233 protein-coding genes, 4 pseudogenes and 3 riboswitches (2 of these 240 cut by a window edge) are annotated in these 230,686 nt (G+C 35.6%); of the genes and pseudogenes, 165 read left to right on the top strand and 72 right to left on the bottom strand.

Translation table 11 applies throughout. From position 1 onward, the window contains the following. The 3 genes from ACIP9G_RS03545 to ACIP9G_RS03535 form a co-directional block, all read left to right on the top strand. Positions 1-204: the 3' portion of a GNAT family N-acetyltransferase gene (locus tag ACIP9G_RS03545; protein ID WP_401017424.1), read on the top strand. The gene continues 237 nt to the left of window position 1, outside the view; 204 of the gene's 441 nt are visible here — the last part of the coding sequence; the start codon falls outside the window, past its left edge; it ends in the stop codon at positions 202-204. A 234-nt stretch (positions 205-438) separates the two neighbouring features. Continuing rightward, entirely contained in the window at positions 439-1,083 is a 645-nt protein-coding gene (locus ACIP9G_RS03540; RefSeq protein ID WP_401017422.1) for an HAD family hydrolase, read from the top strand. Next, a complete protein-coding gene (locus ACIP9G_RS03535) occupies positions 1,080-1,697 on the top strand; it encodes an NUDIX hydrolase (protein ID WP_401017420.1) in 618 nt (205 codons plus the stop codon). Before ACIP9G_RS03540 ends, ACIP9G_RS03535 begins: the two co-directional genes overlap by 4 nt. Positions 1,698-1,798: 101 nt before the next feature. Here ACIP9G_RS03535 and ACIP9G_RS03530 read toward each other — a convergent pair whose 3' ends face one another. From ACIP9G_RS03530 to ACIP9G_RS03510, 5 genes and pseudogenes are all read right to left on the bottom strand, one after another. Then, the gene (locus ACIP9G_RS03530) at positions 1,799-5,320 is read right to left on the bottom strand and encodes a S8 family peptidase (RefSeq protein WP_401017418.1); all 3,522 of its coding nucleotides are present in this window, start codon (positions 5,318-5,320) and stop codon (positions 1,799-1,801) included. 130 nt (positions 5,321-5,450) lie between these two features. After that, the gene (locus ACIP9G_RS03525) at positions 5,451-6,287 is read right to left on the bottom strand and encodes an energy-coupling factor ABC transporter ATP-binding protein (protein WP_401017416.1); all 837 of its coding nucleotides are present in this window, start codon (positions 6,285-6,287) and stop codon (positions 5,451-5,453) included. Beyond that, on the bottom strand, positions 6,284-7,057 hold the full coding sequence (gene cbiQ / locus ACIP9G_RS03520; RefSeq protein WP_401017414.1) for a cobalt ECF transporter T component CbiQ: 774 nt from the start codon (positions 7,055-7,057) through the stop codon (positions 6,284-6,286). The genes ACIP9G_RS03525 and cbiQ overlap by 4 nt, the downstream gene beginning before the upstream one ends. 3 nt (positions 7,058-7,060) lie before the next feature. Then, positions 7,061-7,333 (bottom strand): energy-coupling factor ABC transporter substrate-binding protein, encoded by a 273-nt coding sequence (locus ACIP9G_RS03515; protein WP_173478982.1) that lies wholly within the window; start codon positions 7,331-7,333, stop codon positions 7,061-7,063. Position 7,334: 1 nt separating this feature from the next. Next, a pseudogene (locus ACIP9G_RS03510) lies at positions 7,335-7,999 on the bottom strand (energy-coupling factor ABC transporter permease). Between the two features lie 222 nt (positions 8,000-8,221). After that, positions 8,222-8,405, bottom strand: a riboswitch (cobalamin riboswitch). A 255-nt stretch (positions 8,406-8,660) separates the two neighbouring features. Further along, a riboswitch (cobalamin riboswitch) is annotated at positions 8,661-8,840 on the top strand. Between the two features lie 138 nt (positions 8,841-8,978). Here ACIP9G_RS03510 and ACIP9G_RS03505 point away from each other — a divergent pair. From ACIP9G_RS03505 to ACIP9G_RS03425, 17 genes are all read left to right on the top strand, one after another. Then, complete coding sequence (locus tag ACIP9G_RS03505; RefSeq protein ID WP_401017412.1) at positions 8,979-9,350, top strand: (2Fe-2S) ferredoxin domain-containing protein; 372 nt, start codon at positions 8,979-8,981, stop codon at positions 9,348-9,350. A 3-nt stretch (positions 9,351-9,353) separates the two neighbouring features. Continuing rightward, positions 9,354-11,030 carry a precorrin-3B C(17)-methyltransferase gene (gene cobJ, locus ACIP9G_RS03500; RefSeq protein ID WP_401017410.1) on the top strand — a complete coding sequence of 559 codons (1,677 nt, stop codon included), beginning with the start codon at positions 9,354-9,356 and terminating at the stop codon, positions 11,028-11,030. Positions 11,031-11,044: 14 nt separating this feature from the next. Next, positions 11,045-12,001 (top strand): sirohydrochlorin chelatase, encoded by a 957-nt coding sequence (locus ACIP9G_RS03495; protein WP_401017408.1) that lies wholly within the window; start codon positions 11,045-11,047, stop codon positions 11,999-12,001. Then, positions 11,998-12,759, top strand: coding sequence for a precorrin-6A reductase (gene cobK / locus ACIP9G_RS03490; protein WP_401017406.1), 762 nt, complete (start codon positions 11,998-12,000; stop codon positions 12,757-12,759). The genes ACIP9G_RS03495 and cobK overlap by 4 nt, the downstream gene beginning before the upstream one ends. Before the next feature lie 12 nt (positions 12,760-12,771). Next, a complete protein-coding gene (locus ACIP9G_RS03485; protein ID WP_340823954.1) occupies positions 12,772-13,431 on the top strand; it encodes a precorrin-8X methylmutase in 660 nt (219 codons plus the stop codon). Further along, on the top strand, positions 13,431-14,564 hold the full coding sequence (locus tag ACIP9G_RS03480; protein WP_401017403.1) for a cobalt-precorrin-5B (C(1))-methyltransferase: 1,134 nt from the start codon (positions 13,431-13,433) through the stop codon (positions 14,562-14,564). Before ACIP9G_RS03485 ends, ACIP9G_RS03480 begins: the two co-directional genes overlap by 1 nt. Further along, positions 14,521-15,741 (top strand): precorrin-6y C5,15-methyltransferase (decarboxylating) subunit CbiE, encoded by a 1,221-nt coding sequence (gene cbiE, locus ACIP9G_RS03475; RefSeq protein ID WP_401017401.1) that lies wholly within the window; start codon positions 14,521-14,523, stop codon positions 15,739-15,741. Before ACIP9G_RS03480 ends, cbiE begins: the two co-directional genes overlap by 44 nt. After that, positions 15,734-16,441 (top strand): precorrin-2 C(20)-methyltransferase, encoded by a 708-nt coding sequence (gene cobI / locus ACIP9G_RS03470; protein WP_401017400.1) that lies wholly within the window; start codon positions 15,734-15,736, stop codon positions 16,439-16,441. The genes cbiE and cobI overlap by 8 nt, the downstream gene beginning before the upstream one ends. Then, complete coding sequence (gene cobM / locus ACIP9G_RS03465; RefSeq protein WP_401017398.1) at positions 16,441-17,226, top strand: precorrin-4 C(11)-methyltransferase; 786 nt, start codon at positions 16,441-16,443, stop codon at positions 17,224-17,226. Before cobI ends, cobM begins: the two co-directional genes overlap by 1 nt. Beyond that, a complete protein-coding gene (locus tag ACIP9G_RS03460; protein WP_401017396.1) occupies positions 17,219-18,340 on the top strand; it encodes a cobalt-precorrin 5A hydrolase in 1,122 nt (373 codons plus the stop codon). Before cobM ends, ACIP9G_RS03460 begins: the two co-directional genes overlap by 8 nt. Before the next feature lie 11 nt (positions 18,341-18,351). Beyond that, on the top strand, positions 18,352-19,719 hold the full coding sequence (locus tag ACIP9G_RS03455; protein WP_401017395.1) for a cobyrinic acid a,c-diamide synthase CobB: 1,368 nt from the start codon (positions 18,352-18,354) through the stop codon (positions 19,717-19,719). Then, positions 19,712-20,350 carry a precorrin-2 dehydrogenase/sirohydrochlorin ferrochelatase family protein gene (locus tag ACIP9G_RS03450; RefSeq protein WP_401017393.1) on the top strand — a complete coding sequence of 213 codons (639 nt, stop codon included), beginning with the start codon at positions 19,712-19,714 and terminating at the stop codon, positions 20,348-20,350. Before ACIP9G_RS03455 ends, ACIP9G_RS03450 begins: the two co-directional genes overlap by 8 nt. Next, entirely contained in the window at positions 20,347-21,114 is a 768-nt protein-coding gene (gene cobA / locus ACIP9G_RS03445; RefSeq protein ID WP_340823965.1) for a uroporphyrinogen-III C-methyltransferase, read from the top strand. Before ACIP9G_RS03450 ends, cobA begins: the two co-directional genes overlap by 4 nt. Positions 21,115-21,200: 86 nt before the next feature. After that, positions 21,201-21,761 (top strand): nitroreductase family protein, encoded by a 561-nt coding sequence (locus ACIP9G_RS03440; RefSeq protein ID WP_401017390.1) that lies wholly within the window; start codon positions 21,201-21,203, stop codon positions 21,759-21,761. Between the two features lie 13 nt (positions 21,762-21,774). Then, positions 21,775-22,311: a cob(I)yrinic acid a,c-diamide adenosyltransferase gene (locus tag ACIP9G_RS03435; protein WP_401017388.1), complete on the top strand. Its 537-nt coding sequence runs from the start codon at positions 21,775-21,777 to the stop codon at positions 22,309-22,311. Positions 22,312-22,419: 108 nt separating this feature from the next. Beyond that, positions 22,420-23,919, top strand: coding sequence for a cobyric acid synthase (locus ACIP9G_RS03430; RefSeq protein WP_401017387.1), 1,500 nt, complete (start codon positions 22,420-22,422; stop codon positions 23,917-23,919). Continuing rightward, on the top strand, positions 23,916-24,752 hold the full coding sequence (locus tag ACIP9G_RS03425) for a class I SAM-dependent methyltransferase (RefSeq protein WP_401017385.1): 837 nt from the start codon (positions 23,916-23,918) through the stop codon (positions 24,750-24,752). The genes ACIP9G_RS03430 and ACIP9G_RS03425 overlap by 4 nt, the downstream gene beginning before the upstream one ends. Positions 24,753-24,928: 176 nt before the next feature. Here ACIP9G_RS03425 and ACIP9G_RS03420 read toward each other — a convergent pair whose 3' ends face one another. Next, entirely contained in the window at positions 24,929-25,348 is a 420-nt protein-coding gene (locus tag ACIP9G_RS03420) for a GNAT family N-acetyltransferase (protein ID WP_401017383.1), read from the bottom strand. Between the two features lie 271 nt (positions 25,349-25,619). Between ACIP9G_RS03420 and rnz the strand changes: the two genes are divergently transcribed. The 7 genes and pseudogenes from rnz to ACIP9G_RS03385 all read left to right on the top strand — a co-directional run bounded on the left by rnz (position 25,620) and on the right by ACIP9G_RS03385 (position 31,020). Continuing rightward, the gene (rnz, locus tag ACIP9G_RS03415) at positions 25,620-26,552 is read left to right on the top strand and encodes a ribonuclease Z (protein WP_401017381.1); all 933 of its coding nucleotides are present in this window, start codon (positions 25,620-25,622) and stop codon (positions 26,550-26,552) included. 232 nt (positions 26,553-26,784) lie between these two features. Next, the gene (locus ACIP9G_RS03410) at positions 26,785-27,015 is read left to right on the top strand and encodes an acyl-phosphate glycerol 3-phosphate acyltransferase (protein WP_340823974.1); all 231 of its coding nucleotides are present in this window, start codon (positions 26,785-26,787) and stop codon (positions 27,013-27,015) included. 189 nt (positions 27,016-27,204) lie between these two features. Further along, a complete protein-coding gene (gene cdaS, locus ACIP9G_RS03405) occupies positions 27,205-27,825 on the top strand; it encodes a sporulation-specific diadenylate cyclase CdaS (RefSeq protein ID WP_340823975.1) in 621 nt (206 codons plus the stop codon). 148 nt (positions 27,826-27,973) lie between these two features. After that, complete coding sequence (locus tag ACIP9G_RS03400) at positions 27,974-28,372, top strand: MarR family winged helix-turn-helix transcriptional regulator (protein ID WP_401018157.1); 399 nt, start codon at positions 27,974-27,976, stop codon at positions 28,370-28,372. Positions 28,373-28,430: 58 nt separating this feature from the next. Next, positions 28,431-29,372 carry a ring-cleaving dioxygenase gene (locus ACIP9G_RS03395; protein WP_401017378.1) on the top strand — a complete coding sequence of 314 codons (942 nt, stop codon included), beginning with the start codon at positions 28,431-28,433 and terminating at the stop codon, positions 29,370-29,372. Between the two features lie 13 nt (positions 29,373-29,385). After that, positions 29,386-30,441 carry an LLM class flavin-dependent oxidoreductase gene (locus tag ACIP9G_RS03390; protein WP_401017376.1) on the top strand — a complete coding sequence of 352 codons (1,056 nt, stop codon included), beginning with the start codon at positions 29,386-29,388 and terminating at the stop codon, positions 30,439-30,441. A 12-nt stretch (positions 30,442-30,453) separates the two neighbouring features. Continuing rightward, positions 30,454-31,020: pseudogene (locus tag ACIP9G_RS03385) on the top strand (NADPH-dependent FMN reductase). 531 nt (positions 31,021-31,551) lie between these two features. On the opposite strand, the gene ACIP9G_RS03380 reads toward ACIP9G_RS03385, so the two are convergent. Further along, positions 31,552-32,577: a DUF2332 domain-containing protein gene (locus tag ACIP9G_RS03380; RefSeq protein ID WP_401017374.1), complete on the bottom strand. Its 1,026-nt coding sequence runs from the start codon at positions 32,575-32,577 to the stop codon at positions 31,552-31,554. 124 nt (positions 32,578-32,701) lie between these two features. Here ACIP9G_RS03380 and ACIP9G_RS03375 point away from each other — a divergent pair, with 124 nt between their 5' ends. From ACIP9G_RS03375 to ACIP9G_RS03365, 3 genes are read left to right on the top strand one after another with little or no spacing between them, the layout of a single operon-like run. Beyond that, positions 32,702-33,583 (top strand): LysR family transcriptional regulator, encoded by an 882-nt coding sequence (locus ACIP9G_RS03375; protein WP_401017372.1) that lies wholly within the window; start codon positions 32,702-32,704, stop codon positions 33,581-33,583. 17 nt (positions 33,584-33,600) lie between these two features. Then, positions 33,601-34,323: a metallophosphoesterase family protein gene (locus tag ACIP9G_RS03370; RefSeq protein ID WP_401017370.1), complete on the top strand. Its 723-nt coding sequence runs from the start codon at positions 33,601-33,603 to the stop codon at positions 34,321-34,323. Between the two features lie 20 nt (positions 34,324-34,343). Then, complete coding sequence (locus tag ACIP9G_RS03365; protein ID WP_401017368.1) at positions 34,344-34,622, top strand: YuzB family protein; 279 nt, start codon at positions 34,344-34,346, stop codon at positions 34,620-34,622. Between the two features lie 188 nt (positions 34,623-34,810). Here the strand turns inward: ACIP9G_RS03365 and namA are convergent, their stop codons facing one another. Both namA and proC read right to left on the bottom strand, forming a co-directional pair. Then, the gene (gene namA / locus ACIP9G_RS03360; protein WP_401017366.1) at positions 34,811-35,821 is read right to left on the bottom strand and encodes an NADPH dehydrogenase NamA; all 1,011 of its coding nucleotides are present in this window, start codon (positions 35,819-35,821) and stop codon (positions 34,811-34,813) included. A 47-nt stretch (positions 35,822-35,868) separates the two neighbouring features. Continuing rightward, positions 35,869-36,675: a pyrroline-5-carboxylate reductase gene (proC, locus tag ACIP9G_RS03355; protein ID WP_401017364.1), complete on the bottom strand. Its 807-nt coding sequence runs from the start codon at positions 36,673-36,675 to the stop codon at positions 35,869-35,871. Positions 36,676-37,064: 389 nt separating this feature from the next. Between proC and ACIP9G_RS03350 the strand changes: the two genes are divergently transcribed. The 7 genes from ACIP9G_RS03350 to ACIP9G_RS03320 all read left to right on the top strand — a co-directional run bounded on the left by ACIP9G_RS03350 (position 37,065) and on the right by ACIP9G_RS03320 (position 44,752). After that, positions 37,065-38,012: an MBL fold metallo-hydrolase gene (locus tag ACIP9G_RS03350; protein ID WP_401017362.1), complete on the top strand. Its 948-nt coding sequence runs from the start codon at positions 37,065-37,067 to the stop codon at positions 38,010-38,012. 9 nt (positions 38,013-38,021) lie between these two features. Then, entirely contained in the window at positions 38,022-38,777 is a 756-nt protein-coding gene (locus ACIP9G_RS03345) for an SDR family NAD(P)-dependent oxidoreductase (protein ID WP_401017360.1), read from the top strand. A gap of 447 nt (positions 38,778-39,224) precedes the next feature. Continuing rightward, a complete protein-coding gene (locus ACIP9G_RS03340; RefSeq protein ID WP_401017358.1) occupies positions 39,225-40,418 on the top strand; it encodes an argininosuccinate synthase in 1,194 nt (397 codons plus the stop codon). A gap of 79 nt (positions 40,419-40,497) precedes the next feature. Further along, positions 40,498-41,871, top strand: coding sequence for an argininosuccinate lyase (gene argH / locus ACIP9G_RS03335; RefSeq protein WP_401017356.1), 1,374 nt, complete (start codon positions 40,498-40,500; stop codon positions 41,869-41,871). 221 nt (positions 41,872-42,092) lie between these two features. Then, a complete protein-coding gene (locus ACIP9G_RS03330) occupies positions 42,093-42,482 on the top strand; it encodes a carboxymuconolactone decarboxylase family protein (protein WP_401017354.1) in 390 nt (129 codons plus the stop codon). 576 nt (positions 42,483-43,058) lie between these two features. Continuing rightward, positions 43,059-44,348: an alpha/beta hydrolase gene (locus ACIP9G_RS03325; protein WP_401017352.1), complete on the top strand. Its 1,290-nt coding sequence runs from the start codon at positions 43,059-43,061 to the stop codon at positions 44,346-44,348. A gap of 89 nt (positions 44,349-44,437) precedes the next feature. Further along, entirely contained in the window at positions 44,438-44,752 is a 315-nt protein-coding gene (locus tag ACIP9G_RS03320) for a DUF3784 domain-containing protein (RefSeq protein ID WP_340824000.1), read from the top strand. 73 nt (positions 44,753-44,825) lie between these two features. Here ACIP9G_RS03320 and ACIP9G_RS03315 read toward each other — a convergent pair. After that, positions 44,826-45,412: pseudogene (locus ACIP9G_RS03315) on the bottom strand (GNAT family N-acetyltransferase). 194 nt (positions 45,413-45,606) lie between these two features. Between ACIP9G_RS03315 and ACIP9G_RS03310 the strand changes: the two are divergent. The 4 genes from ACIP9G_RS03310 (at position 45,607) to ACIP9G_RS03295 (ending at position 48,597) form a co-directional block, all read left to right on the top strand. Continuing rightward, on the top strand, positions 45,607-47,274 hold the full coding sequence (locus ACIP9G_RS03310) for a sensor domain-containing diguanylate cyclase (protein WP_401017350.1): 1,668 nt from the start codon (positions 45,607-45,609) through the stop codon (positions 47,272-47,274). Positions 47,275-47,390: 116 nt separating this feature from the next. Beyond that, positions 47,391-47,543, top strand: coding sequence for a YpzG family protein (locus ACIP9G_RS03305; RefSeq protein ID WP_069513162.1), 153 nt, complete (start codon positions 47,391-47,393; stop codon positions 47,541-47,543). A gap of 140 nt (positions 47,544-47,683) precedes the next feature. Next, positions 47,684-48,205: a GNAT family N-acetyltransferase gene (locus ACIP9G_RS03300; RefSeq protein WP_401017348.1), complete on the top strand. Its 522-nt coding sequence runs from the start codon at positions 47,684-47,686 to the stop codon at positions 48,203-48,205. Positions 48,206-48,255: 50 nt separating this feature from the next. Then, positions 48,256-48,597, top strand: coding sequence for a cupin domain-containing protein (locus tag ACIP9G_RS03295; RefSeq protein WP_340824006.1), 342 nt, complete (start codon positions 48,256-48,258; stop codon positions 48,595-48,597). Between the two features lie 32 nt (positions 48,598-48,629). Here the strand turns inward: ACIP9G_RS03295 and ACIP9G_RS03290 are convergent, their stop codons facing one another. After that, positions 48,630-49,103, bottom strand: coding sequence for a GNAT family N-acetyltransferase (locus tag ACIP9G_RS03290; protein WP_401018155.1), 474 nt, complete (start codon positions 49,101-49,103; stop codon positions 48,630-48,632). A 92-nt stretch (positions 49,104-49,195) separates the two neighbouring features. Here ACIP9G_RS03290 and ACIP9G_RS03285 point away from each other — a divergent pair, with 92 nt between their 5' ends. Next, positions 49,196-49,624 carry an NUDIX hydrolase gene (locus tag ACIP9G_RS03285; RefSeq protein ID WP_401017345.1) on the top strand — a complete coding sequence of 143 codons (429 nt, stop codon included), beginning with the start codon at positions 49,196-49,198 and terminating at the stop codon, positions 49,622-49,624. 61 nt (positions 49,625-49,685) lie between these two features. Beyond that, on the top strand, positions 49,686-50,471 hold the full coding sequence (locus ACIP9G_RS03280) for an alpha/beta fold hydrolase (RefSeq protein ID WP_340824009.1): 786 nt from the start codon (positions 49,686-49,688) through the stop codon (positions 50,469-50,471). A gap of 107 nt (positions 50,472-50,578) precedes the next feature. Here ACIP9G_RS03280 and ACIP9G_RS03275 read toward each other — a convergent pair whose 3' ends face one another. The 3 genes from ACIP9G_RS03275 to mscL form a co-directional block, all read right to left on the bottom strand. Next, positions 50,579-51,739, bottom strand: coding sequence for an aminotransferase class I/II-fold pyridoxal phosphate-dependent enzyme (locus tag ACIP9G_RS03275; RefSeq protein ID WP_401017343.1), 1,161 nt, complete (start codon positions 51,737-51,739; stop codon positions 50,579-50,581). Positions 51,740-51,742: 3 nt separating this feature from the next. Next, positions 51,743-52,858, bottom strand: a complete 1,116-nt coding sequence (locus ACIP9G_RS03270) for a methionine biosynthesis PLP-dependent protein (protein ID WP_401017341.1) — start codon at positions 52,856-52,858, stop codon at positions 51,743-51,745. Between the two features lie 280 nt (positions 52,859-53,138). Next, positions 53,139-53,528: a large conductance mechanosensitive channel protein MscL gene (gene mscL / locus ACIP9G_RS03265; protein ID WP_401017339.1), complete on the bottom strand. Its 390-nt coding sequence runs from the start codon at positions 53,526-53,528 to the stop codon at positions 53,139-53,141. 159 nt (positions 53,529-53,687) lie between these two features. Here mscL and ACIP9G_RS03260 point away from each other — a divergent pair, with 159 nt between their 5' ends. Next, positions 53,688-54,383, top strand: coding sequence for a lytic transglycosylase domain-containing protein (locus ACIP9G_RS03260; protein ID WP_401017337.1), 696 nt, complete (start codon positions 53,688-53,690; stop codon positions 54,381-54,383). 40 nt (positions 54,384-54,423) lie between these two features. On the opposite strand, the gene ACIP9G_RS03255 is transcribed toward ACIP9G_RS03260, so the two are convergent. Together ACIP9G_RS03255 and ACIP9G_RS03250 are read right to left on the bottom strand one after the other, a co-directional pair. Next, positions 54,424-54,681, bottom strand: a complete 258-nt coding sequence (locus ACIP9G_RS03255) for a GlsB/YeaQ/YmgE family stress response membrane protein (RefSeq protein WP_340824015.1) — start codon at positions 54,679-54,681, stop codon at positions 54,424-54,426. 118 nt (positions 54,682-54,799) lie between these two features. Continuing rightward, entirely contained in the window at positions 54,800-55,345 is a 546-nt protein-coding gene (locus tag ACIP9G_RS03250; protein WP_401017335.1) for a cysteine hydrolase family protein, read from the bottom strand. A gap of 495 nt (positions 55,346-55,840) precedes the next feature. Here ACIP9G_RS03250 and ACIP9G_RS03245 point away from each other — a divergent pair, with 495 nt between their 5' ends. From ACIP9G_RS03245 to ACIP9G_RS03170, 16 genes are all read left to right on the top strand, one after another. Continuing rightward, complete coding sequence (locus ACIP9G_RS03245) at positions 55,841-57,016, top strand: amino acid deaminase/aldolase (RefSeq protein WP_401017333.1); 1,176 nt, start codon at positions 55,841-55,843, stop codon at positions 57,014-57,016. Continuing rightward, positions 57,004-58,326, top strand: coding sequence for a D-arabinono-1,4-lactone oxidase (locus ACIP9G_RS03240; RefSeq protein ID WP_401017331.1), 1,323 nt, complete (start codon positions 57,004-57,006; stop codon positions 58,324-58,326). Before ACIP9G_RS03245 ends, ACIP9G_RS03240 begins: the two co-directional genes overlap by 13 nt. A gap of 380 nt (positions 58,327-58,706) precedes the next feature. Next, positions 58,707-60,377, top strand: a complete 1,671-nt coding sequence (ilvD, locus tag ACIP9G_RS03235) for a dihydroxy-acid dehydratase (protein ID WP_340824021.1) — start codon at positions 58,707-58,709, stop codon at positions 60,375-60,377. A gap of 512 nt (positions 60,378-60,889) precedes the next feature. Continuing rightward, complete coding sequence (gene ilvB / locus ACIP9G_RS03230; RefSeq protein ID WP_340824022.1) at positions 60,890-62,653, top strand: biosynthetic-type acetolactate synthase large subunit; 1,764 nt, start codon at positions 60,890-60,892, stop codon at positions 62,651-62,653. Then, complete coding sequence (gene ilvN, locus ACIP9G_RS03225; protein ID WP_173478925.1) at positions 62,650-63,165, top strand: acetolactate synthase small subunit; 516 nt, start codon at positions 62,650-62,652, stop codon at positions 63,163-63,165. Before ilvB ends, ilvN begins: the two co-directional genes overlap by 4 nt. 96 nt (positions 63,166-63,261) lie before the next feature. Next, a complete protein-coding gene (gene ilvC / locus ACIP9G_RS03220; protein WP_340824023.1) occupies positions 63,262-64,296 on the top strand; it encodes a ketol-acid reductoisomerase in 1,035 nt (344 codons plus the stop codon). Further along, complete coding sequence (locus ACIP9G_RS03215; protein ID WP_401017327.1) at positions 64,283-65,824, top strand: 2-isopropylmalate synthase; 1,542 nt, start codon at positions 64,283-64,285, stop codon at positions 65,822-65,824. The genes ilvC and ACIP9G_RS03215 overlap by 14 nt, the downstream gene beginning before the upstream one ends. 89 nt (positions 65,825-65,913) lie before the next feature. Beyond that, on the top strand, positions 65,914-67,014 hold the full coding sequence (gene leuB / locus ACIP9G_RS03210; RefSeq protein WP_340824026.1) for a 3-isopropylmalate dehydrogenase: 1,101 nt from the start codon (positions 65,914-65,916) through the stop codon (positions 67,012-67,014). Between the two features lie 16 nt (positions 67,015-67,030). After that, positions 67,031-68,440 (top strand): 3-isopropylmalate dehydratase large subunit, encoded by a 1,410-nt coding sequence (gene leuC / locus ACIP9G_RS03205; RefSeq protein WP_340824027.1) that lies wholly within the window; start codon positions 67,031-67,033, stop codon positions 68,438-68,440. 31 nt (positions 68,441-68,471) lie between these two features. Continuing rightward, positions 68,472-69,062, top strand: coding sequence for a 3-isopropylmalate dehydratase small subunit (leuD, locus tag ACIP9G_RS03200; protein ID WP_401017324.1), 591 nt, complete (start codon positions 68,472-68,474; stop codon positions 69,060-69,062). A gap of 285 nt (positions 69,063-69,347) precedes the next feature. Beyond that, on the top strand, positions 69,348-70,229 hold the full coding sequence (rbsK, locus tag ACIP9G_RS03195) for a ribokinase (protein WP_401018152.1): 882 nt from the start codon (positions 69,348-69,350) through the stop codon (positions 70,227-70,229). A gap of 245 nt (positions 70,230-70,474) precedes the next feature. Then, positions 70,475-72,325 carry a dynamin family protein gene (locus tag ACIP9G_RS03190; RefSeq protein WP_401017322.1) on the top strand — a complete coding sequence of 617 codons (1,851 nt, stop codon included), beginning with the start codon at positions 70,475-70,477 and terminating at the stop codon, positions 72,323-72,325. A gap of 181 nt (positions 72,326-72,506) precedes the next feature. Beyond that, the gene (locus ACIP9G_RS03185; protein ID WP_340824030.1) at positions 72,507-73,496 is read left to right on the top strand and encodes a LacI family DNA-binding transcriptional regulator; all 990 of its coding nucleotides are present in this window, start codon (positions 72,507-72,509) and stop codon (positions 73,494-73,496) included. Between the two features lie 104 nt (positions 73,497-73,600). Then, positions 73,601-75,022 carry an aldehyde dehydrogenase family protein gene (locus tag ACIP9G_RS03180; RefSeq protein ID WP_401017319.1) on the top strand — a complete coding sequence of 474 codons (1,422 nt, stop codon included), beginning with the start codon at positions 73,601-73,603 and terminating at the stop codon, positions 75,020-75,022. Positions 75,023-75,045: 23 nt separating this feature from the next. Continuing rightward, positions 75,046-75,891: an AhlS family quorum-quenching N-acyl homoserine lactonase gene (ahlS, locus tag ACIP9G_RS03175; RefSeq protein ID WP_340824032.1), complete on the top strand. Its 846-nt coding sequence runs from the start codon at positions 75,046-75,048 to the stop codon at positions 75,889-75,891. Positions 75,892-75,908: 17 nt separating this feature from the next. After that, positions 75,909-77,093 carry an iron-containing alcohol dehydrogenase gene (locus tag ACIP9G_RS03170; protein ID WP_401017317.1) on the top strand — a complete coding sequence of 395 codons (1,185 nt, stop codon included), beginning with the start codon at positions 75,909-75,911 and terminating at the stop codon, positions 77,091-77,093. 59 nt (positions 77,094-77,152) lie between these two features. Here ACIP9G_RS03170 and ACIP9G_RS03165 read toward each other — a convergent pair whose 3' ends face one another. From ACIP9G_RS03165 to ACIP9G_RS03155, 3 genes are all read right to left on the bottom strand, one after another. After that, on the bottom strand, positions 77,153-77,662 hold the full coding sequence (locus tag ACIP9G_RS03165; protein ID WP_340824035.1) for a ferritin: 510 nt from the start codon (positions 77,660-77,662) through the stop codon (positions 77,153-77,155). A 135-nt stretch (positions 77,663-77,797) separates the two neighbouring features. After that, complete coding sequence (locus ACIP9G_RS03160; protein ID WP_401017314.1) at positions 77,798-78,433, bottom strand: Bax inhibitor-1/YccA family protein; 636 nt, start codon at positions 78,431-78,433, stop codon at positions 77,798-77,800. Between the two features lie 192 nt (positions 78,434-78,625). Further along, the gene (locus ACIP9G_RS03155; RefSeq protein WP_401017312.1) at positions 78,626-79,384 is read right to left on the bottom strand and encodes a TerC family protein; all 759 of its coding nucleotides are present in this window, start codon (positions 79,382-79,384) and stop codon (positions 78,626-78,628) included. A gap of 444 nt (positions 79,385-79,828) precedes the next feature. Here ACIP9G_RS03155 and ACIP9G_RS03150 point away from each other — a divergent pair, with 444 nt between their 5' ends. Beyond that, positions 79,829-81,568: an ABC transporter ATP-binding protein gene (locus ACIP9G_RS03150; RefSeq protein ID WP_401017311.1), complete on the top strand. Its 1,740-nt coding sequence runs from the start codon at positions 79,829-79,831 to the stop codon at positions 81,566-81,568. A 70-nt stretch (positions 81,569-81,638) separates the two neighbouring features. On the opposite strand, the gene ACIP9G_RS03145 is transcribed toward ACIP9G_RS03150, so the two are convergent. The 6 genes from ACIP9G_RS03145 to ACIP9G_RS03120 all read right to left on the bottom strand — a co-directional run bounded on the left by ACIP9G_RS03145 (position 81,639) and on the right by ACIP9G_RS03120 (position 87,767). Beyond that, the gene (locus ACIP9G_RS03145; protein ID WP_401017310.1) at positions 81,639-82,796 is read right to left on the bottom strand and encodes a Ger(x)C family spore germination protein; all 1,158 of its coding nucleotides are present in this window, start codon (positions 82,794-82,796) and stop codon (positions 81,639-81,641) included. Next, positions 82,789-84,246, bottom strand: a complete 1,458-nt coding sequence (locus tag ACIP9G_RS03140) for a spore germination protein (RefSeq protein ID WP_401017308.1) — start codon at positions 84,244-84,246, stop codon at positions 82,789-82,791. Before ACIP9G_RS03140 ends, ACIP9G_RS03145 begins: the two co-directional genes overlap by 8 nt. Continuing rightward, on the bottom strand, positions 84,246-85,370 hold the full coding sequence (locus ACIP9G_RS03135) for an endospore germination permease (protein ID WP_401017307.1): 1,125 nt from the start codon (positions 85,368-85,370) through the stop codon (positions 84,246-84,248). Before ACIP9G_RS03135 ends, ACIP9G_RS03140 begins: the two co-directional genes overlap by 1 nt. A gap of 108 nt (positions 85,371-85,478) precedes the next feature. Continuing rightward, positions 85,479-86,369 (bottom strand): anti-sigma-V factor RsiV, encoded by an 891-nt coding sequence (rsiV, locus tag ACIP9G_RS03130; RefSeq protein WP_401017305.1) that lies wholly within the window; start codon positions 86,367-86,369, stop codon positions 85,479-85,481. Next, the gene (locus ACIP9G_RS03125) at positions 86,362-86,880 is read right to left on the bottom strand and encodes an RNA polymerase sigma factor SigV (RefSeq protein ID WP_340824046.1); all 519 of its coding nucleotides are present in this window, start codon (positions 86,878-86,880) and stop codon (positions 86,362-86,364) included. The genes rsiV and ACIP9G_RS03125 overlap by 8 nt, the downstream gene beginning before the upstream one ends. 119 nt (positions 86,881-86,999) lie before the next feature. Beyond that, on the bottom strand, positions 87,000-87,767 hold the full coding sequence (locus ACIP9G_RS03120; protein WP_340824048.1) for a TSUP family transporter: 768 nt from the start codon (positions 87,765-87,767) through the stop codon (positions 87,000-87,002). Positions 87,768-87,983: 216 nt separating this feature from the next. On the opposite strand from ACIP9G_RS03120, the gene ACIP9G_RS03115 reads away from it, so the two are divergent. Then, positions 87,984-88,409, top strand: coding sequence for a hypothetical protein (locus tag ACIP9G_RS03115; protein WP_401017302.1), 426 nt, complete (start codon positions 87,984-87,986; stop codon positions 88,407-88,409). A 75-nt stretch (positions 88,410-88,484) separates the two neighbouring features. Next, complete coding sequence (locus ACIP9G_RS03110; protein WP_401017300.1) at positions 88,485-89,477, top strand: LLM class flavin-dependent oxidoreductase; 993 nt, start codon at positions 88,485-88,487, stop codon at positions 89,475-89,477. Positions 89,478-89,710: 233 nt separating this feature from the next. Here the strand turns inward: ACIP9G_RS03110 and yfkAB are convergent, their stop codons facing one another. After that, a complete protein-coding gene (gene yfkAB, locus ACIP9G_RS03105; protein WP_340824052.1) occupies positions 89,711-90,823 on the bottom strand; it encodes a radical SAM/CxCxxxxC motif protein YfkAB in 1,113 nt (370 codons plus the stop codon). Positions 90,824-91,201: 378 nt separating this feature from the next. On the opposite strand from yfkAB, the gene ACIP9G_RS03100 reads away from it, so the two are divergent. The 3 genes from ACIP9G_RS03100 to ACIP9G_RS03090 all read left to right on the top strand — a co-directional run bounded on the left by ACIP9G_RS03100 (position 91,202) and on the right by ACIP9G_RS03090 (position 93,872). Further along, positions 91,202-91,891, top strand: a complete 690-nt coding sequence (locus ACIP9G_RS03100; RefSeq protein WP_401017297.1) for a YjjG family noncanonical pyrimidine nucleotidase — start codon at positions 91,202-91,204, stop codon at positions 91,889-91,891. Positions 91,892-92,038: 147 nt separating this feature from the next. Next, positions 92,039-92,959: an S-layer homology domain-containing protein gene (locus tag ACIP9G_RS03095; RefSeq protein WP_401017295.1), complete on the top strand. Its 921-nt coding sequence runs from the start codon at positions 92,039-92,041 to the stop codon at positions 92,957-92,959. 277 nt (positions 92,960-93,236) lie between these two features. Continuing rightward, positions 93,237-93,872, top strand: coding sequence for a 50S ribosomal protein L25/general stress protein Ctc (locus ACIP9G_RS03090; protein ID WP_401017293.1), 636 nt, complete (start codon positions 93,237-93,239; stop codon positions 93,870-93,872). A gap of 81 nt (positions 93,873-93,953) precedes the next feature. Here the strand turns inward: ACIP9G_RS03090 and ACIP9G_RS03085 are convergent, their stop codons facing one another. Next, a complete protein-coding gene (locus ACIP9G_RS03085) occupies positions 93,954-94,580 on the bottom strand; it encodes a YczE/YyaS/YitT family protein (RefSeq protein WP_401017291.1) in 627 nt (208 codons plus the stop codon). Positions 94,581-94,742: 162 nt separating this feature from the next. Between ACIP9G_RS03085 and ACIP9G_RS03080 the strand changes: the two genes are divergently transcribed. From ACIP9G_RS03080 to ACIP9G_RS03065, 4 genes are all read left to right on the top strand, one after another. Further along, positions 94,743-95,168 (top strand): pyridoxamine 5'-phosphate oxidase family protein, encoded by a 426-nt coding sequence (locus ACIP9G_RS03080; RefSeq protein WP_173479112.1) that lies wholly within the window; start codon positions 94,743-94,745, stop codon positions 95,166-95,168. A gap of 124 nt (positions 95,169-95,292) precedes the next feature. Further along, a complete protein-coding gene (ade, locus tag ACIP9G_RS03075) occupies positions 95,293-97,038 on the top strand; it encodes an adenine deaminase (RefSeq protein ID WP_401017289.1) in 1,746 nt (581 codons plus the stop codon). Between the two features lie 285 nt (positions 97,039-97,323). Continuing rightward, positions 97,324-97,962: a GntR family transcriptional regulator gene (locus ACIP9G_RS03070; protein ID WP_340824061.1), complete on the top strand. Its 639-nt coding sequence runs from the start codon at positions 97,324-97,326 to the stop codon at positions 97,960-97,962. A gap of 20 nt (positions 97,963-97,982) precedes the next feature. Next, positions 97,983-99,032 (top strand): 2,3-butanediol dehydrogenase, encoded by a 1,050-nt coding sequence (locus ACIP9G_RS03065; protein ID WP_401017286.1) that lies wholly within the window; start codon positions 97,983-97,985, stop codon positions 99,030-99,032. A 228-nt stretch (positions 99,033-99,260) separates the two neighbouring features. On the opposite strand, the gene ACIP9G_RS03060 is transcribed toward ACIP9G_RS03065, so the two are convergent. Next, positions 99,261-100,286, bottom strand: a complete 1,026-nt coding sequence (locus tag ACIP9G_RS03060) for an S-layer homology domain-containing protein (RefSeq protein WP_401017284.1) — start codon at positions 100,284-100,286, stop codon at positions 99,261-99,263. A 403-nt stretch (positions 100,287-100,689) separates the two neighbouring features. Between ACIP9G_RS03060 and ACIP9G_RS03055 the strand changes: the two genes are divergently transcribed. The 8 genes from ACIP9G_RS03055 to ACIP9G_RS03020 all read left to right on the top strand — a co-directional run bounded on the left by ACIP9G_RS03055 (position 100,690) and on the right by ACIP9G_RS03020 (position 107,956). Continuing rightward, positions 100,690-100,854, top strand: a complete 165-nt coding sequence (locus ACIP9G_RS03055; RefSeq protein ID WP_340824065.1) for a hypothetical protein — start codon at positions 100,690-100,692, stop codon at positions 100,852-100,854. A gap of 649 nt (positions 100,855-101,503) precedes the next feature. Continuing rightward, the gene (locus ACIP9G_RS03050; protein ID WP_340824067.1) at positions 101,504-102,418 is read left to right on the top strand and encodes a metal ABC transporter solute-binding protein, Zn/Mn family; all 915 of its coding nucleotides are present in this window, start codon (positions 101,504-101,506) and stop codon (positions 102,416-102,418) included. Positions 102,419-102,426: 8 nt separating this feature from the next. Beyond that, complete coding sequence (locus tag ACIP9G_RS03045; protein ID WP_401017281.1) at positions 102,427-103,176, top strand: metal ABC transporter ATP-binding protein; 750 nt, start codon at positions 102,427-102,429, stop codon at positions 103,174-103,176. Next, the gene (locus tag ACIP9G_RS03040; protein WP_401017279.1) at positions 103,170-104,042 is read left to right on the top strand and encodes a metal ABC transporter permease; all 873 of its coding nucleotides are present in this window, start codon (positions 103,170-103,172) and stop codon (positions 104,040-104,042) included. Before ACIP9G_RS03045 ends, ACIP9G_RS03040 begins: the two co-directional genes overlap by 7 nt. Beyond that, entirely contained in the window at positions 104,039-104,908 is an 870-nt protein-coding gene (locus ACIP9G_RS03035; protein ID WP_340824072.1) for a metal ABC transporter permease, read from the top strand. Before ACIP9G_RS03040 ends, ACIP9G_RS03035 begins: the two co-directional genes overlap by 4 nt. Positions 104,909-105,087: 179 nt before the next feature. Continuing rightward, entirely contained in the window at positions 105,088-105,549 is a 462-nt protein-coding gene (locus ACIP9G_RS03030; RefSeq protein ID WP_401017276.1) for a VOC family protein, read from the top strand. Positions 105,550-105,687: 138 nt separating this feature from the next. Further along, positions 105,688-106,875 (top strand): MFS transporter, encoded by a 1,188-nt coding sequence (locus tag ACIP9G_RS03025; protein ID WP_401017274.1) that lies wholly within the window; start codon positions 105,688-105,690, stop codon positions 106,873-106,875. A gap of 205 nt (positions 106,876-107,080) precedes the next feature. Continuing rightward, positions 107,081-107,956 carry a DMT family transporter gene (locus ACIP9G_RS03020; protein WP_401017272.1) on the top strand — a complete coding sequence of 292 codons (876 nt, stop codon included), beginning with the start codon at positions 107,081-107,083 and terminating at the stop codon, positions 107,954-107,956. 205 nt (positions 107,957-108,161) lie between these two features. Here the strand turns inward: ACIP9G_RS03020 and ACIP9G_RS03015 are convergent, their stop codons facing one another. Continuing rightward, the gene (locus tag ACIP9G_RS03015; protein WP_401017270.1) at positions 108,162-108,851 is read right to left on the bottom strand and encodes an ArsR/SmtB family transcription factor; all 690 of its coding nucleotides are present in this window, start codon (positions 108,849-108,851) and stop codon (positions 108,162-108,164) included. Positions 108,852-108,939: 88 nt separating this feature from the next. Here ACIP9G_RS03015 and ACIP9G_RS03010 point away from each other — a divergent pair, with 88 nt between their 5' ends. Further along, the gene (locus ACIP9G_RS03010; RefSeq protein WP_340824078.1) at positions 108,940-109,251 is read left to right on the top strand and encodes an antibiotic biosynthesis monooxygenase family protein; all 312 of its coding nucleotides are present in this window, start codon (positions 108,940-108,942) and stop codon (positions 109,249-109,251) included. A gap of 93 nt (positions 109,252-109,344) precedes the next feature. Here ACIP9G_RS03010 and thiD read toward each other — a convergent pair whose 3' ends face one another. The 5 genes from thiD to crcB all read right to left on the bottom strand — a co-directional run bounded on the left by thiD (position 109,345) and on the right by crcB (position 112,878). Further along, a complete protein-coding gene (thiD, locus tag ACIP9G_RS03005) occupies positions 109,345-110,163 on the bottom strand; it encodes a bifunctional hydroxymethylpyrimidine kinase/phosphomethylpyrimidine kinase (protein ID WP_401017268.1) in 819 nt (272 codons plus the stop codon). A 263-nt stretch (positions 110,164-110,426) separates the two neighbouring features. After that, a complete protein-coding gene (locus tag ACIP9G_RS03000) occupies positions 110,427-111,623 on the bottom strand; it encodes a DUF418 domain-containing protein (RefSeq protein ID WP_401017266.1) in 1,197 nt (398 codons plus the stop codon). A gap of 188 nt (positions 111,624-111,811) precedes the next feature. After that, positions 111,812-112,159, bottom strand: coding sequence for a hypothetical protein (locus ACIP9G_RS02995; RefSeq protein ID WP_340824082.1), 348 nt, complete (start codon positions 112,157-112,159; stop codon positions 111,812-111,814). Positions 112,160-112,186: 27 nt separating this feature from the next. Then, a complete protein-coding gene (locus tag ACIP9G_RS02990) occupies positions 112,187-112,519 on the bottom strand; it encodes a fluoride efflux transporter FluC (protein ID WP_340824085.1) in 333 nt (110 codons plus the stop codon). After that, positions 112,516-112,878, bottom strand: a complete 363-nt coding sequence (crcB, locus tag ACIP9G_RS02985; RefSeq protein WP_340824086.1) for a fluoride efflux transporter CrcB — start codon at positions 112,876-112,878, stop codon at positions 112,516-112,518. Before crcB ends, ACIP9G_RS02990 begins: the two co-directional genes overlap by 4 nt. A gap of 567 nt (positions 112,879-113,445) precedes the next feature. Here crcB and ACIP9G_RS02980 point away from each other — a divergent pair. Further along, positions 113,446-115,188 carry an ABC transporter ATP-binding protein gene (locus tag ACIP9G_RS02980; protein ID WP_401017263.1) on the top strand — a complete coding sequence of 581 codons (1,743 nt, stop codon included), beginning with the start codon at positions 113,446-113,448 and terminating at the stop codon, positions 115,186-115,188. Next, positions 115,185-116,918, top strand: coding sequence for an ABC transporter ATP-binding protein (locus ACIP9G_RS02975; RefSeq protein WP_340824089.1), 1,734 nt, complete (start codon positions 115,185-115,187; stop codon positions 116,916-116,918). Before ACIP9G_RS02980 ends, ACIP9G_RS02975 begins: the two co-directional genes overlap by 4 nt. A gap of 289 nt (positions 116,919-117,207) precedes the next feature. Here the strand turns inward: ACIP9G_RS02975 and ACIP9G_RS02970 are convergent, their stop codons facing one another. Next, on the bottom strand, positions 117,208-117,585 hold the full coding sequence (locus ACIP9G_RS02970; protein ID WP_340824091.1) for a hypothetical protein: 378 nt from the start codon (positions 117,583-117,585) through the stop codon (positions 117,208-117,210). Between the two features lie 178 nt (positions 117,586-117,763). Here ACIP9G_RS02970 and dacB point away from each other — a divergent pair, with 178 nt between their 5' ends. The 6 genes from dacB to lepB all read left to right on the top strand — a co-directional run bounded on the left by dacB (position 117,764) and on the right by lepB (position 122,890). Beyond that, positions 117,764-119,200, top strand: a complete 1,437-nt coding sequence (gene dacB, locus ACIP9G_RS02965) for a D-alanyl-D-alanine carboxypeptidase/D-alanyl-D-alanine endopeptidase (RefSeq protein ID WP_401017261.1) — start codon at positions 117,764-117,766, stop codon at positions 119,198-119,200. Positions 119,201-119,290: 90 nt separating this feature from the next. Beyond that, entirely contained in the window at positions 119,291-120,046 is a 756-nt protein-coding gene (locus ACIP9G_RS02960) for an SDR family NAD(P)-dependent oxidoreductase (RefSeq protein WP_340824093.1), read from the top strand. A gap of 29 nt (positions 120,047-120,075) precedes the next feature. Continuing rightward, positions 120,076-120,510, top strand: a complete 435-nt coding sequence (locus ACIP9G_RS02955) for a MarR family winged helix-turn-helix transcriptional regulator (protein ID WP_340824094.1) — start codon at positions 120,076-120,078, stop codon at positions 120,508-120,510. A 282-nt stretch (positions 120,511-120,792) separates the two neighbouring features. Continuing rightward, positions 120,793-121,725 (top strand): LCP family glycopolymer transferase, encoded by a 933-nt coding sequence (locus tag ACIP9G_RS02950; RefSeq protein ID WP_401017259.1) that lies wholly within the window; start codon positions 120,793-120,795, stop codon positions 121,723-121,725. 355 nt (positions 121,726-122,080) lie between these two features. Continuing rightward, positions 122,081-122,176 (top strand): transcriptional regulator, encoded by a 96-nt coding sequence (locus ACIP9G_RS02945; RefSeq protein WP_172771884.1) that lies wholly within the window; start codon positions 122,081-122,083, stop codon positions 122,174-122,176. Between the two features lie 156 nt (positions 122,177-122,332). Continuing rightward, positions 122,333-122,890, top strand: coding sequence for a signal peptidase I (lepB, locus tag ACIP9G_RS02940; RefSeq protein WP_340824097.1), 558 nt, complete (start codon positions 122,333-122,335; stop codon positions 122,888-122,890). A gap of 61 nt (positions 122,891-122,951) precedes the next feature. Here the strand turns inward: lepB and ACIP9G_RS02935 are convergent, their stop codons facing one another. Beyond that, a complete protein-coding gene (locus ACIP9G_RS02935) occupies positions 122,952-123,152 on the bottom strand; it encodes a hypothetical protein (protein WP_401017257.1) in 201 nt (66 codons plus the stop codon). 181 nt (positions 123,153-123,333) lie between these two features. Then, a riboswitch (purine riboswitch) is annotated at positions 123,334-123,433 on the top strand. Positions 123,434-123,494: 61 nt separating this feature from the next. Here ACIP9G_RS02935 and ACIP9G_RS02930 point away from each other — a divergent pair. Beyond that, positions 123,495-124,685 carry an MFS transporter gene (locus ACIP9G_RS02930; protein ID WP_340824101.1) on the top strand — a complete coding sequence of 397 codons (1,191 nt, stop codon included), beginning with the start codon at positions 123,495-123,497 and terminating at the stop codon, positions 124,683-124,685. 79 nt (positions 124,686-124,764) lie between these two features. After that, positions 124,765-125,058: a hypothetical protein gene (locus tag ACIP9G_RS02925; protein WP_340824102.1), complete on the top strand. Its 294-nt coding sequence runs from the start codon at positions 124,765-124,767 to the stop codon at positions 125,056-125,058. A 57-nt stretch (positions 125,059-125,115) separates the two neighbouring features. Here the strand turns inward: ACIP9G_RS02925 and ACIP9G_RS02920 are convergent, their stop codons facing one another. The 5 genes from ACIP9G_RS02920 to ACIP9G_RS02900 all read right to left on the bottom strand — a co-directional run bounded on the left by ACIP9G_RS02920 (position 125,116) and on the right by ACIP9G_RS02900 (position 129,177). Continuing rightward, positions 125,116-125,601: a DUF3231 family protein gene (locus tag ACIP9G_RS02920; protein ID WP_340824104.1), complete on the bottom strand. Its 486-nt coding sequence runs from the start codon at positions 125,599-125,601 to the stop codon at positions 125,116-125,118. Positions 125,602-125,789: 188 nt separating this feature from the next. Further along, positions 125,790-126,080, bottom strand: a complete 291-nt coding sequence (locus ACIP9G_RS02915; protein ID WP_340824105.1) for a hypothetical protein — start codon at positions 126,078-126,080, stop codon at positions 125,790-125,792. A gap of 171 nt (positions 126,081-126,251) precedes the next feature. Then, positions 126,252-126,899, bottom strand: a complete 648-nt coding sequence (locus ACIP9G_RS02910) for a cupin domain-containing protein (RefSeq protein ID WP_340824106.1) — start codon at positions 126,897-126,899, stop codon at positions 126,252-126,254. Positions 126,900-127,117: 218 nt separating this feature from the next. After that, positions 127,118-128,146: a FecCD family ABC transporter permease gene (locus tag ACIP9G_RS02905; protein ID WP_401017255.1), complete on the bottom strand. Its 1,029-nt coding sequence runs from the start codon at positions 128,144-128,146 to the stop codon at positions 127,118-127,120. Next, on the bottom strand, positions 128,146-129,177 hold the full coding sequence (locus tag ACIP9G_RS02900) for a FecCD family ABC transporter permease (protein WP_401017253.1): 1,032 nt from the start codon (positions 129,175-129,177) through the stop codon (positions 128,146-128,148). The genes ACIP9G_RS02905 and ACIP9G_RS02900 overlap by 1 nt, the downstream gene beginning before the upstream one ends. 113 nt (positions 129,178-129,290) lie before the next feature. Between ACIP9G_RS02900 and ACIP9G_RS02895 the strand changes: the two genes are divergently transcribed. From ACIP9G_RS02895 to ACIP9G_RS02860, 8 genes are all read left to right on the top strand, one after another. Continuing rightward, positions 129,291-130,271 (top strand): ABC transporter substrate-binding protein, encoded by a 981-nt coding sequence (locus tag ACIP9G_RS02895; protein ID WP_401017251.1) that lies wholly within the window; start codon positions 129,291-129,293, stop codon positions 130,269-130,271. Between the two features lie 763 nt (positions 130,272-131,034). Next, the gene (locus ACIP9G_RS02890; protein WP_340824111.1) at positions 131,035-131,583 is read left to right on the top strand and encodes a hypothetical protein; all 549 of its coding nucleotides are present in this window, start codon (positions 131,035-131,037) and stop codon (positions 131,581-131,583) included. A 73-nt stretch (positions 131,584-131,656) separates the two neighbouring features. Beyond that, positions 131,657-132,091 carry a GNAT family N-acetyltransferase gene (locus tag ACIP9G_RS02885; protein ID WP_401017250.1) on the top strand — a complete coding sequence of 145 codons (435 nt, stop codon included), beginning with the start codon at positions 131,657-131,659 and terminating at the stop codon, positions 132,089-132,091. A 10-nt stretch (positions 132,092-132,101) separates the two neighbouring features. Continuing rightward, positions 132,102-132,581, top strand: a complete 480-nt coding sequence (locus ACIP9G_RS02880) for a nucleoside 2-deoxyribosyltransferase (RefSeq protein ID WP_340824114.1) — start codon at positions 132,102-132,104, stop codon at positions 132,579-132,581. A 12-nt stretch (positions 132,582-132,593) separates the two neighbouring features. After that, the gene (locus ACIP9G_RS02875; RefSeq protein WP_401017247.1) at positions 132,594-132,911 is read left to right on the top strand and encodes a YbjQ family protein; all 318 of its coding nucleotides are present in this window, start codon (positions 132,594-132,596) and stop codon (positions 132,909-132,911) included. A 221-nt stretch (positions 132,912-133,132) separates the two neighbouring features. Further along, positions 133,133-134,110 carry a helix-turn-helix transcriptional regulator gene (locus ACIP9G_RS02870; protein WP_340824116.1) on the top strand — a complete coding sequence of 326 codons (978 nt, stop codon included), beginning with the start codon at positions 133,133-133,135 and terminating at the stop codon, positions 134,108-134,110. A 61-nt stretch (positions 134,111-134,171) separates the two neighbouring features. Next, the gene (locus ACIP9G_RS02865; protein WP_401017245.1) at positions 134,172-134,681 is read left to right on the top strand and encodes a hypothetical protein; all 510 of its coding nucleotides are present in this window, start codon (positions 134,172-134,174) and stop codon (positions 134,679-134,681) included. 202 nt (positions 134,682-134,883) lie between these two features. Beyond that, on the top strand, positions 134,884-135,414 hold the full coding sequence (locus tag ACIP9G_RS02860; protein WP_401017243.1) for a GNAT family N-acetyltransferase: 531 nt from the start codon (positions 134,884-134,886) through the stop codon (positions 135,412-135,414). A 78-nt stretch (positions 135,415-135,492) separates the two neighbouring features. On the opposite strand, the gene ACIP9G_RS02855 is transcribed toward ACIP9G_RS02860, so the two are convergent. Both ACIP9G_RS02855 and ACIP9G_RS02850 read right to left on the bottom strand, forming a co-directional pair. Further along, positions 135,493-135,891 carry a glucosamine 6-phosphate synthetase gene (locus ACIP9G_RS02855; RefSeq protein ID WP_340824119.1) on the bottom strand — a complete coding sequence of 133 codons (399 nt, stop codon included), beginning with the start codon at positions 135,889-135,891 and terminating at the stop codon, positions 135,493-135,495. A 251-nt stretch (positions 135,892-136,142) separates the two neighbouring features. Further along, complete coding sequence (locus ACIP9G_RS02850) at positions 136,143-136,409, bottom strand: hypothetical protein (protein ID WP_401017241.1); 267 nt, start codon at positions 136,407-136,409, stop codon at positions 136,143-136,145. 316 nt (positions 136,410-136,725) lie between these two features. On the opposite strand from ACIP9G_RS02850, the gene ACIP9G_RS02845 reads away from it, so the two are divergent. The 3 genes from ACIP9G_RS02845 to ACIP9G_RS02835 all read left to right on the top strand — a co-directional run bounded on the left by ACIP9G_RS02845 (position 136,726) and on the right by ACIP9G_RS02835 (position 139,591). Then, positions 136,726-137,079 (top strand): hypothetical protein, encoded by a 354-nt coding sequence (locus ACIP9G_RS02845; protein ID WP_401017239.1) that lies wholly within the window; start codon positions 136,726-136,728, stop codon positions 137,077-137,079. A 233-nt stretch (positions 137,080-137,312) separates the two neighbouring features. Next, positions 137,313-138,332 (top strand): hypothetical protein, encoded by a 1,020-nt coding sequence (locus tag ACIP9G_RS02840; RefSeq protein ID WP_401017237.1) that lies wholly within the window; start codon positions 137,313-137,315, stop codon positions 138,330-138,332. 266 nt (positions 138,333-138,598) lie between these two features. Beyond that, the gene (locus tag ACIP9G_RS02835; protein WP_401017236.1) at positions 138,599-139,591 is read left to right on the top strand and encodes a hypothetical protein; all 993 of its coding nucleotides are present in this window, start codon (positions 138,599-138,601) and stop codon (positions 139,589-139,591) included. A gap of 369 nt (positions 139,592-139,960) precedes the next feature. On the opposite strand, the gene ACIP9G_RS02830 is transcribed toward ACIP9G_RS02835, so the two are convergent. Continuing rightward, a complete protein-coding gene (locus ACIP9G_RS02830; RefSeq protein ID WP_401017234.1) occupies positions 139,961-140,953 on the bottom strand; it encodes a DGQHR domain-containing protein in 993 nt (330 codons plus the stop codon). Between the two features lie 133 nt (positions 140,954-141,086). Between ACIP9G_RS02830 and ACIP9G_RS02825 the strand changes: the two genes are divergently transcribed. The 8 genes from ACIP9G_RS02825 to ACIP9G_RS02790 all read left to right on the top strand — a co-directional run bounded on the left by ACIP9G_RS02825 (position 141,087) and on the right by ACIP9G_RS02790 (position 148,073). Beyond that, a complete protein-coding gene (locus ACIP9G_RS02825) occupies positions 141,087-141,437 on the top strand; it encodes a helix-turn-helix domain-containing protein (RefSeq protein WP_401017232.1) in 351 nt (116 codons plus the stop codon). A 258-nt stretch (positions 141,438-141,695) separates the two neighbouring features. Further along, on the top strand, positions 141,696-142,691 hold the full coding sequence (locus ACIP9G_RS02820) for a hypothetical protein (RefSeq protein ID WP_401017230.1): 996 nt from the start codon (positions 141,696-141,698) through the stop codon (positions 142,689-142,691). A 293-nt stretch (positions 142,692-142,984) separates the two neighbouring features. Beyond that, positions 142,985-143,827, top strand: coding sequence for a site-specific tyrosine recombinase/integron integrase (gene xerA, locus ACIP9G_RS02815; RefSeq protein WP_401017228.1), 843 nt, complete (start codon positions 142,985-142,987; stop codon positions 143,825-143,827). 408 nt (positions 143,828-144,235) lie between these two features. Continuing rightward, the gene (locus ACIP9G_RS02810; RefSeq protein WP_401017226.1) at positions 144,236-145,537 is read left to right on the top strand and encodes a WD40/YVTN/BNR-like repeat-containing protein; all 1,302 of its coding nucleotides are present in this window, start codon (positions 144,236-144,238) and stop codon (positions 145,535-145,537) included. 89 nt (positions 145,538-145,626) lie between these two features. Next, positions 145,627-146,208, top strand: coding sequence for a hypothetical protein (locus ACIP9G_RS02805; protein ID WP_401017224.1), 582 nt, complete (start codon positions 145,627-145,629; stop codon positions 146,206-146,208). Positions 146,209-146,610: 402 nt separating this feature from the next. Then, the gene (locus tag ACIP9G_RS02800) at positions 146,611-146,898 is read left to right on the top strand and encodes a hypothetical protein (protein ID WP_401017222.1); all 288 of its coding nucleotides are present in this window, start codon (positions 146,611-146,613) and stop codon (positions 146,896-146,898) included. 446 nt (positions 146,899-147,344) lie between these two features. After that, a complete protein-coding gene (locus tag ACIP9G_RS02795; protein WP_401017220.1) occupies positions 147,345-147,806 on the top strand; it encodes a hypothetical protein in 462 nt (153 codons plus the stop codon). A gap of 63 nt (positions 147,807-147,869) precedes the next feature. Beyond that, positions 147,870-148,073: a WapI family immunity protein gene (locus ACIP9G_RS02790; RefSeq protein WP_483869659.1), complete on the top strand. Its 204-nt coding sequence runs from the start codon at positions 147,870-147,872 to the stop codon at positions 148,071-148,073. 1,011 nt (positions 148,074-149,084) lie between these two features. Here the strand turns inward: ACIP9G_RS02790 and ACIP9G_RS02785 are convergent. The 3 genes from ACIP9G_RS02785 to ACIP9G_RS02775 all read right to left on the bottom strand — a co-directional run bounded on the left by ACIP9G_RS02785 (position 149,085) and on the right by ACIP9G_RS02775 (position 151,932). Next, entirely contained in the window at positions 149,085-150,047 is a 963-nt protein-coding gene (locus tag ACIP9G_RS02785) for a threonine ammonia-lyase (protein WP_401017216.1), read from the bottom strand. Between the two features lie 14 nt (positions 150,048-150,061). Further along, positions 150,062-151,075 carry an ornithine cyclodeaminase family protein gene (locus tag ACIP9G_RS02780; protein WP_401017214.1) on the bottom strand — a complete coding sequence of 338 codons (1,014 nt, stop codon included), beginning with the start codon at positions 151,073-151,075 and terminating at the stop codon, positions 150,062-150,064. A 404-nt stretch (positions 151,076-151,479) separates the two neighbouring features. Then, the gene (locus ACIP9G_RS02775) at positions 151,480-151,932 is read right to left on the bottom strand and encodes a MarR family winged helix-turn-helix transcriptional regulator (RefSeq protein WP_340825663.1); all 453 of its coding nucleotides are present in this window, start codon (positions 151,930-151,932) and stop codon (positions 151,480-151,482) included. A 443-nt stretch (positions 151,933-152,375) separates the two neighbouring features. Here ACIP9G_RS02775 and ACIP9G_RS02770 point away from each other — a divergent pair, with 443 nt between their 5' ends. Both ACIP9G_RS02770 and ACIP9G_RS02765 read left to right on the top strand, forming a co-directional pair. After that, positions 152,376-153,530 (top strand): M20 metallopeptidase family protein, encoded by a 1,155-nt coding sequence (locus ACIP9G_RS02770; protein WP_401017212.1) that lies wholly within the window; start codon positions 152,376-152,378, stop codon positions 153,528-153,530. Positions 153,531-153,808: 278 nt separating this feature from the next. Beyond that, entirely contained in the window at positions 153,809-155,224 is a 1,416-nt protein-coding gene (locus ACIP9G_RS02765) for a YfcC family protein (protein ID WP_401017210.1), read from the top strand. A 637-nt stretch (positions 155,225-155,861) separates the two neighbouring features. Here ACIP9G_RS02765 and ACIP9G_RS02760 read toward each other — a convergent pair. The 6 genes and pseudogenes from ACIP9G_RS02760 to ACIP9G_RS02735 form a co-directional block, all read right to left on the bottom strand. Continuing rightward, positions 155,862-156,239 (bottom strand): VOC family protein, encoded by a 378-nt coding sequence (locus ACIP9G_RS02760; RefSeq protein WP_401017208.1) that lies wholly within the window; start codon positions 156,237-156,239, stop codon positions 155,862-155,864. A gap of 53 nt (positions 156,240-156,292) precedes the next feature. Then, positions 156,293-157,156, bottom strand: coding sequence for a helix-turn-helix domain-containing protein (locus tag ACIP9G_RS02755; RefSeq protein ID WP_401017206.1), 864 nt, complete (start codon positions 157,154-157,156; stop codon positions 156,293-156,295). A 278-nt stretch (positions 157,157-157,434) separates the two neighbouring features. Further along, a complete protein-coding gene (locus tag ACIP9G_RS02750) occupies positions 157,435-157,854 on the bottom strand; it encodes a hypothetical protein (protein ID WP_401017204.1) in 420 nt (139 codons plus the stop codon). Positions 157,855-158,111: 257 nt separating this feature from the next. Beyond that, positions 158,112-159,131, bottom strand: coding sequence for a DUF4179 domain-containing protein (locus ACIP9G_RS02745; protein WP_010858146.1), 1,020 nt, complete (start codon positions 159,129-159,131; stop codon positions 158,112-158,114). Next, the gene (locus tag ACIP9G_RS02740; protein ID WP_401017201.1) at positions 159,124-159,657 is read right to left on the bottom strand and encodes a sigma-70 family RNA polymerase sigma factor; all 534 of its coding nucleotides are present in this window, start codon (positions 159,655-159,657) and stop codon (positions 159,124-159,126) included. Before ACIP9G_RS02740 ends, ACIP9G_RS02745 begins: the two co-directional genes overlap by 8 nt. A gap of 80 nt (positions 159,658-159,737) precedes the next feature. Then, positions 159,738-160,097 (bottom strand): annotated as a pseudogene (locus ACIP9G_RS02735) (recombinase family protein); the annotation flags it as partial. Between the two features lie 213 nt (positions 160,098-160,310). Between ACIP9G_RS02735 and ACIP9G_RS02730 the strand changes: the two are divergent. After that, positions 160,311-160,766, top strand: a complete 456-nt coding sequence (locus ACIP9G_RS02730) for a hypothetical protein (RefSeq protein WP_401017200.1) — start codon at positions 160,311-160,313, stop codon at positions 160,764-160,766. A 121-nt stretch (positions 160,767-160,887) separates the two neighbouring features. Here ACIP9G_RS02730 and ACIP9G_RS02725 read toward each other — a convergent pair whose 3' ends face one another. After that, entirely contained in the window at positions 160,888-161,256 is a 369-nt protein-coding gene (locus ACIP9G_RS02725; protein ID WP_401017199.1) for a VOC family protein, read from the bottom strand. Between the two features lie 303 nt (positions 161,257-161,559). Between ACIP9G_RS02725 and ACIP9G_RS02720 the strand changes: the two genes are divergently transcribed. Next, entirely contained in the window at positions 161,560-162,447 is an 888-nt protein-coding gene (locus tag ACIP9G_RS02720; protein WP_401017197.1) for a hypothetical protein, read from the top strand. Between the two features lie 519 nt (positions 162,448-162,966). Here the strand turns inward: ACIP9G_RS02720 and ACIP9G_RS02715 are convergent. The 4 genes from ACIP9G_RS02715 to ACIP9G_RS02700 all read right to left on the bottom strand — a co-directional run bounded on the left by ACIP9G_RS02715 (position 162,967) and on the right by ACIP9G_RS02700 (position 165,390). After that, positions 162,967-163,428: a collagen-like protein gene (locus tag ACIP9G_RS02715; RefSeq protein WP_401017196.1), complete on the bottom strand. Its 462-nt coding sequence runs from the start codon at positions 163,426-163,428 to the stop codon at positions 162,967-162,969. 251 nt (positions 163,429-163,679) lie between these two features. Beyond that, the gene (locus ACIP9G_RS02710; protein ID WP_401012140.1) at positions 163,680-163,823 is read right to left on the bottom strand and encodes a YjcZ family sporulation protein; all 144 of its coding nucleotides are present in this window, start codon (positions 163,821-163,823) and stop codon (positions 163,680-163,682) included. A 584-nt stretch (positions 163,824-164,407) separates the two neighbouring features. Next, positions 164,408-164,917, bottom strand: a complete 510-nt coding sequence (locus ACIP9G_RS02705; protein WP_340824248.1) for a DUF3231 family protein — start codon at positions 164,915-164,917, stop codon at positions 164,408-164,410. A 224-nt stretch (positions 164,918-165,141) separates the two neighbouring features. Next, a complete protein-coding gene (locus ACIP9G_RS02700) occupies positions 165,142-165,390 on the bottom strand; it encodes a hypothetical protein (RefSeq protein WP_401017194.1) in 249 nt (82 codons plus the stop codon). 1,024 nt (positions 165,391-166,414) lie between these two features. On the opposite strand from ACIP9G_RS02700, the gene ACIP9G_RS02695 reads away from it, so the two are divergent. Continuing rightward, positions 166,415-168,544 (top strand): type IA DNA topoisomerase, encoded by a 2,130-nt coding sequence (locus tag ACIP9G_RS02695; RefSeq protein ID WP_401017192.1) that lies wholly within the window; start codon positions 166,415-166,417, stop codon positions 168,542-168,544. Positions 168,545-168,581: 37 nt separating this feature from the next. On the opposite strand, the gene ACIP9G_RS02690 is transcribed toward ACIP9G_RS02695, so the two are convergent. From ACIP9G_RS02690 to ACIP9G_RS02675, 4 genes are read right to left on the bottom strand one after another with little or no spacing between them, the layout of a single operon-like run. After that, positions 168,582-169,262 (bottom strand): hypothetical protein, encoded by a 681-nt coding sequence (locus ACIP9G_RS02690; protein WP_401017191.1) that lies wholly within the window; start codon positions 169,260-169,262, stop codon positions 168,582-168,584. Beyond that, positions 169,252-170,865: a site-specific integrase gene (locus tag ACIP9G_RS02685; RefSeq protein ID WP_401017189.1), complete on the bottom strand. Its 1,614-nt coding sequence runs from the start codon at positions 170,863-170,865 to the stop codon at positions 169,252-169,254. The genes ACIP9G_RS02690 and ACIP9G_RS02685 overlap by 11 nt, the downstream gene beginning before the upstream one ends. Positions 170,866-170,883: 18 nt before the next feature. After that, the gene (locus tag ACIP9G_RS02680; protein ID WP_401017188.1) at positions 170,884-173,469 is read right to left on the bottom strand and encodes a hypothetical protein; all 2,586 of its coding nucleotides are present in this window, start codon (positions 173,467-173,469) and stop codon (positions 170,884-170,886) included. Next, positions 173,462-174,694, bottom strand: coding sequence for a site-specific integrase (locus tag ACIP9G_RS02675; RefSeq protein ID WP_401017186.1), 1,233 nt, complete (start codon positions 174,692-174,694; stop codon positions 173,462-173,464). The genes ACIP9G_RS02680 and ACIP9G_RS02675 overlap by 8 nt, the downstream gene beginning before the upstream one ends. A gap of 196 nt (positions 174,695-174,890) precedes the next feature. Here ACIP9G_RS02675 and ACIP9G_RS02670 point away from each other — a divergent pair, with 196 nt between their 5' ends. From ACIP9G_RS02670 to ACIP9G_RS02605, 14 genes are all read left to right on the top strand, one after another. Next, positions 174,891-176,645 (top strand): type IA DNA topoisomerase, encoded by a 1,755-nt coding sequence (locus ACIP9G_RS02670; RefSeq protein ID WP_401017184.1) that lies wholly within the window; start codon positions 174,891-174,893, stop codon positions 176,643-176,645. A 156-nt stretch (positions 176,646-176,801) separates the two neighbouring features. Further along, entirely contained in the window at positions 176,802-177,716 is a 915-nt protein-coding gene (locus ACIP9G_RS02665; protein WP_401017182.1) for a class I SAM-dependent methyltransferase, read from the top strand. A gap of 605 nt (positions 177,717-178,321) precedes the next feature. Further along, positions 178,322-179,680, top strand: a complete 1,359-nt coding sequence (locus tag ACIP9G_RS02660) for an aspartate kinase (RefSeq protein WP_401017181.1) — start codon at positions 178,322-178,324, stop codon at positions 179,678-179,680. A gap of 235 nt (positions 179,681-179,915) precedes the next feature. Continuing rightward, complete coding sequence (locus ACIP9G_RS02655) at positions 179,916-180,098, top strand: hypothetical protein (protein WP_172771863.1); 183 nt, start codon at positions 179,916-179,918, stop codon at positions 180,096-180,098. Positions 180,099-180,404: 306 nt separating this feature from the next. Beyond that, on the top strand, positions 180,405-181,088 hold the full coding sequence (locus tag ACIP9G_RS02650; RefSeq protein WP_401017179.1) for an adenosylcobinamide amidohydrolase: 684 nt from the start codon (positions 180,405-180,407) through the stop codon (positions 181,086-181,088). Then, positions 181,085-182,041, top strand: coding sequence for an adenosylcobinamide-phosphate synthase CbiB (cbiB, locus tag ACIP9G_RS02645; RefSeq protein WP_401017178.1), 957 nt, complete (start codon positions 181,085-181,087; stop codon positions 182,039-182,041). Before ACIP9G_RS02650 ends, cbiB begins: the two co-directional genes overlap by 4 nt. Continuing rightward, positions 182,028-183,113: a pyridoxal phosphate-dependent aminotransferase gene (locus ACIP9G_RS02640; protein ID WP_401017177.1), complete on the top strand. Its 1,086-nt coding sequence runs from the start codon at positions 182,028-182,030 to the stop codon at positions 183,111-183,113. Before cbiB ends, ACIP9G_RS02640 begins: the two co-directional genes overlap by 14 nt. A 5-nt stretch (positions 183,114-183,118) precedes the next feature. Continuing rightward, entirely contained in the window at positions 183,119-183,727 is a 609-nt protein-coding gene (locus ACIP9G_RS02635) for a histidine phosphatase family protein (RefSeq protein WP_340824129.1), read from the top strand. A gap of 13 nt (positions 183,728-183,740) precedes the next feature. After that, complete coding sequence (locus ACIP9G_RS02630) at positions 183,741-184,316, top strand: bifunctional adenosylcobinamide kinase/adenosylcobinamide-phosphate guanylyltransferase (protein WP_401017175.1); 576 nt, start codon at positions 183,741-183,743, stop codon at positions 184,314-184,316. Between the two features lie 109 nt (positions 184,317-184,425). After that, positions 184,426-185,202, top strand: a complete 777-nt coding sequence (gene cobS / locus ACIP9G_RS02625; RefSeq protein ID WP_401017173.1) for an adenosylcobinamide-GDP ribazoletransferase — start codon at positions 184,426-184,428, stop codon at positions 185,200-185,202. Continuing rightward, the gene (locus tag ACIP9G_RS02620; protein WP_401017172.1) at positions 185,175-185,771 is read left to right on the top strand and encodes a histidine phosphatase family protein; all 597 of its coding nucleotides are present in this window, start codon (positions 185,175-185,177) and stop codon (positions 185,769-185,771) included. The genes cobS and ACIP9G_RS02620 overlap by 28 nt, the downstream gene beginning before the upstream one ends. Beyond that, positions 185,723-186,115, top strand: a complete 393-nt coding sequence (locus ACIP9G_RS02615) for a bifunctional adenosylcobinamide kinase/adenosylcobinamide-phosphate guanylyltransferase (RefSeq protein ID WP_401017170.1) — start codon at positions 185,723-185,725, stop codon at positions 186,113-186,115. The genes ACIP9G_RS02620 and ACIP9G_RS02615 overlap by 49 nt, the downstream gene beginning before the upstream one ends. Before the next feature lie 62 nt (positions 186,116-186,177). Next, entirely contained in the window at positions 186,178-186,672 is a 495-nt protein-coding gene (locus ACIP9G_RS02610) for an ECF transporter S component (protein ID WP_401017168.1), read from the top strand. Next, complete coding sequence (locus ACIP9G_RS02605; protein WP_401017166.1) at positions 186,669-187,355, top strand: hypothetical protein; 687 nt, start codon at positions 186,669-186,671, stop codon at positions 187,353-187,355. Before ACIP9G_RS02610 ends, ACIP9G_RS02605 begins: the two co-directional genes overlap by 4 nt. A 185-nt stretch (positions 187,356-187,540) precedes the next feature. Here ACIP9G_RS02605 and ACIP9G_RS02600 read toward each other — a convergent pair whose 3' ends face one another. Then, complete coding sequence (locus ACIP9G_RS02600; RefSeq protein ID WP_340824139.1) at positions 187,541-188,356, bottom strand: ABC transporter permease; 816 nt, start codon at positions 188,354-188,356, stop codon at positions 187,541-187,543. Next, on the bottom strand, positions 188,353-189,366 hold the full coding sequence (locus tag ACIP9G_RS02595; RefSeq protein ID WP_401018148.1) for an ATP-binding cassette domain-containing protein: 1,014 nt from the start codon (positions 189,364-189,366) through the stop codon (positions 188,353-188,355). The genes ACIP9G_RS02600 and ACIP9G_RS02595 overlap by 4 nt, the downstream gene beginning before the upstream one ends. Positions 189,367-189,678: 312 nt before the next feature. Here ACIP9G_RS02595 and ACIP9G_RS02590 point away from each other — a divergent pair, with 312 nt between their 5' ends. The 16 genes from ACIP9G_RS02590 (at position 189,679) to ACIP9G_RS02515 (ending at position 207,627) form a co-directional block, all read left to right on the top strand. Then, on the top strand, positions 189,679-191,412 hold the full coding sequence (locus tag ACIP9G_RS02590) for an ABC transporter ATP-binding protein (RefSeq protein WP_401017165.1): 1,734 nt from the start codon (positions 189,679-189,681) through the stop codon (positions 191,410-191,412). Further along, on the top strand, positions 191,409-193,229 hold the full coding sequence (locus tag ACIP9G_RS02585; protein ID WP_401017163.1) for an ABC transporter ATP-binding protein: 1,821 nt from the start codon (positions 191,409-191,411) through the stop codon (positions 193,227-193,229). Before ACIP9G_RS02590 ends, ACIP9G_RS02585 begins: the two co-directional genes overlap by 4 nt. A 174-nt stretch (positions 193,230-193,403) precedes the next feature. Beyond that, positions 193,404-193,937, top strand: a complete 534-nt coding sequence (locus ACIP9G_RS02580) for a sigma-70 family RNA polymerase sigma factor (protein WP_340824143.1) — start codon at positions 193,404-193,406, stop codon at positions 193,935-193,937. After that, the gene (locus ACIP9G_RS02575; RefSeq protein WP_401017161.1) at positions 193,921-194,823 is read left to right on the top strand and encodes a hypothetical protein; all 903 of its coding nucleotides are present in this window, start codon (positions 193,921-193,923) and stop codon (positions 194,821-194,823) included. Before ACIP9G_RS02580 ends, ACIP9G_RS02575 begins: the two co-directional genes overlap by 17 nt. A gap of 216 nt (positions 194,824-195,039) precedes the next feature. Continuing rightward, on the top strand, positions 195,040-195,756 hold the full coding sequence (locus ACIP9G_RS02570; RefSeq protein ID WP_401017159.1) for a toast rack family protein: 717 nt from the start codon (positions 195,040-195,042) through the stop codon (positions 195,754-195,756). 112 nt (positions 195,757-195,868) lie between these two features. Further along, on the top strand, positions 195,869-196,393 hold the full coding sequence (locus ACIP9G_RS02565) for a tubby C-terminal domain-like protein (protein ID WP_401017157.1): 525 nt from the start codon (positions 195,869-195,871) through the stop codon (positions 196,391-196,393). A gap of 370 nt (positions 196,394-196,763) precedes the next feature. Continuing rightward, positions 196,764-197,711, top strand: coding sequence for a DoxX-like family protein (locus tag ACIP9G_RS02560; RefSeq protein WP_401017155.1), 948 nt, complete (start codon positions 196,764-196,766; stop codon positions 197,709-197,711). Then, a complete protein-coding gene (locus ACIP9G_RS02555) occupies positions 197,708-198,319 on the top strand; it encodes a DUF4166 domain-containing protein (protein WP_340824148.1) in 612 nt (203 codons plus the stop codon). The genes ACIP9G_RS02560 and ACIP9G_RS02555 overlap by 4 nt, the downstream gene beginning before the upstream one ends. Then, positions 198,288-199,841: a YndJ family protein gene (locus tag ACIP9G_RS02550; RefSeq protein ID WP_401017153.1), complete on the top strand. Its 1,554-nt coding sequence runs from the start codon at positions 198,288-198,290 to the stop codon at positions 199,839-199,841. The genes ACIP9G_RS02555 and ACIP9G_RS02550 overlap by 32 nt, the downstream gene beginning before the upstream one ends. A 371-nt stretch (positions 199,842-200,212) precedes the next feature. After that, on the top strand, positions 200,213-201,895 hold the full coding sequence (locus ACIP9G_RS02545) for a methyl-accepting chemotaxis protein (RefSeq protein ID WP_401017151.1): 1,683 nt from the start codon (positions 200,213-200,215) through the stop codon (positions 201,893-201,895). 77 nt (positions 201,896-201,972) lie between these two features. Further along, a complete protein-coding gene (locus ACIP9G_RS02540) occupies positions 201,973-202,875 on the top strand; it encodes a hypothetical protein (RefSeq protein ID WP_401017149.1) in 903 nt (300 codons plus the stop codon). A gap of 269 nt (positions 202,876-203,144) precedes the next feature. After that, positions 203,145-204,719, top strand: a complete 1,575-nt coding sequence (locus ACIP9G_RS02535; protein ID WP_401017147.1) for a right-handed parallel beta-helix repeat-containing protein — start codon at positions 203,145-203,147, stop codon at positions 204,717-204,719. Between the two features lie 533 nt (positions 204,720-205,252). Continuing rightward, a complete protein-coding gene (locus ACIP9G_RS02530) occupies positions 205,253-205,444 on the top strand; it encodes a hypothetical protein (RefSeq protein ID WP_340824153.1) in 192 nt (63 codons plus the stop codon). 473 nt (positions 205,445-205,917) lie between these two features. Continuing rightward, positions 205,918-206,514, top strand: coding sequence for a class I SAM-dependent methyltransferase (locus ACIP9G_RS02525; protein ID WP_401017145.1), 597 nt, complete (start codon positions 205,918-205,920; stop codon positions 206,512-206,514). Between the two features lie 30 nt (positions 206,515-206,544). Continuing rightward, positions 206,545-207,099 (top strand): DNA-3-methyladenine glycosylase I, encoded by a 555-nt coding sequence (locus tag ACIP9G_RS02520; RefSeq protein ID WP_401017143.1) that lies wholly within the window; start codon positions 206,545-206,547, stop codon positions 207,097-207,099. Between the two features lie 327 nt (positions 207,100-207,426). Further along, positions 207,427-207,627 carry a cold-shock protein gene (locus ACIP9G_RS02515; protein ID WP_024360941.1) on the top strand — a complete coding sequence of 67 codons (201 nt, stop codon included), beginning with the start codon at positions 207,427-207,429 and terminating at the stop codon, positions 207,625-207,627. 85 nt (positions 207,628-207,712) lie between these two features. Here the strand turns inward: ACIP9G_RS02515 and ACIP9G_RS02510 are convergent, their stop codons facing one another. Beyond that, entirely contained in the window at positions 207,713-208,012 is a 300-nt protein-coding gene (locus tag ACIP9G_RS02510) for a transposase (RefSeq protein WP_401018146.1), read from the bottom strand. Positions 208,013-208,723: 711 nt separating this feature from the next. On the opposite strand from ACIP9G_RS02510, the gene ACIP9G_RS02505 reads away from it, so the two are divergent. Beyond that, a complete protein-coding gene (locus tag ACIP9G_RS02505) occupies positions 208,724-209,026 on the top strand; it encodes a hypothetical protein (protein WP_340824160.1) in 303 nt (100 codons plus the stop codon). Positions 209,027-209,205: 179 nt separating this feature from the next. Here ACIP9G_RS02505 and ACIP9G_RS02500 read toward each other — a convergent pair whose 3' ends face one another. Next, complete coding sequence (locus ACIP9G_RS02500; protein ID WP_401017141.1) at positions 209,206-209,634, bottom strand: hypothetical protein; 429 nt, start codon at positions 209,632-209,634, stop codon at positions 209,206-209,208. Between the two features lie 387 nt (positions 209,635-210,021). On the opposite strand from ACIP9G_RS02500, the gene ACIP9G_RS02495 reads away from it, so the two are divergent. The 7 genes from ACIP9G_RS02495 (at position 210,022) to ACIP9G_RS02465 (ending at position 215,182) form a co-directional block, all read left to right on the top strand. Continuing rightward, positions 210,022-210,420, top strand: a complete 399-nt coding sequence (locus ACIP9G_RS02495; RefSeq protein WP_401017139.1) for a hypothetical protein — start codon at positions 210,022-210,024, stop codon at positions 210,418-210,420. Positions 210,421-210,574: 154 nt separating this feature from the next. After that, positions 210,575-211,240 (top strand): hypothetical protein, encoded by a 666-nt coding sequence (locus tag ACIP9G_RS02490; protein WP_401017137.1) that lies wholly within the window; start codon positions 210,575-210,577, stop codon positions 211,238-211,240. Between the two features lie 96 nt (positions 211,241-211,336). Further along, positions 211,337-211,957 carry an NAD(P)-dependent oxidoreductase gene (locus ACIP9G_RS02485; RefSeq protein WP_401017136.1) on the top strand — a complete coding sequence of 207 codons (621 nt, stop codon included), beginning with the start codon at positions 211,337-211,339 and terminating at the stop codon, positions 211,955-211,957. Positions 211,958-212,392: 435 nt separating this feature from the next. Beyond that, positions 212,393-212,767 carry a hypothetical protein gene (locus ACIP9G_RS02480; RefSeq protein ID WP_401017135.1) on the top strand — a complete coding sequence of 125 codons (375 nt, stop codon included), beginning with the start codon at positions 212,393-212,395 and terminating at the stop codon, positions 212,765-212,767. After that, positions 212,754-213,398: an O-methyltransferase gene (locus tag ACIP9G_RS02475; RefSeq protein ID WP_401017133.1), complete on the top strand. Its 645-nt coding sequence runs from the start codon at positions 212,754-212,756 to the stop codon at positions 213,396-213,398. Before ACIP9G_RS02480 ends, ACIP9G_RS02475 begins: the two co-directional genes overlap by 14 nt. Positions 213,399-213,704: 306 nt before the next feature. After that, positions 213,705-214,451 (top strand): polysaccharide deacetylase family protein, encoded by a 747-nt coding sequence (locus tag ACIP9G_RS02470; protein WP_401017132.1) that lies wholly within the window; start codon positions 213,705-213,707, stop codon positions 214,449-214,451. A gap of 161 nt (positions 214,452-214,612) precedes the next feature. Next, entirely contained in the window at positions 214,613-215,182 is a 570-nt protein-coding gene (locus ACIP9G_RS02465) for a cysteine hydrolase family protein (RefSeq protein ID WP_401017130.1), read from the top strand. Positions 215,183-215,234: 52 nt separating this feature from the next. Here the strand turns inward: ACIP9G_RS02465 and ACIP9G_RS02460 are convergent, their stop codons facing one another. From ACIP9G_RS02460 to ACIP9G_RS02450, 3 genes are all read right to left on the bottom strand, one after another. Further along, the gene (locus ACIP9G_RS02460) at positions 215,235-215,411 is read right to left on the bottom strand and encodes an asparagine synthase (RefSeq protein ID WP_172771828.1); all 177 of its coding nucleotides are present in this window, start codon (positions 215,409-215,411) and stop codon (positions 215,235-215,237) included. Between the two features lie 280 nt (positions 215,412-215,691). After that, positions 215,692-215,907, bottom strand: coding sequence for a YjcZ family sporulation protein (locus ACIP9G_RS02455; protein WP_340824169.1), 216 nt, complete (start codon positions 215,905-215,907; stop codon positions 215,692-215,694). Between the two features lie 409 nt (positions 215,908-216,316). Continuing rightward, complete coding sequence (locus ACIP9G_RS02450; protein WP_401017128.1) at positions 216,317-216,781, bottom strand: GNAT family N-acetyltransferase; 465 nt, start codon at positions 216,779-216,781, stop codon at positions 216,317-216,319. Positions 216,782-217,183: 402 nt separating this feature from the next. On the opposite strand from ACIP9G_RS02450, the gene ACIP9G_RS02445 reads away from it, so the two are divergent. Next, on the top strand, positions 217,184-217,558 hold the full coding sequence (locus ACIP9G_RS02445; RefSeq protein ID WP_340824171.1) for a phage holin family protein: 375 nt from the start codon (positions 217,184-217,186) through the stop codon (positions 217,556-217,558). 499 nt (positions 217,559-218,057) lie between these two features. Then, complete coding sequence (locus tag ACIP9G_RS02440) at positions 218,058-218,366, top strand: hypothetical protein (RefSeq protein ID WP_340824172.1); 309 nt, start codon at positions 218,058-218,060, stop codon at positions 218,364-218,366. Positions 218,367-218,520: 154 nt separating this feature from the next. Here the strand turns inward: ACIP9G_RS02440 and ACIP9G_RS02435 are convergent, their stop codons facing one another. Next, entirely contained in the window at positions 218,521-219,057 is a 537-nt protein-coding gene (locus ACIP9G_RS02435) for an HXXEE domain-containing protein (RefSeq protein WP_401017126.1), read from the bottom strand. Positions 219,058-219,562: 505 nt separating this feature from the next. On the opposite strand from ACIP9G_RS02435, the gene ACIP9G_RS02430 reads away from it, so the two are divergent. Continuing rightward, a complete protein-coding gene (locus tag ACIP9G_RS02430; RefSeq protein ID WP_340824175.1) occupies positions 219,563-219,724 on the top strand; it encodes a hypothetical protein in 162 nt (53 codons plus the stop codon). 87 nt (positions 219,725-219,811) lie between these two features. Here ACIP9G_RS02430 and ACIP9G_RS02425 read toward each other — a convergent pair whose 3' ends face one another. Further along, a complete protein-coding gene (locus tag ACIP9G_RS02425; RefSeq protein WP_401017124.1) occupies positions 219,812-220,159 on the bottom strand; it encodes a hypothetical protein in 348 nt (115 codons plus the stop codon). A gap of 265 nt (positions 220,160-220,424) precedes the next feature. Between ACIP9G_RS02425 and ACIP9G_RS02420 the strand changes: the two genes are divergently transcribed. The 6 genes from ACIP9G_RS02420 (at position 220,425) to ACIP9G_RS02400 (ending at position 225,190) form a co-directional block, all read left to right on the top strand. Then, on the top strand, positions 220,425-220,949 hold the full coding sequence (locus tag ACIP9G_RS02420) for a GNAT family N-acetyltransferase (protein WP_401017122.1): 525 nt from the start codon (positions 220,425-220,427) through the stop codon (positions 220,947-220,949). Between the two features lie 260 nt (positions 220,950-221,209). Further along, complete coding sequence (locus tag ACIP9G_RS22690) at positions 221,210-221,494, top strand: mediterrocin family bacteriocin (protein ID WP_483869661.1); 285 nt, start codon at positions 221,210-221,212, stop codon at positions 221,492-221,494. 87 nt (positions 221,495-221,581) lie between these two features. After that, a complete protein-coding gene (locus ACIP9G_RS02415) occupies positions 221,582-223,522 on the top strand; it encodes a hypothetical protein (RefSeq protein WP_401017120.1) in 1,941 nt (646 codons plus the stop codon). After that, positions 223,519-224,127 carry an ATP-binding cassette domain-containing protein gene (locus ACIP9G_RS02410; RefSeq protein ID WP_401017118.1) on the top strand — a complete coding sequence of 203 codons (609 nt, stop codon included), beginning with the start codon at positions 223,519-223,521 and terminating at the stop codon, positions 224,125-224,127. Before ACIP9G_RS02415 ends, ACIP9G_RS02410 begins: the two co-directional genes overlap by 4 nt. Then, positions 224,124-224,567: a hypothetical protein gene (locus ACIP9G_RS02405; RefSeq protein ID WP_340824184.1), complete on the top strand. Its 444-nt coding sequence runs from the start codon at positions 224,124-224,126 to the stop codon at positions 224,565-224,567. The genes ACIP9G_RS02410 and ACIP9G_RS02405 overlap by 4 nt, the downstream gene beginning before the upstream one ends. 293 nt (positions 224,568-224,860) lie before the next feature. Continuing rightward, the gene (locus ACIP9G_RS02400; protein ID WP_340824185.1) at positions 224,861-225,190 is read left to right on the top strand and encodes a hypothetical protein; all 330 of its coding nucleotides are present in this window, start codon (positions 224,861-224,863) and stop codon (positions 225,188-225,190) included. 144 nt (positions 225,191-225,334) lie between these two features. On the opposite strand, the gene ACIP9G_RS02395 is transcribed toward ACIP9G_RS02400, so the two are convergent. Next, a complete protein-coding gene (locus tag ACIP9G_RS02395; protein ID WP_401017115.1) occupies positions 225,335-225,979 on the bottom strand; it encodes a pentapeptide repeat-containing protein in 645 nt (214 codons plus the stop codon). 200 nt (positions 225,980-226,179) lie between these two features. Here ACIP9G_RS02395 and ACIP9G_RS02390 point away from each other — a divergent pair, with 200 nt between their 5' ends. The 5 genes from ACIP9G_RS02390 to ACIP9G_RS02370 form a co-directional block, all read left to right on the top strand. Beyond that, positions 226,180-226,740: a GNAT family N-acetyltransferase gene (locus ACIP9G_RS02390; RefSeq protein WP_401017113.1), complete on the top strand. Its 561-nt coding sequence runs from the start codon at positions 226,180-226,182 to the stop codon at positions 226,738-226,740. Positions 226,741-227,172: 432 nt separating this feature from the next. Then, a complete protein-coding gene (locus ACIP9G_RS02385; RefSeq protein WP_401017110.1) occupies positions 227,173-227,904 on the top strand; it encodes an IclR family transcriptional regulator in 732 nt (243 codons plus the stop codon). Positions 227,905-227,924: 20 nt separating this feature from the next. Then, positions 227,925-229,289, top strand: a complete 1,365-nt coding sequence (locus ACIP9G_RS02380; RefSeq protein ID WP_401017108.1) for a dihydroorotase — start codon at positions 227,925-227,927, stop codon at positions 229,287-229,289. A 13-nt stretch (positions 229,290-229,302) separates the two neighbouring features. Then, complete coding sequence (locus ACIP9G_RS02375) at positions 229,303-230,649, top strand: MmgE/PrpD family protein (protein ID WP_401017106.1); 1,347 nt, start codon at positions 229,303-229,305, stop codon at positions 230,647-230,649. Next, a protein-coding gene (locus tag ACIP9G_RS02370; protein ID WP_401017104.1) for a hydantoinase/carbamoylase family amidase crosses the window boundary here: on the top strand, positions 230,631-230,686 show its 5' portion. 1,123 nt of this gene lie beyond the right edge of the window; the window shows 56 of its 1,179 coding nt (coding positions 1-56); it begins with the start codon at positions 230,631-230,633; its stop codon lies off the right edge, out of view. The genes ACIP9G_RS02375 and ACIP9G_RS02370 overlap by 19 nt, the downstream gene beginning before the upstream one ends.

Genomic DNA, 230,686 nt, shown 5'->3' with positions numbered 1-230,686 from the left:
AATGATATATATGTAACGGACGATGCTAGAGGCCAAGGGGTGGGCAAAGCATTGATGGAGAAGGTGTTTCAATATTGTGAGCAACAAGATGCACGGTATGTTACGCTTCAAACGGCTACAGATAATGTTCATGCACGAAAGTTATATGAAAATCTTAATATGAAACAAGATCAATATTGTAATTATGTTAAGTATTTTAATTAAGAATAAGCATCTCATCCATTTTGGATGAAGATGCTTTTTTGTATTGTATTTACGATAGAGTAATAGGTTTCAAGACGTAAGTCACAAATAATTAAAAGGGTTTTAGAAACATTTGTAAAATATATATATTAATAACTTTAAAGGAGGGCAGACAATCATAATAAGAACTAGAGGGATTTCAACAATGTATACAATGTCCGTTGGAATCACTATATAAACTAAAAGGAGCAAAATATGAAAGCTATCGTATTTGATTTTGATGGAACATTGGCGAATACTTTACCAATTTGTTATTATGCTTTTCAAAAAGTATTTAAAGACTATGATAATAAGGATCTTACGGCAAATGAGATTAAGGAAATGTTTGGTCCTTCTGAAACAGGTATTATTAGAAATAATCTCTCAAATCCTAATAAGGAAGAAGCTATCGAATATTACTATGCTCAATATGCCGAATTACATAAAAGTTTAGTAGAAGTTAATCCTGAAATTCGTGAATTATTGACCTCTTTGAAAGAGGCAAATATAAAAATAGGAATTTTCACGGGAAAGGCAAAAAGAAGCTTGGATATCTCTCTAAAAGCATTAGATATGGAAGGGCTGTTTGATGTCATCATAACTGGTGATGATGTATTAAAACCTAAACCTAATCCAGAGGGTTTAGTAAAAGCATTATCTCTTTTAGAGGTTGAAAATTTTGAGGCGGTTTATATAGGAGATAGTGATGCTGATATCATTGCAGGTTTGCAAGCGAATGTCTATACAATTGGCGTACAATGGTTACCCGAATACCAAACAGAAGAGTTCAACGAACAACCAAATTCAATCATAAAAAGTGTCACCGAATTCAAGCAGTCCTTAAAAGTAGGGATTTTATGAGTTACCAATGGTTGGAATGGGCAAAAAAAATACAAGCATTATCTCAAGCGGGCTTAACTTTTTCTAAGGATATGTATGATATCGAGCGTTATGAGGAATTACGTAACATTAGTGCAGAGATTATGTCACTACACACTGAACTTGAAATGACCAAAATTAAGGACTTATTTACGAATGAAACAGGTTATCAAACGCCGAAAGTGGATGTTCGTGGTGTCGTTTTTAAAAATAATCAAATATTAATGGTAAAAGAGAATATTGATAATAAATGGGCATTACCAGGAGGGTTTTGTGATATTGGATTATCTCCTTCAGAGAATGTAGTAAAGGAAATTAAAGAAGAGTCTGGTTATGATGTAATGCCAGTAAGACTTCTTGCGTTATTGGACAAAAATAAACACCAGCACCCTCCTGAACCGTATCATTACTATAAGATATTTATTTTGTGTGAAATTATTGGAGGGGAAGCTACGATAGGTATTGAAACGAATAATGTTCACTTTTTTTCGCAACACAATTTACCGCCGCTTTCTACTAATAGAAATACTATGGCACAAATAGATATACTCTTTGAATTTTTACGTACTCCAGAAAAGAAAACATTATTTGATTGAGATGAAAGCTATTTTTTGAATAAAGCTATTGGGCATAAAGTCAAAAGGCATCGAGAAGTTCAACTCGATGCCTTTCGTCCTTTTTTTACTTTAGCAGCTAGTTACTGTACTTCGAGCGTATATGGTTGTGTACTAGCTTTGCCGTTTACTTCACTAACCTCTATATAATATGTTCCTTTATCTAGTTCAACGGAACCTACTTCAGTATCTTTGGAACCGTAAAGATCTAATGTTTCAACCGTTTTTCCATTGGCATCAATAATACGAATTACACCATCTAAACCTTTTTCAGTTTGTAAGGAGAAGAACACATCGCGTTTGCGGTCATTGTAGAATTCGAAATAGTCTTTATCGCCAAATGGCACACTAGCATTTAAATATTGATTAGCCATATATTTATCGCCGTTTTTCGTTAGCATAGTTGGTTTTGTTGGCACACCATGCACTAATGTGGAATCTGCATCTTCATCAACATTTTTATGATTAAATACAGATAATGTGTATGGTTGGAGCGATAAGAGCCCAAAGTCCGTGGCGCTAAGAGTAATAAAGTAACCGCGATTTCTTTTCGCTAGGAAAGATGTGTTGACCTCTGAAGTACCTGAGAGACCAAGAAATATTTCAAATAAGTTTTCACCTTGTCCAAACGGTATTTCTTTCGCTAGTTCATCGTCGTCGATTTGCATATTGCCGTTTGTATCCTCAATAATTGAACCAGAAAATTTCAAGTCAAATTGTAGTTCCTTTGGTATTTGATTGAGTTGTTCATTTGTATATGGAACGGAAGATAACAGAAGACTCAACACTGTATCCTCGCCCCGATGTTTATAGTAGTAGTAATCTTTATCATCATTATAGAGGAGATGATTTTGATAATTGATACCTGGTTCAATCGTTTGAGCAGTGATGTCTGTATTAATTTCATTGTTTTTGTCTTCAGGTATAGCTGCCATTTTTCTTGATGTAAGTGAATATGGTTCGATGGAGCGGCCACCAAAATTAACAATTTTGATAACATAAGTTTTATCTTTTTTCAGAGCAATTGTTTTTGGATCGTCTTCATCAATTGTTACTCCGTAAAGTAGACCAATCAGCCCCGAATCATTCGCTAATGAAGAAAGTGGAAGCAATTCATTTGTTTCCTCATCATATTCAAATATAGTGCCAGTTGGCTCTTGATTATTTCCTTTTTTAATTTGGAAACCATAAATCGCATCTTCTGGAGCAGTAAATACGAAATAATCTTCATCATATTCAGTTTGGAAGTATGCTTTTTGATCTTCACCGATATTAAAAGGAATCGCATTCGCCATAATGAGATCCGCATCTAAACCATTTTCCTCAAAATCGGGACCTGAAAGAAGATTTAAAAAATTTTTTCCTCGTTCACGTTTTTTTGCTTTATTTGGAGCTGGTGCACCATCACTATTTTGTACATCGTCTTCAAGCATTGGCTCATCCAATGGAAGTCCGTCTTCATCTTCAGGAAGATGAACAATTTCTCCTTTTAACGTGTAAGGAATAATTGATTCATTCATGTTCGCTTTTTCCTCGTTATCAATACCGCCATTAAAGAGCATATCGATTGACACTGCGCCACTGTTGTCATTGGATACACTTAGTACATACTCTTCATCAGGGATTGCATCGAAAACGATACTTACACTTTCACCTTTTGCTGAGCTTGAAGATGCTTGTAATGGGTAGGGTGCATTTTCATTCCATTCGTCTTCATCTATTTGTTCTGTTGATATGTTATCCAAATCACTTTTTAAATAGATTTCCATTGATGCTGTAACACCAGGTAGACCAGATAAATCAAATTTCAATGTTGATGGTTGCGTTACTGAAAATGTAAAGTAATCTTGGTCACCTTGTTGATTGTCTGAGAGTAACGTATAATTTTCTCCTGCCGTACTAAATGGGAACTGTTGAATTTTATGTGCACTATCCATTGCTAATGAATCGATCGGTAATTCATTTGTCGTTTGCGCTGTGAAAATATAGTTTGATGCACCTTTTAAGCTATAGCCACCATTATGATCCTTAACGCCAATAAGAAGCGTTCCTGCTTGCTCTGCTTTATAAAGGTAGCCTTCTTGTTTTCCTGCGCGAACATCATTGACATTGATAGTTTCAGACTCATCTTTTTGACCTGTAGGGTAGAAGTATAAGTCAAATGCATAGTCATAGTTGCTAGCACCTTTTAATGATAGTTGAACATATTCACCTGCATCTAATTCAGTTTTATACCATTTCTTTTCATCTGGTAGCTTGAATTCGCCTTTTTCGGTATTCAGACTATTTTTATTAAGCACTTTGGCATTGGTTAGACGCTCTTCTTTTGTTTCAGAATAGCGCTCTGGTAGGTTGTTTAAATCGAAGTGCATTGCTTTTAATGGGTCGACGAGGCCATGTCCATAGGTTAGGTCGTAGCCTCTTTCACCTAAATCCTTTGCGGTCATTTCGAGTATTGCCTCTATTTCATGAGGCTTTAAAGTGGGATATTTTGATTTTAGTAGGGCTGCTACACCCGCAACTACAGGAGATGCCATTGAAGTCCCGCTAAATGCTGTGAAGGATGATCCCTTTTTTCGATCATAAACGGTACTATAAATATCTTCTCCTGGCGCAACTAAGTCCACTGATGGTCCATAGTTGGAATAGCTTGATAGTTTATTGCGTTCATTTGTAGAACCAACGCTAATGACACCTTCGAAAGAAGCGGGGAAGGAGTATTGATCTGTTGAATCATTACCCGCAGCAGCTACAATCGTAATGCCTTTATCGATTGCTTTTTTAACGGCTTCCTGCATTAGTGGAGATTCTCCGTAGCCACCGAGACTCATATTAATAACGTCAGCGTTTTGTTCAATAGCGTAAAGTATACCTTGTGCAATAACGAAATCATTTGCAGTTTGTTTGCCGTTAAAGACATCTATTGGCAGAATCTTTGCTGATGGATAAATACCATGTCCACCAAGCCCATTATCTTTAGTAGCTGCAATAATGCCTGCTACATGCGTCCCGTGTGGATCAGAAAATGAGGTATTGGCAGGCGTTGCTGCATTATAAGGTGGAAGCACTTGAGACTTCAAATCTGGATGTTTATAATCTACACCAGAATCGATAACTGCTACTTTGACCTCATGATTTCCTGCTAATGATAAAGCCTTATCAATTTGCAGTAGATTTATATGATACATATCCTTTTTCTTTGGATCGACTGCATTATTAAAGGATTGGTACTTGTAGCTTGGAGATACACTTTTGACTCCGTTTTGCTTGGCATAATACGAAACAGCCTCTGTTAATGTTATGCCTTTTTTTAGTTGGATTACTTCGTAACCTAATGAAGGAATCGATCGAATTACTTTTGAACCAATTTTACTATGTACGGTCTTCGCAAGACCCGAATGTTTGACGATAATAGTATCGGCACTAATCCATTCGTTTCCTCCTGTTTGATCGTTGAACTGCTTTAATGCTTGCCTTTTGTTGCTAGCGAGCATACTTGTCACCAATTCTGGGTTCTGTGGTGCTTCAGCAAAGGCAGAAGCAGCAGGAACCATTAGTGCAGAACATGCTACGACAGCGATTGATTTCATCACCCAGTTTTTCAATTGTTTTTCCTCCTTCAGTAAAATATGACATTTCACTATTTATAACGGATGGAAAATAGAAAAGTTTCATATCTCAATAAATTTTTTTCAATTGTTTTAAAATTGTTTGAGTGCCTGGCACCCAAACAATTTAGAGCTGCTCGATAAGTGTTTGTAAGTCTTCTTTTGATCGAGGCATAGGCAAGCCAACGTCAAATAACTTTTTGTTTTGTAAGGCGAGGGTTATTTCAAAAACCCATGGTCGTTCAAGATGGGCTAGTTCAAGTAACTTCTCTTGATAGAACAATTCGACCGGATCCCCATTGTAAATGACTTTCCCAGCCTCCATAACAATTATTTGATCCGCCCATTCATAAGCCAAAGCGATATCATGGGTTGCCAATAAAAAAGTTCGTTCCCCATTTTCTAATTTAGCTAAGTAATGTAAAAGTTGTGCAGCATAATAATTGTCTAGTCCAGCAGTCGGTTCATCTAATAGTAATACAGAAGGTTCCATTGCCAGCACACCTGCCATGGCAACACGTTTTTTCTGTCCGACGCTTAAAAAATGTATGGGCTTATCAAGTAATGACTCAACCTCTGTTTGTGCTACTGCCCAGGCGATTTTTTCCTCGATTTTTTCATGAGACCAGCCAAGATTTAATGGCCCGAAAGCGATATCTTGCTTTACTGTACCTGAAAAAAGTTGATTGTCAGCATCTTGGAATACGATGCCGACCTGCTGACGTAATGCGGATAATGCTTTTCTAGAATAGCTAAGCGCTTCGTTGCAAAACGTAATGTTGCCATCGGTCGGTTTTAAAATTCCATTTAGATGCTGAAATAGTGTTGATTTGCCAGCACCATTATGACCTAGTAGGGCGATTTTTTTCCCCTTTGGAATTTGCAATGAAATATCTGTAAGTGCCTCGGTACCGTCTGCATAAGCATATGATAAATGTTTAAGATCAAAATAAAGCTCTGTCATGAGAAAAAACCTCCATATATTACGAGGAATAAAAATATAAAAACAATTCCAAACCAGTTTTTCTTGCTATAACATACACTGTCTTGCCAATAAATAGATTCGCCACCACGTGCTTGCATCGCATTATTTAGTTCACGACTACGTTGAAACATTTCCGCAAACAATGCTGCAATAAGCATGGAAATCGACCGTAACCATTGCATAGGTGATTGATAGCCAAGGCGTGATTGTTGAGCAAGATGAATTTTTTGCATGCTATTTAAAAAGATGAAAATAAATCGATACGTTAGCTCTACTAATTCTACAAATAAAGCAGGCAGACGCCATTGACGTAAGACGTGACAAATAGATTGTACCGATGTCGTTAAAATTAAAAAGTATAAACAGCTAATACTGCCTAATACAGAGAACAATAGCTGCTGTGCTGTGATCAAGCTTTCATTTCCGATGAAAAAAGTCCAATTACTAAGAGAAAATGCCCAGAAATGTGCTGGGAGGTTACTTGAATTTGGTGCAATTGAAATCAAAATAGATAGTAAACTGGATAGCAGAAAAAATCCTGGTAACAGCAGTAATTTCGCATAATATTGGAAAGGGATTTTTGCGCCTAAAATGATAAAAGCACTCATTACAATAAATGTAATGAGTGAAATAAGTTCATCTCTCACGATAAGCGACAATAGCAGTAACCCCAAGGAAAACGTCATTTTTTCTAACGGATGAACGGACGCTAGTTTATTCATATAAGCATACTTATCAATGAGTAACATCGTTTAACCTTCCTTATGCTTGCCGCGCATATAGCCTACGAAATAGCCAATAAAGCCAGCACCAATCGCAGCCTGTAATACGAATAATAAGCTTTCAATTTCACCACTTGGTGGCTCCCATAAGCTTTCAAACCATGGTTCATATTCTGCATTAATTTCACCGATTGCAGCTTCAGCTTCTCCGTCTGCACCACCGAATTCTGCACCTTTTTGTACGAAAAGAGGGATGATTGCTAAAAGTACAACGACAGCTAGTAGCAGTAAATTTTTCTTCATCCTAATGTGCCTCCTTTGCTGAGAAAACACGTAGTGCCTTTAATTCGCTCACATTGTATTTTTTTAAGAAATTCATAACGATAACTGTTAAAATTCCTTCACTAATTGCTAGAGGGATTTGTGTTAAAGCAAAAATACCTGCAAATTTTGTGAATGAAGCCATAAAGCCTCCTACTTCAGAAGGGAAAGCCAATGCTAATTGAACTGAAGTGACAACATATGTACCTAAGTCCCCAAGCATCGTGCAAAAAAGACAGCAATAGAGAATGATAGACCGATTTTTTGAGAACCTTTAAAGACATAATACGCAATAATTGGTCCTACAATCGCCATAGAGAAAGCATTTGCACCTAAAGTGGTAATACCACCATGTGCTAAAAGTAATGATTGGAATAATAAAACGATTGTTCCAATCACACTCATGGCTAATGGTCCAAAAAGAACTGTACCAAGGCCAACACCAGTAGGATGTGAGCAACTTCCTGTTACTGATGGAATTTTCAGTGCCGATAAGACGAATGCGAATGCACCTGATAAGCCTAATATCATTTTCGTTTCAGGATTTTCGTCAATTGTTTTACGAATAGAACGTAATCCTAAAATAATAAATGGAATCGAAATAACCCACCAAAAAATCGCCCATTCAATCGGCAAAAATCCTTCCATGATATGCATGGCAAACGCTCGTTTTGGTACTAGTAAAAGAGCCACTAAGAAATAACTAAGTTTCCAAAAAGAAAATTTCAAAACCTTTCCTCCTCAACAGTAATTTTCGAATGTAGCGTGCGCAATAAAAAAAGCACTTCTCCGTTTCGGAAAAAGTGCATAGCTGAAAAAGCAAATAGAACTGTCATTTGCCAAGCCGCACACCTCTCCTCGTAGGTTGAAACGATCACGATTTTCTCGGCAGGTCTCCTGGCTTTAGTTCAACATTTTATAGGCCTTCCCGTCCTATGGACAGTGACATTTTCTATAAAATTCCCTAGTACAGTGGCGGGACCGCGCCGGACTTGAACCGGCTTCCCTTTTAAGCGAAATGTATACACTTCGCACCGAAAAAAGATGAAGTTGTGAGTTTTCACGAAGAAGTGTAACATGTTTTTCCAATCATAAGCTATCCTTTTTTTTGTAAAAAATTTTTTATAAAATAACAATCTAGAAAATTCAGATAAATGTCAGAGAAAATCTATCAATTTTAATGAAATATTTGTTGAAATTTTATTAAAAATCTAATAAATAAAAAAGAAATGTTGAAAAGTATAAAAATGATAGGCTATGATAGAAACAGTTTTATATTCGTTTTATTAACATTTCATTTTAAAATTTAAATATAAATCCATCATTAAGTGCTCGATATACTTCGAGATAATAGGGAAATCGGTGTAAATCCGATACAGCCCCCGCTACTGTAATAGCTGATGAAATCGCAATGCCACTGAAAACTTGGGAAGGCGCGAAAGTAAGAGGAAGCTTAAGTCAGGAAACCTGCTTAGTTGATGATATGCAAACTTTTCGGAGGGAGAAGTGAAGCGAGAGCGGATACGTGTATATTCGTTTTTATTTTGGCTTCTATAAAACCTTTACTCTTCGATATCGAGTAAAGGTTTTTTCTTTTTCCTAAAAGTAGAATGAGGGGAGAAAAGCAATGACAACTTGGAATTTAGAGGGCATGAAAACCCATCTTTTTATTTGTAATGGTAGTAGTTGCATGAAAAAAGAAGCTGAGGAAATTACGCTCGCAATACGAGACGAAATAGAGAAATTAGCACTCGATAAGGAAATACATACGACAAGAACGCGTTGTAATGGCAGATGTAAAGATGCTTGTGTTGTGATCGCGTACCCACAGGGAAATTGGTATCGTGTACCAACAGTTGAGCATGGTAGAACACTTGTAAAAGATTTAAACCATGATTCTTTACACAGCGAGCATGTTTTTACACTGACAGAAGGTACGTTGCAACGTACCCCACAAACAACAGCCATTAAAGGCATCGACAAGGTGAAAGAGGGGTAAAAAATGGCGCAAAAAGGAAAGATTTTTGTTGTAGGCTTTGGACCTGGAGATTTCAAGCATATTACGACACGTGCTGTAGAGGCATTACAACAAAGTGAATTTATTATCGGTTATAAAACGTATGTTGAGCTCATTCAAGATTTAGTAAGTGCGAAGTCGATTGTTAGTACTGGTATGACAGAAGAAGTGTCACGAGCACAAGAAGCGGTACGTCAAGCGGAGGCTGGAAATATCGTTTCTGTTATTTCGAGTGGTGACTCAGGCGTATATGGGATGGCTGGACTTGTATATGAAGTACTAATTGAGCTTGGGTGGACGGAAGCAACAGGTGTTGAAGTCGAAATTGTGCCAGGAATTTCTGCTATTAATTCGTGTGCAAGTTTGCTAGGCGCACCGATTATGCATGATTCTTGCACGATTAGTTTAAGCGATCATTTAACACCTTGGAATTTAATTGCAAAGCGTGTGGAAGCTGCGGCGATGGCCGATTTTGTCATTGCGTTATATAACCCAAAAAGTGGTCGCCGTACACGTCAAATTGTAGAAGCACAACGGATTTTACTAGAATATCGATCACCGGATACACCTGTAGGACTTGTGAAAAGTGCCTACCGTGATCGTCAGGAAATAACGATGACGACTTTAGCAGAGATGCTCGAGCATGATATCGGCATGTTAACTACAGTTATTATTGGAAATTCATCGACATTTTTCTATGACAATAAAATGATTACACCGCGTGGCTATCAGCGCAAATATACACTTGGAGAAGAAAAACAGCCTTTACGTCCACACCAGCGTTTAAGAGAAGAAAATGAGCCGTGGGCAATGAACCAAGAAACAGGTACTGCAAGTCATGACTTTGCTGCAGATCCAAATGCAGGACGTCTGAAAAGTAGTATTGCGATAGCACCTGCGCCTGTATCGGTACAAGAAAAATCATCTCTAGAAATGGCAGCAACTGCACTAGCCATGGTGAAAGGAACAACTGTCACAAAGGCTACAACGAAGTTAGTTCAGCAAAAAATGGAGTCGATTTTTGAACTTGCTGTTAGTCCTGGGGTAGCGAATAAATTTTTCACTCCACAGCAAATGATGACGTTAGCTGAAGTTGTGGGAGATGAAGGCACGATGGAATATACACCTGACCATCAAATTCATTTAAAAATTCCAACGACAGAGCCAGAAATTATTACTGAAAAGTTAAGAGAAGTAGGCTTTTTACTCGCACCAATTGGGGATGTGCTGTCATTAAAGGCTTGTGACTTCTGTTATGGCGAGAAGGCAGATTCAATTCCATATGCAGAGGAGATTCAAGCAAAGCTTGGTGGGTTGTCGTTGCCTAAAACGCTGAACATTGGCTTTAATGGCTGTGGCATGGCGTGTTATCGTGCAGTATTTGACGATATAGGTATCGTCTACCGGAAAAGTAAATTTGATGTTTTTATCGGTGCGAAACCAGTAGGGCGTACTGCACATGCAGCACAGCCAGTTGTAGAGGGACTAGAGCCAGAACAGCTTATTCCGCTTATTACAGACATTATTGAGGAATATAAGGCAAATGCACATCCAAATGAACGCTTATTTAAGTACTTCAAACGGGTGAAAAAAATATTGCATTTTACGTATCAAGATATGTCGTCAAAAATAAAAGTAGAGCCAGCTCCGTGCGGCGACTAGTGAGGAGATAAAAGATGAAAGCAATTTTATTTGTTGGCCATGGTAGCCGTTTAGCAGCAGGAAATGACGAGGTACGAACGTTTATAGAGCAAATGACGCCACGTATCGATGAAAGCTTTTTAGTAGAAACATGTTTTTTAGAGTTTGCCTCGCCAAACATTGAAGATGGTATAACGAATTGTGTGAAGAAGGGTGCTACAGAGGTACATGTAATCCCGATTATTTTACTTCATGCTGGTCATTCAAAAATGCATATTCCAGCAGAAATCGAACATGCACGTGAGCATTATCCAAATATTACATTCACGTATGGACAAACAATCGGTATTCATGACGAAATTTTTGCTATTTTAGAAGACCGCTTAGCAGAAATCGACTTCAATACTGAGGAAGAACATAAAGATACTGCTATTTTATTAATTGCACGTGGTGGCAGTGACCCAGCGGCAAATGGTGATTTTTATAAAATTACACGTTTGTTATGGGAAAAACTAAACGTTCAGTATGTGGAAAGCGCATTTATGGGCGTGACAGATCCGCGTGTTGAAGAAGGCATTGAACGCTGTGTCAAGCTCGGTGCTAAAAAAATTATTATGCTACCGTACTTTTTATTCACAGGTATTTTAATGGAACGTATGAATGGCATGTGCAAGCAATTTAATGAGCAATATCCTGACTGTGATATCCAAATTGCTAATTATTTTGGCTACCATGATCGTTTACAAAATGTGTTGTTAAACCGTATTGAACAAGCTGTGAATGGTACATCAACAGGTATGCAGGATTTAGAAAATTATCGTGCTTATGCGGCGGTACATGGACATGCGCATCATCATCACCATCATGACCATGATCACGACCATGACCACCATCACGACCATGACCATGACCATGACCATGACCACCATCATGACCACGAGCATGATCACCATCACGATCATCATCACCATGACGAGGAGCTAGTAAAATGATTTTCATGTTAGCTGGTACGAGCGATGCAAGGAATCTAGCACTTGAATTGCAGTCAGTGGGCTATGCGATTACGGCTACAGTTGTTACTGATTCGGCTGCTACAAGCCTTGCAGAGGTAGGTCTACCACATTTAGTTGGTAGACTAACTGCTGAGGAAATGGCAGCAATACTTACAGAACAAGGGTATCGCTTAGTTGTCGATGCCTCACATCCATTTGCAGAGGAAGCTTCTAAAAATGCGATGGCAGCAGCAAAGAGTGCTGGTGTTCCATACATTCGTTATGAACGCGCAAATGAACATTACGAACACCCTCTTATTACCGTTGTTAAAGATTATGAGGAAGCAGCACAGTTAGCAGCTGTAAAACGAGGCGTGATTATGCTGACAACTGGCAGTAAAACACTTGCAACGTTTACAAAGGTGTTACAAGGCTTAGAAAATACACGTGTTATTGCACGTATGCTTCCTCGCCTTGATAATATGGAAAAATGTGAAGCACTCGGTGTGGCGCAAAGAGATATTGTTGCTATTCAAGGTCCCTTTTCAAAAGAATTAAACGAAGCACTATTTCGTCAATACGATGTTACATTGATGATTACAAAAGAAAGTGGCAAAGTCGGCTCAGTCGATGAAAAGCTAGACGCTGCACTTGCCTGTGGTATTGAAACGATTTTAATCGCACGACCAAATATTCAATATGGCCAACAATACTCCTCATTTGAGGAAGTACTACAAGCTGTACAACACAAACTTTAGGAGGCAAACCAAATGGATTTCAAAACAGATTTCAAACCATTAACAGTAGACCCAGACAAAATTTATGATTATAGTTTCTCGATAATTGCAGAGGAAATGGGCGAACATGATTTTACAGAAGATGAGTGGAAAATTGTCCGTCGTATTATCCACGCTTCTGCTGACTTCGAATTAGGACGTAGCGTCATTATTACACCAGGTGCAATTGAAGCAGGCATTAAGTCGATCCTTGCAGGTCGTCATGTCATTGCTGATGTACAAATGATTGAAAGTGGTTCAGGAAAAAAACGTTTCCAAAAGCATGGTGGGGATTTACACTGCTATATCGCAGATGAAGACGTTTCGATTGAAGCGAAAAAACAAAATACAACGCGTGCCATAATCTCAATGCAAAAGGCAACAAAATTACACGAAGGTGGCATTTATGCAATCGGAAATGCACCGACAGCCTTACTAGAGTTAATTCGCTTAATTAAAGAAGGCTTAGCGAAACCGGACTTAATTATTGGCATGCCAGTAGGCTTTGTGTCAGCAGCAGAGTCGAAAGAAGAGCTTTTAAAGCTAGAGGGGATTCCTTATATTACAAATGTTGGACGTAAAGGCGGTAGTACAGTGACGGTTGCTGCTTTAAATGCCGTTTCATTATTAGCGGACGAACAGGCGAAAAAATAATGGAGCGGAAGCCAAAAAAGGATCCTAAAGACATGCGTCACGGTTATACAACGGGAGCCTGTGCAACTGCAGTTACGAAAGCGGCATTATTAGCACTCATAACAAATGAAGAGCAGGAAACGAGTACGATTCATTTGCCAATAGGGCGAGATGCAACATTTACAATTGAAAAATGTACGTTTGGAAGCAACGTAGTAAGCTGTGAGACGATTAAGGATGCTGGTGATGATCCAGATGCGACACACAAAGCCCTTATTATTGGCACGGTAAGTTGGGCTGATACACCAGGGATACATTTAGATGGCGGTATTGGCGTCGGGCGAGTAACAAAGCCCGGCTTACCTGTTGCTGTTGGAGAAGCAGCGATTAACCCTGTACCACGTAAAATGATACATAGTACCGTGCAAGATGTGCTTGAAGAGTTTCAAATTAATCGCGGCGTTAATGTTGTTATTTCTGTACCAGAGGGCGAGGAAATTGCAAAAAAAACATTAAATGGACGGCTTGGCATTATTGGCGGCATTTCCATTTTAGGCACAAGGGGAACCGTCGTGCCTTTTTCGAGTTCTGCGTATATGGCAAGTATTGTTCAAGCTATTAGTGTCGCAAGGGCAGCTGGCTGTGAACATGTAGTTATAACAACAGGTGGGCGTAGTGAAAAGTTTGGGATGGCCCAATATCCTACCTTACCTGAGGAAGCGTTTATTGAAATGGGTGATTTTGTCGGCTTTACATTAAAGCATTGTAAACGACTTGGCATTAAGCAAGTATCGCTCGTTGGGATGATGGGGAAATTTTCAAAGGTGGCTCAAGGGGTAATGATGGTGCACTCCAAAAGCGCAGCCATTGATTTTAATTTTTTAGCGCAGTTAGCCATTGATATTGGGGCAGATGAAGAAACAGTAGCACAAGTAAGAGAGGCAAATACCGCATCACAAGTTGGTGAAATAATGGCTGAAAAAGGCTATGATGCTTTCTTTCATCACCTATGCGAGGCATGCTGTTATTCATCTTTACACCATATTAGAGGGGGCTTGACGGTTTCCACATCGATTTATTCGATGCAGGGACAATTATTAGGAAGGGCTGATGACATTGCATCGATCGATGAAATTGATTGGGATCGGGGATAACGGACAGGAAAGTTTACTACCACAGTATAGACAGTGGATTGAAGACTGCGAGGTGCTCGTAGGTGGTGAGCGTGTCCTTGATTTTTTCACAAGCTTTACAGGAGAAAAAATAGTCATTAAAGGTGGTCTTTCGACGCTTGTTGAAAAACTTTCCGAAGAAACGCGTAAGACAGTTATTTTAGCATCGGGTGATCCACTATTTTACGGCATCGGGGGCTATTTAGCAAAGAAGCTAAATATCGAAGTATATCCGTATATGAGCTCTGTACAGCTTGCGTTTTCAAAAATGGGCGAAAGCTGGCAGGATGCCTATGTAACTAGTATTCACGGGCGAACAATGAAAGGCTTAGCGCAACGTATTGATGGTAAAAAGAAAGTGGCATTACTAACAGATGCAGACAATAATCCAAATGCACTGGCACGTTATTTAAAGCATTTTGGTATGACAGAATACCGTGCTTTTGTGGCAGAAAATTTACAAGGTATTGATGAAAAATATGGCTGGTACTCTCTTGATGAATTAGAAGAAGCAGAATTTTCATCTCTCAATGTTGTGATCCTACAGCAAACGTCAGCTCCGAAGCGCTATGCACTTGGTATTGATGATGAAGAGTTTTCACAACGTAAGCCAGATAAAGGACTGATTACGAAAAAGGAAATTCGTGTATTAAGTTTGCAAGCAATGCAGCTTCAAAAGGACAGCACGATTTGGGATGTCGGCACATGCACAGGCTCCATGGCGATTGAAGCTGGTAAATTGGCACCAGAAGGTCAAGTGTATGCAGTGGAAAAAAATGCTCCTGATTTAGAAAATTGCCTACAAAATCAACAGAAGTTCCGTGTCGATGTAACGGCTATTCATAGTAAAGCTCCTGCAGGACTCGAGCATTTTCCAGACCCAGATGCGATTTTTATCGGCGGAACAGGTGGGGAAATGGTGGAGCTATTACAGCTGTGCTGTACGCGCTTAAAGCCCAATGGTCGCATTGTCTTAAATGCTGCTACAATTGAAAATTTATATAAGGCAGTTGAGGCGTTTAAAGCTTGCGGCTTTGCAGTAGAAATTTTACAGGCGCAACTTGCACGTAGTAAACCAATTTTAGATATGACTCGCTTTGTCCCATTAAACCCGATATATATAATTTCGGCATATCGAAAGGAAGAAAATCATGAGTAATCTTGGTATTTTATATGGCTTAGGCGTAGGCCCTGGCGATCCAGAATTAATTACAGTAAAAGCATTCCGTGTTATCCAGGAGTCACCAGTTATTGCCTACCCAAAAAAATTAAAGGGTAGCAAAAGCTATGCACACCGCATCGTAGACGTTTACATTAATCCAGAGGAAAAAGATATGCTTGGTCTTGTTTTCCCAATGACGAAGGATGAGGCAGTATTAGAACGTGAATGGACGAAATCTGTTGAACTTGTTTATGGTAAATTGAAAGAAGGCAAGGATGTTGCATTTGTGACAGAAGGTGATCCTCTTTTATACAGTACTTTTATCCATATGATGAAGCTAATGCAGGACATGCATCCAGACGTAGAAATTCGTACAGTACCTGGTATTTCATCATTCAATGGTTCTGCATCACGTTTAGGCATTGCCCTTGCTGATGGAGATGATCGTGTCGCAATTATTCCAGCTCATGATAATTATGATGCAATGCGTGAAGCAATTGAAAGTCATGATGCAGTCGTATTTATAAAAGTAGCAAAGGTTATTGATTTAATGCTAGAAGTACTGCGTGATTTAGACTTACTTGATAAAGCTTCCGTTGTAACAAAGGTTACATCTGATGAGGAAATTATTTGGGATGTACGTGAACTAGACGGTGTAGATTTAGAATATTTAACATTAATGGTGGTGCGTAAATAATGAAGAAAATTTATATTGTTGGTGCAGGCCCAGGAGACCCGGATTTAATTACTGTCAAAGGTTTACATATGCTACAAACAGCGGATGTTGTTATGTATACGGATTCGTTAGTCAATGAAGATCTTATTGCAAAGGCAAAGCCAGATGCGGAAGTAATTCGTACGGCCGGCATGCATTTGGAAGAAATGGTTGCGGTCATGGTAGAGCGTGTCAATGCAGGTAAAGTAGTAGCACGTATGCATACAGGCGACCCTGCGATGTATGGTGCAATCATGGAACAAATTGCCTTATTGAAGAAGGAAGGGATTGGCTATGAGGTCATTCCTGGCGTTAGCTCGGTTTTTGCTTCAGCCGCAGCAATCGGGGCCGAGTTAACAATTCCCGATTTAACACAAACGCTTATTTTAACTCGTGCAGAAGGACGTACACCTGTGCCTGAGTTTGAAAAGCTACGTGATCTTGCTAGCCACCATTGTACGATTGCGTTGTTCTTAAGTGCAACGCTAACAAAGAAAATCGTCAAAGAATTGCAAAGTGCGGGATGGTCTGATGATACGCCAGTTGCCGTGATTCAGCGTGCAACTTGGCCCGATCAAAAAATTGTTCGTACGACTTTAGTTGAGCTTGATGAGGCGATGCGTGTCAATGGTATACGTAAACATGCGATGATTTTAGCAGGTTGGGCATTGGACCCAAATATCCATGATAAAGATGAGTACCGTTCAAAATTATATGATGCGACCTTTACACATGGCTTCCGAAAAGGTGTGAAGACAAGTGATTGAATTACAAGAAGGTGTACTTCCTGAAGTTGATCAGCGTAATCCTTATGCAGTTGTAGCCATTACGAAGCATGGTGTTCAAATAGGACGCAAACTACAGCAAACATTTGCGGCAAGCGATTTATATTATATGAGTAAATTTGAACATGGCGACGAAGATGAAAAGCATATTCAGCTTTTTACAGGTACGGTGCGTTTATTACTGCCAACACTTTTTAAGCAGTATAAAGGATTAATCTTAATTATTTCACTTGGTGCGGTTGTGCGCATGATTGCACCAATTTTACAGGATAAGAAGACCGATCCTGGTGTGGTTGTTATTGATGACCGTGGGGAAAATGTCATAAGTGTGCTATCGGGCCATTTAGGCGGCGCGAATGAGCTAACGCATGAGGTTGCAGCGGCGCTAGGAGCAAATCCTATTATTACAACAGCTTCTGATGTTCAAAAAACTATTCCTGTTGATTTATTTGGTGCACGTTTTGGCTGGGTTTGGGACAGTGCAGATAAGCTAACACCTGTTAGTGCCTCTGTTGTCAATGAGGAACACGTTGCGATTGTACAGGAAGCTGGCGAACGTGATTGGTGGATGCGTGATACACCAATGCCTGAGCAAATAAAAATTTACCCATCAGCACACGACGCGATTGAGGCGAAACCTCATGCTACGCTGTTCATTACCGACCGTATAATTGAACCCGAAGAAGAAGTGCTGCTAGAGAATGGCGTCATTTATCGACCAAAATCGATTGTACTTGGCATGGGGTGTAATCGGGGGACGGCTGTTGAAGAAATTGAACAAGTCATTGATGAAACGTTAGCTGAGCTGAAGCTATCGAAAAAAAGTGTAAAAGCACTGTGTACAATTGATTTAAAAAAAGACGAAACTTGTTTTATTGAAATAACAAAAAAATATGATTGGGAGTTTGTAACATATACCCCAGAACAGTTAAATGAAATCAATTTCCCATCACCATCTGAAACAGTATTTAAATATACAGGGGCATATGGGGTAAGTGAACCAGCTGCAATGCGCTATGCACAGGTCGAATCACTCGTATTACCAAAGAAAAAGTCAGGCAATGCTACGATTTCTGTAGCAAGATTAGTATTTTAAGGAGGGAGCCTATGCAAACAAATCGCTTTGTACTTGCAGGGACAGGTAGTGGTGTTGGCAAGACAACATTCACAATTGGCCTAATGAAAGCATTGCAGGAAAAAGGTAAAGTCGTGCAAGGCTTTAAGTGTGGTCCTGATTATATTGACCCTAGCTACCATACTGCTGTGACAGGACGTGTATCGCGTAATATTGATAGTTGGATGTTTTCGCATGATGCGGTACGTGATATTGTTGCACGTGCGAGCATGGATGCAGACGTTTCGATTATAGAAGGCGTAATGGGCTTTTATGATGGCAAAAGTCCGTTATCTGATGAAGGTTCGGCTGCGGACATTAGTGTTGTGACAGAAAGTCCGGTTATTTTAATCGTTAATTGTGCAAGTATGGCTCGCAGCGTAGCGGCAGTTGTAAAAGGCTTTCAGCTACTATCTGACCAGCCAAACATTGTCGGCGTTATTGCAAACCAAGTAGGTAGTGTAGGCCATTATGAAATTGCCAAAGCTGCGATTGAGCAGGAATGTGGTATTCCGGTTATAGGTTATTTAAAACGTGAAACAGGCATAGATATTCCAAGTCGCCATTTAGGGCTTATTCCTGCGATTGAACGAGGTGAGCTCGATTCATTTTTTGACAAGCTAGGTGCTTTAATGGCAGAGACGATTGATTTGGATTTATTGTTGTCATTAACAAAGGCACCCGTTCTACAAGAGACGGGTCAACTATTTGCTGAACAACCTGCAAAAAATATTTGTATTGCGGTAGCAAAAGATGCTGCATTCAACTTCTATTACGAGGAAAATTTAGCACTTTTACGAGCAAAAGGAGCAACATTGCAATTTTTCTCACCACTTGCAAATGAACCTGTGCCAGCCGAAGCAGATGGTTTATATATTGGTGGAGGCTTCCCAGAGGAATTTGCTGATACGCTAGCAAAAAATAATGACGTGAAAACATCCATTCGTGAAGCAATCGCGAAAGGTTTACCGACATTAGCTGAATGCGGTGGCTTTATGTATTTGACTGAGGCGATTACGAATAGTCAAGGTGAACGCCATGAAATGCTCGGTGTGATTCCTGGTGAAGTAGCGATGCAAACAAAGCTTGCGGCACTTGGCTATCGTGAAATCTTTGGGACAACGTCTAACTTTTTAATCGGTAAGGACGAACAAGCAAAGGGCCATGAATTCCATTATTCATCATATAGTGGTACTCATGACACTCCTGCTTACGAAACGAAAGGGCGTTTTGGCAATAAAGAAGAAGGTTACCAAACAGGGAATCTAGTAGCTGGCTATACGCATTTTCATTTTGTTTCGAATCCTAAGCTTGTTGAAAACTGGTTAACAGCATGTAAGAAGGTGAAAACAAATGACTAATTACTTTCCTATCCATTTAAATATCGAATATAAAACTGTTGTTATTGTAGGTGGAGGTCATGTAGCGACGCAAAAGGTTACGTCATTGCTACCAGCTAAAGCAAACATTGTCATAGTTAGCCCGACGTTACACGACACATTAGTGCCACTTGCAGAATCAGGGCAAATAACATGGCGTGTAAAAGAATTTGAGCCACGTGATTTAGATGATGCAACACTTATTATCGCAGCGACAAACGATACAAACGTCAACAATGCGGTACAAGAAGCGGCGCAACATTGGCAGCTCTTAAATCGAGCAGATGCACAGGGTGAGAGCGACTTTATAACACCTGCAACAGTTCGTCGCGGTCCTTTAGTGTTGACGGTTTCTACTTCTGGTGCAAGCCCAGCACTTGCACGCAAAATAAAAGAAGATTTAACTGAGCAATTTGATGCTGTATATGAAGATTACGTATGCTTTTTACAGCAAGCTCGTCTAATGGTTACTGCTAAATTTGATAAGGGTAATCAAAGACGTGCCGCGTTACAAGCACTACTTGAGCCAAACTTATTAGCATGGACACGCAGTGGAGAGATTGACCGACGAGAGGCGTATTTACAACAACTATTGACGGGAGAAACGCGATGAAAGAGGGAATTGTATATTTAGTAGGGGCTGGCCCGGGAGATCCGAAGCTCATTACAGTGTATGGGCTAGAATGTATTCAAAAGGCCGATGTCATTGCATACGATCGTCTAGTGAATCCGAAATTATTAGATTTTGCAAAAAAAGATGCAGAGCTTGTGTACTGTGGTAAATTGCCTGGTAAGCACCATCTAATTCAAGACGAAATTAATGCATTGCTTGTCGAGAGAGCGCAAGAAGGCAAAGTTGTAACTCGTTTAAAGGGTGGCGATCCTTTTGTTTTTGGTCGTGGTGCTGAAGAGGCGGAAATATTAAAAAATCATGGCATACCTTATGAAGTGGTACCGGGTATAACAGCTGGAATTGCAGCTCCTGCGTATGCAGGTATTCCTGTTACACATAGAGATTTTGCCACAAGTTTTGCACTAGTTACAGGTCACGGTCGCGAGGAAAAAGGACAAGATTTTTTAAATTGGCCAGCACTTGCAACTGGTATCGATACTGTCGCATTTTATATGAGTGTAGGCAATATTGCATATATCGCAAAAAAGCTTATTGACAATGGTCGCCCAGCGACTACGCCCGTTGCCGTAATTGAATGGGGTACAACTGAGCAACAGCGTACGATAACAGGACCACTAAACGACATTGCTAATATTATTGAACGTGAGGGTTATCATAATCCTTCTATGATCGTCGTAGGGGATGTTGTCAATGTACGTGAAAAAATTCAATGGTTTGAAGAGCAAGGGCTCGCTTTTAGCTAATGTTGCGATGGCACCTTGCTATTCTCTTAGATAAATAGATAGACAGGCAAATGACAAAAGAGATGTACTTAAAGGAGGATAACTTCATGACAGTAATTGAAGCATTAAAAAAACGTCGTGCAATTCGCAACTATACAACTGAGCCTATTGAAAAGGAAAAAATAGAACAAATTTTACAAGCCGCAACGTATGCACCTAACGATCGTATGCGTGAACCTTGGCATTTTTATGTAATACAAGGTGACTCGATGAAACGTTATGAAGCAATGGCTAGTACATATTTGCAAGAACGTTTTCCAACGAAGCCTAATTTAGTAGAAAGTTCATTAAAGGTTGTTCAAACAACACCTGTTGCAATTGTTGTGACAGCCGATATTGTGGAAGATGATGAAGATGCAACCGAAGATAATATTTTTGCTGTATGCAGTGCGATTATGTCCATGTGGCTAGCAGCAGAGGAGCTAGGGCTTGGATTCGTATGGCGTACGCGAGGCGTTGGACTTGTTCATGATGCACGCATGCATACATTTATCGGTGCAAGTGAAAATCAAAAGGTTGTCGGTACTATTTTCATTGGTTACCCAGAAGAGCAAGAGCTTAAAGACAAAAAACGAACATCATTTGAAGAGAAAACAACTTGGCTTTAAGGAGGTAGGAAAAATGGCTAGAAAAGGCTTGTTTTTAGTATACACAGGTGATGGTAAGGGGAAAACGACAGCTTCCCTTGGCGTAACATTGCGTGCAGTAGGGCGTGGTTTAAATGTGCGTTATATGCAGTTTATAAAATCGCCAGAGCGTACGTACGGTGAACAAATTGCCCTATCGAAACTTGGGGTAGAAATGGAACAAATGGGCATAGGGTTTACATGGACAAAAACACCGGAGGAGCATCGTGTTGCATTAGCAAAAGCTTGGCAAAAAGCAAAGGAAGCCTTACAAGATGATAGCATTGATTTACTCGTTTTAGATGAGCTTAATAATGCATTGGCAATTACAAAATTCCCAATTGATGACGTTCTCCCATTAGCTGAAATACTCGAAGCCATTGCACAACGTCCTCCTACAATGCATCTTGTCGTAACAGGACGCAGTGCCAATCCTGCCCTTGTTTCCATGGCTGATTTAGTTTCAACAATTGATGCAACGAAACATTATTACGAAGAGGGAATTCCTGCTGTCAAAGGACTTGAATTCTAAATCCATCTGTCCAATTTTCGATTTTATATTCAATGGGGGGATATTCAGGAATGATTTAAAGTCACTGAATATAAGCTACTCTCCTAAGTATCAAGGAGGGAAATCAGAATGCCAGCAAAGTCAATTATGATTCAAGGAACAGCCTCTGACGTAGGTAAAAGTATGATATGTACGGCATTATGTCGCATTTTTTCAGATGATGGACTAAAAGTGGTACCTTTTAAGTCGCAAAATATGGCGCTTAATTCATTTGTAACCGAAGATGGCGGAGAAATTGGCCGTGCGCAAGGGGTACAGGCTGAAGCAGCTCGTGTTGTAGCGACAACAGATATGAATCCAATTTTATTAAAGCCAAAGCAGGATATGGTATCTGAGGTTATTGTACATGGCAAGCATTTTTTAAATATGGATGCCAAGAGCTATCGCAATCAATTTGTACAACAAGCAATGCCAATTGTTGAGAAGTCTGTACGTACTTTACAAAATACATATGATGTTATTGTGCTTGAAGGTGCGGGAAGCCCGGCTGAAATTAATTTAAAGGATCGCGATATCGCCAATATGCGTATGGCACATTTAGCAGATGCGGCAGTTGTGTTAGTAGCTGATATTGACCGGGGTGGTGTGTTTGCATCCATTATTGGGACGTTAGCTTTGCTTGATGACGCAGAGCGTGCACGTGTAAAAGGACTCATTATTAATAAATTCCGCGGTATGCGCGAGCTTTTAGACGATGGCATTGAATGGGTAGAGCGTGAGACAGGCATCCCTGTTTTAGGTGTTGTGCCTTATGTAGATGTGAATATTGAAGCTGAAGATTCATTAGCGCTGTCTGCACTGCGATTTAAAAAACCGAAGCCTGGTGAGTTTTCTGTTGATGTGGCGATGATTCGTTTACCTCGCATATCGAATTTCACAGATATTGATCCGTTTTTTGATGAGCCAGAGGTTGGTGTACGTTTAATCGGCAATGTGGCTGAGCTTGGCACACCGGATTTGCTTATACTACCGGGCACTAAAAGCACAATGGATGATTTAGCATGGCTTAAGGCACAAGGCTTTGCTCAAGCGATTTCGAACTTACGTGCACGTGGAACTAAAATCATTGGCATATGTGGCGGATTTCAAATGCTCGGTGAAGTGTTGCTCGATCCAGATGCAGTTGAAGGAAATGGCGACTCAGCACAGGGTCTCGGCTTATTACCGATGGAAACCGTATTTGTAGGAGATAAAAAAACTGTACAAATGTCGGGGACGCGCGGAAATGATACATTGACAGGCTATGAAATCCATCTTGGTCGTACACAAATTTTACGAGATGAAGTATCACCATTTTTACAATTAGTAGATGGTCGTGTAGATGGAGCAGTAAGTGCGGATGAACAAGTAATTGGTACATACTTCCATGGATTATTCCATAATCGTAACTTTACACGTCAGCTTGTCAATAGTATTCGCATTTCAAAAGGGCTGGCAACATTGCCGACAGATGTTAAAAGCGATGCTGAGCGCAGGGAAGATGCCTACAATATGCTAGCATCGCATGTGCGTGCTAATTTAAATATGGAAAAAATATATGAGATGTTAAAAATTGAGGTACATGGATGACTAGAAAAGGACCGTTAGCTATTAATTATGAAGCATTATGGCAAGAAGGCATGAAGGATTGGCAAGGTCAAATGCCAGAGCGCATGGTCAATGATCAATTAGAGGAACAGTTTTGGTCTCAATCGTTAGCGCGCAAAAAAATTGGTCAAACCGATCTTTATGCAGCCCGTATTTTTCAAGAAATAAAGAAACAAATTCAACCACATCATTCTGTAGTTGAAATTGGTCCAGGATGGGGCAATTATACGTTTCCGCTTGCAGAATATGTGCGTGACCTAACGTGTGTAGATAGCTCAGATAGCATACTTGCATACTTACAACATTGTTTGCAAGAAAAGAGCCATGTATCCTATGTTCACGCGAAGTGGGAGAAGCTTGATGCAAATGAGCTACAAGCACATGACATTGTAATTGGCGTAAATTGTTTTTATCGCATGTACGAAATTAAATCGGCTCTTTATCACATGAATCGACTTGCTAAAAAACGAGCGATTATCGGCATGACAACGGGGCCAATTCAGCCGCATTATGAGGTATTACATGACAAGTTCGGTTATGATATTAAATATCCGCGAAGAGATTATATAGAATTTTTGAATTTACTATATGAAATGGATATATATGCAGATTGTGACATTATTCCGTTAAAGCGAACGTATGAATACGAATCATACGATCAGCTAGTGACAACACAAAGCAAAAAAATATTGAGTACTGATTTTAATAGATCACATGTTGAGGAAGCACTTGCCCCGTTTATAGAGGAAAAGAACGGTCGATATTACTATCGTCATGATTTTCATGCTGCACTCGTATCGTGGGAACCTAAATAGAAGAAAAACCTTTGGTGTTACTCTGTAATCTTACATTATAGAGCTTATTTATAATGTATCACGTACTAAAAATGTACATTACTAAATTCAATTTTAGTAACGTACATTTTTATTTTAGTTAACTGCTCTACTTGGATTCATTTAACGGGGTGTCTTCTCTAATAAATATAGGATGTTTATTTTTTGGAAATCACAGTAAACATCCCCGTCATGTTTGGTGAGAAATCTTTAAAATCATATTTTTCATAAAATGATTCTTTACCTTGTGAAGCAAACAAACCTACAAATGCCTTGTCAGGGGCATTTCTATGTAAGTATTCAACCAAAATGTTCATTATTTCATTCCCAATACCATTTTTTTGATAATCTGGATGAACCACTATGTCTTGAATATAGAAATAGATAGCTCCATCGCCAACAACTCTCCCCATGCCCGTAATTTGTTCATTATCATAAACTGTGATGCAGTGAATGGAATTCTTTAGTGATGTTTCCGCCACCTCAAAATTCATAAAATTAGTCCATCCCACAGACTCACATAGATATTTGTATTCTTCCAATGTGGGAATGATATTTTTAAACTCATATTTCTTCAAATAGTAACCCCAAGACCTAGATTTCAACAAGTAGATAAATTTAACACTTTTTTAATTATAAATATATCAAAAATAACTAATAAAATAATACAAAATTTAGTTTACTTTAAAAATATCTTTTATCATGTTACACATCGCATAAAGAATAATGATAGAACAAGTGCATTACTTTAACTCTTGAGATTCAATAAAGTAGCTTTCACCAAAGGTTTTTCTTCTGTTTAGCAATAGGGTACAATAGAACGACAGAAAAAGAATTGAGGTGGCAGTTGTGCAACTGCATTTTTTAGGAACAGGCGCAGGCATGCCTTCAAAGGAACGTAATACGAGCGCATTAATGGTAAAGCTACTAGATGAAAACGGTGAAATGTGGCTATTTGATTGTGGAGAGGCGACACAACACCAAATTTTGCATACATCCTTAAAGCCACGTAAAGTGTCGAAAATATTTATTACACATTTACATGGTGATCATATTTTGGGTTTACCAGGATTTTTGAGCTCGCGTTCATTTCAAGGTGGTGATGAGCCGCTAACTATTTTTGGTCCAGCAGGCTTACAGCAATGGGTAGAGCAGACTTTTTCATTATCAAAAACACATTTAACTTACCCATTACACTTTGTAGAAGTAGGCGAAGGTATTATTTACGAAGATGAAAAGTTTACAGTGCATGCTAGTGAATTACGTCATGTTGTCCCATGTTTTGGCTACCGTATAGAGCAAAAGGATTTACCTGGCGAGTTACTGATGGAGAAAGTACAATCTTTCGGCGTACCAAAAGGACCTTTACTTGGCCAGTTGAAAAGAGGACAAGATATCGAACTTGAAAATGGTACAATTATAAGAGCAAAAGATGTTGTTGCTCCTCCTAAAAAAGGCTTTACACTCACTATTTTAGGGGATACAAAATATTGTGAAGAAGCGATTTCATTGGCCAATCAATCAGATGTAATTGTACATGAGGCAACATTTGATGGGAGCACAACGGATTTAGCTGCTAGCTATGGTCATTCGACAAATATCGAAGCGGCAATGGTAGCAAGTAGAGCAGGTGCAAAATATTTACTTCTTAATCATTTAAGTGCACGTTTTTTACCACATGATTTACCAGTATTTTTAGCAGAAGCCCAAGCAATCTTTCCACAAACTTTCCTCACATCAGACCAATCGATATTTAATTGGAGTAATGATAAATTATTTTAATTGACCAACAAATGATCACTTTAACTAGTTTAGATGCTTTCACAAAAGGCTAACAGCAAAAAAAGATGAATGAACTGACTGCCATTATTGATATGTTTTAGGGTACTGTTGAAAAGCTAGAGTTATCTGCTAGTAAGTGTTAAGTAGAATTGTTAAAAGTTAGGGTGTTTGTAGAAATATAGTGCGATTAGTAGATGATTTCCGTATAATTAAGTAAAAGGGGAGTGGTTGTATGGATCAACAAAAGATGCCACCAGCTGTTTTACGTTTACTTGTTATCTTTCCAAACGTGTTAAGCTATTTATTATTAGGCGGACTCATTATTTATGTTACTTCAAATTATGATTTGTTAAAATCAACAGAGAGCTTAAAGGTATGGCTAATTTTTATCGCAGTCCTTGCACCAGCAGCAGCCTATACAACCTTTAGTATTGTTAAAAAAATTCGCGCTGGTCATATGTAACAAATATAATAGCGTACAAAGTAACACGTTGCATCTTTTCGAGGATGCAACGTGTTTTTTAATAGAAAGAAAGCAAAACCTAGCCCAGAAAATTGTTGAATTGCATGGAAAGAGAATAAAAAAATATCATATAGGAAAACTAAAAATACAAAGTGTAAATCGTTATTATAAAGAACTGAGGTGCCGTACATGAATCAACCAAATTGTGATTCCGCTCCATTAAAACAAACAATCAAAGAAGAACTTAGTCAAGTTATTTTGTCTTTACAGCAAAGTTTAACCGCAATGGATTCGCTAGAAGATTGCTTACTTGCAGATTTGGAAAAAATTAAAGAACAATTTGTAACGATTGAAATGCAGGCAGCCACGTTTTATTTAAATTGCTATTTGTCTCCATTCACTGAAAAATATCCAGAGCTATCGATTTGCGTACAAAATATGTCAAAAAGACGTCATGGTGGATTAATTGTATTTGAAAGAGAGAGTCCAATTGAACATCTTATAAAGCCGGGGATTCATATTGGAGCGGAATTAACACATTCTTTGCTAGAATCTATTTTTTACCCAGGCAATCCTCTCCATGATGGTGCTGTGTTAGTTAAGAGTAATCGAATTATCTCAGCAGCAAATGTACTACCTCTTTCAGACATTTATACAGGCGATAAAAAACTTGGAACGAGACATCGAGCTGCGATAGGCTTAAGTGAGCTCAGTGATGCTTTAATCATGGTTATATCAGAAGAAACCGGAAGAATTTCTTTTGCTTTTAATGGAAGCTTACACCCAATTACTTCAGATGGGATATTATAGCGTAAAATAGGCTCTATTCACAATATCTCAAATTCGAGATATTTTCCTTGCAACTTTGTCACTTGCGTGGTAAAGTGATGATACAGTTCGAAGAAGGGAGGGCAAAGTGATAGAAAAACATACACTAGGCTCACTAACATGGCTACGAATGATGCGCTTTACCAATCAAAGTAATCAGCTATCGAATGAATTTTTAAAACGTTTTAACTTAACAACTGCACAGTTTGATGTACTAATTCAAATTAAAACATACGCACCGTTAACACAGTCACAGCTAGCGGAAAAAGTTACAGTAACGCAAGGTGGTATCTCACGAATGCTTGCCCGTCTTGAAAAAGAAGGACTAATTGAGCGTAAGCAAAACTGGAAAACAAAAACAATATCTCTAACTGTCAAAGGTGAGCATTTGATTGATGCGGCTACACCTAGTCAGCTTCACTTTCAATCCTCATTTTTTGAAGAAGTTTTATCAGAGGAAGAAATGAAATCTTTATATACACTTATGTCAAAACTAGAAAAGCATAGCCGAGAAAAAAAATTACCTTAGGCGTGATTTTTTTTACAACATCACTTGCTTAGTCAAGTGAAATTCAGGAGGACTCTATATGAATAAATTAAGCGGACATCATCATATTTCGATGTTAACAAAAAATGGTAAACGTAATAATGAGTTTTATACAAAAATCCTTGGTTTACGTCGAGTGAAAAAAACAGTTAATCAAGATTCACCTTCCATGTACCATTTATTTTATGGCGATCGTACAGGAGCAGCGGGAACAGAATTAACATTTTTTGAAATGCCTGTAGCAGGACGAACAGTACGTGGAACAAATGCGATTACGCGAATTGGCTTATTAGTACAAAGCTATGATAGTTTATTATATTGGAAAAAGCGTTTTGAGCTTTTACAAGTGGAACATAGCGACATAGCGACATATGCGGGCAAAGATGCTTTATTTTTTGAGGATCATGAAGGTCTGCGCATGGTGCTTATAAATCATGATGGACAGTCGACACCAGCCGAATGGCAAGTATGGGATGGTACCGATATTGCAGCAGAGCATCGCATTTTAGGCATGGGCACCGTTGAAATTACGGTTCGTTATTTGCAGCGTACAGTGAACGTATTACAAGAGCTTTTTGACTATACAGTTGTCACTGAAGATGACAAAGAAGTACGACTTCAATCAATTGCTGGTGAAACGTTTGGAGAAGTCATCTTCAAGGAATTGGAGGGACCGAGTGAAAAGCCCGGTCGAGGCAGTATTCATCACCTTGCATTACGTGTAGCGACGGTAGAAGAACTTCAAAAATGGGATGAATTAATTAAAGCGCGTGGTTTAGACAGCTCAGGTGTTGTCGATCGTTATTACTTCCAAAGTCTGTATTTTAGAGATCGCAATGGCATTCTGTTTGAATTGGCGACAGATGGACCTGGATTTACAGTAGATTCCGCTATAGAAGACTTGGGGAATGAACTTGATCTACCACCATTTTTAGAAGCAAAACGCGCAGAAATTGAAGCGATTTTAGAACCACTTGATTAAAGGAGAGAGCACAATGGAAAATTATCGTATCGATCAATCACAAGGTTTAGAATTTGGACTTTATTCACTGGGAGATCATATTCCAAACCCATTAACAGGTGAACGGATATCTGCCCAACAGCGGATACAGGAGCTAATTGAAATGAGCCAATTAGCCGAGCAAGCTGGCATCAATGTATTTGGAGTAGGCGAAAGTCATCAATCGTATTTTACAACACAGGCACATACGGTCGTTTTAGGCGCGATTGCACAAGCAACGAAAAAAATTAAAATAGCAAGTTCTGCAACCGTGTTGAGTGTATCAGACCCAGTAAGAGTGTATGAGGACTTTGCAACAATTGATTTAATTTCAGATGGGCGTGCTGAAATTGTAGCAGGGCGAGGTTCGCGGGTTGGCGCTTATCATTTACTTGGCGTCGATTTACAGGACTATGAAGAAATTTTTGAGGAAAAATTAGAACTGCTAAAAAAAATTAATGAAGAAGAGCTTCTTACGTGGGAAGGGCAGTATAGAGCACCTCTACACAGTGCGCAAATTTTACCACAGCCTAAAAATGGCTCACTACCAATTTGGCGCGCAGTTGGAGGTCCGCCGGCAAGTGCTATAAAAGCAGGGTATATGGGCATTCCAATGATGTTAACAACATTAGGTGGCCCAGCAATCAACTTTAAACCTTCAGTCGATGCATATCGTGAGGCAGCTGATAGAAGCGGTTTTGATGCAGAGCAGTTACCAATTGCAACTACAAGTTTGTTTTATGTAGCAGATACATCTAAAGAAGCTTTGCAAAATATGTATCCTCATCTAAATGGGGGCTTCCAAGCAATTCGTGGTGGTGGTTATCCAAAACAACAATTTGCCCAAGCAGTTGATACACGTGATGCCTTAATGGTCGGAAGTAAGGAACAAATTATTGAAAAGTTGCTATATCAATATGAACTTTATGGCATGCAACGTTTTATGGCACAAATTGATTTTGGTGGGGTGCCTTTCGATAAATTGATGAAGAATATCGAAATAATTGGCAATGACATCTTACCCGCAATTAAAAAATATACAGCGAAATAAGGAGCGAGCAGCATGAAAATTGTAGCACTAGCAGGTTCAATCGTCGGCTCTAAAACCAAAATAGCCATTCATAAAATTGTTGAAGTACTAAATGAAAAATACCCAGAGCATGATGTAACAATACTTGACCTAGCTCAGTATAATATTGCATTTAGTGATGGCCGTAATTACGTAGATTACGAGGGTGATACGAAGTATGTGGCAGAAACTATTATGGCTGCTGATGCATTAGTGATTGGTACACCAACATTTTAAGCTTCGATTCCAGCAACATTAAAAAATATTTTCGATTTACTTCCTGTTAATGCTTTTCGTGATAAAACGGTCAGCGCAATTGTAACAGCGGGGACATCTAAACATTATTTAATGGTAGAGCAACAATTAAAGCCAATTCTTGCTTATATGAAAGCTCATATTGTACCGACCTACGTTTTTATAGAAGAAAAGGATTTCTTACGCAAAGAAATTGTCAATGACGATGTTCTTTTCCGCTTAGAGCGTTTAGCAGAAGATACAGTTATGGTAGCAGATGCCTTCGCTGAAATCCGTGCTAAAAAAGATGCAGAGTATGATTTTTAACACAAATTTTAAAGGGAAACTACTAATTTAAGAGGATAATAGGAACACTGCATGGTAATCATGCAGTGTTTTTTTAAATATAGATAACTTTTGCCGTTGATTTCCGTTGCGGGCGGACGCTTTCCGCGGGCACAGTGTAAGCCGCAACCCTCGCTAACGCGCGGATTGTTGCGTCTTACGTTCTGTGCTGTTCCCGCAGGAGTCGCCACCCTTCACTCCGATCAACAAGTGTCAATACTCTCTTTCGGAGGGAAGTTAAAATACAGTACAATTATAGCACTTATGACTAAATAGGATAGTCGTCTGCTTCCATCATTAAATAAATTTAGAAGTCTACTGCCTGTTGATTTCCGTTACGGGCGGACGCTTTCCGCGGGCACAGTGTAAGCCGCAACCCTCGCTAACGCGCGGATTGTTGCGTCTTACGTTCTGTGCTGTTCCCGCAGGAGTCGCCGCCCTTCACTCCAATCAACAAGTGTAATTGTTTGAGTGCCTGACACCCTGCAGTGGAAATCAACGGCAATAGTCAACTTATTCATTTGCCCATTTAAACCATCTTGCATGGCCATCTGGTTGATCGATTGTTCGAATGGATTTGATTTCTCCATGTTGTAGAAAGTCCTGATGTAACTGCAAATCAAATAAATTATTATAACAATGATAAAGTGGCCTTTCCAAACTAATTTCCTTTAAACGTTCGATTAAGGCATGCTTTAACTTAAGAGGAATTTGATTGGCTACATGCGTATGATAGACGACTAAAATCGTATTTTGATCGATTTGTCTACTAATATCTGTTAGACATTCTATTGCATCACCTTTAATCAGCTGTACATCGAGCTGTTTTAAAATAGGGATTGCCTTATTTAATAGTGTGCGTCGTTCATGATGTTCTGGCCAAATTAGCGCTTGAAGCCATGCAACGTCTTTTTCATTCGTAACGTCCATTGGATTTAAATCAATACCAATGCGTTGTAATACAACAAATTGCTGGGTAACGGAAGGTGGTAATGCATCACCTATGTTCTCCGATGCTAAAACTAGTTTAGTAAGGGAATTGCGAACTGACAAAGTTTGGTTATAGCAGTAATTATATTGATCCATTGCAAGTTGTAGTCCTGCACTTGCCCCAATCTCAATAAAAGCTAATGGCATCCGATGCTTTTGATAAATTTCAGTCATCATCGGATAAAGATAAGCACAACGAAGGATTTCGTTTGTTTGTACGAGCCTTTTTTGAAGAATTGTCTTTACTTCATGAGCATGGGACAAAACAAACTTTTTAAAAAACGGATATACACTGTCTTGCGGCTTCGGTGTAGTCGTGAACGAAGGATAAAAATCCGCTAAGTCGTCATCCGTATACGTCAATAACAAATAGTGTACAGCAGCAAATAATAAATTAGGCATAGGCTGTCCGTTAGCAGCATCCTTTGCAATCAGCAATAATTCTTCATCATCTGCAATTTGATAGGCTAAATGTTCATAAAGTGAGCTTGAGTTATTACATTCATTTTTTGCGAAAGAGCGGAACTGATTGCCGAATTGATCTAACATTATGTTTCTCCCCTTTGTTTTAAAATGAACTATCTAGCCTTGAGTTTAGTATTGTTATACAATTTAGTAAATTAAATATATTTAATGAAATTAATTAAAAATTTTAATTGAAGTAGGTGGCGGTGTGGATTATAAATGGATAAAAACGTTTATTGTAGCAGCCAAGTCCTGTAATTTTCGAATGGCTGCTGAAGAATTACATGTATCACAACCGAGTATTACAGTACATATTCATCAGCTAGAAGAGTTTCTGAATGTCTCGTTATTTCATCGAGAGAAGAATCGCGTGCAATTAACGGAGGCAGGGCAGTTATTTTTAACGGAAGCGTTGCAAATCATACAACAGTGGGAAAAAAGTATCGAGCGCTTTCAATTAGTGACGAAAGGCATTAAAGAAAAAATCATCATTGCGATGACACCGTTAATGGTGGAAACGATTTTACCACATATAATTTACCAGTTTATAAATGAACATCCGACAATTGAAATTTCAATTCTTGTAGAGGAATCATCCAAAATAGAGGAATTAATTCATAATGGCAAAGCACATATCGGTATTTCTTTATTTCCAACCCGCTATCGACATTGGTGTCAAGAACTGCTAGTAGACAGTCCGTTAGAATTAGTCATTCCGTTAGATGCATTTGATGACGAAACAGGCGCTTATATTGATTATGAAGAATTATTCCAAACATATACACTATTTACTCATCACCATCCAACTATTTGGGAGGATTTATTACACCAAATTAATCATAAATATGTCTATACAAAACAAGTGTCGATTTCACAATCGTATGTTGTAAAACGATTAATCAAGGATGGTTTAGGTATGTCATTTTTACCTCGAATGATTGTTAGAAGAGAGCGAATGGAGGGGCGCTTTAATATTGTACCTTTTACAGAGTTTGCATTACCTAGCGTCCCTGTCTACCTTTTTTACAAAGATTCCGTTCAAGTTCCACAAAAATTATTACAATTATTTATGACTAGGGACTATTTATAGAAAGGAGCGACTTTATAATGAAAATGGCAGTTATTGCGGATATTCACGGTAATAAGGACGCATTACAAGCTGTCCTTACGGATATTCACAGAAGGGGAATTGAAACAATCTATAATTTAGGGGATAGTTTGTATGGTCCACTATATCTGATAGAAACATACGACTTGCTAGTAGAGTCGAAGGTCAAAAGTATAATGGGAAATTGCGATAGAATGTTACTAGAAAATGCACAAAATGCAACAGTCCGTTATGTACAAAATTTATTAGGAAACATGCATCGTCAATGGATAACGAATTTACCTGCAGTGATCGAAACAGATGATGTTTATTTTTGTCATGGGACACCTTCAAGTGATGAAACATATATGTTAGAAAACATCGGAGCTAATGGTGCAACGTTGAAAAAACCTGAAGAAATTATGGAATATGTGCAGGATATTAAACAAGAAATTATCTGTTGTGCACATACCCATATTCCAAGAGTAGTCTACCTTCCAAATAATAAAATAATTATTAACCCTGGCAGCGTCGGACTCCCAGCTTATGAAGATGAGTTACCAATCTATCACAAAATGGAGTCGGGTTCGCCATTCGCTAATTACACAATCGTTAGTAAAGAACAAAAGCATTGGCTAATTGAGCAAGTACTTATTGGCTATGATCGGCAAGGGGTCATCAACAAAAGTAAAGAAAATGGACGTTTGGATTGGACCTGTGCATTAGAAACTGGGAGAATGTAGTTAAAAGGAGTGGAGATTTTATGGTATTTTCATTGTTTAAGAAAAATAAAAAGCCTCAGCAAATGACCAATAGAGTTGAGTTTTGCATAACAAATTTATCGCTCGGTGCAGCTGATGCCTACGATGTTTTAGCAGAGCGATCAGATATAGAAATAGAAGAATCAGGTTGTACTTCCCACTGTGAAATTTGCGAGCAGGGCATTTTTGCAATTGTTAATGGCGAGATTATTACGGCATCTGACGCACCTTCACTAGTACAAGCGGTTGATGAAGAAATCAAGCAAAATCCGCTTTTTTAAAGGTGATAACCCGAGAGCAATCGCCGATAGAAATGCATAAATCGCCGATAACTCGAGAGCAATCGCCGATAGAACTGCATAAATCGCCGATAACCCGAGGGAAATCGCCGATAGAAGCAAAAAATCGCTGATAGCTCAAAAGTTACTAAGCTATCAGCGTGTGTAAAAGTGCTTATAGGAAAAGTGAGTTACCAACCACGAACATATTGCACAGGTGGTTCAATTTTTTCGCCAAGTTCCTTTGCAGCATGGAGTGGCCAATAAGGATCACGTAATAAAACACGACCTAAGAAAATTAAATCAGCGCGATTATTTTGCAATATTTCTTCTGCATGCTGCGCTGTTGTAATTAAACCAACTGCACCAGTAGGAATATTTGCCCCAAGTTTTATCGTTTCAGCATGTGGCACTTGATAGCCAGGGAACGGATGAATATGTGCCTGTACGACACCGCCAGTTGAGACATCGACTAAATCTACGCCCTGCGTTTTCATCCAACGACTAAAGACGATAAATTCCTCCATCGTTGTGCCATCTTGTGCGTAGTCTTCCGCAGAAACACGAACGAGTAAAGGGCCTTCCCAAACGCTTCGAATTGCATCAATTACTTGACGTAGCAAGCGATAGCGATTTTCCTGAGAACCACCGTATAGATCACTTCGTTTATTCGTAGCTGGTGACAAAAATTCACTAATTAAATAGCCGTGTGCACCGTGAATCTCAAGCACATCAAAACCTGCTTGACGGGCGCGAACGGCAGCTTTTTTAAAGGCTTCAATGACATATTCAATATCATTAAGTGTCATTTCAGACGGTGTTTTATAATCATCACTAAAAGCAATGGCTGAAGGACCAAAAATTTCACCATCTACAGTCGCTTTCCGTCCTGCATGGGCAAGCTGAATGCCTGTTTTAGCTCCGTAAGCTTGCATATTTGTTACTAATTGTTGTAAACCTTCGATATGCGCGTCATCCCAAATACCAAGGTCGTTGCTAGAGATTCGCCCCTCGGGTACTATAGCAGTAGCCTCCAATAGTATTAACCCAATTTGTCCAGCGGCACGTGTTGCATAATGTACAAGGTGGAAAGGTGTAACAAACCCGTCATCCTTAGCAGAATACATACACATTGGGGCCATGACAATGCGGTTTTTTAACGAAATCGTTTGTAATTGGTATGGTTCAAATAATTTAGTCAATGCAAAGACCCTCCTAATTCCTAGTGAATACCTCTATTTTGCATGGATTACTTACTTTTTGCAAGTGCGCGAGATCGAGCTTCAGCTTCTTTTATGCATGCTTCAATCGCTTCATTAAATTGATATTGTTCCAGCGCTTTAATACCAGCTTCTGTTGTACCACCTGGACTAGTAACTTTTTTCCGAAGCACATCAGGCTCATCAACGGATTGCTTTAACATTTCTGCTGTACCTGCGAGGGTTTGCGTCATCAGTAATCTTACAGTATCTTTTGAAAGCCCTACCTCAATTCCTACTCGTTCAAATGCTTCCATTAAATAATAAATATATGCAGGGCCACTGCCAGATAGCGCTGTAACCGCATGCAACTGGTCTTCCTCAACTTCAATCACAGAACCAACAGCTTCTAATAATTGTAAAAACATGGTACGTTGTGTAGCTGATACTTGCCCATTAAATGCTATACCACTTGCGGACATACCGATCGTTGCAGATGTATTTGGCATTACTCGAGCTACAGGGCGCAATCCTAACTGTTCTGTTATAGTGCTAATAGCAATACCAGCTAAAATGGATAGAATCGCAGTATGCTCTGTTATTTTCGATTTTAGTTCTATCATTGCTTTAATGGCATCCTTTGGTTTCATTGCTAAAATGATGAGATCTGCTTGCTGATAAATAGTCTCTTCAACGTTACAATTAATGCCGTACGTGTCGTGTAAAAATTGTAACCGTTGCTTATCTGAGCGATTGGTGACATAAATTTCTTGTGGCTTAAATACATTCTGCTTAATCCAGCCTTGCATCAATGCTTCTGCCATCGAGCCTGCACCAATAAAAAGTATTTTTTTCATAGAAAAAACCTCCGATTCAAAATAAAAAAGCGCTCTCGTCCTTAAATAGAAGGACGAAAACGCTATCGTTTCCGCGGTACCACCTTTGTTTGCCAATTGGCACAACTCTTAGCCCTTTTATCGCAAGGGGGACGGTTATGTTGTCATAACTGCTCAGAAGTAGGTTCTGTAATGGGAGTGGGTGATGTTACTTGCAGCAAATGTAACACTCTCTAGACACCTTCACCAACTACATACTTGGCTTCCTCAACGCACATAAATAATTTGATTATTCAAAATTATATTGATAATATGTCTAGCTGTCAACAGGAGGGGTGACTTAAGAAAGAAAAACTTGTAGAATAGATGAATCGGTATTCATTAGTTGCGCAAAAAAGGGGGAGACAGCTTTGTCGATACATAAAATAGAAATTCCAACGCCCTATGAAGTAGGAGACGTCAATGCATTTGTTGTCAAAGGTGATGCATTAACAATATTTGATGTTGGTCCAAAAACAATGGAAGCTTATGATGCACTCAAATGGGGTATTCGAGCAGCTGGCTTTGATTTACGAGATATTGAACAGGTTGTTTTAACCCATCACCATCCTGATCATGCAGGATGGGTTGATGCTTTTCCACATGCAGAAATTTTAGGCCATGCCTATAACGATAAATGGCTACGTCATGACGAAGAGTTTTTACGTTATCATGAGCAGTTTTACAGTGAGCGTTTGTTCGAGCATGGCGTCCCACTAGAATATATTCAACAGAGTGTCCATGTTCGTCGAGAATTAGAGCTTGTTGGAGAGCGACCATTGACACAAATTTTACATGATGGGGATGAAGTACCCGGTCATCCGGGTTTAAAGGCAATTGAAACATTAGGACATGCACAAAGTCATTTCATTTTTTGGGATGAAAAAACGCATAATGTTATTGGCGGAGATTTATTGTTAGAAAAAATTACACCTAATCCATTAATTGAACCACCTTTAGACCGCACACTAGGTCGCCCGAAATCATTGTTGCAATATAATGCATCGCTTGAAATATTACGTCAATTGCCTGTAAACATTATGTACACAGGGCATGGAGCAAATTTAGAAGACATACCACATTTAATTGATAAACGTCTTGAACGGCAACATCATCAATCTATGAAGGTGTATGAGTTATTTGGCGGTGATGAGTTAACGGTTGTACAAATGACAAAACGTTTATATCCATCGATTTTTCAGCATCAGCTTGGCTTGACATTATCAAAGACACTTGGACATTTAGACTATTTAGAGGCAAATAACCTAGTGGTTTCTGAGAAGAATAATGAAGGTGTCTATTTGTTTAAAAGAAAGTAGGTTTTATACATGAAAATGAATAAAAAGACAATCTTTGTAACAGGTGCAACGAGTGGAGTTGGCTTGAAAATTACCGAATTGTTAGTTGCACAAGGCCATATCGTATATGCCACAGGGCGTAATGAAGTAGCTTTAAAAACATTACAACGTTTAGGGGCCAATGTAATACAAGCTGATTTAACTTCACTAACAGCAATCGATGACGTATGTGCGCAGCTACCTATGCTTGATGTAGCCATTTTTTCTGCTGGTGTAGGGAAGTTCGCTATTGCACCGATGTTATCAGATGACGATATTACCGAAATGGTGGAGCTTAATATTCGTGTTCCGATGTATTTAGCAAAGCGTATAGCGACTCGAATGATTGCGCGTGAACAAGGACAACTAATATTTATCGGTTCACAGGCCGGTAAGGTAGCAACGCCTAAAGCAAGTGTATATGCTGCGACAAAACACGCCATTGTCGGCTTTACAAATGGCCTGCGTATGGAGCTAGCCCCATACAATATTAAAGTAACGGCGATACATCCTGGACCAATTGATACACCATTTTTAGATAAAGTAAATGATGAAAGTGGTTATCGAGAGTCCTTAGGTAGATTGTTATTAACACCAGAAGAGGTGGCACAAGCGACGGTAAAAACAATTGAACGTCCAGTCCGAGAAGTCAACTTGCCACGAATGATGGGGTTGACGAGTAAACTGTATGCATTAGCGCCAGCTACCATCGAATTTTTAGCCAAACCATTATTCAATAAAAAATAATTTGAGAATTTGAGTGCCAGTCACCCAAACAATTTATAAATATTCAAGCTAACACCTACAGAGACTCCTACAGAAACGTATATTTGCTAAGTGCCAGTCACCCAAACAATTTATAAATATCCATGTGAAAACCCACTAAGGCTCCTGCGGCTTACGATGTAACCGCAGAAAGCGAAGTGGTTTTTTTCGTTTAATAGCCAGCGCCTTTTAATATCGTATACATTCATCTAAATAGGAATAAGTCGTACTTTCGAGTGAAAATATTCACTGTTCGAATAATAGCAATAATTATTGCTATTGCAGACTTTTAACATTCTTCACAAAAGTATATTTTTTTATAAAAATGCACTTGTATTTATTTTTATAACATGTTACTATTCGTGTATAAACTTTTAAGTGAGTGTATAAACATACATATCATATAGAGCAATTGGAGGCGCATTTCGTATGGCAAATAAAAAAGTAGTATTAGCATACTCAGGCGGTCTTGATACTTCTGTAGCAATTCCGTGGTTAAAAGAACAAGGTTGGGACGTAATTGCAGTTTGTCTAGACGTTGGTGAAGGTAAAGATCTTGAATTTGTAAAAAATAAAGCACTTCAAGTTGGTGCAATTGAATCTTATATGGTAGATGCAAAGGATGAATTTGCTGAACAATATGCACTTATTTCGTTACAGGCGCATACTTGGTACGAACAAAAATACCCATTAGTATCAGCACTATCCCGTCCTTTAATTTCTAAAAAATTAGTGGAAATCGCAAACGAAGTGGGTGCGGACGCAGTAGCTCACGGTTGCACAGGTAAAGGAAATGACCAAGTTCGTTTCGAAGTTTCAATTAAAGCATTAAATCCAGACTTAGAAGTTTTAGCACCTGTACGTGAGTGGGGCTGGAGCCGTGATGAAGAAATCGAATATGCAATGCAACATAATGTTCCGATTCCTGCAACATTAGATTCACCATTCTCGATTGACCAAAACTTATGGGGTCGTGCAAATGAAGCGGGCGTAATGGAAGATCCTTGGGTATCACCACCAGAAGAAGCTTATGGCTTAACAGTTTCTGTAGAAAACGCACCAAATGAAGCTGAATATGTAGAAATCGAATTCATTGCTGGTAAACCAGTGTCATTAAACGGTAAAGAAATGAAGCTTGCTGATTTAATTCAAGAACTGAATGCAATAGCAGGTGCGCACGGTGTTGGCCGTATCGACCATGTTGAAAACCGTTTAGTTGGGATTAAATCTCGTGAAGTATACGAAATTCCAGGTGCAAAAGTACTTTTAACTGCGCATAAGGAGCTTGAAGACTTAACGCTTGTGAAAGAATTAGCACACTTTAAACCAGTTATTGAGAAAAAATTATCAGAACTAATTTATGATGGTTTATGGTTCTCTCCTTTACGTGATGCATTACAAGCATTCCTTGCAGAATCACAACAATATGTAAATGGAACTGTACGTGTGAAACTTTATAAAGGTCATGCGATTGTAGAAGGACGTAAATCACCAAATTCACTATACAATGAAAAATTAGCAACATACTCTAAAGAAGACCAATTCAATCACGCATCAGCTGTAGGCTTCATCGAATTATGGGGTCTGCCAACAGTGGTTAACTCTTCAGTTAATAAAAAATAATTATTACATTAGGGTGTAGTGTAGCATGGACGCTGTACTGCACCTTTTCGATAAGAAATGTAGAAAAAGGTGAGCTGTTATGACAAAACTTTGGGGCGGACGTTTCCAAAAATCAGCAGAAGCATGGGTTGATGAGTTTGGCGCATCGATTGGCTTTGACCAACAACTTGTTTTGGAAGACCTAGAAGGAAGTGTCGCACATGTCACGATGCTTGGTGCTACAGGAATTTTACCAGCAGCTGATGTAGAAGCGATTCTTGGCGGTCTTGCACAATTACAAGAAAAAGCAATCGCAGGGGAGCTAGAATTTACTGTTGCGAATGAAGATATTCACTTAAACCTTGAAAAAATGCTAATTGATTGCATCGGACCAGTTGGAGGTAAACTTCATACAGGTCGTAGCCGTAATGACCAAGTAGCAACAGATATGCATATTTTCTTGAAAAAACGTGTAAAGGAAGCAATCGATTTAATCGAGACATTCCAAAAAACGTTAATAGAAAAAGCTGAGGAGCATGTTGAAACAATTGCGCCAGGCTATACGCATTTACAACGTGCGCAACCGATTTCTTTTGCACACCATTTAATGGCCTATTTTTGGATGCTTGAGCGCGATAAACAACGTTTTACAGAATCCATGAAACGCATTGATATATTACCACTAGGTGCTGGTGCGATGGCAGGGACAACCTTCCCGATTGACCGTCTAAAATCAGCAGAGCTACTTGGCTTTAGTGACGTATATGCAAATTCCATGGATGCGGTAAGTGACCGTGATTTTATCGTCGAGTTTTTAAGTAATTCATCATTGTTAATGGCGCATTTATCTCGTTTTGCCGAAGAAATTATTTTATGGTCAACAGATGAATTTAAATTTATCGAATTGGATGATGCCTTCTCAACAGGGTCTTCCATTATGCCACAAAAGAAAAATCCCGATATGGCAGAGCTAATTCGCGGAAAAACGGGTCGTGTCTACGGTAACCTTATGGGCTTACTAACTGTACTAAAAGGAACACCGTTAACTTACAACAAGGATATGCAAGAAGACAAAGAAGGTATGTTCGATACAGTGCATACGATTCTTGGATCTTTAAAAATCTTTGAAGGTATGGTGCGCACGATGACAGTAAATACAGAGCGTTTGCACAAGGCAGTACACTCTGACTTCTCAAATGCGACGGAATTGGCAGACTACCTTGCGACGAAAGGGATGCCATTCCGTGAAGCACATGAAGTAACAGGTAAATTAGTCTTTACATGTATTCAAAAGGGCATTTATTTATTAGATTTACCAATTGAAGACATGAAGAAAGAAAGTGAGCTTATCGAAGAAGATATTTATGATGTATTGGCACCTGAAGCAGCTGTACGTCGTAGACATTCACTAGGTGGTACAGGTTTCGATCAAGTCACTATTCAAATTGAGAAAGCAAAAGCTTGTCTTTCTTAACTATTTTGCGTGCACGTCCTAAGTGACATTTGCATAGATATTCATTAAAGCTGTCCAGTGAGGCACTATGAAAACCTTATTATTCCTTTTTCGGTGGAGCCAGAGGGTGAAACTAAAAAGAGTACCTGACATAAGTGAAGGACAATCCCCAATTTTCGGAGACGCGAAATTGGGGTTTTTGTATAGGAAATATATACTATTCTAAATGGGAGGAATGTTCGTTGACGGATCGTTTTACAAAGGGGTTAGAAACGATAAAGCAATATGTCACGGAAGAAGAGGCAGCTGGCATGGTCAACGCCGATGCACTAGCTGATATAGCACCTGATTTGCGCAAAATGATTATCGAGTTCGCCTATGGAGATGTTTATTCACGGCCAGGTCTTGATGCTAAAAGCCGTGCACTTGTCGTAATAACAGCGGTTGTTACACAAGGTGCCGTGCCTCAAACGAAAACACATATTACACGTGGTTTGCATGCAGGGTTAACACCTACAGAAATTGTAGAAGCCCTTTTACAATTAGTGCCCTATATTGGTTTTCCACGTGTGCAAAACGCGTTAACGGTTGCCCAGCAAGTATTTCAGGACATGCAATTAAGTGTCGAATAGTACAATCTAATATGAGGCTTAGTATGACCGATTGCTTCGAAATTAGACTTTTGTTTAAATTGCATTATAGTCGAACATAAATGAAAAAAAGTTTTGAATAACATGTATAGATTTTTGCAAAGTGTTCCATACTGTTAAAGGATACACTTAATCATCGAAATTGATGAGGAGGATGCATAATGAGTAGTTCAAGTTCAACACCAGTAGACAATGAATCTCAGGAAAGTCCGCCACAGCTAAATAAGGTTGATACTTCACATATCTTAAGGGTTAGGTAATGAGAGAATTCTCTGTGTTACTGTATCTTAGGATGAAGTAGAAACCACAACTGTACAATCAAATAGAAGGTATAAGTGTCCATGGCCCAGAATTTTTCTGGGTCTTTTTTGTTTTTAGTTGATTTTGCAACGACAACTGTTATACTCTGAATATGACAGATGGAGGACTACAAATCCTTATTTGGAAAATCTTTAACGCTTTGAGCATTTACATACATATGAAACAGTAGCGACGAACGGTCCTGAATATTCAGGATAATACTTATGCAATCGCTATTTTTTATAAGGAGGGACTTTTATGAAAAAACTAGTTGTATTATGCTGTATCGCATTATTATTAGTTGCCTGTTCACAAAAAGAAAAGGCAACAAAGGTGGACACGAAAAAGGAGGGGCAAGTTATGAATGAACAACTAATCGGAAAATGGGCAGGCGATATTGAAATTCCAAATGGCTCGCTACCAATTATTGTAGATTTACAAAAAGAAGGTGGTTCTTTATCTGTTCCTTCGCAAGGCTTAAGTAATTATCCTTTTAAAAGCGTAACGTATGATGAGAATGAAGTACAAATTAGCATTAACTTAAATGGTTCTCTTATTGAGGTGATTGGAACGTTAAAAGGAGAGCAAATCGAAGCAACGTTTAATCAAAATGGTGGAAAATTCCGTTTGCTATTAAAACCGTATGTAGAACAACCTGCAGAGCCAGTATCCTATGAAACATTCACAGTTCCTGTAAAGGATGGCGATTTAACAGTAGCACTTCAAAAGAGTAGTAAGGAGCCGTCACCAGTCGTCCTCATTATTGCTGGTTCTGGACCGACCGATAAAGATGGTAATTCAGCAATTGCTGGAAAAAATAATAGCTTGAAAATGCTTGCTGAAGGATTAGCGCAAGAAGGTGTTGCAAGTGTGCGATACGATAAACGAGGCATCGGAGATAATACGTCTTTGTTAACGAAAGAGGATGATATCTCTATCGATTTATATGTTGACGATGCAGTTCAAATACTCAAGGCACTTTCAGCAAATAAGGACTATTCAAGTGTCCATGTTATTGGCCATAGTGAAGGTTCTTTAATAGGCATGCTCGCTGCACAAAAAGCCGATGTGGAATCATTTGTTTCAATAGCAGGTGCAGGTAGAGCTGCTGATACATTACTGCTAGAGCAATTAACAGGACAATTAACACCTGCCCTAACAACTGAGGCAACAACAATTCTTGCAACACTCAAAAAAGGAGAGCAAGTGAAAAATGTCTCTCCTGAGCTACAAGCATTATTTAGACCTTCTGTGCAGCCATATATGATATCTTGGCTTAAATATAATCCAGCTAATGAGCTTCAAAAAGTTAAAGGTCGCGTTTTAATTATTCAAGGAACAACAGATATCCAAGTGAAAGCTACAGACGCAGAAGCATTAAAGCAAGGCAATGAAAAAGCGGAGCTTATTTATATGGATGGCATGAACCATATTCTTAAAAACGCACCTGAGAATCGAGAGGAGAATATAGCTACCTATGCAGACCCGACATTACCATTGCATACGAACTTATTACCTGCGATTCATAAATTTATCGTAAATGACTAGCAGTATGACGCAAACTTCTAGTATGTTGTTAGTCGCGGTTGTTCTTTAAAAATTTCGTTGCGAGCCACAACATTGGAGGAAAATTTATCGTGGAAGCCATTGTATGTTTGATCATTATGATTCCATTTTTAATATTTGCAATTGTTTTATCGCAAGGCAAAGGAGCATTTTTACTTGCAGGCTTTAACACAATGGCTCAAAGTGAAAAAGAGACCTATAATGAAAAAGCACTTGCTAAATTTATGGGCAAAATCATGTATGGATACTGTTTTTGTATACTATTATGGGCACTCGATGGGGTATTCCAAACCGAATGGCTCTTTATCGTTAGTCTCCTCCTATTTATAGGGCTCACTGTATTTACACTCATATTTGTAAACACAGCAAATCGCTTTAAAAAGTAAAGGATTAAGAAACGTTCACAACATAAGTGCGACTCTCGTTACATGAGCGTCGCACTTTGTTCTATTATGCTATTCACAACAACTTTTTCTCAAAACAAAAACATTCATGAACCCTAGTATAGCGATTCTTTATCATCTCCTTTTCCTTTCCTACATAGTGCGCAAATGCTTGAACGGGGTATAATTCTTGTATTTCGGATGTTAACGTTGGCTTCATTTCCTTTTCACCTTCAATAAATACGTGTAAATAGGAATCTACAATTGAAAACTTATTGTTTATGTACCAATTGTTTACCCACTTATCATCTCTTGTCCAAGCTTCCAAACGGTTTAATTTTTTTCTTTCGCTCTTTTTTCAGCAGCTTGCAATAGTTGATGACCGACTCCCATTTTTTGATAGTCAGGATGAACAGCAATGTGCCAAATCATTCCTCCCAACCCATCGCCTCGAGAACAAACAGTTTGCGCTTGCACTTCGTATTCAACATCTATTAAACCAATGACTTGATGATCCTTAATTGCTACTAATTCAATGGCTGGGTTAGCATATGTTTCCTTTTTCTGAAGAACATTGTCAAAATAAGCAGTATTTAAAAATGATAACACCCTACAACGAACCCAACCTATTTCATCTTCTAATTGATACGCTCTAATTTCCATAAGTTCCTCCTAATTGAATTAATATACTACATATTATACTAAATATTTTGTTAGGGAATTGAAACAGAAATCCGATGAATTCTTATAATTTACCTTTCAACTATTAAATTTCTCACTGCTACAATCTATTTCTTGTGGTATTTTTGATATGAAAAATAAAAAATTTCCATTTAATTTTTGTGGAGGGAAAGGTTTTGAACATAATTAAAAAGGTTTTATGGCAAAATAAGATAAGAAATTTGCTTCGAAGAGGGCATATCGTTATTATTTTTATCATTAGTTTATGTATTTTTATTCCGACAATTTTTATCGAATATCAGCAAACAATTAACCATCAAAAAGAAGAAATGACCAATTACTTAGATGCTCAAACCTATTTTTTTGAAAGCTGGTTAAAGGAGCGTTCCGAGGATATACATACAATAACAAATTTAGCTTTCGTTAAAGGCTATCAGTATGAACAAACGCAAGCATTTTTTCAAGAATATAAAAAACAAACTGTTTTTACTGATTTAGTCTTTGTTAACAAAGAAGGAATAGTACAGTTCGATACAGTGACAGAATATCAACATAACGGGATTGGCATTGATGTAAAAAATCGTGAGTATTTCCAAGTCGCCCAAAAAACGAAGCAACAATATATTACAGATGTATTAATTAGTAAAGTCACAAAGGAGCCAATCATTGCTTTCGCATCGCCTATACTTGATGAGCAACAACAATTTAATGGTGTTGTTTTTGGCACTGTAAATTTTAATACTGTTGATTTGCTTTTAAATGAATCAAGAGTGGGTTTTAGGGGACATGCTTATATAGTCAATCAAGATGGAACTTTGTTAACAGAATTAGTTTCCAATAAGAAAGAAGTGGCTTCAGCTAGTCAAAACATATTGTCGCAAAACTATAACATTGATGAACGAATTTTGACGATTGCTCAATCTAATCAAACGCAATCACCAATAAACTCCTATAAGGACGCAAACGGCGAATGGGTGTTAGCAAAAAGTAAGCCAATTAATCAAGGCAAATGGTATTTTATTTCTGAAGTCAATTTATTGGAAGCGTATACACCTTTAATTAAAAGATTTGGTTTGTTAGCGATTTGTATTTTAGTAGGCACATTTTTAACCATAAAAGTTATGTTAATGATAACGAAAAAGATAGAAGAGCCGATTCAGCAGTTACTAAAAGGTGTTGGTAAGGTGGAGCAAGGTCATTACGATTATAAAATTAATGAAAAACAGTTAGCACCGTATGCCAAAGAGTTTCAGGAGCTTTGTTCATCTTTTAATGAGATGAGCGCGAAAGTGAAAGAAGATACGATATTACTTAAGGAGTTATCTGTTACTTGCCAACTCACGAAACTATATAATCGCCGTTATTTAATTGAGCAGGGCGAGCATGTTTTTCAAGACTGTAAAAACAATGAGCAACATTGTTCTTGTATAGCGATTGATATCGATTTTTTTAAAAAAGTTAATGATACATATGGGCATCTGACTGGTGATGAGGTACTAAAGCATGTTGCAAAAATTATTAAAGAATCCGTACGAATAAAAGATATCACTACGAGATATGGTGGCGAGGAATTTGTAATTTTATCTCCAGCGACGACGTTGGAAAGTGCTGTGAAAATAGCAGAAAGAATAAGAAAAAATGTTGAAGAGTATCCTTTTACTATAGGTGAACAGTTTATTCCTATGACAGTGAGTGTTGGTATTGCAGAATTTTCTGATAATAAGGACATTTCAACCTTTTACGATTTGATTGATAAGGCAGATCAGGCACTTTACATTGCTAAGGAAAGTGGTCGAAATATGCTAAGAGTATATGATGGTGCAAATAACTTCGTTATGTGGTAACGGTGTAAGGCATATAAAATTTTCACAATAGCGGCTATGTACGTGTAGTATTTTAAAAAATGGTCATACTAACATGGATTCACTTATGAAGTCTATAATGATGAGGAGGATGTAAAATGAGTAGGCCTGAACAACTAGACCCGAAATCTCAAAAAATCCACCGTAACTGGACAAGGATTAAGCGTTCGAAATCTCAAGTAAATGGTGAAACGGAGATTACTCTCCATAACCGTATCTTGAGAAGTGAAGCGAAAGCCCGACAGTTTTAATCATGCTAGAAGCAATAAGTGTTATCAAGCTCAGATATTTTATATCTGGGCTTTTTTGTATTTTATTTTAAGAAAATTAGTAAATATCTAAGTAATTGATTTATAGTAAAATATAAGAAATAAGGAATTTAGAAGGAGAAATGGAAATGGACAATCAAATGAACATTCGTGTTGCGCGTCTTGCTGATGCAAAAAAAATGCTTGAAATCCAACAAGAAGTTTTAGCGGAAGAACTATTTTTAATAACGACAACTGAAGAATATCAGCAAACGATCGAAGGACAACAAGCATGGATACAGTCAAAATTAGCAAATGACCATGAAACAATTTTAATTGCAGAACGCAATGATGAAGTCGTTGGCTGGCTAGTATTTCAGTCGCCAAATCGAAAACGTTTAGCCCATACTGGTAGTTTTGGCATGATGGTTCGAAAAGATTATCGAGGGCAAGGAATTGGTAAACGTTTAATAGGGGAATTATTGACATGGGCGGTTGCCAATCCAGTAATTGAAAAAGTTTGCTTAGGTGTATTTTCAACAAATGTAGGCGCCATTGCTCTTTATCAAAAAATGGGCTTTATAGAAGAAGGTAGAAAGATTAAGGAAATTAAAGTAAGGGATAATGAGTATGTTGATGATGTGTTAATGTACAAAATGGTTTAAATTCATAAGAGCAATTTTATAAAACGTTTGAATAGGGAGAGGGATTTTCTATGAAAATTTATCAGTTCTCAAAGGATAGTGGCAATGCAATTAACAATTACAACTCACTTTATTCATTTTATACTAAAATAATGAAAACAGTAGAGCCAACAAATATTGGTTTTATATACATAGAAGCGGGTGGTGTAGTTGGATTACATGAAGCACCAGTACCACAGCTATTCATTGTTATTCAGGGAGAAGGATGGGTCTGTGGAAAAGACAGGGAGAAATTACTTGTAAAACAAGGGGAGGGAATTCTTTGGCAAGAGGGAGAAGCACATGAGTCAGGAAGTGACAATGGGTTAACAGCCCTCGTTATTCAATCTACGCAAATTGATTTGCTTGAATAAAACGAGCAAATAACGGAGTGCAAGTGGCTCCGTTATTTTTTTGCTAACACAAGCTCCAACCGTAACGTTTTTAAAATATGCCCATCAAATAAATCATCGAATTCTTCAACATGTTGGAAGTTTTTTGACTTGTAGAATTGACTTCCAATTGTATTGTCCTTCTCAACACATACAGTTAGTGAAGTTATCCCGCGTAATTTTTGAATCCCACTTTCTAATAGCGCTGAGCCGATGCCTTTGTTTTGGACATCTGGAAGTAAATAAATAGCGAATAGCTCTGCTTGTCCATCGTCATTAACAGTTGAAAAATTAGCAAAGCCAACAAGTGATTCATCTAACTCGGCAACTAAAAATGGGCTCGTTTGAAGACGAGTTATTAACCGTTCTTCGCTATAGGCAGCTTCCAGAAAACGACTCTGAATATGCATCGGAATGATTCCTTCATATGTTACACCCCAACTTGTTTTGGCAATTTCTTGTACAAAAGGGATGTCTTCTTCTTTCATTTGTCGTATAATGAGTGTCAACACTTATCACCTACAATTTCAATAATTTCTATATATTGTAACATTTAATTCAACAGAAGGGGGATGAATGAATGCAAGTTTTGGAAAAAGCATTTGGGTATATTACAAGGGAATGCGAAGGGCGAATCCAAGTGCTTGTATTTGAACAAAATACAGCTGGAGCTGGTATCCAAATTCCAAAGGGGACAGTTGAAGAAGGAGAAACGCCTCTTGAAGCAGTAATACGAGAGATGGCGGAGGAAACAGGTTTAACAAATTTAGAAGTAAAAGGCTTAATCGCACATGATTATGCCGAACATTATTCAGGAGCCTTACAAAAACGTTATTTTTACCATTTAATATCAAATGATTCACGTCCGACGTGGCAACACAATCCGACAGGTGTAAACGAAGGTAACTTACAATTTACATTTTATTGGATTGAAGATAAAGATGCCGTTGTATTAGCAAAAGGACATGGCGATTATTTATATCGGATTTTTGGACCCTTCGTTAGATGAAGGGATTTTTATTATAAAGACAAAGGAGTTACTAGTTGAAGATGAAAAGGAGGAAGGAATTTTGACGCTTTATTATGAAGAACATGGAGACAAAAATGCACCACTTATCGTGTTTTTACATGGGGGAGGTGTCAGTGGCTGGATGTGGGAAAAACAAATAATATATTTTGCCCAACATTATCATTGTATAGTTCCTGATTTACCTGGACATGGAAAAAATAGTGAAGATACATATTTTTCAATAAAACAAGCTGCGCAGAAAATAATTGATCTTATAGAACAGGTTTCTAATAATCGAAAAATAACGATTATCGGTTTTTCATTAGGGGCACAAATTATTGTGCAATTGCTATGTATGAGACCCAATTTAATTGATATGGCTGTCATAAATAGCGCTTTAGTGAGGCCGATGCCTGCTTTAAAAAAATGGATTGCCCCTACAATAAAACTCACTTCTCCACTTATTTCAAATCGAACATTTTCAAAAATTCAAGCTAAAACACTTTATATCCCTAAAGAAAAGTTTGCGCAATATTATGAAGAAAGCTGTCGCATATCACAACGAATGCTAACAACTGTACTTACGGAAAATTTATCATTCTCAATCCCAGAAAACTTTAAACATGTAAAAACTTCAATGCTTGTGCTCATTGGGAATAAAGAAAAATCAATCATGAAAAAATCTGCAAATGACTTGGTGAAAAGTAATGCTAATTGTAAAGGAATGGTAGTAGCCGATATTGGACATGGTATTTCATTAGCGAATCCAGCTCTTTTTAATGAAATAATAGACAATTGGCTTAGTGCCAGTCACCCAAACAATTCTGAATTTTCTTCAGGCTGTTAAATTTTGATTAACAACGTAAAAACCCACTTAACTCCCGCAGATTACACGTTGGCCGCAGGAAAGCGAAGTGGGTTTGAAGTGCCAGTCACTCAAACAATTCTGACATTTTAAGCTTTTGCAGCAATTTCTAATGCTTGGGCAAAGTCAGCAATTAGATCATCAACATGCTCCAGCCCTACTGAAAATCGTAATAGGCCATCTGTAATACCACGTTTTGTACGTTCTTCAGGCTCCATCGCAGCATGGCTCATTTTAGCTGGGTAGGAAAGAATGGATTCCACACCACCAAGAGATACAGCAAAAACAGGGATTTTCATTGCTTCCACTAATGCTTTTGCAGCAGCATAGTGAGGTAGACGGAAGGACAATACAGCTCCTGGACTTGTACATTGGCTTTGATGAATTTCGTAACCAGGATGTGATGCAAGACCTGGATAGTATACTTGTTCAACGAGCGGGTTATCATCTAAAAACTGCGCAATCTTTTGTGCTGATGCCGCAGAACGACTAAAGCGCACATCCGTTGTTTTCATATTTTGCAGTAATGTGAAGCAATCCTGTACACCTAAAATATTCCCAAAAGAATTTTGGATAAAATAAAGGTCGTTTCCTAGTTGCTCATCGGCTGTAATTGTTAGTCCTGCAATAATATCTGAGTGACCAGATAAAAATTTCGTTGCACTATGAATTACTACATCAACACCTAAGTCAAGTGGACGTTGATGTAATGGTGTCATAAACGTATTATCTAAAAACGTTAAGCATTGATATTGTTTAGCTATCGAAACTACGCCGCGAATATCTGTAATCCCTAATGTTGGATTTGATGGTGTCTCCATATAAAGAAGCTTTGTCGCAGGCGTAATGGCTGCTTCAATTGCCGCTAAATCTGAAAAATCAACGAATGTATGAGAGATACCAAAACGAGGTAATACTTTCGAAACAAAGCGATATGTGCCACCATAAACGTCTTCAGTAATCACGATGTGATCACCTTGAGATAATAGCATTAATGCTGCGGAAACAGCTGCAATTCCTGAAGAGAAGGCGTGCGCTCGAACGCCACCTTCAAGCTCTGCAACGGCTTTCTCTAATGCATCACGTGTTGGGTTACCAGAACGTGCATAGTCATACTCGCCGAACTCATCAATGCTCTCTTGATGAAATGTTGAAGATACATACATAGGAACGTTTACTGCCCCTTTTTTATTTTCATAGCCATCACGCACACCTGCGTGGATAAGGGCTGTTTCAATATGTTGCTTCATTTTTTATGCCTCTTTTCTCAGCGTATCAAACACTTGTTTTAAATCTGCAATTAAGTCTTCAGCTTCTTCAATGCCGACAGAGAAGCGTAGTAAACGATCGCATACACCGCGTTCTACACGTTCTTCGTAAGGCATATCGGCATGTGTTTGTGTGGCAGGATATGTGATAAAGCTCTCAACGCCACCAAGGCTTTCTGCAAAAATAATTAACTTTAAGTTTCGAAGGAATGGGTCGATCCATTCAGGCTTTTGAAGTCGGAATGACAGCATACCACCTTTGCCTGTATAAAGTACGTCTGTCACAAGTTCTTCTTCTTCTAAATAAGCAGCTATTGCCTTCGCATTTGCATCATGTTGTTTTAAGCGAAGATGCAACGTTTTTAATCCACGAATCAATAACCAAGAATCCATCGCACCTAATACCATTCCACTACCATTATGAATATAGCCAATACGTTCTGACAGCTCAACGCCTTTTGAGACAACTAGACCAGCTAAAACATCATTATGGCCACCAATATACTTTGTCGCAGAATGTAACACAATATCGGCACCTAATTCGATTGGTCGTTGGAAATATGGCGTGTAAAATGTATTATCAACGATTAACAATGCACCGTGTTTATGTGCAAGCTCAGCATACACTTTGAGATCAAATTCCTGCATAAGTGGATTTGTTGGTGTTTCGATAAAGAGGGCACGCGTATTTTCATTAATTAAAGCCTCTACTTGCTCAACAGACTCAAATTTTGAATAGATCGGTTTAATATTGTATGTTTCATTAAAAAAGTTAAAAAGTCGATATGTACCACCATACAAATCATCTGGTACGATTAATTCATCACCAGGCTTAAACAGAGACATAACAAGTTGAATCGCAGCCATACCTGAACTACAGGCAAAACCAGCGTCGCCACCTTCCAAATCAGCAATTCCTGCCTCTAAAATGGCACGTGTTGGATTTTTTGTACGTGCATAGTCAAAACCTGTAGATTCACCAATACCTGCATGTTTATAAGCAGTCGATAAATGAATTGGAGGGCTGACTGCGCCAGTACTCGGGTCACTTAAATTTCCTAGCTGTACAAGTTTTGTTTCAATAGTTCTATTGTTTGTCATATCGTCACTCTTTTCTTCATCAATAATATAGAAAGAGCCCAATTAGGACTCTATTTCTTAATAGAATAATTTGATTAGTATCCTCAATATTCTCTATAATTGTTACCAATTTAACATGTATAGTACAGAAGGACAAGATGATTTCAGAAAATTACATAGATTATTGAAATTAAATCATGTAGGAATAGTAGGGGATTAATTGCCGAGGATGGAACTGTAAGCACATACAAAAAGGCTATAGAGTATTCGAATTTAACGAATTGCTCTATAGCCTTGTTTATTAAGCTTGTTGTTTTTTTAATAAATCGCGAATTTCTTTTAAAAGTTCCTCTTTTGCATCGAGCTCTGGTGTAGGCTCCTCTACAACCGTTTCCTCTTTTTTTCTAGTAAATTTAGTCATCAGACGCAAAGCTAAAAAAATGGCAAAAGCAATAATTAAAAAGTCAACGATGGACTGTAAAAATACGCCAAGCTTGACTTGGGCTGTACCTGAACCAAACATAAAGCTTTCTGTTAAATCAATGCCACCCGTTAAAACACCAACTAATGGCATAATAATATTTTCTACTAAAGATGTAACAATTTTACCGAAAGCACCACCAATTACAACTGCAATAGCTAAATCAATGATGTTACCTTTCATAGCAAATTCCTTAAAGTCTTTCCACATAAAAAAATCCTCCTACTAATATCCATTAAAACAATCGAATTGTATTTTACTATATTTGCCTCATTATAACAAAGTAAAAATAAAAATAGAAAAAATCTACAACATAAAACGGTAAATTTGGTAATATGGAAGTAGACAAAGAATGATTAGGTGTGACATATGGCGAAAAAAAAACAAAAGAAACCACTGCTATCACCAACTGTAAAGATGGGGATGATAGCATTATTAATCCCTGTAGCGATTACTGTGTATGTACTCGCCTTTTTTGCGTGGCGGGAACTTCAAACATTTCCTATCTTTGAAAAACTTGCGCAACAAAAGGCAATTGAAGAAATACAGCAAAATTTTGATATGAACATTCCGGAGCAATATATTCCCGTATATATTGCGGCTGAAGAAAAATATGGAGTGCCTTGGACATTGTTAGCAGCCCATCATCGCATTGAAACGCGATTTTCCTCCATGAAATCTCTTGTATCACCGGCTGGTGCTGTAGGTCATATGCAATTTATGCCCTGCACATTTGTAGGCTGGAAGCATCCAACTTGCTCTGGACTGGGCAAGGGCAATATTTCAAAAGCAGAACTAATGGATCCAGCTATAATAAAAAAATATGGTGGCTACGGAGTCGATGCAAATGGCGATGGCGTAGCCGATCCATATGATATTGAAGATGCAGTGTTTAGTGCAGCAAATTATTTATCAAAGTATGGTGCTGCTAAAGGTGATGTAAAACGAGCAGTTTTTAATTATAATCATAGCGAGGAATACGTTAGCAATGTGTTACATTACTATAATTTGTATAATGATTACCATGATGAATTAAAAACAGCAGTTCTTATGAATTCAAAATAACGAAAAGAGCCATCCTTTAGAATGGCTCTTTTGTACATAATTAGGCTGCTTTACGCATACCCTTTAAAATAAGACTTACAATGAAGATAAGTACGATTGCACCGATTAATGCTGGGAATACATAAAAATCACTAACTCTCCAACCCCAATTTCCTAAAACCATACTACCTATCCAAGAACCGACAATCCCGGCAATAATGTTACCAATAATGCCTCCAGGAACGTCTTTTCCTAAAATGACTCCAGCTAACCAACCTAAAATTCCTCCGATAATTAAAAACCAAATGAAACTAATCAAAATTATCCATCTCCTTAAAGTTAAGATATAATGGCATTTCTATAATGGCATTACTTAGTTATATCCTTTTTGGAGATAATTAAACCTAAACAGCTTCTTTTTTTATGATTTCATTATATTATTTCACAACGTTTGCACCTAATGTATGTTCAAAATGACGTAAAGCCCAATGATGACCAGCTGCGTCAAAGCTAGCTACAGCATTTGCATAAATAACTGTAGAAATGCCCAAATTATAAGCATCTACAGCAGTATGCAAAATGCAAATATCTGTGCAAACACCCACTAAATGAATTTCCTCTATGCCACGTTCTTTTAGTAAAATGGCTAAATTTGTTCCTGCAAACGCACTATAGCGTGTTTTATCAAGCCACATTACTTTTTCTTTATGCAAGTCATAAACTTTCCCAACATGTCCGTATAGATTGCGCCCAAGCGTGCCCCGAATATTATGAGGAGGAAAAAGCTTTGTTTCGGGATGAAACGAATCGTTTTCTTCATGTAAGTCATTAGCAAAGACCACTAAATTTTTCTCAGCAATAAATTGCTCTATTAATGTGGCAATGGGCGTATCTAGTAATTGTCCGGGTTCTCCACAAGATAGTTTGCCGTCCGCCGCTACAAAATCATTTGTGTAATCAATGACAAGTAATGCTTTTTTCAAAATTTTCTCCACTCCTTTAGGCATGATTTCACTCTTTATCATGCCATATTTGGTTTTGGTTGTCAGAAAAATAGTCATATTTTAATATTAAGAATAGTTTGAAAATTGAAGAATGTGAGCGTATAATGTGAAAAAAGGAGAGGTGATAGTTTATGAATATGTCTGTTATGAAACGTTTAGATCGCCAAGGATTCTTAATCGCTGCGTTACATTTAGTAGTGGTGTTAAATTTAGCTGCGGAGTTTTTATTTGCTTCGTAATTAAAAATACAATAGAAAGGTGAGTACAATGCTTGACCTATACTAAAACAACCGTGAAGGCAATTTCGTCGTAGTCCACGGTTGTTTTTTGTTGTCTCTATATATTGTAAAGCTAGAATGCAAGACCAATGACATGCTCGGTTGGTATTGCAAGGAGGAAGTAGACAAGCATTTTATTTTAAAAGGTGAATTTTTCTATCTATTGTCAAATATATAAAGCATATTGGGGGATTTGATGACTACAAGATTTCAGCAAGCATTCAATGGGCTAGAGCGACCATTTGCATGGCTTGACCTTGACGCACTAGATGAAAATATTAAAAAAGTTCAACAAGCATGCGGGCAAAAAAAAATCCGCGTTGCGACAAAATCAATTCGTTCGGTAGAGGTGCTGCATTATGTACAGCAAAACCTTTCAAACGTAGTAGGCTTCATGACTTTTACTGCAGCAGAAACATTATTTTTACTTGAACAACATTTTGATGATGTTCTTCTTGGCTATCCAATTATGGAAGAAATAGCAGTTCGACAGCTGTTACAGTTTGTGAAAGAAGGAAGAACGATCACATTTATGGTTGATAGACTTGAACATGTAGCATTTTTAGAGAAAATAGGGTCGGAGCTTGATATTAAAGTATCTATTTGTATTGATATCAATTTATCGACTGATTTTAAAGTGCTCTATTTTGGAACGAAGCGATCCTCTCTCCATTCATTGGAGTCGATAACACCATTCTTATTATATATAAAAGAGCAATCGCACATAGAAGTTGTAGGTGTCATGGGCTATGAAGCGCAAATAGCGGGTGTAGGTAATCGACCTGCAAATGCTATAAAAGGTAGATTAATAGATTTAATGCAAACACAAGCAAAAAAGCAAGTTACACAGTTTCGTAGATTAGCAGTTGCGCATATTAAAGCATATTTTCCAAAATTACGCTTTGTCAATGGTGGTGGGACAGGAAGTATGACGTATACGGCTAAGCAGAAAGAAGTGACGGAAATCACAGTTGGCTCAGCATTTTATGCACCAGCACTTTTTGATCAGTTTTCCCATTTGCAACTTGCCAAAGCAGCAGGTTTTGCACTCCGTGTTACGCGAAAACCGGCAAATTATATTGTTGTTTGTCATGGTGGTGGCTATCCAGCATCTGGAGCGATGGCAGTTGATCGATATCCAGCATTTTATGAGCCTGCTTATTTTTCATTTCTCAGTTTAGAAGGGGCAGGAGAGGTACAGACACCTATTAAAGTGAAAGGTAAAACTATCGCAATTGGTGACACCATTTATTTTCGTCATGCAAAAGCCGGGGAGCTATGCGAAAGATTTCAAGCACTACATGGAATAAGGGGAGACCAATACGTAGGTAGCTTTGCAACATATAGGGGGGATGGCCAATGTTTTCTATAGAAAAGTGGAAAAGTGGAGAAAAATGGACGAATTGGGCAGGTAATATTATTTCTTATCCAAGTGAGATGTATTTGCCTCGTTCTATAGAAGAAGTCGTAAACGTAGTGAAGCATGCGCGTGATACAAAGAAAACGATTCGTGTCACAGGTGCAGCTCATTCTTTTAGTGCTGTTGCAATGCCAGAGCATATTGCACTTTCATTACATAATATGCGAGGGCTCATCTCGATTGATGCGGAAAAACAAGAGGCGACATTATGGGCAGGAACATATTTATATGAAATTGGTCCACAGCTCGCAAAACACGGTTTTGGTCTCATTAATATGGGCGATATTCAAGAACAAACAATTGCTGGTGCAGTATCCACAGGTACACATGGGACAGGTGTGACGTTAGGTTCGCTATCGTCGGCAGTGACACGCTGGTGTTTTGTCGATGGGAATGGAACATATCACGAACATGATAGAGATGCTGATGAATTATCCGAGACGCTGCATGTCTCACTCGGCATGCTTGGTGTACTTGTAAAGGTGACTATTAAAGTGTTACCGCTATATAGCTTACATTATATTGGGTCTAGGGATACATTAACAAATGGGCTTGCGACGTTCGCCAAAGATATACGACAGCATCGTCATGTGGAGTGGTTTTACTTCCCAGGCAGTGAGACGATTCAAATTAAACGGATGAATGCAATGGCTCCTGTCTATCAGAGTCAATGGAGTAAGGTCGTAGAAAATATAAAACTTCAAATAGTAGAAAATGGTGCGTTTTTTGCCATTTCGGAATTATGTAAGTGGAAGCCAACCTTAAGTAGTGCGATGAGCAAATTAGCTGCGGCAAATGTGGTGGAGGCAGAGAAGATAGGTATAAGCTATGAAATTTTTCCCTCTCCTCGCAGTGTAAAATTCCAAGAAAGCGAGTACGCGATAGCTTTACCGCAATTTGAAGCATGTATAGAAGAGATTCATGCAACGTTTAAAAAAGGACATTTGAACGTGCATTTTCCACTGGAATGCCGAACAACAGCTGGCGAATCCGGTTATTTAAGTCCAACGCAGGGACAGGAATCAGCGTTTATTGCATTTCATATGTATAAAGGAATGTCAGAGGAGCCTTATTTTAAATGGATCCATACGCTAATGCAAAAATATCAGGGACGGCCACATTGGGGAAAACAAAGTCATTTAACAGCTTCACATGTCCAGGCATTGTATCCAAATATAGATAAATTTTTAGCAGTTCGTGCACAATATGATCCTGACAAAGTATTTCTCACACATTACCTAGAACAATTATTTATATTATAAAATATAGAATTAATCGTAAATTTACTCGTCAAAAGGGATGGAAAACAATAAGTACTTTTACAATTAATTCATACTGAATATTGTTTATTATAAAAAAATTAAAATTTGAACGAAATGTCAAAATATTTATCAATTCGAGATAAAAGTGATGCTTAATCAGCATGTAAACGATTTCATATTTAGCAGAGTATTTGAATTTTTTAAACAATTCAAAAAACACTGTTGACTTAGTATAGTTATTCGTACTATGATAACAACAATTTAATACGTTCGTTACAACAATTAGCTGCCAACAAAGGCAATATGCTAAGGCAAAAACAAAATAGACAGAACATTTTGTATATATCAACGAACATAGCAATAAATGAGGGGCGTTTAATATGAGAAGTGACATGATTAAAGTAGGCGTAGATCGTGCGCCACATCGAAGTCTTTTATATGCAACAGGCAAAGTAAAAGCAAAAGATTTAGGGAAACCATTTATTGGGGTTTGTAACTCTTATATTGACATTATTCCAGGTCATGTTCATTTACGTACATTTGCTGATGTAGTGAAAGAAGCAATAATTGAAGCGGGTGGTATTCCATTCGAATTTAATACAATCGGTGTTGATGATGGTATTGCAATGGGGCATATTGGTATGCGTTACTCCTTACCTAGCCGTGAAATTATAGCAGATTCAGCAGAAACAGTTATTAATGCACACTGGTTTGATGGAGTATTTTACATTCCAAACTGTGACAAAATCACACCAGGGATGTTAATGGCAGCGGTCCGTACAAACGTACCATCGATTTTTGTATCTGGTGGCCCAATGGAGGCGGGAACATCTGCTACAGGAAAACAGCTTTCTTTAACTTCAGTTTTTGAAGGTGTAGGGGCTCATAAATCAGGCAACATGTCAGCTGAAGAGCTGTTAGATATCGAAAATAATGCATGTCCAACATGTGGATCATGTTCAGGGATGTTCACAGCGAACTCTATGAACTGTTTAATGGAAATGCTAGGTGTAGCACTTCCAGGCAACGGAACAATCGTTGCTACTTCTGAGGAACGACATAAACTTATTAAGGAAGCCGCTAAACAACTAGTGCGAATGGTTAAAGAAGACGTTAAGCCGCGTGACATTATTACAAAAGAAGCAATTGACGATGCATTTGCACTAGATATGGCAATGGGTGGTTCCACTAATACGGTTCTACATACATTAGCAATTGCCAATGAAGCTGAAATTGACTATAACATTGAAGATATTAATAAAGTTGCAGAGCGAGTACCTTATTTAGCGAAAATTATGCCAGCTTCAGATGTTTCTATGGATGATATTAATAAAGCAGGTGGTGTAAGTGCCATCATCAATGAATTAACATCTATTCCAGGTGCTATTCATCCAAATCGTCCTACTGTTGCAGGTGTAACAATGGGTGAACTAGTAAAAGATTATGAGATTACGAATGATCAAGTCATTCGTACAAAAGACAATCCTTATAGTCCAGTCGGTGGTTTATCGGTGTTATTTGGCAATATTGCACCAGATGGCTCAGTTATTAAAGTTGGTGCTGTAGATCCTTCTATTAAAGTATTTACAGGGGAAGCTATTGTCTTCGAATCACAAGAGGCAGCACAAGAAAATATTGATAACGGTAATGTTAAGGAAGGCCATGTAGTCGTCATTCGTTATGAAGGACCAAAAGGTGGCCCAGGGATGCCTGAAATGTTAGCACCAACATCAGCAATTCAAGGTCGTGGTCTTGGTACCAAAGTGGCGTTAATTACTGATGGTCGATTCTCAGGTGCATCTCGCGGTATTTCAATAGGGCATATTTCGCCGGAAGCAGCAGAGGGCGGTCCAATCGCTTTAGTTGAAAATGGTGACATTATTACAATTGATTTACCGAATCGTACAATCAATTTAGAAGTATCCGATGAAGTATTAGCAGAACGTCGTGCTAAACTGCCGATTTTTGAACCGAAAATCAAACGTGGCTGGTTAGCAAGGTATTCAAAATTAGTGACAAGTGCATCAACTGGTGGCGTTATGAAGATTTAGTATTAAAAAATAAATAAGTTAAAACGTTGATGAGGTTAAAGGTTCTAGAGCCTTGTATCTACCAGAGAGCCGGTCGTGCTGGAAGCCGGCGATACAACTAGATCCGACATCCCCTCGGAGTGAACTATTAAACGCGTGATCGCCATTAGATAGTTCCGGGCATAATCGAAGTGCTCGTTATTAATGAATAAATGATTTATGACACCGTATTGGATGTAAGTTTACTTACATTGGTGCATAAATGCTTTCATTTATTCGCGAGGTAGCAATTTTTATTGCTATAAACAAGGGTGGTACCATGAAAAGTCTTTTTCATCCCTACGCAAGGTAGTTATTTGCGTTCGGAGAAAAGGGCTTTTTATTTTTTTTCAAAAAGAACAGTATATTCTATTTTATGTTTTCCAGCATAAATTGCTTAACCTTTTCGACGTTAAATCATTAAAGTGTTCATTAACTAGAACAGGTAGTCGTATGCTGTTGTGAATCGATAGACAAGAAGGAGGCATATTTTGATGAGTACGAATGTTTCAATTAATGAAAAAGAACAATTGGCGACAGAAGAAGTAGCGCAAACTTTTCAAGCGAAAGACGGTGCAGACGTTTTAGTCCAAGCGCTACATGATCAAGATGTAGAGATAATTTTTGGTTATCCAGGTGGGGCAGTACTTCAAATATACGATGCAATGTACAAAAACCCAATTCGTCATATTTTAACACGTCACGAGCAAGGTGCCATTCACGCAGCTGAAGGCTATGCACGTGTATCGAATAAACCGGGAGTTGTTATCGCAACAAGTGGTCCAGGTGCAACGAATCTAGTAACAGGTATTGCGGATGCGATGATTGATTCAATTCCACTAGTTGTTTTCACTGGTCAGGTAGCAACATCTGTTATTGGAACAGATGCATTCCAAGAGGCAGATATTATGGGCATTACAACACCGATTACAAAGCATAACTATCAAGTGCAGGATGTGAATGATATTCCACGCATTGTGAAAGAAGCTTTCCATATTGCCAACACAGGCCGTAAAGGACCAGTTGTTGTGGATTTCCCAAAAAACGTCTCTCAAATGCTGTTTGATGTAGATAATCCACCAAAAGAACCAGAAGAAATCTATTTACCGGGATATCAGCCAACTTATAAGCCGAACTATTTACAAATTCAAAAGGCTATTCAAGCAATTTCATTAGCTAAAAATCCAGTAATTTTAGCAGGGGCTGGTGTACTATTTGCAGATGCACGTGAAGAATTAACGACATTCGCTGAAAAGTATCGAATTCCAGTGGCCAATACATTATTAGGTCTCGGCTCCATCCATGGTGACCATGAATTATTCATTGGTATGGCAGGGATGCATGGGACAGTAACAGCGAATATTGCGATTACGAAATCAGATTTACTTTTAAATATCGGTGCTCGCTTTGATGATCGCTTAACAGGGAATTTAGCAACGTTTGCACCGAATGCGACAATTGTCCATATCGATATCGATCCGGCTGAAATTGGTAAAAACGTACCAACCGATATCCCAATCGTTGCGGATGCGAAAGAGGCGCTAAAATCTTTATTGAAAAAAGACTTTGATGGTCCAGATACTGCACAATGGCTAGAGTTTTTAAATAATCACGCAAATGAATATCCGCTTTGGTATACAAAAGAAGCTGGTGACTCGGAAGTTTTACCGCAGGAAGCACTAGAGCTTGTGCATAAAATTACTGAAGGAGATGCCATTGTTACGACGGATGTAGGGCAGCATCAAATGTGGGCTGCGCAATATTACCGCTTAAACAATGATCATGGATGGGTAACGTCTGGTGGACTTGGTACGATGGGCTTCGGCTTCCCGGCCGCAATTGGAGCCCAGTTTGCGAAGCCAGACAAAAAAGTTGTTTCCATTGTAGGCGATGCAGGATTCCAAATGACTGCACAAGAGCTTTCATTATTACAAGAATTCAACTTACCAGTAAAAATTGTGATTTTAAATAACAGCTGTTTAGGAATGGTACGCCAATGGCAACAAACATTTTATGAAGAGCGTTATTCATCTTCACTTATGCCGATCCAGCCAGACTTTGTTAAATTAGCGGATGCATACGGCATTAAAGGCTATCGAATTGACACAATTGACGAAGCGGAAAGTATTTTCCGTGAGGCACTTCTTAATGACGAGCCAGCGTTAATCGATTGCCGCGTAAAACAGCTTGAATGTGTATACCCAATGGTTGCACCAGGTAAAGGGTTACATGAAATGATTGGGGTGAAAAAGAATTGAAACGAGTAATTACCGTAACAGTGATTAATCAAAGTGGTGTACTAAACCGTGTAACAGGTTTACTTATGAAGCGTCAATTCAATATCGAATCGATCACAGTTGGTCATACAGAACAGCCAAACTTCTCTAAAATGACTTTTGTTGTAAATGTAGAAGATGAGCGGAAAATTGAACAACTTGTGAAGCAACTATCGAAGCAAATTGATGTGTTAAAAGTCAATGACATTACAGATAAATCTATCGTGCTTCGTGAGCTAGCGCTTGTGAAGGTTATTTCACCACCAAATTTACGTCTGGAAATGAACTCAATTGTTGAACCGTTCCGCCCACAAATTATTGATACAGCGAAAAACGTTGTGACATATCAAGTGGTAGGACATCCAGAAAAAATTGATGCCTTTATTGAGCTAATTCGCCCATATGGTATTAAAGAATTAACACGTACGGGTGCTACAGCATCTGTTCGTGAAACACAAAAAATCATGAATACACAGCTCTCTATTTTAAAATAGTTTGCATATAAAATTGAAACTTGTGATTTGCAATACTGAATAAGTAGTAATAATCGCAAGCAAAAAAATAAACCCACTATTAGGAGGAAACAAACAATGGCTACTATGTACTATGAACAAAACATCAACGAGGACGTATTAAAAGGGAAAAAAATCGCAATTATCGGTTACGGCTCACAAGGTCATGCACATGCATTAAACCTTAAAGAATCAGGATTCGATGTAGTAGTAGGTGTTCGTCCAGGCGGATCTTTCGACGCAGCAAAAGCGGATGGCTTAGATGTAAAAACAGTTGCTGAAGCAGCTCAGCAAGCAGATGTAATTCAAATCTTACTTCCAGATGAGCGTCAAAAAGCAGTTTATGAAGCTGAAATTGCTCCATATTTAGAAGCTGGTAAAGCTCTTATGTTCGCTCATGGTTTCAATATTCACTTCGGTCAAATTACACCACCTGCAGATGTTGACGTATTTTTAGTAGCACCAAAAGGTCCAGGGCATCTAGTTCGTCGTCAATTCCAACAAGGTGCAGGTGTACCAGGTTTATTCGCAATCCATCAAGATGCAACTGGTCAAGCAAAAGATTTAGCTCTTGCTTACGGTAAAGGTATTGGTGCAGCACGCGGTGGTTTACTTGAAACATCATTCAAAGAGGAAACAGAAACAGACCTATTCGGTGAGCAAGCAGTACTTTGCGGTGGGGCAACTCAATTAGTAAAAGCAGGATTCGAAACATTAGTAGAGGCTGGCTACCAACCAGAACTTGCTTACTTCGAAACATTACACGAATTAAAATTAATCGTGGACTTAATGTTTGAAGGTGGTATGGCAACAATGCGTTACTCAGTATCAGATACTGCTGAGTGGGGTGATTATGTTGCAGGTCCACGTATCATTGACGAATCTGTTAAAGGTCGAATGAAGGAAGTATTAACAGATATCCAAGATGGCACATTTGCTCGTCGTTGGATTCAAGAAAATGAAAATGGTCGTCCAGACTATACGAAGTTCAAAGAAGCTGGTGCGAACCACCAAATTGAAGAAGTTGGTGCAAAATTACGTGCAATGATGCCATTCATTAATGAAGGTAAGGAAAAAGTTGTGAGAGAAGTGGCTACAAGTGCGAAAAATTGATATTTTCGATACAACACTTCGCGATGGCGAACAATCTGCAGGTATTAACTTAAATACAGCAGAGAAAATTGAAATTGCTAAGCAACTTGAACGACTAGGTGTAACGATTATTGAAGCAGGTTTTCCTGCTTCATCTCCTGGTGATTTTGATGCGGTCAACCGAATTGCCGGTACTGTGAAAAATTCAATCGTTACAGGGCTAGCTCGTTGCGTCCAAAAAGATATAGATACAACATGGGAAGCTATTAAAGTAGCAGAACAACCACATATTCATATATTTTTAGCAACATCTCCAATTCATATGGAATACAAGCTGAAAAAATCACCAGAGCAAGTAGTAGAGCAAGCAATTGAAGCTGTGAAGTATGCGAAAAAATACTTCCCTCTTGTGCAATGGTCTGCAGAGGATGCTTTCCGATCGGATTGTGAATTTTTAGTCCGTATTATGAATGATGTTATTGCTGCTGGTGCAACGACGATTAACGTGCCTGATACAGTTGGCTATGCTTCTCCACAAGAATATGGGGCATTATTTAAATTTTTACTAGAAAATGTGAAAGGTGCTGAAAAAGTTAAATTCTCAGCACATTGCCATGATGACTTAGGGATGGCGACGGCGAACACAATCGCAGCTATCGAAAATGGTGCTTCACAAATAGAAGGAACAATGAACGGTATCGGAGAGCGTGCAGGGAATGTTGCACTAGAAGAAATCGCTGTGGCTCTTCATATCCGTAAAGATATGTACCCTGTGGAAACAGGTATTAATCTACAAGAAATTAAGCGTACATCTCAATTAGTAAGTAAACTAACGAATGTCGTTATTCAGCCGAACAAAGCAATCGTTGGTAAAAATGCATTTGCCCATGAGTCTGGTATTCATCAAGACGGCGTGCTAAAAAATCCTGAAACTTACGAAATTATTTCACCTGCATTAATTGGCGAAGGTGAAGTGCCACTTGTCCTTGGAAAACATTCTGGACGTGCTGCCTTCCGAGATCGTGCAGTAACAATGGGTTTCACACTGTCAGACGAAAAGCTAAACAAAGCTTTTGTTGAATTTAAACAGCTCGCAGATCGTAAAAAGGAAATTACGGAAGAAGACTTGCTAACACTTCTTACGGAGCAACAAGTACAAATTGAAGATGTGCCATTATTTGAACTGAAAATGGTACAGGTACAATATGGTACAGAAAATATTCCGACAGCCACTGCAACTGTTGTGACGCCAGATGGCCATGTAAAAAATGTAGTGGCAACGGGCTCAGGCTCAGTAGAAGCTATTTTTAATACATTAGAACAGCTTGTGCCAGGTAACATCAATGTTATAGATTACCGTGTGAAGTCTGTCGGCAAAGGGCGCGATGCACTTGGTGAAGCTGTCATTAATATTCGATACGATGATGTATCAACAACGGGACGAAACTCATCACAAGATGTCTTAGAAGCATCCGCGAAAGCTTATTTAAATGCGATTAATCGACATTTAATCCAAGAAAGTCTTCGAGCTCAAGGTCAACTAGTTTAATTTGATTTGGCTCTCGCCTGCCTGAAATAGGTGAGAGTCTTTCCTAAAACAGCGTAACCATACTCTATAAAAAGAAAGGTGTTTTATAAATGGAGAAAAAAATTACAGTACTTCCTGGCGACGGAATTGGGCCAGAAGTGGTTGCGTCAGCTATACGTGTATTACAAGTAATCGGTAAACGATTTAACCATACATTCCATTTAGGTTATGGAACAATCGGAGGCGCTGCCATCGATCAACACAATAATCCACTACCTGATGAAACAATTGAAATGTGTGAGGGCAGCGATGCCATTTTATTAGGAGCAGTAGGGGGTCCGAAATGGGACAATAACCCTCCAGAACTACGTCCAGAAAAAGGATTGTTACGTATTCGCAAGCACTTTGACTTATTCGCAAATTTACGTCCAGTAAAGGCGTTCCCGAGTTTACTAGATGCTTCACCTTTAAAACGTGAAGTAGCCGAAAACGTCGATTTAATGATCGTACGTGAACTTACAGGCGGCGTATACTTCGGGGAACCACGTATGCGTACTGAAAATGGCGCAATTGATACTACAGTTTACTCAATAGCAGAAGTAGAGCGTATCGTTGAAAATGCCTTTGAATTAGCACGTTTACGTGGAGGCAAATTATGTTCTGTCGATAAAGCAAACGTACTTGAAACAAGTCGTTTATGGCGCGAAGTTGTAGAAGCGAAGAAAAAGGATTATCCAGATGTGCAAGTCGAGCACAACTTAGTAGATTCAGTAGCTATGAAATTAATTACAAATCCAGCTCACTATGATGTCGTTGTTACAGAAAATATGTTTGGTGATATTTTAAGTGATGAAGCATCGGTTATAACAGGATCTCTCGGTGTATTACCATCCGCATCTATCCGTGGTGATAATTTTGGTCTTTATGAACCAGTACACGGTTCAGCACCAGAGATTGCAGGGCAAGGTGTTGCCAATCCAGCAGCAACAATTCTGTCAGTCGCTATGATGTTACAATACTCATTCGGCCTAGCAGAAGAAGCAGCTGAAATTGAACGTGCTGTTAGTGCTGTGTTTGATGATGGTTACTTTACAGCTGACCTTTCACGCGATGGTGGGCGCACGTTATCTACAAATGAATGGACAGATAAAGTAATTAATGAAATTGATACAAGTTTTGTATCGGAAAGTATTATGACAACATATATTTAAGAAATAGGTGAAGACAATGGGAAAAAATATAATTGAAAAGATTTGGGATAAACATGTTGTTTATCAGGAAGAGGGCAAACCGGACCTGTTATATATTGATCTTCATTTAATTCATGAAGTAACTTCTCCGCAAGCATTTGAAGGTTTACGCATGAACGGACGTAAAGTGCGTCGTCCTGACTTAAGCTTTGCAACGATGGATCATAACGTTCCAACGAAAAATTTACCGACTATTAATGACCCAATTGCACGCAATCAAATCGAAACATTAGCGAAAAATGCTGCTGAATTTGGGATTGAACTTGCAGGTATGGGTCACCCTGATCAAGGAATTGTACACGTTATTGGACCAGAATTAGGTTTAACACAACCTGGTAAAACAATCGTATGTGGAGATTCTCATACTTCTACACATGGTGCATTCGGTGCCATTGCATTTGGTATCGGTACATCAGAAGTAGAGCACGTAATGTCCACACAAACGTTATGGCAAAACAAGCCTAAAACAATGGAAATCCGTGTTGAAGGCGAGCTTCCAGTTGGCGTTGCGGCAAAGGATATTATTTTGGCAATCATCTCGAAATTTGGCATTGGCGTTGGTACAGGGCATATTGTGGAATTCACTGGAGAAGCAATCCACAAACTGTCAATGGAAGAACGGATGACAATCTGTAATATGTCAATCGAAGCGGGAGCAAAGGCTGGTCTTGTATCACCAGACCAAATTACAGTAGATTATATTCGTGGCCGCAAATATGCACCACAAGGTGACAAATTTGAAGAAGCAACAGCTTATTGGTTAAGTTTAGCATCAGATGAGGATGCTACATATGATGAAGTGCGCATCATTAAGGCTGAGGAAATTGAGCCAATTATTACATGGGGTACGAATCCTTCGATGGGTTCTGGTGTATCGCAAAATGTTCCGACGCAGGCAGATTATAAAGATGAGTCTGACAAAGCGGCTCTTCGTAAAGCACTTGCTTATATGGGCTTAGAAGAGGGTCAGCCGTTAACTTCAATCGATATCCAATACGTATTTATTGGCTCATGCACGAACTCACGCTTAAGCGATTTGCGTGCTGCGGCAAACGTTATTCAAGGCCGCAAAGTTCATGAAAACGTTACAGCAATCGTTGTTCCGGGCTCCCATACTACAAAAAAACAAGCAGAGGCTGAAGGTTTGGATAAAATTTTCATTGATGCTGGTTTTGAATGGCGCGAATCAGGTTGCTCGATGTGCTTGGCAATGAATGATGATGTTGTACCAGCTGGTAAACGCTGTGCATCAACATCAAACCGTAACTTCGAAGGTCGTCAAGGTACAGGCGCGCGCACGCATTTAGTATCACCGCCGATGGCAGCAGCTGCAGCCATTGCAGGACATTTCGTTGATGTACGGGAATTCGTGAAGGAAACTGTGTAAAAGCTAAATTTACACGGAAGGGATGATTGAAATGGAACCAATTAATATTGTAAAAAGTGTTATTACACCACTTGATCGTAAAAATGTAGATACAGATCAAATTATTTCGAAAGAATTTTTAAAACGGATTGAGCGTACAGGCTTTGGTCAATACTTGTTTTATCACTGGCGCTATGATGCGCAAGGAAATGAAGTGCAAGACTTTGTATTAAATAAACCTGAATTTAAAGACTCTAAAATTCTAGTAGCACAAGATAATTTTGGTTGTGGCTCTTCTCGTGAGCATGCACCATGGGCCATTTTAGATTATGGCTTCAATGTAGTCATTGCACCATCGTTCGCAGATATTTTCCACAATAACTGCTTTAAAAATGGTATTTTACCAATCAAGCTAACAGAAGCAGAGTGCGAAGAAATTTTAGAAAAAGGTTTAGCAAACCCTTACCATGTGGATGTAAATCTTGAAGCACAAACTGTAACGGGCGAAGATGGTAAAGTCTATACATTTAATATCGATTCCTATTATAAAGAAACATTATTAAATGGCTGGGATGAAATTGCCCTAACAATTAAGTACGAAGATCAAATTGCTGCATATGAAGCGCAGCGAGTAGCCTACTAATTAGCAAAAGTGGCTTAGAAAAAAGTGTTAGATTGACTGCGTTCAATCTAACACTTTTTTTGCTGTAAACGTTGTTGTTCGTTTGCCTCACAGGCGAAATAGGTGAATCGCCGATACATGGCGAGAAATCGCCGATAAACATTGTGGAATCGCCGATACATGGCGGGAAATCGCCAGTAAACCTAGTGAAATCGCCGATACATCGTAAGAATGAGAACAAGTAAGCCTTTGTCTTTCGATTGTGGACTCGGTAAAATGGTAAGGAAGATGGAAAGGATGATTCAGATGATAACAGTAATCGGTAGTTTAAATATGGATTTAGTAATACAAATGGCTAATTTTCCACAGCAAGGAGAAACAGTGCTTGGTGAAGCGTTTCGAACAAGTCCTGGTGGGAAAGGCGCTAATCAGGCTATTGCCGCTGCACGTCTAGGTAGTCAAGTAACAATGGTTGGTTGCGTAGGCAATGATGACTTCGGTAATACATTGCGAACAGTTTTAGAGCAAGAGCATGTTAATACGAAAACACTTATATCAGCGTCAGTACCAACGGGAGTAGCTAATATTTTAGTTCATCATAATGATAATCGGATTATTGTAGTACCTGGGGCAAATTATACATTGGAACCGTCTCATTTAGATGCGGTGAAAGACGTGATAGAGCAGAGCAAAATAGTAATTTTACAGCTAGAAATTCCTAAAGAAACGACGACCTATGCCTTGAAATTATGTAAGGATGCTAATGTACCAGTGCTATTAAACCCTGCACCAGCGGCGAATTTTGATATGCAGTGGATGAAGGATATAACATACATCACACCGAATGAAATAGAGTGTGCCCAAATATTTGGAGACGATTTCGACAGTATACTAGAAAAATATCCGAATAAAATAATTATTACATTAGGAAGTGATGGCGCTCGTTATTTTGATGGAGAGTACCCTATTCATGTTCCTGGCTATATGACAAAAGCATTAGATACAACAGGAGCAGGCGACACATTTAATGGTGCACTTGCGTATGCATTAACAGAGGGGCAATCATTGGACGAAGCTGTTTATTTTGCAAATATAGCAGCCTCGCTTTCTGTCGAGAAATTAGGCGCACAAGGCGGTATGCCAACGCTTAGCCAAGTGTATGCGCGAATGGCTGGTTATGAGGAATAGAAAATATTACGCTTCAAGATTAGCTTTAAGTTCATAATAGGTTAGCACGAAAATCTCATTTTATTTACCTAGTTGTGCAATAAATAAAGAAAATATAGAAAATTGAACTAAGAAGTAAATCCTATTTGTGACAACCCGAACTAAGTAGTTTGTCCTTTTTTGTTATTAATTTTCAACTATGTATAAGAAATAGAATAGTTTCATTTATAATGAAACTATAGATACATAGGAAAGAGGTTTTGAGGATGACGAATATTGACACTACGCCAATCGACTATACAGCCTCAGCGAATAATATTTTGCCACAGTTTGTGGATCGTTTACGTCAACTGCACAGCATTATTGTACAAAATACATATGTAAAAGATACAGCTAAGCACTTAAATCGTATAATCCAAGATGCAAACAATGAAACAATGGTACTGATAGTCGGGAAACAGCGTGTAGGAAAAACAACCCTTGTGAATGGACTTCTTGGTCGTTCTATTTTACCTGTTAGCGATCAAAATCCGACAGGGGTTAACACGTTTTTACGTTACGGTGAAAATGAGGAAGTAAAAGCTTATTTTTTAGATGGTATGGTGGCAATATTTGATATGAGTAAATTAGAATTACTCACAACAGGAGATACATTTGCATCACAAATTTTACGTGAACATTTAGACTATCTAGAAGTATATATAAAACATGATTTATTGAAATCTGTTACAATTATCGATTCGGTATCATTGGAAGCAGGAGGGGGAGAAATGGCCTATTTCTCTGAATCTTTGATCAATCGTGTGGATGAAATTTTCTGGGTGCTACGCTCTCAATCAATGGCTATTGACGCAGAAATTTTATTAATGGAGGCTTTAAAAAATAAAGGGGTTGTACCTCTTTGTATTGTCAATGCAATTGATACAAATAATAATACAGAAGCGTTTATAAGTTCTGAAAAAAAGCGAATTGGTCATTTAATTAGCGACTTTGTTCCCGTTTCGGCAATCGATGCCATCGAAGCACAACGAACAGAAAATAAAGAGTTATGGCACCAGAGTCAATATGATAATTTAATTGCGGAAATTCAACGTGTTGCGATGAATAGTGATAAAAAAACGTATGCAATTATTATTCGTTTTTTACAATGGCTAGAACGTTTCCGTTTTGAATTAACAGTTATACCACAACGTGACCCATTTCAATCAGCAGTTGAAAATATTGAAAAATTTGCTGGCGATACACAATATGAATTTTCACGTTACCAACGCGATTTAGCGATTGTACAAGAATACGAACAAGAGTATGAACAGGTAGCGAATGTCTTCAAAAATGTTCAAACATTGTATCAGCTCTTACAAACGATTTCCCAAAATGATTATTTACAGGATGATCAAGTAGAACAGTTTACTGAAAAGGCGGTAATCTATCAGCAAGCCTTAAGAGAATATCGAAATATGCACAACGAATATATGCGAGAACATGAGCGCCTAGATGCACAACATAAAAAAATTCATGGCAAAGGACTTATGAAAGCCATCTTTGGTCAACATACCCAAAATGAATTTTTCAAAGAACGTGTTCTTCGCTTAAATGAACAGCAAGAGGAATGTGTTACTCAGTATGCGAAAGTAAGAGAAGCGGAAGCCTCAATTATTGAAGAAATACAATCAATCCAAAGCTATTTGATAGGGTTATCGAAAAAACGTTTAGCTCGAATAGAAAATAGGGTGAAAGAGCTTAACCAGCAACGTGCAAAAGAGAAAAAGCAACTAAAATTATATGCAGCTAAATTAAATGAGTTTTCATGTTTAATTGAAGCGCAAGGATTTATTAAAGATAATATAAAGCCATTTTTAATGGAAGATAGAATGCCACTTCGCGTAAAAGATCAACAAATGCTGGAAGAAACAATCGACAGTATTATTGACATCGATTTATCGAAAAACGGCTTACTTGCTAGAAGTCAGATGAATAATAAAATGGAAAGTATTGAGATTCCTTTTGAGGTTGACAGTAAATATCCATTACAAGACTTACGCCTTGCAGAGACGGATGTTAAATCAAACGATATTCCCGCAATACCAAATAAATTAGAAGTACAATATGAATCATAATATGTATTAGTCAAAGTCCTAAAAGTGATGGATTCTTTTAGGGCTTTGTTTTATTTATATAGCATGAAAGTGTGGATGAATGGGAACAACTTCCTTAATGGCTTAACTAGAGATTTATCCTATTAACAATATCCTTTTGATGATATAAAATAGGCATACAAAGATGAAGTGGGGGGTTTTTTTGGTTTCTTCTAAAGATGTAGCAAAGTTTGCCGGTGTCTCTCAGACGACTGTTTCAAGAGTGTTAAATACACCTGAATTAGTAAAGCCGAAAACAATAAAAAAAGTGATGGAGGCAATTGAAGAATTAAACTATATTCCAAACGATATTGCGAGATCACTAGTACAACAAAAGACAGGAATTATTACTTTAATTTCTGGACCTTTGCATAATCCTTTTTTTGTCGATACAACAACTGCAATTGTTAATTATGCGAACGCCAGGGGCTATAAAGTAAATGTGCATTTTGGAACAGAAGAAAATTTACATACAATTTATAGTTCCGTGTTAGAAACGAAAGTGGATGCAATTATTTTATCTTCTATCGGGTATACGGATCCATTATTTTATAAGCTCGAAAAATTGGATATACCCTTTATAATGTTTAATCGTAAGCATAAAGAAAATAAGCATTTTGTAGAAATCAATAATGTGGATGCTGGTTATTTAGCGACTAAACATATGCTTTCTTTAGGTCATACGGATCTTTGCTGGATTGGTGGACCACATGAAATGAGTACTTTTTTTGGAAGATATGAGGGCTTCAAAAGAGCGTTAGCAGAAGCAGAAATTGACACAAATATAGTGCCAACATTTTTTACAAATACGAGCAAAGACGATATTAAGCGAGCATTTGAAGAACTATTGCTATTAAACCCAAGACCGACAGCGATTTGTGCTGCAACAGACGCTATTGCTATTGAAATTTTAAACCAATGTTTAGAGCAAGGATTTGCTATTCCTAACGATTTTAATGTTATTGGTATTGATAATGTAGAGTTAAGTAAACATCGTTCAATCTCCTTGACTACTGTGGGCATCGAATCGGAAAAAAATCTAGGATTTCTAGCGATTGAAAAATTATTTGATGTTATGGAGAAAAAAAGTACTTGCATCAAGCAAACTGAATCTGTTAAACTTTTCCCAAGAAACACAACAGGTAAAAAATGAACTGATATTCGTCAGTTTATTTTTTTACTTGATAAATGGTTACGTATTCATTCCTTTATTTTCAGAAATGAATACGTAACCATAAAGGAGAGGAGGAGGATGACTTGAAGAAAGAATTATTGATTAATGACGAATGGCGTATGACAGAAGGGTATACCGATGTGTATGCCCCATATTCAAAGGAACTAATTGCTAAATTCGCTATGGCAACTGAAGTTGACGTGCAAGATGCAATTGAAAGTGCCCAAAAAGCTACTTCAAAAATGGCATCTTTAACAGCATTCCAGAGAGCACAAATTTTGGAACAATTATCGAATTTATTTGCTGAACATCGAGATGAGGCTGCTTCAATAATTTCATTAGAATCAGCTAAGCCACTAAAGTATGCAATTGCAGAAATAGACCGAACAATTGAAACCTATAAGTTTGCAGCAGAGGAAGCGAAGCGACTTGCAGGAGAGTTAATTCCTATGGACGCTTCAAAAAGTGGAGAAGGACGCTTTGCCTATACATTACGTGAACCTATTGGGGTAATAGCGGCAATTACACCATTTAATTTCCCTCAAAATCTTGTCGCCCATAAAGTCGGACCAGCATTAGCAGCAGGAAATACAATTGTTTTAAAACCGGCAACACAAACGGCCTTATCAGCACACTTTCTAGCAAAATTATTAGCCCAAACAGATTTGCCAGCAGGTGCCTTTAATTTAATCACAGGGCAAGGAAAGCTCGTAGGAGATACATTTTTAGCACATCCACATGTGAAAATGATTACTTTTACAGGCAGTCCGGCAGTAGGTATTTCACTTCGGAATAGAGCAGGTTTGAAAAAGGTAACGTTAGAACTTGGCTCCAATGCAGGCGTTATTGTCGATGAAGGGGTTCAATTAGATAAAATGATGGACCGCATTGTAATGGGAGCGTTCTCAAACCAAGGTCAAGTTTGTATTTCACTACAACGAATTTATGTCAAGGACAATGTAGTGGACCAATTTTTAGAACAATTAACAGCAAAAATTAAGCAACTGACGCTAGGGAATCCACTTGATCCCACGACAGATCTTACAACGATGATTTCAGAAACCGAGCAACAGCGTGCCCTCACTTGGATTCAAGAGGCTATTAAGAATGGGGCACAAATAATTACTGGTGGTCGCATTGAAAACAATATTTTATTACCTACAGTGCTATACAATGTACCATCCTATAGCCGTGTTTCATGTGAAGAAATTTTTGCTCCAGTAGTTATCGTCAACAAAGTGTCCACAATAGATGAAGCGATTGAAGCAATAAATGATTCTAATTACGGCTTACAAGCTGGCATCTTTACACCTTCTATTGAAACGGCCTTTAAAGCTTCAAAAAAAATGCAAGTAGGTGGTGTCATTATTAATGATGTTCCTACGTATCGTGTAGATCATATGCCATATGGTGGAGTAAAAGAAAGTGGGACAGGAAGAGAAGGAATTAAATATGCAATAGAAGAAATGACCGAGATGAAACTAGTTATTTGGAATAACAACTAATCATGAAATGGGGATGTTTGTAAATGAAGATGATAAATCAACATGCTAAGCTTTTTGTTATGGATAATGGCACGATGCGGATGGATAAAAATTATATGATTGCAATGCATAATCCGGCGACAATCGATCATCCAAATCAACCTAATGAATTTGTTGAATTTCCCGTTTATACAGTTTTAATAGATCATCCAGAAGGAAAAATTTTATTTGATACAGCATGTAATCCGAACTCGATGGGACCTGAAGGACGCTGGGGTGAATTTACACAAAAAGCATTTCCTATTAATATGCCAGAAGAATGCTATTTACACCATCGCTTAGAAGAATTAAATGTTCGCCCAGAAGATATTAAATATGTTGTTGCTTCACATCTTCATTTAGATCATGCAGGTTGTTTAGAACTTTTTACGAATGCTACGATTATTGTGCAGGAAGATGAATTTAATGGCACATTACAAACATATGCGAGAAATGTTAAGGATGGCGCTTATGTTTGGGGTGATATTGATATGTGGATTAAAAACAATTTACAGTGGCGATTAATCAAACGTGGTGAAGATAATGTGAAACTTGCAGAAGGCATTAATATATTAAATTTTGGTAGTGGCCATGCTTGGGGTATGCTTGGCTTGCATATTAATATGCCGGAAACTGGAGGAATAATTTTAGCGTCAGATGCCATTTACACAGCCGAAAGCTTTGGACCTCCTGTGAAGCCTCCTGGTATTATTTATGATTCAGTCGGCTATAATTCAACAGTTGAACGAATTCGACGCTTAGCAAATGAAACGAATTCACAAGTTTGGTTTGGTCATGATCCTGTGCAATTTAAATCATTTAGAAAATCCACAGAAGGCTATTATGAATAGATAGGAGTAGATTGAAAATGAATAAATTAACCTTTACTCCTACAAGTTATACAGGTTGGGGTTGTTTGCAACAGCTTCTTGTAGAAGTAAAAAAATTTCAAGCAAATAATATATTAATAGTAACAGATCCATTTTTACAAGACTTAGGTTTAGTGGATCAAGTTAAAAAGCCATTGCAGGACAATGGGTATAAGACGACAATTTATACTGACATTGCTCCTGAGCCACCTCTTGCAATCGGTGAAAAACTAGTGGCCTATACACGAAACCATCAGTTTGATTTAGTTATTGGATTAGGTGGGGGAAGTGCATTAGATTTAGCTAAGCTAGCTGCTGTATTAGCTACTCATGATGGTCAGGTGGCTGACTATTTAAATTTAACAGGCACGAAAACACTTGAAAATAAAGGGCTTCCGAAAATTTTAATTCCGACAACTTCAGGTACAGGCTCAGAGGTTACAAATATTTCTGTTTTATCGTTAGAAACGACTAAGGATGTCGTGACGCATGATTATTTACTGGCTGATGTAGCCATTGTGGATCCGCAATTAACGATTTCCTTGCCTTCAAAAGTAACTGCCGCTACGGGTGTAGACGCTTTAACACATGCAATTGAAGCATATGTTTCTATCAATGCAAATGAAGTGACAGATGGACTTGCACTGCAAGCGATTAGATTGATCAGTAACTCAATTCGTACAGCGGTACACGATGGTAATAACAAGCAAGCACGCTCGGATATGAGTTATGGTAGTTACTTAGCAGGGTTAGCATTTTTTAATGCAGGTGTAGCAGGGGTACATGCTTTAGCTTATCCGCTTGGTGGTCAGTACCATATTGCACATGGAGATTCAAATGCTGTACTATTGCCATACGTAATGGGCTATATTCGCCAAAGTTGTGAAAAACGCATGAAAGATATATTAGATGCAATGGGTCTTTCCTCTATGTATTTAACGCAAGAAGCTGCTTCCTATAAGTGTGTTGATGCATTGCAACAATTAGTACGCGATGTAAATATTCCTTCGACTTTAAAAGGTTTTAACATACCAGAAACTGCTCTTGAACAATTAACGGATGATGCAACAAAGCAAACAAGAATTTTAGCTCGCAGTCCGATGCCATTAAATCGGGATGATATTTTTGCTATTTACCGCGCTGCATTTGATGGCGAAATCCGTGAGCCAAGCCGACCGTTGTAGGAAATATCTTGAAAATGAAAAGAGCTGAATCAAATATTATTTGATTCAGCCCTTTTTTATTAAGCTTCAGTATCTGGTGTGAAAGAGCGATTCGCTAATTCAGCATCTAGCATAAAGATAGCATTCGAATCATTTTGAATACGTTCAATTTTACGTATTAACGTATCAAATGTTGATTCTTCCTCAACTTGCTCATCGATAAACCATTTTAAAAATGCCATAGTTGCGTGCTCACGTTCATCTAATGCAATATCAGATAAGTTGTAAATACGACGAGTCACTTCTTTTTCATGAGACATAGCTGTTTTAAAGGCATGTAAAATAGAGTCGAAATGATTTTCAGGACTGTCAAAACCGTGTATTGATGCACGATAGCCCATATCACTTAAGAAATTATAAAATTTCATTGCATGAAAACGTTCTTCTTCAGCTTGCACTAAAAAGAAATTCGCAAAGCCATCGTAATCTTGGTCTGTGCAAAATGCAGCCATTGCCATATAAGCATGAGCGGAGTAAAATTCAAAATTCATTTGTTCGTTTAGTGCTGTGTGTAGTTTTTCAGATAACATAAATGTTCCTCCCTTTGCAGTAAATACCTACTACTTCTCATAGTATATAGCGAAAGATGGCCATCATACAGAAAAATATTTTTTTCGCCCTAAATGATGCAAAAATAAATTGATATTCGTTCTCAATTAGAAAAATTAGTCAAATTCATTTTTAAAACGCCAAATCACTTCTAATAGATTCGTAAACAAATTTATGAAATCTAAATATAGATTTAATGCCATCCCAATGACTTCCTCGTCTGACACATGATGATGTCGAATGCGGTTAAAATCATACACTGTGAAAAGACTAAACAGTAAGACAGAAATAGCGGCAATAATAAGCCCAATAATATTACTTACTGGTATAAACATAAAAAGAAGCGAAAACACAAGCACGACGATAAGCACAGTGAATAAATAGCTTCCCCAATTTGAAATATCTTTATTCATCATCATACCTACAAGTGCTAGTATGACAAAAATAATAACGGTTGCTCCGAAAACTAATAAAACTAATTGCGGTCCGAGCTGATCAATAAAAAATTGTGTTGTCCAAAATAGTAAAATACCCATTAAAAAGGGGATTGCATACATAATAGAGTTAGCTAGTTTTAAGCTTCGAACAAAGCAGGCAATGATTAGAAGAATTATACAAAGAATCGAAAGCGGCATTATAACAGTCGATGGTAATAAAGTGGCGATAAATATTCCTACCACGGTCAATACCCACATAAAGGTAAAGTGTTTTAAAATTTTGTTTAAGTTTTGATTACGGTTAGCGTAAGCCATTTAAAAATTCCTTTCTTTTTAAGCTTTCTTAGTCCAATACCTGAGTATACTGTAGCAAACGTGATAGAGTAGGGGGAATCGCCAATAAACTAGGAGAAATTTATACTAAACTCGAGCGAATCGCCATTAACTATTAACTATTATAAAAAATTCGCCAAGACATTATGTCTAGGCGAATTTTATTTTAAGCGTTTATGCTTCCTTCTTTTGGTTTTTTACACCTACTAAGTAGCCACCTAGCGCGATTGCAACTAATACAATCCAGAATGTAGCTTTCCAAAGTGTTGAGTGTGGGAATTCATGCGGAATAACCCCTAATTTTTCATGTGCTAAAGTTAAGACAGCTAACTTCACACCAACCCAACCAACGATAAGGAAGGCAGCCGTTTCGAGTGACGGGAATTTTTCGAGTACACGTACGAACCAGCGTGCTGCAAATCGCATCATTACGACCCCAATAATACCACCAAGGAACATAACACCGAATTGACCTGCATTAATGCCACCAACATCGAAATTCCCTAAATGCGGTAATGTAACTGCAATCGCAACTGCTGCTAAAATGGAATCTACTGCAAAGGCGATGTCTGCAAGCTCAACTTTAACAACTGTCATCCAGAAACCAGATTGTTTTTTAGGTTCTTTAATTTCATCTGAGTCCCCTGCAGCTTTTCGTGAATCGTAAATATGCTTAATCGACATGAATAGCAAGTAAGCAGCGCCTAAAGCTTGAATTTGCCAAAAATTCACGAGTACAGTAATTAAGAATAAAGCGGCAAAACGGAAAATGAATGCACCTACTAATCCGTATAGTAATGCCTTTTGTTGTTGTACTTTTGGTAAATGTTTAACCATTACCGCCATAACGACTGCATTGTCCGCTGCTAAAAGTCCTTCTAGTACAATTAATACAACTAATACCCATGCGTATTCTAATAAAATGGCTTCCAAATGTGTTTCCTCCTTTGTTTTGGACAGAAATGAATATAATGCTCTTTCCTATTTTTAATTTTAGGCAAAAGAAAAAGACCCATGCCTAAAAAATAGGCAAAGGTCTTGCTAAGCACAACTATTTGGAAGTTCCAAATAATAATTAGTACCGAAAATTATCAGTACAGCACTCATCTAATAGATGAGCTTGCTATCACACCCGATGGCAACTGCCATGTAATGACGAATGTGAAATCAGATGTATCGCTCACATCTGCTAGCTACTCCCCTTTGACAAAAAATGTCAAAAGCTATTCAATTCTTCTTACAAAGATTATAGCATGTAGTGAACTAAATGCAAATGAAAAGTAATCTTCTATTTAAAAATTATTTTCCGAATTATTATTACAAGTGGTACTATTGATGTTAAGTGAAATTTTTTAGCAACTTAGAAGGGAGACATATATGTATAAAAAGTTTTTTTCATACTACAAACCACATAAACGATTATTCGTTGTCGATTTTTCTAGTGCGATTATTGTAGCAATACTAGAGCTCGCCTTTCCATTAGCTGTTCAATGGTTCATTGACAAACTACTGCCTACAGGGGAGTGGAGTATGATTGTCAAAGTAAGTATTTTGCTATTGCTAGTATACGTACTTAGCACCGTACTAAACTTTATTGTCAATTATTTAGGGCATAAACTTGGTATAAATATTGAAACCGATATGCGGCAAGAACTGTTTAATCATGTCCAGCGCCAATCATTCCGTTTCTTTGATAATACGAAAACTGGGCATATTATGAGCAGAATTACAAATGATTTATTTGATATTGGTGAATTTGCCCATCACGGTCCAGAAGATTTATTTATTGCTATTATGACGTTTGTAGGTGCTTTCGTTATTATGTTTAATGTCAACCCAACACTTGCGTTAATTGCAGCGATTATGGTGCCGTTCTTAATGTGGCTTGTAACAGTTAGTAACATTAAGATGAACAATGCATGGAAAACGTTGTACGTTAAAATTGCAGATGTAAACGGTCGTGTGGAGGATAGCGTTTCTGGTGTGCGCGTTGTGAAATCTTTTACAAATGAAGCGTATGAAATGGAACGTTTTAAGGAGCAAAATGGTTTTTTCCGTTCGGCAAAATTATACGCCTATAAGATTATGGCAGGGGCGCATTCGAGTATTTATATGATGACTCGATTGTTAACGTTAGTTGTCCTTGTAGTAGGAGCCTGGTTAAGCTTTAATGGGAAATTATCGTACGGAGGACTTGTAAGCTTTGTATTGTATACGAATGTTCTTATTAAACCCATCGATAAAATTAGTGCGTTGTTAGAACTGTATCCGAAAGGGATGGCAGGCTTTAAGCGTTTCCGTGAGTTAATAGAGCAGGAGCCAGAAATTCAGGATCGTGAGGGAGCAAAGCAAGTAACACATTTATGTGGAGACATCTCGTTTAAAGATGTTGATTTTAATTATGATACGTCAAAAGCTGTTTTACAAGGTATTTCATTTGATGTGCATGCAGGACAAACAATTGCCTTTGTTGGTCCATCTGGAGCTGGAAAAACGACAATTTGCTCTTTAATTCCAAGGTTTTATGATGTCACTAAAGGAGCGATTACAATTGATGGCTTGGATGTACGTAATATGACACAAGCCTCTCTACGAGCACAAATTGGCATTGTACAACAAGATGTCTTTTTATTTACAGGGACAATTCGAGAAAATATTGCCTATGGTCGTTTAGGTGCAAGTGATGAAGACGTTGAAAAAGCAGCTAAAAGGGCGCATTTAGAATCGTTTATTGCAGAGCTTCCAGATGGTTATGAGACACAGATTGGTGAACGTGGCTTAAAGCTATCTGGTGGGCAAAAGCAACGTATTGCCATTGCACGTATGTTCTTGAAAAATCCACCGATTTTAATTTTGGATGAGGCAACTTCTGCGCTAGATACAGAAACGGAAATGATTATTCAACAATCGTTATCGGAACTTGCTGAAAATCGAACAACACTCATTATTGCGCATCGTCTAGCGACAATCCGTAATGCGGATCGGGTGCTTGTTGTCACACAAAATGGGATTGAAGAGGATGGTACGTATGCGGAACTAGTGGCACAAGATGGTATTTTCGCAAAATTACATCATATTCAATTTCGTAAAACAGAAATTGAAAAAGTAGTACAATAGTATAGATGTTAAACATATTCAAAAGGCATCGAGTAAATCAATACTCGATGCCTTTGTTTTATTTTACTTGCTATTTTGTAATTGTTTCAATAAAAGATTCCCTACCAGGATTTACCTTGACTACGTTTATTTTAATTTTGCGTATAGAATCTTCCGTTAAGTCGATTTTACCGTTATTCTCTAATTTTTTCCATGTCTTAACGTCTTTGCGATAGAGCTGTTCAGATAAACGGTAAATATCAGTATTCAATGCTAACGATTCCTTAAATGTTTCCCTTACTTCTTTTTCTACCTGTTTTTTGACCAACTGACGAATTTCTTCGGTCGTAATTTCTTCTGTAATACCAAGAACGTTAGCTTCCATTTTTATTTCAATATCAAATTGTACGTTTTCGTTTTTTACGACTGGAGAAATAAGAACTTTTAAATGATCTAATGTAATGGTTACGAATTGTTTTTGCTCTCCAATTTGCCCGGTTATTTCACTGCGAATTGTTTCATTGTTCATCCATTTAATACCATTTGCGTTTTCTTCGGTGAGAAATCCTTTTAATCCTTCTTTAGATAGTAGTGTAATACCTTTTATTTCCACTGATTCTGACTGTCCTTTGGAAGATACCCATCCTCTATCAATTGATACTAATGGAAGATAAACTTCATGGCTAGGCTCATTTAGACCTATCACTAATTTTCGAAGATCAATCGGTCTTACAAAAGATTCTTGCTTAAACGAATTTATCGGATCTCCGAGTTTAGATAATGTTAGAGCTTTATTATTGATCGGTGTTACGACAAGTAATTTATCGAGTGGCTCTTTTGTGCCATATATCCAAATTTGATATCGTGTTTCACGATAACGAGTTAAGAAATCGAGTACTTGATTTACCTTGTTGTTATTCATTACTTCTTCTGAAAGTATAATATAGGTGATATGTCCCCAAAACGCTTTTTGATCAATGGAATGATATAAATCGAAAAGAGAATCTTCAATTGTTTTACCTTTTGCATGTCCAATTTCAGCCTGTTGAGCTTGCGGATTATTTGGCTGTTCGGATTTGGCTATATTGGCAAAATCAATAATTTGCATGTAAGTTTCATAATTGCCATCTTTATAATCTATACCAAGCGCATGGACATAGTACATTCTTTGTGGTTCAGTGACATCCCAACATCCTGATAACAGTGTAGTGAATGCTAACAACATTATACTGAGTATTTTTTTATTCATTTTTATCCTCACTCGCACGGGTTTGATCTTGTGGTGCAATATAGTTTGGACGCTTGGTATAACCTTTTGGTGATAAGCGTAACAGTGTTTTTTTAATGGTTGACCAATCTAAATCAGCGCCAATTTGCATATAAGAGTTACCGAATATTCTAATATTACATAAGTAAAGAAGGGTTACGTATAGTGAAATAAAAAAGCCGAATAAACCAAAAAAGCCGCTTAATAAAATGAAGCCAACGCGGAAAATACTGATTGTCGTAACGAGTGATTGATTAACGAGTGTAAAGGATGCAATAGTAGAAACGGCAATAATTACAATCATTTCTGGACTTGTAACACCTGCACGTATTGCTGCATCGCCAATAATTAAACCACCAACGACACTTATCGTTCCACCGATTACAGATGGTAGACGTAAGCCTGCTTCTCTAAACAGCTCAAACATTAATAGCATCAATAGCATTTCAAGCGAAGAGGGGAAGGGTAGGCCGGTTCGACCTTGGACAACAGTTGCTAAAAGCAATAATGGTAATTGATTTTGGTGATAGGTTGTTAAAGCAAGCCAAAAAGCAGGTAACAGTAGGCCGATAAAAATACCAGATATACGTAGTAGACGTTCAAGTGAACTAAAAACAATCGGGTATTCATTATCTTCCCCTGACTTTAACAGTAAAAATAAATTAACAGGAGTAATGACAGCATAAGCTACGCCATCTACAAAAATTAAAAAACGTCCTCGTATCAATGATTGAATTGCAAAATCTGGCCGTCCTGTATAATCAGTTTTTGGGAAAAACCTTGTATTTTTGTTTACGCGCTCCATTAGTAAATCACCGCTAAATACAATATCCGTATCGACTGATTGTAATTGTACTTTTATACTATTTAAAATTTCCAAGTTCGCAATGTCGCCAAAATAAAGTATAGCAACGGTTGTCTTTGAGCGTTTCCCAAGTTCCATTTTTTCTACACATAAGGAATTCGTAGGCAGTCGTTTTCGTATTAATGCAATATTGACCGAGATATCTTCAATAAAATTATCTCTAGGTCCTTTAACGAGTACTTCCATCCTAGTTTCTTCAGGATTACGATTAGGTTTTCTGGCAATATTACTGGCGTAAAGCAGATCATCCGTTTCAAAAAAAAGAAGTAAATGGCCATTATAAATGAGTGTAATGGCTTCTGACTGGTCTGTTACTTGTTGTAGGCCAGGGATGTGTAACTGTTTATTGATAGCATCTTGTAGTGATGCGTCCTTTAAATTATCAAAAAGAGCTTGAACACGCATGACAATGACATCATTGAGAAGTTGTTGATCAATCATCGCCTCACAGATGACAAATTGTACTTTATGTTGCTGGAATGCATATTCTTGAAAATGAACATCAGCAGACTTTTCAAATAATTGCTTTAAGGTTGATAAATCTAAGGGCTTTTCTGTTGAGGGCATCAAGTGTCACCACTTTCCGTGTCTTGGGTATCGGCTTTAGATTTTTTTCCTTTCTTTCCTGACATGAAAGCTACAATCATTAAAAATATAGATAGTAAGAAAAAGAAAATAAATGTACCTGCTAACATATAATTTCCTTTAAGTTGTAGAAATATGTGTTCATTTAATAACATTAATGGTAGACATATAAAAAAGAATGGAGGTGCAACCATTTTCCAAATACGTCGGTGATCTCCTGCCATGCCCAATAAATCTGTAACGATATATAAAATAAATCCGACTCGAATAAATGTGCCAGTTAACCATTGATAAATTGAAAGAAAGTCTAGATGCTCCACATAGCGTCCTATTGTTACTAAGCCCCACTCTTCGTAAGCCGGATAACGTTGTTTTGAGGCCTCAGCTGGTCCAAACTCTGTAATGGCACCAACGAGGGGACCCATTGTTAGCCCTGCTAAAATAAAGAGTATAATGGCGAAGTGATACCAACGCATTCGATCTTTAATTTGGTGTTGTATGAGTAAAAATAATATTAATTCCGAAAAACCCGAGGCGGGGAAGACGAGCCCCTGTAAAACTGGCGTAAATCCATGTTCAAAAAAAGGACGTAGTAAGTCATAGTCCTTAACTTGTAAGTTTGTAAAGGCAACAAAAAATCCAAAAACAACTACAGCTAATAAAACGAATACATTGACGATGACGATCGTTTGTAAACTAGTCGTAACAAGTAGGATACAAAGAACGACGTATATAGCAAGTAAGATTAACCTTGGCGTTCTAGGTAAAAAAGTGGTATTTACCCACTGTAAGGTTTCAATCATTGTAAAGGCCGCAATAATGATAAGATAAATTGCGATAGTATAAATCACGATTTTAGAACCGATTTTTCCGATTTTTTGTGGCAGCCAATCTTTTAAAGGCTCTTGATTCGATTTTCTATGAATATAAACTAAAAGAAAGAGCCAAGGAAACATTATAATCGTTGTAAAAATTACAGATAGCCAGCTATCTCTTTCTGCAGTTTCCAATAACGGAGGCATAATTGTAACGTGATTTTTTAAGCCAATAACGGTCATTGCTAGGAAGACAACATGTAAAATACTAATTGATCCTACACCTTTCATTTGAAAACCCTCTAACATGTTTTGATACAAGTTAGCTTTGACAAAAAGTTGAAAGATTATAAGTCATAAAAAAGCACTATCTCACATTAAATGAGATAGTGCCTGCGATTAATGAATATATTTATTACTTACAAGACTATTTTGAAGAACGTCTGTTGGAATTTCAAATTCCACTACACCCATATAGCCAGGTGCTACTTCATATTTATCGAATGAAATAACGAGTTTTCCTTTTTCAGAAATGTAGAATTGTTGTTCCTTATTGATCGTAGTAAACACTTCCATTAAATCTTCATCAGGCAAGCCCGCTCCTTTAACCCAATAAACTTTATCTTCGTTTGTTGCAGCAATTTGTTCACGCATTTGTTCTTTAATATTCTCACTAATAGCATGAATATAGCTATCATCTTTAAATAGACTTGGCAGCGTAATTAAAATTTCGTTTTGTTTATCAATCGTATCATAGTGCATAACGGTTGATGATGATCCTACTGTATTGACAATATAACGTCCTATCGATAAAATCTGGTCGTTATCCGTTTTAATTTCATAGCCGCTATCTATTCCATAGTGACCACCGCCATTTGCTTTCAAATCGCCAACTTCTGCAATAAAGTCATCATAAAGTGCTTTTCCTTCTGAACGATATTTTTCATTTAAAGCATTTGCAAGATCTGTATTTTCTAAATGCTCAATAGAAGGTACTTTAATAGTAGCGTCATATGTGTCATCAGCTACTTCATATTCTGTCCATGTCAGTACTTTTATGACACTCCCTACTACAGGAATATCAGACAATGTACGTGCCATTGCAGGGCTAATATTTAAACTAGCTGTAAATAGCATAGCAGCTGCCGCTGTTCCAAGTAACCATTGCGGTCCTCGATTTTTTTTCTTCCTTTTTCCTTGTTTTAGTGCACTTTCAACTACAAAGTCAAGCTCTTTTGGTATTGGAACGTCATTATAATGTTTTTTTAGCTCTTCTAATTTTTTATCCATGTGCTGTTTCTCCCTTCCCATCTTGGAGTTGTATTTTTAACAGTTTTAAAGCTTTATATAGGCGTGATTTAGCTGTGCTTAGCTTTATATCCAGTATGTTGGCAACATCAGCTAACTTTAAATCTTCGAAATAATGTAAAATCACGACTTCACGGTACATTTGAGGTAATTCCTCTAAAGCATGCTCTAAATCGATGTTCTCGTAAATATCTTCTTGAGCAGGAGTTAAATATTGTAAAGTGTTATCATCCGTCACTTGTAAGCGATTATGCTTGCGCAAAAAATCAATGGCTGTACGTACAACAATTTTGTAAAACCAGCTTTTCATGTAATCCACATGCTCTAATCGATCGAGAGAAAGCATGGCTTTTTGAATACTGTCTTGTACTATATCAAGTGCATCCTGCTCATTTTTCGTATAGCTATAGGCAAGCAAATAAAATCGTTCTTTCTGTTCACGAATTAACTGGACAAACACCTCTTCATGTTGAAATGCATTTCTTGTTTTCATGTCCAAAGAAGCTCCTTTTTAACATTTTCAATTTGTATACAACTACTAGACGTATGAAAGTGGGGAAAAAGTTGAAGCAATGAAAAAAAACTTACCTCATAATAGAGGTAAGAATTGTTTCACGAAAAATAGTCGTATGTATTTTTCAGCAATAATAGGATGGTAACAACGATAAATAGTTTACGCACGTAACTACTCCCGCGTTTAATAGCAAATTTTGAACCGACTATCGCACCTGCAATTTGAGCTAGTCCCATAGCGAAGCCGTAAGTATAATGAATCTGGCCTAAGTATATAAACATTAGAAGCGCTGCTATATTGCTTCCAAAGTTTAAAAACTTGGCATTGCCGGCTGATTTTAAAAAGTCAAAGCCAACGATTAAAAAGGCAAACAGTAAGAATGATCCGGTACCAGGGCCTAAAAAACCATCATAGAAGCCAATTAAAGTAATAATAAGGACGAAAAAAGCATATCGTTTAGGTGTTAGCTTTTTATATGTGGAAATACTACCCCAGTCTTTTTTGAAAATCGTATAAACAGCTACAGCCGCTAGCATGATTAACATTAAAGGCTTTAAAACACTTGGATCAATTAAATGGACAATCCATGCGCCAATCATGGAGCCGAAAAAAACAAAAGGAAACAGCTTATAGACAGATTTAATATCTAGCTTCCCAGAGCGGTAAAACGTAATGGTACTAGTTAAAGATCCCATTGTACCCGCTAGTTTATTTGTTGCGACAGCTGCGGATGGTGGTAATCCTACAAATAGGAGAGCAGGTAATGAAATGAGCCCACCACCACCAACTACTGAGTCGATAAATGCAGCCAAAAAGCCAAAAATAATAAGAATTAATAATATATTTGGGTCTAAATCGAAGGGCACAAACGTCATCTCTTTTCTCTAATAATAATCTGATATTAAAGGAACACGGAGTGACTGTAAATAGCTTGTATTAATTTTTAGCTACCACGTTTAGTATGCATCATTTGTTGAGGAACTATAAAAATCTACAAAATACAAAAATATTCTACTTTATGTAATTATTTTAATGTATTATGAAGGAAATGGTGTTTTTGCGTAAAGGGGACGTGATGACATTTGTCTTTAGGAAATCATTTTCGAGTGTTTGTTTGTGTTGTATTTATGGGTGTGCTCGTAGGGTATGTGTTTAATGCGAAAAAAGATATTACGGATAATGTATATATCGATACAGTAAAGGAAGGATATTTGGTTGATTTTGCTGACGTGAAAGTTCGTGATGCCTTTAATTATGCTTTTACAGAGCCGTATTGGCGTTATTATAAGGCGAAAACGGGTCAACATGTCGTGGAGCTTTCAGGGGATATTCTATTTTCAGACGAAAAAGGACATGCCATATTGCAATTCATAGTGAATGAGGAAGCAACTGAATTTAAGCTTTTTGCAATGAAGTTTAACGATGTTGTACTTGATTCAAAACAAAAAGGAAAGCTTGTTGGCATTGTTTATGAAACTTGGGAAATGAAACAGCTCGCATATCAGTAAGTGCTTTTGCTTTGTAAAAAGGGATGACTATATTACAGTAGAAAGGAGAGCATACAGACAGAGAGGGTGTTTTCATTGAAATTAAGTATTTTAGATCAAATTCCTGTACCGAAAGGTCATACTGCTGAACAGGCCTTTTTGCGTACAGAACAATTAGCGCTCTTAGGGGAAGAACTTGGCTTTAATCGCATGTGGTTAGCAGAGCATCATAATAGCGAATCACTAGCAAGCTCAGCACCTGAAATTACAGCAGCCTTTTTAGCGGCGAAAACAAAACGTCTGCGGATTGGCACAGGGGGCGTCATGATGATGCATTATTCTCCCTACAAGCTGGCAGAAGTATTTAAAACATTAAGTGCACTAGCACCGAATCGCATTGACTTTGGTGTTGGCCGTGCTCCTGGTGGAGACCATGCATCAATCTATGCATTAGCAGAGGGACGTAGACAACATTTTAATGAACAATATGACAAGCTCGATATCATTTTAAAATTGATGAATAATCAAAAAACGGGCGAGTCTGTCTATGATCAAGTGATTGCTTCGCCTACTAACATACAATTACCAGAAGCGTGGTTGCTCGGCTCAAGTGGTCAAAGTGCCATGCAGGCAGGGCAACGTGGTGTAGGTTATTCGTATGCTCAGTTCTTTACGGGCAATATGTCCAAAGATATTTTTGATACGTATAAATCTTATTTTACACCTTCTTATTATATGGAAAAACCGCAAATTATCGTTACCTATGCAACAACGGTTGCTGATACGTTAGAGGAAGCGGAATACTTAGCTAAGCCAATTGATATTACGCGCCTTCAGCTTATGAAGGGGCAAATTATTCAGGCGATGTCACCAGAAGAGGCGAAGGATTATCCATTAACAGAGATGGATAAAATGATGATTGCCAACAACCGCAAAGCAAATATTGTAGGCACACCGAAGGAAGTTGCAGCATTTTTAGTAGCAGAGCAGGAACAATATGGCTTTGATGAAGTGATGCTAAACTGCAATCAATATGCGCAGGAAAGTCGCTTGAATTGCTATAAACTACTGGCAAATGAATTGATTTAACAAATAGCTATATTAAGAAATAAATTGAAAAAGTGTTAGATTGACGGCCATCAATCTAACACTTTTTCTGCTGTACCGTTGTTGTCCGCTCGCTAACTTGCGAGGTGCCAACGTCATACGTTCTGTGCGTGTCTGCGGAAAGGGTGGAGAGGGAACGGAAATCAACGAATTATGAAAGTTTATCTACAGCAGAAATGTCCAATGCATTCAGTTGCATTGGACATTTTTTATAGTTAAAGTTTCGCTGAGCCGCTCATAAAAGTAGTGTCTTGATAATACATATTTTTAACTAAGACATTCGGACCTAAACATTTCACAGCTGGACAGTGGCAGTTTAAAGATTTAGCTAAATCTGTAGCCATCCATTTGTCGAAAATTGCTGGCAGTTTATCATGAACGATATTACCGAGAGCTGATGCATCACCAAAGTCTGTAACGATGACATCACCTGTAAAGATATTGACATTTAGTCGTGAACGACCGTCTGGATCATTACGCATTGTGACGTTTTTAGTCTCTCGTAAACGTTTTAATAGTTTTTGATCTTCCTCATTAGTGCTACAAGGATAAAACGGCAATGTACCAAAGAGCATCCAAGTATTTTCATCGCGTACATCAAGTAAATGATGGATCGCTGCACGTGTTTCCTCTAGAGAAAGAGATGTTAGCGAACTTGCGAAGTCAGACGGATACATCGGATGTACTTCATGACGAGCACATTGCATCTCATTAATAATTTGGTTGTGGATATGCTCTAAGTAAGGCAATGTTTTTTTATTGAGCATTGTTTCGGCAGATACCATAACGCCATGCTCAGCTAGCATTCGAGCATTATCAATCATGCGTTGGAAAAGAGCTGCACGTTGCTCATAAGTAGGTTTACGCGCCATCATGGCAAAGCCAGTTTCAACAAATTCATCCACCGTACCCCAGTTATGTGAAATATGTAATACATCTAAATAAGGGGCAATGAGTAAATAACGTTCTGGTTCGATTGTTAAGTTCGAGTTAATTTGTGTACGAACCCCACGTGCATGTGCATATTTTAATAGGGGTAGTACATAATTTTGAACTGATTTCTTAGACATCATCGGTTCGCCACCAGTAATACTAAGTGTTTTTAAGTGTGGAATTTCATCAAGGCGTTTCGTGATTATGTCCATTGGCAGTGCCTCTGGATCCTTATTTTGCAACGTATAGCCGACTGCACAGTGTGCACAGCGCATATTACAAAGAGTGGTTGTTGTAAATTCAATATTTGATAGGGTCATGTGCCCATGTTGTTCGACATCTAAATAGGCTTCCCACGGATCAAAGCTGGGCGTAATTTTTTGTAAGGTCGTCATTTTTCGTACATCTTCCTTTCTAGCATTCTATTGTCTCATATTCAGTGATATTTTCAAATATGAAATTATTGAAAGAGCATTTTTTTGTCCTTTCTTGGAAATTTTATTCGTGTATCGATATAAAAAATGCTTCTAAATATCCTCAGCGCTTTTCAATCTTTGGAAGAAAACTACAATGATGAACGAAATAGGCATGTGGTATTAAGTTTAGAATACTTTTGCATGTACACAATGGCAGCATATGGTCCAAAAACGGGTTTCTTTTAATACGCGAATGCAAAGAAAAGAATGAGTGTTTACACTGCTATTTTTCTGAAAAAACGTTATGATAGAGAAAGCAAGGCGGGAAGACCGTAACGAAGAAAGTAGGAATATGTTTTGAGTAAGTATGAAATACTATTATTTGATGTAGATGACACTTTATTAGATTTTAATTTAGCTGAAGATGCAGCACTAAACCGTTTATTTGAACAAGAAAAAATTGCGACTACACCGACTATGATTACCCGCTATAAAGAAATTAATGAGTCAATGTGGCGTGCTTTTGAGCGAGGCGAAGTAACGAAAACTTCTCTACATAATACTCGATTTTCAATCGCGTTAAAGGAATTTGGCATAGAGGTAGACGGCGAGTATGTTGAAACTGTTTTCCAAAAGTATTTGCAGGAAGCACATCATTACGTAGATGGGGCATATGAGCTGATTGCACAACTTGCAGACAGTTACGATTTATACGTCGTTTCGAATGGTATTACAAAAACACAAAATAAACGATTAGCAGATGCAGATTTAGCAAAATATTTTAAAGGTATTTTTATTTCAGAGCAAACGGGCTATCAGAAACCGATGCCAGCATTTTTTGATTATGTTTTTGACCGTATCGACGGATTAAATAAAGATAAGACTTTAATTGTGGGAGATTCACTAACATCTGATGTAAAAGGCGGTTTACTAGCAGGGATTGATACGTGCTGGTTTAACATTCGCGATATGCAAAACACAACTGATATAAAGCCTCATTATGAAATTAAAAAATTACATGAGTTGCATATGTTATTAAATAAATGATTCATAAAGGAACTTCGCTCTACTATTTGATAGTAAGCGAAGTTTTTTTAGGTAGGTAACTGTAGGAGCATGTGCTAAAAATACTATATTTTTAAACAATTAAATCTATTATGATAGTTATAGAAAATAATAAAAGGGAGGAGCAATATGAAAAGAATATTTCAAACAACGACTATACTTGTATTGCTGGGGGCATCAATCGCTTTCCCGATAGAAGCTTCCGCCTATGAAGAACCGACGCACTACGTACATACGAAAACAGAAAATATGACAATCTATTCTGCCTATGGTGCTACAATTTCTGCAACTGAAAAAAATGGAATCTATAGCATTAAAGCGAATATCGTCAATAACCGTCAACCGCTTGAAGTTGTCATTTTTAAAAATGGACAATCCGGTGTGTTACAACAAGTATTGAAAAAAGGAATGGAACCCGTTGCCTATCGAGATGAAGGAGATCGTGTGGTTGCGATAATTCACAACAATGCAGAGTTGAAGTTTGTGCAACCTGAGCAACTCTATTTCCGAGATTTAGCAAAGACATCAACTAGCTCCTACATTCAAACTTTGGCAGAGCGAGGAATTATTCGTGGGCGTACACCAGATAATTTCGGTGTAAATGACTCTTTAACACGTGCACAGTTTAGTGCTTTGCTCGTCCGTGCATTTAGCTTTCAGCAGGAGCCAACGAAACAGTTTACAGACATAAATCTAAAAACATCGTGGTACGGTGGTCATGTAGGTGCTTTACATTCATTAGGCATTATTCATGGCAAAACGCCAACTACTTTTGATCCGAATGGCAAAATTACACGTCAGCAGGCGATATTGATGCTAGGACGCACATTGGATGCAGTTGATTTTGTGCTAGAAGATAAAGATGATACAACCATTTTACCTTTTGAAGATAGCTATACATTCCAAGGAGAGTTATTACGTCACACGCAGACACTATATACAATCGGTGCTTTAGATGACAATGCCAATTTAAACCCTAACCAGTATATTACACGAGGTCAATTCGCAAAAATGTTGGCTGTCACTTTGCAAGCAGCAGGCAGATTATAAGTGCCATTTTAAGTGCCTGGCACTCTATCGGCGGTATTGGCAGAGCTATCGGCGATTAACGCAATTTTAACGGCGAAATTTACAAACTAATCGGCGATTGAACACCTTTTTATCCTTAATAGGAAGAAAAGGTGTTTTTATTATGTGAAATATTCGATAAAAAGAACAAAATATTGTAAGTGAAATTGAGCACATTAAATCTATAAAAAGGTATAAAAAACAAACGATCGGGCAAAACCATTTATGAGACTAGTTTTCACGAGAGGGGAAAATGCTGATGAGTACTATATTAAATGCTACAAAACGTCATAAAGGACAACGCTCAACATTAACAAAACTAAGACAAAGTGGTGCCATTCCTGGCGTAGTTTACGGTTATCAAATGGAGCCCACTTCGATATCACTTGATGCCAGAACATTTGCTAAAGTTTTAAGCGAAATTGGTAGTAAAAGTGTATTTCAATTAGATGTCGAAGGAAAAAAAGTAAATGCAGTATTAACAGAAGTACAACGTTGTGCGTTAAAAGGTTTTGTAAAGCATGTAGACTTTAAATCAATCAATATGTCAGAAGAGCTAGAAGTCGATATCCCTGTTACCGTAGTAGGTGATGCTATCGGTGTTAAAGATGGAGGTTTCTTGTTACAACCAAATCGTGAAATTCGTATTAAAGTGAAACCTTCGGAAATACCAGAAACGGTAGAAGTCGACGTAACAAATGTTGCAATTGGTACCTCACTGTATGTTGGAGATATTCGTCAAAACGTACACTTTGAAATTTTAAATGAAGACGACTATACATTAGTGACTATCACGCCTCCAGCAGCAGAAAATGTACAAGAAGTGGAAACAGTAGATGGCACACCTGAAGTAATAGAAGCGACAGGGCAAAATACAGCTGAACCGAGAGAATAAAGAGTTTTCAAACAACTAATTTAGTCATGAAAAAGCTTGTGAAGTATTACATTTCACAAGCTTTTTGAATTTATATAATTTTTAAACGACAGCGCTCTTAACACCAGTCCATTTTGTAAATAATTTCTCATTGTAAGTTAATGCTAATTGTACAATTGGGCCAAGGCCGAAAGCCATTAGCACTGTTCCTACTCCAATTGGACCACCAAGTAAAAAGCCAATAATAGCAACTGTTACTTCCATTAACGTACGAGCACGTGTAACACTCCAGCCTAGCTTATGAACCATCAAGAGCATTAATGTATCTCGTGGGCCAATGCCTAAATTCGCTACCATATACATGCCACAGCCCCAACCAAGTAAAAGCAATCCAGTTAAGTAGGCAAGTAGCTGCATCCAAAAGCCCTCAATATCTGGGAGCCAAAAGTTGAAAATATCAATAAAAATGCCAGCTAAAAACATATCTATAAATGTACCTGGTAAAGGAAATTTCTTTGTCACTAGCATATCAAATGCTAAAATGGCTAAACCAATTAGTATAGACCAAGTGCCAATTGTAAGACCAAATGTTTTGGCTAACCCTATATGTAAAACATCCCATGAACCAACGCCAAAAAATTGTCCTTTAATAGTTAAAGTTATGCCAAAGGATAAAACTAAGATGCCAGCAATGAAAAATAGACATCGTGTAAAAAAAGCTTGTTTCATATTTAAAACCTCATTCTGAAAAATTCATATTGTCCAACAAAGTATTATAGCAATAGTTTTAGAAAAACGCCGAAAATAGTCATTTCATATTTTTCAAAAAAAGGCGGTTTAGCTTTAAGAACGAGGGGTAAAATAATAATGAATATGAAAGGATGGGATGAAATGACTTCAGTACGTGATGAAATTTTAGAAGTATTAAATCGAGAAAAAATAGGAACGATGGCAACCGTTGAAAATGGCAAGCCATATTCACGTTATATGACATTTCAAAATGAAGACTTCGTATTATATACAGTGACAAATAAGCACTCTGAGAAAATCGATGAGCTATTGAAAAATCCTTATACACATATTTTATATGGCTACGATAATGGAGGCTTTGGTGATACGTTTGTAGAAATTGAAGGGAAGCTTACAGAAATTGAAGAGGAAGGCTTGAAAAATAAATTAGCAGAATTTTTTACAGGTATTTTCATTGGCAACAAAGATGAAATGGTGACACTTAAAATTGAACCTATTCGTATGCGATTGATGAACAAAAAAGGTGAGCCACCTAAAGAGTTAGAATTTACAAACGACCATTTATAAATGGTCGTTTTTTTCATACTAGTAATAAGGTATATAAAAAAATGAAGACGAAACAATCAACATGACTTGAAACTCCTTCGTCATTCATGCATGATAGGTCATAAAAGAAAAGGGAGTGCTCAAAATGGTAGAAAAAGTACAGCAGCTAGCAGAAAATATACAGGCTTCACAGGGGAAAATGGAGGCAGATTTTATTTTGCGTAATGCACAAGTTGCAGATGTTTTTACTTTAACGTGGAAGAATGCAGATATTGTTGTGAAGAATGGGCAAATTGTAGCTCTCGATACACAAAATCGTTTTATTGCTCACAATGAGGAAGATGCTGAGGGGCATTATGTTATCCCAGGGTTAATGGATGGGCATATACATATTGAATCATCAATGCTTACGCCTTCTGAATTTAGTCGCGTGCTTGTTCCTCACGGCGTGACGACTGTCATCACAGATCCGCATGAAATAGCAAATGTTGCAGGTGCTGAAGGCATCCAGTTTATGCTAGATGATGCGAAAAAAGCGGAAATGGATATTTTTGTAATGCTTCCTTCCAGCGTGCCAGGCACTCGTTTTGAACATGCAGGGGCCACACTTACTGCTACAGACCTAGCCCCTTTTATGACCAATGATAATGTACGTGGATTAGCAGAGGTGATGGATTTTCCAGCTGTGCTGAATGGCGAAAAGAACATGCTTGAAAAAATTAGGTTAGCACAACAAGCTAACCTTGTTGTAGACGGACATTGTGCAGGATTGACTAGCACACAAATTACAGGTTACCGAGCGGCAGGCATTCATACTGATCATGAGTGTGTGACAGCGGAAGAAGCGTTAGATCGTATAGAGCAAGGAATGTATGTATTAATACGTGAAGGCTCAGCAGCTAAAAATTTACGTGATTTATTACCGGCTGTAAATACAATTAATGCGCGTCGCTTTGGTTTTTGTACAGATGACAAGTATGTTGACGAATTAATGGAAGAGGGAAGCATCAACTTTGATATCAAGATGGCGATTGAAGAAGGAATGGAGCCATTGCAAGCTATTCAAATAGCTACAATTAACGTAGCTGAGTGCTATCGTTTATACGATCGAGGGGCAATAGCACCAGGCTATAAAGCCGACTTTGTCTTAGTGGAAGATGTTACGAAAATGCGAGCGCAAGCCGTCTGGAAAAATGGCGTCAAAGTTGCTGAAAAAGGTACAATGCTAACGGCGCGTGTAGAACCCGAAGTGCCTGCTCATATCCATCGCTCTGTGCATTTGCCAACTATTACTACGGACATGCTTGCCATTCCATTTACAAAAGGATCAAAAGCTAATGTAATGGAGATTGTTCCTAATCAGCTTATTACCAATCATTTAGTAGTAGATGTACCGGTTACGATGGATAAATTTATTCCATCAGTAGAGCAGGATTTACTAAAGTTGGCTGTAATCGAGCGCCACCATCATTTGCACACAACAGGTCTTGGTATTGTGAAAGGTTTTGGATTGCAAAAAGGTGCGGTTGCAACGACAGTAGCACACGACTCTCACAATGCACTAGTCGTTGGAACGAATGATGATGATATGGTCATGGCCCTTAATCGTATTCAAGAAATTCAAGGGGGATTTGTGATCGTAGCAGACGGCAAAATATTAGCAGAAATGCCATTAACAATTGGTGGGCTAATGACAGATGCAACAGCACATGATGCCAAAATACAATTAGCGAGTCTACACACTGCACTAAATGAGCTAAATCCTAATTTAGATTTTCATTTTCTTTTAACGTTTTCATTTGTGGCATTGCCTGTTATCCCATCTTTAAAATTAACGGATACAGGACTATTTGATGTCACAACATTCCAACATATTTCGGTAGAAGCATAATGATAAAAACGACCTGAAAGCATGCAATCAGGTCGTTTTTTTTAGTTGTTATCCAAGCCTTATGCTGCTTTTCATGCGGCTAAACAATACGATTATAATCATTTTTTACGTACTATTAAATAAAAATATTACTGCGCCTGATTCAAAATTATTGAAATCGAAGCGTTTTCATATTAGAATAACATTTATAGATTATCGATAATCTATAATGGATAACATTTTTACTAGCCACCATATACACGGAACTATTAAAATAAGAGGATATAAATTTATTGGAGTGGTTAGATGGGGTTTAATGAAAATTCAATTTCGAAGAAAACGATAGCAGAACAAATAGCTGAGCAATTATTATTTCGCATATTTTCAGGTCAATATGAACAAGGACAGCGTTTGATAGAGTCGGAAATTGCAAAAGAGTTACAAGTAAGTCATGCACCTGTCCGAGAGGCTCTGTATCTTTTACAAAAAGATGGTGTAGTTGAAAAAATACAACATAAAGGTGTAAGTGTAAAAATTATTTCGGATCAGGAATTGAAGGATTATTTAGAGACCCTTTATTACCTGTTGGATCTTGCACTTAAAAATTGTGAAACAAAATGGACTGCCGAATTTCAAAATGAACTTTTACTTCGTTTTGAAACGATGGAACAACGAAAGTCCGTAAAAAATATTTACGAATATGTTGTATCGTTTGCCCACCTGTTAGAATTGTTTTTCGATATTACTGGAAATATTGCGATGCTACGTTTCTTTAAAGAAACCATATTTGTTACAAATGTAGCTGCACAAACAAAATGGAAAATGAATCTTGTTGAATCCTATCATATGTCCATTCATACGTTTATCAAGTGTATAGAAATATCGGATTTTGAAAATGCCCGAAATGCTATTAAAGATGTTATTTTATGGCATCATTTTAATTAAATTTTAAAGGGGAAATTGATATGAAAGCAGCAGTTTGGCACGGCGTAAAAGATATTAGAGTAGAAGAGGTTGAATTACGTTCTTTAAGAGAAGATGAAGTGAAAGTAAAAGTAGCTTGGGCAGGTATTTGTGGAAGTGATTTACATGAATATCAAGAAGGTCCAGTATTCATACCGGTTGATGCAAAAGCTGATTTAACGAGTGAAATTGCTCCGCTAACAATGGGACATGAATTTGCTGGCGTAATCGAAGAAATTGGTTCTAAGGTTACAAATTTTAAAGTAGGAGACCGAGTAGTAATTAATCCTACTTTAACATATAGAAACAAACATGAAGATATCGATCGTTATGATGGATTTAATTTCATCGGATTACATGGAAACGGTGGGTTTGCAAAATATGCAAACGTGCCTGAAACAAATATACACCGTTTAGCTGATAATTTAACATTACAAGATGGTGCATTAGTAGAACCGATGGCGGTTGCTGTACAAGCTGTAAAAGATGCTGGCGTTACTTTAGGAGATTCAGTTGCAGTGTTTGGTGCTGGTCCAATTGGATTATTGACAGTCATTGCTGCTAAAGCATCTGGAGCAAGCAAAGTTATCGTATTAGATTTATCTGATAACCGATTAGAAAAAGCAAAAGAGTTAGGTGCAACACATATTATTAACTCAGGTAAAGAAGACCCTGTACAAGCTGTTCGAGCGATTGTAGCAGATGGGGTAGATGTTTCTTTTGAAGTTGCTGGAGTTGCTCCTACTTTTAAACAAGCTATTGATGTAACAAAAGCGCGTGGTAATATGATGATTGTTTCTATTTTTGCGAGACCAATCGAGTGGAATCCAATTCATCTTACAAACACTGGTGTGAATCTTCTTTCTTCAATTGTTTATACACCAACAATATTCCAAAGAACAATTGATGCAATGGGTGCTGGTCAGCTAAATCCACAAGGCATTATCACAAGCCAAATAAAATTAGATGATATCGTTGATAAAGGCTTTGAAGCGTTAACAAACGACAAAACTCAATCTAAAATATTAGTTGAGTTAAGTGGAGAAAAATAATACAACGCCAACTAGTGAATTTATACTAGTGTAAGCTCATTTATCTTTTAAGAGAGAACTAATTATAGTTCTCTCTTTCTTTTATTCCCTCAACATGTTGATGTTCAGCATGTCGCAAATGATGAATGAGCACAATGTTAAAATCTTTCAAAATAAACGTGTTAGTGTATGCTCTTTTGCTTTTGAGTGTAGCTAATTAGTTCATTTCACAGGCGTGACTTATTGACTTTATTGTTTTTTTAATGTGCCTGAAAAATTCGTACCTTCATTACGCTCTGAACTGCAATCAACCTCGATTATTTTTAGCGCATTTTTAAGTTGCTCGAATTCCAGAACACAGCGGTTTCCATTTTCAGATCTGTTCATTACAGCCTTAGTGTTAGATGTAATGGTAGCTGTCCCATCTACACTACCTAACTGTTGACCATCACTTGCTGTTAAAGAAATGTTAAACGTTTTGCTTGTGACATTAGAAATAATGGCGTCGCGTCGATTAAACTCATTCGCCCCTTTGCCCCATTTATAGTAGTACGTATAAGTCCCTTCCCACGCACTATTTGAAGGAAGCACTTGCTGCATCGTTTTATCTAGCTGATGTTGTCCATTGATCGCTCGTGAATTTAAGGAAGCATTGCTCGGATTATCATGAATGTTTTGTGCATCTTCAGAAATAGTATAAAAATTTCTCGAATCCATGCGATGGAGTAATGTGACGACTTGCGCACGTGTCATATTGTTTGCAACGCCAAAAAACTTTTGTAAATCACGATTTTCATATTGCTCGTTCTGACCAGTGGAAATATAGGAATCGAGTAAAAATTGAATGGATTCATTGAGACCACGTTTACCCTCGGCTAGGTGAGTGATAGCCTGTGCAACAACCCCACGTTTTATAGCAGTTGCTCGGATATTGTTATGAAAGTAGCCGTTAAGAGGTACACCATAACTTGCAAGGCGGTTATAATACTCATCTGACCAATTCGCTGCAGGGGTTTGCTTTTTCAACTCATCATATGGAGTTTCTAGTTCATAATAATTTGCAAGTAACTTTGCAAATTGTTGCTCGGTAATGGTCGCATTCGGCTTGAACGTGCCGTCAGCATAACCATCAATAATGTCATATTCCTCTGCCCACATGACGGCCTCATAAGCAAAATGGTCTTCGGTCACATCTGTAAAACCAGCTGCCTCTACTTTGAGGTTACCAGCAACGATAAGTAATGAAAGCAATACTATACTCAATAATTGTTTCATTAGCATTCTTCCTTTCTAGCAATTATACTATTTAGTTTGCAGGATATAGATGGAAACTGCAAATGTTTCCATTAGATATTTTCAAGTGCATGTCCTTTTTACTAGTCAAAAAGTAGTCAGACTTTATTGGCAATATCGAAGAATCTATCAGCGATATAGGACAGTTAAACGGCGAAAACGAACATCAATTTTTCATCTTTTTTATAACCAAGATAGGCATCGCTAATTTTTGTAGAACATGTGCAAAAATTAGCGGTGTTTTTTTTGTAGGCTAAATACAAAAGATGTGCAAGAAAAAAATTTTTTTTAAAAATTTTTGTTAAAACAGTTGAAATTTATTCACTTTAAGCATATATTTTTCCTAAGGGAAACAAAATATCGTAAACGAAAGAAGAGTGAGTCAATGAAAAAGTTAGATGAATTAAAACTAACGATTCTTCCACTAGGAATACTAGTGTTTCTGACGATGTTGTGGAAAATGACCCAATCTGTAGGTGTAGCGATTTCAATTGTTGTATTTTGGATGGGCTGGAAACAGCTTATGAAGAAATTTATGATAAATAATTAATTTGAGAGACAAAGTTGCATCAACAGTAATGCGGAAATAAGAGAAATGTTTACGCAAGTTGCAGCGAAGCATTTCTCGTAAATTATAAAATTTAAGGAGGGAAGCCGTTTAGTCAAAATAAGCAACACTATAAAACAAAAAAAGTAATACGTTTACTTCAACATCGCTTAACGAATATTCGTATCATCATCTTCATTAAGTAGCGACTAACAATAAAGATAAACTTTCTAGCACCGATTTGGAGAAGTAATCCTACTGAGAAAGATAAATAATAACATCTTTCTCAAGTTCATTTGGGCAACAAAAGCTGTACGAGTTTCTAGCGTATATTTGATTGAAACAGTTAAATGTTATCCTTCTTCTGAAATCTATAGTGGAAATAGCTTTAATCGAAACTTTCACTATTTGAAAGAATCTCTAAAGGTGATGGGTGTAGCATAGTAAGATGAAAATCCTGCGCCCATCTATGTAGTTTCTATTAGTCGTCAAAATGCAGAAGATACGGCTAATATGTATTCGTTGTATGCACTATCAGCTTGTGGTGCTGCTAAGACAAACGAAAGTAGCTTCGGTAAAAATGAGTACGATGAAGCAAGAGGTAAACGTAAACTTATAACGTTTTAGAAGGTTTTGACAACGGTAATGGTAAATGAAACGTTTATTAGGTGTATTTGTTTTAATGATGTTACTTTTTGGTTGTAGCGCAGAAAAAAATGAAACTGGAAAAAGGGAAGGGGTTGTTGTTGCAACGACAGGGCATATTGGCGATGTTATTAAAGAAATTGGCGGTGACCATTTAACTGTTTCAGCTTTAATGGGACCTGGTGTTGATCCACATTTGTACAAGGCAACACAAAGTGATTTATCAAAATTAGAAAACGCTGAAGTAATTTTTTATAACGGTTTACAATTGGAAGGCCAAATGCTCGATATTTTCGATCAAATGTCAAAAGATAAAACGGTATTAGCTGTTGGTGATAAGTTAGATAAAGATAAGCTACTTGATAGTGAAGATGAAGGGCTACTACACGATCCGCATATATGGTTTAACATTGACCTTTGGAAACAAGTTGTAGAAGCGGTAACGGAAACACTTGTGAAAGAATATCCAGAGTATAAGGATGATTTTAAAGCAAATGAAACAGCTTTTTTGAAAAAATTAGATGAATTGCAAACTTACGCGAAAGAGCGTATTAATGAAATTCCAGAAAAACAACGTATATTAGTAACGGCCCACGATGCGTTTAACTATTTTGGTGAGAGCCAAGGTTTTGAAGTTCGTGGCTTACAAGGGCTTAGTACAGAAGCAGAATATGGTGTGAAAGACGTACAGGAAATGGTAGATTTCTTAGTTGATAACAAAATCAAAGCTATTTTTGTAGAGTCAAGCGTTTCAGATAAAGCGATGAAAGCCGTAATAGAAGGAGCAAAACAGAAAGGGCATGACATTGTTATTGGTGGAGAGTTATTTTCAGATGCTATGGGTGCTGAAGGAACAAAAGAAGGCACATACATTGGGATGTATCAACATAACATCGACACAATTGTCGATGCACTGAAGTAGGTGGAAAAATGAATGCATTAACAGTTGAAAATTTATCGGTTGCTTATGATAAGAAAACGGTGTTGGAAAATGCCAACGTTACAGTGCCTACAGGCAGACTTTCGGCAATTATTGGTCCGAATGGAGCAGGCAAATCAACATTTTTAAAGGCAATTTTAAATCAATTACCAAATAAGGTTGGGAAAGTAGAAATACTAGGAAAGAACTTTGATCCAAAAAGTCTAGTTGTTGGCTATGTACCACAACGCAATGCAGTCGATTGGGATTTCCCAACAAATGCCCTCGATATTGTGTTAATGGGGCGATACGGACATACAGGTTTATTTAAAAGGCCATCCAAACAGGATAAGCTGCTTGCTAATCAAGCTTTGGAAAGTGTAGGAATGCAAGATTTTGCAGAGCGTTCCATTGGTCAATTATCTGGTGGTCAACAACAGCGTGTGTTTTTAGCAAGGGCTCTAGCGCAAAATGCAGATATCTATTTTTTAGATGAACCATTTGCTGGTGTAGATGCCGCAACAGAAAAAACGATTATCGATATTTTAAAAAGCTTAAAGGCACAGGGGAAAAGTATTTTTGTTGTGCATCATGATTTACAAACAGTAAAAGAATATTTTGATTACACAATTTTATTAAATAAAACGATTTTAGCATCAGGTGCAACTGAAGATGTTTTTACTGCTGAACAATTACAAAAAACATACGGTGGTAAATTATTTATGATGCAAGACACGTTAGGAGCGAACAGCGTATGTTAAGCGGTAACTTACTTTGGGTGTTGCTCGGTACGATGCTACTTGGCATTGCGGCTGGAATAACGGGGACCTTTTCCTTTCTTCAAAAACAGAGTTTAGTTGGGGATGCTGCAGCACATGCAGCGTTGCCTGGTATTGCTATAGCATTTTTATTAACGGGCCAAAAAGATTTACCAATCTTAATTTTAGGGGCTGCAATTACGTCAGCATTATCCGTATATTGTATTCAATGGATTGTTTCATTTTCTAAAATGAAAGCAGATGCTGCTATTGGTTTAGTATTGACCGTATTTTTTGGGGTAGGGGTCGTATTTTTGACAGTTGTGAATCATAGTCCGCTAGGAAATCAAAGCGGACTCAATGATTTTATTTTCGGCAAAGCTGCAACAATGACAAAAGTTGATTTAACATGGTTATTTATCAGTGCAACAATCATCATTTTAGTTAGTCTATTATTTTATAAAGAATGGAAGCTTTTAATCTTTGATCCTGTTTATGCAAAGGGCATTGGCTTGCCGGTTGAAGCGTTAAAAGCTGTATTGACGATATTGATTGTTTTGACAATTGTAACAGGTATCCAATCCGTTGGTGTTATTTTAATGTCGGCACTGTTAATCATTCCTGCTGTAAGTGCTAGGCTATGGACGACAAAATTAAGTTCCATGATTGTACTGAGTGCTACGATTGGTGGCATATCAGGTTTAGTCGGAACCTTTATTAGTTCACTGCGAACGGGATTATCAACAGGACCTATTATCGTATTAGTAGCAGCTAGCATCTTCTTTATCTCTTATTTAATAAGTCCAGCAGGGCAAATTAATAAGTTTCTCAGAAAAAAACAGTTTCGAAAGCAAGGTGAGGTAGGGTGATTGAGTTTTGGGTCATTTTTACAGGTCTTCTAGTAGGGATAACATGTGGTATAGCAGGAGTTTTTCTAATATTACGTAAAATGTCAATGATAGCAGATGCCATTAGCCATACTGTGCTGTTCGGAATTGTTATGGCTTTTATTGTTACGCAAACATTAAATGGCTTTTGGATGCTAATAGGAGCGGCAATTGCAGGGATTTTAACTGCTTATTTAGTACAGTTACTGCATTCATCGGGTATACAGGAAGATGCTGCCATTGGTGTTGTCTTTACGTCTTTATTTGCTGCAGGCGTCTTGCTTATTACATTGTTTGCTAGCAATGTTCATTTAGACGTTGAGCATGTATTAATGGGTGAAATTGCCTTTGTCCCTTGGGATAAATGGACATTATTGTCGATTACAATGCCAAAAGCAGTCTGGATGTTGTTGCTCGTTTTATTAATAAACATTGGGTTCCTTGTTTTATTCTTTAAGGAAATGAAGCTAGCAACCTTTGATGCAGTGTATGCGGCGTCTATAGGCGTTCCAATTATTTTTCTGCATTATGGCTTTATGACTTCAATTTCCTTCACAACTGTAGCAGCATTTGATAGTGTAGGGGCAATTTTAGTAGTTGCCATGTTAATTGGTCCTGCCGCAACAGCCAATTTAATTAGTAAATCGATTAAACAAATGTTTCTATACAGTATGTTATTTGGCGGGGCAGCAGCGATTATTGGCTATTATTTGGCGAAATTTTGGGACACGTCCATTGCAGGTATGATGGCCACAGCAGTCGGCATATTATTTGTCGTCACGTTATTAGCTCAAAAAATCGTCGATAGGAAAAGAAAATCCCTTGTAGGTAAATTAGAGGGTTTATAATTGATAATAATGAAGAGGTGAGGCTTATAATAGGCAGCATCTCTTCATTTTTTATTTTTGGAACATCGAGAACGAATAATGAGAAAGGTAAAAATAAGGTGAACATTTCATCCTTTAGCATGATTTTCACTTTCTATATTAATAGTATACTTTTGTCAGTGATGAAAAGGAGCGATAGCATGATAAAAGGGTTATATGAAGCACATTTACCAGTAAGTAATTTACAAAAGTCAATCACTTTTTATAAAAAACTAGGGCTTGAGTTAGCTTATGTGAAAAATCAATTAGCTTTTTTCTGGATTGTCAAAGGGGAAAGTTGGATTGGGCTTTGGGAAAGTAAGGAAGCAAAATTAGATTATCATCCTTCTATTCGGCATATTGCTTTCAGAATTGATAAAGAAGATTTAGCACGAGTGAAAGAGTGGCTGCAATCCATTGACATTGAAATAAAAACAGCATTTGGTTTTACGCCAGCACAACAACCGCTTGTTTTACCAAATAATCCACATGCACATGCCGCAATCTATTTTGCTGATCCAGACGGGAATTCCATTGAGCTAATTACACCATTGAGACTGGATGTTGAGGAAGATTTTCCAATGATGTCGTTAAATGATTGGTGCAATAATGAGGGGATATAGATTGGTAAAAAGAATACATAATTACAAGCTAAGGTAGAGATAAAATAGTAGAATTGTAATTTTATATGTACGAATATTTATAATTTTGTTACGATGGGTGTTATTAAAATTTAATAGAGGACAACGAGGGGATGCAGCATGTGGAAAAATCACAACGTATGGATAATTTTATTAGGTGAGTTTGTAGTAGGTCTTGGCCTATGGGCTGGGATTATTGGAAATCTAGCATTTATGCAAGAGGTAGTTCCGTCAGATTTTCATAAATCATTAATTATTTCAATTGGAATTTTAGCTGGTCTTGTTGTAACGCCGCTTGCAGGACGACTAATTGACCAATCAAGGAAAAAAACGGTCATTCAGTTTGCTAGTGTGGGTCGCATTATTAGCGTATTTTTTATGTTTATCGCACTTTATACAAATTCGGTCATTTGGATGATTCTCTTTTTAATTACATTGCAAATTGCGGCAGCATTTTATATGCCTGCTTTACAATCAATTATTCCAATGGTTGTTAAGGATAAAGATTTAATCTCATTGAATGCATGGCAAATGAATGCTCGAACGATTTCACGAATTGTCGGAACAGCGGCAGCGGGTTTAATGTTAAGTTATTTTGAGTTGAAATGGTTATACATTATTTCGCTTATTGTATACATACTAATGTATTTTATAACAAACGGATTAAAGCTAGATGAAACAATTAATCTGTCCGTTCAAGATAAAGAAAAAGGCGGATTTAAGGAAGTTTTACCTATGCTAAAAGAGCATCCAGTCGTTTTAATGACACTTGTTCTAATGTTAATCCCTACATTATTTTTAGGCTCTTTTAATTTAGTCATTATGAAAATATCAGAAATTCACCAGTCCACAACTATTTCTGGTTTATTGTATACGGTTGAAGGTATCGGCTTTATGTTAGGTGCAGCAGGGCTCAAATATATTGTTGAGCGAGTGAATATAGGTACATTATTATTTGGACTAGCGTTTATCATTGGTTTAATGGAGCTTATGTTACTGCTTGCAGATAATACTTTCTTCGCGTTACTGACATTTGGACTATTTGGTTTTTCTGTAGGTTGTTTTTTCCCAACGACAATGGTAATCTTTCAAAAGCAAGTGCCGAAAGAGTATTATGGCCGTTTCTTTTCCTTCCGCAATATGATTGACTCTGTCGTCTTCCAAATCGTTCTACTATCAACGGGAATGATGCTTGATTTAATCGGCTTAAATGGAATGGGTCTAGTATTTGGTATCATTAGTCTAAGCTTAACCGTGTCTTTTCTATTTTTTTCAAAGAAAAAGAATGTAATTATGCATGCACAATAACGAAGCTTAATCATAATGAACACGGCAATAGACATTTCCAAAAATTTATTGCCTTCTCTTTATTAATTTAAATGACAAGCTATTTCCACTAAATGTGGAGGTAGCTTTTTTTATTGCAGTGTATTCCATAGTTCGATGGGTGTTGAATTATTCTATGTTTATAATGGCTATAACATAGTTATTACCAAAAGTTAGGGGAATTTGTATGAATAATATTAAATTTATCGCTTTATTACTACTTACAACGTTTTTAATGGGCTCTTCGTTTGCCATTGTAAAATTGGGTTTACCTTACTCATCTCCATTATTATTAGCGGCATTACGTTTTATCGTAGCTGGTGTATTAATGGCTGTAATTGTTCTTCTTTTAAAAAGACCTCACCCAACGACAAAAGCCAATTGGTTGAAAATTCTTTTGATTGGTACGTTTCAAACTGCTGGCGTGATGGGGTGTATATTTTTAAGCTTGCGAACGATTACAGCTAGTGAATCTTCTATTCTAACATTTACGAACCCACTGTTAGTCGTTGTATTGGCAACTATTTTTACAAAAGAACATTACCGTTTGTATCAGTGGGGCGGTGTTATTCTCGGTTTAATCGGTGTCATGATTACAATGGGTGCACAAATCGAGTGGAAAATTGGTCTAGTTTTCGGGTTTCTTTCTGCTGTTTTTTGGGCCATTGCCACGTTATTAGCAAAAAAATGGGGTGTACTGTTTGATACATGGGTTCTATCAGCATACCAGATGCTCTTTGGGGGATTACTGCTCTTACTAGGTAGTATTGTACTGGAGCAGCCACATTTTATCGTTAATGGCCATTCATTGGTTATTTTACTATGGTTAAGCATTTTTTCTTCAATCATTCAATTTGCTGGCTGGTACTATCTTTTACAAAATAGTGATCCAGGGAAAACGAGTGCTTACTTATTCTTAGCCCCTTTCTTTGGAGTATTAACAGGCTGGATATTATTAGATGAACCATTGCACTCGTCGCTTTTGATAGGGGGGCTATTTATTTTAAGTGGTATTTATTTAGTCAATCGAAATTTTACTTCTGCAAGAACAGGCAACTATTAAAACCGATGCTACCCTATAAGTCCTTCTACTTCTATAGCGTAAAAATCCACTGTCCTTTCCGCGGGCACGATGTAAGTCGCAACTGTTGCTATCGCGCCGTCTGTTGCATCTTACATTACGTGGGTTCCCCCAGGAGTCTCAGAGGATTTTTACTGAAATACTAAAAGCATAGTAAATTGTTTGAGAATTGTTTGAGTGACTGGCACTATTTCACATCCATATGAAAAACTTGTTTAAAGCCTTTTCGTCCTTTTTCGGTAACTTTAATTGCACGAATTGTTGGTACACGTGTAATCCATTCTAAGTCTAAAAAATGTGTTAGCAGTCCGTGGCCAAGTGCTCCAGCTAAATGATGACGACGTTCACTCCAGTCCAAACATGCGTGACAAAAAGAGCGACGCTTCCTTTTTAATTTTTCTAAATCTATACCGAACTGTGTAAAAAAAACTACGCCATCTGGTGTAACAACATATTCATTTTGTTCTTTTTGCAAATAACCCGAGTTGACCATTGAATCAGTTAAGTGAACACCTAATTTACCGGCTAAATGGTCATAGCAAGTTCGAGCATCTTGCAGTAATTGTATTTGGCTTGATTGCTTTAATGAACGCACTTCAGGTGGGGGTGAAATCGCTAGAAAAGTTTCTAAAAACTGTGCAATATCTTCATTTGCTAGCTGAAAATAGCGATGACGTCCCTGCTTTTCGACTTTTATTAGGTTACCTTCTACTAGCTTAGCTAGGTGAAAGCTAGCTGTTTGAGGTTTAATATTAGCCATATATGCCAATTCACTAGCTGTATGATATCGTCCGTCCATTAAACTAGCTAGCATTGTTGCTCTTGATGTCTCTCCAAGCAAAGAAGCGACTTCAGCCATATTTGGGTTAATACTCATTATTCCAGCTCCTTTGCATTCCATAGTTCGATTATATTGAAAGTATTTATCGTTTACAATAGAGAAGATAGAAGAAGGGGGACTAAAAATGGATAGTTATTATGCAGTAATTTTCACATCACAGCGGACGAATGATGACAACGTTGGATATGCAAAAATGGCAGATACGATTGAGGATTTAGCAAAACAACAGCCTGGTTTTCTTCGTGTTGAGAGTACAAGAAATCATGAAGGGCATGGAATTACGGTATCGTACTGGGAATCGCTAGAAGCAATCCGAAATTGGAAAGTCAATGCTAAGCATGCTGTAGCGCAACAATTAGGAAAAGAAAAATGGTACAGTCATTATCATGTAGAAATATGCCAAGTTATGCGTACCTACTCTTTTCAAGGGGAATGAGAAATTCGAAAGGACAACAAGAAAATCCGCTGTACCTATAAAAAGGTTACGCGGATTTTTTCATAGTCTACCTTCAAATCAAAGGACATCAAACTAGCATCTAGTAATCGTAATGTTATTTTCTCCAACCTCTTTATATGCGCGGTGGTCAATTGCACCAGCAACAGTTTCAAACGGAATCGCACGTCGTATTCCCGCTGTAACGAATTTTTTAGCTTGAATTACTGCATCCTCAACGCTAAGACCTTGTGCTAATCCTGCAGTAATCGCCGCAGAGTATGAACAACCTGCACCATTTGTATGAATTGTATCAATACGAGGAGCTTCTAATGTTAGCATGTTTACGCCATCAAATAATACATCCGTTGCGGGACCATCGAGGCGTCCGCCTTTCACAAGTACGTATTGCGTACCAAGATTATGTAAATCACGGGCTGCGTCCTGTAAATCACTTATAGTAGTAAGGCTTCTCCCCCCGAGTAAATACTCAGCCTCAGGCATATTTGGTGTCATAATGGTAGCGTGAGGTAATAGCTTGTCTTTTAAAGAGGTCATGGCACCTTCCTCCATTAAAGCTGTCCCTACTTTACCAAACATTACAGGATCAATAACTACTTGTTTGACTTGAGCGGAAGGGAGCCAGTCCGCCACAAGCTCAATAATGTCTTTGGTGAATAACATGCCTGTTTTTAAAGCATCTATGCCAATTTGTGACGAAATTGTATGAAGCTGTGCCTCAATAACTTCTCGTGATTGTGTATAAACACCTTGCTTTGTATCAGGGTGTGTTGCCACGAAGGCAGTAATGGCAGAAGTGCCGTACACACCTAGTTCTTGAAAAGTTTTTAAATCTGCTTGAATACCAGCCCCACCACGCGCGGCAGAACCAGCAATTGTACATGCTTTTTTCATAATAGTGTACTCCTCTTCTTGTTGCGTTTAGCAGGCAGTTTGTCGATAATATAAAAAGTATTTGAATATTATTTTATTTTAATAATAATTGTCATTGTTTTGAAATAGCCAGAAAGTAAAGTTTTTATAATGTCAGTTTATTCATCTAGTATTTACTAAAGGAATGCGTACAAAAATAAATCGGATGAAAAGCTTGTATGTGCTAAGTAATTTACTCAGCACATACAAGTTTTAACGTGTCTATGCAAACAAATTAGCTTTGCTTATGTTAGTTTTTGTTTATAGCGATTCACAGGAATGTTGCCAAGTTTACGCCAAATTATTTCAACAGGTCCTTGTTTATATTTTTGTAACCATAATGTTGAAAATCCAATCATAAATAATGAAATGCCTAACCAAGATGCATATATTAAAAGCGGGTTATAGTGTTTGGAAAGACCGAGCCCCCAATTATAGAACAAAAAGGATGATACGATGTTTTGGGTGATATAGCATGTAAGCGCCATTTTTCCAACGTTACTAATATATTGTTGTGTTTTGACAAACTTATGGTGGCGAGCGATTAAGAAAACAAGGCCTAAATAGCCTAGTGATAAGATAGGGGCAAAAACGTAGCGGTCAAATGCGACAAAATGTACATTGAAGAGCGATAGTGCATTGATTGGAATGCCGATACCAAAACCAATCCATAGCAGGCGCTTTTGCAGTCGAATTCCGCGTTCATCCATTTTCAATAAACCTTTTCGTACGAGGAAGATGCCAAGTAAAAATAAAAAAACATTCATAGGTAAAATCATAATGGCTTCTGATCGTAATACCCAAAAATGCTCCATCCTGTAAACGACTTGCTCCCACCAAGTAAACCCAGATATTTCAAGCAATTGATTATCATATCGTATTAATGCTTGTTCAGCTAAATCACGTTCAGTACTAATATTGGCATAAGGATTATTTGGAAATAACATCCTTACTAGCTTAGAAGACATAATCACACTAATGAACCCTTGCCAAACTTGGTAAAGAACATGAATAGCACCAGCACAAAACATACATATTTTCATTATTCTCTCGGATCGTTGAATGATAAAAGCAACGAGGATACCTGTTAGCGAATAACTCATTAGTACATCAAATTCAAAAACAAATATAAAATGGAGAAGCCCATCAATAAAGAGTAAAATCATTGACCATAAATATAGGCGAAACCAAGGGAGTTCACGATTTTGAAAGCTAGTATATTTCAATTGCATGCCAATACCGAACATAATCGTTAACAGACCTAGAAACTTACCATTCGTCAAAAAATCTGTGAAATGCGATATGTATGAACCAATATTCGAAATTTCAACTTCATCCACTTCCACAGTATGATGAGACGATCCAAAAACCCAAATATTCGTTCCAAGTGTGCCAATAATAGCGAGTCCTCTAGCGACATCTAGTAATTTTATTCTCTCCATAAAAAACACCTCTTATCAGTTTATATAGAATTAATAGATTGTCATGTAGCTTTCATAATTAATAAACGCCAAGTGAAAAGGAAGGTTTCGGTAAAATGAGCATTTTGTTGTATCGAAATAGAATAAATGTGTTTTATTTAGCGAGGAACTGACTGGCAACAAAAAAACACCTTAGAAAACCAAGGTGCTTAAAACATTTGTGGTAATAAGTCATTTATAAAGTGTTGATTTTTACGCAACCAAATTTTTAAAATAATCCGATGGGTTAATAACTGATGCCTTTTATTTGGTCTATTTTTTGCTTCGAGTAAACTTTCTAATAATATACAAGTCTCGGTAGCATAAGCTTGAGGTTCCACTAGAACAGTAAGTTTATAATCAATTAAATGAGCTGCTTGTACTTTTGCGAGCAGTTGAGCAAAGTGAGAAGTCATTTCTTGATAGGCTTCGTCCAGTTCTAAGTCAATTAATGTATATAAAGTATGTTTTATTTCAGCCTCCAACGCTTGGAGCTGTTCAATTGTAGCTTGTGTCAAAAAATCACCTCTTGAATGTTAAGGACATTATGCCAAAATGTAAAGACCAAGTGCAGCAAAAAGTAATCCTAATAATACTGTACTACAAATATAGGCTAAAGCTAATCCCCATTTTTTCTTTTCTACTAGTTGTAGCATTTCAAAGCCGAACGTCGAAAAAGTTGTGTAAGCACCTAAAAAACCGATACCTAAAAAATGCCATAATGCTTCACTTGGATGGCTGCCAAATAAAAGACCAAGGATAAAAGAACCTGTAATGTTGATAATGAAGGTTGCCCAAGGATAAGTACTGACAATCCATTTTCCTAAGTAAAATCTCGTTAATGCACCTAAAATTCCACCTATGCCTACAAGGATCATTGCATTCGCCCCCTTGCAAGTAAAGCACCAAGCCAAGCGCAAGCTAAACCGCCCAATACGCTAATTAAACAATAAGAAAGGGCTTGTACCCATTGGTTATTTTCAATGAGTAAAAGTGTTTCTACAGAAAAGGTAGAAAAAGTTGTGAAGGCTCCTAAAAAGCCTGTACCAACGCCAAGTACGAGTGGTGTCCGGTTAGTAAAAGTCGTAAAAAGAAAGGCTAAACAAAAGCATCCAACTAAATTAATAAAAAGTGTTGTAGTTGGAAAGTTAGCGGTATTGGGAAGTAACACGCTGAGGTAATAGCGGGACATCGCGCCGAAAAATCCACCTATACCTATTGCCAAAAACGTTTTCAATATCAAAGACTCCTTTAACTTTTAAGGTCATTATTGTTTGTAAAGTACATCATTTACATTCACTATTACTTTGTATTGTATCAAGGACGTAGGTCGGATGGTAGCTATTCGAAAGTAAGTTTTAACGTCACGTTCCCCTTTTTACCAATTCAAGCAATTCACTACTTTAAAGCGTTAATTATTTCCTGTGAAATATAAAAAATAACAGTTAGAATGTTGACAATTATTTCAATAATATGATAATCTTCAATAACACTATAACAAAAAAGGAGGGCATGACAATGATGGTTTTAACAGTACAAAACAAAAGCACAGCTTCATACATTGTCCATGTCTAACGTTGTTATTTATTATGCAATAGAAGGTATGGGCGCACCTTACCTTTTATAAGAGACACATGCTCTTTTGAGGGGATGTGTCTTTTTTTATTGCAAAAAAGTTGTAGTGAACTAAAAAAGGAGTGTATGTCGTATGCGTAACATCACAAGGAAATTAATTTTCAATAAGGAATTGCTAGATAGTGGGTAGCGAAGATTTAACGCAATTTGAGAAAGAAGGTTATGAAAAATGTTTGATGTATTAAGCAAATTAAGCTGGTTTTTTAAGCAATATTGGAAGCAATACACAGTAGCGATTGTGCTATTAATGATTGCTAGTGCTTTAGAAGTTATTCCTCCTTATTTACTTGGGAACATAATTGATATTTTAACAGCAGGCACAATGACAACTGCAATTTTATCGAAGTATATTTTGATTTTCAGCGGTATTATTGTTGGTGGCTATGTATTAAATTTTGTATGGCAATTTCGATTATTTGAAGGTGCCATTAACTTAGAGAAAATTTTACGACGCAATTTAATGCAACATTTTTTACGGATGACGCCTACTTTTTATGAAAAGAATCGCACGGGTGATTTAATGGCGCGTGCTACGAATGATTTAAATGCTGTATCCCTAACTGCGGGCTTTGGGATTATGACACTTATTGATTCAACCATTTATATGGGATGTATTATTTTTGCAATGGGCTTTATGATTTCATGGAAATTAACCATTTTTGCCATGTTACCAGTGCCTATTATGGCTATTCTTATACAATATTTAGGGAAAATTGTGCATGAGCGTTATATGAAGGCACAGGATGCCTTTGGCGAATTAAATGATAGTGTTCTCGAGTCTGTAGCAGGCGTTCGGGTTGTACGGGCATATGTCCAAGAAAAAAAGGACGAAGCAACATTTGCGGAGATGAGTGAAACCGTTTATGAAAAAAATATGCATACTACGAAAATAAATGCCTTATTCGGACCAATTACGAAAGTCGGTACGGGTATTAGTTATGTTGTGGCACTCGGTTACGGTGCACACTTAGTATCTACTGAGGCGATGTCTTTAGGGCAACTTGTAACGTTTACTGTCTATTTAGGATTAGCAGTTTGGCCAATTTTTGCAATCGGAGAACTTATTAATGTAATGCAGCAAGGGAATGCCTCATTGGACCGTGTACAGGAGACATTGCGCTATGAAGCAGATGTGCAAAATATTGCTATACCTCAAACGGTAGCAGCCCCGCATGCCATTGGATTCGATAATTTATCCTTCCAGTATCCAATGAGTCAGGTAAAGAATCTTCAACAAATTTCGTTGTCACTAAAAAAGGGGCAAACACTTGGTATTGTTGGAAAGACAGGTGCCGGAAAGACGACTTTCCTGCGACAATTACTTCGTGAATATCCAATTGAAGCGGGCCAGTTATCGATTGATGGGATTGATATAACATCACAAACAAAGGAGCAATTACTCGATTGGATTGGGTATGTCCCGCAGGATCATGTGTTATTCTCTCGAACAATTAGAGAAAATATTTTATTTGGGAAAGAAGATGCAACGGAAGAAGAGCTGAAACAAGCGATTTATGCTGCATATTTTGAAAAAGATTTAGCCCATCTCCCAATGGGGCTTGAAACACTTGTTGGCGAAAAGGGCGTATCACTTTCAGGTGGTCAAAAGCAGCGTGTATCTATTGCTCGTGCACTAATAAAAGACCCTGAAATTTTAATACTCGATGATTCGCTTTCTGCTGTAGACGCTAAAACAGAGGCGAAGATTATAGAAAATATTCAACGAGAACGACAGGATCGAACGACCATTATTACAACCCATCGTTTGTCGGGAATTCAACATGCAAATATGATTATTGTGCTTGATGAAGGGCAAATCGTAGAGCAAGGAACACATGAACAGCTCCTTTCACAACAAGGCTGGTATAAAGAGCAATTTGACCGTCAACAGCTAGAAGGGGGTGCCTCATGAGTACGAGTCAACGATTAACTCGCTATGCGATGTATTTTAAAAAACCAATATTACTAGGTTTATTTTTCTTAACAATTGCAGTATTTACCGAGCTTGTAGGGCCTTTTATTGCGAAGCATATAATCGATAATTATATGACGATTGGTAAATTAGAAATAAAGCCGATTACATGGCTGTTAATACTTTATTTAATATTGGCGATTGCAACAGCAATATTACGTTATTTTATGTATATTTATTTACAAATGGGAGCAAACCGCGTTGTTCAAAAATTACGTAAGGACGTTTTTGAGCATATTCAAACATTGCCAATTCAATATTTTGATAACTTACCGGCAGGGAAAATCGTGGCACGCGTGACGAATGATACAGAGGCAGTACGTAATTTATATGTACAGGTGCTATCGAATTTCGTAACAAGTTTAATCTCAATTTTAGGTGTCTATGTAGCGCTGTTCATTTTAAATTGGCAAATGGCTTGTTTAGCATTAGTAATGGTGCCAATCATTTACGTATGGATGATTTTATATCGTAAATTTGCTTCGAAGTATAACGATGTTATTCGAACTAAAATTGCCGATATCAATGCGATGATTAACGAATCAATACAAGGTATGACCATTATTCAAGCATTCCGCCGTGAGCAACAAATGACGAAGGAATTTGATGATATGAATAATGAGCATTATGCCTATGAGCGTAAATTATTAGTGCTAGATTCGGCGACTTCATTCAATTTAGTGAATACGTTAAGACTTTTAATGTTTACCATTTTTATTTTCTACTTTGGGACGCAGTCGATGACGACAACACAAATAATTTCTGCAGGGACATTATATGCATTTGTCGATTATTTGACGAAATTATTTAATCCTATTACAAACATTGTCAATCAATTTTCTCAGCTTGAACGCTCGCTCGTTGCAGGGAAGCGTGTGTTTGAGGTGTTAGATATAGACGGTGAACCGGTATCAGAAGTAAGTCTTCCGAGATATAAAGGGAATGTCGTTTTTGAGGATGTTTCCTTTGCCTATAAAAACGATGATTATGTTTTGAAAAACTTATCTTTTGAAGCTCATCAAGGGGAAACCATTGCGCTTGTAGGTCATACAGGGTCAGGAAAAAGTTCCATTATGAACTTATTATTCCGCTTCTATGATCCTTCAAAAGGAAAGATTTCAATCGATGGTATTGATATTACAGCGGTCGCGCGTCAATCAATGCGTGAGCATATGGGTATTGTATTACAGGACCCATATTTATTTACAGGAACGATTGCTTCAAATGTGAGCTTAAATAATCCGAAAATTTCACGTGAAAAAGTGGAGGAATCTTTAAGAGCAGTTGGTGGTGATCGCGTCTTAGTAAACTTGCCTAATGGTTATGATGAACCTGTAATTGAAAAAGGAAGTACACTATCTTCAGGTCAGCGACAACTAATTTCCTTTGCACGTGCACTAGCCTTTGATCCGGCAATATTAATATTAGATGAAGCAACATCTAATATCGATACAGAGACAGAAGAAATTATCCAACATGCAATGGATGTTTTGAAAAAAGGTCGAACAACGTTTATTATTGCCCACCGTCTTTCAACGATAAAAAATGCGGATCGTATTCTTGTATTAGACCGTGGGGAGATTGTTGAGCGCGGTACGCACGAGGAGCTATTAGAGCTTGGCGGAATTTATGAAAAAATGTATCAAATGCAAGCTAACTCATTGCAGTAATTATAGTGATTACGACACTTCTAGAGGATACTCAACATGAGTGGTTCGTTTGTGTCAAAATTGTATTTAGCAAATAAATAAACTTGAGCCCCACTTTGCTAAGTGGGGCTCAGAGTTTCGACAAAAGGTATCAAGATAGCTCACTCTTGATGCCTTATTTTGTTTATTGGAGTAAAGACAAACGGGTGCCAAAGGCGAGTGCCAGGCACTCAAACAATTATTCTAGTTGATTGGAGCGGAGAGCGTCGCCAGTTGCGGAAATCTACGACAGTAGTCCGTTATTTTTAATTTAGGATGTACTTTTCACGTTTTGAAAGACGTTGATGAAAAATAATAGGACAGAAAGTGCAACCGCGATACCGCCACCAGATACGAACAGCTCAAATAACCAATGTGGAACATCTAAATAAACCATCATCATACCAACTAATAGGAACGGTAAACCGATATTATAAAGCCAAAACTGAGCCTTCGCGAGCCCTGTTTCTGCAGCTTCTTTAAAATTACAATAAACTAAACCTATGAATCCCGTAGTCAGCCAACCTACTACACCAATATGAGCATGTGTCGCCTTCCATTGAAGTTGAATTGTATAATGCATGAACAGTCCAAACGCGAAAACAAGTAATAAATAGAAGATAGAAATTTTTATCCATTTTGCCCCCATCGAAAAACAACTCCTTTCCTGAAAGTGTTTTTAGCTAGCTAATACAGTCTATTCTTGTCGAAAGAAAAAGATGACTGTCCTCTTTGAAGAATTCGGAATTAATGCGGAATTGAAAAAATAAATAATTTTACTTAAAATAAAGGGTAAATACGTGAATATTTTTTTAACAGGAGGGTCTATGAAAAAGAAAATTATTATTTATACGATGTTATTCATGTTGTTCAGTAGTTTTCCATTAATAAATGTCGAACAAGCTTGGGCATCTGAGCAAACAATGACGACTAAAATCAATACAATCATCACGAAAAACTGGAAAAATAATGAGTATAGTATTACTGTACGAGAAATGGAAAGAGGGGACGTCATTTACAGTAATAATGGTGATAAAATGATTCGTCCTGCTTCAACACATAAATTACTTGTTAGTGCTGCAGCATTAGATTTACTTGGTCCTGATTATCGCTTTACAACGAAGGCGTATATCGATGGACCCGTTGAAAATGGTATATTACAAGGAAATATTTATTTACAAGGTGGTGGAGATCCTACACTGCTACCTGTCCATTTAGAATCATTCGCTAATGGAATAAAAAAATTAGGCATCACAAAAATTACAGGAAAATTAATTGCGGATGATACGTGGTTTGATGATGACCGTTTAGCAAAAGGCATTGTTCCTGAGGAGGAGGCATTATCTTATGCATCTCGTATTTCGGCTCTGACTCTTTCTCCAAATGATCAGTACGATGTCGGTAATGTCCAAGTTAAAGTGACTGGCACCAAAATTGGCCAAGCTGCAAGTGTTCAACTTTTCCCACATGCAAGCACAATACCAATTGTTAACAAAACTAAGATAATAAAAAAAGGTGGGAAATCGACGATCAATATTACGAGAGAATATGGAACAGATCGTATTGTTGTAACAGGCAATTTACCTGCTGGTACAGAGAAAAATACATATGTGACCGTTTATAATCCAACATTGTATACGCTGGATGTATTACGAGAAAAATTAATAGCAAAAGGTATTCAGCAAATGCCTCTCGACATAGGAAAAGTTCCAAATAATGCTCAACGAATAGGAATATCCAATTCAATACAATTAAAAGATATCAATTTTCGATTTTTAAAGCTAAGCATTAACGGTATGGGAGAAATGTTGACGAAGCAAATAGGGAAAGAACTTCTTGGAGAAGGAAGTTGGTCGGCAGGTATACAGGCAATTCGTACATATGGAATAGATACTGGACTGGATATGGATCAATGGTACTTTGAAGATGGCTCTGGCTTAAATCATCAGAACCGTGTAAGTAGTATGCAGGAAAGTTTATTATTATATAAAGTTCGTAATAAGTCCTGGTACTTCTCCTATTTAGACGCCTTACCACATGCAGGCCGAAAAGGGAAGTTGGTTGGTGCTACATTAGAAAATCGCTTGAAAGGTTATAGTGTTTCAGCTAAAACAGGCTATATAACGGGAACCTATGCGTTAAGTGGCTATGTTCAAGGAAAAAGTGGTAAATGGTATATTTTTAGTATTTTAACACAAGCCAATAAAGGCGCAGCTATTACCACTATTGATGAAATAGTAAAACAAATTGCAAATGAAATGTAAAGGGTTTCAAAAAGTTGAGCAAACTAGTTTAATTAAAAATAATTTAGTGATAAACTATTGAATGGATTTAAGAAAAGGAGATGTTTATCCATGGGTAAATTACAAGACAAAGTCGTAATTATTACTGGCGGTGCAGGTGGTATCGGTAGTGGTATGGCAAAAGCAATGGTAAAAGAAGGAGCTATTGTAGCAATTGTTGATTTAAATGAAGAAACAGGAAAAGCAATGGAAAAAGAATTGCAACAAATCTCTCCAAAATCAATGTTTTTACAAGCAAATTTAATGGATCGTGCTAATTTGCATAAAATTATCGATACAGTTGTTGAAAAATACGGTAAACTAGATGTATTAGTTAATAATGCACATGCTTCTAAACAAGCAACTATTGAAGACACAACACAAGCTGATTTAGATTTATCATTTGATACTGGTTTCTACCCAACATTTTATTTAATGCAAGCAGCATTACCGCATTTAAAAGAGTCAAAAGGGAATGTTATTAATTTTGCTTCTGGCGCGGGTCTTGCTGGACATGAAACACAAGGTGCCTATGCGGCTGCAAAAGAAGCAATCCGCGGTATTTCTCGTGTAGCGGCAAATGAATGGGGACGTTTCGGTATTAATGTAAACTTAATTAGCCCTATTGCGAATTCACCAGGTGTACAAGCATGGGCAAAAGCACAACCAGAATATTACGAAGCTGTTAAAAGTAAAATTCCTATGGGACGCTTTGGTGATGTTGAAGAAGACATCGGCCGCGTAGCAGTATTTTTAGCATCAGAGGACTCACAATATATCACAGGCCAAACGCTTATGGTTGACGGTGGCTCTATTATGCTTCACTAATATTCTCGGATGTTCGAGGAGGATTTTTTTTGGCACAGACAAGTATTTTTAAACTCATTCATATGATTGATCAGATGAATAATGCGAATATTATACGCTTTACGAAAGCGTTTCCGTATCCGTTAGGTATTTCACCAATTTTAGTTTTAAGTGAACTGAAAATAAAAGGTCCTCAAAGACAAGCAGAATTAGCGGAAACGATTGGGTATACGAAAGGTGCTATGACAAGTATTGCTGAAAAATTAGTGAAACTGGGCTTAGCAGAAAGACTTTACGATGATGCCGATAGACGTACAATTCGTTTGCAGATTACCGAAGAAGGTGTAGGTGCTTTAATCAAAGCGCAAGAGGTAGGGAAGGAAGTATTTATTCAACTTTTTGAAGTATTGAATGACGAAGAAATTGCACAATATTTGTCTATTCAAGAAAAGTTAGTGCAAGGAATTCACGACAGAGCTGAATAGCGCTTCTTTAAGAAGTGGCTCAAACTGTAGACAAAATATCTTAAGGATTTATTTCCCAAGATATTTTGTCTTTTTCTGTAGAATCGGCATATCGCCCATGCTTCTTTCAAACAGTAGTGCTAATTTTAGGTACTAATGAATATAAAGATGTATATTTAGTAAATACTAGTGTACGTCTTTTTTTTGTGCAATATGCATATAAGTAGACTATATAAACTTTTTTCCAACCTAATACGTCAAATAGATGGGCCAATTTTTTATAAAGCTAGAGAGGACATAAGTATGGAAAAAAACATGAAACGCTCTAAAGAAAAAAAGAGCAAAAAGAAGATTTGGCTGTGGATAATAGGGAGCCTATTAGCGATTTTTCTAATTTTTATAGGTACTGCTTATTATACTATCCAAAAGACGATGAATAAAATAAATACACCACTTGTAGAAACTACAGATACTTCCGACAAAACGCAAAAAACAATTACGAAAAAAGAGCCTTTTTCTGTGCTGATGCTAGGTGTTGATGAACGAAAGGACGATAGTGGTCGTTCAGACACAATGATTGTTATTACAGTAAATCCTGAAAAGCAAACGATGAAAATGTTAAGTATTCCAAGAGATACACGGACAGACATCATTGGGCATGACACAGTGGATAAGATTAACCATGCTTATGCATTTGGAGGCGTACCAATGGCAATGGATACGGTTGAAAATTTATTAGATATCCCCCTCGATTATTACGTATTTATAAATATGGAGGGATTCCTACAAATAATTGATACACTTGGCGGTGTAACTATTCAAAATGATATGGATTTAACCTATGATTCGTATCATTATCCTGAGGGTGAAATTTCATTAAATGGTGATGAAGCTCTTATTTTTTCACGTATACGCTATGAAGATCCACGGGGTGATTTTGGCCGTCAAATTCGTCAAAGACAAATTATTGAAGCGGTTATGAAAAAAGCTTCAACACCTTCAATGTTGTTGAAGGCAACTGATATGCTTGATGTTGTCGGAGACAATGTCCGTATGAATTTTACGGTGAAAGATTTAATCCAGCTACAAAGTATTTATAAAAAAATGGATAATAATATTGATCAGTTATCATTTGAGGCAGGAGAGGGTCAAATGATTAATCATATTTGGTACTATATTCCAGATGAAACAGAGCTACAACAAATAAAAACAGAGTTAAAAACGCACTTGGAATAAGGGCTTGTAAAGTAATAAATTGGCTACAATAGTTGTAAATTATATGTCGACGAAGGGAGAGAGATGAATGAATGGGAGGACCCAGGTGCTTAGGTATACAGCATTAAATAATTGCATGCAAAGCTATGTACCTAAACGTAAAGTACGAAAAAGTCCAGTCAAATTCATGGTGAAACAGTTACAACTATTTTGTTTTAAAATCTTTATGTAATGCTAAAAAAATCATTCAGGTAGGATGCATGCCTAGTTGAATGATTTTTTTAGTTATGAATGCAATTCAATTTTTTATTTCGTTTGAAATATCAGAAAATTAAGTGTATAATAGAGTTAAGAAATGGTTGAGGGAGTGATTGTGATGATGATTGGAACAATTTTATTAGCCATCGCGTTGCCGGTAGGTATTGTTTTAGCAGTAGATTTATTTAACGAGCAACATCACTCTGCTTCATAAAGAGACCATTCTAAAAGTGAAAAACAAAAGCAATTTCCTAGACAGAAGCTGTTGAGCCTATGTCTTTTTTTCATGTCTTGGAAACAATTTGTGTTATTATTCGTCAATATACAATAGAAAATGCTATACTATAAAAAAAAGTATCGGGGTATGAGTATGCAAGCAGAAAAAACGAATATGAAAAAAGAAATTCTATCCTACATTAAAATTATTGTTATTACAGCAATTGTCGTCTTAGGCTGTAAACAATTTTTATTTGCACCGATAAAAGTACAAGGTGCTTCTATGTATCCGACATATGAGGATAAGGATATAATTATTGTAAGTAAAACGAGTAAAATTGAACGCTTTGACCAAATTGTCTTTCAATCACCTACTGAGGATGAATTATATATTAAACGTGTTATAGGACTTCCAGGGGACATAGTAGAAATGATAGATGATGTATTGTATGTAAATGGTAAGGCGTATAAAGAAGATTATGTAAATCGTCAAACAGATGATCCGAGTCAATTACGTATTACAGAGAATTTCACACTAGAAGGTTTAACAAATGAGAAAAAAGTGCCAGAAGGTAAGTATTTCGTAATGGGAGATAACCGTCTAAAAAGCTATGATAGTCGCCATTACGGATTAATCGGTAAAGATGCTATTTATGGTGAAGCTAAAATAACTGTTTATCCATTTAAGCACTTTCACGTTGGCCGCGAATAGATAAATAACAATGAAAATAGAAAGAGGCAGCTCAAATTTTTACGAGCATGCCTCTTTATTTTTAATTATTTTCTGTCAAAGCTTTACAAATTTTATAAGTAGAATAATAGACGCAAACTGTTGAATTTTCAACAGTTTCTTTTATTGGGTTTTGCTTTATGTCCAATCTAGGAGATGGTTGATCGATTGTGAGCTCTTCTACTACTAATTCTGCGCCATAAAATAGCATTAAAAAATAGCATACTAAACCAAATATACGCAAACAATCACCCCATAACTATATGTGTACTATTATTATTTATGGTCGACAGACAAAAAATATAAGCAAAAATTCAAAAAAATATACAATAACTAACATCAAAACTCATTCAATGCAATAAATGTGTGTTGGGCAATCTGAAAAGAAGAAAAATGTTGTAACGTAAAAATCAATATGCTACTATAGCTAAAGTAAAATAATGATCTGTATAACCTCAATAATATGGATTGAGGGTCTCTACCAGGAACCATAAAATCCTGACTACAAAAATTTCTTTCATTTTGTAGTCAGGATTTTTTTATTGTTGCCCACTATAAGATGGAAGTACAACAGAAGGGTGATTAAATGAATTGGAGAGTTTTTATACTGGCAGCTACGACTTTTGCAGTTGGATTGGTAGAGCTAATTGTTGGAGGTATATTGCCATACATTGCTAAAGATTTGAACGTATCTGTAGCAACGGCTGGACAATTAATTACGATATTTGCTCTAGTATATGCAATTTCTGCCCCTGTCCTTTTATCGTTAACAGCTAAAGTGGAGCGGAAGAAACTATACCTTATTTCATTACTTTTATTTACATTAGGTAATGTCATGACCTATTTTAGTCCTACCTTTGTCATTGTCATGATTGCAAGAATCATAACAGCAATGAGTACGGCTCTAGTTATTGTTTTGTCTCTGACAATTACAACAAAGATAGTAGAACCAAGACATCGTGCTAAAGCATTAGGGCTTATTTTTGTAGGTGTAAGTTCAGCACTAGTAATTGGTGTACCGATGGGTATTTTTATTACTGAGGCTTTTGGTTGGCGTGCTGTTTTTTTAGGGATTGCATTACTCTCTAGCATATCTATGATTCTAATTTTTATGCTCCTGGAAAAAATGCCAGTTGTTGAGGTTGTCCCATTAAAAACACAAATTAAGTCATTAGCTAATTTAAAAATTGCAAGTGCGCATTTAACAACATTATTTATGCTTGCTGGTCATTATATGCTTTATGCTTACTTCACGCCGTTTTTAGTAGAGGCATTTAACTTAAACTCTTCCTGGGTGAGTATTTGTTACTTAGTATTCGGTCTTGCTTCTGTAAGTGGTAATGCGTTTGGTGGTTGGTTAAGTGATAAAATTGGTACTGGCAAATCAATCGTACTAATCATTGCAACTTTTGCTATCGTATTATTTGTAATACCGTATACAATCGTAGCCTTCCCGTTATTTTTAATCGTAACTGTTTTATGGGGAGCGCTTAGCTGGTCACTTACGCCACCATTACAAAACTATTTGATTCAAACAGATCCCGAAACATCTGATATTCAACAAAGCTTAAATACTGCTGCCTTACAAATTGGTATTTCAATAGGATCAGCAGTGGGGGGAGCGTTGTTTACTCTTACAGGCTCTGTAATGCATCTATCAAGTTTCGGTGCAATTTTAGTTTTATGTGCGTTAGGTTGTGCAATTTTTTCTATTAAGAGAGCGCCACTTTCAGACAGCAATCAATTAGATGGAAGTATCCAAAGGGTTCATCAATGAAAGCTTAAATTACTAAAAAAAGAAGGACTATGATTGTTGAAGCGAGAATGTAAGAGTAGAGAGGGAGGCTGGTAAATAAATGCAGGTAGATTTAACGGAATTTGAAGGATTGAATGTGAAAGTTGTCGCAACGGTTGATCATACGCTTTATCGAAACGTTGGTGCAATCATTTTATACGAAGAAGATTCACACATTTTATCTGTACGAAAACTGAAACGAAAAATCGCTGATCAATATATACCAACAGACGAACTCGAAAACTTTATGTTTGACACACAGGCAGATGCAATTAAATTTACACATAAGCTAACTAGAATGAGTGCACTCGATTATTTATTAGTTACAAACAGGGAAAAAGAACTAAGTGAATAAAAAGATAGCCTTTTAGGTCGTCTCGTATTGAAGCGAGACGACTAGAAGCTATGGGCTTTATATTGAGGAAGGAGAAAGTAGCCAACCTTTCTTATTACTAAGCTCAATTAACTTGGCACCTAGAATGGCATATTTCATATGAAAAACACTATATTTTGTCGTAAGACTGCTTTCGAAAGACATGTCCATTGCTTGACTGACTGAAATTAAGGAAGATGCAATATTCATGGATAGGATAGCACTAATTTCAGAATCATTTATAGCTGCCTTTCCACGCATTTTAGCAATTTGTAAATTTCCTTGGTCAATTGATAATGGCGGCGCCAGAACACCATTTTCTTTTAATAACTTCTCAAGCTGTTTATTTTCCTCTTTTAAACATTGAATAAATTCCAAAATAATGACTTTTAAGTCTCTGTTAACTGCATAGTTGAAAAAGAAATGGTTCGTTGCAATATAGCCATTGTTTACGCCAAGTTGTTTCCAAATTGTAAAAACTTCCTTAAAGCGTAAAGAATCTATATTTCGTTTTGACATTTTCATTGTTGCACGTCCTAACTCATTTTATAGTTGTTGAATGTGAGATTAGGATGGGAAACAAAAGATTTTTTTATACATATTTTTGTAAATAATACAATTATAGATTCGACTTAGCAGTGGAGTTATGTATGTCTTGACATTGGGGAAGCTCCAGCAATTCCTCTGTTTGACAGAAGTCTCAGGAGCTTACCTTATTGAGCACCCTTCTTTTTCTTATTTTTAAAGCTCTTAATAGTCGTCTTTAAGGAAGCATAATTTCCGATGGCTGCGTATCCATAAAAAAAGCCCATAAATACACCAGCTAAAAAATTATGTTTATGGCTAATAAAAATAGAAATAATTAAACCTAATACTAGCGCGATTGCTGGGACATATTTAGGCTGAATAGGAAAAAATATTTTCAATAATTGTGTAATGATCATAACAACTGGAACGGCAATTACAGCATCCCAAAAATTTGTATGAATAATTGGAAAGTCCATTTTTATACACCTCTTTTACGAATTAAAGTAATGCTGAATAATAGTTAGATTTCCCAGACTTAAAAATTTTATGCACTTGTAGTTGAGGTGTTTACAAAGTGAGCTTTATTCAATTTTAAACAATCAATAAAGGAAACACGCAAAGGTGCTTCCTTATACAGCCTAACTTTATTAATAATAGGAACCATTTTGATACATGTATGGATAATGGTAAGGATTAAAGTTGTATTGAGGATGTGTTTGCATTGAAGTTGGTGAGGTAATGGAAGGTTGATTGCAATTATTTGCAGGTCCGATATAAGTTGAAGGAACAACAGGGGCGATTGTTTGCTTCCATAAGTTTTCATCTAAGCAATAAGTGTGTGCCATTATATTCGAAGGCGTAAATTTCAAAATATCCGAACCTAAAATAACTTCTGGTGTAGGTGCATCAAAAATTGCTAGTATGTGCGTGTTATCTGCACTCGCGACGATATAATGCCACCATCCTTGTGGAATGTTTGCTACCTGTCCTGGTTTTATTGGGTAGTTTTGAATTTGTTTAGTGAAAGGATTTAAAATGGAAACGGTAGCAGCCCCAGAAATACAATAAACAAGCTCTGCTGCATTTTGATGATAATGTGGCTCTACAACGTTATTCGCACTTAAAAAAATATCAAGTAGAGAAACATTTTCTAGACTATTTAATTGAGCAATACCAAGAATGTTTATGTAGTTCTGATTATCCTTTCTAAAAAGTGGACTTGTATTTACATCAAACGTAAACTGTGTGGATGGAGATGTGTAATCATTGGGCAAATCAATACATCCTTCCTTCATATATTTCTCATGTTCATCAATATCACAGTTTATGACAAATGATATTTGTGCATTAAACGATTGCCTAATGGAGTTAGTTAAATAAACGAAAACCTCTCCCTTTTATTTGCGAGAGGTTTTACGCTATCTGTTAGCAGAGGTCAATCCAGCCTCAGTTTCTGTTAACTCGTTGTAACGAAACGAATAGTTCTATGATAGTGGTAGGGAGTATGATGAAACTAGCCTCTTGTTTTTAATAGTAAATAGATAAAGTAAGGTGCACCTAATATGGCTAACACGATGCCAACGGGTAATTCCGCAGGAGCAATAATGATTCGGCTAATAGTATCAGCCATTAACAAAAGCAAAGCACCAATTAATGCACTAAATGGAATCACCCGATAATGCAAACTGCCTACTAATTTTTTTGCTATATGAGGTGCAATTAACCCTAAAAATGTAAGTCCACCCCCAACAGCAACACAGGCGCCTGCTAGAAGCACGGCCAATACTAGAAGTCTTTTACGTTCTTTTGTTACGTTAATACCGACTCCAATAGCGGTCATCTCATTCAATGCTAAAATATCCAGTACGCGTGCTTTATAACAAGCAAAGGGAATTAACACCACTATCCAAGGAAGTAACGCGAGCACAAATGTCCAAGTACTGCCCCAAATAGATCCCGATAGCCAGACGAGAGTTCTAGTAAAATCGATAGGTTCCATGCGAAGTTGGAAAATGGTGATGCCTGCACTAAACGCAGCATTAATGCCAACTCCAACTAAGAGCATGCGCGACGGAGAAACCTGTCCTCTTTTATAAGCTAAAAAATAAATGGTGGATGCTGCAAAGAGTGCACCGATTAAGGCGATTATGGGCATAAAAAAGACAGACATCCATGAGCTAGAAAATAACAATCCTTGAATAAAGAATGTATACAACACAATAGCAAACCCTGCACCGGCGTTAATGCCTAGAATGCCTGGGTCTGCTAGCGGGTTTTTTGAAATACTTTGTAGGATGACACCTGACACAGCAACACCAAACCCAACAAGGATGGCCATGCAAATACGGGGGAAGCGGAAGCTAAAGATTGTTAAAGTATTATCTGGGGAACCGTTCCCTAGCAAAGTTTGAAGAAAACTTAAAATTGAAATTTTCATATACCCTGTATTCACACTAATGAATGCCACTACAAATAGCAGTAGCAAACATATCACGATGTAAATAGAAAAACGATGTGTATGTTTACGTATTAAATTATGCATTATAAACCTCTTCCATCTTTACGAGCTAAATATAAGAAAAAGGGCACACCGATAATTGCAGTAACAGCACCTACTGGGGATTCAAAAGGACTCATGATGATCCGAGCTACAATATCCGCAATTAACAATAAGCAGCCACCTATAATGGCTGAAATAGGTAGTATCCAACGATAATCAACCCCCACGATTGCACGAACGATATGTGGCACAACTAAACCAACAAAACCAATAATACCTGCAATGGAAACGGCTGCACCTGTTAATAAAAGCACAGTAACTGTACAAAGCATACGTATAACTGTTGTTCGTTGACCAAGCCCTGTTGCTACTTCTTCACCTAAACTCATAACAGAAATTGATTTTGCTAATATCATTGCCAGCAGTAAGCCAATGATGACAAATGGAATAGCGACCTTTATATGTATTGGCTGAATAGAAGAAAGACTACCTGCATACCAATAACTTAAATCTTTAGCAATATCGTACTTCAGACCAATTGCTGTAGATAGTGCAATTAGAAAAGCAGAAATGGCAGCGCCAGCTAATGCTAGTTTTACAGGTATAATGCCACCTTTTGCAACCGCAGTTAATGTAAATACTAGTGCGGCTCCAGCACCTGCACCAATAAATGAAAAAAGTATAAGCATAGGGAAACTAGGTGTTTGAAACAGCGTGTATGCAATAGATAACATAAAACCTGCACCTGAAGTAACCCCTAATATGGAAGGGGAGGCAAGGGCATTACGCGTAACACCTTGCATAATTGCTCCTGAAACAGCGAGGGCACTACCAACGAGAAGTCCAGCAACTGCACGTGGGATACGCAACTCATGTAAAATAACATGTTCATTATTAGTTTCATCGTAATGTAAAAGGCTATTCCATATTGTTTTATAAGTTAGTTCGTTGGCGCCAAATCGAATCGAAATGATAACTAATAAACAAATTAAACAACTGAATAGCAATAGAGTGAGAATATTATAAGTTACACGGTAATGATGTCTAACGAAAGCTAATGATTTTCTCTTCATCCATGTAAAAGCTCCTAGCATTGACATAATAAATTTTTTATTTTATTTTTTAAATGAGAATGATTTTCAATATCAATTAAATTATAACATAATCGTAGTTAGGAGGCATTAACATGATTTTAAAAACGAAGAAATGGGGATTAACATGTGCTAGTGTCTTAGCATTTATGCTAATGGGATGTGGAAATAACGAGACAAATACTGCTTCGCAAGATGATACAAAATCGGAGCATAAAATAGACCATGTTATCGAAACTCGAACACTAACAGATGCGATAGGCAATAAAGTAGAAGTTCCGTTTCACCCTAAGCGGGTCATTGCTTCTTACTTAGAGGATCACCTTGTCGCACTTGGAATAACACCAGTTGCACAATGGAGTGTTCGAGATGGTGCAAGCGTTCAAGATTACTTACAAGATACTTTGAAAGATGTTCCAACAATACCATTTGATTTACCGTTTGAAGCAGTACAAAGCTTTTCACCAGATTTGATTATTATGGACTCTGCCGCTATGGTGGAAGGTGATAAATATGCGCAATATAGCAAAATTGCACCAACTTATGTGATTGGAGCAGAAGAAAACAATGACTGGCGCGATGAACTTCTACGTGTTGGTGAAGTGTTTGAACAAAAAGATAAAGCACAACAAGTGTTAGATGACTATAATGCCAAAGTGAAAGAAGTAAAACAACAAATTCAGCAAAAGATTGGTAATATCTCAGCCGCAGCCATTTGGGTTGTTGGCGGGAAGTTTTTCATCGTTTCACAAAATCTTTCAAGCGGAGATGTGATGTACAATGATCTTGGCTTAGCTGTGCCATCTGTTGTACAAGAAATCTCAGCAAACGCGACAGCCAACTGGAATGAAATATCACTTGAAAAGCTTGTTACATTAGATGCAGATCATCTGTTTATTATCGATAGCGGTGATGATGCAAGTGTCAAAGCATTAAGTGAAAAATTATGGGGTACGATCCCAGCAGTCCAAGCTGGTAATGTACATAGTCTGCCAAAAGATTCTAGTTGGTTATATACAGGCGCAATTGCCAATACGAAAATCGTTGATGATATTGTCAATGCTTTAACAAAATAAATTTGAATGTGATTCCGCGAAAGGAGGAGTGAATCCCGCGGAAGGAGAGCACGATTCTGCGAAATGAGGAGGGAATCCCGCGGAAGGAGAGAACAATTCCGCGAAGTGAGGAGGGAATCCTGCGGAAGGAGAGAACAATTCCGCGAAGTGAGGAGGGAATCCCGCGGAAGGAGGGAACAATTCCGCGAAGTGAGAACGGAATCCCGCGGAAGGAGAGCACAATTCCGCGAAATGAGAACAATCCAGCGAAACCAAACAAGACATAGATATGTATAGATTATCACTTCGCTTTCATCTTCAGAATTTACTTGAGAGTTTAGAATTAACCATAAAACCAAGTTTTTGCGATAACGATTACTACGATGACATATTTTATTGTGATATAAATTTAAATTAGTACTTTTTGGAAAAATATAATATAATTGACAAGATTGTTCATATCTAGAGCTGGTCTGTAAATATTTACACGTTCATTCCTCAAATAAAAATTTTTTGAACTCCGGTTGTATCCCACATAAGAATACAAGTATAGACATATAAATAAAGGTAGTGGAAAACTACGAGCTTCTAAACATTGATAGAATCATATCTAGTAGTTTCTATTGACTCATAAAAAATAAAAAAACTTAAGAAATTCTTAAGTTTCAGCTAAGGAAAAAATTAAGATTTATTTTCTATAATATAAAAAAAAGGAAATAACGAAACCATTTGAAGAATTAAAACGTATTGGTATTAATAGAACATTATTGAAGTAGGTGAGGATATGGCACATACCATTTACATAGTATTAACTAAAACAGGTACTTTACTATCGAAGGCGATAGGTATGTACACTGGAAAAGAGATGAATCATGCATCGATCGCCTTTGATGATGGACTCTTTGATATGTATAGCTTTGGGCGAAGACAGCTAAATAATCCTTTAAGTGGTGGGTTTTTACGAGAAAATGCTGAATCTGGACTTTTTGAGTGTGCTGATTGTGTCATTTATCGCTGTCGAGTATCGTCCTATCAGTACTTAGAAATGATTAGAATTGTGCGTTATATGTATTGCAATCGAGATCGTTATAAATATAATTTTATCGGGCTATTTGGTGTGATGATGCAAAAAGAAGTGCGCAGAGAACGTGCGTATTTTTGCTCACAGTTTGTAGCTACTCTTTTAAAAATAGGTGGACTAAAGATTTATCAAAATCCAGCGTTGATGACACCAGATTGTATTGCACAGTTGCCATATTTAGAGGAAATCTTTGCTGGAAAACTAGCAGATTATTTACAAGATGTTCGTCAACCAGCAATGTTGTATGGATAAATTTTTCTCATCTGACGTGATTGACGTTTTTCTGATATAATAATTTATTAGACTACGAGATGAGGTGATAAAAGTGCAAATTGTTATAGTTGAGGGTGTTCCATATGTTTGGCTACATCAGTTACAAGCAATTCATGCACATGTATTTGATGGTGCACACCTTAAGCTTGAAAAACTAGAAGACAAGAAAGAACTTCTTTGTATATTTGCAGTTGAAAAAGAAGAAATAGTCGGATTTAAACTAGGTTATACACATCCTGATGGCGTTTTTTATAGCTGGCTAGGGGGCGTCGACGAAAAGATGCGTGGTCAAGGAATTGCAAGTCAGTTGATGAGATATCAACATGAAAAAGTGCAAGCGCTTGGCTTTAATAAAGTTCGTACATACGGTAGAAACGAGCGGAAAGCAATGCTCATCACAAATATAAAACATGGTTTTGACATTATTTCAACCTTTGTAGATGAAAAAGGACGACATAAAATAGTATTTGAAAAATTATTGAATTGAGGAGTTTATAATGAAGGCATATTTAGCAAACGGGTTATTTTCTTTAGGGGATCGTTTAGTGAATGAACGATTAGCATCGGCAATTCGACAAGCGATACCGGATATTGAATTATATGTACCACAGGAGAATGATGCAATAAATGATAAGACAGCGTATGCGGATAGTTTGGCAATTGCAGAGGCTGATTTAGCTATGTTACAAAAGAGCGATGTATTAGTCGCCGTATTAGATGGCGTCGAAATTGACTCTGGTGTTGCAGCTGAAATAGGGGCATTTGCTATGCTCAACCGTCCAATCGTTGGGGTATTTACAGATGTCCGTCAACAAGGGCGTGAAAATATGATGAAAATAGAAGCTCTTATTCGTGATGGGATTGAAAATCAATTCGTCTACCGTAATTTATTTGTCATCGGTTTAATAAAACGCAACGGTGTCATTACTTCCTCTATTAACGATGCTGTATTAGCGGTTCAGGAATTCCAACAATAAGGAGGATTGCAAATGCTTTTAACAACAACGGATGTTGTTGCTGGAAAAGAAATTGAAGAAACATTAGGTTTAGTCAAGGGCAATTCAGTTCAATCAAGAAATATTGGACGCGATATGATGGCGGGGCTTCGTAATATTGTTGGTGGCGAAATGAAAGAGTATGCAGAAATGCTCGTTCGCTCAAGAGAAATTGCTACAAATGCTATGGAGGAAGAAGCTAAACGCCTAGGTGCGGATGCGATAGTGGCAATTAGATATTCGACATCATCCGTAATGGATGGCACCTCCGAGGTTTTAGCCTATGGTACTGCAGTAAAATTAAAAAAATGACTTTAACAGAGGACTTCAGTCTAAGATTGAAGTCCTTTTAGTTTTAAATATTGATAATAATAACAAATACGTGGTCTGTCTGTCTATGAAGTGTATGTAATAGTAAAATTATTAATGAACTAATTATCCCAAATATATAGAAAATTCGTAGTTAAAAGGACTAATAATGTCCATCTCGTTTTGTATAATAAGAGGGTAACTATGTAGAAAGAGTGGGATATATGGTGGATTCACAACAAAATAAAGGCTATCGTGTCATTTCGATGTTTGATAGATTGATGGATGGCCAAGGCATAAGCAAAAAGCAAGAAGCATTTACACATCAGGTTGGTGAAAAAACCATACAACGGGATTTAGATCAAATAAGAGTGTATATTGAAAAAGCTAAATTAGATTGTCATTTAAAATATGTGCGAACAGAAAAACTGTATAAGCTGACGAAAACAGGAGAAAATGTTTTATCGAAAGAACAAGTGCTGGCGATTGTTAAAATACTAATCGAATCAAGAGCACTTTTAAAATCAGAAATGAGCGACATCATCGATAAGCTAATTTCAATTGTTGCAGCGGATAAACAAGAGTTTATTCATAATATCATATTAAATGAAAAGCATTTATACGTTGATTTAAATCATAAAAAATCTCTTTTACATTTAATTTGGGTAATTTCAGAGGCTATTCAGAAGAAAAAAATAATTAAAATTGATTATTTACGTGAAAGTGAATCAATCCCTTCACAAAAAATATTAAAACCTCTCGGTGTTATTTTCTCAGAATACTATTTTTATCTTATTGCTTATGATAGTAAACATGAGAAGGATTTACCGATTGTCTATCGCATCGACCGCATCCAACATTTTCTGGAGTTAGATAAGAAATTTCAAATCCCTTACTCAGAGCGCTTTCAGGAAGGTGAATTTCGCAAACGTATTCAATTTATGGATGCAGGTGAGCTAATGCATATTAAATTTATGTTTAAAGGGCGCTCACCGCAAGCAGTTTTAGATCGTTTGCCAACAGCCAAAATTTTGTCAAATAAAGCTGGGGAATGCTTATTTGAAGCGGAAGTTTTTGGGCGTGGTATTAAAATGTGGCTGCTTAGTCAAGGTGAAAATATTGAAGTGTTAGAGCCACTTGAGCTAAGAGAGGAAATGATTGAAACAATCCAATCCATGCAACAAAATTATCTTTACATGTAAGCATGAAAACATGATTAAAAAACGATTCCCTTGCCGACTATAGTAAAAAGGGGGATTTAAGATGTATTCACTTTCAAATTTTAAATTACTAGTAGAGAAACAGGAAGAAATCGATGCAATTTATCAAAATTGTGATGAATTAAAAATAACAACTGTTGAACCAAAAATCTCCTCTGAAGTTGAGCATTTTTTTGAATGTAGTAAAAAGCATTTAGAAAGCCAAGGATTTAAAGTGACAGTGACAACATCAAAGCTAAATGCACAATATAAGCAAGCGTTTATTACTATCGACAAGCATTCTAAAGACTTAGAGGAATGTATTTTTATTAATTTAAATAATTATGTAGAAGATCAGTTATCGATTATGTTGGACATTGAATCACAACAATCCCAACAAATCATTACATATAACAAAGATGGCTTTTCATCGGCTTTAGATCAAGTAACTGAAAAGTTAAATCGAGCGAAAAATCTCCAAAATGCTTGTCGAGCCACGAAGCTTATTTATAAAAACAATCAAAATAATATTTTCCATTCTGCTGATGAGGCAATAAACTTTTATTTTAAATAATACGGGACGTAAAAATTAATAAGTGAATTTAGCATACTAGGAGTAGTTCTAGTATGCTATTTTTAATTTTTCACCAGTACATACGTGTTACTATCAATACTATCATTTGTTTGCGCATCCTCATTTTTTTAAAAGAAAAGTTCTGGAAGAAGGAATTTTTACGAAATTTGAAGAATTAAGGTTAGGATAAAGGAGGAGTTACATGTTTCCGATTATAGAGACAGAAAGATTAATATTAAGAGAAATAACGTCTGAAGATGCTTCGGACCTTTTACGCTGTTTTTCAAATACTCATGTTACACAATATTATGGAATAGATACATTTACGACAATAGAACAAGCTGAAAAACTAATTGAATCCTTTTCACAAAGCTACAAGGAAAAGAGAGGCATTCGATGGGGGATAGAAAGAAAAGAAGCGAAAGGTATGATTGGCACAATTGGCTTCAATGCTTGGTCACCTAATCATAAGCGGGCAGAAGTTGGCTATGAAATTCATCCTGATTACTGGAGAAAGGGCTATACGAAAGAAGCTATTACCGAAATTTTGTCTTATGGATTTGACAAGATGGAGCTAAATCGGATTGGGGCAATTGTTTTTATCGAAAATGTGGCATCGAATCAATTACTAACGACAATGGGTTTTCACAATGAAGGAATTTTAAAAGATTATATGTATCAGCAAGGAAAACCACATGATACATACGTATATGCGATTTTTAAAGATAATTAATAATTATCCAGATGAAAGAAACGAGCCCAAATTCACCTTTTCAAGGTGAGCTTGGACTCAAGTGAGTCTATTGTTCATTTAGTCTTTAGTCAAAGCTAATAGAAAGTTGTCTCTATGTGATTCTTCTTGCATTTTGTTATCGACTAACATGGCACCATATTTCACATTTGTCATGCTGGGATCTACTAAAAATTGAACATTTACTTTAGCATCCTTGTTGTTGATAGGACAATCCCCTTTGAATTCCACAACATCTTGTCCCTTTTGTGTTTCAAAATATAGCCAATATGGATTTTGACAAGAAGATGCAAAAGCTGTTTCTAATGATTTGTTACTATTTTCAATTGAATAGTTTTTGACATATGTAATATATTCATTATCTGTTATATCTTTTTGTGGACCGTAAAAATACCAAAACAGCCCTAAAATGCCGATTGGAATTATCCACAAAATATTACGCTTACTCAATTTCCCCATTTCCCATCCCCCTTATAACCATATTTTATCATCTCGGCACTCTTATTTGCTAGCTCAATATAATATTTTCTAGGTTAAACTTTTTTCTTGTTGACTGTAACTTGAAGTGGGAGAGAAGTTGTTTTCCTCAAAAGTGAAATTAAACAGACAAATAGGGTTTTTCCGTTTTTTACTAACTTCATCTTGTAAATAAAAAAGACCATCTCAAATGAGATGGAACCTTTTTTTAGCACCCTGTTAAAAAATAAAACTTAAGAATGCAATGCACGATGAACAAAATATTTCGCATGCTCTGCGTCTTTTTTCTTAACAGAAACAATATATTGTTTATCATAATTACTGTTCATTCCAAAACTTCCATAGTTACCTCTCCTAGTACCATGTCCAATCCATTGTGTTGAGGGGTCAACTACTTTATAGGTATATTTTATGCCTTCACTGTTTAAGATGGCTCTTACCTTTGATAATTCTTCCATTGAATATCCAATATACACATCTTCTTTATTAAAGAAAAACATAACTATCCCCCTTTTAATAATTCTACCATATGTTTCCACTATTTTTCCGCAATCATGTTTCGTTAGTTGGAGTAGAAAACGTTGCGTACCTCTTGATAATTAATAAAACAAAGCGATAGTTGGGAATCCTATTAATTTGCTAGTGAAAATTATATATTTGATGAAGGGTGTTCCGAGTACGAAGACATTAGATATTTTATATCGTTTAAAGTAAAATAGTGGTAGGGTATTCATTAACTCAACTAATCCGATTAGTTGAGTTTTCCGTTTTTATAAAAACGCTATTCAAATATTTAAAAGAAGATGTGATTATTTAATGGGTAAAATTGCTATTTTAGCTGAAAAGCCATCGCAGGCAAGAGCTTATGCTGATGCATTTAAAATTAAACATAAAGAGAAAACGTTTATAGAGTTAGAGCCATGTGCTACATTTCCAGATGGAGCAGTTATTAGTTGGGGGATTGGTCATCTCGTCGAATTAAAGGAACCTAAGGAATATAAAAAGGAATGGGAGAAGTGGTCATTAGATTCACTGCCGATTATCCTAGAAAAATATGAAGATAAAGTTGTTAGTAATATGTACACACAGTTTAATGCAATTAAAAAAATTTTCCATGATCCACAAGTGACAATGATTTATAATGGGTGTGATTCAGGAATATCTCTATAGATTTATATGTACAAAATTATAATTTTTATCCCTTTCGTTAATACGAAGAGGTTTTTGTATATTTGTGTAATTGTACAGAATTTCTTACATTATATCTTCGATAAAAAGATCATCTCTCTAGTTCTTAGGGAGATTTATTTGTTGGTTATTAATGTTAAAGTTGCTATCCTTAAATTGATATTAATGAATCGTAACAATTATATATAGAATTGCATAAGGAGTAGATTATAAAAATGGAGAACCGAAGAATTTTTTCATCAACATGGCATGACGGAAGAATCTATGATGCAAAAGATTTTTTTGCAAGAAATATTAATATTCCATTTCTATTTGTTATAGACACCAATTTTGCCATTATGATTCGAGAATTTGTCATGAATAAGGAAGAATTTATGAAAACTTATGGCAAGATGTATGACGATTTTATCGAAGCAATAAAATTAATACGAAATAATTTTTATAGAATTGTTTATCAATATTCCTGTGAAGAGGCTTCTAGAGATAAAAAAACAGGTAATCTAAATTTGGAGAAGTATAAAATAATGACAAAATGTTTTGAAAAGGTTTTTCAAATTGATGTTGATACAACTCCAATATCTGATATTAAAGAATTCACCACTCCAATTAATATGACAAAAGTGCCCTTGCTAAAAAATAATGGATTATATAAGCATATATCAATAATTAACTATGTCATGCTTGTTAAAGCTTTTATGTTAAAGCATTATAATACGGAAAAAATAGATAAAGTAAAAATAATTTCATTTTTAGATTTCATGGAAAACGAAGTGAGAATATTTTCTCCAATTACCCAAACCTTTGCAATTCATTATTTTGGACAAGATTCAAATATATTAAAAGGAATAAAGAAAAGTAAAGGATACGAGTATATACTTAACAAGTTATATGCAGCAGCAATAGATTTAACAATTCCTACAATTGCAGCACAATTATCAGAGAAAACAGGATATATTGAAATACCGATTTTTGTATCTTTTGATCAAGGTCTTAACACAATTTTTGATTCTCTTTTAATTGAGAAATTAGGAGAAACTTCTTCAGGAAAAATAGTTCCTGTTTATACTCAAAAGATTTTCTATACTTCAGGTTGGAATAATGATGATATAAGACAACTAGTGGGATATGGTGAGAAATTACAGAAAAATAAACTACGTAAAGAAAGAAGAGAAATTAATGATATTTTTTTATTAGCAGAACAATTGGAGAAAGACTTACTCTCATTCATCCAATAATATCAACACAACACATATAAATATGGTCTTTGTAACCATTTTACAAATACTATTTACTTATACACTCTTCCAAACTAGTGAATTATAAACGAAAAATAAATATATGAAGACTTATCCGATGAAGCATTATTGTTAATTGTGAAATGGGTGAATTAGAAATAGAAATGTATGAAAAAAATTTATATATTGATTATTTAGAAGGCGCTTATGAAGATATGGGTGAAGGTAAATGGTAGGAACAACAATAAGGGAGTTATCAAATATAAATGAGTAAAAAAAATAGTCCTTATTATCATTATTATAATAATGTTTTAAAGGGTAAAACAGATAATTCGCATTTAATAAAAAAGATGACTGAAAGATTCGATATTCCAGAAGAAAACATTATGTTACAGGATTTAGGTAGACATTGTAAATTTCTTAGCATGGTAATTTGTAATTCAGAAGTTAAATATGCAATTCCTTTGGAGTCAAAAAATGAAATTCTGCAAAATATAAAAAACGATTTTTCCACGGGTGAAGATTTAAGGGAAAAACATCAATTAATATTACCACCGTTTGTGGCTAATAAAGATGTTCATCGAATATTACAAACAGATATTTCAAGTTTATTAGAAGTGCTAGAAGATATTTATTGTGAAAAACGATTTGCAATGCAAATTACTGGCACCTACACAAGAATTCCTGAGTTTAAAGATTATTTACATTTAATTAAAGAATCTATTGAAAGTTTTTATTTTAATAATATCGCAGCTGCCATTACTTTGCTTTTAACCGTGATTGAAGGTATATCTAGAGAGTTTTGTGAAGTAAACAAAATTTATTATGACAAAAATGGTTCTAGTAGTTCTTTTAAAGCGGTTATGAAAAATCAAAAACAAAATTGGATTAATAAAGTTTTGTTTTATAGTGTTGACGAGGTTCCTTCAGATTACATAGAAGATGAAACATTTCTTAGAAGGATAGATGAAGGAATGGATTTATTAATATCTTATGAAACTTACGGTTTGAATTTTTTGTATAAATCAAAATCTGAATATCCATTAAACAGACATTCAATTTTACATGGAGTAAACAAAATTTTTTATACAAAGATAAATTATTACAGATTGTTCATGTGTATAGAAGCATTAGCATTTGCAGTTTCTTTAAATCCGTTTTCATACAATGCTGATGATGTAGTTATAGAAAGTAAGCTGATTATAAAATTTAATAAAATTAAAGCCTTATGTAAACTTATAGGAAAAATGCAAAATTAAATGGGCATTAGCATGATACAGTTATAATGAAAAAAAGAAGAGCTAGTATAATAGAGCATGTTATAGGAGTAATATTCTCTAAAATATGCTCTATTCTATATTTGTTAAATTGTACAAAATCTGAATAAATGGTGGTTATGATTTTCTATTATGGCTGTAACAAGATGTAAGGAGAAACAAGAATTGTTTATATAACAAAAGAAGTATAACTGAAGTATTAAAGACCTTGGCATGAGGAAAACTGAGGTATTTATTATAACTTCCAGCAATAAAAAATGTGATAAAATCATAAACCCAAGCAATTAATTTATATACTTTTCAATTGCTTGGGTTACTCATTATATTAGTAAATTGAGTTTGGATTAATTCTTAGTTCATGCAATTCAAAATATCCTCTGCAAGCATTTTAGACCCTGCAGCGCCTTTAATGTACTTTAAATTCCCTGAAGACAACCAATCAATCTCTTTCAAGTTCACTAAAAGCTTTTTTAATTCAACAGAATCTGGTTGTTGAGATTTTATTGAAAAGTTATTATTAATTACTTTATTCCCGACAATTGCCAATGCGTTTAGACATGTTATATGTGTCATTCTATATAACTGATTATTTTCCCATTGTTCTGGAAACAAATCTTTAATTAAGTTGAAGTAAAATAATGCTATATTTAATTTCCGTTCTTTAGAAAGATTGGCTAAAGCAGATTTTTTAGTTAATAAATTTATGATGTTATACAAATTTTGTAATGTTACGTTTTTATCTTTTGTTCGTCTTCCTATTAAGGTCCCTTTACTAAAGAAAGGGCTCTCAGGCTTAAGAATTAAGTTTGTAGCTACCCAGCTAAGGTCATCATTATCCCTATTTAAATAGCGACTTAGTGATGTCCCAATACCCTTAGCTTTTGAATTAATTACATCAAATAATTTTATTTCTTCATCCTCATCTAAATAATGAAAAGCTAAGAAGGGAACATTAAGCATACTGTCTGTTTCATTGATATATTCACTAATTCCGCCTAATCTATGCTGCCCATCCATTAAAGTAGCTTTCTTTGTGCAAATTAATCTCCCAAAATTTCTTCTCTGACCATCATAAGCATGAAACTCCCAATTTCCTGAAGCATTTAATAAAATTGGGGTATAAAGTGCCTCTTCACCTTGAGATAGATAATTTGCAAAATCTTTACAACGTTTTTTATCTATTGGGCGTTGATAGCCTTTGCCAGAAGGGTCGTTATAAAGTTTGGAGTAAGAAAAGTTGACTGCAATTTGAGATGAAACAAAGCCCTGATAAGTAACACGACCGCGCATCTTAGATTGTAATACATTTTCAATTGCTATATTTGAAGGTAAGTGATTACTCATATTAAAAACTCCTTAAGGTAAATTTAATACTCAAACATTATAGTACTTATAAGTACATATTTCAATCAAATTTATACTATATATAACTGTAAGATAGTTCAAACCTCACATAGTCTAAATGTGAGGTGATTTTGTGGATAGTTTAGTCAAATTAGTTGGTAGTAACATCAAGGAAATTCGGAAATTGAAAAAATTTACTCAGGATGAATTGGCCGAAAAATGTGGAATGCAAACGTCATATTTGGCTGGGGTTGAAAGAGGGGATAGAAATATTACCATTCAGACCTTAGAAAAGATTACTGAAGGCTTGGAAGAAGCACCAAGTAGTATCTTTAAATTTGATACTCTAAATTTCGATAATAGGTATTTTGAAAAAAAAGAGTTGATAATGATCTTACAAAATCTAATTGAAGACAAAAGTGAAACAGAAGTCCGTTTAGTATTAAATATAGCTAATGAAATATTTAATACATACAAAGGTTGAAGAATATATTTTATGTACCAGAGTTTAATACCAGGCCTGTGAATTATAAAATACCTATAAAAAAGATTGATCTTTTATAACTAAGTTCAATTATTAAAAAATATAGAGTGATTAGAGATCCTGTGTTAATATGCAGGATCTTTTCTTATTCCACAATCGGGCCATAAAATTGGATATTATATGTATAGAAAAAGGTTATTCGATATAAGAAATAGAATAATATTTCTTATATATGAAAGTATTTGGAGGAATGTAATAATGTCGATGGCTTTTCTTTTCAGAAAAAAACAGGATAAGAGTCCTTTCGCGGAAGCACTTCAGAACTTAATAAAGAGTGAAGGAGAAAAACTAATATTGTCATCAGGTTTTTTTGCATTTAAAACTAAATTAATCGATTGGATTGTTGAGGCTGCTACTGATAAAAAAATAAATGAAATTGTTATTATTGCTGGATATATCAAACCTAATATAAAAGTAATGGAAAAAAATTTTACAGGTAGCGATTACAATGTTAAAAATAAATCTGTTGTAGATTACCACGAATATCAATATATCTACAATAAAAAAAATGAACTGGAACAAGTACTCAAAAAGGGTGAGTTTTCTGAAAAAATCACTAAAAAAGATATAGAGAAACATCTAAACGAAATCAATAAACATTATCTTAATACATCCAATTGGTTTTTTACATCGTTTTGCGGAACGGTAAACCAATTAAATGATATTTATAAGAAATTTCTAGAGAATAAAGGTAAAAAAAGTTCCGAATTTGAAGCAGAAATTCAATGTTTTTGGGATGAAATCAAAAGAATTATAGACGACAATAAAAATAGTAAGATTGAATGCAATTTTTGTAAACTTAATATGTTTGTTCATTCTATTTACTATGGATTGTATAAAAATAAAATATATGATGTTCCGGTTCGCATTATTTTAATACCCAAGTTAAAAAATATAAAGTGGCACTCAAAAATTGCTCTAAAGTTGTCTGATTTAGAAGGTGAACAAGTTACATCTGCCATAGTAGGAAGTAGTAATTTGACAACAGCTAGTCTTCCTAACCTTGACAATGAGTTTTATTATGATTTTCCATTTGAATGTGATGTCTACATAACAACAAACGAAGAATTAGGATTACCTATCAACGAGCAGGATGATTTCTCAGTAATTCCTGTTGAACCAACACATCATAGTCCTGAAGGGATACTAAATTCTATTTATCAAGGAATTAAGCCATTTTTAGAACAGAAGTAAATCTAAGAGAAGTTATTCTACAACAATATTGAATAGCCTCTCTTTTTTATTTGTTATTATTCGGTTGTAGTTTAATAAATAGCAGTAATTTTTTGTTTTCGTAGTTCTTCAACAATCGGGCGCTTTCCTGGAAAAAGGGGGAAGGCCCCTTTTCTAATTTTAACTGGTTAAAAAGACTTCGGAAATTATCAATATCTTAGCTTATTGAATAATCACTGTATGAAAAAGCCTCTCTCTGAACATAATAGAATATAGAATACTAGATTTAACCTTAGTAGGAGAGTGAAAGATAAATGTTATTATCCGAAGCGTGGAAAAAATACCAACAAGATAAAAAAATCGAGGGATATTCAACACTTACATTAAAAACATATTGTTATCAATACAATCTTTTATTGCGATTTTTTGGTGATATTGATATGAACGGATTTAATACAGAAAAATTAAAAGAGTACTTAATACAGTCAGGAGAACACTTAAAGCCATCCAGTTTAGGGCATAGGATTCGTTGTGTTAAATCACTATTTAGATGGTCACATGAAGAGGGATATATTCTAAAAAATCCTGCTGCTAAATTGAAAGAGCCGAAATTAGGTAAAAGAATTCCTAAGTTTCTCTCGGAATTAGAGATCGAACATCTAAGGGAAGCTTGTCAATCAACGATGGAAAATGCGCTATTTGAGTTTATGTATTCAACCGGCTGCCGTATTGGGGAGGTAGTAAAATTAGATCGTGATGATATTGATTTTCGAACAAATTCCGTCATTGTTCAAGGGAAAGGTGATAAAGAAAGAGAAGTATACTTTAATACTCGCTGTTCCATTTGGTTAAAAAGGTATTTAGATGAACGGGAGGATGAAGATCCGTGTTTATTTATTACGGACAGAAAGCCTAAAAGGCGTATGAGCATTGATAATTTAAGATATATTATTAAGCGCGTATCAAATCGGGCTGGAATAAAAAAGAGTATACATCCTCATCAATTACGACACAGCTATGCAACGCATATGATTAATAACGGTGCGCCAATAGATGTTATCCAAAGTTTACTTGGGCATGAAAAGAGTGAGACGACAAAGATATATGCTCAGTTAAGCGGAAAACTAAGACAAGATTATTACAGTAAATACTTTTGAAATTAGACCCTAAGTAATTCAATACACCCATGTAAAAGTGTGTCTTTTCTGTTATAGGGCCAGCTTCTATATTTTCACCTTTTACCTGAAAATTATAATAGTCGAGTGAAAAAAAGTTTACTACATTAAAAATTATTAATAAAAATAAAGGATAATGTTGGTTTAAATAGAATTATTATACTATATACCGATCTAAGTATGATAGAGGGTGATTTTATTGAGTAACAAAAAAAAGTTTATTGGATCCTAGGTACCCTTTCCATAGTATTTATTTTTAGTCTATTTAATGTACTGACTAAAAATGATAAAGAAGAAAAAGCATCCTCTGAAGAGAGTGAAGAATTATCTCTTAAAGAGGCTATTAATCTGGGATTAGGTAGAGCAAAAGAATGGAATAGTGATGCTTATTTGGAAAGTGTAACTAGTGTTGATGAAGATATGGGAGGAACAAGGGGAGCAACAGGAAAACGATATAATTGGACAATGAGTTTTGGGTCTTCAAGCACAGAACAACAATTATTTGTAGGAATTTCAAAAGGAAAAATATATGGTGTTCATGAGGGTCGGGGTCCTAGTTTTGGAGATTTAACATTAGATGAAATTAAATTTGATAGCCCTTATTTAGTAAAACTTGCAAAGGAAAAATTTGATTTACAAAAAGGTGTGGATTGGGCTACAGGATACCATTTCACAATTGATAGCGAAAATGGCAAACCTACTATAACAGTATTAGGAAATGACAAGAATAAGCTTTTTACACATATAAAGTTCGATGTGAAAAATGGCGAAATAGTTGGTGCCATACACAAAGTACCGAAGGGAGGCGGGTTGATCAGAGCACGTTTAGGAACCAACGAATCAAAAACTTTAAAAAAAGGAATGGCTATCAAGGGGGTATCGTCTAAAAATAGTCAAGTAGTTGTTTGGGGAGATCAAAAGCCAAGGGTATTTAATATTTCAGTAAAACCCTTTTTCGAATTCAATGAAAATTACGACAATAATTGGCTTAATTTAAATATTAATGAGGAAATAGTTAATGCATGGGTTAATTTAGATAATGAATTATATGCTGCGACTGAATATGGACTCTGGCGGATTGAAATCTCCGAAAATAAAATGAAAAGAATTTTAACCACAGAAAATAAGATTGAGTTTATTGAATACTCATCAAATAATAATATTGCCATTTTAACTAATAATTTTATTCATAAATCAAATGATGGTGGTGATAATTGGGAATCAATTTCTCAACCTAAATCTGAGAAAATTACTTCATTACAAATTTCCGATACGGGAACAGTGACTCTTTTAACAAGTGATGGAAATGTTTTGCAAGAGAATGGTGGTAAATGGAGTGTTCTAGAATTAGCGCAGGGTTTAGAAACACCAACATATATGGAATTAATAGGAGATAATTTATTCTTTCTTTCAGATTATTCACTGTGGGTTCTAAATCTTACAGATGAAAGATGGAATAAAATACAAAACAAGTATGAGTTTAAAAAATTAATAAAAAAGAGAAACAATTTATTTGGGATTTCTGAAGATGGGATAATTTGTTTGATTAAATATGGAGATAATGCTTTTAACTGGGAAGTAGAAAGGTTATATGAAGAAAAAGAAGGGATAATAACAGATTTAGAAATTTCACAAAATGATTTATTTATCGCAACAATACCAGATTACCATTGGGAAGACATGAATTATTGAGGAATTGTTTATTAATTTATATTTATTAGAACCATCAATTACTAGAATGAAAATAATGATAAAAAAAAGAATTTATAGGAGGAGTTTATATGAAAGTGAAATTAGGTTTATACATTATTGTAAGTTTAATATTTTGTTTAGCACCATTATCAGCAATAGCTAATACAAAAGTTGATGCTACTACAGAATTCGATGCTACTACAGAATTCGATGCTATTACAGAAGTTAATGATACTGTTTCACCATATGGACCAGCTCAAACTTTTAAAAAGCTTAATCAAAATGTAACGGCTTATACGGCAAGTAAATATAAAGCAGATGGTACACTTAGGTATACTAGCAGTTCAAAACTTCCACAGTCAGGTTACGTAGCAATGAAGAAAAAAACAGTAGATAGTACAGTCCCTTACGGTTCGATAGTTATGACACCACAATATATAAAAAATTATGAAGGGATTAATCTTAACTCTTATTATGTACAAGATACAGGAGTTGATCCTTCTCTATCAGATTATGCTATTGATGTTTGGTGGGGTTTTTGCCGTACAAGTGCTTATAATAGTTCTGATACAAGATTAGGTTGTTCTACAAGCGATGCTGCATATACAAGTGCACTCCAATGGGAAAAGCCAACAATGGATCTTCAATTTGTTTTAGCACCTACTCCTTAATCTAGGACATTCATTCAGTCTTTAGTTCTATAGTATTCAATCAGAGTCAAGAGTAGTACAAGCTTTGAATGTTCTTTGTAAAAGTTCGTAGCACCCGTACTACTTTTGAATCTAGATATTTTGGAAGCACTTTGGAGAAATCTGTAGGGAACCGTTTTATACCAATAGTTTGAGCAATTAATTTTTCTGGAGGATATCTCTACAATATTAAGCCTTAAAGCACTCTTTCTGATTTAAGTTAATAAAATTAACATTTGTAAAAGGTTGAACGACAAATGATTTGCGTTCAACCTTTATGTAATGCATTTTCAAATCTAACAGAAGAACCATCTTTAAAAATAGCACCAGATGAAGTGAAAGAAGTGGTAAAAAAGGAAGCTGTAATCTTAGCTGGACACTTATATGGAAAAGTACCAAGACCAAATGGAAGGTGGCTTTTGTCCCCTTTTAATTGATGAAGAGGTTGCGTCTCGGATGGGTTCAAGTAAAACTTATTTTTCTTATCCTGAAGAGATTCCATTCAAACTATCTTTAACCAATTCTGGTGCTGAAAGCTTTCTATTCAAGGTTTATCATTTGGAGGATCCAAACAATGTGATCACTAATTGCGTGTTAAAACCGAATGAACGTTATGAGAAGGTATTTGACGGATTTCCTGATGGCGATTATGTCATCTCTTACCTAATCTAAGAAGAAAAGACGCCTGATGATATAAAACTGAAAGGCAAGGTAGAGTTACTTCCTTTGGGGAATTGAATTTCTTTAAGATTCTTTTGAGTGCATTAGTGCAACAAGGATTTATAACGTATACATAACTAGGTTCCAAACGCAAGCTTGGTAACATTTCAAACAGCGACAAGCACTGTTAAATCAGTGTTTGTCGCTGTTTTCATTAGAAAACAACACACTGAAACGCTGCGGAAAATAATTTTAAAAAAGACTGTTCATTCCATTTGTTCTGAATTGCTATACATATAAATAGACTCTCAATGAAATGGTGACAAAGGACTCTTTGGGGAAGTTTTTAATCAAATACAACTTTACATTTTCAACCGTCTATCTATATAATTTAGATAAAATTGGATATGTGGGATATATATGAAAAATCGCAAGTTTAAAGAATATAGTCCTTTGCTATGGTGAAAATTAATTTATTTACAGCCTTTATATTATTCGTATTATTTATTTGTTCAAAGTTATTTATGGAAAAATTCCAAAATGATGCTTTAGTTACTGTAAAGGATTTAGATAACGCAGCTGGAGCGATGGTGGCAATGGTTGTAATCGGTGGATTAGTAGGTATGTTATTGATTGGTTGCTCTATATTACTACCCTTGATAATTCCACTTTTCAGTAATTTTAAAAACAACTTAAAATCATTAATAGGTATAGTGATTTGCAACTTGGGTATTAGCTATTTTCTTTTATTGAATTTTACTTTGCAACTAGCATTATGTTATTTTCTTCCAACGTTGGTGGGGCATATTTTTCGATGTATTTCCGATGGACGAAAAAACGTTCCAAAATCAAAGCTTGGGAAAAAAACACGCTTTGGTAGCTTTTATGGTAGCATTCTAGTACGAGGTGATGAATTTTGAATAAAATTAAACTTGGTGCTAATCAAAGATTTATTTAAATAAATTTAGACGAAATAACAGATTGTGTCCATTCAAAGTGGGAATTACTATGTAATGAATGCAGAACTTTGGATTACGATAGATGAGCTTATTTTGTTATACCTTCAACTACAAGAAGCTTATAAAACATTAAAAGGCAATATTACATTTTCCAATTTAGATGGAAAGTTGTATTTCACACTTCAATTTAATCCATTTGGACAAATTAGTCTGAAAGGTAAATTTTAAGAATTCCCTAGTCAAGAAAATAAGTTGGAATTTGAATTTGTAATAGACCAAAGTCATTTACCTGCAACATTGTTGGGTATGAAAAAAGTTGTTGAACCAAACATATAGCTAAATCTAAAGAGTAATATTTATTTAAGGCCATACACAATAATGTGCCTAAATAAAAGTTTGGAAAGAGACCTAAATCCAAGAAATGTTGTTTATACAGCTTCTTATGCAAATATATATAAAGGGCTATAATAGTACTTTTCAAGATTATGAAGAGTGTGTTATCTGAATAAAAAATTGTATAATTGAATCTTTAAAACTGCATTTTTTCGTTCCTATACTTCAATTACAGTGTTAAATTTAAAAACAATCTTCAACAATCGGGCGCGATTCTGTTACAAGAATCAGCGCTCTTTTTCATTAAAGGGCCAGATTGTTGAGGAAAGTAAAACACATATTAGTGTGTTGAAGTTAATGAACTAACGAATTAGTTTAAATTATCTAGAAAGACAAAAGTAGGGCACCGTCAGAAAAAAGCGAATTTACAAATAATTTTATTCTTCAAGTAACTCTAGTGTTTTTATCGATGTTTTATGTCAAAATCGCAAAAAAAGAATAAATTGATATAAAGGGACAGTACCTGTTTTTACTAAGGGAATGCCCTTTATTCTTTTAAGATTATTTTTTTAAGCCAGCTGCAAAGTAGGGACCATTAACCGTAATGGTCGTTAATTATTATTTAAATTAAGATTAACCTTAATAGAATTTTCTGGAAAATTATACGATCAAACGACACTAAACACAAAAGTTTATTTGGTTTAGTGTCATTTTAATATTATAGATTTAGAAAATAGAATGTTTCCAAATCCGTTATATTTTTATTTAATAAAAATATGATGATACTTGGTATCCCTCTAGCTTGAACCAAAAGAAAATATCTAATATTTTCCTTTTTTTAAAGTAAAATCAAACGAGTTAAAAGTGAAAATTTATATCCTGTCTGGAGAGGTTTCTTTATATTTTTTAATACTTCGCCATAATAGAGGTTAAGAGTTTTCCATCAATATTTCCACCTGATATAACAAGTGCTATATTTTGACCACCAATTTTTTCTCTGTGTTCCATTATTGCAGCTACAGTCGTAGAACTTGCAGCTTCTACAATATACTTTTCTTCCTTTGCCATAAAACTAACAGCTTTAGCAATTGACTCTTCTGAAACCATAAGAAATTCATCAACATAATCTTTTGCCATTTCATAACTTAACTTTCCTATACCTCCAATTAAAGCATCACAGATTGACTCTTCACTTGGGTATTCTTCGTAAAAGGTTTTATCTCTATAAGAATTTATCATTGCTGGGCATGCTTCTGTTTGCACACCAATAATACGTATATCTGGCTTAATTGATTTCGCAGCAACTGCAATGCCTGTTATCAAGCCTCCACCACCAATTGGTACCACAATCGTATCTATGTCAGGGTTTTGTTCTAAAATTTCTATAGCAACTGTTCCTTGACCTGCATATATTTTGGGATCGCTATAATATGCATCTATAAATGTAAGACCATTTTCTTCTATATAAGTCATTCCGAGAGCATGTGCCTCATCATAACTATTTCCCATCAGCATAACATCAGCACCAAAATATTTAATTTTATCTATTTTACTTTGAGGTGTATTTTTAGGAACAATAACTTTTGCATTTTTGATACCAAGGATGGAAGCTGCATAACTAACAGAGCTTCCGTGATTTCCAGAAGAAATAGTTCCAATACCACGTTCTTTTTCTTCTGTGGTTAGAGTCATCATTTTATTTAATGCACCACGAATTTTAAAACTTTTTGCTCTTTGAAATGATTCAAGTTTAAAGAAATAGCGTTGATTTTGATTCCCTAAATAATAAGATTCTTCTAAGGGTGTAGTGGGTACATACTTCTTAATTCGTGTGTATGCTTCTTGGATTTCATTAAATTGTAAACTCATAATTTTATCTCCTTTTAAATATTAGTTTTTGAACCAAGTTTATTTTTTTCTGCTTCCTTTAGTGCCATATCAGCTGTAGCAATATCTAAGAGTGCCATGCCGGTAGCATCAAAAATTGTTATTTGATCGTTACTTGTTCTTCCCTTAACTTTACCAACTATTAAATCGCCTAATTCTCCGATGATATTTGTTTCATTTATAATGCCTTGCTTAAGAGGAATTTCTATTTCACCAACCTCTTTGCAATGCATCATATCGTCTACAAAAAGTAAGGAAGAGGGCAGTATTTCAGGATCTATTTCTTGCTTTCCTTCCATATCAGCTCCAATACAAGAAATGTGAGTTCCTTTTTGCAACCATTCTTTTCTGATGATTGGGTTTCTTGAAGGGGTAACCGTAATGATAATATGACTATCATTTACAGCTTGTTCTAAATAATCTACAGCTTCGAATTTGATATTATCAACGTTAATACCGAACTGATGTTTAAGTTGTTGAGAAATTCCTTCAACAAAACTATTTGCATTGGCTAGTTGCTGTGAAGCTACTCGTACTTTTTTAATCGTAGGTATTGTTGTCAATGTAGCCGCAATTTGAAAGATAGCTTGATTTCCAGCACCCACAATTAATAAGTTTTCTGCGTCTACTCTAGCCAAATATTTAGCACCTAATGCACCAGCTGCTCCAGTTCTCATACCAGTAATATAAGCAGCATCTGTCATACCTATTGGCATACCAGTTTCTGCATCAAATACAGCAATCATACCAATTAGTGTTGGAATTCCTTTTTCGGTATTATCTCCAAACCATGTGACAGTTTTATGCCCGAAAAGTTGCTTACTTTTTAAGTAACCTGATTTAATATCTAAATCTGCTTTACCTCGGTTGAATTCATAAAATACTGTTGGCCATACATCTGTTAAGCCATCACTCTTTGCTTTATAGACACTTTCAACAACTTCTATAACTTGTTGGATTGAAATTAATTTTTTTACATCTTCCTTACTAAGTATACGAATTTCAAACATTAAATTAGCCCCTTTCTAGGTACATGAAATTTTATTTTTTAAAAATTTATAAGTTATAAATCCCTCTTTTTTAGATTCAAAGTGGCTTTTACCCTAAAAAAGACAATAAAGCACTGAATCTCACTCCTCCTAAAAAGGCCCTAACGGAGTGAAATCCAGTGCTTTAAATGTATTAACCCGGGGGAAAATACAAGCATCATATTATTTGTTTTATAACTTAAAAATTAAAATAACATAGTTTTTTTAGTTTATCAATAATATTTTAAATAATATTAATAAATGAAACAGGTAGAAGGGGATTGTACTAAGTACTAAGTTAAATAAAATTAATAATATTTTTCTTATGAATATATATTATTAATATCAGTTAGCTTTTTACTATGTGTTTTCTCTTGGTGAATTTTTTAATATTTTCTCTCTTCACCTTTTTTTAGTAACTCCCAATCAATCTCTATATTTCTTCTTATTTTTTTTAATGTTTTTAAAACAGCTTGTGCTTCTTCTTTATCAATCCCTCTATGAGCAACTATGTCGGAATGTTCTTCTTCTCGTTTTAATAAAAGATAAATGTCTTCACCTTTCTTAGTAGGGTATAACCTTTTAATTTTTTTATTTTCAAAATCGTCCTTTTTTTCTACAAATCCTTGTGCTTCTAATTTTTTTACTGCATGAGCAACAGTGGTTTTATCAACTTTAATCATTTCTGATAGTTTCTCTTGAATAATACCAGGATTCTCACAAATTCTTACAAGATATAAATATTGTCCTTTAGATAAATGCAATTCTTTAAATTCTATATTACTAATAGAATCCAAGCATCTAGCGATCATTCCAATTTCGCGAAGTATCTCTATCATTTTTTTCCCCCTGATGTAATTCAAAAAAATGTTATGTTGTATTTACAACTAAAAAAAAATCCCTTATACTCATGAATGTGTTCAAGAAATTTTCATTAATTCAGAAAGTTCTTTTTTTCATCACTATTTAGTTGTAAATGCAACTAAATAGAAATTTTCACAGGTTTTATTAAAGGTATTATTATTTTTTTATTAGAATTTAGTTGTAAATACAACTAAAAAAGTTTTTTTGTATGGAGTATATTTTTTTAAAAGAATTTAGTTGTAAATACAACTAAACTAAATACTTTATATAGTTTTTAGGTTACTAGTCTATAGAAAAAAAGTTATAGATAACAAAATATACTTCTTTAATTATAACTATTTATAAAAATTAAACATAGTGATTCTTAAAACTATTATTAGTACTTTCGTAAATCTTATTCAATTTGGAGGAATGTTACATGAACAACACGGTTTTAAGTGATGATTTAATATCCCGGACTATTGAAACTAGGAGATATTTACATCAATACCCAGAATTATCAGGACAAGAATATAAAACTTCTAAATTTATTCAAGAAAAGCTACTAACATTTAATATTGAGTTATTGGATTTTGATGAACCTAGTGTTGTAGGTTTTTTAAAAGGTTCAAAAGGTGATAAAACTATTGCATTAAGAGCTGATATTGATGCACTACCGATAATGGAAGAAGGGGACAAGCCCTATATTTCAAAAGTACCTGGAGTGGCGCATGCATGTGGACATGATGGTCATGTTGCTGTTCTATTAGCGGTAGCAGAATGGCTTTCAACAAATAGAGAAAAAATTGAACATAATGTTATTTTTATCTTTCAGTCTTCTGAAGAAATGACTCCAAGTGGAGCAAAAGCATTAATAGATCAAGGTGTTCTAAATAATGTTGATTCAATATTTGGTCTGCATTTATGGCAAGGAGAAGAAAGAGGGAAAATGGGTTTTACATATGGCTCAATGATGGCCTCTGCTGATGAATTTGAAATTATTATTAAAGGAAAAGGAGGACATGGAGCTGCACCGCATGAAACTATTGATCCTATATATATTTCCACATATTTAATTCAGGCATTGCAATCAATTATCAGTAGAACTTTAAATCCAGTACATCCTGGTGTAATTTCAATTGGAAAAATAGAAACTGGAACAACGTTTAATATTATACCTGATTCTGTGAAAGTTTTTGGCACAGTACGAGCCTTAACGCCTGAAACAGTAAAAATAATGAGGGAACAAATTGTTCAATTAACGGCGGGAATCTGTGAATCATTTGGAGCTTCTGGAGAAGTTAATTATTTCTTAGGGACACCACCACTGGTGAATGACCTAAATAATTCTAAATTTGTTGAAAAAGTTATTCAAGATTCATTTGGTAAAGAAGTTATCAAACTTATCGATCCAGTAATGGCTGGTGAAGATTTTTCACATTATTTATTAGAAAAACCAGGGGCTTTTATTTTTGTAGGGATGGGTAGTGAAAAAAGTAATTATCCTCATCACCATCCACGCTTCGATATTGATGAAGGTGTTTTCCCAAATGCAATTCAATTGTTAATTGATATTGTAAAGAATTATCAATAAATATATAGAATTTTACTAAGTCTATAAACAAGAAGGTACTCGAAATATTATTTGAACTTCAATAGATTTTTAGAATTTCTTGTTGAAATATCTAGTCTATAGATTGACTGTAAGGGGGTGATTTATTTTAATAAAATCTAATTCTCATTTAATATTTTTTCTATATACATCTATTAAATGTGATTATAACTAAGAGAGTTTTTTTAAAATCAATTTACTGAAAATGAACAATAGTCAGTAAATACAATCTGGTTTTAATGGTATAGGGGGGAATCATCATGAGTCACGTTCAGCAAAAAACTTCAAAAAAAGAAATAAAAAAACCAAGAACAATCAATGTATATGTTCTTCTATTAATTGTTTTGCTGGTTGCTACTGTATTTACGCATATTATTCCAGCAGGAGAGTATGCAAGGATAGATTTTAATGGTCGAGAGATAGTAGATTCAGATTCATTTAAATATGTTGATAAATCACCAGCATCATTCTTCGATTTTTTCAAGGCAATACATTCTGGTATGGTTAGTGCTGCAGATATTATCTTTTTTGTTTTAATAATTGGAGGAGCATTTGGTGTACTCACAGCTACAGGAACAATTGAAACCTTAATGGTAGTTGTATCAAGAAAGTTGGCTAATAAAGAAAAATGGCTAATCCCAGTAATGATGTTATTTTTCGCTTTAGGTGGATCTCTTATGGGGATGTCGGAAGAAACGCTTGTTTATATTCCAATTCTTATTCCTCTTGCAATTGCTCTAGGTTTTGATGTACTTACTGGTGCAGCAATAGTGTTGATTGGAGCTTCAATTGGCTTTACAACTGCTATAATGAATCCTTTTACTGTGGGGATTGCTCAAGGAATTGCAGGACTCCCAATTTTCTCAGGAATGATGTATAGAATCATACTGTTTATTCTTATGTATGTTATTGCTGTATGGTTTGTCTATAGACATGCAATGAAAGTCAAAAGAGACCGTTCATTAGGATATTTTGCAGACTATCAAACTATAGGATTAGAAAAAATAATTGACTCAAATATAGTTCTTGAAAAAAAACATAAATTGGTTCTTGGATATTTTTTGTTTAACTTTATAGTTTTAGTTATTGGTGTTATTAAATTCCAATGGTATATCACTGAAATTGCTAGTTTATTTATTTTATCAGGAATTATTATGGGGATTTTAGGAAAACTTTCAAGTGATCAAATAGTTCAATCCTTTATGAATGGGGCAGCTGGTTTAATTACTGGAGCATTGGTAATTGGGGTATCAAGAGCTACTCTAATCGTCTTAGAGCAGGGGCATATTATTGATACAATTTTATATCATACATCATCTGCACTTCAACATGTTCCACCTGTATTTAGTTCAGCAGGAATGTTTATTCTCCAATCCTTCATTCACTTTGTTGTTCCATCAGGAAGTGGCCAGGCAGCATTAACTATGCCTATTATGGCACCTCTTGCAGATTTACTAGGAGTAACCCGACAAACAGCAGTTCTTTCCTTTTCCATGGCAGATGGAATTGGTAATATAATTTTCCCTACATCGGGATATTTCATGGCAGCGCTTTCATTAGCTAAAATTCCCTGGAGTCGTTGGGCAAAGTGGGTATGGCCATTAATTTTAGTACAGTATGGAATCGGGATTATTTCCGTTATTATTGCTCAAATAATAAAATATGGACCGTATTAGATAAAATTTTAGAAGCGAATTTGGAAGTTAGATAATTAGAAAAGTCATTAAGGATAGAAAGTCTTTAATGATTTTTTGTATTTTAAAAGGAAATAATTAAAAATAAAATTACATGAAATGAATAGGTATGGAATTCTATAAAAATAAAGTTATCTTCTGTTACAGTTGTGGTAAAAAGTTCTTTTTTACATGTAAGGACATGAACAACAAAATTGGAATATATAGTAACTGTAGTGAGTGTTTTGTATCTGGTTTTAGTGGCAAAATCGTGCTGTAGAAAGGGATATGGAAAAATGGATTAATTATAACAAAGGGGTTATGTTAAATTGTACCGTAAAGCATAAATTTCCAAATTGAAAGTTTATGCTTTATTTTATTTTAGGAAATTTTATAGTTGAATATTCACATCTTAGGTAATCCAATAAAACGGTGTACTATTAATAATAAAGTAGTTTATTCAACAATCGGGCCAGATTGTTGAATAAATAACGTTGGTTTCACATAAAGCAAGATGAACCGTATTACTAATAGTGATAAAGTAAAGAGTAAAAATCCCTCTAGATTATGAGGTTTACATAGGTTAACATAAAAAGAAGGAGACCGTTCATGTTATTTAGACGGTCTCCTTTTGTTTTTCTTAAACTTGTACTTCACTCATCAATGCATGAGTATTATTTTCTGTATCCCTAAAAAATACCATCCAGGTTTCTGTTTGTCCCATTTTAGCTACAACATGTGGTTCGTCGATAAAAGTAACTTCTTTACCTAATAAGCGCTCATAAGTATCTTTAATATTACTTACTTCATAATAAATTACTGAGCTTAAAAGCGCGAATTCCTCTTTTTCTGGAAGTGTTAACATGAGCCGCAATCCATTGCAATCAAAGAATGCCATATTATTAGTGTTGAACAAAAGCGAGAGACCTAATTTTTCTTTATAAAAATCTATTGCTCTATTTAAATCTTTTACAGGTACTCCGATTTGTCCAATTTTTTTGATTGTTTTATTTTCCATAATACTTTTCCCCCTTCAAAATATAAGATTATAAAAAGAATAAATTATTTTATTTAATTTTTCTTATCCAATATCACCTTTTTTCGATATTCATTAGGAGATATGCCAACATGTTGCTTAAACATTTTGCTAAAGGATACAGGATTTTGAAATCCGAGTTTAAAGGTAATATCGGTCATATTATTACTTAATTCTGCTAAAAGTTGTTTTGCTTTTATTATTCTAAACTCTGAAATATGCTGATGAGGAGTTTTACCATATATTTGTGTATATGTTCTTAATAAATGATTTGGAGATAGACAAGCAATGCGTGAAATGTCATTTAATTTAATGGTTTTGTCATAATAGGCTCTTATATAATCATGAGCTATACATATCCTTCTATATAATTCTTCACGCGTAGAAGTACGTATTGCACTTAAAGATTCAACTTCCTTATACGTATTAAAATGTTCATTCAAAATAGATTGCATTAATTTATGAAATAGTTCTTCATAACCAATAGAATTAATTTCGAGGCTAGGTAAAATATGTTTAAAAGCTTCAAGTTGAATAGATAAAGTATTATTTTTATGATAGGTTTTATCAAAAAAGGAAATGGAACTTGTATTCATGAATGGATCGCTGAGAAGATTATCGCTTGTTTCTTTTAATGTTTTAAAGACTTCAGCTGCAAGCCCATCTTTAAAGAAAACACAAAAAGATTCCACTTCCTTTGTTTCATCAATTGAAATTGTGTACGAACCTTCATTAAGGAGCAGGTATCTACTTTCTTCAACAGCAAACATGCCTTTATTAGTCTTATAATGGGCTTTACCATTAGAAAATGTTTTTATGGACAGTTGGCCAACTCCTTCCCAGTAAAATTGGTCGCTTTTTGCATGTAAAACGAAATTGGTAGAATCATTTTTTGACATAATACAATCTCCATTAGACATCTTTATTTTTTCATAACTTTATTATACATAAAAATGGAATCTAAGTATTACACATATATATTACTAATGAATTTGGTTGAACCATATCTCAAATAATTTATGGAAATAAAGTTATTCAACTATCGGGTGCTTTAGTTTAACAAGAATTATGGTGGTTATAATCTTCCACAATCGGGCGCATTTCTTTAAAAAGGAATACGCTTTTCGCCTTTAAAGGGCCAGATTGCGGAAAACATAAAGCTTTTAGGATAGCCACTTTAATCATATGCAGGATATTCAGTTAGCTTATCAAATTCCTTGTCAGAGATGGGCCGACTAGAATAAGACAAAACACTATAGTTAGCACCCTTATCCCCTGGTATACGAATGGTCATACGAATTAATTTGTATGGTGGATTATGCGCTCCTTCGAACCCGATGACTCTTAATGAGACGTCATATGGATCGTTTCCAGATATTTTTTCTATTCTCCCGTATTCGAATAACTGATTATCACCGTGCTTCCTCATTATATCAAGGATAGTTTCACCAAGGCTCCTAAGAAACGCTCTTTCCATTAAACTTGGGAATTGATTCTGGGGTATAATTTCGCTCTTTCCTTTTGCTTCCGTAGTTGTTCCACCAAAACTAAGTAAAAGAAAAGTAAAAACAATTATGGATAGTATAATTTTATTCATCAGCAAATCACCTTTTTGAAAGATATGATTCCCTTTATGATGAGGTTTATCCTTATATTAAGGGCATATATTTCAACAATAGGGCGCGATTCTGTAAAAGGAATCAGCGCTCCTTTTCATTAAAGGGCCAGATTGTGGAATAATCTAAGATCATATTTAAAGGCTTTTTTAGGGGTCCCGTCAGGGGATTTACAACGTTAAGAAATTTTAATGTGAAATAGCCGAATTCCAATGGCTTTGGAATCCGGCTTAGGTCCTTATTTACTTTTATTTAAAGGAACGACCAATTCTAGTTCCTTTATTTCTTCACTAAAACCTTCACTATTTGTATGACTTGGCTTGAGTGTTAATGATTTTGGTATCGTATCCATTGGAGGCAAAGTCAGTACCATATGATGACCATAGTTCCCAGCCATGCCTGCTTGTAGTTTCAGTTTATCATATACATGACCATTATCATCGACTACAGAGAAATCAAACCATGGCCAACTATCGTTTTCATCCATTTCAGTAGGGTAATCAATCGTTAGGTCTATTCTAGTTGATAGAGGTGAAAATGTTACTTTGTCGGCCGTTAAAGTATAAACTTCATCAACCGTTTCAGTTGTAACTTCTGGATAAAACTCAAATACATCACCTTTTATTTTTTCAAGTGGGAAAGCCACCTTCAACTTGCCCTCATAGCCAAATAAATCTTCTCCATGGACCGCAATCTCAATTTTATCTCCATATTCATTATAATTAGAAAAAGTAAATTGATGATGTTCAATTATTGTTTTCGAGTTTATGTCATCTTGCCCTGTTGAACCAATCGCTGGTTTAACTGGTTGTCCATTAATTGTTATATAATTAAAGCCGACAATTTCTTCTTTCATCGAAAGTTCTTTTTCTCCTGTGTAAACTAATGTTACGATTAACCGGCTGCCATCATAAGCTGCTTCTTTTACAGTCATTGTTAAGCCATTTTTACTATCTTGTTTATCAATTACTGTCGTAAGTTGATCGTGTTCAATTTTATCTGAGGCAATGTCTCTAAAGTCCTTATAAATTGGACCGATTAGGGGGATATTTGATAATGCTTCTGCCATGCCTGTTGAAACAAATCCAGAACCGAGCAAAGTAATACATAACCCACACGCAACCAAGAGTGACCGTTTTGAGGTTCTTACTTTTCTTTTTTTCTTGGCTTGAAAGATAGCCGTCTTCTCCCTTGCCATTAGCTTTTCAATAGGTACATTTATGTTGTTGATAGATTGATTGAATTTGTCTTTATTCATAAAGATAACCCTCCTTTAAAATGGGTCTTAGCTCTTTTTTCGCTCTATTTAAGTGTGATTTCACGGTTCCTTCCGGATAATTCATTATGGTGGCAATTTCCTTAATAGACAGATCATGATAATACCTCAACAAAATAATGGTCTTAACAGTAGGATTTAAGAATTTAAAGGCTTCTGATAAATCCATCGAATGCATAATAAAATCAACATTTTCAGAAGCGATTAATTCAGTAAAGATTTCCTCATTATCTGTAGTAAAATGGTGGGATTCTTTCCGAATAAAATCAATCGATTTAAAAACTAGAATTTTTGTAATCCAACTCGAAAAACTTTCAGGCTTTTTTAATGTCTTTATTGAAATATAGGCAGTATAAATAGTTTCTTGATAGACATCAAGAGCATCTTGTTCATTTTTAACGTACGCATAGGCTGTTCGGTACAGCTTTTGTCGAACAGAACCTATCAGTTGTTCAAATGATTCATCATCACCCTTTTTTGCTTTTTTTACTAATTTTGCTATATCCATTTTGGTTCTCCTCTCCGTTACACAATAAAGTCGAATGAGGAAGTAAATCGGTTGCAAAATAATTAAACACATTAAAATTGTTATACATTATCTTTTTCCATTTCCTTTAGCCTACGATAAAATGCCGCCTGACTGATTCCTGTAATTGTACATATCTCCTTTACAGTTTTATCGGAGTATTACGTAATTCAATAGCATGATTCTTATGCTTAAAATCTGTATTTTTTTAACTCTTCCTCGATATTACCATTTTGCTTGCCCAATTTAATTCCTGAATGTTGCTTCTCTTTAATCATTTCACTATCTAGTTCACTAAAGTCTGCTGCCATTACCGTTAAGAAAAATTTACTAGTTGGTGTTCTGGTATCAATTCCTAAGTTTAAAATAACAAAGTGTATGTCTCTTTCTCGGAGTTGTTCAACTAATTGCTGTAGCTGAACAAATCGGTACCTTATTCAACAATCGGGCGCGATTCTTTAATAAGAATCAGCGCTCGTTTTCATTAAAGGGCCATATTGTTGAATAACAACTTTTAATGAAAGATTACCAAACGACGGTTTGGGGACTTTATTTAATCTAATAAACGAGTGTTATGTGATATCATTGTTATTTATTACATTAAATGGTTTCTTTACACAGGAGGATGGTTATGCATGAGCGTACATGAGTTTTTTTTGATAAAAAGAACCGAAACACAAGATGAAGGATTTTTTGACACATTTTATAGAAATAAAGAAAATCACAAGGATATAATTGTTGATTACACTACAGTTGATATGAAAATATTTGATTATATTCATGATTCTCTTACATGGATTCCATGTAGAATCCCTAGTTTGCCAGGAATGCCGAAAGAGATAGGGATTAATGAAATTGGGGTAACATTATTTGACGAACATTCGGCTTCTTCCCTTATTTCTATTTTTACTGCTTGGAGAGATTTATTTAAGAATGGTCCAAATATAATCGAAAAACGTATTTTTTTCGATGAGGGCGAAGATACGTTAAGTTTTGAAAGAGATGACACTATAGAAAGATTTGAAAAAATCATTTCTATGTCCAAACAACTGTCTGAGGGCAAATATTATATATATCATTGTGGTATATGAAAATCACAAAAATGTCCCCAAATCCCGCTTTGGGAGCTTTCTTCTTCAACTAACGTAGCAGGTTAGTTGAAGAAGGGGATTTAAAAAAAGTTCAACAATTATGTTGAACTTTTAATTATTTTTAAATATTTCCAAATTGGAGATATTCTAAAATATTTCCGAAGGGGTCTTTGAAACTAATATATTTTCCTGGAGGACAATTTGTTGGTTCATCTACAATAAAATCCACTTTTTTCTCTTTTAAGAATTTAACAGTTTCATAAATATCTTCAGTTCGTAAACCTAATACAACTCCCGTAATTTTATTATCTTGATTAAAGGTTGTATTATTGTTCTCCTCTATAATAATTGGCAACTCTCCGTGTACAAGTGATGCAATGTTAGGTCCATACTGCTTGTTTAATTCAAAACCTAAAGTATTGGTATAAAAATCAATTGCTTTGTTTAAATTGGGTACGTAAATACTTATAACACAAACCTGATTCATCATTTTATCCCACCTATTTTTAGTATTAATGTAAATATTCTACATACAATAGTGAGAATCCTTTTTATTAAAAAATCACTTGAGTATCTTATTCAATTAATAGGGGCTTTAGTTCGATAACGATCTTCAACAATCGGGCGCGTTTATTTAGGAACGCGTCTTTTTCATTTAAAGGGCCAGATTATGTAGTGACTTTATTAATTATTTCGTTAAGATTGTGAAGAAATGTACTTATGCCAACGTGGCAGCTTAGTTTAACAGAAAATGTTATAATATTATCAAAATTTAGGAAATGGAGTTTAGGAAATGAAGAGTATTAAAAGATTGATTCAAGTTATCTTAGCAAGTACATCAATCCTAATTCTTAGTGGATGTTTCTCTAAAGATGATCTGAATCAACCAATACAAGAATATTTAGAAACAAACTATGGAATACAAGGTGAGTTTTCTGTTATTCAGGCAAGTAATAACTGGTTTGCAAGTATTGACCATCAAACATATATAGAAATGAAAGAGCCATATCGTGCTTATCCGCACCTAATGATTGATAGAGATACATTGAAGGTTATAGGAAAGGGCAGTCATGACGATATTTACCTTTCACAATTCAAGGGTGCATATATTGAGCAACATCCAAAGGTAGTTCAAGTAGTTGAACAGCTAATAACAAAATATGGTTTAGTGAAATACCCTAATGAATATGAACCAGTAAGAAATGGACCTGTTTCAATATTTCCCTACGACAATATTGAGATAGGTGTAGGTAATTATCAAGAGCTACTTGACGATTTTAAAATGACACAAAAGATAGATACTATTAAACTTTTACCTACATTGGTACCAAGCGACCCAAGAAATAATATTAGTGATGACAGGTATGGAAGGTATGCATCGAAAATAGGTGTGGTAAATTTCCAATTTAAGTTTGACATAAATGAAAATAAACACACTATTCCAAACGCCAAAGAATTAATTGATGACTTCAAAAAAAGTGAAGTATTAGAAAAGGGAATATACAGCATCTATATGCTCGTAGATGACTCAAAACATTTTGTGGGAAGGGAACATAATAGTGTAGTTTTGTTTGAAGTTGACGAAAATGGGGAATATACAATAATTGCCACTCCTAAATATGGTGATTTTTGGGACACTTACTTTTATGGTGATTACGCAGCTAAAAAAAATATAGAATAGAATTTTAGGTTGAATTACTTAATTGGAATTGACTAAAAATACACAAGGTGCTACCCCATTAGTAATATTTTGTAATTAGGATTAGCGCTTGTTTTCATTAAAGGGAAGATTAATTTAATATAAAACTGAGTATGAAAACTGGAATTATATTCGTTATTCAACAATCGGGCGCGTTTCTTAAATAAGAAGTGCGTCTTTTTCTATTAAAGGGCCATTTAATTGAATAACACTTCTAAATAAAAAATAGGATTTTATGTTAATATTGATGTGAGTTTGTGAAACAATGTACTTAAGCTAACGAGGCAGGAGTATAAGGTTACTTTAAACAGAAATACCAAAGTGAAACTATAAATTTAAAAACTATATTGAATGAATATCTGATAAATATTGTTCAGTAAGCAAGTGAGAACACGGGTTATTAATTACCTGATATGAATGAAAAAATCTGAATAGAAAAAAGGAGTAAATCCCTTGTCGAAGGAAACTTACTCCTGACTATTTTTACTAAGTATTTTATCTTTAAACAATTGGACTTAACAATTTAAGGATAATAGAAGCATTTACGTTTATTTGTGTGCCTCCAGCCAAAGTTTGTAGGGTAACTGCTGCGGCTGACGAATGATTTCTAAGTGTAAGAATCCCTCCGGATGATATTGAAACTAATGCCTGACCAGTGTTTTGTTGAGTGCCTGCTCCTGAACCATAGACTGCTTGGGTAACAGGTGCACCATTTAAAAACAGTGTGAATTGGTTAGGTTCCACACCTGATACGATGAAAGTAACTTCGTAGACACCTGGTGTGGTAACAAAAATTTGAGAGGTTCCAGGTACATGCGTAATTCCAGGTGTAACTAAGCCTGTTGAATCGAAAAGAATATCAGCCTCTATAGCTACAACTTCTGCACTTAGATTGTAAATATATCCATATTCACATAAACCGCTACAGGGTGAAGGTGGTGTTACTGGAGTAATACCAGTCATTCCACAGAGCTCCACAGCAGTAAAAGGTCTTGTTAGTCGTCCACATAAACAGGAATGTTTATTACAGTTACTACAATTATCCATATTTCCACCTCCATTTGAAGTATTCTATTCGTGTGAAAAATGGAGTTAAGGGCAATCGACTCTGCTGTATTTAATTTATAAAAATTAATTTATTGCACATTTTGAGTAAAGAAACTATAAAAGGGTCACCGGATTGGGAGGCAATCCTTAGATTGGAAAATTAATATCTAGTATTTCAAGAAAGTAGCGCCGACAATAATTAGAAGAATAAATAGAACAACGATTAAGGCAAATTGAGAACCATTACCATAACCGCCGCCAGAATAGCCGCCGTTTTCAATGCCACCAACATTTCCACCATAGTACCCCATAAAACCATCTCCTTTCTACAATCTATAATATGTTAGCTGTAGAGAAAGCGTGGGGTGTTAAACCATTCAGCTATAGGCATTAAAAAATATATTTTTGTGAGATTTTAAAATAAAGAAGGGCCACCTGGGATAGGAGTGACCCTTAGTAAAAAGTTTCGGAGGTGTAAGGCTAAATAGCTTTACCTTACTATTAATATGTTTTGATAGCTATGTTTGTATAGTTCATAGCCTTTAAAAAAGATATAAAAAAAGATATAAAAAGCGAGGTCGTTATAGCCCAAGTAAAGTGTGTGATAGTAACAGATCTATTTTTCAAGTTGTGTTGAATTTATACATTAGCATTAAAAAAGGATCACTTCAATTAAGGAAGCGATCAACGGGAAGTGCCAATTTCTAAAGGATTAGTTAGAGTGATATATCTCTCAAGTAAATTACAGGACACTTTATTTTATGTATTAAAAAGTGAATAGTTTAGGCGGTAGGTTATTGTTTAAAAAAGAGGGAGGCTATGGAGGTTTGTTTGAGTACGACAAAATAAAACCCCAGTTTGATACTGGGGAGACGGTTTGTCAGGTAAATAAATATTATTTTTCTGGATAATCTACATGTAATGGTGGTGGAACTAACCAACCTTTAGTTTTATTAAGACGAAGTAGTTTGGCACCGATTAGAGCTTTTGCTGCATGGAATTGACCATACATTAATGCGATATCTTCACGAGTGGAAGTACCCATTGCCTGACTGCATGCAACTAATCCAGCAGCTAGGTCTACTGACAGTGCAGCACTAATTTCTGGATCGCTAAATTTTGCTCCTGGAGGGATATCCTCCATTCTTGCTACAGGTCTTTCAGGTGGAGCAGGAGGTAAACCAATACCATTAGTTTTTAGTATTTTTTCTAATTGTTTTACTTCGTCCCTACAAAGTTCGATTATATCTTCAATAATTTTTTTTAGATCTTCGTCACCTGCATGATTATAGAACGTTTGATAGCCAGCAATCATTCCGTAGTCTGTCATTAAACCTGTCCAAACACTAAATACTTCACCGTAATGCAATGGTTCATCTTTTGGATTTCCGCTAAGTATTCCCATACTACACTTCCTTTTCTGGTTTTCGCCATTTTTTAAACAAGGATAGTATGGATGGAAATTTAAAAATAATTCATATAAAAAAAGTATACTGAACAATTTGAGGAAAATGGGTAACAAAAAAACTCGAAAGAAAATGTTCAGTAGGGATGTGGGGGATTGAGCAAAAAGAAACCCCACCAAGATGGCGAGGTCAAAATTCAAGGAATTATTCAATAAGGATTAGCTTATTGCTTTACCCATTCCCAAACACCACTAGTTACTTCCTTAAATATTGCAGTTGTAGGAATAATCTTATTTCCTGCTTGGTCAGTAATAGTATCTTTTAAGGTGAATGTTTGCCCTGGAGTTGCACTGCTCAAGTAAACTTTTAGTTCATATTTAACTAAATCGTAATATAAAGTATTCATAGAGGATGGATATGGTGTTATTTGAAGAGATATAGTGGTAACGTCTCTAATTGCAGTACCATTCAAATAAGGTTGTTCACCAATAGCAAATATAAAAATATTTTGATCTACATGGATAACATCTACTATAGGTGCTTTTGCGCTATTCTCGTCTTATACCTTCTCTATATCTATCTCGGCTTTATAACGAGCCTTCACCGTGCAGGCGACTTTCATCGCACACGGCGATCCGCCAGCGTTAGATCTTTAAAGTTTATTTCCCCGCAGTTAATTATATATCAATTGAAGTGAGGTCAATACTGACGAATGTTAATGATATTGTTAATAAAATAAAAATAACGCTAAGCTTATGCTTGCGTTTAGTGTGTTACTGAACAATTTGAGGAAAATAATAAATAAGGTGTAATCCATTTTTAATTACGAATATCCAAGAATTTGTGAAGAAGCACACTTAAACTAACGGGTGCTTTGGTTCAATAACGATCTTCAACAATCGGGCGCTTTCCTGGAATAAGGAACGTGCTCTTTTCATTAAAGGAACATATTATTTAGTAACAATTTTTTAAAATATGTTACAAAACGACTCTTTAGGAAGGTTATACTCCAACTGGTAGTAAAAGTCAGTTAAAAAGGTGATTATTTATAGGATGCCGAATTAATATATAGAGTAACGGAGGAGAAATATGAAGAATAAACAAAATTACTGCCGGATGTAGGAATAAGCCTACAGAAAATGAAGAAAAAGATGAAAATATAACAACTTCAGATGAGGAAATAAATAAAATGCAAGAAAGTTAGAGACCAAACCCAAACCAATTCAATATAATGGTGATTTAGAGTTACCGATTACTGGTGCAACTGGTTTTGCTTCAGTTCCTCTAGCTAGACGAAATCGATTAGCTCTCTACCTGAAGATTTAAAATATTTGAAGGGTGCTTCTGGTACAAAGATTTTAGTAAGTGATATTTTAAATTGTTTAAAGTAAAATAGTAGTAAGGTATTTCACAATAAACTCAACTAATTTGATTAGTTGAGTTTTATGTTTTTTATAAAAAGCTACTAAAATATTTTAAAGAAGATGTGATGATTAATGGGAAAAATCGCAATTTTGGCAGAGAAACCATCTCAAGCAAGAGCTTATGCAGATGCATTTAAAATTAAAAAAAAAGAGAAAATATTTATTGAATTAGAACCTTGTTCCACTTTTCCTGAAGGTGCAGTAATTACCTGGGCAGTTGGTCATCTTGTTGAGTTAAAGGAACCAAAAGAATATCAAAAGGCCTGGGAGAAATGGTCGCTTGGATCATTACCTATTATTCCACAAAAATTTGAAGATAAAGTTGTCTCTAAAATGTATTCACAATTTAATGCAGTAAAAAAAATCTTTAGTGATCCGCAAGTAACAATGATTTATAACTGCTGTGATAGTGAACGTGAAGGTTCAAATATCTTCTACTCACTTTTTAAAATGACAAAAGTAAATAAGCCTGTTAAACGATTATGGATCAATTCACTAGAGGTTGAGGAAATTCGAAAAGGCTTTAATAATATGCAAAGTAATGATCGTGATTTGCTCATGTACCAAGAAGCAAAAACACGTCAAATTAGCGATTGGTTAGTAGGTATGAACTGTAGTCGCCTATATACGCTACTTTTACAAAAAAAAGGATTTAAAGGTAGTATCTCCATCGGACGCGTGCAATCGCCAACTGTATATTTAATTTATAAAAGACAACAGGAAATCGAACAATTCAAGCCTGAAAATTTTTATGAAATTGAAGGGGTTTTTAAAGCACAAAATGGTGTATATAAAGGGAAGGCAAAGTTAAAGACAAAAGAGCGTGCAGAGGCTGTGCACTTTTTGCAACAACATGGGGTTGAACCGATGGATACAGGTCTAATTACGAGTGTAACGAACAAAACGAAGCGTATTGCACCACCCAAACTACATGCGTTATCAACATTACAAGCAGCCGCCAATAAACGTTGGAAATACAGTCCGTCGCATGTGTTGAAACTTACGCAGTCACTTTATGAGAAAAAGCTCGTTTCTTACCCACGTACCGATTCACAGCTCATTACACATAATGAGTTTACCTATTTAAATGAATCCTTGGCAAAATATCAGCAGCTCGTGGGAAAGTCATTTAATACGATAAATCGAGGGAATAACAAACGATACGTTGACAGTACCAACGTTGGGGAGCACTATGCTATTATTCCAACGAAAAAAGTGCCGACAGAAAAAGCCTTACAATCAATGAATGCTGATGAACGCAATATTTATTTCGAAATAGTCAATACGACACTCGCAATGTTTCACCAAGATTATGAATACGATGAAAAAACGATTATAACGGATGTCAAAAATTTAGAATTTAAAACGGTAGGGAAAACAGAACTTGTAAAAGGTTGGAAAGAATTGTTTTCGAGTGAAAAAGAGTTACAGGAGCATGTGGAGTCGTTACCTGTAGTATTCCAAGATGAGATGGTACAAAGTAAGGTTTCTATTCTAGAAGGCACGACATCAGCTCCTAAGCCATATACAGAAGGGCAACTCATTACGATGATGAAAACATGTGGTAAATCAGTTGAAGATGAAGAAGAAATCGAGGTGCTGAAATCGATTGAAGGTATTGGTACAGAAGCAACTCGAAGTGGCATAATAGAGACGATTAAAAAGCATGGATTTATTGAAGTACGAAAAAACATAGTGAGCGTTATGCCGAAAGGGGAGCTTTTATGTAGGGCTATTGAAGGGACATTACTTTCAAGTCCATCTATGACTGCAAAATGGGAAATTTACTTAAATAAAATTGGTCGTGGGGAAGGCTCCGCAAAACATTTTATTGAAAGCATAGGCAAGTTTGTTAATCAATTAATAGCAGAGGTCCCTAAACAGTTAGAGTCACTCACAATAGAAGCTGAGCAGTTTAAACCAGCTGCTGTGAAAGATATTGTGACGTGTCCGACATGTAAAATAGGAAAAATAGGTTTGCATAATAGCTTTTACGGTTGTTCGAATTATAAAAATGGTTGTAAGCAAACGTTCCCAGAAAGACTATTAGGAAAAAAACTAACAGAAAAGAACATTAATGATTTATGTAGGGTTGGTAAAACAACTGTAATTAAAGGGTTTAAATCAAAGAATGGTAAACAATTTAATGCGTCACTCCGTTTGGTAGAAGGAAAAATTGAATTTGAGTTTAATCAAAAGTAAAAGCGGAAGAGATCTATGATCTATTCCGCAAAAAAACTTATAAATTGAATTCATCTTGTAGTTTTTTGAAATTTTCTTTTTTCTTTGTTTCATCGGTGTTTAAAGTCTTATTAGTATCAGGAAAGAACGAGGTTAAGTTTTCTAAACTTAAATTACTCTCTAAATCAGAGTTAATATCCAAATGTTTTTTACTGAATTTATACACCTTAGATTTTGGATTTTCTACAAGGTGAATAAATGAGCTTGAAACTACTAATTCGTTATAGAGCTGCTCGAAATGAGCAGCTCTATTTGATTGTTTTTTTAATTCAAGTTCAAGCTTCTCATATTTTGTAAGCAAATTATTGAATTTTGATTCCTTTTTCTTTAAATCGAGTAATTCAGAATAAGTGTCATATAGTATTTGCTCAAATGAAATTAATTCCATTTTTAATTGTTCTGGTTTTTGTTTGAATTTTTCATAGACAATATCAATGTTTGGTAAGGCAATATCCTCATCAACATTTAATGATCTGCTTTTTAATAGAGGACGATTCAGCTCAGCGATGTATTCCGGAATACGTCTGCTCCAAGTATTCCTACCAATTGAAGTTTCTCTTTCAAGTAGGGAGGGTGTTAACTTAACTTGATTATTTTTGAACTTCACGTCTAATGCAATTAATTTTAATTCTTCATCAGTATATTGACTTTTCCGTCCACGATTATTATTAATGCTCATGCTTTCTTGCCTCCATTAACAATGCTTCAATATTGGCTTTTTGATTCATATATAATTCAATTTTTCTAGAAGTAGTTTTAAGTAAATCATAGTTAGCACTTTTAAATTGTGAAGCAATTGTAAATGATAAATCTCTCATTAATTCTATTGCTTCACGTATTTTTTTTTCTAATTCTTTAGAAGTGTCAGTAAGCCATAAAAGAGCTTCATTCTGTTCATTTATCGAAGGTGAAAAAACAAACTTGCTGCAGTATTTACAAGCATCTTCACACGTTTTTGGAAATACAGATTTATTTTCAGTACATAATCCGTAATCAACTTTTCCGACAATTTCATCATTGAATTGAGCTTCATTTAATATTTTTCCTTTTTGGTATATATAACGTTTCCAACCTGTAATACCGTGTTTCATATTTAAATTGATATTTTTTTCAAATTTTAATTGAGCTAATTTATATACATAAGACTGCGCAAAATGTTCTGCATGAGAGTAATAACTACCTTGAGTTCTAATTTCAGAGTGTCCAGCCATTCGAGCAATAGAAAGCATATTAAATCCTTGCAAAGCCATATTAATAATCGCGAAATGCCTTGTATCTCCTGTTTTAATAATATCAAGATTATAATATCCATATCTTTCTTCAACTATTTCGGAATAAAAATATTCTTTTAAAGTACCAAAATCTCTAAGATTGATGCGTTTGTTTTTTTTGGAAAATGTAGCTTTTTGGAACTTATGAATAATTTTTATGGAGAATAAATCTTCAGATTCAGAATCTATATTATCTACTAAAGCGATAATATTTTTTAAAAATGAATAAGCACTATCATCAATTTCAATAGTGTCATATTCGATCTCATTTGTTCTTTGCTTTACACGAGGTATAATTATCTTTTTTGAATTATTGTAGTTGTCTTCTTCAATAATTAAACAGTTTTTTTTAAGCATTAAAAATTCGCTGGGTCTTAAGGGTATGATATTAGTTATTGTCCACCAAACCATTATAGGTAAATATTTCAAAGTATCTTCAGTGGGGTTATTTTGAAAATAATCATTTACAATTTGATCAAAAATTAAAACGTCATCGAAGTTTGGGAGCGCTCTTTGAGAATTTTTCTTTTTACTATATTTTTTGAGTAATTTCAATATTTCTTGGTGATTATTTAATGGGTAAAAATTTAAAAATTTTTTTAAACTACTAGCGTATCTATACGCTTCATTACTGTATTTAATATTTAATTCTTCTAAAAATAAATCTAATTTATAATTATCGGTAAGACCTGAGGTATTTAGAATTAATTTTTTTAAGTTCAATACATTATTGTATATGGAAAAAGTTGCAATACGATTTTCTACGTTTAAAATTGTATAAGCCTTTAAAGAGTCGTTTAATTCTCTATAGATTTCAATATCAAAGTTGAAATTCATTGGATAGGCAGCTATTTTATCGTGAACCATCCAGGTTGGGTCTTCAAAATTTCCTATAATTTTGCCCCTATATACTAAATCTAAAAACATTTCTTTATATTTATCAAAGTCAAAGTGCTTATATTGAATATTTTTCCTAAGTACTGGAACACCATTTGAAACATAATTGTCCATACAATACCTCCATATAAATTAAAAAGTAATAGAGATCTTATGAGATATCTGTTCGATTCTATCTTTTGTGTGCTTTAAGGAAATGAAACTATCTACATAGCTATCTCCAAAATATAATCTAGCTTCTTTCCACATGAACAATGCATCTAAAAGAAATTTGCTAGATTTTATTAAAGAAATAGGATTTTCAAGTTTTTCTATATCAATTATTAACTCGCTTATTATTGTATTTAATTGAATCAAAAATAAGTTACCAGGGATGATATATTCACATGAGTAGCAGCTAGTCATACTGGGATATTTACATTTTGGATAAATTAAGCATTGTGCATTAGAATCTTTAGATGGTTGCTCTGAACTTGCTAATTTTTTTATTATGGCTGAAATTTCTTCTTTAGTATATTTAGAAATCATCTGAACTACCGAAGATCGTTTTTGATGCATATTTTTTATTAAACTATCATAGATTGTCTCAAAATTTTCATTTAAAGAATTTGAAACCGAGTTTGTAATGAATTCTGCTAGCTGTTCAGTTTGAATTAATGAAAATTCATTTCTAATACTTTCAATGAGCTGAGTTTTTTCAACCATATTTAATGCTTTTCTTTCAAATTGATTATAAAATTGAATTAAATAATCATATAACCAACCAAAGTGTCCACGCTTAAACAAATTATATGCAACCTTATTGATTGAACCATCTTTATTGGTTGATTGGATATATATACTAGTTGAATCGGGGGACTTATGCGATCGAGCCGCTTGCGTAAGGTGAAGTGCAAGGTCGCTATCTACACCATCATTTTCAACAATAGAATAAAATAAATATGTGGAAACACTATTGTTTAGCTTTTGGGATTGGAATTTAAAGTTTTTATGTCCATCCATCTCTTTAAAAAAACGCTGATGCATCTGTTTTCCTTCAGTTCTTGTACGTTTATATTTGCCTTCTATAAAAGTTTCTAGTTGAATTGACGAATTTGTATTTCTACGATGAAATTCAGAAATGATTAAAGAAATAGAAAGTGAATAAGTAATGTCAGGAGAAATTACGAAAGTTAAAAGTTCATCAGTTTTACAAGTACGCTTATTTCTAAATGCAGAATAAATTTGATTAATTATACTAGTTATTGTTTTTTGATCAAGTTCATTTTCTTGAATCCAATAAATTGAGTCTATTTCGGTTTCATCAAAAGAAATATTAGGGACATTTAATATAATATCTTGACCTCTAATAAAGTCTGTAAGTAACAAGAGTACATAAACCCACATATTAGAGTAGGATCTATTTAAAATGGCTTTAGGAATATGAATTTTGTAATTTAAAGCATGATTATATAAAGTTTCAAGTTCTTTTGAAGTATAAATTTCTTTTTCAGAATTAGGCGGCTTTCTAGAGAAACTAATAGATTCAGGTAGAATCATATTGTTAGTGTCAAAATAAAACCGAAGAAATTTAGAGAAAATTTTTCTTTGGTGAACAGTTAATACTGAATCTTTTCCAACTAATAACTTAATTTTTGAACTTTCAACATTATGAATTTCTATGTCTATAAATTTAATTAATTTATTAAACAATTCTATGAAACCCTTAACCCTTTGAATGTTATAAAAAGATGTTCCAGACAAATTATTTATTTGTATTCGACAAAACTGTAAATAACATAATACAGTTTCGGCAATATATGGATTGGTTAAATTTTTTAAGACATTAGCTATAACTCGATAAAACTCAAAATCACGTGAAAATGAATTTTCTGAATGATCATCCTGTGAAAATTTGCATTCTAGTTCTTTAAAATTAAATTCAATGCAAATTTTTGTTTTAAGTTGATCAATTGTGTAAGTATTAAAAGGTGAGTCAATGTTTGTATCAAAAGATGAATAGTAATTTGTTTCCTGAATCGAAGCTAAATAGCTATCCAATTCAATTTTAGTAATGTGCCACAATGAGTCTTTTTTATAAGCAGTAGAAAATACATTACCTTTAATTAAAGTAAGTAAATTTGTTATGTTAGAGAAGTTAAGATAAATTATAGCCTCGTTCTCATTTAATATTTTTTTGCTTGTCTCACTAGGCTTTTCTAAATATTCCTTATAATTATTTATATCGGCGTAAGGAATACGCCAATTACTAAAAATACCTTTGTATGCATTTGGAAAGCCACCATTAGCTAAAATTGTTGCAAATGCACCTCTAGAATTTAACTGTAATAGTTTAATGGCTTCAGGAATACTACAAGTGTTTGATTTTTCAGTTTCAATTTTTTTCATAAAATCGTAGATGATTTCTTTTTTATATTTAAGGACATTGCCAAATTTTTCAGGCATGGGTAATTTATTTTGATTCATAAGATACCTGAGTCCAGCTTGATTCGAGTAACCTAAAAATTTAGCAGCATCAGTTAAAGTGAAATAATCTTTTTGAATTTCAAAATATCTGTCAAGGTCAGCCAGGGGAATCCATTTAACGCCGTTTTTAATTAATATTCCGTTAAAATAGTTTTGTTTAATTAATCTGCTCATCGTGATCTGATTCAAATTAATGTACTGACAGGCTTCGTTAAAAGGTAAATATTTTTTTTTGAAATCATCATCATTCATTTTTTTCACTCATTTCATTAATCAGTTTTGGTATATAAACGTTATGCATATTTTGGAATTTTTCTTCAATTTTTTTGTGCATACGTTCAGTTGATACCATATATGTTAGTGAAGAGTTTATATTTGAATCTCCTCTTAAATGTGATATTTCATAGGGATTATCAGCTTCTTCCGCAATTAAATTTGTAAAAGTTCCTCGTCCAATATGACTCGACCATTTCAAATATTTAAGATTTTTAGCTAATAGTCGTTGCTCAATATCCCCATGATTTTCTAATAGAGCTATAAAGGTGTTTTTTACTTTCTTAAAATACTGTCTATAACTTCTTTCAGACAAAGCATTACCATCTCTATTCAAAAATAATGCCTCCGTATTTTTACCTGCTTTGAAATAGTTTGAATGGTCTCTATATAAAATTCCCCCCCAATTATTGATATCAAAAACTTGTTGATGTCTAGGTTTTTTTACTGAAGGGTGTTCTTTTAAATCTGTTCGAAAATTTTGATTTTCAAGTTTTAAGAGAAAATTGCCTTTCTTTAGTTGACGAGAAACTTGAGTTCTCTTTAAATTTACAACTTCGGAAATTCTTAACCCTCCAAAGATTTGAAAATAGATACCAAGAACTATTGCTGGGGCAACATTAATAGCTACTTCCAATAATAATGGGATATAACTTATTGGTAAGTTATGTTCAATTTTCTTGATTGTCCTATTTGGATAAATTGGTTTAAAGGGTGATTGAGTAAAACTTCCAAATTCAGAATGAACTAATTTAAAATCTGAAGAATTTATTTTGGTGTTGTAATTATTTTCTGAGAGCCAAATAAAAAACTTATTCAAAGTCCTTTCAATGTCAATTATTGTTTCTCTGCTGATACCTGCATTAGAAAGGCTATTTAAATATTGCGTTCCATCATTAATTGTAAGATTGGTTAATGTTTTAATTTTTAGTTTACTTTTATTTTCAATTAAATAATTGAGAAACTTGATTGTGTTCATAGAATGCTTCTTTTGAGTATTAAATTGTTTATGTCTCCAATTATCTAAAATAAACTGACTAATTGGATGGATGATATGTGTTTCTGCATCAATGTCCTTTATAGCAATTAACGAGAAATGTTTTTTTTCAATACGCCCATCATTGTGATAAATATAATTAATCCATATGGGAATACTAATGAATTTAAAGTTGTTCATTTTTAATTCCACTACATTATCTGACATTTGATTAATATCACCTCGAAAATGTTGTTTTTTTGTAAATGATATAATTAGCTGATATATGTGTCAAATCTTAATGTAAGTTTTAAACTTTAGTTAAAATAAGGAGAAATGATTATTATGTACATTTTATTTATGTGCATTTAAATAGAGATAAGCGGAGCGTGAAGGATCCAATATTTTTTATTCCATTTATAAAATGACGAAAGTAAAAAAGCCTGTAAAACGTTTATGGATTAACTCTTTAGAGGTCGATGAGATTCGAAAAGGCTTCCAAAATATGCAAACAAACGAACGGGATATGCTAATGTATCAAGAAGCAAAAACACGTCAAATTAGTGACTGGCTTGTTGGTATGAACTGTAGTCGTTTATATACACTACTTCTTCAAAAGAAGGGCTTTAAAGGTAGCATATCAATTGGGCGTGTACAATCACCTACAGTTTATTTGATTTATAAAAGATTACAAGAAATTGAGAATTTTAAACCTGAGAACTTTTATGAAATTGAGGGTCTATTTAAAGCCCAAAATGGTATGTATAAAGGCAAAGCGAAAATTAAATCAAAAGTTAGAGAAGAAGTAGAGCAATTGTTGATGCAGCACGGTATTCAGCCAATTGATAGTGGTCAAATTGCAAATGTCTCGAATAAGACGAAGCGAATCCAGCCACCAAAATTGCATGCGTTATCAACGTTGCAAGCAACAGCAAATAAACGCTGGAAATATAGTCCAGCACATGTGTTGAAGCTTACGCAGTCATTGTATGAGAAAAAGCTAGTATCTTATCCTCGAACAGATTCCCAACTTATTACGCACAATGAATACGATTATTTAAAAGATTCGTTGCAAAAATACCAACAACTCATTCAACAGTCATTCGCACCTGTTGTAAGAGCCCAAAATAAACGTTATGTTGACAGTTCAAATGTAGGTGAACACTATGCCATTATTCCAACGAAAAAGGTACCAACAGAAAAAGCGTTGCAATCGATGGCTGTAGATGAAAGAAATATTTATTTTGAAATATTAAATACAACACTTGCAATGTTTCATCAAGATTATGAATATGATGAAAAAACAATTTTAACAACTGTGAAAAATTTAGAATTTAAATCGGTGGGGAAAACAGAGCTTGTGAGGGGCTGGAAAGCGCTTTTCACTGCGGATAAGGAGTCGCAAAATCGCGATGAGGTATTACCTGTTGTGACACAAGGCGAAATTGTACAAAGCAAGGTCGAAATTATAGAAGGCACGACAACTCCACCAAAGCCCTATACGGAAGGGCAGTTAATCACCATGATGAAAACATGTGGTAAATCGGTTGAAGATGAGACAGAAATTGAAATTTTAAATTCTGTTGAAGGTATTGGAACAGAGGCAACTCGAAGTGGCATTATTGAGACGATTAAAAAGCATGGATTTATTGAAGTAAGGAAAAATATTGTAAGCATCACACCTAAAGGAAAACTACTGTGCAGAGCGATTGAAGGAACATTGCTTTCTAGTCCTTCTATGACAGCTAAATGGGAGATTTATTTAAAAAAAATAGGGCGTGGAGAAGGATCAGCAAAACATTTTATCGATAATATTGGCAAATTTATTCAGCAGCTAATCGGTGAAGTGCCAAATAAAATTAATACGTTAACGATTGAAGCGGAGCAGTTTACAAAGCCTGTTGCAAAAGATATCGTAACGTGTCCGACATGCAAAGTCGGTAAAATCAGCTTACGTAAGAAATTTTATGGCTGCTCAGAGTATAAAAGTGGCTGTAAACAAACTTTTCCAGAAAGATTATTAGGGAAAAAGCTTACGGAGAAAAATATTAGAGATTTATGTACTAGTGGTCAAACGACAGAGATTAAAGGATTTAAAGCTAAAAGTGGAAAACAGTTCAGTGCCGCACTTCGTTTCGTCGAAGGCAAAATTGAGTTTGAATTTAAGACAAATAAATAATGGCAATCTAGATGCCAAAATTATCAATTTGAGCAGATGATAGGACTGGATATTTGACAAAAAAATCTTTTTGTGCTATAATTTACATCTATAATTTAAAGTGATAGAATGAGATTCTCCTGGCCAGGGGAATCTTTTTTTATTGGAGTGTTTACTGTGAAAAATAATGAATCAAGTCTAACTTCTCTTGTTTCTGCATTTAGCCGAGCGTATCACGTGAAAGAAGATCGTCCAATTATTTTCAATGATTATATCGCGCAAGATTTCCTATTACCAGAAGAATTTAAAGCAATATCAACAAATATGGCTAATGGCATTGCTTATTTTAGTTCAAATATGGCTGAAAAGCTAAAAAATCAACAAGACGCAATATTAAAGTGGGTTACACAAATTCAACTCTCACCAACGCCACTTGCGAGAGCCGCATACGCAGAAAATGTTGTATTGCATGAATGCCAACTTGGTGCGGAGCAATACGTCATTTTAGGTGCAGGTTTAGATACGTTTGCTTGGCGTCACGACTCATTGACCAACGTTACTATATTTGAAGTGGATCACCCATCTACTCAACGTTTTAAAATAGAACGTTTACAGCAAGCAGGTCATACAATTCCGCCACATTTAAATTTTGTAGCAATGGATTTCATGAAGGAGCTTTCATTAGAAGAGTTAGTTGCAGCAGGATTTGATTCATCGAAGAAAACGGTATTTAGTTTGCTTGGTGTCACGTATTATTTAACAAAAGATGTGTTCCAGCAATTGTTAAGCTTGTTTTTTAAAAACTTGCCTAAAGGTAGTTCGATTATATTTGATTTTGCTGATGAGCGATTGTTTACAGAGGCTGGCATTTTCAATCGTGTACAAAACATGATACAAATGGCTAAAGCATCTGGAGAACAAATGAAATACGCAACTTCCATAGTAGATTTAGAAATATTACTTTCGAAAGAACAATTGTTAGTTTATGAACACTTATCAACTCAAGAAATTCAAAATCAGTATTTTGTTAATCGAGATGATCATTTACAAGCGTTTGAAACGATTCACTATATACATGCAGTAAAAAACTAATTCCCATGTAGTCGTTGAAATCCTTACCTATGTATATTTTTAGGGAAGGATTATCAAAAGAAAGCGTTTCCTTCATTATATAGAAGAAAAGCAAGCTACATTTTGAGACAGTGGGTATAAGTCAGAGCGAACCATTGAAAATGCCATCCTTTGTAGGGTGGCATTTTGCAATTTACCACCCAATTCTTTATCAAATAACACAAACATAATGATTTTTGCCGCATATCATAATGGGAATAAGTATTCTCTCCATTGTAAAGAAGTAATCAAGTACAGTTAGCTGTGCAAAGGGAGCAAGCTATAGAATTATATTTGAAGAAGGAGACGAGCTAGAGCTACCAGATGAACTAGCTGAATTAAGCTAGTTCAAGCGAAATTTTTTATGATTATGTAATATATACGAAAAAATTTAATAAAAACCTTAACTATTTCCTTCGAAATCCGTATAATAAATCAAACAGTGCGAAAATTGTCCATTTTTCTATTGATAAATTGCGTGAATTTTTTAAATTGTATTGACGTAGAGAACGATAATTTGTACACTGTGTACATTCAATTGTTTTTTGGAGGAATACATTATTTTAAAAGGTTAGGATTTGATAGATATGATCGTATGTAAATTTGGTGGAACATCTGTAGCAAGTGCAGAACAAATTCAAAAAGTAGCAAACATTGTAAAATCTAATCCGGCGCGCAAAATCGTAGCCGTTTCAGCACCGGGAAAACGTTCTGGTGATGATATAAAAGTAACTGATTTATTAATTGATTTAGCGAATGCGGCATTGAAAAATGAAAATACAGAAGAAAAATTACAGACAGTAGTTAACCGTTTCAAGTCAATAGCAGATGGTTTACAGCTGGATAATACTATTTGTGACGTAATTGCTGAAGACCTACGTGAACGTGTGCTTGGTGATGTTTCGAACGAAGAATTATTTATTGATAGCTTAAAAGCAGCTGGAGAAGATAACAACGCCAAGCTTATCGCTGCATATTTTAACTCTATCGGTATGCCTGCACGTTATGTAAGTCCAAAAGAAGGTTTGGTTGTCAATGATCTACCTGAGCGTACGTTCGCATTACCTGAAGCATATTCAAATTTAGCGCCTTTAAAAGATACAAAAGAAGTTATTGTTTTCCCGGGTTTCTTCGGTTACACTAAAGCGGGCATATTGCGTACGTTTGATCGCGGTGGCTCGGATATTACAGGCTCTATTTTAGCAGCAGCTATTGAAGCGGAGCTTTATGAAAACTTTACGGATGTGGATTGTGTATTTTCCGCGAATCCGAAAGTCGTGAATGATCCAGTTGAAATTAAAGAAATTACGTATCGCGAAATGCGCGAATTATCCTATGCAGGTTTTTCTGTTTTCCATGATGAAGCATTAATGCCTGTTTATAAGATTGGGGTGCCGGTTAACATAAAAAATACAAATAATCCATCAGCCCCAGGTACTCGAATTGTACCGAGTCGTCCAGCTACAGGTCGCCCGGTAACAGGTATCTCGGCAGACAGTGGCTTTTCAACGTTATATGTGTCAAAATATTTAATGAACCGTGAAGTAGGGTTCGGTCGTAAACTTCTACAAATTTTAGAAGATGAGAATATTTCTTATGAGCATACTCCATCTGGTTTAGATGATATTTCTGTTATTATGCGATCTAATCAACTAACACCAGAAAATGAAGCGCGTATATTGACGCGTGTAAAAAATGAATTGCAAGCAGATGATGTCCAAATACGTCATGGTTTCTCAATGATTGTTATTGTTGGGGAAGGTATGCGTAATAACACAGGTCTTGCGGCACGTGCAGCAACAGCGATTTCAAAAACTGGAGCAAATATTGAAATGATTAACCAAGGTTCGTCTGAAGTAAGTCTTGTATTCGGTGTACTACAAGAATATGAAAACCGAATTTTACAAGCGTTATATGGAGAATTTTTTGCACAAGTGCAAGCATGAGTGGACAATATACGATAGTTTTATCAAAAACCATTTATAAAATTATCTAAACATAAAATGGAGCTGTCCCACTAAGCTATGAATTCATAGCTTAGGAGGCAGCTCTTTCATTTTATCGTGTGACTTTCACAATGGATGATTTTAATGTTTTCTAACAATACTATAAGGAATAGAGTTTTCTTTTATGCAGTAATGCTGTAAAATCGAGTGCGTACATAGATAGGAGGGCATAATTTTGAAAAGTTTTTCAATGGGGATGATTTTGTCTGTTATAGGGATTTTATTTGTCTGTTTAACAATTATGGACATATTACCAGCATCAACAAAATCAATGAAAGTTGTTTTTGTCGGTATTGGTTGGGTTTTTATTATTGCCGGATCAATTATTCGATTTAAAAATTTAAAACAAAAGCAATAAGAAAAATATCAAGAAAATGAATGTTGCAAACTACAAAGTTATGATACAATTTCAAAGAAAATAAATAATTTCAGTACGATGAAGTTGTTATTCTATACTATACAAAAAATTCAGAAGGTTCAAATTTGCAGTGTATTCATAATTAAAGAATGAACAGTACAAATTCTTCTTAGTAAGAATTTGTTTTTTTATTTGCCTCTATTCGTAAAAAGGGTTTTCCCGTTTTATAGAAGCTTCGGGCTACTACGTATAGGCGGTGATGTGGATAATCGACCTATTCCATTAAATATTTTAGGAGGTGAGTAGATGACGATAGTACGGAAAGACAATATTAAAATAATGGATCAGTATGTTGCGATTCAAACAGAAACTCCGATGAAAGTCGTATCCTCTGCAATGCATAATCCAGGCTTTGGCTTTTATACGCATCTGCTAAATCGCTCAGTGCCGATAACTTACGATGAACGAAAACCACATCAAGAGTTACAAAGCTTTTTGCAATTAGAGGGCTATCCTATTACCAATACCGTTGCGATGATGACAGCAGTTAATGCACGTTTTGCGACGATACGAGAATTTACATATGAGGGTATTCATCTTGTCGTGATGATTACAGCGGGACTAGGAAATGCAGTCGATATTACGCGTGCATTTCATCGACAAGAGCAGTATCACGCAGGAACCATTAATACTTGGGTACTGATTAATGGAAAACTATCAGATGAGGCATTGTTTCAAGCGATGATTTCAACAACAGAGGCAAAAGTTAAGGCACTTATAGATGAAAATATTACGGACCCTACAACGGGTACGCAAGCAACTGGTACGTCAACTGATAGCTTGCTAATTGCGTCTACAGAAGAGGGCGATTTCCATCAATATGCTGGCCCTATTACAATGTTAGGGAAAATTATTGGCCATGGTGTTTATGAAACGATGCGAGAGGCCATTCAAAAATATAAAAAAGAGAAGGAGGCGAATCCTCTATGATTTCATTAGTAATCGCCTGTATTATTGGCATACTATTTGATTTAGTTGTCGGGGACCCTCCAAAAATGCCACATCCTGTACGCTGGATAGGTAAGCTTATTCAAGCGCAAACCGCATTGTGGAATAAGGGCAATATGCGAAAGGTACGTGGCATGGTCATGGCGCTTGCTGTAGTAGGTACGACGATGTTTGTAGTCACAGTTATTTTAATACTCAGCTATCAAGTGAGCATAGTGTTTGGTATTCTAGTAGAGGGATTATTAATAGGTATTGGTTTGGCTCAACGCAGCTTAAAGGAAGCAGCATTAGCTGTTTATGAATCGCTCGTAAAGGGTGATTTTGCACAAGCACGTGTGAAGTTATCGTGGATTGTCGGACGAGATACCGAGCAACTTGATGAGGATGAAATTGTTCGTGGCGTTGTAGAAACCGTGTCTGAAAATACAAGTGATGGCGTAACTGCGCCGCTCTTTTATGCATTTTTATTTGGTGCCATTGGCTTATGGGGTTATAAGGCGGTAAATACACTGGACTCGATGATTGGCTATAAAAATGAAAAATACAAAGATTTTGGTATGTTTGCAGCAAAGCTTGATGATGTATTGAATTTTATTCCAAGTCGTTTAACAGGATTATTGATGGTACTTGGAACAAAAAATGAAACATCTGTAACGCTTGGCAAACGATTAAGACGTTGGGCACAGGATGCAAAAAAACACCCAAGTCCAAACAGTGGTTATTTGGAAGCAGCAACAGCGGTACAGCTAGGGGTTCAACTAGGTGGAAAAAATACATATCAAGGAATGGCATCATACAGAGCGACAATGGGTGAAAAATTAGTACCGTTAACGAAGGAGCATATTGCAACTTCTATTATTCATATGCGTGTAGCTACATTGCTCTTTACGCTCGTTATGTTAGCAATGGAGGTGTTAATTTTTGCAATTACCTAATCATGGAGCAAATCCGCAAAATGTCTATCAACAGCTCGGGCTAACTATGCCTACAGAAGTTTATGATTTTAGTGAAAACGTAAATGCTGCAGGGCCGCCTACATTTGTTGAGGCACGTTGGCGCACATTTTATCCATTAATTCAACGTTATCCAGATCCAGATGGAGAGCCTTTTTTAACAAAGGTGGCTCAATTTCATCATATTGAAAAAGATTCTATCGTTTTAGGTAATGGGGCATCAGAGTTATTTAGTGTTTTAGCAAGACGCTATGCAAATAAGCGTGTACTTGTCGTGCATCCGACATTTTCTGAATACGAAAGAACATTAAAAGCAGCAGGGGCGGACGTCGTGTCGATTGTTGTCGAGGACTTTGTTCAATATACATTACCGATGGAGCTTCTTTATCAAGAAATGGTCACTGCAGATGCATTATATATTTGTACACCTAATAATCCAACAGGTGTATTACCAAAGAAAGAGGAACTGCTACGCTTAATAGCTTATGGAGCGGAAGTAGATTGTGAGCTCGTTTTTGATGAAGCATTTATCGACTGGGTCAGTGAAACACATTCGTTAATTGACTATGTTGCTAATAATGCGCATGTAATTGTCGTTCGATCTATGACGAAAATGTATGCAATACCTGGATTAAGACTAGGTTATTTAATAGCGAATAAAACTATTATTTGTGAGTTAAAAGCAATGCTATCTCATTGGAATCTCAATGCATTTGCGCTCGTTATTGGAGCAGGTTGTTTGGATGAATATGAATACTGTCAACAAGCAATTAATTATGCAACGAAGCAAAGGGAATGGTTACAGCAGTTTTTAACAGAAAATGGATGCTTGGTGACGAATAGTGTTACGAATTATGTTTGTTTTTCATTGCCGAAAAATATGCAAGCAGATACATTTTTTAGTTATTGTTTAGCTGAAGGAGTTGTGCTGCGTCATACAAAGAACTTTATCGGGTTAAATGGGGCATGGTTCCGCATCGGAATAAAGGATGTAACGGCGATGACCTATTTACAAAACTGTTTACAAGCGTGGTTTAATGCAAATAAGGGGTGAGAAAAGTGACGACTTTTTATCTAGTTCGACATGGGGAAACAGTATGGAATAAAGAGCATCGATTACAAGGGTGGTTAGACTCACCTTTGTCAGAAATGGGCATTTTGCATGCCCAAAAACTTGCAGAACAATTAAAAGATATTCCGTTTGCAGTTGCGTATAGTAGTACCAGTGACCGTGCGAAAGAAACAGCGCGCTATTTAACTGCTGGTCGGACGCTTGCGATTCACTACGAGGACGACTTACGTGAGATTTTTTTAGGAAATTGGCAAGGGCAAACTATTGAGGATATTATGGAAACAAATCGATTTGACTATGAGCTGTATAAGAATTATCCAGCACAATTCGTCGCGACGCATACTGAAAGTTTTGGTGCAGTGACAGAACGCGCCATGTATACGTTAAAAAATATTGCGAAAATCTATCCACATGAACATATTTTAATTGTGTCACATGCTGTTACGATTAAATGCATTATAAATGCAATATTAGGTCGTGGCATTGATCAGCTATGGTCTGCACCATACATCGAAGGAACTAGTGTAACGATTGTAGACCGATTAGAAGAAAGTTGGCATATCAAGGTAATTGGTAGTACACAACATTTACAATAGAGAGGTGAGAACAGTGCCGCTAATTTTTATTTCAGGTGGTGTCCGCAGTGGTAAGTCTCACTTTGCCGAAAAAGCAGCTGTTTTACACTACCAAAATAATTATTTATTGAATAAACGACTTATTTATATAGCTTCTGGTGTTGCAATGGACATTGAAATGGAAAAACGGATAGCTCGACACCAGTCTGATCGACTAAAACAAGCGATTGCGTGGCATACGATTGAAGCCCCATATGAAATACAGAATGTTTTCAATAATTTAGTTGATGGCGATGTCGTACTTTGGGACTGTGTAACGACTTGGCTGACAAATGCCTTTTATGAGGGGTTTGATCGTGGCACACCTTGTGTGGAAAAGCCAGGTTGTTTAGAAGAAAAGCTGAGAATTATGAAAAGTTCAGTGCAAACGTTACTTGACAAAAGGGTGACGCTTTTTGTCGTTTCCAATGAACTTTTTGATGAGCCTCCATATGTTAATGAAGAGGTCGAATTGTACCGACAAATGCTCTGTAGCTTACATCAATGGTTCGTTTCTGTCGCACATGAGGCATATGAGATAAATTATGGTATCGTAAAGAAATGGAAATAAGTGAGTTATTATATGGAAGTATAAAGCAGCAAATAACTTAGTTAAGAAATTTCTATATTAATTTGTTACAAGATAATTGAAGATAACTTAAAAGAAAGAAGGCAAGGCAATGAAAACTATTTGGCATAGCATATTGCTCGCATTTCAATTTTTTACGGTTTTGCCTGTACATAAAGAGATTCCTCTATCTAAAAAAACAATTACGGGAATGTTCTCCTTTTTACCATGGATTGGTGCGCTTATGGGAGCTGTCGTTGCAGCGACAATCTTTAGTTTAACAGAATGGACATCTAGTAGTGATGTTCTATTAACATTTTTGATTGTCGGACTGTTTGCGTTTTTTACAGGGGGCTTGCATTTAGACGGCTTTATCGATATGGGTGATGCCTACTTTTCGTATCGAGATCGTGAAAAGCGTCTTGAAATTTTGGATGACCCACGGGTAGGCGCATTCGGTGTTTTGTCTGTCTTATTTCTAGTGTTAGGAAAATTCGTTGTCCTTCATGAGCTTTTTGTACAGAACAAACTATCATTGTGGATGCTCGTTTTCATACCTTTATTGACACGTGTGGGGATGAGCTTCTATTTTCTATCTTTAAAGTGCTCAAAGGAAAAAGGTTTAGCCTATTTTTTTAAAACACAACTGAACCATCGTGTATTGGCCAGTTTAATGATAATGACGCTTGTATTTGCAAGTTGTTGCGTATTTTTTGTAGTAGGCTTTTCAAGTTTACCATTCGTGCTCATTGCTGTTCTTGTCACTGCCTTTTTATTGTTTCGTCAATTTACAGTGCGCAATTTTGGCGGTGTATCAGGTGACTTGCTTGGAGCATCAATTGAAGGAATGGAGGTTGTGCTATGGGTGACATTGTTACTGTTCGTTTAATGAGGCATGCACCAACTAAAGAAAACTTGGAAAAGCGTTATATTGGCTGGACAGATTCTCCATTAGCAAATGCTGCAGCGCTTCCTATACTTAATGAAGCTGTAAAAAAGGTATATGGCAGTGATTTGCGACGGTGTCAAGAAACGGCTTCTCGTTATTTTCCAGATGCTAGCTATATTGCAGATGCAAGATTTCGGGAGTCTAATTTTGGTGATTTTGAATGTAAAACATATGATGAATTAAAGTCGGACATACGTTACTGTACGTGGCTAGATGACCCGACTAGTATATCACCACCAAACGGAGAACATTTTGAGTTGTTTTGTGATCGGGTGATTGCTGGATTTTTAGCATTGCCAAAAGATGAACGCGATTACTATCTCGTCGTGCACGGTGGGGTTGTACGAGCGTTACTTGTAGCATTTGCGCCACAGCAAAAGTCTTTTTGGTCGTATCAAGTACCGCATGATCGGGTATTTACGTTAACATTTTCCAAAGCGGCTTGGAAGGAGGGAGCAAGATGCATGTCTTTATCGGAGGGGCCTATAACGGGAAAACCGCCTATGTGACTCAATTGCTTGAGGAACAGAAAGTGGCGTTGATAAATGGGGTTATTCCACAGGTTGCACCTGCATGTGATGCGCTAATTATTAAAAACCTTGAACACTGGCTGATAAAGCAAAATCTTGAGGAAGATGAAGTGATTGTCAAAAATATTATGGCGAAGCTTAAAATTCTTGAAGAAAGCTGTCAGTTATATATTATTGTAACCGATATGGGACGTGGTGTAGTGCCAATGGAAAAACAGACACGGCTATTGCGTGACACTTGTGGTCGTTTGTATCAGGCGTTATTTGCAGAAGCAAAACAAGTTGACCGCATTTGGTATGGCATTGCAGAACGTATAAAATAATCAAAAGATTAGAGACAATTCCCAAGAGGGGCATTCACTATTTTTAGAAAAGGGGAAATGGAATGGATCGACAAAAATTAATGAATATAACACTAACTGCCATGGTGGCGGCGATTTGTGCTGTTGGAGCAGTCATTAAAATCCCGTCATTTGTATCAACGGCGGCATTAGACTCAGCACCAGCATTTTTGAGTATTGTGTTCTTATCACCTGTTTTAGCAGGAGTGGCAGGGTTAATCGGTCATGTTATTACAGCGATGACTTCTGGTTTTCCATATGGACCCTTGCATATTATTATTGCTATTGAAATGTTTATTGTCGTGTGGATATTTGGTGTAATGCATAAAAGAGGCATGCATTTTTGGAAATGGCCAGTAGCACTTTTACTAAATGGTGTCATTGCACCAATCCCTTTTTATTTCATTATAAGCCCAGCGTTTTTCTGGGGTTCATTAGCTAGTATTTTTATGGCAACAGTCATCAATCTTATTATTGTCGCTATTGTCATGCCGATTCTCTCGAAAGTGTTTGTCCGTAAGGAGGGGCGCGTGAATTGAGAAATGCAGTAAAAGTAGGGGAACTTATTGCCACAACCGACAATGCAGCAGCGATTGGTGAAAAACCACAAGATGTCGTATTTGCCCCCGATAAGTTAACAGCATATTTAACAGCGCGTGTTACTTTTTTAGAGCAGCTTGCAGCTGGAGCGATACCAATGCACATAATTCTCGCTAACTTTTCGGGTGATACCTCATGGACACGCTATGTCGCAGGCATTGGACAAGTTTTTGGAGAAGTAGGGCTATGCTGTCCTCCAATAGAGGGGAGTTCAGAATCCAATATGCCTACATTGCAATCGGGATTATCTATTACAATGCTAGGTGAAGTACAAAAAAGATTACCGTTTGATCGTGATCATCTGAGTTGGTACACATACGGGCTACCACTCGTAGGCATAGAAGTACTTGAACAACCCGAAGATGTTGCTCAGCTCCAGCCAATATTTCGTGCATGGCGTGAAGAAATTGTGCAACAAGTTTGGCCGGTAGGGTCGCAAGGACTACAAGCAGAATTTTCACGACTTTTTGGTCATCACCAAGTAAAAAGTTCGCTGGATACCGAAAAATCAGCTGGACCTTGTGCAGTTATATTATTAGGTATCAACCCCGAAAAAGAGCAATTAGCGCAAAAATTGTTTACACGAAATTTTGAGAAGTGCCAGTCACTCAAACAATTCTGAAAACTCGTAGTCGGTTAGTTTTAATTTGGAAGTTAAAATCGATGAAGTCTACTGCGGGTAAGCACAAAATGTAAAGCCGCAACCCGAACAGTAACGAGGGTTGCGGCATACAATGTGCTTCGCATAAAGTGAAGTGGATTTTTAAGCTACAGAAGCCTGTTTGAGTATACTTTATACAAATATTTTTAAGTTCTGCGCATATAAGCACGGACCGTTATTGGTGCGAAAATTGCTACAATAACTGCAGCACCGATAAGGGACGCACTTAAATCCCAACCGACTGTTCCATTATTAGTTAGTTCTCTAACTGCTGTGACTAGATGCGATATAGGATTGATCTTCACAAACCATTGCAAGAAGTTCGGTAATGTTTCAGCTGGTACAAAAGCGTTCGACAGAAACGTCAGCGGAAATAAAACGAGCATTGAAATCCCCTGTACACTGGAAGCAGTTCGTGCAATTACACCAAAGAAGGCAAAAATCCAACTCATAGCCCAAGCACAAACAATGACAAGAAGACCTGCTAGCACAACAAAACCTAAACCACCTTCTGGACGATATCCCATGATATAACCCATTGAAAAGGTTAAGACAGTTGCGATTGTATATCGAATCGTATCAGCTAATAACGCACCAGCCAATGGTGCAATACGTGCAATCGGTAAAGATTTAAACCTGTCAAAAACTCCTTTATCCATATCTTCTCGTAATTGAACACCAGTAACGATTGAGGTCGTAATAACTGTTTGAACTAGAATACCAGGAATAATAACTGGTAAATAACTTTGGACGTCACCAGAGATGGCACCACCAAAAATATACGTAAACATTAAAGTGAAAATAATAGGCTGTAGTGTTACATCAAACAATTGCTCAGGTGTGCGTCTAATTTTCAAAATGCCGCGATAAGCCATTGTTAATGAATTATTTATTGATTGACGTAAGCTCGTTCTGTTGGGTAGCTGACGTCCGCTATGTTGTTTTATTATTGAATTTTTCATCGTTTTGCATCTCCTACCTCATTAGCCTCTGAAAAAGCATTGTCCTGAACACCATGGCCAGTAATCGTTAGAAATACCTCATCTAAAGTTGGCTTTTGCACACTCATTTCGTCTAATAAGATTCCTTTTTGTCTAAGCGCAATAAGTAAATCTGTAACGAGGTCCGCATTCGTCATTGGAGCGGTTATCTTTCCGATATTAGAAGTTATCGTTGAAGGAACTTTTAGTACATGTTCAATTATTTGACGAGCATCACTAATATCGTTTGGATTTTGAATACTTAAATGCAGTGATGAAGTACCGACTGACGCTTTTAGTTCATCGACCGTTCCTTCAGCAACTACTCGACCATGATCAATAACAGCTATTCTGTCCGCAAGTTCATCGGCTTCTTGAAGGTACTGGGTTGTTAAAAGTACGGTTGAGCCCATATCTACCAATCGACGAATGGTATCCCACATTTGATTACGTGTTCGTGGATCTAATCCAGTCGTCGGTTCATCTAAGAAAATTAATGGAGGCTGAGCAATGAGACTTGCAGCTAAATCTAATCTTCGACGCATACCTCCAGAGAAATTTTTTAGTGGACGTTTTGCAGCATCTGTTAAACCAAATTCTTCTAACAGTTCAGCAGCTTTTTTTCGTGCATCAGCTCGCCCTAGTCCAAGTAGTCGAGAGAAGATAATTAAATTTTCTGTAGCACTAAGCGACTCATCTACTGAAGCATATTGACCTGTCACCCCGATCAATTGACGAACAATATGTGGTTCCTTCACCACATCATAGCCGAAGATACGTGTTGAACCAGCATCCGCGCGTAAAAGGGTTGCGAGCATTCTAATTGTTGTTGTTTTGCCTGCCCCATTTGGACCAAGCACACCGTATATACTGCCAGCGCGTACGTTTAAATCTACACTGTCAACAGCACGATGATCGCCAAAATTTTTAACTAAACCCTTTGCCTCAATGGCCCATTCTGGATTGCGCAATATTCCTTCTCGGTTGTTCATTTCTTTCAAAATTATTCCTCCTTACATACTCTTCATAAATGTTGCATTGTAATGAATTTTCATAGCAAATGACTTTCTTTTCTAGCTATCATTTTAGAAAAATGTTCATAAACGGATAATACAATAAATTTATGAACTGAATATTAACTGAGAAATAATATTGAGGATGAATTAATTTTGTTGTTTCTATTTTCATAAAAAATATATTAGCAAAGCTATTAAATTCAAAATTGTTTGAGTGCCTGGCACTTAGGAATGATTTTCAGTTATAATGAATATCGAATGTGATTTACACGGAACGGAGACGAAAGAATGCAGGCAGTTAGACAGTTAGGGCACTTTTTAGGGCCCTATAAATTTTTTACATTGATTGCACCAATTTTAATGGTGCTTGAGGTAACGATGGATTTAATCCAACCAACTATTATGCAACATATGATTGATACGGGAATTGCGAATAATGACAATCCGTATGTATTTAAAATGTTTTTATTTATGCTTATGAGTGCCGTCCTTGGATTAGTAGGGGGGCTTGGATGCTCAATTTATAGCTCCAAAGCAGCCATTCACTTTGCCTCAGATGTACGTCAGTCATTATATGAGAAAATGATGACGTATTCGGCAAAGGAAAGGGATGCGTTTACTACTGGAAAGCTAATTACGATTTTAACAAGTGATGTGGAAAGCATCCAACGTGCGTTTATGATGACGCTACGTATTTTTGTACGTGGACCGTTATTATTTATTGGTGCGGTTGTCATCGTATTTGTGACGGCTCGCGAGTTATTTTCAATATTGCTCGTGATTGTGCCGATTTTAATCATCGCAATGTATTTTTTCACTAAGTATTCAGGTGTTTTATATCGTAAAGTACAAGAGGCGATTGACGGCGTTAATACTAAGCTACAGGAGAATTTAGCAGGTATTCGTGTAGTAAAGGCTTTTCGTCGTGAAAAGCATCAAGTAGAGCAATTCGCGGGACTTAATGACACACTTACGAAACGTTTTATTACAGCAGAACAAATTGTCGGTGTACTCGTACCATTTACAATGTTTGTCGTGAACCTCGGAATTGTTGCTGCACTTTGGCTTGGTGCTATTAAAGTTGAAGCAGGCACGTTGCAAGTCGGTGTAATACTTGCTTTTATTAACTATTTAACGATTATTTTAAATGGGCTTATGTCTTCTAGTATGGTCTTAATGCAAATTGCTCGTGCACTTCCATCTGGAGAGCGTATTGTCGACGTTCTAAACAAGGAAGTAGCGGTGCAAGAAGCAGCGCAGCCGATTACTTCGTCAATTCAAGGAACAATCGACTTTCAAAATGTGAGCTACCGTTACTATGAAACGTCAGAAGATGTGCTGAAAAATATTACTTTTTCTGGAAAGGCGGGTCAAACCGTAGGGCTAATTGGTAAAACGGGTAGTGGGAAATCAACACTTGTAAAGCTATTACCGCGTCTTTTTGACCCGACTAGTGGTACTATTCTGCTGGATGGCAAGCCGCTCAATCAATATGCATTACACACGCTACGTGAACATATCGGCTTTACCTCTCAAAAAGCCTTACTTTTTTCTGGACCAATCGAAAAAAATATACGCCTTGGTAAGGAAGAAGCGACAAATGAGGAATTACAGCAGGCACTGGATGCAGCCTGTGCATCTGAATTTGTTGATAAGCTTGAACAAGGACTGGCGCATGAGCTATCACAGGGTGCAACGAATCTATCGGGTGGCCAAAAGCAACGATTAGCACTGACACGGGCATTTGTAAGAAAGCCAGCAATATTAGTTTTAGACGATACAACCTCCGCCCTTGATAGTGCATCTGAAAAGCATGTACAGCAAGCAATTAGCGAACATTTTCAAGAAACAACAACATTTATCGTCGCGTCGAAAATTACTTCCATCCAACAGGCAAATCTTATTTTAGTGTTAGAGGATGGCCAAATTGTTGGCCAAGGTACGCATCAGCAATTATTACAAAGTAACCAACCTTACCAAGCAATCTACGCTTCACAGCAAAAGGCTGGTGAACAACAATGAGTCAAAATCAACCAAAGCAAATGAATTTTGGACGTGGGCCACGTATGGGTGGACCTGCTGAAAAGGCAAAAAACCAAAAAAACACAATATTACGTGTATGGCAATATGTCAGCCAACAAAAAGTAGGGCTGTTCTTTTCGATATTTTTCGTCATCGCCTCTACATTTTTAAGCTTGGCAGGACCTTATTTGATCGGACATATTGTTGATGATTATATTATGAAAAAACAAGTCGCTGGTACGATTCGACTTGGTATTGTGCTAGCCTGTATTTTTACGGTAGCATCGATTTTCACTTGGCTACAAACATATGTCATGATTCAAGTGGCGATGAAGACAATACGTACATTACGCCTTGAACTATTTAAAAAACTTCAAACATTAACACTGAAATTTTTCGATCAACGTGCACTTGGTGATTTAATGAGCCGTGTAACGAATGATATTGATAACTTAAATACAGCATTAGCACAAAGTGTGACGCAAATCGTATCTTCCATTTTAACAGTAATCGGTGTTAGCATTGCGATGTTCTCGCTTAGCTGGCAGTTAGCCATTGTGACACTAATTATTATTCCTTTAATTGTTTTCACAACAAAGCAAATTGTCAAACGTAGTAGTAAAAACTATGCGGCTCGTCAACGTGATTTAGGAAAACTGAATGGAACGATTGAAGAAATGATTACGGGAGCGGAAGTACTTACACTTTTCGGTAAAGAACAGCAAACGATTGAATCTTTCCGTAAACAAAATAACAACCTACGCGACTCAGCACAACGCGCAGAAATTACTTCAGGCTTATTAGGACCAATCAATAACTTTATGAATAACTTAGGGCTAGCAGTCGTAATCGGTACTGGGGCATTTTTAGCGGTGAAAGGGGTAGTGACCGTCGGGATAATCGCGGCATTTGTCACATACACGCGTCAATTTTTCCGTCCGTTGAATCAGCTGTCGAATTTATTGAATACTTTCCAATCGGCGATTGCGGGGGCAGAACGAGTATTTGAAATTTTAGACGAACCATCGGAAGTAGCGGATAAAAAGGATGCAATTGATAGTCGAAGCTTAAAAGGGGAAGTCGCATTTCAAAACGTCTCCTTTAGCTATTTGCCAAATCAGCCAATACTAAAAAATATTAATTTTCATGCTAAGGCAGGAGACACCATTGCACTTGTTGGTCCAACTGGCTCAGGGAAAACGACAATTATTAACCTACTAACACGTTTTTATGATGTGGATGCAGGTGAGATTCTTATTGATGGTCATAATATTGAGGACTATAAAATGGCAACAATTCGTAAGCGCGTTGGTGTTGTGTTACAAGATACTTATTTATTTACTGGTACTATTCGCGAAAATATTCGCTTTGGTAAGCTAGATGCTTCTGATGCAGAGGTGGAGGAAGCCGCTAAAATTGCGAATGCGCATAATTTTATTAAATACTTACCAGCGCAATATGATACAGCTGTACAGGCGGGTGGAGCTAATTTAAGTCAAGGGCAACGACAGCTGATAGCTATTGCTCGTGCCATTTTAGAAAATGCTGATATTTTAATATTGGATGAAGCGACATCTAGCGTAGATACGCAAACAGAGGTCGATATTCAAAAAGGATTACAGCATTTAATGCGTGGTCGTACTAGCTTTGTGATTGCACACCGTCTGAAAACAATTGAAAACGCCGATCAAATTTTAGTTATTCAACAAGGCGAAATTGTTGAGCAAGGTAACCATCAGCAACTTATGCAAAAACAAGGAATATACAGAAACCTACAGCAAAAGCTACTTTTAGAAAAAGATGAGCTAAGCTTATAAAACATTTAAAGTTTCATGAGAAAATATTTATTTTTTCATGAAACTTTTTCCATTGTCTGATTGTCTAACTACAAATTGTGTTGCACGTTACATTTTGAAAAAATAAAAATATTTTTCTGTTATAAGGTTTGCACAATTGCAATCACGAAGCTTCATGGATGGGGGGCGAGCAAAGTGATAAAAGCGCAGAAGGATGCTTGTTTATCAAAAGCGATGACACAGTATGGCGATTACTTAGTGCGCGTGTGCTATACATATGTACAAAACTGGGCAGTAGCCGAAGATTTAGTGCAAGATACATTTGTAAAATATTATGAAAAAATGGACCAGTTTCGAGAAGAAGCATCTGTAAAAACGTATTTATATCGTATTGCTATTAATCATTGTCATAATTATTTATCTAGTTGGCGTTATAAAAAAATACAAGTAATTGATTATTGGAATAAATTAACTGGAAATGAAATGAATCCAGTTATTCAAGTGCTTGCAAATGAGTCCGATAGTATGTTAATTGCTGCCATTGAAAAGCTACCTACAAAATACAAGGATGTCTTATTATTATTCCACTTTGCAGAATTATCGTTAAATGAAGTTGCTGAAGCGTTAAAGATGAAAGAAAATACAGTTAAGACAAGGTTAAGAAGGGCACGTCAATTAATTGGCCTGACATTACAAGAGGAGGGGTTTGAATATGGATCAGATTCGTAATGCTATTAATACTGTCTATAAAGAAGGTACGTTTTCAATGGACAATCAAACAAAAACCTTTCGAAAAATCCATCAGCTAAGAAAAAGCTCCCTAACCCCTGTTTTATTAACGGTATTCTTAACAGTAAGTCTGGTTATAGGACTAGATGTGCTTTTATTTAAAATCGAACAAATAACACCCGATATGCCTGTAATATCTGGCTCTGCATTGTACACTGAAAAATCTGGGAAGGAAAAAGACTATACAGTTCTCCAGCAACCTTGGATGATGGTTGGGGTAGTAGCAATTGCTATTTCAGGTTGCTTTGCACTCTATGCGCTACGTAAAAAGTGGCTATGGTGGTTGTTGCTTTGTGCAATCATTATAATAACAATTGTTGGAAATATGTCTGAACGCATTGGCTATCGCTATTATGTAGCAAATGAAGCCGATATCGTAAATACTTTGCAATCAGGGGTATGGCCCATAGGAAATACCGATGATTTACGTCTATTTGACACGATTACCATCAATCAATATCGTATGAGTTATTTTTCTACACCTAGTATGCAAGGCATTGCTTTTTTCAAGCATGATAGTAAAGGTTATAAATTGGATCACTTTTTTTTGAACTCGGACGACACAATGCAAGTTATGGCGGTACCGAACATTCAATATATTGTAATTCCGCTTGTGAAGCAAAATACCATTAAGAAGTTAATCATAAACATCAATGACGAACAGATTGAATTGGCTGTAAATGCTAATCGTGCACAACTAGTTGCAGTACCTTACCACTCGAATGTCGATTTATCAGCCGTCACAATACGAGCTGTTCACCAAAACGGTACTGTTGACGATTTATATGAACAAACAGACATTTATATTGCGCCAGACAGTGAATAGCTAAACATTTACTGAACCCTTCTTCTTGAACACTGCAAAAGTGACAAGATGAAGGGTTCAACTTTTGCGAGTAGCAGCATATAGATGGATGGGAATGAAAAAGCAGATAGCTACGTCTTAGGTCTTAGTCGAAGTTAAAGCTAAAGGTCGTTTTTATATTTCCTAATTCAGATAAAATGGATTTAATGGAAGAATATATAGTGGGAGGAAATAAAAGTGAAAAAATTTTTATGCTTTGCTTTAATGGTTAGCGCTTCGTTAATAGTTTTAACTGGTTGTTCTTCTTTTGTTCCCGAGAAAGAAAAAGAAGATACTTTTTCGGTTAAAAAGGATGATGCGAAGAAGTTAGATGTAGAAATTAATCTTGGTGTCGGTGAAATGACGGTTGCAAAAGGTGCAACGGAATGGATGGAAGGAAGCGCTCAATATAACATAAAAAAATTAGCGCCAAAAGTACACTACAAACAACGCGGGAAAACCGGTGATTTAGTCATTGAGCATAAAGGATCTACTAAAGTTAGAATTGGCAATATAAAAAACGTTTGGGATATCGAACTGAATGAAGATATACCGATGGATCTTTCTGTGGAGACAGGTGCATCAAAAGCAAGGCTCGATTTAAGAGGTCTAAAGCTTGAAAACTTAGATATTGAAACGGGTGTAGGAGATCTATACGTTGATCTAGGTGGTGAATGGAAAGAAAGCTTTGAAACGAATATTGAAACGGGTGTTGGTCAAACTACGGTTATTTTACCTTCAAAAGTCGGCGTAAAAATTACAACTGAAAAAGGAATTGGCTCCATCAATCTTGAGGGCTTTATTGCTAAAGGGAAAGGGGTTTATGTCAATGAAGCGTATGAACAAGCAGACGTTATACTAGACATAAACTCTGAAATTGGCGTAGGCGATATTACATTTAAACTGGATAAATAAGTACTTTCTATATTTCTTTAAAATTGTGCGTCAAATACATCAGGTAAATTGTATTTGACGCTTATTTTGTGTTAGCTTAAAAGAAGCAACAGAGATTGAAGGAGCGAACGTATTGAGAACTTTTACATATAAGCAACCCGCATCGATTGAATCGACAGAGTTAGTTCAAATAGTGAATGAGGAAGGGAACATATCTTCAAATGTACAACGGATTTACTCTAATGGGCTGAAAAAGGCTTTTGACCGTATGATGGATTATCGGTATTTTGTACAATTCGATGTAAGCGCGGTGGATGGGCAACGTCTTTTCACATGTAAAAAAATATCCCGACGGGGGCGTGTTCATTTTAAAGGGAAGGATATTGTAACAGGCAAAGATTATATGATTGCCTATGATGGCTGGCAAATTATGATTCCTGATTTAATCATAACAGATGGTCAATATAAAATAATGCTGAATAAGGAAATGGAGGACTGGTCACTGTTTACATTGAATGAACAGCCGATTGCACGATGGCAAGCAGTTTATCAAGAAACACATTTTGACATTACGCTTCAAATTGAAGAAACTAGCCCGATTCAGCACGAAGCTTTTTTTATTGCAATAGGACAGGCTGTGTTATTTGTCGGTGCATAGTATGTTAAATGATAAAACTGCCGTTGATTTTCGCTACTGGCGTATGCTTTCCAACTTAGCACACAATCTGTAATGTATGTCGAAACCCGCTCCAGTCAGTATAATTGTTTGAGTGCCTGGCACTTACCCGTGGCACCTACTGCATCAAAGGTGAACTTGATGCCTTTTATCTATATTGTGTACAGCTCTCATTATGGGAGCTGTTTTTTTATTGAATGTCGGGGTTAATCATAGGAAATTCACTGTTATAATGTTAAATATAGTATAAACTGTATTCGCTAGTTTCGAGGTTCTAAATTGAAAATTTGAACACAAACAAATGTGTGAAAGAAAAAGAGTTTTAGGTAAATTTTCTTGAGGAGAGAGTGGAATGAAGAAAAAGCCGATTTACGTTGAGATTGATATGCAAGCATCAATTGAAGATGCATGGAAATATACTCAAAATCCGAAGCTCCATGAGCAGTGGGATTTGCGTTTTACTAAAATTACATATGAAGATAAAAAGTTTCCGAATGAACCACAACGCTTTACCTATGAAACGAAGGTTATGCCTGGTTTAACAGTAAGTGGTTGGGGAGAAAGCAAAGGGGAGCATATGAAAAAAGATGGTACGAAAATTTCTTCTTTGCATTTTGGGACTCCCCAGAAAATATCGCCAATCGCAGAGGGAAAAGGATACTGGAGGTATATCCCTAAAGAGCAAGGCGTAACATTTTTAACGCAATATGATTATGAGGTGCGTTATGGGAAACTTGGTAAACTATTAGATTTTACGTTTCGTCCACTAATGGGGTGGGCAACAGCACTCAGCTTTGACGTATTAAAAAGATGGTTAGAGAAGGGAGAAAAACCAAGTACCCAATATGTTCGCTTCTTTTTAACCATGCTTATTAGTATATCCTTTTGCATTGTTTGGCTGTACCATGGCCTTGTACCAAAAGTGATGATTCAGCATCCTGAAGAAATAATGATGGTAAAGGAATCACTTTCCATTTTGAATGGTGCCACAACAACGAGAAGTGACGCCAATCTAAATAATGAGACTTTTCTAGTTTTTTGTATTGGTATTGCAGAAATGATTTTTGCGCTTTGCTGGTTATTACCGAGAGGGAAGCGGATGCTCTTTCGGTTACAAATTATTTTGTTTCCATTATTAACGCTCGGCGCAGTACTTGTAAATACAAATATTGCGATGGCGCCATTTAATCCAGTGACCTTTAATGGCGCATTATGGGTACTCTCCATTGTTGGGTTTATTCTTAGTAAAGATTTACCTAGTGCGAAAAGTTGTAAACGAAAGCGAGGGGAAAATGGATGACTATTTACCAAACATTATTAGGTGAGGATTTTAAAAAACTTCATCCGAAACTGCAACAACGCTATGCATTACCATTAAATCAAACTTTTTATGCAAAAGGTGTTATGCATAGCATAGAATCAGGTGCAAAATGGATGCGTCCTTTTTATATGGTTGCTGCAAGGTTTAAGTTTTTATTTCCCGAATCCGGAAAGCATATCCCATTTACAATAAGCAATACTTGTCGCCAATTACCTAATGGAGAACTAGAAGTAAAATGGGAACGAACTTTTTTTATGACTAAAAAAACAAGGCATTTTGATGCAAGAATGACGGTAGATCCGGTCAAAAAAGTTGTAAAGGATTATTTGGGCTCACCAGCTCTTTTCTATTCCGACTTATTGTTTTCTGTAACACAAGAGGGAAAATTAGTAATACGGTCTGGCGCACAGCGTTTTGTTATGTCTAAACTAGAATGTAAAATTCCTAAAATGTTAGAAGGGCATGTAATCGTCGAGGAAGGCTATGATGATAACAGAAATGTTTTTACAATTCATGTATATATTCATAATCCACTTTTAGGGAGGTTAATGATGTATGCTGGCGAATTTACGCAAACATCTCTTTAGTCCTGTGTTATTAATTGGTTGGGTACTCATAATCATCTGCTACCTGTTTAGTAAGCAACCCGATTATTTGATTTTGCTTACATTTGCTCAACTTGTATTAGTCCCTGCTATGTTAAAAATGGTTGTAGCTTTCGATAAAAAAGGTCATGTAATTATAATTGCGATGATGCTTGCTGTAACACTATTACATTGGTTAGCTGATAGTGAGTTAGCAATTTACTTAGCTGTTGTGTATGTTCTTTATACAGCGTTTATTGCACTACAGGGTTTGACACGATTTTTACAGCGTGGTTTTACGAATACCGCTGAAATCGCCATAGATATTGGGCTCATATATATATTTATTGGAGGACTATGGTTTTTTGCTTATATTGCGGAGATTGATACAGGATTTTCGCCGTTAATTACGTGGTTAACTGCAATCCACTTTCATTATTCTGCATGTTTATTAGCTATTTCTATTGGTTTGTTTGGAAGGATACATAAAAATAAAGGATACAATATCGTCGTTTTGATTTTATTGACAGGTCCACTGCTTGTTGCACTCGGAATTACGTTTTCAACAATCATTGAAATTGTGTCAGTTGCGCTTTACATAGGTGCTATCTATTGGCTGTTTACACTTTCGTTGAAGACAAGTTTGCCTAGAAGACAGGGTCTCTTGTTGCGGATTTCTTATGGTTCATTATGTTTGACAATATTATGGTCCTTACTTTACGCATTTGGTAATTTTACTGGCATAATTCTTGTCAGTATACCTGATATGCTAACATTTCATGGCTTAGTGAATTGCTTGCTGTTTGGATTAGTCGGCGTAATCGCATGGGGCTTAGAAGTCCCGAAATCTACCCATCAACCATTTACTTTTCCAGTAAGTCGTATACGGGGAAAATTACATACAACAGGAGATGCCCATGCAGGTTTAGTTGATGCACTTCAAGAATTTGTAGATACGCGTAAGCTTCCTCAAGTCATTCCTCATTTTTATGAACAAACGAACTGTTATCGACTAAATGCTTCCGTACAATGGCGGGCATGGTTTAAACCACTAGCGTTTATCTATCAAGGCATAAGCCGTTGGATGCAGCAGCTTAATTTACCTTTGACAAGCAAGCAAGTAGAGATGAATGGCATTATTGTCAAAGTAGATGATCGACAAGATGGTCGACATGCCCCACGTGCATGGATTCGAAAAATCGATGAGCAAACAACTTTTGTGGCCATATATTCACAACATACGACAGCTCAAACAACGTATATGAATATTGCATTACCTCTTCCTTTTTCAACAATGATAGGTATTTTATATGTATATGAAAAAGATGGGGAATTACATATAACAAGCTCCCGAGGAGGGGATGCAGGCATCTATTTAGCAATGAAACACTATGTATTTAGACTGCCTTTAAATGAGCATTTTACTATTAGTGCTAAAAATGAGACAACATTATCTGCTGTTCATACGATGCGCATTTTTGGACTGCCTTTTTTACGTATAGATTATCAGATCGAAGAAAAATAAGACGACCCATAAATCTCCCATTTCATTTTGAAAACGAAATGGGAGATTTAATTTTGTAGCTATAATACCATCGAAAACGGGTGAAAAGTCTTAGTATTATCCCTCATTTATAATCCAATAGGGAAAACAATTTGTAAAAAGGATGCTGAAAAACACAAAGAAACTACTAATTTATTCAATTTTATATAAGAAAAATTCTAAAATCATCCTGAAACAAAAGAAAAATGGTAGATTACTAATATTGTGCAATAGAGTTAAAATTTCTTGATTGTAAGCAAAGATTTTTTTCGGTTTAAAAAAGTTTTATATTATATTTCATTAGCAAAGTGAAGGGGATTAAAATATGACTTTAAAAAAGGGGAGATTGAATAATGCACTTTAAATCTATTGGCAAAAGAATTGTTTTTGCATTTAGTATTGTAGTAGCAGTAATTGTTTTTTATATTAGTTTTAATTTTTACGAAATATCGCAAAGTAATAATGCAACTGAACAAATTGTAAATGAGGAATTACAATTATTAATTACAGATTATGAGTTAGCATCAACTATTGGATTACGGATTGCGGCAGCACGTGGATATGTGTTGTCTGGTAATGAAAAATATAAAAATATTTATAGTGAAAACGTAGAGAGAGCACTTAAAAATGAAAAAATACGATTATCTATTTCGGAATCGTCGGAATTTAACAAGTATTCGGAAATGGCGAAAGAATGGAGTAGCTATGTCCAAAAAGAAGTATTTGATGTATATGATCAAGGAAATATGGAATTAGCTGTACATAATTTAGCGGCAATGGATACGAAAGCTACGGAAATTCGTGAAGGATATGAAGGCTTAGCGGAACAACGTAAACAATCCATTAATGCAGTTGGAGATTCACTAATTACTTCGGGGGAACGGAAGCAAACTGCGAGTATTATCGTTGGAATACTTATAGTCGTCATTGCAATTATTACAGCGCTAATTAGTGCTCGTCTTATTTCTAAACCAATTATTTTGATTACTAAACGCATGCAGCGCATTACAGAAGGTGTTTTAAGTGAGCCTGCTCTAATTGTAAAAACAAAGGATGAAATAGGCCAATTAACAGAAGCAACAAACACTATGTCTCAAATCTTAAATGATTTGTTAAAACATATTCAATCGGTATCAAATGAAGTTGCTACACATAGTGAAGAACTAATGCAATCAGCTACAGAGGTCAAAGATGGTACAGAGCAAATCGTTGATACGGTTGCAGAAATAGCGAGTGGAACAGAAGTGCAAGCGAGTAATGCTTCTGATGTTGCGACAAGTATGACGGACTTTTCAACGAAAGTAACAGATGTCAATCAAAGTAGTAAAGACGTCTATCAGTTCTCTGAATCCGTGATGAGGTTAACAGAAGAGGGCAAAGAGCTTATGGAAGCTTCTACACAGCAAATGATGGCGATTGACTTTATTGTGAAGGATTCGGTTGAAAAGGTAGATGAGTTAAATAAACAAACGCAGGAAATCTCTAAAATTATAGCAGTTATTCAAGAAATAGCTGCGCAAACTAATTTATTGGCACTAAACGCTGCAATTGAAGCGGCACGTGCTGGGGAGCATGGTAAGGGCTTTGCCGTCGTAGCGGATGAAGTTCGAAAACTTGCTGAACAAGTATCTGCATCAATTAATGAAATCACTAATATTATAAAAATAATTCAAGATGATTCAATGACTGTAACAACATCATTAGAAAAAGGTTATGGAGAGGTTGCAAAAGGTACTACACAAATAGTTTCCACAAATGAGACATTTAGTGATATTGCAAATGCTGTTTACTCCATGTCATCTAGCATCGTTCACATGTCTACTAAGCTAGAAGAGGTTGTACAAAGTACGATGGATATTAATAAATCAGTTGATGAAATTGCTGCTGTTTCAGAGCAATCAGCAGCAGGTATTCAAGAAACTTCTGCGACGATAGAACAAGCCGCAAGCTCTATGGACGAAATTAAAAATAGTTCAAGTAATTTAGCGGTAATGGCAGAAAATTTAAATGACCTAGTTGGTAAATTTAAATTATAAAAATTATTAAACCTATCTGATTTCATACTTTCATCACAATTAGACGATATACTATTGTAATGGAAGGTGGAGTAAAATTGAGAAAATATATACTATTAATATTAATGAGTGCACTTCTTATGGCGCCTGCAGTAGCCTCTGCGCATACGATGGATAAAAGTATGCTTTATACAGATGTTTCTGCAACTTCAGCGAATATAGAAGAAATCATGGTCCTTCAAAGTATGGGGCTTATTGGTTATAACGGTGTCGACATGGCATTGAACCCATCTGAAAACTTATCCCGTAAAGATTTTGCAGCCTGGATAGGAGCATTTTTCGGTCTTGAAGGTTCAACGGTGGAAGAACTTGCCCAAGCAGCGAAAAATGAAGAATATGTATCTTCTTTAGAAGGAGACATTACATATAAAGAAATTAATACAGCATTATTGCATAATAAATATGAATTTGAAAAACCAGATGCAACGTTGACAAAAGAGGAGTATATTACCTTTTTATCTGAAAACTTAGATATGGATATGGGTGGCCATACTTTACTTCAAATGGGTGGTTTTTCTTATGGCCCAACTGGAACAATTGAAGATGTCGTAACAGGAGATAACATGGGCGTTATCATTGAAGGCAAAACGTATATGCTATCAGGTCATCCTCGTATTTTTGCTGATTCAACAGACCCTGAAAGCTGGATTGGTCAGAACTTAGAAAAATCTATTTTGACGACGAGCGGTGGTCACCATCATGGACATGAAGAAGAACAGTCATCAAATACACCGACATTACAATATATTCAAATTGCTTCGACTACACAACAAACAACCGAAGATACAACAAATAAGTATGAAGGAACTGCAACACCACGTGAAGAGCTGAAAAAGAACGAAGGAAATGACACAACTTCAACAAGCTCAATATGGATTGTTGCAATCATTGCATTAGTTGCAGTAATCATAGCAATTTTCTTCATTAAACGAAAAAAATAATTGAGAGAAAAACCAGTAATAAGCGAATTAATCGCATTATTGCTGGTTTTTATTTTTTAAAATTTACTTTTGAAGCATTAGAAATAGCGGTTAATTCAGTAACTACTTCTTATGAAATTTATAGGCATCCATTAGGCACTTCCAAGTGAATTGTAAATTATTTGTACAAAATTGTATAACAGGAAGTTCAATAGGTATATAAATAGGATGTAAAGGATTGATTAAAGGTAGTGAGCTAAGGAAAATCGTAAAAGATAGGTGGTAAGTGGATGGCAACGCTTGTTGTAAAAAAAAGTTTAATGCACCGTTATCAAAGTATTAACCAAGCGCTAGAGGAAGCTAAAGTAGGTGACTTTATAGAAATAAGAGATGGCATTTACGAAGAAAGTATTGAGGTTTCAAAAAGGTTAACACTTTATGGTAAGGGCGATGTCACGATTAAAGGCGGCGTATTTATTCGCTATCAAACACATGTAGAAATGCGGAATCTTCGTTTTAGTCAGGGACAGGGAATTTATATTAAAGGTGATTTACAGCTTGAAAACTGCGTAATTGAGCAACAAATGGTAAGTACGCAAGTAACAGTTAACTTTGGAAGTCTAATGATGAAAAATGTCGATATTATAGCAAGCCCTTCCAATCAATTTGGACTACGAATTGATAATGGGTCTAGCGTAATGCTTTCGGAGTCTTCGATACAACAACATGCCAAGGCACAAATCATCGTGCAAAATAGTGAAATTTCAATGACAAAATGTTTGTTGTTAGAGGGTGCGACGAATGGAATCTTTGCCATACGGAATGTCAAAATGTCGATAGAGGATTGTGAAATTCACGGACACGAAAAAACACAAATTGTTGCAGCTTCATGCACAATTAATATGATAAATACAGTAATTCATGGAGGAAAAGATCTAGGAATTCAAGTATTTAGTGGTTCTAAATTAACAATGGATCATTGTGAGATAAAACATCATATAGGAACAAATGTAGTTGTCCATGAAAGTGAAATTGTTGCGACAGATAGTATCATTGCAAATGGTCAAAGTAACGGATTTTATATAGGTGAAAAATCAAAAGCTATCATCTATGATTGTCTGTTATTTGAACATGTAAAGCCACAGTTGTTTATTGAAAATAGTAAAGCTGAGGTTCGAAAATGTCATGTGAGAAAAGGTAGTACAACAGGTGTCACTATTTTTAACGAAGCTGATGTCATAATGACGGAATGTGATATACATCACCATACACAATTTCATGTGATTGTAGACGCAAGTGGACTTGTAGCCGATCAATGCATTATACATTCTGGACAGACGGGCGGAATTTATGGCAATGACCATGCGAAGATTACACTGAAAAATTCACACATACAGAATTTTGAAAGCCATCATATTTATATAAATAATGCACGTCTTTTTGCGAATAATTGTACTTTTAAACACATTATAGGTAATGGTATTACATGTATTGATGCAATTGTTGAAGTGGTAGACAGTCAATTTTTGCACTGTCAGCAAAGCCCTTATTCAATTTTTTGGTCTGATAAGTCAATGGGACGCATCCAAAATTGCGCAATCGATGAAACCGAACGAACATTTTTAGCAATGACCAATCAATCCCTCCTTGAAATCGTCAACATAAGTTTACCTCATGTCAAAACAGCAGCAATTGTTCAGGAACAAAGCCAGCTATATATACGTGGGCAATTTAACGACGGCAAATGTCAAAAAGATAGCTCCTCAAAAATCACACGTCCAAATTTACAGCCCGTAACGACTGAAAACATACAGCGGCTCGTTGAGAAGTACAGTACATCCAACATTAGCAAGGGGGAACAATGAAAAAAGTGTAACACAAGTAGTTTCGAAATTTTGAAATTACTTTTTTTATGTGAATACCCAAAAATAGTCCTTCATATAGAGCAATATAGATTATTATAGCTTTCAAAAATACAAAAGAAGAAAACACTTTAATTATTTGGACGGTACGAGTGTAAATACTTGAAGATTACTTTTAATTCATGCAAAATATTGACAAAGATTACTGGATTTCGACATAAAAAAATTTCTTTTTAAAGTGTGAAAAATGTTCCATTGTTATTGCTCAATGGAGTATTATGTTAGAAAACCTTGTTAATTTATTGGAATTGAAGAATAAAGTATTTGTAATATTATATACAATATAATAATGAGTGCATTAATAGAAGAATATGTTATTAGAAAATTTAGTTTTTAGATTGATTAATTCGTGTGTTATATCCTATAATTAGTAAAAATGGTTCATTAATAATAATGCTTGTCTTCTGTACTAGAACTTTGGATAATGTTTTTGGAATAGTGAATTATTTTTGGAATATGAAATGGGGTGAGAAAAGATGTTTGGGCTTTCGAAAGAAGAAATTATGTTGATGCTTAAGAAGGTTGAATTGGCAGATAACCAAAAAAGTGCAATAGCTGATATATTTCATCAAAATAATCTGTTAATTGAGCAACAGCTAGCATTTATTATCCATCTAGTAATAGATGAGCGCGAACGAAATACTTCAAACAATACATATTTAAATTAATGCAGTGTGATTTTGTCGAAGGAATGCAAAAAATGTCCTGACAAATCCATAGAACAATTTGTCAATATTAAGTGAACTCATATATATATTAAGTAATAAAAATCACAGTGGTATAAAACTGTGATTTTTTCTTTTTTAAGAAATGGAAAATATTGAAACTTTTATGATGGATAAACGTAAAAGATATTAAGGAAAACATATATGGGATGGAGATGATAATGAAAACCAATTGCTCTTGCTCATTATGCAAAACGATTATTTTCAATAACAATCGTAAATGTCTGTGTCAAAGCATCAAATTGTACTATTGTTAGATAGAATTAATTTCCTTTTTTAACGTAGAGACACCTATCATTTATATTAAAAATGAATCATTTCTAAGACAATTTCTTTTTAATTCACACGCAAATTCACAAATAAAGGATACTAGTCAAGTCGTTGGAAAACTTTCGTAGTAAAGGAGCTTACTTAGATTGACTATTTTACAAAGACTTATTGAACAGGCGAAGCGTCCAAGAGGGTTGATAGGCTCAGTAATGCTACATATTATGAATGTAGCTCATAGTGGAATAAATAATTGGTTAATCCAGAGTGGTGCAATTCAAAATGGAGATACTGTTTTAGATATTGGATGTGGTGGTGGAAGAACGATCCAAGCATTATCCAAAATCAATCGCAATGGAAAGATTTATGGAATCGACTTTTCTGAACAAGCGATAAGAAATACTATGAAAGTAAATCAGTTAGATGTAGCTAGTGGTAAAGTAATTGTAAAACAGGCAAGTGTTTCTAATATCCCATATCCAGAAGCTTTTTTTGATAAAATAACAGCATGCCAAACACATTATTTTTGGGGAGATTTAGCAAACGATGTTAAAGAAGTATTTAGGGTTTTAAAACAAGGTGGTCAGTTTATTATCATTTCAGAAATATACAAAATCAATTATCATAGGAAGGACTATAAAACCAATATAGAGCTAAGGCAGCTATTCGACAGTGTAGGTTTTCAATCGGTGAGCATACAAGAACATACAAAAAATGGCTGGCTCTATATAGTAGGCACTAAATAACCGAAAAAAATTAAAATGGAGGTTGAATAGATGAAAAGATGTGAATGGGTGAAGTTAGACGAGCCTCTGTATGTAGATTATCATGACAAGGAATGGGGGGTACCAGTTTATGACGATCAACACTTATTTGAGATGCTTTGTCTAGAAGGAGCACAGGCCGGACTTAGCTGGTGGACGATTTTACAAAAAAGAGAGGGCTACCGTGAGGCTTTTGACAAATTTGATGCCTCCAAAATCGTCACATATACAGAAGATAAGTTAGCTGAGCTTAAAGAAGATCAGCGTATCGTTCGCAATAAACTTAAAATAGCCAGTGTCGTAACGAACGCGCAAGCTTTTTTGAAAATACAACAACAACATAAATCATTTTCTGATTACATATGGTCCTTTGTCGATCATCAGCCTATTGTCAACAATTGGGCAACTATAGCTGAAGTACCCGCGACAACAGAGCTAAGTGAACGAATGAGCAAACAGTTAAAAAAAGATGGTTTTAAATTCGTTGGAAGTACAATTTGTTATTCATTTATGCAAGCAGTAGGTATGGTCAATGATCATATTGTTGATTGCGGTTGTCGTCAATGATAATTGCAGAGTGTTAGTAAAAGAAAAAAGCGTGTATCATCGTCCAAGAAGAAAGCGCCTTCAACAACAACTCTAAAGCTGAAGTATGGCACTTGAAAAGTGACTTAAATGAAGGTGTATTGCTCGTCTGCTTTAAAAAAATAACGAAATACAGCTAGACAATTGGTATGTTTTCGTATATAATAAAATTAATAAAAAGATTTCTTGATTTAAAATATTGAATTCACCTATTACAAAAAGTAATCGTGTTTTTCGGTACTTTTTATAATAGGTGAATTTTTTTTTGAAGAAATTGTTTATTAATTTATTTTTTTGGAGGTTTCGTATATGAAACAAGGTACAGTTAAATGGTTTAACGCAGAAAAAGGTTTTGGATTTATCGAAGTTGAAGGTGAAGCAGACGTATTCGCTCACTTCTCAGCGATTCAAGGTGAAGGTTTCAAATCACTTGACGAAGGTCAAAAAGTTGAATTTGAAGTGGAAGACGGTAACCGCGGACCACAAGCTAAAAACATCGTTAAACTTTAATTAATAATTGCAATTGCAAAAGAGGCATCCTTCGGGAGTGCCTCTTTTTTTGTGCTGTAGAAACATCCGCTATACAGAGAAATGTTCATGTAGGATGGTTAATGTTATTTTCATGCCATGTTAAAAGCATCAGCCTGTAAATAATGTAGACGCCAATGTAAGCACCCGATACTAAAAATAATGGATTTAAAAAAATGGCATGGATTGTTGTCATAAATACTGCATTATCCACAATGATTTGGTAGATGGAGGTAGATGCAATGCCTCCAAATACGAGCATAGCAAAAACTGCTAGAACGTTAAACAAAAGGCGTACGATTTTGCTTTTCTTTTGAAGTAAAAGCATTACGAAAGGAACAATTATGCTTGATACTACCAATAACATTTTCAATCAATCACTTCCTTTACCTAATTATGACCACAGACATTTAGACATAAACATTCGCTGTATTAAACATTCCCATTCTATTACATGGAAAACAGCATTTAAGTAATAAGAAGTGTTAAATAATTGATAATGGGGTAATAAAGAATAAGTGAGAGGCGTATAAGGGGTATCACCCGTATAAGTAAAATTAGAAATTTATATGCGAATATAGGATGGCTATGCCTTACAAAACATAGAATGATTTATGTACCAACATGGTAAACATGAGCAATCAACCTGATGATGAGAAAGTAAAGAAATTAAGGGGAGAAATGAAAATAAAAGTTAATCGTTTTTTACACACGAAGAGGAAGGTGTATAAAATGGAGAATAAATCAGTTGTAAAAAGTGGAATAGGGTTTGGCTCAGTTCTAGCCATTACAATTTCATGGAGTGTCAATCATTCAATAATTTGGGCTATTATACACGGTTGTTTTAGTTGGTTATATGTAATTTATTATGCATTAACAAGATAAGGTACGTTTAAACAAATATAAATGACAGACTATGCATATTGTAGCTAATCATATACTTTGCCGTTTTGGCATACATAACTAAGTGTTGCTTTGAACCTAGTGAAACTTCAAGCATCAGTATTAGAAAAAGGGATGATACTATCCATATACGCAACATGAAAATAAATTGGATTATTGTAGAAAGGTTGATAGGATGACACATCAAGTTACTGCTACGAGCAATATTGATTTTTGTGCAACTGGTGTTGATGAAGTATTGCAAAATGTTGCTTATATTTTATCTACATTTGTCATGTCTTACCCAGAAAAAAGGGTGAGAGATAAGAAAAAGGAGATGGAAGTACCCTTTCAAATAGCAAAGAGACGGAATACCGCACGTATTATTGACAGTATCCAACGTTTTGAACCGCGTGCAGTTGTAATCGATGTAGACTATTTAGGAGATGTATTTATAGGAAAGCTAGAACCAATTGTAAAAGTAATAGTAAATGGATAACGGAGCTTTGCAACTGTAATGAAATTAAATGGTCAATGGTTTATATAGAAAGCATCTGCTTGACAATAATGGATAAATTAATGATTGGTTAACGCAGCAGACATTGTCTGAGCAAACTGAAAAGTATTTTAGATTGCAAGCAGATGCTTATTAAGAGTTAGTTGATCGCTAGTTTATGATTACACAGTTGCAATACGTCTAATTGCGTCAATTTTCTCGCAATCGATAATAATTGGTTCGAATGCTGCTCCATTTTCAACAAAATATGCACAGCAATTTCTGTTATCTAATTTTAAAAATACAACTCCAAGGAAGCTACCCCCACCAGATAAATAAACATCAACTGTAGTTCCTAACTCAAAGCATTTTAATAAATGACAAATACAGCCTTTACAGTGATGGTGATCATCTTTGCATTCATCTTTTTCTTCTTTCCAGCAATGTTTCTCTTCTTTACAATCACAATGATGCTGCTTATGTTTCCAGTCATCATATTTATGACAGCATGCTTTCTCCTTATGTTCTTGGTCATGTTTACCACAGCAACATTTCTTTTCAAATGTGCTATAATCCCAATTCATATGTTTGAAATATCTATTATCTTCCATTCTATTATCTCCCTTTTGTTAGTTTGTTGTGTAATGCGAGCGCCAGCGTTACATTTATATACTATGAATTGAAATGCAATTGACTTGGTAAAATGTCCATCAAATAGATTTAAAATTAAATGTTATTTCAAAAAAATAAATTGGTATGTATACCTAAAAGAAACAGATAGTATAAAAAAATAGGTTAGATAACATAGTCTAAAAATAAATGGGTGATAAGTATGCTCCATTAACACAAACTAAAACGAGAACGAAGTATGAAGTTATACCTCTGTAATTAACTTCATATAACTACTACGACCGCTAATTCCTCATATATCAAATTTCTTCTTTAAAAGCGATTTCTTTAAGGTTTCGTATTTTATTGATAAAGGAGAGCTAGAGTGGGTGCATAAAAGACTAAAAAGAGGCCTTTTTTTTATAGTGATTGTTTTGATCGTCTTATTAGCAATTTATATAAAAAATCAAATGCCTTCAACTGTCCAAATTACTCAATATAATTCTTCACAAACAAAAAATGCTGAGGACATAGCACAAAAATTACAAAGTACTCAATTAACAAAAAAAATAATTATGGCGTTACGCGCTGAAGGCTATCAACCTGATAGTACGATTGAATATTTAATTGACTCTTCGGACAATCAAATTATTACTATACATTTACATGATTTAGAGAAATTAGATAGTAGCACAGAAAGTAAAATTCAAAAAATAGTAACTGGTATTGCCGAAAAAAATAACTTTAATTTGTTTATTGTAGATGTTCAACTTACAAATATAGATTGAATTTTTTTGTATATGCAAGAAGGTCTAATCCTAAAAGACAAAATAGATAGTTGTATCTATCTTAATTTGAAAAATATTGTAAAATTATTATAGTTTATACTTCCCTTTATTGGTATATTAAGTATGTTGAAAGAAATATTGGGAGGATTTAGTGATGAAGAAGTTTGTATTAATGGCTGTACTATCTTTAGTAGCAATTATGGCAGCAGCATGTGGAAATGAAGTAAGTAAGAGCGGTAACACCTCTTTACCATCGAGTGAAACAAAGAAGGAAGAATCATCACCTGAAAAAGAATCTGAAATCAAAGACGAAGCTAAAAAGGATGAAATAGAACAAGAAGCAGCTGCTCCGGTTGTAACGGTTAATTATGCTAGAAACTATTTAGAAGATATTCCTAGTCTTACAGAAGAACAATTAACATTGGATAAGCAATCATATAATTTTATTTCAACAAATGCAGATTTGTTCCCTGCATTATCAAAAGATGCAATTCAAAAGACGAAAAAGCTTGCAGATGATAAAATCACTTCCAAGCATTTAAATAAAAATGTAAAGCCGTATTTAGAGCAAATGGTAACTTTTGCAGGCGATATCATTCAGATTCAAGAGGAGACATTAGATGATGGAACACCTGTATCAATCATTCTAATTGAAGATATGGATTTTAATGCTATATTTGCAATTGGTTATCATTCAACAGAATTCCTTGAGGGAGATTTTGTTGAAATTTGGGGGTTACCATTAGGTCCATATAATTATGAAAATATTGATGGTGGCACTACGTTAGCTCAAGCGATCGCAACATCCTATATCGAATAGTAAACAACTGGGCACACTCTTAGAGATGTGCCCATTGTTATGCGAAAGTAAATCAAAACGACCTATGCTATAATCGCTAGGAAAGAGGTGATTATATTGAATATATTAGTTTTTGGGGCTACCGGTCGTGTAGGTAGTCACATTGTTTCATTGGCATTAAAAGAAGGCCATCACGTAATAGCATTAGTTCGTACGCCAAGTAAAATGAACATAACCGATGAAAATTTACATGTTAAGCAAGGGAATGTCTTAAACATTGAAGATATTGCATCTGTTATGGCTAATGCAGATGTTGTCATTAGTGCACTAAATACTGATGGTACAAAAACATTGACAGAAAGTTTACCTCTAATTATACAAGAGATGAAAAAGAGAAATTTATATCGAATCATTACTGTTGGAACAGCAGGAATATTACAAAGCCGTCTAACGCCCAGTTTACTACGATATCAATCCAGTGAATCGAAAAGAAAGACAACAAGAGCAGCCCAAGAACACCACAATGTATTGAAGATATTAGAACAATCTGATATGGAATGGACGATTGTTTGCCCTACATATTTACCCGATGGACATTATACTGGTAATTATCGCGTAGAACGAGATTTCTTACCTGAGGGTGGAACTGAAATCTCAGTAGCTGATACTGCGGAATTTACCTACCAACAAATTCAATGTACAAAATTTGTGAAATCTCGGGTAGGCATAGCTTACTAAAAGAAAAATATGATGTTTTTTAAGCGGCTGTATAAATTTAAAACACACTAGTTTTAACAATAATTTGTTAAAGCTAGTGTGTTTTTTTACAAAATTAGTTGACTAACATTTAAAAAGTTAAATAAAAAAGGCTACCTTCGATAGAAAGTAGCCCCAAAACAGGAGAGTTTTTTGTAAAAGCTGATTATGCTTTACATTACTATTCATATGCTATGGAAGCTATTTTTGACTAGCCGTCCGCCTGAAAACTATAAAAATACAATTATTTTATCCATTATTATATTTTTACTCTAGCAACAGATAAATTAAAGAGTTTTTCCCTGTTGAAAAGGCTTTAATTTATAGAGGAAGTATATCGTTGACAATATGTATACAAATGTATACAATGAAGTTGTTATTAAATGTATACGTTTGTATACACAAGGAGGATATAAAATGAGAAGAGAAGAATTTAAAGAGTATAAAAGAGAAGGACATCATCGTGGTGAGCGATACAGAGGAAAGGATAGTTCTTCGCATCATCGAGGACCGAAAACATTCCGTCGAGGCAGAGCTGTAGCCTTTTTAGAGACAATGAATGTAAAGCGTGCAACGATTAAACAGCAATTAGAACAACCTGAGTATCAATCAATTCAACAAATTTTAGTTGGAGAATTAAAAGCAATGGATATGGTCATTAATGAATTTATCCAATTATTTGAAATTCAAGAAAATGAAACAATGGATATGATTAGTGAAGAGGAAAATATTGAAAATAAAGAATCTATGCCGAATGAGGCGGAAGGTAAAGAGATAAATGAAACAAATTAATCACTATATCGATTCAACTTTTTATCATCAAGATCCACTATTGGAGGATGTTATTTCATCTATTGAAGAAAATGGCATGCCGTCAATCTCAGTTTCACCCTCTTCCGGTAAATTTTTATCAATGCTTGTATCCATCTCCGGTGCAAAAAAAATTTTAGAAATAGGTGCACTTGGAGGATATAGTGGAATATGTCTAGCTAGGGGCTTTGGTAGTGCTGGGAATTTAACTTCCCTTGAATTAGAAGAAAAATATGCAACGTTAGCAGCGAGTAACTTATCTAAAGCAGGATTTAGTCAGCAAGTGAGCTATATGACTGGACCAGCTTTACAAAGTCTTGCAACATTAGCAGAAGATAAAAAACGATTTGACTTTTTCTTTATTGATGCAGATAAAGATAATTATGAAAACTACTTGAACTATTGTCTTTCTCTTGCAGAAGAGGGGGCATTAATCGTTACAGATAACGTACTTGCTGGTGGCAGTGTAGCAGATCCGAGTGCAAAAAATAAACGTTATACAGAAATTATGAAGAAATTTAATGAAACAGTGGCTAATCACCCACAATTAGAATCGATCCTTATTCCAATTGGTGATGGCATCACAATTTCAAAAGTGAAAATAAAAGAATGAGTATAAAAGGAAAAAATGCCTCGAGAGTTAAACTCTCGAGGTATTTTTTCCTTTTAGAAATTAATCGTTGCATCTTTATCTAGATCATGCGCTTTTCAAACAGAAAAAGGCTGTAGCAAAAGTACAATGCTACAGCTTAAAAGAAAAATGTTGTTTAGGGAGATTCATGGCTTTAAATTTATTATGGCACAGTTGTCGTAATTTTATACTTCATATGACAGCTAATAATTCTAATTAAAAAGCATTTTTTTAAGAAATCAACAAATAATAAAGTACTAAATATTTTTCTCTGGGAAGTGAAGATTTTTGAAGAAGTTTATGCTGTTAATCATGCCTATTTGCATTTTGGTGGTATCTGTTTTTTTTGTGAGCAAAAGTTTCTCTGCAGATAAAGGAAGGAAGTATTATGAAGAAGCAGGGCAAATATTATGGGAAATTAAAACGAATGAAAAAATTATAGCGTTGACCTTTGATGATGGTCCTCATAAAAAATACACGCCTGAGATATTAGATATATTAGCTAAATATCAGGCAAAATCAACATTTTTTATCGTAGGAGAAAATGCAGAAAAGAACTCAGAAGTTGTTCAACGAATGTATGAAGATGGGCATGAATTAGCCATTCACACATATACTCATCCGTTAAGAACGACTGTTCCGAATTTACTTAAGGAAATTAAACAAACACACGATACGATCTACGGTATTACTGGATATACGCCGACTTTATTCCGTCCTGTAGAAGGTCAATATACAGATGGAATGATCGAAGCTGTTGCAAAAGAAGGATATAAAGTTGTAATGTGGTCTTGGCATCAAGATACAATGGATTGGAAAAGTCCTGGCGTTAATAAAATTGTAAATACTGTATTAAAAGGAGCTAAAGAAGGAAATATCGTTCTTTTTCATGATGGCGGAGGAGATCGGGGACAAACCGTTAAAGCTTTAGAAAAAATACTACCTGAACTTGAAAAGCAAGGATACAAATTTGTCACGGTATCTGAATTACTTGAAGTGCAAAAGGCAAATAGAAAATTGGACGAAAATAAATAAAAGATATAGTTCCAAAATTGTAAGAACTAAAACGAACACCTCGATTAGTGTCACTATACAAGTGACTACTTTTCGAGGTTTTACTGTTCAAGCGTGATTATTATATATTATAGTAATTAATGGAATAAATAAAAATTTTTTATAGGGAAGAGGGAAAATAAATGAAGCAAGCTTTAGTAGTTATCGATGCTCAACAAGAATTAATTGATGGTAATAACGAAGAACAAGAAGTGTTTAAGAAAGATAGATTAATTGCAAATATTAATTTTGTTATTCAAGAAGCATTAACAGAGAATGCTTTTATTATCTTTGTTAGAGATAAAGATGTTGCAAATGGACAAGGGGCTGGGTTTCAAGTTCATAATGAAATTAACATTCCAACAAATAGAGCAATATTTATAGATAAAAAAGCGACGAATGCTTTTTATCAAACTGACTTGCTTCAATATTTAAAAGATAAGAAAGTGGATCATTTAGTCATTATGGGCTGTAAAACAGAACATTGTATCGATACAGCAGTGAGGGCAGCTACAGTGCTAACGTTCGATGTCACTCTAGTTGCAGATGGTCATTCAACAACTGATTCAAAGTCACTTTCCGCAGAGCAAATTATTGCGCATCACAATGAAACGCTGCACGGTCATTATAATGTTGATAATTTTGCTGTTGTTAGAAACGCCCAAGATTATGTATTCAAACCTAACCACAATCAATATCGTGCAGAGAATTAGGCATTCGAATGTCTAAAAATAAAGAAGAGCACAAAAATGTGCTCTCCAATTACTAACGACGATGTTCTACAAGGTCTATTGCTCCTAACACGATATGTGCTAAACCAAATCCAAAGACTGTGTTTGCAATCATTTTGTTAGAGCCACTTTTTTGCTTTAAGGCATAGCCAGCAGCCGTAACAGCAGAACCTAAAATAGTTGGGATTAAACCTTCTCGAATATTATTCATCAACAATCCCTCCATCGTAGTTAATTGGCGTAATGACACCATTATTACTATTTACGAATATGCATGATGCTATACTTGTCCAATGTTGTTTTAGTGAAAAGCGCATTCGCAAATGAGTAAAGAAATTTTGATAAGCAACCAATGCAATTATAAAGCTACGCATTCATTTCCTTTATCATCTAAAAAAGAACAAATAAAAAGGGTCACTTGGGGGAAGTGACCCTTGGAGTTAATAGGAGTTTAAAACGGTAACACACATTCCATTACTTTACTTTGAATGTCAGTAATTTATGAACGCAGTACCGACAATAATTAAAAGAATAAAGAGAACAACAATTAACGCGAAAGCTGATCCGTTGCCGTTGCCGCCGCCGTAGTAATTGTCACCGGAGTTACAACCACCGCCATAGTTACAGCCACCACCGTAACTACCGCCCATGCTATATCCACCATAAAAATTATTGTTCCAATTACCTGCATTTCCGTAGTATCCCATGAAACATTCCTCCTTCCTTCAATTTATAATATGTTCATTGTAGAAATGCGGAGGGGTATTTATCCCAATTTTCATATTCTGTTTTAGAAATGTTTTTAGTAATACAATAAAATTTGGTATTGAATAGGTAAAAAAAGATTTGCCTAATAAAAAAAGCTGTAGCTCAGAAAGAAGCTACAGCTCAATATTGGTTACCATTTTGGTTTGTCAGTACAAGTATTATAACACACATTTTTATTATGGCATAGAATTGCTATGCAGAGTGGACAACTGTATAGAGTACTCGCCTTCAGTTGTATTGCATATTGTTTTATTCGCAAATAAATGATGTTCATGTAAAGCTTGCGTCTACAATGAAATTACAGCGTTACAATATAAATCGTTGATGGATAAACTGTAAGATCCTAAGCTACGCTAATTCCAAACGCATTGTATGGTTCATATCTTGAAATCCTTGTTTTTCGTATAAAGTAATTGCACCTATATTTTCCGTTAAAACGTTCAACTCCATGTAATCTAACTGCCGATTTTTTGCCCATTTTTTCGCTTCAGATAGCAAAGCGGAACCGATACCTTGATTTTGATAGTGGCTTCCAACAATAATATCTACGATAAATGCGTATTTATGTTCAACTATACATGAATATGGAGGAGTCGTAGTTTCTTGTATTAGCAAGAAGTCAACTGTTCGGTTATCTATATCCGCTATTAAAATATCTGAATCTTTATTATTAATCGTATTCTGTACAAATGTCACATCTTGTTTTGCAGGTTTTATATACTTCGGTTGTAAGTTGGACATTTCAGTAAATAGCTCTTGATATAAGCATTCAATTTCATCAATTTCATTTAATGTAGCGATTTTTATTTGCACTGTAATGCCTCCATTACGTTTATTTTAAGTTATTCTAATATCTTACAATATTAGAAAGTTTTAATATATAGTTTGTGTTTTCTCGTGTAGTAAGTGCTTTAAATATAAAATGAGGGAGGAGAAAACGCTAGTGGATAGAAGCGGAGAGATTTTTACAAGATAGATTACTAATCATAAAATATTTTTTTATGTTCGTTTTTTCTGTATTTTTGTTAACGTTCATCGATTACGTAATTGAATATGCTAGAAATGGAGGCTGTTATTGACGAAATCAAACGATGTACTTTATGAAAAATAAAGTATGTTTTGTGCCTTCAGCTATCACCTGTGTGGGTTTTAAATAATGGGGAAGTAGGTGATATTCTGGAAACAAATACGCTTTGGTCATCGTTGGTAGGTGGTATGACTGCATTAATTGCATATCTAATTGGCGGTGTAGATGAATTGGTAACATCTTTAACAATTTTAATGGCTATCGATTTGACATTAGGAGTAATGGTTGGTTGGATAATAAAAGATATTGATTCTCGTAAAACGTTTAAAGGGCTTTTGAAAAAAACAGCCATGATTTTAATGGTCATAGCAGCTGTGCAATTGGACAATGCTACAGAAAGCGGAGATTTTATGCGAAATGCTATGATTTTATTTTTAATAGGAATGGAAGGCATTAGCATCATCGAAAACTTAGGTAAGTTAGGAATTCGTGTTCCGAAGTTTTTAGCTAATGCTTTTGCACAGTTAAAAAAGGATAACGATGATAAAAAGGATGATGAATAGTAACTGTAAAGTAAAGTTGCGAATCCACAATAATATTAATAAAAAAAGATAACCCACACAGGAAATGATAACAAATTATCAAACAAGACCAGAGCAAAAGAAATAATAGTCAACACCTCTCAGCCTTTGGAAAGAATTAATTTGACACAAACTTAACATGTGGTGAAAATAATTCCTCAAATCAGTGACATTGAGGTTATCTTGACACCATTATGGCAATTTACTTTTAAATAATAGAGTAGTGAAAAATGCATGATGGACAAGTAAATATTGATAAAAATAAAAAAAGAGTCACATCTAACTAGGTGTGGCTTTTTGTAATGCATTTAATGATTATAGAAGAAGGAAAGTTGATGATGTAGAAAATCCGAAAAGGTTATTTATTTAAATCGGGGGACATTGATGACGAAAGAGGAGTTGCCAAAAAACTGCTTTATGATGATGCCCTAATTTTTTACATCAACAAGCCTACTCAAGCTTATAAGGAAGAGGTGGTACTATGCAATTGACTGACGGTTCCTGGATATTTGAAACTGAAGAGATAGATGCAGCTGTTATGAACTTAGAACGAGAAGGTTACGAGAGAGAGATGCTAAATGCATTTGCTCGTTATGCATACTTACGCTATAAGCGAATAAGAGACTATGTGAATCCACGTAAGTGTAAATACATGCTAATTGATAAAGTGCGAGAACAATTAAAGTCACCTGCCAAACTACGAAGAGTTTGTAGCTTAGTAGAAATGACGGAAGAGGAAGTGCAATACATTATTGCATTTGTCAAAAAGCATTTGAAATATGTAAAATAGACAAATTCATTAAATATGCTACAGAATAACAGCTGTGTCCTGTTTAATGGACGCTTACAGTTCATGAAAGAATGGGATTACTAGATTCTAAGTACAAGCGATCGGAGTAAAAGGTAAAAAGAAAGTGAGTAACGACCTTGCATAAGTTGAAATTTTAAATAACCTTTCTACCTATCCAGTGAGCTGTTAAAACTATAGGGAAAAATAAAAGCCCAAAAGGTAAACTAATCAAAATCATTTTCCAAGTAATGATTCCTTGAAAAAACAACGATCTATATAAAAGAACGCTATATGGAATAATAATAATTACTGATGTAACAGTACCAGGGGTAATAGACCGAAAAAAGATTGTTTGCCCAATGTGTGTAAATGCATGGATAAAAAATACTGATGAAACTACGATGAAAAAATAAAGGTTCATCGTTAAGCCATTGTATAAATATAGATTAACAGCAATTGTGGCTCCACTTACAAATAAAAAAACAATGATGACTGCTACAGCAAATTGAGCTGTAGTCATTGAAAATTGTTTTACTATTCGATCAGCTAATTTTGGTGGCAATCGTTTATATAACTTGTTTTTATTGTTATGTAACCATTTTTCAACCATTATAATCTCTTCAAAATCGTGAACAATGAAAAAAATAGGAAATAACCATATTAGTGTTTGAATGTTTAGCCAAAATTCCATATTGTAACTCCACTACTTTCTTGTAAATTTGTTTTAAGAAATTAAATAGGGTCACTGGACCAGAGTGACCCTAACCAACAAATCAGGAGGTGCAAAGCTAAATTAGCTTTACACTACTATTACTATGTCGAAATAGTTATGATAGCTAGCTATTAGCCTGTAAACTAGATAAAAAATAAAAGTTTTTCTTAAAAATATCCTCTTAGCTTCTTCCTAATAAATTCATTCTTTCTAATTAAAATAATTAAAGGATGTTTCCGCTTGTTTTATATAATTAAAAGCCTTTAACAAACTCCATTAATTAAAACTCGAAGCGATATAGTATATGAGTCACTTAAATGAATAAGTATATTTGATAGGAAAATAGTATAATGTAGGTGTTGTATAATAAGCCTATGTTCTTGCAATATTGTCGAACTTAATAATCAAATTTACCATTCATGATTGTCAGAAAATATCAATATAGCATATAATAAATAAAAAATATAAAATAAGAGGTGAACTTATGGGGAAACCAGTAGATTACAATCTATTTCCGGCCTATCAAAACACACTTGATGACAGACTTAATGAGCGTAAAGAAGAATATAAAGAAGAGTTAGAAAAAGCGAAAATCGGTGGATATCTTCTAGACTTTGAAAAAATATCTGAAGTAGTACCGCAATAAATAGAAAGCATCTCACTTTGAGTGAGGTGCTTTATTTATTTGAACAAACGTGGGAAATCACTGTTTCGTATTCAACAGCTATTCCTTTCATTTATTGTTTCCAATATTAAAAATTTCATATAAATCATCTAGAAATTTCTCCAGATGAAAACTACGAGAGTTACCTTCTATTACTATGGGTATAATAACGAATAATCCTAAAATAAATATATAAGCTAAAATTACTTTAAATAATTTTGCATTATGTTCATTATAAACTGGTGCTTCTTCAACATCAGATGCTCTTTCTGTCACAAAAGTTGAATTTTGATAAACAATCTCTTCATTTACCTCTTCGTTAATTGTATTGCAATACTCACATTTATATAGAATTAAACCATCTTCAATTATTTTTTTAAAAGAGTTATTTGCCAAGCAATTTGGGCAATTGCGCAATCTTAATACACACCTTCCTATTAACATCTATTTACTATTTTAGGTAAGATAACATTAAATGTACATATTAATATGACATTACCATATTTGAGTGACAGAATTTTTGCAAATTAACGATTTAGAAGGAAGACTTGGCTGTTGTTATTTAAAGAAGTTAATACTTAGTGAATTTCGATTATGCACTACAAAATAAAATAATTAATGTAAATATAAAGCTATTGTTATAGAATGGTAAAAATACTATTTTCGAAAGTAGCGTGAAGAAATGTTTCCAATATTAAATACTGATCGTTTAGTGTTAAGAGAATTGACAGATAAAGATGCGCAAGCGATATTAAACTGCTTCTCTAATCCAGACGTTTTACGCCATTATGGACAAAAGCCATTAACAAGCATAGAACAAGTGAATCAGATCATCCAAAATTTCGCTAATAATTTCAAGGAAAAACGAGGCATTAAATGGGGTATTGAAGTGCAAGGGCAAGAGGGGATTATCGGAACTATTGGCTTTCAAGAGTGGTCGACAGAGCATAAAAAAGCGGATATTAGTTACGCACTATTTCCCGAAAGTTGGGGGAAGGGCTATGCCAAGGAAGCTGTAGATAAAGTTATTTCATATGGTTTTCAAGAGATGGATTTAATGCGTATCGGAGCCATAGTGTTTACTGAAAATGATGCATCCAACAAGCTATTAGAAAAATTAGGGTTTGAAAAAGAAGGGGTTTTAAGAAACTTTATGCATCAAAATGATATGCCATATGATACGAATATTTATTCTTTAATTAAGTAAATACTATTATAAAATTCAATGTAACGACCAGCGAAGTGAATATAGCGAGCTGGTCTTTTATTATTTTGTTATTTTTTTTATTAAGGAACTATCAAAAATCTGAAAATTTAGTTAACTGTATTGTTTTTTTTATTTTGATAGTATATAATGTTCGCAAAAAAAATAAAGAAAGGAAACGTAGTTTATGTGTAAGAAAAAGGTAAAAAATTTGTCCGCAGGGTTAGTTCTGGTCAGTGCTTTAACGTTTTCAGCAGTAGTTCCTGTTTCTGCTGCTACAATTAGAAGCTACGTATAGCGGAAACTTTGTAACAGCTTGGGAACGGTATGCTACAGGATCGGATGGGTTATCTGCCATAACGTATGGTTATAACACACGGTTTATTAATGAAGATTATGTTTGGGCAAACCATGCGTCGAATGAGCATTATGCGTCTTTATTTAATGGTGAATGGCATACAGGTTCAAGTCAACCTGCTTCAAGACTATCAAAAGTAGAAGTACGTCATAGAGATAGTGATACTTATATATATCGTTGTAATTGGTAATCTAGTTTGACTACTAAAGCGGGTTAACACTAGGTTAACTCGCTTTTGCTGTCTATAAGTAATCTATTCCATAACAGGGTGATTGCGGTGAAAAAAGCAAAGTATATTTTTAGTTTAATACTATTTAGTATAGGGTTCACTTTTATCGGAGAGACATACGTATGGCATTTAGTTAGCTTTGAAACGAAATATGATTACGTTACGATGTATAAAAATGGAGTAATGTCTATCCATATTCCTCAAGAAGAGATGTTAAAGGATATTACAACAGCAGCTAAGGAAGAAAATTTAGAGGTTTTTGTGGTGGATAGAAAAATTTCCACTGTTTATTCTGAAAATATAAATATATATGCGACAGAAGGAACCGCAAATTATTTAAAGGAAAGTTCTTCAGTACAACCTGGTCATTATCAAAGCATCTTTTTAGGGGATATCCAATTTGAGGTATTACCAATCGCCACTATTCCAGATGTCAATAAGTTTGAAAAATATTATTTGATTGGGGATAAAGAAAACCAGATTCGTTTTAAGCAAAAACTGATTGATAAGTATGCAGGAAAGTTTCCACAGGAGGGATATAGTGCCTTTAATAGTGCCTTCAATATTAGCATTACTTGGGTTATTATATTAGGTCTTTTACTTTTAATAACTTTCTACGAAGTGGCTCAAATGAGGAAAGAAGTAGCGTTAAGAGTTATTTCTGGAGAAAGATTGCAACATATTATTTTTCGAAATGTTATCGCAGATACACTGTTTTTTATTTGTACATATTTAGTGCTAATACTATTATTTTTACAGTTTACAAATGCAAATTATCATTTTAGTATTTCCCTTTTAATGTTTGCGGTTTTTGTTGTATTCAACGTATGTACCTTTTTCACACTTTTTTTAGGTGATTATAAAAAAGATATGAAATCAAAAGATAGTGTCAAAAAAGTTTTGCAGTTAAGTTATGTATACAAAATTATTACTATTTGTATAACGGTGATACTGGCTGCGGGATGTCTAACGCTAATTGATGAAGGGCTAAAATTTTATAAACAAAAATCCTTTTTTGAAAATGCTAAAGATTATTCTTATGTAAATATAAATGTTGAAGACGGTGAAGTGACACAACAATTAAGGTTTGATTTTTATAAAGAGAATCTTGCAATGAATAACACCCTTTCTTTAGTAGATTTACACACTAGAGACTTAGGTTCTCCATATGTTTTTGCTGATAGCGGTACGCTTGAATATTTACATAATAAAATAAGCGAATTAAATACTGCTTCGCTCGAACAAAAAGTGTATTTTTTAGTTCCAGAAAAATATAATTCTAAAAGTGTTCAAACGGAAATAATAAAAATATGGGAAACGTACTATCCACACCCTTATGAATTTAATATTATTGCCTATAAAAAACAACTAGATATTATAGCAATAGATAAAGGTTTTAATATTAGTAGTAAAATAGTGAAGAATCCAATCATTTTATTCAACAATATGGATACAAATGCGCTTAACCCTTACTGGAATGTTTTTATATTTGGAACATCCATGTATAAAATTCAGGACTACGAGTGGGAACAATTTATTGAAAACAACCATTTAAGTCTTTCTAAGGCAAATAATTTCAAGACAAATGTTTATGAGCATTATATTCATCAATGGAATATTTATAAAAAAGGGATAGTTATAGGTTGCGTTTTACTCATTATTTTATTAATTTTAGAAGCCATCATTATTAAAACCATTTTAAACTACGAATATAGTATCAATGCAGTTGAAATTGCATTGAAAAAAATAATGGGTTATGGCTTATTTGAAAGATATAAAAAATTATTTTTAACAACCATTATTTTTGGCGGTATTGCAGGAAAGGCTGCTTTTATAATTGGGCATTTCCTTGAGTGGAGTTCGAAACTATACTTAATCACTGGTGGGTTTTCAGTTGTGTTATTAGAACTTTGCTTTGTTTTCTATTATATACGAATAACAGAAAATAGAAGCATACAATCAATTCTTAAAGGTGGATCCGTTAAATGATCGAAATCAAGAATTTAAGTAAATCTTTTGGAAATCGAGAATTATTTAAAGATTTTAGTTTAACTATTCAAGATGGAGAGTTTATTGTATTTTCAGGGCCAAGTGGATGTGGTAAAACAACACTTTTAAATATGATTGGTGCGATTGAACAGATAGATAGTGGCAAAATTTTAGTTGATAAGATGGATATTAGTCAAAAAAAAAATCAATTAAATTATTTTGGCCATAAGGTGGGATTTCTTTTTCAGAACTTCGCTTTAATCGAAGATAAAACCGTAAGCTATAATTTGAAAATGATTAAACAAAAAAATCGTTCAAGTATTAGTCTTGAAGAAGCGTTAAACTCTGTAGGGTTATTAAATAAACTAAATGATAAGATTTATACGCTATCTGGTGGGGAGCAGCAAAGAATTGCACTAGCACGGTTAATGATAAAAAAATGCGATATTATTTTGGCAGATGAACCGACAGGCTCATTAGATAAAGCAAATGCGGATGTAGTATTAAATATATTAAAAAATATGAATGAAGATGGAAAGACGATTATTTTAGTTACGCACGATGAAGACATTAAAAAAAGAGGAGAGCGGATTGTTGAAATATGAGAAAAAAGAAAAAAATAATCATTGTTTTAGCAACTATACTTTCTATGTTTATTGTCTACAATCTATTGTGGTATGCCTGGATGAATGTTAAGTATTCTAAATATACAGGAGACTTAGACGAATTTATACCCAATCGTAGTTATATATTATCGCAAAATGCTTATCTTTATAATGTGAAATTGCCAGATTATTTATCGTTAGTGGGTAATTTAGCTGTTTCAACAGATGATAATAAATATGCATTAATCATATGGCCATCATTCATAGGAGACAATAAATATGGTATTCAAATTACAGATGAAAATAAGCAAACTTACTCTATTATGATTAATAGGGATCTGAGCGTTATCGATGATGTTCATGAAGAAATAATTGACAATAACAAAGAACAGGTTGAAACATTATTTAAGAAAGCGCAAGATATGTGGGGGGAAATATAATTTATATAAGATTAGGGGATGGCTTTGCTAGTAGCAGAACAAGGTTACATAAACTTACAGAGACTGAGCGCTTCAAAATAATAGTAAAACTCGCATTTTGATTATTTGATGGCAAAATGCGAGTTTTTCTTTGTAGGATCATAAAGCCATTTTTTAGCAACATTGTAGTAGGAAAAGTTTAGCTTATGCATTATTTATTTTTTAAGGAAAATTATACATGTATATCTAGTAGGGATTTTTAATTTACTATATAATTTCCTTAAATCTCATTTTAAAATGACAGAAGGGGAAGTATGATGCAAATAGAAGAGCTCAAAGTGAGAATAAAAAGTGAACCATCTACATTTATTTCTTATTTGGAAAAACTAATTAAAACAAACAAATTTGATGATGGTGAAGTGTTGGAAATTGCAATACTAATCATTAAATACGGTTCTGATAAATTGTCAGATGAACAATGGGCTATCTTTCTAGGAAATGGTATATTATGTGATAAATATATTGATCAATGTGATAGCTGTTCTGAACAAATGCCATGGTCAAATATGTATAGTGCTATTTTTATTAATCAAGATTATCTTTGTGCTAACTGTCGATACATGGAAAATAAAATTAAAGTCTAATATATAATCCTTTAATAGTGTTAGTTGTACCCTTCGATGAGAACCCAAGTAGCAATTGAACTCGGAAGAAGGGCATGATGTTTGTTGTTTTCATATTACCTATTCAAATCCTACTTGGATTAATTAATCAAGATTTTAGCAATTTTATACGACTTTTATGCCTAACAATGAAGCAAACCCAACTGCTTGTTCAGAGGATACTTCACAACCTTTCAAACTTTCCAATGTAACATTTAACCTTTCAAATCTACACGTGCTAATATCAATTCCTTTTAATGATGTTTGAGAAAAATCAACATCATTGAGATCACATTGATTAAACAAGACCTTATTAAATTTGCATTCAAAATAATTGGCACCTTGTAGAGTTGAATTATTAAAAGTAACCTGTTTTAAACGAGTATCTGAAAAGTCACATAAATTTGCTATGCAATTTTCAAAAGATACATTTCCTACATTAGCTTCTGCTAAATTCAAACCTAATAATTTACAGTTTTCAAATTTGACTCTGTGAATTAGTCCTTCACTAAAGCTCGCATTCGATAAATCACAGCTTTCAAAAATGACATCGGTCAAATCAATTTTTCTAAAAGTTACATCTATGAATCTTACATTTTTAAAGAGAACTTTTGAAAGTATAAGTCTTTCAATACACTCATTATCAATGACGGTGTTAGAGATTACACAATTCGATAAGAACGGATCTTCTTCATAAAAAATATCTTGAAAATTTGCTTTTTCTAAAGTTAAAGGTAATTTTGGTGATTCCATTTTAAATGTTTTTGCCACAATAGCACACCTTTCAAATGTAATTATTTATATAGAATAATAAAAAATACATTATTATATAAGACTTTATTTTTTAGTGATTGTGTGGACAAGAAAATCTGTCATCCTAGATTTGTTCAAGAGATACAATGAAGGGGGTTATATTGAATGATTCAGAATAGGAAGAGTGTGCGTTCATTTACAATAAAAGGGTGATGATTATGAATTCCAATTTTAACTTTACTAACTTTCCAATGTTTGAAACAGAACGGTTTATTTTACGCCAAGCGCTAGAAAATGATTGTCATGATCTTTTTGATTTGTATTCAGATGAGCAAGTGACTAGATATACTCCGCTAACACCATTTAAGTCTATTGATGATGCGAAGAATGAGTTGAATTGGTACGATAAGATTTTACGAGAACAGACTGGTTTTAGATGGATAATTGAAGATGTGGAGTCTAAAAAAGTAATTGGTACTTGTGGATTTTTGAATTATGAAAGAGAACATAATCGTATTGAAATCGGCTATGATTTAGATCCTAGCTATTGGGGGAAGGGCGTAATGAAAGAGGCGTTAAGTTGTATTATTTCTTTTGCCTTTTTGACGATGAAAATTAATAAAATTGAAGCGAAAGTTGAACCAGAAAATCAATCATCAATTAGATTGTTAGAAAAATTAAATTTTTATAAAGAAGGTGTTTTAAGACAACATGAATTTGAGAATGGAAAATATGTTGACCTTGCGATTTTTTCTATATTAAGAAGGGAATATCAATAATTTTTTTATAAAGTTATGTGTAATCCAAAGTATATCTTTACAGTGAAATGCTTTTTAAGCATGGATATGTTTGTGCTATCATTTTAATTAATTTATATTAATATCGAAACTTACAATGAGTAGCCGTTTATCTGGGAGATTTTCAGATAAACGGCTATTTTGCATAAATCACTTGAACTTTTTTCAATAAAAATATGTAATCGTATAATTTCTTACTGATAAATTTCGAAATATGCCATTAACGACTTTCAAACTACTGGTATTGCTGATTTGATAAAAGGTGTAAAAATTTTTTGAAGGTATAAAAGAGGTATTTTCTTCTGCCTTAGGTTTATTTTTGCTCGAAAAAACGTTGACAAATAATATTCCGATAATTTAGAATTCAATTATTGATAAATGATAATCAATTCTCATTTTTAAAGAGGTGTAATTATGAGTGCAGAAAAAACATTAGAAATTATTGATTTATTTAATTACGAAACAAGAGAATTATCAGTGCAGCAAATAGCAATATTATTAAACAGCCCACAAAGTTCTGTTTATAGGCATTTGAAAATTCTAAAAGAAAAAGGATTTGTTGTAGAAACAAGTCTAGGAAATTATAAGTTAGGCTATCGTTTTCTACAGCTAGCCAAATATGTGAAGAGCGATATTAATTTATCCTCCATTGCATTTCCTATTATGAAAAATCTATCTACCAAATTAGGTGAAACGATTATTTTAACGATTCCTACTGAATACTCGGCAGTCTGTTTAGAGGTTGTTACGCCAGATAAAGCAATAAAAGTAGCATCTGAGCAGGGGAAGATACTGCCGTTACATGCAGGTGCTTCTACAAAAACATTACTGGCTTATATGCCAGAAGATACATTAGAGCAATTAAACAAGCGAGGATTGCTACATAAATATACAGAAACAACTATAACCTCTGTCAAAGAAATTCAGGAAGATATTCAGATTACTAGAGAGAAAGGGTATTCGTATTCTGATTCTGAAGTAGATGAAGGGGTAATCGCATATGGGGTACCAATTCATGATATGGATAACAATTTAATCGCAGCTTTAAGTATAGCTGGACCTTCAGAACGAATGAAGGAAGCTGATGAGCAAAAAATAATTGAACAACTATTTAATGCAAAAGAAGAAATTCAACATTATTTTTAGTACACAAAGGGGATGGGAAAATGAATCAATATGAAGTAGTTATTCAAGGTCAATTAGTTTTACCTGAGCAGGTAGTAGAAGGAGAAATCGGCGTTCAAAATGGGAAAATCGTAGCAATCTCGGAGGGGATCGGAAACCTTCAAGCAACTACTATAGTAAATGCGCAAGGAAAATATGTTTTTCCAGGTTTAATTGATGCTCATGTACATTGCTTTAGTAACCCGGATGAAGGTTTTGAAGTAACAAGCGCAGCGGCAGCGGCAGGAGGGGTTACCACATTCCTTGATATGCCATATGATTTACCAAATCCTATTAACAATGTAGACATATTTAAGGAAAAAATTGAGCGCTTAAATGAGCAATCAATCGTAGATATTTGTTTATGGGGTACAATTTCGAAATATGACGGTATAGAACAAATTAAGCCATTAGCAGAAGCTGGGGCAGTAGCATTTAAAATGTCTACATTCGAGACAGATGCCTATCGCTTTCCACGTATACCAGACTACGAAATTATGAAAGCGATGGAACAACTTCGGGAATATGATTTAGTCGCGGCGTTCCATGCAGAAAACGATGAAATCATTGCTGATCTGATTGAAGACTATCAAAAGGCTGGGAAGGTATACCCAAAAGCACATATGGAGACTCGTCCACCTTATACAGAAACGTCTGCTGTATTAAAACTTATGGAGTTCGCCCATTGGACAGATTCAAAGCTTCATATTGTTCATGTAAGTCACCCACGTACGTTGGAATTAATCAAACTGTTTAAAGAGCAAGGTACGAAAGTAACATCAGAAACTTGTTACACTTACTTACTATTAAACTGTGATGATTTAGATAAATATGGTCCGAAAGCAAAAAATAATCCACCATTACGCTATCAAGAAGATGTGGATGGCTTATGGGAGAAACTAAAAACAAATGATCTTGATTTTGTTACATCGGACCACGCACCTTGGTCATGGGCACATAAAGAAAAAGGAAAAGATAATATTTTCCTAGCTGCATCCGGTATGCCTGGTTTAGATATTATGGGGTCATTAATGTTTGAAAGTATGGTAGTAGACAAAGGATTTTCACCTGTGCATTTTGCAAAAGCAATGGCTCAAAATCCTGCAGATATTTATGGCATACCAAATAAAGGGCGTATTGCAGAAGGATTTGATGCAGATTTTGCAATTATTGATCCGGAAGTTGTTTGGACAATAGACGAAAATCAATTCCATTCTTATTCGAAAATTTCACCATTCCATGGACAAAAGGTAAACGGAAAAGTTGTGCATACGATTGTTCGTGGCGAAACCGTTTATGATGGCGAGAAAGTGACAAAAGAGCCAGGATTCGGCGCATTTGTTCCAGGTAAGGCATTTAAACAATAATTGAGGTGTAGGGATGTCAATTCAACATTTTGAAGATGCATTAAAGCATTTATTACAAGTTGATTGGGACATGTTACCTGCAAAAACTAAAGAGCGTGTTGAATGGATCTATTTAGACACTTTTATGGTAGCGGCTTATGGCATGCAAGCTGCTACAGAAGTGTCACAGCTGATAATAGAGCAGCCCGAAGGAAATATTCCTTTAGTTGGGCAGGCACTAGCCAGACAGCCACATGATTTTTTAGTTCTAACAGGAACAGCTATTGTTAGCTTTGAACTAGATGAGGGAAACCAATTTGCAAAAGGTCATCCTGCAGCCCATATATTTGGTCCACTATATGTCGCTGCTTATGAAGAAAATAATTTAGGTAAAGATGTGTTACGTGCTTTTATGATAGGTTATGAAATAAGTGCACGCTTAGGAAATGCGAGTAAGCTAGATGACAACGCACATCCACATGGCACATGGGGTATTGTTGGAGGTGCTGTTGCTGCAGCTATATTAAAAGGATTTACAGATGATGAAATCATAGAAGTGGCCAAGTTAGCAGCAACGTTTCCATTAGTTACTTCATGGCAGGCCGCAATACAAGGTCGAACAGCTCGAAATTTATATGTTGGTTTAGCCAATCAAATTTCATATCAAATGCTAGGCTTTATGAAAGCTGGTTTTTCAAGCCATTTAAGTGTAGTGGATCATGTTTGGGGACATTTATTACCAGTATCAATAGACTATTCGTTATTTAATCAAAAAGAAGATGAACCATATCTTATTGATCAAAACTATTTTAAATTATATCCAACTTGTCGATTTACACATTCAGCAATTGATGCGGCAAGGGGTTGTTTGGAGCAACTGAGTTCTAGCACAGCAGCAATTACAAAAGTAGAAGTATCAACATACTCACTAGCTGCACGTTTAACAAATAAAGATCCCGAAACAGTATTAGCATCCAAATTTTCTATACCTTATGCGGTTGCGGCGGTGCTTCTGAATAAAAGCTTATATACGCATTATCAAGTAAATGTAGATGATGAAGTCCGTGCTTTAATAGAAAAAATAGAAGTCACTGAAGATGTAGAACTTACAGGGATGTTACCAACGAGTCGCCCTTCAAAGATAAAAATTACGCTTGCGGATAATCATGTAATCGAGGAAACAGCTTTAGATGGTAAGGGGAATTTTAAAGAACCACTTCCGAAGTTAGAATTGCAACTTAAATATACTGAATTATTTGAAAAAAATAGTATGTCGAATGTACAAAAATTTGTGGATACAGTACAACAACTTGAAAAATTCAGATTTAGAGACTATATCGCACAAGTAAGTGAGGTGAGGGAATGTATCAAATTAATTTAAAGCGCTTACAAGAAAACTTTGAAGAACTGGCAACTCA

This window comes from Lysinibacillus sp. NPDC093197, from assembly GCF_044754025.1.
GTDB lineage: Bacteria > Bacillota > Bacilli > Bacillales_A > Planococcaceae > Lysinibacillus.
This window is presented reverse-complemented; position numbering and strand designations above follow the sequence as displayed.

Bases quoted from the DNA above. Each gene is read 5' to 3' on its own strand.
- ACIP9G_RS03540 (WP_401017422.1), top strand. From the start codon at position 439: ATGAAAGCTATCGTATTTGATTTTGATGGAACATTGGCGAATACTTTA.
- ACIP9G_RS03535 (WP_401017420.1), top strand. From the start codon at position 1,080: ATGAGTTACCAATGGTTGGAATGGGCAAAAAAAATACAAGCATTATCT.
- ACIP9G_RS03525 (WP_401017416.1), bottom strand. From the start codon at position 6,287: ATGACAGAGCTTTATTTTGATCTTAAACATTTATCATATGCTTATGCA.
- cbiQ (WP_401017414.1), bottom strand. From the start codon at position 7,057: ATGTTACTCATTGATAAGTATGCTTATATGAATAAACTAGCGTCCGTT.
- ACIP9G_RS03515 (WP_173478982.1), bottom strand. From the start codon at position 7,333: ATGAAGAAAAATTTACTGCTACTAGCTGTCGTTGTACTTTTAGCAATC.
- ACIP9G_RS03505 (WP_401017412.1), top strand. From the start codon at position 8,979: ATGACAACTTGGAATTTAGAGGGCATGAAAACCCATCTTTTTATTTGT.
- cobJ (WP_401017410.1), top strand. From the start codon at position 9,354: ATGGCGCAAAAAGGAAAGATTTTTGTTGTAGGCTTTGGACCTGGAGAT.
- ACIP9G_RS03495 (WP_401017408.1), top strand. From the start codon at position 11,045: ATGAAAGCAATTTTATTTGTTGGCCATGGTAGCCGTTTAGCAGCAGGA.
- cobK (WP_401017406.1), top strand. From the start codon at position 11,998: ATGATTTTCATGTTAGCTGGTACGAGCGATGCAAGGAATCTAGCACTT.
- ACIP9G_RS03485 (WP_340823954.1), top strand. From the start codon at position 12,772: ATGGATTTCAAAACAGATTTCAAACCATTAACAGTAGACCCAGACAAA.
- ACIP9G_RS03480 (WP_401017403.1), top strand. From the start codon at position 13,431: ATGGAGCGGAAGCCAAAAAAGGATCCTAAAGACATGCGTCACGGTTAT.
- cbiE (WP_401017401.1), top strand. From the start codon at position 14,521: ATGACATTGCATCGATCGATGAAATTGATTGGGATCGGGGATAACGGA.
- cobI (WP_401017400.1), top strand. From the start codon at position 15,734: ATGAGTAATCTTGGTATTTTATATGGCTTAGGCGTAGGCCCTGGCGAT.
- cobM (WP_401017398.1), top strand. From the start codon at position 16,441: ATGAAGAAAATTTATATTGTTGGTGCAGGCCCAGGAGACCCGGATTTA.
- ACIP9G_RS03455 (WP_401017395.1), top strand. From the start codon at position 18,352: ATGCAAACAAATCGCTTTGTACTTGCAGGGACAGGTAGTGGTGTTGGC.
- ACIP9G_RS03450 (WP_401017393.1), top strand. From the start codon at position 19,712: ATGACTAATTACTTTCCTATCCATTTAAATATCGAATATAAAACTGTT.
- cobA (WP_340823965.1), top strand. From the start codon at position 20,347: ATGAAAGAGGGAATTGTATATTTAGTAGGGGCTGGCCCGGGAGATCCG.
- ACIP9G_RS03440 (WP_401017390.1), top strand. From the start codon at position 21,201: ATGACAGTAATTGAAGCATTAAAAAAACGTCGTGCAATTCGCAACTAT.
- ACIP9G_RS03435 (WP_401017388.1), top strand. From the start codon at position 21,775: ATGGCTAGAAAAGGCTTGTTTTTAGTATACACAGGTGATGGTAAGGGG.
- ACIP9G_RS03430 (WP_401017387.1), top strand. From the start codon at position 22,420: ATGCCAGCAAAGTCAATTATGATTCAAGGAACAGCCTCTGACGTAGGT.
- ACIP9G_RS03425 (WP_401017385.1), top strand. From the start codon at position 23,916: ATGACTAGAAAAGGACCGTTAGCTATTAATTATGAAGCATTATGGCAA.
- ACIP9G_RS03410 (WP_340823974.1), top strand. From the start codon at position 26,785: ATGGATCAACAAAAGATGCCACCAGCTGTTTTACGTTTACTTGTTATC.
- cdaS (WP_340823975.1), top strand. From the start codon at position 27,205: ATGAATCAACCAAATTGTGATTCCGCTCCATTAAAACAAACAATCAAA.
- ACIP9G_RS03400 (WP_401018157.1), top strand. From the start codon at position 27,974: ATGATGCGCTTTACCAATCAAAGTAATCAGCTATCGAATGAATTTTTA.
- ACIP9G_RS03395 (WP_401017378.1), top strand. From the start codon at position 28,431: ATGAATAAATTAAGCGGACATCATCATATTTCGATGTTAACAAAAAAT.
- ACIP9G_RS03390 (WP_401017376.1), top strand. From the start codon at position 29,386: ATGGAAAATTATCGTATCGATCAATCACAAGGTTTAGAATTTGGACTT.
- ACIP9G_RS03380 (WP_401017374.1), bottom strand. From the start codon at position 32,577: ATGTTAGATCAATTCGGCAATCAGTTCCGCTCTTTCGCAAAAAATGAA.
- ACIP9G_RS03370 (WP_401017370.1), top strand. From the start codon at position 33,601: ATGAAAATGGCAGTTATTGCGGATATTCACGGTAATAAGGACGCATTA.
- ACIP9G_RS03365 (WP_401017368.1), top strand. From the start codon at position 34,344: ATGGTATTTTCATTGTTTAAGAAAAATAAAAAGCCTCAGCAAATGACC.
- proC (WP_401017364.1), bottom strand. From the start codon at position 36,675: ATGAAAAAAATACTTTTTATTGGTGCAGGCTCGATGGCAGAAGCATTG.
- ACIP9G_RS03345 (WP_401017360.1), top strand. From the start codon at position 38,022: ATGAAAATGAATAAAAAGACAATCTTTGTAACAGGTGCAACGAGTGGA.
- ACIP9G_RS03340 (WP_401017358.1), top strand. From the start codon at position 39,225: ATGGCAAATAAAAAAGTAGTATTAGCATACTCAGGCGGTCTTGATACT.
- argH (WP_401017356.1), top strand. From the start codon at position 40,498: ATGACAAAACTTTGGGGCGGACGTTTCCAAAAATCAGCAGAAGCATGG.
- ACIP9G_RS03325 (WP_401017352.1), top strand. From the start codon at position 43,059: ATGAAAAAACTAGTTGTATTATGCTGTATCGCATTATTATTAGTTGCC.
- ACIP9G_RS03305 (WP_069513162.1), top strand. From the start codon at position 47,391: ATGAGTAGGCCTGAACAACTAGACCCGAAATCTCAAAAAATCCACCGT.
- ACIP9G_RS03300 (WP_401017348.1), top strand. From the start codon at position 47,684: ATGGAAATGGACAATCAAATGAACATTCGTGTTGCGCGTCTTGCTGAT.
- ACIP9G_RS03295 (WP_340824006.1), top strand. From the start codon at position 48,256: ATGAAAATTTATCAGTTCTCAAAGGATAGTGGCAATGCAATTAACAAT.
- ACIP9G_RS03290 (WP_401018155.1), bottom strand. From the start codon at position 49,103: ATGAAAGAAGAAGACATCCCTTTTGTACAAGAAATTGCCAAAACAAGT.
- ACIP9G_RS03285 (WP_401017345.1), top strand. From the start codon at position 49,196: ATGCAAGTTTTGGAAAAAGCATTTGGGTATATTACAAGGGAATGCGAA.
- ACIP9G_RS03275 (WP_401017343.1), bottom strand. From the start codon at position 51,739: ATGAAGCAACATATTGAAACAGCCCTTATCCACGCAGGTGTGCGTGAT.
- ACIP9G_RS03270 (WP_401017341.1), bottom strand. From the start codon at position 52,858: ATGACAAACAATAGAACTATTGAAACAAAACTTGTACAGCTAGGAAAT.
- mscL (WP_401017339.1), bottom strand. From the start codon at position 53,528: ATGTGGAAAGACTTTAAGGAATTTGCTATGAAAGGTAACATCATTGAT.
- ACIP9G_RS03260 (WP_401017337.1), top strand. From the start codon at position 53,688: ATGGCGAAAAAAAAACAAAAGAAACCACTGCTATCACCAACTGTAAAG.
- ACIP9G_RS03245 (WP_401017333.1), top strand. From the start codon at position 55,841: ATGACTACAAGATTTCAGCAAGCATTCAATGGGCTAGAGCGACCATTT.
- ACIP9G_RS03240 (WP_401017331.1), top strand. From the start codon at position 57,004: ATGTTTTCTATAGAAAAGTGGAAAAGTGGAGAAAAATGGACGAATTGG.
- ilvD (WP_340824021.1), top strand. From the start codon at position 58,707: ATGAGAAGTGACATGATTAAAGTAGGCGTAGATCGTGCGCCACATCGA.
- ilvB (WP_340824022.1), top strand. From the start codon at position 60,890: ATGAGTACGAATGTTTCAATTAATGAAAAAGAACAATTGGCGACAGAA.
- ilvC (WP_340824023.1), top strand. From the start codon at position 63,262: ATGGCTACTATGTACTATGAACAAAACATCAACGAGGACGTATTAAAA.
- leuB (WP_340824026.1), top strand. From the start codon at position 65,914: ATGGAGAAAAAAATTACAGTACTTCCTGGCGACGGAATTGGGCCAGAA.
- leuC (WP_340824027.1), top strand. From the start codon at position 67,031: ATGGGAAAAAATATAATTGAAAAGATTTGGGATAAACATGTTGTTTAT.
- leuD (WP_401017324.1), top strand. From the start codon at position 68,472: ATGGAACCAATTAATATTGTAAAAAGTGTTATTACACCACTTGATCGT.
- rbsK (WP_401018152.1), top strand. From the start codon at position 69,348: ATGATAACAGTAATCGGTAGTTTAAATATGGATTTAGTAATACAAATG.
- ACIP9G_RS03190 (WP_401017322.1), top strand. From the start codon at position 70,475: ATGACGAATATTGACACTACGCCAATCGACTATACAGCCTCAGCGAAT.
- ahlS (WP_340824032.1), top strand. From the start codon at position 75,046: ATGAAGATGATAAATCAACATGCTAAGCTTTTTGTTATGGATAATGGC.
- ACIP9G_RS03170 (WP_401017317.1), top strand. From the start codon at position 75,909: ATGAATAAATTAACCTTTACTCCTACAAGTTATACAGGTTGGGGTTGT.
- ACIP9G_RS03165 (WP_340824035.1), bottom strand. From the start codon at position 77,662: ATGTTATCTGAAAAACTACACACAGCACTAAACGAACAAATGAATTTT.
- ACIP9G_RS03160 (WP_401017314.1), bottom strand. From the start codon at position 78,433: ATGGCTTACGCTAACCGTAATCAAAACTTAAACAAAATTTTAAAACAC.
- ACIP9G_RS03150 (WP_401017311.1), top strand. From the start codon at position 79,829: ATGTATAAAAAGTTTTTTTCATACTACAAACCACATAAACGATTATTC.
- ACIP9G_RS03145 (WP_401017310.1), bottom strand. From the start codon at position 82,796: ATGAATAAAAAAATACTCAGTATAATGTTGTTAGCATTCACTACACTG.
- ACIP9G_RS03140 (WP_401017308.1), bottom strand. From the start codon at position 84,246: ATGCCCTCAACAGAAAAGCCCTTAGATTTATCAACCTTAAAGCAATTA.
- ACIP9G_RS03135 (WP_401017307.1), bottom strand. From the start codon at position 85,370: ATGAAAGGTGTAGGATCAATTAGTATTTTACATGTTGTCTTCCTAGCA.
- rsiV (WP_401017305.1), bottom strand. From the start codon at position 86,369: ATGGATAAAAAATTAGAAGAGCTAAAAAAACATTATAATGACGTTCCA.
- ACIP9G_RS03125 (WP_340824046.1), bottom strand. From the start codon at position 86,880: ATGAAAACAAGAAATGCATTTCAACATGAAGAGGTGTTTGTCCAGTTA.
- yfkAB (WP_340824052.1), bottom strand. From the start codon at position 90,823: ATGACGACCTTACAAAAAATTACGCCCAGCTTTGATCCGTGGGAAGCC.
- ACIP9G_RS03095 (WP_401017295.1), top strand. From the start codon at position 92,039: ATGAAAAGAATATTTCAAACAACGACTATACTTGTATTGCTGGGGGCA.
- ACIP9G_RS03090 (WP_401017293.1), top strand. From the start codon at position 93,237: ATGAGTACTATATTAAATGCTACAAAACGTCATAAAGGACAACGCTCA.
- ACIP9G_RS03085 (WP_401017291.1), bottom strand. From the start codon at position 94,580: ATGAAACAAGCTTTTTTTACACGATGTCTATTTTTCATTGCTGGCATC.
- ACIP9G_RS03080 (WP_173479112.1), top strand. From the start codon at position 94,743: ATGACTTCAGTACGTGATGAAATTTTAGAAGTATTAAATCGAGAAAAA.
- ade (WP_401017289.1), top strand. From the start codon at position 95,293: ATGGTAGAAAAAGTACAGCAGCTAGCAGAAAATATACAGGCTTCACAG.
- ACIP9G_RS03070 (WP_340824061.1), top strand. From the start codon at position 97,324: ATGGGGTTTAATGAAAATTCAATTTCGAAGAAAACGATAGCAGAACAA.
- ACIP9G_RS03065 (WP_401017286.1), top strand. From the start codon at position 97,983: ATGAAAGCAGCAGTTTGGCACGGCGTAAAAGATATTAGAGTAGAAGAG.
- ACIP9G_RS03060 (WP_401017284.1), bottom strand. From the start codon at position 100,286: ATGAAACAATTATTGAGTATAGTATTGCTTTCATTACTTATCGTTGCT.
- ACIP9G_RS03055 (WP_340824065.1), top strand. From the start codon at position 100,690: ATGAAAAAGTTAGATGAATTAAAACTAACGATTCTTCCACTAGGAATA.
- ACIP9G_RS03050 (WP_340824067.1), top strand. From the start codon at position 101,504: ATGAAACGTTTATTAGGTGTATTTGTTTTAATGATGTTACTTTTTGGT.
- ACIP9G_RS03045 (WP_401017281.1), top strand. From the start codon at position 102,427: ATGAATGCATTAACAGTTGAAAATTTATCGGTTGCTTATGATAAGAAA.
- ACIP9G_RS03040 (WP_401017279.1), top strand. From the start codon at position 103,170: ATGTTAAGCGGTAACTTACTTTGGGTGTTGCTCGGTACGATGCTACTT.
- ACIP9G_RS03030 (WP_401017276.1), top strand. From the start codon at position 105,088: ATGATAAAAGGGTTATATGAAGCACATTTACCAGTAAGTAATTTACAA.
- ACIP9G_RS03025 (WP_401017274.1), top strand. From the start codon at position 105,688: ATGTGGAAAAATCACAACGTATGGATAATTTTATTAGGTGAGTTTGTA.
- ACIP9G_RS03020 (WP_401017272.1), top strand. From the start codon at position 107,081: ATGAATAATATTAAATTTATCGCTTTATTACTACTTACAACGTTTTTA.
- ACIP9G_RS03015 (WP_401017270.1), bottom strand. From the start codon at position 108,851: ATGAGTATTAACCCAAATATGGCTGAAGTCGCTTCTTTGCTTGGAGAG.
- ACIP9G_RS03010 (WP_340824078.1), top strand. From the start codon at position 108,940: ATGGATAGTTATTATGCAGTAATTTTCACATCACAGCGGACGAATGAT.
- thiD (WP_401017268.1), bottom strand. From the start codon at position 110,163: ATGAAAAAAGCATGTACAATTGCTGGTTCTGCCGCGCGTGGTGGGGCT.
- ACIP9G_RS03000 (WP_401017266.1), bottom strand. From the start codon at position 111,623: ATGGAGAGAATAAAATTACTAGATGTCGCTAGAGGACTCGCTATTATT.
- ACIP9G_RS02990 (WP_340824085.1), bottom strand. From the start codon at position 112,519: ATGATCCTTGTAGGCATAGGTGGAATTTTAGGTGCATTAACGAGATTT.
- ACIP9G_RS02980 (WP_401017263.1), top strand. From the start codon at position 113,446: ATGTTTGATGTATTAAGCAAATTAAGCTGGTTTTTTAAGCAATATTGG.
- ACIP9G_RS02975 (WP_340824089.1), top strand. From the start codon at position 115,185: ATGAGTACGAGTCAACGATTAACTCGCTATGCGATGTATTTTAAAAAA.
- ACIP9G_RS02970 (WP_340824091.1), bottom strand. From the start codon at position 117,585: ATGGGGGCAAAATGGATAAAAATTTCTATCTTCTATTTATTACTTGTT.
- dacB (WP_401017261.1), top strand. From the start codon at position 117,764: ATGAAAAAGAAAATTATTATTTATACGATGTTATTCATGTTGTTCAGT.
- ACIP9G_RS02960 (WP_340824093.1), top strand. From the start codon at position 119,291: ATGGGTAAATTACAAGACAAAGTCGTAATTATTACTGGCGGTGCAGGT.
- ACIP9G_RS02950 (WP_401017259.1), top strand. From the start codon at position 120,793: ATGGAAAAAAACATGAAACGCTCTAAAGAAAAAAAGAGCAAAAAGAAG.
- ACIP9G_RS02945 (WP_172771884.1), top strand. From the start codon at position 122,081: ATGATGATTGGAACAATTTTATTAGCCATCGCGTTGCCGGTAGGTATT.
- lepB (WP_340824097.1), top strand. From the start codon at position 122,333: ATGCAAGCAGAAAAAACGAATATGAAAAAAGAAATTCTATCCTACATT.
- ACIP9G_RS02930 (WP_340824101.1), top strand. From the start codon at position 123,495: ATGAATTGGAGAGTTTTTATACTGGCAGCTACGACTTTTGCAGTTGGA.
- ACIP9G_RS02925 (WP_340824102.1), top strand. From the start codon at position 124,765: ATGCAGGTAGATTTAACGGAATTTGAAGGATTGAATGTGAAAGTTGTC.
- ACIP9G_RS02920 (WP_340824104.1), bottom strand. From the start codon at position 125,601: ATGAAAATGTCAAAACGAAATATAGATTCTTTACGCTTTAAGGAAGTT.
- ACIP9G_RS02915 (WP_340824105.1), bottom strand. From the start codon at position 126,080: ATGGACTTTCCAATTATTCATACAAATTTTTGGGATGCTGTAATTGCC.
- ACIP9G_RS02910 (WP_340824106.1), bottom strand. From the start codon at position 126,899: ATGAAGGAAGGATGTATTGATTTGCCCAATGATTACACATCTCCATCC.
- ACIP9G_RS02905 (WP_401017255.1), bottom strand. From the start codon at position 128,146: ATGCATAATTTAATACGTAAACATACACATCGTTTTTCTATTTACATC.
- ACIP9G_RS02900 (WP_401017253.1), bottom strand. From the start codon at position 129,177: ATGAAGAGAAAATCATTAGCTTTCGTTAGACATCATTACCGTGTAACT.
- ACIP9G_RS02895 (WP_401017251.1), top strand. From the start codon at position 129,291: ATGATTTTAAAAACGAAGAAATGGGGATTAACATGTGCTAGTGTCTTA.
- ACIP9G_RS02890 (WP_340824111.1), top strand. From the start codon at position 131,035: ATGGCACATACCATTTACATAGTATTAACTAAAACAGGTACTTTACTA.
- ACIP9G_RS02880 (WP_340824114.1), top strand. From the start codon at position 132,102: ATGAAGGCATATTTAGCAAACGGGTTATTTTCTTTAGGGGATCGTTTA.
- ACIP9G_RS02875 (WP_401017247.1), top strand. From the start codon at position 132,594: ATGCTTTTAACAACAACGGATGTTGTTGCTGGAAAAGAAATTGAAGAA.
- ACIP9G_RS02870 (WP_340824116.1), top strand. From the start codon at position 133,133: ATGGTGGATTCACAACAAAATAAAGGCTATCGTGTCATTTCGATGTTT.
- ACIP9G_RS02865 (WP_401017245.1), top strand. From the start codon at position 134,172: ATGTATTCACTTTCAAATTTTAAATTACTAGTAGAGAAACAGGAAGAA.
- ACIP9G_RS02860 (WP_401017243.1), top strand. From the start codon at position 134,884: ATGTTTCCGATTATAGAGACAGAAAGATTAATATTAAGAGAAATAACG.
- ACIP9G_RS02855 (WP_340824119.1), bottom strand. From the start codon at position 135,891: ATGGGGAAATTGAGTAAGCGTAATATTTTGTGGATAATTCCAATCGGC.
- ACIP9G_RS02850 (WP_401017241.1), bottom strand. From the start codon at position 136,409: ATGTTTTTCTTTAATAAAGAAGATGTGTATATTGGATATTCAATGGAA.
- ACIP9G_RS02845 (WP_401017239.1), top strand. From the start codon at position 136,726: ATGGGTAAAATTGCTATTTTAGCTGAAAAGCCATCGCAGGCAAGAGCT.
- ACIP9G_RS02840 (WP_401017237.1), top strand. From the start codon at position 137,313: ATGGAGAACCGAAGAATTTTTTCATCAACATGGCATGACGGAAGAATC.
- ACIP9G_RS02835 (WP_401017236.1), top strand. From the start codon at position 138,599: ATGAGTAAAAAAAATAGTCCTTATTATCATTATTATAATAATGTTTTA.
- ACIP9G_RS02830 (WP_401017234.1), bottom strand. From the start codon at position 140,953: ATGAGTAATCACTTACCTTCAAATATAGCAATTGAAAATGTATTACAA.
- ACIP9G_RS02820 (WP_401017230.1), top strand. From the start codon at position 141,696: ATGTCGATGGCTTTTCTTTTCAGAAAAAAACAGGATAAGAGTCCTTTC.
- xerA (WP_401017228.1), top strand. From the start codon at position 142,985: ATGTTATTATCCGAAGCGTGGAAAAAATACCAACAAGATAAAAAAATC.
- ACIP9G_RS02805 (WP_401017224.1), top strand. From the start codon at position 145,627: ATGAAAGTGAAATTAGGTTTATACATTATTGTAAGTTTAATATTTTGT.
- ACIP9G_RS02800 (WP_401017222.1), top strand. From the start codon at position 146,611: ATGGAAAAGTACCAAGACCAAATGGAAGGTGGCTTTTGTCCCCTTTTA.
- ACIP9G_RS02795 (WP_401017220.1), top strand. From the start codon at position 147,345: ATGGTGAAAATTAATTTATTTACAGCCTTTATATTATTCGTATTATTT.
- ACIP9G_RS02785 (WP_401017216.1), bottom strand. From the start codon at position 150,047: ATGAGTTTACAATTTAATGAAATCCAAGAAGCATACACACGAATTAAG.
- ACIP9G_RS02780 (WP_401017214.1), bottom strand. From the start codon at position 151,075: ATGTTTGAAATTCGTATACTTAGTAAGGAAGATGTAAAAAAATTAATT.
- ACIP9G_RS02775 (WP_340825663.1), bottom strand. From the start codon at position 151,932: ATGATAGAGATACTTCGCGAAATTGGAATGATCGCTAGATGCTTGGAT.
- ACIP9G_RS02770 (WP_401017212.1), top strand. From the start codon at position 152,376: ATGAACAACACGGTTTTAAGTGATGATTTAATATCCCGGACTATTGAA.
- ACIP9G_RS02765 (WP_401017210.1), top strand. From the start codon at position 153,809: ATGAGTCACGTTCAGCAAAAAACTTCAAAAAAAGAAATAAAAAAACCA.
- ACIP9G_RS02760 (WP_401017208.1), bottom strand. From the start codon at position 156,239: ATGGAAAATAAAACAATCAAAAAAATTGGACAAATCGGAGTACCTGTA.
- ACIP9G_RS02755 (WP_401017206.1), bottom strand. From the start codon at position 157,156: ATGTCAAAAAATGATTCTACCAATTTCGTTTTACATGCAAAAAGCGAC.
- ACIP9G_RS02750 (WP_401017204.1), bottom strand. From the start codon at position 157,854: ATGAATAAAATTATACTATCCATAATTGTTTTTACTTTTCTTTTACTT.
- ACIP9G_RS02745 (WP_010858146.1), bottom strand. From the start codon at position 159,131: ATGAATAAAGACAAATTCAATCAATCTATCAACAACATAAATGTACCT.
- ACIP9G_RS02740 (WP_401017201.1), bottom strand. From the start codon at position 159,657: ATGGATATAGCAAAATTAGTAAAAAAAGCAAAAAAGGGTGATGATGAA.
- ACIP9G_RS02730 (WP_401017200.1), top strand. From the start codon at position 160,311: ATGAGCGTACATGAGTTTTTTTTGATAAAAAGAACCGAAACACAAGAT.
- ACIP9G_RS02725 (WP_401017199.1), bottom strand. From the start codon at position 161,256: ATGATGAATCAGGTTTGTGTTATAAGTATTTACGTACCCAATTTAAAC.
- ACIP9G_RS02720 (WP_401017197.1), top strand. From the start codon at position 161,560: ATGAAGAGTATTAAAAGATTGATTCAAGTTATCTTAGCAAGTACATCA.
- ACIP9G_RS02715 (WP_401017196.1), bottom strand. From the start codon at position 163,428: ATGACTGGTATTACTCCAGTAACACCACCTTCACCCTGTAGCGGTTTA.
- ACIP9G_RS02710 (WP_401012140.1), bottom strand. From the start codon at position 163,823: ATGGGGTACTATGGTGGAAATGTTGGTGGCATTGAAAACGGCGGCTAT.
- ACIP9G_RS02705 (WP_340824248.1), bottom strand. From the start codon at position 164,917: ATGGGAATACTTAGCGGAAATCCAAAAGATGAACCATTGCATTACGGT.
- ACIP9G_RS02695 (WP_401017192.1), top strand. From the start codon at position 166,415: ATGGGAAAAATCGCAATTTTGGCAGAGAAACCATCTCAAGCAAGAGCT.
- ACIP9G_RS02690 (WP_401017191.1), bottom strand. From the start codon at position 169,262: ATGAGCATTAATAATAATCGTGGACGGAAAAGTCAATATACTGATGAA.
- ACIP9G_RS02685 (WP_401017189.1), bottom strand. From the start codon at position 170,865: ATGGACAATTATGTTTCAAATGGTGTTCCAGTACTTAGGAAAAATATT.
- ACIP9G_RS02680 (WP_401017188.1), bottom strand. From the start codon at position 173,469: ATGAATGATGATGATTTCAAAAAAAAATATTTACCTTTTAACGAAGCC.
- ACIP9G_RS02675 (WP_401017186.1), bottom strand. From the start codon at position 174,694: ATGTCAGATAATGTAGTGGAATTAAAAATGAACAACTTTAAATTCATT.
- ACIP9G_RS02670 (WP_401017184.1), top strand. From the start codon at position 174,891: ATGACGAAAGTAAAAAAGCCTGTAAAACGTTTATGGATTAACTCTTTA.
- ACIP9G_RS02660 (WP_401017181.1), top strand. From the start codon at position 178,322: ATGATCGTATGTAAATTTGGTGGAACATCTGTAGCAAGTGCAGAACAA.
- ACIP9G_RS02650 (WP_401017179.1), top strand. From the start codon at position 180,405: ATGACGATAGTACGGAAAGACAATATTAAAATAATGGATCAGTATGTT.
- cbiB (WP_401017178.1), top strand. From the start codon at position 181,085: ATGATTTCATTAGTAATCGCCTGTATTATTGGCATACTATTTGATTTA.
- cobS (WP_401017173.1), top strand. From the start codon at position 184,426: ATGAAAACTATTTGGCATAGCATATTGCTCGCATTTCAATTTTTTACG.
- ACIP9G_RS02620 (WP_401017172.1), top strand. From the start codon at position 185,175: ATGGGTGACATTGTTACTGTTCGTTTAATGAGGCATGCACCAACTAAA.
- ACIP9G_RS02615 (WP_401017170.1), top strand. From the start codon at position 185,723: ATGCATGTCTTTATCGGAGGGGCCTATAACGGGAAAACCGCCTATGTG.
- ACIP9G_RS02610 (WP_401017168.1), top strand. From the start codon at position 186,178: ATGGATCGACAAAAATTAATGAATATAACACTAACTGCCATGGTGGCG.
- ACIP9G_RS02600 (WP_340824139.1), bottom strand. From the start codon at position 188,356: ATGAAAAATTCAATAATAAAACAACATAGCGGACGTCAGCTACCCAAC.
- ACIP9G_RS02595 (WP_401018148.1), bottom strand. From the start codon at position 189,366: ATGAACAACCGAGAAGGAATATTGCGCAATCCAGAATGGGCCATTGAG.
- ACIP9G_RS02590 (WP_401017165.1), top strand. From the start codon at position 189,679: ATGCAGGCAGTTAGACAGTTAGGGCACTTTTTAGGGCCCTATAAATTT.
- ACIP9G_RS02585 (WP_401017163.1), top strand. From the start codon at position 191,409: ATGAGTCAAAATCAACCAAAGCAAATGAATTTTGGACGTGGGCCACGT.
- ACIP9G_RS02575 (WP_401017161.1), top strand. From the start codon at position 193,921: ATGGATCAGATTCGTAATGCTATTAATACTGTCTATAAAGAAGGTACG.
- ACIP9G_RS02560 (WP_401017155.1), top strand. From the start codon at position 196,764: ATGAAGAAAAAGCCGATTTACGTTGAGATTGATATGCAAGCATCAATT.
- ACIP9G_RS02555 (WP_340824148.1), top strand. From the start codon at position 197,708: ATGACTATTTACCAAACATTATTAGGTGAGGATTTTAAAAAACTTCAT.
- ACIP9G_RS02550 (WP_401017153.1), top strand. From the start codon at position 198,288: ATGCTGGCGAATTTACGCAAACATCTCTTTAGTCCTGTGTTATTAATT.
- ACIP9G_RS02545 (WP_401017151.1), top strand. From the start codon at position 200,213: ATGCACTTTAAATCTATTGGCAAAAGAATTGTTTTTGCATTTAGTATT.
- ACIP9G_RS02535 (WP_401017147.1), top strand. From the start codon at position 203,145: ATGGCAACGCTTGTTGTAAAAAAAAGTTTAATGCACCGTTATCAAAGT.
- ACIP9G_RS02530 (WP_340824153.1), top strand. From the start codon at position 205,253: ATGTTTGGGCTTTCGAAAGAAGAAATTATGTTGATGCTTAAGAAGGTT.
- ACIP9G_RS02520 (WP_401017143.1), top strand. From the start codon at position 206,545: ATGAAAAGATGTGAATGGGTGAAGTTAGACGAGCCTCTGTATGTAGAT.
- ACIP9G_RS02515 (WP_024360941.1), top strand. From the start codon at position 207,427: ATGAAACAAGGTACAGTTAAATGGTTTAACGCAGAAAAAGGTTTTGGA.
- ACIP9G_RS02510 (WP_401018146.1), bottom strand. From the start codon at position 208,012: ATGTTATTGGTAGTATCAAGCATAATTGTTCCTTTCGTAATGCTTTTA.
- ACIP9G_RS02505 (WP_340824160.1), top strand. From the start codon at position 208,724: ATGACACATCAAGTTACTGCTACGAGCAATATTGATTTTTGTGCAACT.
- ACIP9G_RS02500 (WP_401017141.1), bottom strand. From the start codon at position 209,634: ATGGAAGATAATAGATATTTCAAACATATGAATTGGGATTATAGCACA.
- ACIP9G_RS02490 (WP_401017137.1), top strand. From the start codon at position 210,575: ATGAAGAAGTTTGTATTAATGGCTGTACTATCTTTAGTAGCAATTATG.
- ACIP9G_RS02480 (WP_401017135.1), top strand. From the start codon at position 212,393: ATGAGAAGAGAAGAATTTAAAGAGTATAAAAGAGAAGGACATCATCGT.
- ACIP9G_RS02475 (WP_401017133.1), top strand. From the start codon at position 212,754: ATGAAACAAATTAATCACTATATCGATTCAACTTTTTATCATCAAGAT.
- ACIP9G_RS02465 (WP_401017130.1), top strand. From the start codon at position 214,613: ATGAAGCAAGCTTTAGTAGTTATCGATGCTCAACAAGAATTAATTGAT.
- ACIP9G_RS02460 (WP_172771828.1), bottom strand. From the start codon at position 215,411: ATGAATAATATTCGAGAAGGTTTAATCCCAACTATTTTAGGTTCTGCT.
- ACIP9G_RS02455 (WP_340824169.1), bottom strand. From the start codon at position 215,907: ATGGGATACTACGGAAATGCAGGTAATTGGAACAATAATTTTTATGGT.
- ACIP9G_RS02445 (WP_340824171.1), top strand. From the start codon at position 217,184: ATGACTGCATTAATTGCATATCTAATTGGCGGTGTAGATGAATTGGTA.
- ACIP9G_RS02440 (WP_340824172.1), top strand. From the start codon at position 218,058: ATGCAATTGACTGACGGTTCCTGGATATTTGAAACTGAAGAGATAGAT.
- ACIP9G_RS02435 (WP_401017126.1), bottom strand. From the start codon at position 219,057: ATGGAATTTTGGCTAAACATTCAAACACTAATATGGTTATTTCCTATT.
- ACIP9G_RS02430 (WP_340824175.1), top strand. From the start codon at position 219,563: ATGGGGAAACCAGTAGATTACAATCTATTTCCGGCCTATCAAAACACA.
- ACIP9G_RS02420 (WP_401017122.1), top strand. From the start codon at position 220,425: ATGTTTCCAATATTAAATACTGATCGTTTAGTGTTAAGAGAATTGACA.
- ACIP9G_RS02410 (WP_401017118.1), top strand. From the start codon at position 223,519: ATGATCGAAATCAAGAATTTAAGTAAATCTTTTGGAAATCGAGAATTA.
- ACIP9G_RS02405 (WP_340824184.1), top strand. From the start codon at position 224,124: ATGAGAAAAAAGAAAAAAATAATCATTGTTTTAGCAACTATACTTTCT.
- ACIP9G_RS02400 (WP_340824185.1), top strand. From the start codon at position 224,861: ATGATGCAAATAGAAGAGCTCAAAGTGAGAATAAAAAGTGAACCATCT.
- ACIP9G_RS02390 (WP_401017113.1), top strand. From the start codon at position 226,180: ATGAATTCCAATTTTAACTTTACTAACTTTCCAATGTTTGAAACAGAA.
- ACIP9G_RS02385 (WP_401017110.1), top strand. From the start codon at position 227,173: ATGAGTGCAGAAAAAACATTAGAAATTATTGATTTATTTAATTACGAA.
- ACIP9G_RS02380 (WP_401017108.1), top strand. From the start codon at position 227,925: ATGAATCAATATGAAGTAGTTATTCAAGGTCAATTAGTTTTACCTGAG.
- ACIP9G_RS02375 (WP_401017106.1), top strand. From the start codon at position 229,303: ATGTCAATTCAACATTTTGAAGATGCATTAAAGCATTTATTACAAGTT.